We start from the raw sequence: 225,552 nt of genomic DNA on the forward strand, positions 1-225,552 counted from the left end.
TGGGACCGCTGCGCCGGGCAGCCTCGGCCAGAAAGTGCAGCTGGGTCGGCGTTGCATAAAGGACAGAGCCTTCGGGGGCGCTGCCAAGTTCCCTCAGGACGACGCGCGGATCGAACCGCGGCGTGAGCACCACGTGTTGGCCGCAGACGAGGCCGCAGACAGCGCCATAAAGGTGAAGTGAATGCGTGAGCTGCCCGGGAAGGACGACCCGGCTGCCTTTCGAAATACCGAAGGCCTGTGCCGACAGTTTGAAGCTTTCGAGCCAAGATCGGTGAGAGCGCACATAGCCCTTGGGAACACCGCTGGAACCGGAGGTGAAGCCTGCATAAAAGAGGTCGTCCTCGTCCGGCAGGATCTCAGGTGGAGTTTCCGGTGACCTTCGTATTTCAGCGGAACCGGTATCAGCCGTCAACAACACCGGCAGGGACTGGTCATCGATGACGAGGTCTGACCCGACCGCTTCCAGAACTGCTGATGCCTGGGCTGAAGGCCAGTCCGGGTCCATGACCGTGGCGACACGCCCGGTGCGGGCGCAGGCAAAGAAGCAGACGACCAGGTCCGCAGGGTCCCGAAGACGCAGGACCACATAGCTTGCATGGTCCGTCCGCTCACAAAGCACTGCCTCGATCCGGTTGATCCGGGCTGCAAGCTCCTGCCAGGAGAGAGAATTCGGACCGCATGTGAGTGCGGCCCCAGTGGCTTTCTCACTGGCAAACCGGTCGAGACTGTCGCCGACGAAGGCCATGATGTGGCCTTGCTGGATCTGCGGAATTAAGACCGGGACAACACGGCACCCGGCAGGCCGCGTGCGACGGTCTGAACGATGAGCGCCGTAAGTGCGACCTTGACCAGGTCACCGGGAATATAGACTGCGCTGCCAAGCGCGGCTTTCGGAAGGGAAAGTCCGGCCATGATGGCAACGCCCGGGATGCCGAAAGCGTAGACCACCAGAATGCCGCCGACCGCAGCCGCTATTGCCGAAGACACCAGAATGTTCAGCTCGCGGGTCGACTGCATAATCAAGCCGGCCACGAGAGCTCCGACCGGCCAGCCGATCAGAAAACCGACAGACGGACCCATGAAGACGCCAAGACCACCACGGCCGCCGGACAGGAACGGCAAGCCCAGCGCGACGAGAAACAGGAAAAGCAGCACGGCAAGCGCACCACGGATCGGGCCGAGCATGACACCGGCCAGCATGACACCGAGGGTCTGCGCCGTGATCGGCACACCGCCGAGAAAAGCGATCGCCACGGGCGGAACCAACCCCAGGGCCGCAATCAGCGCGGCATAGAAAGCAACGTGCACAAGAGACCTGTCAGCCATGATGAATTCGACCTTCTTCTCGTTAACAAGGGCGCTGCCGTTCAACCTCGCGCGGATCTTACCACATGAGGGTCAGGCAACGTCATCTGTGGGCGGGATATCCCAGTTTTTGGCCGAATGCCAGCCATATGGAGCTTCTTTTCGGTCATCTTGACAAGCCTTCCGAGCCGCCCCGCGCCTTCAATGCCTCGGCAACGTGATCCGACATGCTCAGGGACTGAATGGCGAAAGGCGCCAGCAGACGCCACGAATTTCGCGTGCCTGTTCGCGCCTGCCAGGCTTCGCGTAGTTGACCGAAAACGACGAGCATATAGGGCGCGAAGCGAAGCACCAGTGCAACGCCCAGCGCCGGTTTGCGAGGAGAGAAACCGAGGAACTCGAGCGGCCTGAACAGCGGCTGGACAGCGTTCAGCATATCGTCCATGCGGGTGGTCACCGAAACGAAGTTTGCAGCCAGGATCATGATCGCAAGCCGCAGGATGATCGTAACCCCTTCCAGAAGACTTCCGGACACCCAGTGAAGCGCCAGCAGCACGGCAAGCAGAAACGACATTGCCCGCAGGAGCTTCAGTTGCGCCAGTCCCTCGCGCCCGAGGGAGGCATAACACAGGAGAACGCCGGCAAGAGCCGGCAACAGAACCCCAAACGATGTGTACCGCAGCAGCAGCAGACTGGCGACAGCAACAGCCAGTAGCTTCAGGCCCGCGGGCATCCGGTGAGCCCAGCTGTTGCCCTGGAGATAGACCGACATCATAACTCGGCAACCTCCACATCGATGCCCTGCCGCGAGACGACATCATCCTGAAAGGCCGCCCGAACCAAATCCGGCGCGCCATCCATGCGCAAACGTCCGTCCTCGAGCCAGAGCAGTCTGTCGAAACCGTCGAACTGGCTGAGATCGTGACTGACGAGAACGATTTTCTGCGGCAGTGACAGGATTTTCTGGCGGATCCGCACCGTCGTCAGTGCATCGAGGCTGGCCATCGGCTCGTCCAGCACCAAAAGGCGCGGCTCCATGACCAGAACTGCCAGGATGCAGACGAGCTGTTTCTGACCGCCGGAAAGTTCCGTGATCGGTTTGCCGGCCAGTCCCTCACAGCCATGCAGGGCGAGGAACGCACGCGCGCGGCTGCGGCTTTCTTCCTTGCCGGCCCCGAGTTGGGTGAGGCCAAAGGCGATCTCTTCTTCCACCGTGGGAAAAATGGCCTGATGATCCGGGTTCTGGAAAACGAAGCCGACATGACGCGGCAACTCCAGTTCCGCCTCGGTGGAGGGGGCTCCAAAAAGCGTGAGGTTGCCGCTCGTCGGCGTACGCAACCCGTTCAACAGGCGTACAAGAGAGCTCTTGCCGGACCCGTTCAGGCCGATGATGCCGATCCGGTCTTCGGCAAGCTGCAAGGTGAGATCCTGCAGGATGTGCTCTTTGCCGACACTCAGTCCAACCCGATCGAAGACCGCGTAGGGACTGGCGTCGGGATTACAGACACTGGGCCTGTCCTTGAGTTTCCTGCTTTTGGGCCAGAATGCCATGTCACCTCGTCGCGGACGGCACTCCTTGCAAGGGCCGGTCCTGTTTTGCGCGCAGCTTATCGGTCGGATCTGCCGGCTTGTCAAAGACTGACAGGTGCCTGGCAAAATCGCACATTACCGCAAGGCCTTACCCTACCGGGCGGGTGAGATCGGGCAATTCGGCCAATTGGCCGATGGTGGATCTGATGCGCTGGAGGGCCCAGCGGAAACGGTCGTCGGACTGTTCGGATCCGAAGGTCAGGCGCAGATAGGGCGCCGGCTGGTGGTCCTTCGCCTGAAAATACCGGGATGACAAAACCGAAATGCCCTGGTGTCCGAGCGCGTTCTGAAGCGCGTCGGGATCGACGGTTTCCGGCAGGCGCAGCCAGCCGAACACCTTGTTGACGTCGCTCTGCAGGAAATGCGGCGCGAGCAGTTCACGCGCCGCCAGGAACCTCGTGCGGTTTGCCTTGCGCTTCAGGCGCAGCGTCTTGAACAGATGTCCCTCGCGCACCCAGCCGGCAATCAGTTCTGCCGTGATGGGGGACGCCATCCAGGTGCTTTCACCGATCTTGTTGCGAATGCTGTCACCGAAAGGCCCTGGCACATGGACGAAACCAATCCGGCTTCCGGGTGAACAGACCTTGGAGATACTGGCGATTGAGGCCGTGCGCTCCGGTGCCAGCGCACCGAAGGCGGGCAGGGCGTCCGGCAGAAAAGGTGTATAGGGATCGTCCTCGACAATCTTCAGGTCGAATTGCCGGGCAACCGCCACCAAATCCTGCCGTTCTTCGACAGACATCGTGTGGGTGGTCGGGTTCTGCATGTTCGGCATCAGGAACACGCCCTTGACACCATGCGTCTTCGCGGCCTGGGCAAGCGCTGCCGGATCCATGGCCCCAAAGCCGCCATCGGCCCGTATCAATGCGGGCAAAGGCACCGGCTTCAGGCCGATGCTGGCAAAGGAACTGAAGATCGACGGGTAGGTGAACCGGTCGACGGCAACCGCATCGCCCGGGCGGAACAGGGCCTGGCAGGTGACCTGAATTCCGTGCTGCGCGCCACAGGTAACCGCGACCCGGTCCGGGTCGGCTTCCAGACCGTAGTCCTTGAAGACGAGAGCCCCGGTTTCGCGATGCGCCTTCAGCCCTTCAGACGGTACGAACCCGTTCAACCGGTCGATCCCCACCGTGCGCGCCATCCGCGTCAGCCCGTCGGAAAGACTCGGGTTGAGATGCGGATAGGCAAAGTTTCGCGCCAGATCGCAGGTTTCCGGCTCGTCTTCCTTCGGGGTAAGGGGCGAAACTTTCTGGGTTTCAGAGGCAATATAGGTGCCCCGTCCGGTTTCTCCCTTCACTAGCCTGCGCCGCTCGGCTTCGCCGTAGGCACGGGTAATGGTGCCGAGTGTCACGCCAAGCTGATAGGCGAGTTCGCGCTGTGGCGGCAGCCTGTCGCCCTGGGCAAGCGCCCCGGTCTTGATGTCGGCTTCCAACGCGTCCGCGATCGCCAGATAGATCGGGCCACCGGCCGCTTCGATGTTCGGGATCCACATTGTCATGAGAACAATGTTATCATTGACTGATACAATACCTCAAGACAATTAGTATCTCCGCTATTTTGTATCGATTGTATCGAAATTCTCGATACTGTGTCTGGAGATACCCATGGATTACGCCACGTTTCTCGCCTTCGCGGTGTTCGTCATCGTCATGACCGGGACACCCGGTCCGGGCAACCTGACCTTTCTGGCCATCGGCGCATCCGCAGGGTACCGCACAGCCTTTCCCGTGATTGTCGCCTCGCAGATCGGATCTTTGCCGCTCAAGCTCAGCGTTGCCTATGGCCTTGGCCATGTGATGGCCGGAGGCGGCACAGTGGTGACTGTCTTCAAGGTGCTGAGCATGGCCTATATGACCTATCTTGCCTGGCGGATCGTTTGCCTCAGCGTCAAGCCGAAGGGCGAGGTCGCGCTGCCCAGTTTCTGGGAAGGATTGCTGATACACCCGCTCAGCCCGAAAACCTGGGCCATGAACCTGGTTGCCTTTTCAACCTTTCTGGCCGGCAACGGGCTCGGGATCCACGAAAACGCGATGATCCTGGTGGCGGGCTTTACCCTTGGCGGGATGGTGTTTCATTCCCTATGGGCTCTGGTTGGCGTGTCGATCCTCGCCCTGATCGGCGAAGGCCCGCTCATGCGGGCCATCACGGTGACCATGGCAATCGCCATGTTGGCGGCGACTGTTTGGGCACTGCTGATCTAGCGAAGTCTCGCTGCTTTTCGACTACCTACGTGGCAAGACGGCGGAAGAAATCGCCAGGGAACCGGCAATGAAGCTCGCCAATGACCAACTTCGCAAACAGGTGCAATGCCTTGCCGGCGCTCAAGAAATTGACCTGACCGGAGGCACTGCGTAAAGCGAGACAGATCCGGCAACAGGCGCCTGCCGGATCTGCCCGACCGGCCACAGGGGAGATCGCGACCGGGAAAAGCTCAGGCGGCGGGTATGCTTTACCGCTGCAGGTCCTTCAGTTCCTTTTGCCAACGCGCCTCGAACGACGTTTCATGCGGGTTGGGGCCCAGGCCGATATCCCGGCGCAGCTCGTCCGGCAGATGAGCCACATTCACACGCTTGCGGCCACGGATTACCATCCTTGCGAACAGAGAACCGATAAGGGATCTTAATGAAAAGCCCAAGTCTTGCTGATGGGTCGCGCAGCCCGATTTTGTCTGGGAGAGCCTGAACACGTCTATAACTCCTGTTTCTTGTGAGTTACATATCGGCGGCTTTCGTTTGTCTTACCAACGAAAATTCGATAGACATACATAAGGGAGACTTATGCATGTCAGTGAATTTGCCACCCCTTTCCGCAATCCGGGCGTTTGAAGCTGCAAGCCGGCACCTGAGTTTTACCAAGGCCGGCGACGAGTTGGGCATGACCCAGGCGGCTGTCAGCTACCAGATCAAGATCCTGGAAGATCGTCTCGGCTTTCAGCTGTTCACCCGCAAGGCCCGCAAGATCGAGCTGACCGACAATGGCGGGCAACTGGCGGCGCGGGTGGTGGATGCGTTCTCCTCGCTTCGCAGTGCCTTCGAGGATATTTCCGAAAAGAACGCTGGCCAGCTTGTCGTCTCCAGCAACACAACGTTTGCGGTCAACTGGCTGTCAAACCGTCTGTTCGAGTTCCAGATGCAGAACCCGGACGTGGGCGTGCGCATCGTTCCCTATGGCCCGCATGCTGAACCGGAGTTCAACGAATCCGACGTCGTGATCTCCGCGTGCAAGGCCCCTCCGAAAAACTGGCTCGCCCATGAAATCGTGCGCGCGGACTTTACGCCGATGCTGAGCCCGAAGCTTGCGGACACGATCGGCGGCGTCAAAAAGCCCGAGGACATTCTGAAATTGCCGCTGGTCGATCCGCAGGACCCCTGGTGGCAGATGTGGTTCGAGGCAGCGGGACTGCCGAATGTCGACCTGAGCGGTCACCCTAGCTCGCGCATGGGGTCACAGGCGCTCGAGGCCAACCGGGCGATCGCAGGACAGGGCGTCGCAATCCTGACCCCTTATTTCTGCAAGACCGCCCTTGAAAACGGCCAGCTGATCCAGCCGTTCAAGCTGACCTGCCATGCCGATGACGAAAGCTGGTACATGAGTTACCCGCCCGCCCTGCGCACCAGCCGCAAGGTCCGCCTGTTCCGCGACTGGGTTCATGCGGAACTGAAGCGCGACGGCATGCCTGTCACCGCGCCGATGGCAGTGGTTGCCTGAGGACACCCGGCCCCCAACCCAAGTTTCCGGATCATGAAAAAGCCCCGGCCATCCATCGGACGACCGGGGCCAATTGCTTTTCGGGCACCAAGGCCTGCCTTATGGCGTGAACACGATGGTCTTGTTACCGACGATCATCACTCGGTTTTCCAGGTGATACTTGACGGCACGGGCCAGCACGCGGGATTCGATGTCGCGGCCACGGGCGACGAAATCGTCCGCGGAGAGCGCATGGCTTACCCGTTCGGCGTCCTGCTCGATGATCGGGCCTTCATCGAGATCCGGCGTCACATAGTGAGCGGTGGCCCCGATCATCTTGACGCCGCGAGCATGCGCCTGGTGATAGGGTTTTGCACCCTTGAAGCTCGGCAGGAAGGAGTGGTGGATGTTGATGATCTTGCCGAACAGACGCTTGGAAAGGCTGTCGGAAAGCACCTGCATGTAGCGGGCGAGAACCACCAGATCGGCTCCGGTTTCCTTGACCAGCTTCAGCAGTTTCTCTTCCTGCTCGGCCTTGTTTTCCTTGTTCACCGGCCAGTGGTGGTACGGAATGCCTTCGTGCTCGGCCGTGCGCTGGCTGTCGGTGTGGTTGGAAACGATCGCGACCACTTCGGCATCCATCCAGCCGACGCGGATCTGGTAGAGAAGGTGCAACATGGCATGGTCGAATTTGGACACCATGACGATGACCTTCGGCCGTTTGGCCGTGTCGACCAGTTTGGCCTTCATGTCGAAACGGCTGATGACCGGGTCAAGCGCCCTCTGAACGCTTTCCAGCGTCACGCCTTCCGGAGCCAGAATGGCAATACGCAGGAAGAACTGGTTGGTTACCCGGTCCCAGAACTGGTCACTTTCGGCAATATTGGCGCCAAAATCCGCCAGTTCCGTCGTGACTGCCGCCACAATGCCAGGCTTGTCCGCGCAGGACAGCGTCAGAACGTAAAGGCTATCCGCCATGATTTTCCAGTCTCCAACCTTGAGGGCCGCAGCCCGCTGATTTTGCTTCGTGCCGGATGCCGGCCCGAACGATCAGGCAGGCATCAGACTGTGTTCCTTCAGGGCCGATACCAGATCGCTGACCCGGTCGGCATTGTCTATCGCGCGTTCTCCGGTCCTGTTCCACAGGCCGTTTTCAAAACCGATCCTGGCCTTGCCGCCCCGCCGGACCGCCTCCACCAGACACTCCGTCTCGCGGTGTCCGAAAGCGCAGACCGCCCAGTCCAGCGACTGCCCCTTGCCGCGTTCCGCGAGCTTTTCCAGAAACGGCACCAGATCTTCCGGTGCGCTTTCCTGGCCTGCCGCATAGCGCCCCAGAACGAACAGCAGCTGATGGCTTTCCCCTGCCAGGGTACCGGCTGCCGCCAGGTCGAAAAACCGGTCCAGATCATCCGCGCTGTAGACGATATGCTGGACCGCACATTCATGGTCGAACGCCCAGTGGTAAAAGGCTTTTGCCTGGTCTTCCCCGCCTTCCGGAACCATCTCCCGGATCGCGACGGAGACCGCATCCGGCTTGACCTTGTAGACCAGTTCGCGTTGCTCTTCCGGAGTGTATTTTCCAACAGCTTCCGTGGTGATTTGAACCTGCATTTGCGGCACCGCAACACGCATTTCCGACAAGAGTTCACGATAAAGCCCGGCGTCAAGCACATGGGCACCGGTAAGGTCGCGTACGTGGGCATGAAGCGCACCGGCTCCAGCCTCAAGACACGCCTTTGCCGCCACCACCGTTTCAGCAATGGTCATCGGCAGGGCGGAATGATCCGCCTTGGTCCGACGGGCACCGTTGGGAGCCACCATGATCAATGATAAAGGCGGCGGGACAAAAAGCGCACTCATGTTCAGAAGACCGCCTTGAACGCCTGGTTGAGCTTGTCGGTAATCTCTCCGACATGGCTGTCCTCGAGAATGAAAGGCGGCGCCAGAAGTATATGGTCGCCCCGCACCCCATCGATCGTCCCGCCCATCGGGTAGCAGATTAGACCGGCCTCGAATGCTGCCTTCTTGAGCGCCTTGTTGATGCCCCTCTTCGGATCAAACGGCGCCTTGCTGGCCCGGTCCTCGACGATTTCGATGCCCCGGAAAAGTCCGCGGCCGCGAATATCACCAACATGCGGGTGCTGACCGAAAGCATTGTTAAGTGCCGTCGTCAGTTTCTCGCCCATCGGCATCACCCGGTCGGCAACGCCGCCCGTCAGTTTCCTGAACACGGCGAGCGCGGCGGCGCAGGCGGTCGGATGGCCGATGTATGTGTGGCCATGCTGGAAAAAGCCCGATCCGGTCTCGATGGCTTCGTAAATGGCAGCGGTGCACAGCATGGCACCGACCGGCTGATAGCCGGCTCCGAGCCCTTTCGCGATGCATAGAATATCCGGCGCGACACCATCCTGCTCACAGGCGAACAGGGTGCCGGTGCGGCCCATGCCGCACATGACCTCGTCCAGGATCAGAAGCACGCCGTAATTATCGCAGATCTCCCGGATCCGCTTGAAATAGCCATCGACCGGCGGCAGGGCACCCGCCGTCGCACCGACAACCGGTTCGGCAACGAAAGCCATGACGTTTTCCGGCCCGAGCCGAAGGATTTCCGCTTCCAGTTCGTTGGCGATCCGTTGACCGTAGTCGAAGGCGGTTTCCCCCTCACCGCGGTCCCGATACTCGTAGCAGGGTGCAATATGGGTGGTATCGATCATCAACGGTGCAAAAGGCTCCCGCCGCCACTGGTTGCCGCCGGTTGCCAACGCACCAAGCGTATTGCCGTGGTAGCTCTGCCTGCGGGCAATCACCCGGTGCCGCGACGCTTCACCCTTCTCCAGGAAGTACTGACGCGCCAGCTTCAGCGCCGCCTCCATGGCTTCCGATCCACCGGAGACGAAATAGACGCGGTCCAGATTGCCCGGTGCTTTTCCGATCAGGAGATCCGCCAGTTCCTCTGCAGGTTCGCTGGTGAAAAAGCCTGTATGGGCGAAGGCGATCCGGTCCACCTGGGCCTTGATGGCAGCGATCACATCCGGATCGCTGTGCCCGAGACAGGAGACCGCGGCGCCGCCGGATCCATCGAAATATTTCTTTCCGGACCGATCGAGAATGTAGCAACCGTCCCCTGTTACTGCGACGGGGAGATCGGCTTTGGTGTGGCGGGGAAAAACATGAGACATGGCAAACGCATCCGACAACTGACGGGACAGCCCACATTGGGTTGACGCATTTGTATCAGAAAACGTCAGCGCCTGAAACATTTGTTTCGAAGGTACGTTAACCACGTTTTTCATTAGAATTTTAATAAAATTCAATCAGCCTGCGCGCGGGGGACGAGATTGTAATTAGTAACCGAAGGCCGCCCGTCATGCGTCAGCGCCTCACCGCCTGGATCGTATTCCTAGGATTGACTGTCACACTTGCCGGCTGCGGAACCGTCGCCGGTGTTACCGGCATGGGCTGGATGACCGCATCCCACAATTCCATCGACTATAACGACAGTTCCTGGTGCGTGCCGCGCAAGCTGAAGAAGGTTCTAAACCGGGTTGCATCCCGCTATGGCAAAGTGACTGTCAGCTCGACCAAGCGCTGGTGGCTTGAGAACTGGTGGAAGGGGGGCGCCAGGGATTCCTATCACCTCAACTGCCGGGCGGTCGATTTTTCGGTCCGTGGCAACCCGTCGTCCGTCATTGCCTTCTTGAAATCACAGCCGGAAGTTGGCGGATACAAGCACTATTCTTCCGGCCACTACCACATCGACACCGGCCCGCGCCGGACCTGGTAACCGCCTGGCAGGCAAAAGCCCGGCCCGGTATCTACCGGGCCTGATTGGCCAGTGGCGGCAAACGCTACTTCAGTTCGCCCAGTTCCAGTGCCATTTCCCATGCGACAGGGTCAAAGCCGACGAAATTCTTGGTTTCGCCTGCCACGATCGGCCTTTTGATAACGGACGGGTTCTCGATCATCACGTCGAGCGCGCTCTTGGCGTCGACAACGCTGTCCTGCGTTGCTTCGTCCAGGCGCCGCCAGGTGGTGCCGCGCTTGTTCAGGATAGACTCCCATCCGAATTCACCGACAAAGCCGGCCAGTCGATCGGCATCGACACCATCCTTCTTGTAGTCGTGGAACTCATAAGGCACGCCGGCCTCTTCCAGAAACTTCCGCGCCTTCTTGACGGTGTCGCAGTTCTTGATGCCGTAGACCTTCATCGCCTCTTCCCGGTTGTTGGATGTCCGGCCCGGAATGTGCCGACTGACGCCCGGGATGCAAGGTCATAGCCGAAGAAAACCCGAAATTTTGCGAAATTTGACCTGACAGTGCCCCCATGCCGAGGAGTTTTCCCCGTTTCGCATGCTTTCACGGGCAGTTCACCGCATTTCCTTTTTGCATTCTTGACCTCGGCTGCCCCCCGCGCTTCAAGTGGCAATTGACAGGGCGGACCGGCAGAAGGCCGGAACGGCCAGACCGGAGACTGAAAATACATGCAGGAAGAGGCCCCCGGCACAAGCCGGCCAAACAGGCCCGCGACGGCCGCCAAATCTTCTGAAAAGTCCGCTTCCGCTGCAAAACCGGGCAAGAAGTCCGACAGTGTCATGGTCGCCGGAGGGAACTGGCGTCAGCGGCTACGGCTGTGGAGCGGCCTGATCCTGTTCACATTCTGCCTCAGCCATTTTTCAAATCACGCCCTCGGCATCATTTCCTTCCAGGCCATGGACCGGGCCTCGGTCTGGCACTACTGGGTCTGGAGAAGCCCGCTTGGGGAAACTGTCCTCATCCTCGCCGCGCTGACCCATGTGCTGCTCGCCTTGTGGCGGACAAGCAAACGGCGAACGTTGAAGATGTCCCGTTGGGAGCTTTTGCAGCTCGCCCTCGGTCTTTACATTCCCTGGCTCCTGATACCGCATGTCACCACGACCATGGGCGTTGCAAAGGAGTTCGGCTTCCTGCCGCTCTACGAGCAGATGCTGACGCTGCTGTGGCCGAATGCGGCGGTCAATCAGTCTATTCTGCTGCTCATGGTGTGGACCCACGCCATGATCGGCCTGCACTTCTTCCTGCGCCTTTATCCGGCTTACCAGAGGCTGAAGCCGCTGGCGGCCGGGTTTGCCTTTGCGATGCCGGTGCTTGCCATCTGGGGCTGGATTGAAGGTGCCCGCCGACTGGCCCTCAGCCGTGACGTAACCCTCCGAATCACTCCGGACCAGCAATTGTGGGCCAGCGAGGTCGTCGTTCAGTTCCGGGCGGTCGTGTTCGGCCTGATTGCCGTCAGCCTGTTGGCCATCCTGATCCGTTACCTTCTCAGCCTGAAAGCGCGCAGCCTGACCGTGGTCTATCCGGGCGGACTGACGGTGAAGGCGCAACCGGGTGCAACGCTGCTGGAAATCAGCCGCATGAACGACATACCGATCGCATCGGTGTGCGGCGGGCGGGCCAGATGCTCCACCTGCCGGGTGAAAATTCTGGAGGGCGGCGAAACCTTGCCGAAACCGAGTGTTGCCGAAGCTGCGGTGCTGACACGGATCGGCGCGGGAAGCGACATTCGGCTGGCCTGCCAGGCGCGCCCGGAAAGCAACGTGGAAGTGCAGCCCCTTGTACCGGTCAAGGCCAGTGCAATTATCGGCGAACACCTGAAGGACGCCTATTACTGGGGCGTCGAGCAGGATGTGGTGGTCATGTTCGTGGACCTGCGCAATTTCACCGGCATCACCGAAAGCCAGCTCGCCTATGACGTGGTTTATCTGCTCAACAGCTACCTGGACCAGGCCTCAGCCGCGATCCGGGAGGAGGGCGGCTATGTCGACAAGTTCATTGGTGACGGCATCATGGCCATCTTCGGCATGGACAGCAACGCGGAAACCGGCGCCCGGCAGGCTCTTGCCGCCTGTCGCCGTATCGAAAAGGTCATGAAATCGCTCGACAAGGAGAAGGGTCCGCAGTTTCGCGATCCGATCCGGCTCGGCATTGGCCTGCACCTGGGGCCGGCCATTCTCGGTCGCATCGGCGCCGCCGGAACAGCAGGCAAACGCGGTGGGCTGACTGCGCTTGGCGACGTGGTCAACACCGCAAGCCGGCTGGAAACGGAGAACAAGAACCACGGCAGCTTCATGGTTGTTTCCAAGGCTGTTGTCGATGCGGCAGGCGCGCGGATCGACGGTGCCGAAGAGGCCGAGATCAAGGTGCGCGGCAAGGAAATCCCCTTGCAAATCCTTGCGGTGAAAAGCTTAGATGGTCTCCATCTCGCTGACGCCGTTCCTGCCTGAGACCCATCCTCCCTGTCACAAAACCTCTGGAGACCACGTGAGCCGGACCTACACGCCTCGGGAAATGCTGGAGAAACTGATCTCCTTCAACACCGTTTCGGATCGAAGCAACCTCGATCTGATCACCTTCGTCGAAGACTATCTCAGCCAATGGGGTGTCACTTCAGGGCGGGCGCTGGATGAAACGGGCCAAAAGGCCGCTCTTTATGCCCGCATCGGTCCGGATATCGACGGCGGAACCGTCCTGTCCGCCCACACCGATGTCGTTCCGGTGGCGGGCCAGAACTGGTCTCACGATCCTTTTTCCGCCTGGGAGGAAAACGGCCGCCTCTACGGCCGTGGCGCGGCGGACATGAAAGGCTTCGCGGCAACTGTACTTGCCAAGGTTCCGGATTTTCTGAATGCACCGCTCAGACGGCCCATCCACATCGCGCTGTCCTATGACGAGGAAACCGGCTGCGACGGGGCCAGGGTGCTGATCCCTGAAATGCTGGCAAACGGCCCGCGCCCTTCGGTGGTGATTGTGGGCGAACCGACCAGCATGAAGGTCGTCACGGGCCACAAGGGCATTACGGTACTGAAGACGCGCATCCAGGGACATCCGGTCCATTCCAGCCAGTTGCACCGGGGTGTTTCGGCGATTTCGGCGGCGGCCAGGCTGATCGGATGGCTGGATGCCAGAACCGCGGAGAACCGGGCCAAGGCCGATCCTGACTGCCCGTTCGAACCGCCCTACACCACCTTGCATTGCGGCACCATTTCCGGCGGCCAGGCACACAACATCACGGCCCAGCACTGCGAATTCGTGACCGATATCCGGCTGCTGCCGGGTGAACACGCGAAGGACTGGGTCGCCGCCTACCGGGCTTTCATCGAAAATGAGGTTCTGCCGGGAATGAAAGCGATCTCGCCGGACTGCGCCATCGAGGTGAGAGAACTTGCCTATGTGCCCGGGCTGGGAGAGGAGCCGGACGGGCTTGCGGAAACGACTGCCAGGCGCCTGACCGGCGACAACAGCCGCAACGTCGTGGTCTATGCCACCGAAGGCGGGATCTTCCAGGATCACGGACTTTCGACCGTGGTTTGCGGTCCCGGATCCATCGATCAGGCCCATCAACCCGACGAATTTATCGAGCTTTCCGAACTCGACCGCTGCGCTGCCTTCCTCGACAAGCTGATTGACAGAATGTCGCAATTTGACAGCTAAACGGGTTTGAACACAGAGATTTACGATGTCATAGTCGTTTTTGACAACATGGCCGCATGGTCCTGGCAGGGGGGTGCGGCCGTGGAGCAAAGCCGAAACCGGAAAACGAGGGGACTATGAACAAAAGAAAAATTGTCATCGCCGCAGCGCTGTTTGCGGCGGGAACGGGGACTGCTGTTCATGCTGAAACGCTGAAATTTGCCTTTCAGGGTGCACTGAACGCGCTTGATCCCTACAGTCTCAACGAGACCTTCACCCTGTCGTCGCTCGGCAATACCTATGAAGGCCTGACGCGCCGTGGTCCCGATCTGGCCATTGAACCGGCCCTGGCCGAGAGCTGGGAAATCGTCGATCCGAACCGCTGGCGTTTCCACCTGCGCAAGGGCGTAAAGTTTCACAACGGCAGCGACTTCACTGCAGAAGATGTCGCCTTTTCCGTCGACCGCGTGCGCTCGGAAGGGTCTGACCTGACCACCCGCGTCCCGGCTGATGCCAAGGTCGAGATCGTTGACGACTACACGGTCGATTTCGTTCTCACCGGTCCGAACCCGATCCTGCATTACGAGTGGGACACGTTCTACATCATGGACAAGGAGTGGACGACGGAGAACGACGCGGTGAAAGTCACCTCGGCGTCCGACACGTCTGCGAACCATGCCGCGCTCAATGCAAATGGCACCGGACCGTTCAAGATCGTCAGCCATGAAGCCGGCGTGAAGACCGTCTATGAAAAATACGACGGCTGGTGGGACGAAGCCAAGCACAACATCGACACGGTGGAGTTCACGCCGATCGGTTCCGATGCGACGCGCGTTGCCGCGCTGCTGTCCGGCGAGATGGACATGGTCTATCCGATCCCGGTTCAGGACATCAAACGCATCAACGACAATGCGGGAACCAAGGCACTGACCGGTCCGGAACTGCGCACGATCTTCCTGGGCATGGACCAGATGCGCGACGAGCTGCTCTATTCCGACGTCAAGGGCAAGAACCCGCTCAAGGATGCCCGGGTCCGCAAGGCCTTCTACCAGGCGATCGACATCGAGGGGATCAAGAAGAAGGTCATGCGGGACCTGTCCAACCCGTCTGCCCTGATGGTTTCGCCGCTGCTGTTCTCCAAGTCGGCCGATTTCGAGCGTTATCCCTATGACCCGGAAGCCGCCAAGGCACTGCTGGCCGAGGCCGGCTATGCGGACGGCTTTTCCATCGGCATGGACTGCCCGAATGACCGCTACGTCAACGACGAGGCGATCTGCCAGGCGGTTGCCGCCATGCTGGCCCGTATCGGCGTGAAGGTGAACCTCAACGCCCAGCCAAAGGCGAAATACTTCGCCAAGATCCTTGCTTCCGGTGGTTACGATACGTCGTTCTACCTGCTCGGCTGGACCCCCGGATCCTTCGACAGCTGGAACGTTCTGGACAACCTGATGAACTGCCGCGACGAATCCGGCAAAGGTTCGCCGTTCAACAACGGTGGCTTCTGCGACGAGAAGATCGACCAGCTGACCGATGAAATCCTGGTTGAGATCGATCCGGAAAAGCGTGACGCCATGATTGCTGAAGCTTTCCGCATCAGCCACGAGAACGCCTACTACCTCCCGCTGCACCAGCAGAGCCTGGCATGGGGCGTTTCCGACAAGCTGGACCTTGTCCAGCGTGCCGACAACCAGTTCCATTTCCGCTTCGTGACCAAGAACTGATCCTGAAGCACAGCAAATGACGCTCCCGGCAACTCCGCCGGGGGCGTATTTTCATGACTAAAGCATTCAAAGAGCCGAAATGATTGGATTTGCAACGCGCCGCATCGTGCAGGCGATGATTGTCATGCTGGTGGTCGCCCTTCTCGCGTTCACCATGTTCCGCTTTGTCGGCGATCCCATCAACCAGATGGTCGGCATCGAAACCTCGATCGAAGAACGGGAGGCCCTGCGCGAGCGCCTGGGGCTGAACGACCCGGTTCCGGTCCAGTTCTTCCGTTTCGTCACCAAGGCCTCGCAATTCGATTTCGGCACGTCCTACCAGTTCCGTCAGCCGGTTTCCGAGCTTTTCGCCAAGCGCATACCGGCCACGCTCGAACTCAGCTTCGCGTCTGCGGTGTTTGCGCTCGTTGTCGGCATTCCCATGGGCATCTACGCCGGGCTCAATCGGGAATCGCCTGTATCCAAGCTGTTTCTGTCAGTTTCGCTGATCGGCATTTCCCTGCCGACGTTCTTCATCGGGATCCTGCTGATCTTCCTGTTTTCCGTCACCCTGCAGTGGCTGCCGAGCTTCGGACGCGGCGAGACCGTGCAGATCGGATCCTGGTGGACGACCGGCTTTCTGACCATCTCCGGCCTGAAGGCGCTGATTCTGCCCTCCATCACGCTCGGCCTCTACCAGATGACCCTGATCATGCGGTTGATCAGAGCCGAGATGCTGGAAGTCATCCGGACTGATTACATCAAGTTCGCCCGGGCGCGCGGTCTGCCGAACCGGCTGGTGAACTTCCGGCATGCCCTCAAGAACACGCTCGTTCCGGTCATCACCATCACCGGTCTGCAGCTTGGCGCGATCATCGCTTTTGCGACCATCACCGAGACCGTTTTCCAGTGGCCAGGCATGGGTCTGATGTTCCTGCAGGCCGTGCAGAACGTCGATATTCCGATCATGTCCGCTTATCTGCTGCTGACAGCCTTCCTGTTCGTGACGATCAACTTCATCGTCGACATCCTTTACTTCTTCATCGATCCGCGTCTGCGGGTCGGTCGGCCATAAGGGAGACTGACGCCATGCCTTTCGTCACCAACGAAGAAGCAAAATCCAGCGTTCAGGACAGGGCGGCACCGGTCAAAGAGCCGGGGCGAATGGCCCGCGCTCTCGACAGCGATCTCTTTCATTCGTTCCTGAAATCGAAGATCACCGTCGTCGCTGCCACCGGCACGGCAATCCTGTTTCTGCTCGCGTTCCTGGCGCCGTGGATTGCTCCACATGATCCGTTCGACCTGGCGTCGATTTCCATCATGGACGCCCGCGTTCCTCCGGTCTGGATGGAATATGCCGATCCCCGCTTCCTCCTTGGAACGGACGATCAGGGCCGCGACATGCTCTCCGGCATCTTCTACGGCATGCGGATCTCGTTGATCGTCGGCTTCTGCTCTGTTGTCGCCGCCGCCTTCATCGGCATCTCGCTGGGGCTGGTCGCGGGCTACATGGGTGGGCGGGTAGATGCGATCATCATGCGGATCGCCGACGTTCAGCTGACGTTTCCGGCCATTCTGATCGCCCTTCTGATCGATGGTGTGGCGCATGGCATTTTCGGCGCGATCGACCGGGAGGTCTTCGCCTTCTACATTCTGATCGTGTCGCTGGCGCTGTCCTTCTGGGTACAATATGCGCGCACGGTGCGCGGTTCCACGATGGTGGAGAAGAACAAGGAATATGTTCAGGCCGCCCGTGTGATCGGCATTCCCTCGGTCATCATCATGGTGCGCCATATCCTGCCGAACGTCACGGGACCGGTGCTGGTAATCGCGACCATCAATCTGGCTCTTGCCATCGTGACCGAAGCGACGCTCTCGTTCCTGGGTGTCGGCATGCCGCCCACACAGCCGTCTCTCGGCACGTTGATCGCCATCGGCAACGATTTCCTCTATTCGGGGGAGTGGTGGATCGCGATCTTCCCGGGCCTCGCACTGGCCCTGCTGGTGCTGAACGTCAACCTTCTGGGCGACTGGCTGCGCGACGCCCTCAACCCGAAACTCAGGTGAGGCCGGTATGAACGTTCTCGAGATCAAGGACCTGAGGGTCGAGTTTCCGGGCCGAAAATCCGTCTTCGTCGCTGTCGATGATGTTACTTTGAGCGTCGATGCCGGCAAGGTTCTCGGCGTCGTCGGAGAATCGGGTGCAGGCAAATCGACAGTCGGCAACGCGGTGATCGGACTGCTGCAGGAACCCGGACACATAGCCGGCGGTGAAGTCTATCTTCACGGCAAGCGCATCGACCAATTGCCCTACAAGGAAAAGCGTCGTTTGCGCGGCCGAAAGATCGGCATGATCTTCCAGGATCCGCTGACGTCTCTCGATCCGCTGCAGACGGTGGAAAGCCAGCTTGTGGAGACGATCCGCACCCATTTGCCGCTCTCCGGATCGCAGGCCCGCCAGCGCGCGATCGAACTGATCGAGGCCGTGGGCATTCCAGATGCGCCCGAACGCATCAAGCAGTATCCGCATCAGTTTTCCGGCGGCATGCGCCAAAGGGTGGTCATCGCGCTTGCGCTTTGTGCGGAACCTGAGCTGGTGATCGCGGACGAGCCGACAACCGCGCTCGACGTTTCCATCCAGGCGCAGATCCTTGAACTGATGAGGAAGCTGTGCCGGGAGCGTAACGTCGCCATGCTGGTGATCACCCATGACATGGGCGTGATTGCCGACATCACGGACCATGTGGCGGTGATGTACCACGGTGAACTGGTGGAATACGGCGAGACGACCCAGGTGCTGGGCGCTCCGGAACACCCCTACACCCAGAGCCTGATTTCCGCCGTGCCACGCCCGGACATCAAGGTCGAGCGGTTTCCGGTGGTCAACTACATCGAAAAGGCCGGCACACCACAGAAGCAGATCGACATCGCCACACACTGGCTCGGCAAGGCACGCAACTATGAAAAAGTGTCCGGCCCGCTGGTCAAGGCAACGGACCTCGACATGCGGTTCGAGACCCGTGGCTCGATCTTCCCGTCCAAGCGCAAATACTTCCAGGCGGTCAAGAAGGTCAGTTTCGACATCAACGAAGGCGAGACCTTCGGCCTCGTCGGCGAGAGCGGGTCTGGCAAATCGACCATCGCGCGCCTGATCACCGGCCTCTATCAGCCGACCGGAGGGTCGATCCTGTTCGGCAAGACCGAACTGACGTCGCTCAAGAATCGCAAGGACGTCCTGGCGATGCGCCGCCAGATGCAGATGATCTTTCAGGATCCCTATTCCTCGCTGAACGCCCGCATGCGCGTCAGCGACATCATCGCGGAACCGATCAAGTTCCACCGACTGGCGTCAAGCAATGCGGAAGTGCGCCAGATCGTCGATGACCTGCTCGATCATGTCGGTCTGGGCGCGGCGGCCGGCAGGAAATTTCCGCACGAGTTTTCCGGCGGTCAGCGCCAGCGCATCTCCATCGCACGGGCGCTCGCGACGCGGCCCAGGTTCCTGATCTGCGACGAGCCTACCTCGGCACTCGACGTGTCGATCCAGGCGCAGATCCTGAACCTTTTGAAGGATCTTCAGGAAGAACTTGGGCTGACCATGCTGTTCATCAGCCACGATCTGGCCGTGATCCGGCAGATGTGCAACCGCATCGGCGTCATGCGCCATGGCGAGTTGTGCGAGGTGGCAGACTGCGACCAGCTCTTCGAAGCGCCGCAACACCCCTATACGCGCGAACTCCTGAACCTGATGCCTTCGCTGGAGTTGCTGTCGCGGGCAAATCTCGCAACGGCCTGAAGGATCCGGCGGCGCTGCCGCCGGCCTTCCCAAGTCTTTGAAGATGAGTCTTTTTTCGGATTCGGCCGAGTCGCTGACTTGACTCAAAGCCCAACCCCGATTCTCCGGTGACCGCTAAACGTTAGTCACAATCCAGTCCGAACCGGGCAGTTTTTGCCGCCCAGGGCGCTACTCCGATCTGCGTCCAAATAGATTCATTCTGATTTTCAGTTCGCACCCAACCGTTAACAGATATTAACCATGTTTTTCCGGCGCGCCAGAACGTAAAAGGGAGAGCCTTTCGGCTCTCCCATTAATATACCACACCCCGAAATAATCTTCGTCCAGAGGACTATTAAATACAGGCCTTAAATACTTGCAGGCCGTTTAAAAAATTACCCTTTTATACTACCCGTAATTCAGTTTCGCTCAAGTTCCACGCTGCACAAATGGTCAGCACCCATTCCGATGCACTGCGACTGGGACAGGCATCATGCTTACCGAACTGACTCTGCGGCATTGCCTGTCTCCGGCCGCTCCCGCATTTTCAGACGGTCCCCAGGGCGTGCCGTTTGTATCTCCAGTTGGCCCACGACCCGGTTCCAGCAGAAGAATTCCAGATACGAGAGCCGACCGGCTATGCCGAAAACATCATTGATTTCAGTTCTTTGGGCATTTTTTCTTGTCGTTGCCGTAGTGTGCCTTGTTCTGGCTCTGGCGACAGCAGGCGGAGAACCCGCTGACGCCGCAGCGTCAGTTTTGGTTTTCGGTTCCTACAGCGCCTTAATTTTCAGCATGTTTTCCGCGATTTTTTCGCTTCTCGGCCTCTCTTTTTCGCTCAACACCTCTGTCGGCCGGCCCTTGACGCTTTTCACGGCGCTGGTCAGCACCGGATTGCTTGCCGTATCGACCGGCCTCCTCCTGTCCGGTCCGACATCGCCCCAGACAAATGCACCTGCCCTTGCCGCAGCTTTCCTGATGGTGCTGCGGGCGTTCGGTGTGGTTCTGCTGCCACCAAGGGGTGACCTCAGCGGCGTGAGGCAAGCAGCATGGTCTGTCCTGTTGGCGCTCCTGGCTGCCGGCACCTGGTGGTGGGTCCTGGACAGGACAGAGGCCCCGGCAGCTCTTGCAGCCGCGCTGCTTCTTTCCTGGCCGCAACTGATCGACGGAATCAACGCATTCGCGGACAAGGTCTTTCACAAGGCAGCGCTGGCGGCAGGTGCCCGTGACATTGCCCCCGGTGCCTTCACCAAGGTCGCTCATGCCCGCGATATTCTGATAGACAAGGCTGCCGTGATGTCAGGACCCAACTTGATTGTCACCAATGTCATGGCTTTCAACAACGAGCCGAAAACGCTCCTGGCGGTTGCCGCCTCCGCTGAAGCTGGATCATCCCATCCGGTTGCCCAGGCCCTGCGCGAACTGGCCAGCCAGTGGCAGGTCGCCCTCAAGATGCCAGACCGGTTCGAACCGACACCTGGTCTGGGTGTTGTTGCGCTGCTCGGCGGACAGACCGTGGTGATCGGCACGACGGACCTTCTGAAGCGCCTCAAGATCGACAGTTTTACCGCCGACGCCATTGCCCGGTCGCTGGAAGCAGACGGCAAGACGGTGCTGCGTGTCGCGGTCGGGGGACGCGTCGTCGGTGTTTTGGGTCTGGAAGGCACATTGCGTCAGGACGCCGGCGTTGCGGGGATGGCCCTGCGCAAGGAAGGCCTCGTGCCGTGGCTGTTCAGTGGTGACAGCCCCAACACACGCAGCGCGCTGGCGGGCATGCTTGGCCTTGAGCTGACTGAAGATCCGAAGCCGGGAGAAACCGCGCCTGAGGCCGCATCGCGCTGCTTTCCGGACATGCCCCCCCTGGTCCTGTCCCTGTCGCAGGATCGTATGGCGCTGGAATTGCGCGAAGGCGTCACGCCCGGAAAGGACGGGACCGATGCAAGGCATCCCCCCCTTGCTGTCAGCGACACCGACGACATTGGAGCCTTCCCTGCCCTGAAGGCGCTGGCCATGCGCCGCAATCTGCTGGCCGTGCACGCCCGCCGGCTGCTGTCCGGTCTCTGGCTTTTCGCCGGCCTGTGCGGTGCCTTGACCCTCCTTCCGCTGTCGGCCGCACCGGTTCTTTTTGCTATCTGTCTGGCCGTCCTTTGGACATTTGCCCGGTTTTCCATTGCAGATACGCTGCACCGGAATACATGACGGGCGCATTCTCAGATTGTGGAACCGAAATCGGGTTTCAGCGCCTTTACAGCCTCATGGAGCTGGTGTTTATCGGCTTTTGACACTTTGTGAGTGCATTGAGGGATGAGGCGACATGAGCGACACCAAAACACCGAAACTGCGGTCCGCCGCCTGGTTCGACAATCCCGACAATCCGGGCATGACCGCGCTCTATATCGAGCGTTACCTGAATTTCGGCATCACGCGTGAAGAGCTGCAGTCGGGCAAACCGATTATCGGCATCGCCCAGACCGGCTCTGACCTTTCGCCCTGCAACCGCCACCATCTGGAGCTGGCCAAGCGTGTGCGCGAAGGTATTCGCGACGCCGGTGGTATTGCCTTCGAATTTCCGGTTCACCCGATCCAGGAGACCGGCAAGCGCCCGACCGCGACACTGGACCGGAACCTGGCCTATCTTGGGCTCGTCGAACTGCTGTATGGCTACCCCATCGACGGCGTGGTGCTGACGATCGGCTGCGACAAGACCACACCTGCCTGCCTGATGGCCGCGGCGACAGTCAACATTCCGGCCATCGCGCTTTCCGTCGGCCCGATGCTGAACGGCTGGTACAAGGGCGAGCGCACGGGCTCCGGCACCATCGTCTGGAAGGCCCGCCAGATGCTTGCCGCAGGCGAGATCGACTACAAGGGCTTCATGGATCTCGTCGCCTCCTCCGCGCCGTCCGTCGGCTTCTGCAACACCATGGGCACGGCGACGACCATGAACTCGCTGGCCGAGGCCCTGGGCATGCAGCTTCCGGGGGCAGCCGCCATTCCGGCGCCTTACCGTGAGCGCGGTGCAATTTCCTACGAGACCGGCAAACGCATTGTCGACATGGTGCGCGAGGATCTTAAACCCTCCGACATCATGACCCGCGAGGCGTTTGAGAACGCCATTGTCGTCAACTCGGCCATCGGCGGTTCGACCAATGCACCGATCCATCTGAACGGCATTGCCCGCCATCTGGGTGTCGAGCTGGACAACGACGACTGGCAGGAGATCGGCCATGACGTGCCGCTGCTGGTCAATCTGCAGCCGGCCGGAGAATATCTCGGCGAGGATTACTTCCACGCCGGCGGCGTGCCTGCCGTCGTGGCGGAGCTGATGCGAAACGGGAAGCTGCCGCATCCGGGCGCGCTGACTGTCAACGGCAAGGGCATCGGAGACAATTGCGACGGCGTCGTCACCGACCTGCCGGACGTCATAAAGCCTTTCAACAACCCGATGAAAGACAAGGCCGGCTTCATCAACCTGAAGGGCAACTTGTTCGACAGCGCCATCATGAAGACCAGCGTTATCTCGGAAGAGTTTCGCGACCGCTATCTCTCCAATCCGGACGATCCGGAAGCGTTCGAGGGCCGTGCCGTAGTGTTCGAAGGGCCGGAGGATTACCATGACAACATCGACAATCCGGACCTTGAGATCGATGAGCACTGCATGCTGTTCATCCGCGGCACCGGCCCTATCGGTTATCCGGGCGGCGCCGAGGTGGTCAACATGCAGCCACCCGCAACCCTGATCAAACGCGGGATCACATCACTGCCCTGCATCGGCGACGGCCGTCAATCGGGCACATCCGGTTCGCCGTCGATCCTGAACGCATCGCCGGAAGCTGCCGCCATGGGCGGACTCGCACTTTTGAAAAGCGGGGACCGTGTGCGCATCGATCTGAGGAAGGGCACTGCCGACATCCTGATTTCCGATGAGGAGCTTGCACAACGTCGCACGGATCTGGAGGCGGCGGGCGGCTTCAAGATTGCGGAGAGCCAGACACCCTGGCAGGAGATCCAGCGCGCCATGATCGGGCAGTTCGACAAGGGCATGGTTCTGGAGCCGGCGGTTAAATACCAGGACGTCGCGCATACCAAGGGGCTGCCACGGGACAACCATTGATCTGACGCTCCTGTCAGGTGCATTGCCCCTGATACCGCGAATTGTTGAAATTCTCCGTCATTACCGGACTTGATCCGGCAATCCATGCGATGATCACGGCGACCGCGCTGCCAGCGAAACGGCATGGATCCCATGGTCAAGCCACGGGATGACGGAGCAAGTTGCGAAACGCACCTGTCGGCGCACCTCTTTGGACACAGATTTCTACTTGACGATTACGTAAACGTCATGCTTCAAGAGGGCAAAGACGGGCTCCGGCCCAATTCAAACGGGAGAAAACGACATGTCCTTGGAACAGCTTACCGAAGGTGTCCGCGCAAAGGTTGCCGATGGCGGCATTGAAGAATCCGTCAAGTTCGATCTTGGGGAAACGGGTATCATCTTCCTGCAGGGCTCCAGCGTTTCCAACGAAGATGACGAGGCAGACTGCACCATCAAGATGTCCGCCGAAGACCTCGGTGACCTTCTCTCGGGCGATCTGAACCCGACAGCTGCCTTCATGGGCGGCAAGATGCAGGTGGAAGGTGACATGAGCGTTGCCATGAAACTCGGCAGCATCGTCTAAGCAAGCCTTTAAAGCAGACCTTTTCAAGCCGGCCCCATAAGGGCCGGCTTTTTTTGTTCCGTCGACACTGCCTCGCTTTCAGCCTTCCCTCACCACCCCCTTATCCTGAGGAAGCGCGTGAGCGCTGTCTCGAAGGATGGGCCGCTTGTTTCGGAGTGTGCAACCCATCCTTCGAGACGCCCGGTTATACCGGGCTCCTCAGGATGAGGTGGTGAGGAGGAGGGCGGGTCAGGGACATGTGGACTGGTCACCTAATCGGCAAACAAAAAAACGGCGGGCAAGGCCCGCCGTTTGAGTTTCTGGATGGTCCGGATCGCTACCGGTTTGTGATGATTTCCGGCCCCATCAGGCTGTAGGGCAGCCAGGTGGAGAGCGCCGGGACATAGGTCACCAGGATGAGGAACATGAGCAGGATGAGCACGAACGGCGCTGCCGCCTTGACCACCTGCACCAGACTCATCCCTGTTATCCCCGATGTGACGAACAGATTGAGCCCGATTGGTGGCGTGATCATGCCGATTTCCATGTTCACGACCATGATAATGCCGAGGTGAACCGGATCGACGCCAAGTTCCATGCCGATCGGGAAGACCACCGGCGCCACGATCAGAAGCAGGCCCGACGGTTCCATGAACTGACCACCAAGCAGCAGCAGCAGGTTGACCGCGATCAGGAAGGTGAACCAGTTGAAACCGGCTCCGACCATCCAGTCGGTGATTGCCTGCGGAATCCGCTCCGATGTCAGCACGTGGGCAAACAGCAGGGCGTTGACGATGATGAACATCAGCATGATGGTCGTCTTCGCCGCATCCACCATCACCTTCTTGGTGTCCTTGTGGAACATGGCCGGAAGAAACTTCCAGACGATCAGTCCGATATTCCGACCCCAGATCTTTGCGCCGATACCATAGATGGACGGCAGCTCAGCAGGGCTGACACGGCCACGCAGAAGCGGATAGCCAATCAGCGCAGCCAACAGGACAATGGCACTGTCGATGCCGTAGAAACCCTGTCTGTCCGTGACCATGCCGGCGATGCTCGACCAGGCGAACATTGCGGCAAACCCGTAGGTGATGGTCTTGAAACCGGCCAGCCCCAGAGGGCCGTCCTGTTCCTGTACCCAGCGAATGCCACTGAGCGGGCCCATGTCGCGATAGACGAAGAGTGCCACGAGGCAGGCATAAACGGCTGCCACTGCCGCGGCTTCGGTCGGGGTGAAGATACCGCCGTAGATGCCGCCCAGGATGATGACCATCAGGAACAGGCCGACGGCTGCTTCCATCATGGCATGCCAGATTTCCTTGAAGCCCGGCCACGGCTGGGCCGGCAGGTTCTTGACGCGTGCCATGACATAGATGGCGATCATCAGCATCAGACCGGCGATCAGCCCTGGAACCACACCGGCAAGGAACATGCGGCCAACGGAAACGTTGGTTGCAGCCGCATAGACCACCATGACGATGGAAGGCGGGATCAGGATGCCGAGCGTACCGGCATTCGCGATGACGCCCGCGGCAAACTCCTTCGTGTAGCCCGCCTGCCGCATGCCGGCGATGGCGATGGTACCGATCGCGACCACGGTTGCCGGCGAAGAGCCTGACAGAGCTGCAAACAGCATGCAGGCGAAGACGCCTGCGATCGCCAGACCGCCCCGGATCGCACCGACGGACGCGATCGAGAAGCGGATGATGCGCTTGGCAACACCGCCCGTCGACATGAAGGCCGATGCCAGAATGAAGAAGGGAATCGCCAGGAGTGTGTAGTTCTGCGACGCCGTGAACAGCTGCAGCGCCACCGACGAGATGGAATCGTTGGAGAAGATGGCAATCGCCAGAACGCTGGACAAGCCGAGCGAAATGGAGATCGGAACGCCCAGGAACAAGAAGCCGAGGACGAGAATGAAGAGAATTGCTGCTTCCATTGCCCCGGCCTCAGTCCTTCAAGACATCTTTGTTTTCAGCGACGAGGTCTTCCGCCTCATGCGCGGCGATCATCATCTCGCGCTCGCCGGTAATGATCTGCCAGGCCGCCTGGATGCAGCGGAACATGAACAGGAACAGGCCGATGGGCAGGATCAGATAGGCGATCCAGCGTTGAACACGCTCTTTCGTGCCGAAGGTTTCAATGATTGCGTCGGGATAGCGCAGGTCGTCGAGACCGATGCCGATCTTGTACATCTTGGACCAATAGTCGATCGCGCCGCCTCTGGTATCGAGACCGAAGATGTGCAGCCACTCCGACCAGAGCAGTGTCAGCGCATAGACAACGCCGCAGAGCGCACCGAAAACGGCAACAGCCCGGAACACCGGCTTGGGAAACAGGCGGATGACCGCATCAACGCCCAGATGCGAGCCGATTTTGACGCCATAGCTCATGCCGAACAGGATCAGCCAGGCGAACAGGATACGTGTGAATTCCAGGGCACCGGTCCAGCCGGAATTAAAGCCGTATCGCGCCACCACCTGGGTGAAGGATACGATGGTCATGGCGGCCAGGAGAAAGGCGAGTACACCTTCCTCGAAGCGCGTGACCCAATTGTCGACGCGTTGCATGCGTTTCCCCCGAATTGGCCTCTTGGTTATCAGCGTGTCCGCCGGCATGGTTGCGCGGGCGACCGCAGGACCTTGGCAGAAGGGCCGGACGATCCGGCCCTTCCAGGAGTTGTTTCAGGACAGCCTTAGCTGGCGTTGTTGGAAGCGACAGCGGAGTCGATCAGGTCCTTACCGATATCGCCTTCAAACTTGTCCCAAACCGGCTTCATGGCGCCAACCCATGCCTTGCGCTGTTCCGGCGTCAGTTCACGAATGGTGGAACCGGCGTCCAGAACGTTCTGACGGTTCTGGGCTTCAGCAGCTGCCACGTTACCGTTTGCGGTTGCAGTGACTTCTTCCACGATGGTCATGAACTGGTCACGAACTTCCGGGTCCAGGCTGTCCAGCCACTCGTCGGAAGTGACGAGCAGGTAAGCGAGCAGCTGGTGGTTGGTTTCGGTGATGCCGTCCTGCACTTCGAAGAACTTCTGGGTGTAGATGTTGGACCAGGAGTTTTCCTGACCGTCCACAACACCGGTCTGCAGTGCGCCGTAGACTTCCTTGAAGGCCAGCTTCTGAGCGTTGGCGCCCATGGCTTCGATCATGGCAACAGCCACGTCAGAGGTCTGCACGCGGAACTTCAGGCCTTTTGCATCGTCCGGAACCAGCAGCGGCTTGTTGGCAGAGAACTGCTTCAGACCGGAGCTCCAGTAGCCGAGGCCCTGGAAACCGTAGTCGGTCATGGAGTTCAGGAGTTCCTTGCCGTTTTCACCGGTGGTGAAGCGCTCGACGGCGTCCAGATCCTGGAACAGGAACGGCAGGTCGAAAAGGCGGAACTTCAGCGTGTAGGCTTCGAACTTGGAAAGCGACGGTGCAGCAAGCTGAACATCGCCGAGCAGAAGGGCTTCCATTACCTTGTCGTCGTCGAACAGCTGAGAGTTCGGGAACACCTGCATGCAGGCCTTGCCGTTCATCTCGTCGTTGACGCGTTCCGCCAGCAGCGTGGCAGCGTCGCCTTTCGGGTGGCCGGTTGCGGCAACCACGTGGCTGAACTTGATGACGATTTCACCGTCATCGCAATCGTCAGCCGCATAAGCGTTTGCAGACAGGGCCAGAGACGCCGCGGTAGCTGCGGCGAGAGCGAATTTTTTCATCGGATGTCCTCCCAGACATTTCAGTATGACGGCCATTCGGGCCGGACAGCGTAGTGGCTGGTCGGCACCCTATTGGCAAAGTCCGTGCCAAGTGCCGGAAGAGCAACAAAAAGCGCCGATTTCTGCAGGTTAACAAAAAGTTTCAGATGAACCTGGTCGGGAGAGACTTTCGTTTATGGGTCGAGTCAGACACATGACATCAAACCGGATGTGTCGAAACCGACACATTTCCGGCCTGCTACATCATATTTTAAGCCGTAAAGCGCCGAATTATCAGTGCCAGATAGCGCCTGAAGACCGGTCGTGGCGCAGCTTTACCTTCAGGCGTGCCAGCTTGTCCGGATTGCGCATGTTGTAGATACGCTCCAGCCGCCCATCGGCGTCATAGGCGAACATCACAGCTGTCACGATCTCGTCACCGTAGAACAGAACGAGGCCGCGTGTGCCGTTCAGATCCAGTATCTTGATCCGGCAGGGCTCCCAGAGGCGGCCAAGAATAAGAACCGCGTAACGAGCGACCTCGTCCGCGCCTTCCAGGATACGGCTCATGGCCGTTGCCTTGCCGCCACCATCGGACTGGAGTTGTACGGTTTCGGCGAGAAGCCCCGTCAGGTGGTCCGTGGACCCTGTTTCAATCGCGGTGAGAAAGGCAGACAGGATCCGGTCCTGATGATCGGCCGGAGGAACAAAACGGGAGGTTGGACCCTGCACATGTCTGCTTGCGCGGGACACCAACTGGCGGCAGGCCTGCTCGGTAACCCCCAGAGTCTCGGCAACTTCGTCATAGGGCTTTGCGAAGATCTCACGCAGCAGGTAGGCGGCGCGCTCCTTCGGGCTGAGGCGCTCCAGCAGCAGGAGGAATGCTGTCGTCAGGGATTGTGCCCTGTCCAGGTCTGTCTCCGGGTCCGAGCCACTTTCGAACTGAAGCGGTTCGGGGATCCACGGGCCGACATAGTCGACCCGTTTCCTGTGAGCGGCCTTGAGAGTGTCCAGGCAGCAATTGGTGCAGACCGTGGTGAGGAATGCTTCCGGATTCAGGATGCCGGCACGGTCCGTGGATTGCCACTTCAGGTATGTGTCCTGCACCGCATCCTCGGCATCCGCCATGGAGCTGAGCATGCGATAGGCCAGCCCCATCAGCTTAGGGCGTACCGTCTCGAAAACATCGATGCCTGGAGCGTCACTCATGTCAGTGGTTCGATACCTGTACCCGGTTCCACAGATTGATCATTGCGACCGCGGCGGTGATCGCACTGATCTCGGCGTCATCGAAGTGGCGGCGCAATTCACCGCGCAATGCCTCATAGTTCGTATCGACCTGAAGACTGGTCAAGGCTTCCGTCCAGGCAAAGGCCGCCTTCTCCGCCGGCGTGTAGTCATCAACGTGCCGCCAGACCGTCAGACGCTGCAAACGCTCCTGGGTCTCGCCCGCGTCGAGCGCTTCCTGTGTGTGCATCTTCACGCAATAGGCACACTGGTTGATCTGCGAAGCACGCAGATCGATCAGGTGCCGCAGTTTCGGCTCCAGCCCTGCCTTGCCGATCTCGCCGCTGGCAGCGACGAAACACTTCACGATATCGGGGACATTTTCGTAGTGATTGATGGCATTAGAGGTCGTCATTGGCGTGTCTTCCATTCAGGTTTCAGGGTGTGACACAGGGTTGACGACCGGGTGCAGCGATTTGTGACACCGGCCCGAACTTTTTTCGGTCATTCGTTTTGCCAACCCGCCCAGCGAGCCGGGTTGGCAAGGAAGTCAGGTCATTGTCAGACGGAAAGCGCTTCGTCCTTGCCGAGACCGTATTTGCGCATCTTCTCGTAGAGCGCCTTTCGCGAGAGCCCAAGGTTTTCGTAAGTGGGCTTGATGGCACCGTCGTTGCGCTTGAGTTCGGCGACGATCAACGCCCGTTCATATGTCGCAACCTGTTCGAACAAGGTGGATCCGGCCCCGCTGCTGGGCGCGTTGACCAGCTCGACACCGAGCACGAAACGGTCGGCGACGTTGCGCAACTCGCGGACGTTGCCCGGCCAGTCCCGCGCCATCAGCTCGGCGAGGTACTCCTCGTTGATGTCCGGGATCTCGCGCCGGTAGCGTGCCCGGGCTTCCACCGCCAGATGCCGGAACAGGAGGGGGATATCCTCCAGCCGGTCGCGCAACGGTGGAATGGCAACGTTGACGACATTGAGCCGGTAGAACAGGTCCAGCCGGAACCGGCCTTCCTTGCCGGCGGCCTCAAGGTCTTCCTTGGTGGCCGCAATGAAGCGCACATCCAGTTCGATCGCCTTGTTGGAGCCGAGCCGTTCGATTGTCCGGGTCTCGATCACGCGCAGCAGCTTGACCTGCAGTTCCAGCGGCATGGATTCGATTTCGTCCAGAAACACGGTGCCCCCATGGGCGTGTTCCAGCTTGCCGATGCGCTGTCCGCTGGCACCAGTAAAGGCGCCCTTCTCGTGACCGAAGAGTTCAGATTCGATGATTTCCGCAGGAAGCGCCCCGCAATTGAGGGCGACGAAAGGCTTTTCCTTGCGGGGTCCTTCGTCATGCAGTGCCCGGGCGACCACCTCCTTGCCGGAGCCGGTCTCGCCCAGGATCAGCACATCGGCATCGGTTGCCGCCAGGGCCGTGACATTGCGGCGAAGCAGTTCCATGGCGGCGGTGCGCCCCACGAGACGGCTTTCCAGGCCCGTTCGGTCTGCCAGCTCCTCGCGCAACTTTCGGTTTTCCAGCACCAGCCGGCGCTTGTCGAGCGCGCGTTCCACCACGGAGGCAAGGCGCGAAACGGAAAAGGGCTTTTCCATGAAATCATAGGCACCGGCGCGCATGGCCTCGACCGCCAGTGGCACATCGCCATGGCCGGTGATCAGCACCACGGGCAGGGCGGGATCGATCTCGAAGGCCCGCTTCATGACCTGGAACCCGTCCGTCCCGGGCATGCGAATATCTGTAACAAGCACGCCGTAGAACCCGCGGTTGACCCGCTCCAGGGCTTCTTCCGGTTCACCGGTTGCAAACACCGCCTGGCCGGACAACTCCAGCCCCTGGCTCAAGGAGCCGCGCAGGTCCGCTTCATCGTCAATCAGTAGGACGGTCGCCTGATCCATTAACGCCTATCTCATTTCATTCCGCTGCAAGGACATGCTCATCGGCCACCGGCAGGCGCATGGTGAACACCGCACCGCCACCGTCGCGATTCGCCGCCTTCAGCGATCCGGAAAAGTCATGAACGATCTTGTAGGCAATCGACAAGCCCAGCCCGAGCCCGGCGCCGACATCCTTGGTGGTGAAAAACGGGTCGAAGATCTGTGGCAGCACATCGGCATCGATGCCTGTGCCATTGTCACTGACAGTCAGCACCGCTTCGCTGTCTTCCTGCCTCAGTTCCAGCCGCACTTCAGGCATGGCAAGCGATGCGGCGTTGCTGCTGACTGCATCCAGTGCGTTGGACAGGAGATTGATGACCACCTGCTCCAGTCGGATGCGCCCGCCCTTGACGATGATATCCTCTGTCGGTAGTGCCAGATCGAGGCGCACCTTGCTCTGCTTGATGTGTGGCTGCAGCAGCAGCGTTGCCTCGTCGATCACCTGGCGCAGGGACACCGGCTTGATGTCGGTGCCCGACTTGCGCGTGAAGCCTTTCAGCGTCTTGGCGATTTCGGCCATGCGGCTGACCATGCCTTCGATCCGCGAAAGATTGCCGAGGGCCTCGTCCGCACGCCCCCGCTCGATCAGCATGCCTGCCACTTCCGCATCGGAACGGATAGCTGCCAGTGGCTGGTTGTACTCGTGACTGAGAGCCGCAGACATCCGGCCGAGCGTTGCCAGCTTGGCTGCCTGCACGAGTTCGGCCTGGGCCAGACGCAAATCGGCTTCAGCCTGTTCGCGCTCGCGCACTTCCTGTTCCAGAAGGACGTTGGTGCGGCGAAGATCCGCAGTCCGTGATTGCACACGGCGCTCCAGGCGCAGCGCGCTCGCCCGGTTGCGCCGTTCCTGACGCACGAATTCTTCCCGCCTGACGATCAAGATGGCGATACCTCCGGCGGCGATCACACAAACCAGAAGCGCGACCAGCATGGCCCAGCCGGATCGCTGGCGGGCATCCTCGATCGTCACAAGCGTTCTGACCTGCCAGCCGAGAACGGCCAAGTTCTCGGTCAATTGCAGGTAATAATAGGGAGACGGCGTTGCCGGCAGCAGGACCTCGATGCGCTCCGCCACCGACATGTCGGCGATATCCCGGCCGACAGAAAGCTCGTCCATCCGTTTGCCGCGCCATGCGGGAACGTTGGTGACCACAATCCGGCCACTGCCATCCAGCGCGACCAGCGGTTCCTTGCTGAGTGCCCAGGCTTGCTCGACGTCTTCCAGACTGACCCGGACGGCAATCACGCCGACGATGGAGCTGCCCCGGCGCAACGGCGAGGCGAAGACATAATTCGATGCGGCCTCTGGCGTACCGGGGATGAGCTGCCGGCCGAGCTGGCCCTGAAGGGCCTGTTCGAAGGCATGTCCGATGCGTTCCGCCCCGCCGAAGGAGCCTGTCGGCACACCATCCTGGCTGGAGACCACGACATTGCCTTGCCTGTCCATCAGCCAGATCTCTTCCGCGCCCGACATGCCGGCAGCGATCGCGGCGATGCCGGGGTCTCCAGACCTGCCCGTGCTCATCAGCAACTCACCGATATCCGGACCGCGTGCCAACAGCGGCGACAGCAGGCGGAACTTGTCGAGAAGTCTTTCGAGAACGGCTGTCTGAACCGCAAGATTGGCCCGCGCACCGGTTTCCACCTCCGCAAGCGTGATCCGCAAGCTGGCAAGCCCGGTCAGCCACATCAGTGCGACCGTCGACAGGATCGCCGCCGCTCCGATACCGATCTTCAGCCTGCGCCAGGTCCGGCGCTTGGTCTTGCGCAACATCGCGTCAGTATAAACAAGCCGCGCGCCGCGTGAAGCGGGAGCCTTATCCAGCGAAATCCTCCCCGGTCGCCGTGTCCGACAGGGCCGGTGCACGCTGGCGCCGGTCAATGGCAACGCTCTTGATCAGGACCGTAACATCCTTGCCTGTATGGAGATCGAGGTCGGCAACGGACGCGCGGGTGATGCGGGCACGCAGCACCTGACCGCTGACGGAGCACAGGATTTCCGCATAGGGGCCGCTTTCACTCGAAATACTGCGGATTGTCGCCGCGAAGGCATTACGGATGGACAGCCCCTCCGGCGGCTTGACCGCCAAGGCAACGTCCCTGGCCCGGATGCGCAGCCGCACCGCATCGCCCGGCACGGCGGCCATATCCGGTATCTGCAGTGTGGCTCCGCCGATATCGACATCGGTCAGGCCCCAGTCCGGGTCACATCTGGTGACGGTACCTTCCAACAGCGCGCTGGCCTCGTGACGGCCGGTTGCCCGGCCCAGATCGGTCCGGGCGAGCATGTCGGCCACCGGTCCGAAGGCGGGCGTGCGTCCATCCGACAGGATCACGAGCGTGTTGGACAGGCGCGCCACTTCCTCGATGGAATGGCTGACGTAGAGGATCGGGATACCCGCCTCCACGCACAGACGGTCCAGATAGGGAAGAATGTCGTTTCGCCGCGCCTGATCGAGATTGGCCAGCGGCTCGTCCATGATCAGGAGCCGCGGGTCCGACAGTAGCGCCCGTCCGATGGCCACCCGTTGCCTCTCGCCGCCAGAAAGAGTTCCGGGCTTTCGCTCCAGGAGCCCGCCCAACCCCAACAGATCGACCACTTCGGCCATGTCCCGGGTTCCAGGCCTGCGGCCTGCCCAGCGCGCATAGGTGAGGTTCGATGCAACGCTGAGATGCGGAAACAGCCGGGCATCCTGAAAGACGTGACCGATCCTGCGTGCCTGGACCGAGAGGTTGATGTTCTTGTTCGCGTCGAAAAGGGTCGTGCCGTTGACGGTGATATGTCCGCTGAGCGGCTTGATCAGCCCGGCGATCATGTTGGTCAGCGTTGTCTTGCCGGCGCCCGACTGGCCGAAAAGCGATGTCACCCCGCCACGGCTGTTGAACCGGGCTTCAAGATCGAGCTTTCCGACACGGCCGGTGATGTCGACATCAAGCATGACCGCCCCCCATGCGCGCGCGCAATCGGCGCGCCAGTGCTTCCGAGGCGATCAGCGCCGCGAAGGCGACAAAGGCCGCAATCAGCGTCAAGCGGAAGGCAGCCAGTTCTCCACCCGGGGTCTGGGTCGCGGTATAGAGCGCCAGAGACAGGGTTCTTGTCTCCCCCGGAATGTTGGAGACGAAGGTTATGGTCGCACCGAATTCGCCCATGGCCTTTGCAAAGCCCAGGATCGCGCCACCGAGAATTCCCGGCAGGGCAAGTGGCAGGGTGACCGTCAGAAAGGCGGTCAGGCGATGGGCACCGAGAGACTTGGCCGCTTCTTCCAGTTTCGGGTCCACGGCTTCGAAGGAAATACGGATCGGCCTGACCATCAACGGAAAAGCCATCACACCGGCAGCGAGCGCGGCACCGGTCCAATTGAAGGCGAAGGTGACACCGAAGACACTGTCCAGAAACGATCCGACCGGACCCTTGCGGCCAAAGGTCAGCAGCAGCACGTAGCCCGTGACCACCGGTGGCAAGACGAGCGGCAGATGCACAAGAGCGTTGACGGCGCCGTGGCCGGTGAACCGGTAGCGGGCAAGTACGAAGGCCATCAGAACGGCAAGCGGCAGCGCGACAGCGAGGGCGGCAGAAGCGACCTTGAGGGTCAAGAGAAGGGCCTGCCATTCTGCTGGCTGAAGATTGAAAAAATCCACGGCTGCTCAGTCTGTTCGTTCCGGTACGCGGCCGAATGTCCTCAGCCTTCTGCCGTTATCGGTTAGAACACCGCAGGAACGCAAGAAATCCTTTGTCTTGAGCCTTCAATGCAAAGCAGCGTGCCTGGGATCAACAGCCCCTGTCCGGCTTGAGCATGTCTATTCCGATGGCCAGCGCCGGTGCGATCGGCTAGGGTCGCGCTCCCTCCTTGTTGCGGCCTATTCCAGGACACTGCATGACAATCTCGCTGAAGACCCAGGTCCCCGACGTCGATACCTATTTGCGCCTGCGGGTCGATTCCGGGCTGAGCGGCTACGGCAGGGACGCGGCGGAAATCGGGCTGAAGAACAGCCTGTTTTGCGTGATGCTTTATGACGGTGATGAAGCGATCGGCATGGGGCGTCTCATCGGTGACGGCGGCTGTTTTGTCCAGGTGACGGATATCGCGGTTTTGCCCGCCTACCAGGGGCAGGGCCTTGGCAAGCGCATCATGGCAGCCCTGACCGCCCATATCGAAAGCGCGTTTCCGCCCTCTACCTATGTCAGCCTGATTGCCGATGTTCCGGCCAATGCGCTTTATGCCCAGTTCGGCTTTGAAGAAACCGCGCCGGTTTCACTGGGTATGGCACGCCGGGCGGGTGTCAAAAACCCGGCCTGAAAGACCTGCAGCGGGAAAATATATTCCCGCTCGCAAATCGGGTCGTTTGGGCGTTTTGAGCCGCCTAGGGTCTTCTCACAACCATTGAGGAGACAACACCATGTTTCAGATCGAGCCTCTTCCCGCCACCGAGTTTGCGCATTTGAGCAACCTGAGTGACACGGAACTCGAGCAGAAGGGCATTCAGGTGCACATTTCGGACGGCGCGCTTCCCTGCCGTGTGTCACTTGCCGATGCAGCCCCGGGAACCCGGGTTTACCTGCTCAATTTCGAGCATCAACCAGGCGAAACGCCCTACCGCTCCCGGCATGCGATCTTTGTCGCCGACGGTGCGGAGGAAAGCCATCCGGAACCGGACACCATCCCAGAAGTCGTGGCGAAACGGCTGCTGTCGGCCCGCGCCTTCAACCGGGCCCACGAGATGATCGATGCGGAAGTCGTTGAAGGCCGCGAGCTGGAAGGTGTCATCCGGACGTTCTTCGACAATCCGCAAGTTGATTACATTCACCTGCATTTTGCTCGCCGCGGCTGCTACGCGGCAAGGGTTTCACGCACCGCATGGACCTGATCAATAAAGCCTGAGCAAGCCTTCGGAGGTGGCTTCTTCCAGAAGCGCCTCCGGGGTCTGTTTCAGCTTGCCGTGCCGGATCATCGCATCGCCGATGTCGCCCAGGTCATCAGCATTGCGCCAGCTTTCCGGTTGCCAGATCTTCGAGCGGACCATGGCCTTCGGGCAATGCATGAATGCCCGGGTGATTTCCACTGCCAGCGCCATCGCCGGCTGTTTTCCCTCCACCTGCATCCGCTCCAGAAGCCAGGCATCCCGGACGATGCGGGCTCTGCCCGATACCCTCAAAGTCTCGCCCTTGCCCGGGATCAGGAAAATAAGTCCGACGCGCGGGTCCTTCAGCAGGTTGTGGAAGCTGTCGAGGCGGCGGTTTCCGGGGCGGTCGGGGATCGCCAGCAATGTGTCGCTCAAGACGGTGACAAAGCCGGCCGGGTCACCCTTGGGGCTCACATCGATCACGCCTTCCGGATCAACCGTCGCGATCAGGCAGAAGGGGGTTCGTGCAATGAACTGCCTGCACAGGCTATCCAGTGCCTTAATCTCCTTTACCCTTACCTTTTCGGGCGCGGTTCCGGCATGGGCTTCGAGCTGGTCAACTGTTGTTATCGGGTCGTTGAAATCTGCAAGTGTCGTGGGACCTTCCGGCATGGCAACCTCCCTGGATCTGCCTGCTGGCGCTTTCACCATCAAACGGCGCTGCGAACGCAAAGACAAGGCGTTTCGCTGGAATCACGGTTTTTCCAAACTGGCGCCCCGATTCTGGCTAAACTGGATCTTACCTGAGCAACATCGCACCCATCATAAAGGGATCGCATTGCCGATTTAAACTTTAACGGTAATCTTTGCGAAATACACCTCAAGGGAGATCCGGCCATGCCGACCGCAGCCAAACGCCGTGCCGCCTTCAAAGCTCTTCACGAAAAAGGGCGTGCTTTCCTGATGCCGAACCCCTTCGATATCGGCACAGCCCGCATTCTGGACGGGTTGCGGTTTGACGCGATGGCCACATCCAGCGCCGGATATGCCTGGACGCAAGGCGTGAAGGATGCCGAAGGGCTGATCACGCGCGACGATGCGCTCGGACATGCCGCCGACATCATTGCCGCGACCAGCGTGCCGGTGAACGGTGACCTGGAGAACGGGTTCGGCGACAGCCCGGACGATGTGGTGGCAACGGTCAAGGGGGCGATAGAGGTCGGCCTCGCCGGTTGCTCCATCGAGGATTACACGACCGATCCGAAACATCCCTACTACGATCTGGAGCTGGCTGTGGAGCGGATCAAGGCGGCGGTGGATGCCAAGAACCGGCTGGCGCCGGATTTCGTTCTGACCGCCCGCAGTGAAGGACCCGTCCAGACGCAGCATGAACTTGACGAGACCATCAAGCGGCTGAACGCTTTTGCAGAGGCAGGTGCCGATTGCGTCTATGCACCTGAGCTGAAGGACAAGGAACAGATTGCCGCCGTTCTGGCCGCCGTGAAAGCGCCGATGAACGTCCTGGCCGGGCGCAAGAACTTCCACCTGACCCGCAAGGAACTTGGCGACATGGGCGTTACGCGTGTCTCCATCGGGGCAGGTCTGGCACGGCTTGCCTACCGCGCCTTCATTGCCGCTGCCGAAGACATGAAAGACGGTGGCACGTTCGGCTGTTTCGACAGGACCGAAACCATGCCGGAAGGAATTCCCGATTTCGAATCCTTCATGAAAACAAGGCCCTGATCCGTAATGGACGCCTCACAGGTTTCCGAAGGCCTTGACCAGGCGAACCCGGGTGATGCAGTCGCAATGACCGAACTCGCCCGGCGGGCCTATGCGCATTATATCCCGGTCATCAACGCCGTTCCCGTGCCAATGACCGCCGATTATGCAGCGCATATCCGGCGGGACGACGTCTGGGTACTCCGCTCCGGCACCTCTCTTGCCGCCAGCCTCGTTCTGATCCGGCATCCGGACCATCTCCTGATCGAAAGCATTGCCGTTGATCCGGAAGAGCAGGGCAAGGGCCGTGGCAGGCAGCTGCTCGACTGGGCGCGGCGGCGGGCAACGGACTTCGGGCTGAGCGAAATCCGGCTCTATACCAACGTGCTCATGACCGAAAACCGGGCCTGGTACCAGCGTGCGGGTTTCGCGGAAACCCATGAGGAACAGCGCGGCGACAAGCGGATCGTCCACATGCGGCTGATACTGTGACCAAGTCGCTTGCCAACTCCGGGTGCGCTGGAAAGCATTGATCCGGGGCCGGGCAGAGCCCAGCCCCGGATGTCAGCAGCTACGTAAGCCTTGGCCTTCCAGGCCCGCTACTCCGGACCCCAGGTTTTCTGCTTCTTCTGCTTCATGACGCTTCGGACCATCTTGCCGAATGCCCGGTCCTTGGACCTGCGCTCCGCCAGACTTGCAGAGTTGAAGGCTTCTTCCGCCTTCAGCTTTCGCCACCTGTTCAGCCGGCCAGGATCCAGGGTGCCCTCCTCCAGCGCGGCCTGAACGGCGCAACCGGGCTCCGTCTCGTGCCGGCAGTCAGTGAAGCGGCAACAGGATGCCAGTTCGTTCAGATCCGAGAACAGATCATCGATCCCGGCTGCCACATCCGTCAGCTGCAGTTCCCGCATGCCCGGTGTATCCAGCACCAGACAGCCGCCTGGAACCACGTGAAGTTGCCGGTGGGTCGTCGTGTGACGGCCCTTGGCGTCGTCTTCGCGAATAGCCTGCGTGGCTATGTCCCCGGTGCCGGAAAGCGCGTTGGTAAGCGTCGACTTGCCAACGCCCGAAGAGCCAAGGAAGGCAACTGTTTTGCCCGGCTTGCACCAGGCCGCGAGTTTCAGGCCCGGCTCATCGCCGCGCGCGTCCAGCGTCACGACCGGAACCGAATTCGAAATCGTCCGAGCCTGATCGACATAGTTTTCCGGATCGCTCGCCAGATCCGACTTGGTCAGGACGATCACCGGATCGATATCGGCCTCGAACGCAAGCGCGATGTACCGCTCCAGCCGGGCGATATTGAAGTCCTGATTGCAGGAAGACACCACGAACACCGTGTCGATGTTGGCTGCGATCAGCTGGATCTGTCGATCGGTTCCGGGTGCACGACGCTTGAGCAGGCTCTGCCGCTCCAGCACCCGGCTTGATGGCGGATGAGCGCGGTCCAGCAGCAACCAGTCGCCTACCGTGGCGTTCCTGACAGGCAGGATCGCTTCGTCAAGCCCTTCGCCGACCACGTGAAGCGCGTTTCGATGGACCTCGACAACACGGACGGGCGGTGTTGCCGTCAGCTCGTCAGAGCTGATCTGTTGTGCAAAATAGGGCCGCCAGCCAAGTGAAAGAAGCCGTGAAGTGTTTTTGTCCGGCCCATCGTTTTTGGGGCGTGCGGGAAAGAAGTCGGAATAGTTCCGTACCATTGGATTGTCTCGTGAATTAAACACACGTCATCGGGCGCCCGCCAAGGCACCGGTTCATGTATTCAAGGCTCTCTGATCTTCAGAGAGCCTGCTCACGCAATCTCTGACATCCAATCTCCATGGGACGCACCTCGAAGGTGCCCGTTACAAGTAGTCGCAAAGACGCCCCGATACAAGCATCCGGCAAAAGTGACCAGGCTTATTCCGGTCGCTCGCCGACATAGGCGGCCCGAGGCCGGATCTGTTCCGGCGCCGCGTATTGCTCCAGCGCATGAGCGATCCATCCGGTCATGCGGGCAGCGCAGAAGATGATCTTGCCGGCGTCCTTCGGCAGGTCATAGGTCTTTTGTGTGGCCGCCAGGGCAAGATCTATGTTCGGCGCTTCGCCGAACAGGTCACGCGCGACCGTAATCAAACCCGGCAGACGCTGGACGAAGGGGTGCGCGGGCTCGCTGCGGTAAAGCACGTCGAGCAGGCATGCGGCGCGCGGATCCGGCCCGCGGTAGATCGTGTGACCGAAGCCGGGCAGGGGCTCGCCCCGGCTCAACCGGTCCGAAAGCAGGGTTTCTATGTCTGTGTCCGGCCCGACATCAGAAAGCCATGCCGTTGTCCTGTCGGATGCAGCACCGTGGCGCGGACCGGCAAAGGCTCCCAGACCGGAAATGAGCGCCGCGTGAAGGGGCGCCCGGGTGGAGGCAGCGCAGCGCGTCGCGAAGGCACTGGTGTTGAGCTCGTGGTCGGCACACAGGATCAGCGCCGCCCGGATCACGTTCTTCGCCGAAGACGACACGCCGAAAGCATTGGCAATCTGCGTGTGGATCGGCACGTCGACCGGATCTGCGTTGAGGAGAGCTGCAACCGCGTAGCGCAGCAGGGCAGCGCCTTTCACCTGCAGAAGCTTGGGTGCCTGGGTGTAGGCCGCCTTGTCCTGCAGCGGCCACGCGGCAAGCGCGACCATCAGCCGGTCCAGCGGCGCAAGTCCTTCCGGCAGGTCAGGCGGAGGCAATGGAGCGCTTTCGGCAAACGGATCTTCCTGCGACGCCCAGAGCAGGGTCGCCACGGTTTCAAGCGTGGAGGTTTGCGCCAGATCGACCGCGGGCCGGCCACGATAGACCGGACCGGCTTCCGAAATCAGCGTCAGTTCGGTTTCCAGCACCGGGTCGCCGGTCAGGGGCCGCGCACCGGAGTAATCGTCGGCAGCCTTGCGGCCTTTCATGCGGCGCACGTCCACGGCGTCGTAGCGGCGCTGCTTGCCCGGACCGGCAACGGAATTGATCAGCCCCCGGCTGACATAGGCGTAGAGGGTTGCCGGCTGAACACCGAGTTCGGCGGCGGCTTCACGGGCGGACAGGTAGATTGGCTTGCTCATACATTGATTTTAATTATCAACATTGATCAATGCAATCTTCTCTTTCTATCTGACCGGGAAAGAAAAGGAGATAGCCATGACCGAAGCGCCGAACCCCGCCCGGATGACGCCGGACCCGATTGCCGGTTTGGAGGGCGTTGTTGCAGCCACCACCATGCTCAGCCATGTCGACGGCCAAGAGGGTGTCCTCATCCTCTATGGCCGCCATATCGAAGATCTGGCCGGCAAGCTGAGCTTCGAGGAGGCCGTCCGGCATCTGTGGCAGGATTTCCAGATGCCTGAGGCTTCTTCCCTGCGTGAGGCTTTCGGGGAAGCCCGGCGGGCTGCCTTTGCCGTCATGCCGGCTCTTGAAGCTGCCCCTTCAAGCCTCGGCGTTTATGAACGCATGCAGCTGGGCCTGGCTGCCTTGCCGATGTCCACCGGCCTGCCCGACGCGATTGCGATCAGCGGCGCATTGCCCGTCTTTCTGGCTGCGTCTCACCGGATTGCCAGGGGACAGACGCCGATCGCACCGGACAGCACCCTGGAGACCGCAACCGATCTTCTGCGCATGCTGACGGGTGAGCTGCCGCCTGCCGACCATGCCGCCGCGCTCAACCGCTATCTGGTGACAATCCTGGATCACGGGCTGAACGCTTCCACCTTCACGGCGCGCGTGATCGGCTCGACCCAGGCGAACCTGAAACAGGCCGTTCTTGGTGCGATGGGCGCGCTCAGCGGGCCGCTGCATGGCGGCGCGCCAGGCCCTGTGCTGGACATGATCGATGCGATCGGCAGTCCGGAAAACGCAGCTGCCTGGATCGGCGAAGCCTTGGCACGCAAGGAGCGGCTGATGGGTTTCGGTCACCGGATCTACAGGACAAGGGATCCGCGCGCGGACGTCCTGAAGGCAGGACTGCGCTTGCTTGGGCCTGAGAATCCGAAAGTGCGTCTGGCGGAGGAGATCGAACAGGCAGCGCTTGCCGCACTGAAAACCGCCAAGCCCGACCGCCCGCTGGAAACCAACGTGGAGTTCTATACCGCCGTCCTGCTGGACGCGATCGGCATCGACCGGACCCTGTTCACGCCGCTGTTTGCTGTCGGCCGGACACCGGGCTGGTGCGCCCATGTTCTGGAACAGCAGGAAACCGGAAAGTTGATCCGGCCATCGTCACATTATGTCGGGCCGAGCCCCGCATGACGGAAACCGGTTGAAAGCCTGTTACCGCGAGATACCCAGTCCGGAAGGCGGATCATCCGCCTTCCGGGCGCGTGTGTTCAGCCGGTAGACCATGTCGCGCACCCACATGTGCAGCGGTGCGCGGTGGTTGAGCGTGGTCCACACGAGGCTGATCGTCACCGACGTTTCAACCGGGCAGGGAACCACATGAAGTCCATCCGCAACTGATCTGGACAGCCGTTCCGGCACTGTGGCGACGAGGTTCGATCCCGCAACCAGACGCTCCAGCCCGGCCGGGCTCGGCACACGCAAGGCGACTTTCAAGTCCTTGTTCATGCGCTCAAGCTCGATGATGTAGCGCGACCGCCATTGACCGCCGTAGGTGACGAGCACGTGGTCGAGATCCAGATAATCGTCCAGGCTCAGTGCCGCTCCGGCTTTCGGATGCTCCGGATCGAGCAGGCAGACGTAGCGATCCTGATAAAGGTCGCGCCTGTAGAAATGCGGGTCCGACCGTTCGAACGGACCAAGCAGGAGATCCGCCTCATTGCGCAGCAGGCGCTCGTGACCGATCCCCGATGCATCGATGATCTCCAGGTCCAGTTTGGGCGCTTCGCGTTTCAGAAAATGAACAATTTCCGGAATGATCAGCACGCGTTCATAGAAGTTGCAGGCGATGGTGAAGGTCTGCGCCGCCGTCTTCGGATCGAAATCAGGCGGTGCGACCAGTTGCCGGAACTCGGCCGTCAACCGTTTGGCCTGATGGACGATATCTTCGCAGCGTTGCGTCGGGTGGAGCCGACGGGCCTGACGGACGAACAGCGGATCCTGAAACACGTCCCGCAACTTGTTGATCGTGTAGCTGACCGCTGACTGATTGACGCCGAGTTCTTCCGCCGCACGCGTGAACGAACGGAGCTGGTGCACCCAGACCAGAACCTGCAACGCCCGAAAATCGACTTCCAACGGATCGCCCGGCATCGGCAATTTCCTCCCGGATCCGGCAAGAACACTCGCCACGGTTTGTAAAATCAAAAAATTCGATGGCAACTATAAAGTCAATCGTATTGCTTGATTTTATTCTGCCCGCTTAACCTGCCGTCAGTGCCGGATTTGGGAGGAGAAGGCAGATGGCGGTCGCACCTGTCGACGAAACGCTGACGCTTGCGGACCTGACGCGCGACCCCTATCCGATCTACAAGCGGATGCGGGCCGAAACGCCGATCGTTCAGGTTCCGGCGGCAAACCGTATCTTTCTGACCAAGGCGAAACACACCAAGATGGTGAAGGACGATCCCGAACTTTACAGTTCGGACGATCCTGTCACACCGATGCGGCGCGCCTTTCTGGCCCACACGCTGATGCGCAAGGACGGCGAGGAACACCGGCGCGAGCGCATGGCCATGCAGCCGGCTTTCTCGCCCAAGGTCATCAAGACAGACTGGGCCGATCTCTACCGCAAGATTGCCGCGGAGTATCTCGACCGGCTGCCACGAGGCGAAACGGTCGATCTTTTCACCGACCTTTGCGGACCGGTGGCGGCACGGATCCTCGCCCACATCCTGGGTCTCGATGAAGTCGGCGACGCCGACATGCAGCGCTGGTCGCAGGTTCTGATCGACGGCGCCGGCAATTTCGGCTTCGCGGATGAACCGTTTGCCCGGTCCGATGCGGCCAATGCCGAAATGGATACCGTGTTCGACAGCCTGATTGCCCGGCATCTGGCAGAGCCCAACAACTCCGCGTTCTCCGTCATGCTGAATGCCCGCGACCCGATCCCCAGAAGCCAGATCTACGCCAACATCAAGATTGCCATCGGTGGCGGCATCAACGAGCCGCGCGATGCGCTGGCAACCATCATCTATGGCCTGCTGACCAATCCGGACCAGCTTGAGGAAGTGAAGCGGCAGGACGCCTGGGCAGATGCATTCGAGGAAGGTGTCCGCTGGGTCGCGCCGATCCAGGCGTCGTCTCGCCGGGCGACGCGGGATCTGGAAATCGACGGCATCGACATTCCCGAAGGCGTGACGCTGATGACCATCCAGGCCTCGGCCAATCGCGACGAGGATCTCTACGAGGACGGCGAAACCTTCAACGTCTTTCGAAAGAAAGCGCCGCATCAGGCCTTCGGCAGTGGCCCGCACCATTGTGCCGGTGCCCATATCTCGCGGCGGACTGTCGGGGAGATCATGCTGCCGATGCTGTTCGAACGGTTCCCCGGCATGGCGCTGGACAAGCCCGAAGACGTTGTCTGGAGCGGTTTCGGTTTCCGTGGGCCCCTGAACCTGCCCGTCAAACTGAGCTGACAAAAAGAAACCAACCGGACCGGGTTAGAGCCGGCTGAAAGGAAAACCGCATGGTGCAGATCACCTTCGTCCAGCCGAACGGCAGCCGGAAGACCATAGAAGCGAGCGAAGGGGCGAGCGTCATGGAGACGGCTGTCAGCCACGGGGTCGACGGCATCTTTGCCGAATGCGGCGGCGCGATGATGTGCGCCACCTGCCATTGCTACGTCGACGAGGCGTGGAGCGACAGGACCGGTGCCCGCACGGACGGCGAGGAAATCATGCTGGAATGTGCAGCCGCCGACTTGCGCGAAACATCCCGCCTGTCCTGCCAGATCAGGCTGACCGGTGCGCTCGACGGACTGGTGGTGCATCTGCCCGACGAGCAGGCGTGAGGAAACGATTTCGAACAAGGGAGGAAACCATGTCGAAGTACCGGATGATGAGATCGGTGGCCGCAGGTGCGCTCACCGCGGGAGCGGTTGCCGTGGCCGCGCTTTCACTGAGCCTTACGGCGGGCCAGGCCGTGGCAGCGGAGATCACGCTACGGCTGCACCAGATGCTGCCGGCGCAAGCCAGCGTGCCGAAGAACATCCTTGAACCGTGGATGGCCAGGATCGAGGAAGAATCGGGCGGGCGGATCGAGTTCCAGCATTTCCCGGCCATGCAGCTTGGCGGCAAGCCGCCGGAACTGGTCGACCAGGCCATCGACGGCATCGCCGACATCGTCTGGACCTTGCCTGGCTATACGCCCGGCCGCTTTCCAAGGACGGAAGTCTTCGAACTGCCCTTCGTCATGACCAATGCCGAGGCCGTATCGCGTGCCTTCTGGCAACTGGCGGAGGAAACCATGCTGGACCAGGACTTCAAGGACATGAAGGTTCTGGGGCTCTGGGTGCACGGGCCCGGGCTGATCCACTCCAAGGACCCGATCGACTCGCTCGATGATCTGAACGGCGTGAAGCTGCGGGCCCCGACGCGGGTGACCAACGACATGTTCAGTTCACTCGGGGCAACACCTGTCGGCATGCCTGTGCCGGCGGTTCCGGAAGCCCTTTCCAAGGGCGTTATCGATGCCACCGTGGTGCCGTGGGAGGTGACCGGCGCGCTCAAGATCAACGAGCTCGTCAGCAACCACACGGACTTCGGTGACGATGCTCTTTACACGGCAACCTTCGTGCTGGGCATGAACCGGGCGGCCTATGACGGACTGCCCGACGACCTGAAGGCGATCATCGACAAGAATTCCGGTCTTGAACTGTCCGGATTCGCAGGTGGCCAGATGCAGCGGGATGATGCCAAACCTCGCGACGAAGCGATCGAGAAGGGGGCGACGATGATTGTCCTTCCACCGGAAGAGGTTGCCCGCTGGAAGGAAGCCTCGGCACCGACGATCGAAAAATGGGTGGCCGAAATGGACGAGAAAGGCATGGACGGCACAGGGCTTTACAATCGCGCCATCGAGCTGATTGAGGAGAACACCGGGAAATAGCCGGCCAGGGGTGGTGTGCGGCTCCCCCACAGGGTTGCGTGCCTTAAGGCTCGCTACGCGGCTTGCCTTTTAGACGGCCGCGCGGCATGTGCCGGTTATTCAGGGCGTCCCGTGATCTGTGGTCACGGGACGCCCGATTTTCTTCACGCTGTTTTGCCCGTCATCCCGCCATCTGCGCTTCGCGAACGGCGTATTCGATCTCCTGAACGAGGCCGTCCTCCAGGCCAAGCCGGGCCGCGAGCATCTGCAGGTAGGCCTTTTCCGCCGGATGGTCCGGATCGATGGCAAGACGCGACGCGGCGTATATTTCGGCCGCAGTCTCCTCACAGGTTGCACTGGCCACGACCTTGTCCAGATCAAGCGGCGAGCGCAATTCGTCCATCAGAAACGCCTTCGCCTCACTGTCCAGTCCGGCCTCGTCGATCTTGTCGAAAATCCGGTCCTGTTCGTCGCGATCAATATGACCGTCGGCCTTTGCGGCGGAGATCATTGCCGTCAGCAAAGCGATTGCGGCCTGATGTTCGCCGCCCGGATGCTCGCACGGATCGAAGGCGGTGCCGCGCGGTGCTTCCAGCGGGATCGGATCATCGGCCGGATACTGCGGGCGCGGCGCGTTCTGCTGGTTGGCCTTGTGGCCCTGGTAGGCCTTGTAGGCAAGGCCGGCAACCAGCGCGAGCCCGCCATAGGTGACTGCCTTCTTGCCGAGCTTGCGTCCGCTCTTGCTGCCAAGCATGAGACCGGCCAGGCTGCCGAGCGCCAGACCGCCGCCCTGCGACGACAGAAAATCCTTGCCCTGTGACAGGAGATCACCGGATCCGCCCTTGCGGGCAGTCCCGCGCTGGCCGGATTGACCACCGCCCTGGGTCCCCAGAAACTGATCCAGCAAGGATTTTGCGTCGAACATATTCGGCTCCTTAAAATTGCCGCGTGGAGCGGCTTAAATCACGGTTGCACTATCAAATGGGATTTTCTGCAAGGGACGCAAGTTTGCGTTACACTCGGACACACTTCTCCAATCCACAAAGCTTGTCTTCCAGACAACAACGAGAACAATCTTGAACTTCCTCGCCTCAGTCCGCAGTCTTTCCCTGCGATACTGCCTCATCGTCGGGACTTTGGGATGCGGGAGTGCGCATGCCCTGTCGCTGAACGACGAGGCCGATACCTACCGCAAGATCTGGCAGGAGGATCTGCTGAGCGCCTATTCGCGCACGCTTGCCGATGCAGGCGAAAGCACGACCGGCAATCTTTACGCGTTCAACATCAAAGGCTGTTCGCGTGAAGACGCGCCCGGAAGACTGCTGTACATCCATGCGATCCAGGACCGCGGCCAGCCGCGCGGCAGCGAGTTTCCGACCTATGTCTTCACCTCGGGATCAAGGCAGGACAAACCGGAACTCGCGTTCAAGACCTTTGCGGGAAAACGGATCTATCTCTCCGACACGATCACCTGTGAACCGGAGCGATGTCTTCTCTCCGGCAAGACCGGGTTTTCCGATGTCTGCCTGGCGGACCCATACGGCAACCCGGCACCGGATCTCAAAGGCCTGCGCAAGGATTTCTGGACCGATCTCATGGGCTGGCTGGGGCTTTGAGCGGTCATTTCAGCGGCAGCAGATTGTCGTCCTTCAAGGTTTCCATGGCAATGGACGAGCGCACATGATGGACCGCCTCCTGGGGCAGTAGTTCGTCGTTGATGATGTGGCTGAGCGCCTTCAGGTCCGGCACCACGATCTTCAGCATGTAATCGACATCACCGGTGAGCGTGTGGGCCTCCTGCACTTCCGGCATGGCGGTCACCATGTTGCGGAACTTGCGGGCGTTTTCCCTGGAATGCGCGCCAAGCGTCACGCCGACATAGGCCGTCACCATCAGTCCCAGGGCTTCCGGATCCAGTGCCGCCCGGTACCGGCGGATGATACCCGCTTCTTCCAGTTTCTGCCGCCGCCTGGAAACCTGGCTTGCGGACAGGCCGATCACGTCGCCAAGTTCGGCATTGGTGAGGGCGGCATTGTTCTGCAAGGCGGCAAGCAACTTCACATCAAAGCCATCCAGCGCAATCGTCATGCGTCACTCCGAAATATCCTGCATGTTTCGTGCATCATCTTACGCGAAAACACGTGGATTGCACACACACTGCGCGTCCTTCACGGCATTCTGGCTGCAATGACCCGTTTTACCGAGGAGGACTTTCATGGGACCGTTCCCGCACGACGCGCCGCCGGCACAGATCACGTCTGAAAATCCGGCAGGGACCGATGGCTTCGAATTTGTCGAATTCGCCCATCCGGAACCGGAAAAGCTGGACGAACTGTTCCGCAAGATGGGCTACCTCCCCGTTGCAAAGCACAAGAGCAAGAACATCACGCTCTATCGTCAGGGTGACGTCACCTACGTGCTGAATGCCGAACCGGGCAGCTTCGGCATGAAGTTCGTCGACACGCACGGCCCGTGCGCTCCTGCCATGGCCTGGCGCGTCGTCGATGCGCAAAAGGCGTTCGAGCATGCGGTTGCCAAAGGCGCGACGCCTTATGAAGGCGACGACAAGACCCTGGACGTTCCGGCAATTGTCGGTATCGGCGGCTCGCTGCTTTATTTCGTGGATACCTACAGCGCCAAAGGCTCGGCCTATTCCAGTGAATTCAACTGGCTGGGCGAGTTCGACCCCAAGCCGCAGGGCGTCGGCTTCTACTATCTCGACCACCTCACCCACAACGTCTATCGCGGCAACATGGACAAGTGGTGGGACTTCTACCGCGACCTGTTCAACTTCAAGCAGATCCATTTCTTCGACATCGACGGGCGGATCACCGGTCTCGTCAGCCGCGCGATCACCAGCCCTTGCGGCAAGATCCGTATTCCGCTGAACGAATCCAAGGACGATACCAGCCAGATCGAGGAATACCTGAAGAAGTACAACGGCGAAGGCATCCAGCACATTGCTGTCGGCACGGACAACATCTACCAGAGCACGGACCTTCTGGCGGACAACGGCCTGAAGTTCATGCCCGGCCCGCCGGAAACCTATTACGAGATGTCCCATGCCCGGGTGAACGGCCACGACGAGCCGATCGAGCGGATGAAGCGCCACGGCATCCTGATCGATGGTGAGGGTGTGATCGACGGCGGCATGACCAAGATCCTGCTGCAGATCTTCTCCAAGACCGTGATCGGCCCGATCTTCTTCGAGTTCATCCAGCGCAAGGGTGACGAAGGATTTGGCGAAGGCAATTTCCGCGCCCTGTTCGAATCGATCGAGGAAGACCAGATCCGCCGCGGCGTCATCAAGACTGAAGCAGCCGAATAATCCCACTTGCAGGTTGCTTCTGAAAGGCCGCTGTCCTTCGGGAAAGCGGCCTTTGTTTTGTCCTGCGGTCCAGATTTTTCTTTTTCCGACGCAGCAAAGCCCGGACCCGGCTCAGAAGTTGATCTTGTTTGCACGGCCCGAAGGAGTGGCCGCCCTGCCAAACGGCATGCCCCAAGGGAACACGAAAAGTCACGCCATTTCCGGGTGTTGCGCCTTGCTGACAGCGCGATCCGGGGTTTCAGCGGGAATCAATGGAAAAAAATCTTGAGCGTCCTTGGCCGGATTAATCCCGTCTTTTCAATACGATAACGACACCCTGAAGTAGAAACTTGAAAAATTTCACGTGAATCACGTTTTTCCAAGGAACGATTCCATGTGGAACGGGTTTTACATACAGAGGCTGCCGAGTAGGCCCTCTGTTGCATTGTCTAAGCACAAACTCTTTATACCTCCGCACCCCCATGCGGAGGTTTTTTTTCGCCTCGGCGCGGGCTGAGCGCGCGGCCTCCGCATACGGGTATTCCCATTCGTGCCGTCAGACATCAGACAGCGTTCATATTCGCCATGACCGCCTTTGCGCCGATTTGCTGCAGGAAGGCCTGCGGGTCGAACGCGGCCTTGCGGTATTCATCGGCAATCCGGGCCTTTGCCTCCAGAAAAACCTCTTCGTTCTGCCATTCGACAAAGGTGACGAATGTTGCCATCCCCTCGCCGGAAGGCTGCTCAAGCACAAGGTTCTGGCGGCACCCTTCGATGTTCTGAAGCAGGCCGCGAATGACATTGAGCCGTTCCAGCAGAACGTCGCGCGCCTCAAGCGGCACTTCAAAGCGATCAACGCGGTAGATAGGCCGGGATTCCGTGTCCGATTTCATGCTCTTTCTCCTTGGGATTTGAAAGGAGAAAAAGCTCTACAACCTCAACTTAAATTGAGGTCAAGGGGATATTCGAACAGGCTGACGGGAAGGGCTGCTCAGCCCTTCACCTTTGCCTCCAGCACGTCCCAGACCATGCCAGCCACATCCGGTCCGCCGAGATTGCGGATGGCGCGGATACCGGTGGGGGCGGTGACGTTGATTTCTGTCAGGTTACCGTCGATGACATCGATCCCCACCAGGATCAGGCCCTTTTCTTTCAGCGAAGGCCCGAGGCGCGCACAGATCTCGCGTTCGCGCTCGGTCAGCTCACTGTCGGTCGGCGCACCGCCGCGCACCATGTTGGAGCGCAGGTCGCCCGCGGCCGGAACGCGGTTGACCGCACCGGCGAACTGGCCATCAACCAACAGGATGCGCTTGTCGCCGTGCTTCACATTGGGCAGGAACTGCTGGATGACCCAGGGTTCGCGGAAAGTCGCGGCAAAGAAGTCGTAGAGCGAGCCGTAGTTGAGGTCGTCCTGGGTGATGCGGAAGACGGCCGCGCCACCATGGCCGAACAGCGGCTTCATGACAATGTCGCCGTATTCCTTCCGGAACAGATCGATTTCCGACTTGTCCTTGGTGATCAGGGTCGGCGGCATCAGGTCGGCGAATTCGGTCACGAACAGCTTTTCCGGCGCGTTGCGAACGGCTGCAGGGTCGTTGACCACCAGAGTGTCCGGATGGACCTTTTCCAGGATGTGGGTCGCGGCGATGTAGGAGAGGTCAAACGGCGGGTCCTGGCGCATCAGCACCACGTCCATCTCGCGCATGTTGAAACGGCTCTTTTCACCCAACGTGAAGTGATCACCCTTCACATCGCGCACTTCGATCGGCTCCAGTGCGCAGAACACTTCGTCACCGCGCATCGCCAGACGGTCGGGCGTGTAGTGATAAAGTTCATGTCCGCGAGACTGTGCTTCCAGCATCATTGCGAAGGCGCTGTCGCCGGCAATGTTGATGGACGAAACATGGTCCATCTGGACCGCAACTTTCAAAGCCATGAGGCAACTCCCGGCGGGCGGCGCCGTTTGAGCGCCTTTGGGATTTTCAGAACGATTGGTCCAGATATGCGGTGCGCAGTCGGCTTTGTCCAGAGGGGGAGGTCAGAAGGATCCGACTTCGGTTCCCGTCATTCCGGGGACCGGCAAATGAAGTGAAGTCTCTCGGCCATAGTCAGCGTCACGCCGAAGGTGATATTGCTCTTAAACGATACCCCTGCCACCTTTCGGACGGAGCCGAAAAATGGCGCCTCGAACTACTCCCAGGCCTGAAACGCATTCACGATCCGCTCGGGAAAGGCGCGGGGCCGGACAACGATGACATCGAAGCGCAGGGTGAAGAACCCGGCCTTGGGGTGTTCCGTGACGAAGATCTTCGCGGCACGCGAGATGCGCTTCTGGCTGGCGGGCGTGACGGCTTCCAGCGCCGCCTGTCGCGATTTGCGGGCCTTGACCTCGATGAAGGCGACTGTCTTGCGCCGCTTGGCGATGAGATCGATCTCGCCAGCCTTTGTCTTGTAGCGGCGCTTGAGAATGCGCCAGCCGGTGAGGCGCAGGTACCAGGCGGCAAGGGTTTCGGCAGAAAGGCCCAGGGCATGTGCCCGGCGGCGGCGATCGGTTTCTGCCGGTTGCCTTCCGGCTCCGCCCGGACGACGTGCCATCAGGCGTCGTCCGCCTTCAGTTCCAGCGCGCGCTTATAGACCTCGTTGCGGTCAAGCCCCGTCGCTTTCGAGATTTTCTTGGCCGCGGCACTGACCGGCATTTCGGTGAGTGCCTCACTCAGCAAGGCATCCAGATCGTCCACCTCGGCTTCCGGCTTGTCTTCCGGCGGACCGACAAGAATGACGATTTCACCCTTGACCTGCCGGCCCTCGAACCGGGTGCTCAGGTCTTCCAGGCTGCCACGCTCGAAGGTTTCGAACCGCTTGGTCAGTTCGCGCGCAACGACGGCTTCGCGGCCGGGGCCGAGCAGTTCCGCCATAAGCGCCAGGGTCGCGGCGGTGCGGTGGGGCGATTCAAAGAAAATCAGCGTCGAAGGCACCTTGGCCAGCTCTTCCAGCCGCCGGGTCTTCGGGCCTCCCTTTTGGGGCAGGAAGCCGGCGAAAAGCACCGTGTCGCTCGGCAGACCCGCGGCGACAAGGCCAGCCAGCGGGGCCGACGCACCGGGGATTGGGATGACTTTATACCCTTCTGCGACCACATCACGCACCAACCGGTAGCCCGGGTCGGAAACCAGGGGCGTGCCAGCATCGGACACCAGCGCCACGGCGCGGCCGTCAGCCAGAGCTTCAAGGATCTTCGGCCGCTGCTTGTCGGCATTGTGTTCGTGATAGGGGAGAAGCGGCGTCTTCAGCGAAAACCGCTGGGTGAGCGTTGCCGTGACCCGCGTATCCTCGCAAGCGATTACGCTCGCTGCAGCAAGCGTTTCCAGGGCCCTGACGGTGATATCACCGAGGTTGCCGATCGGCGTGGACACGATGTAGAGCGCGGGTTCCAGATTGGGTGCGGTGAAGACATGTTCGGAGAGGCTGTAGCGGTTCTTGTCCGCAGCCGGCCCGGCTGTTTCCTTGACCATGTCGCCTTTCCTCTTGTCCGCCGCGAATAGCAGCATCGGCCTCGTTTGCGCCCTTGCGCTAGCCTTTCAATACAACCGATGCAAGGCAAATCCACCGTTGATCGGGCCGATATGCCATTGAAAGGCCACTAAATCTTTACAGGCCTGTAGCGAATACGTAAGTCTTTCCCAAAGGGTGAACCAACAAATATGGCAAGTGCAAGACGGGGCGACATAGTGCAACAGCACAGACGTGTTTTCTTGAAAACGGCGCTGGCTGGAGCCAGCACGATGTTGCTGGGTGGCTGCATGGGGTCCACGCTCGGCTCTCTGCCGGGTGACCAGATCCAGCCAAGTGCCCAGCCGCAACCGACTGGTGAAATCATCGGCACAGGCGGGGTGCGCATCGGATTGCTGTTGCCATTGGCAAGCTCCGACGGCAATGCCTCCATCGGTACGGTTTTCAAGAACGCCGCTTCTCTGGCGCTGCAGAACTTCCCGAGCGCGGATGTGCAGTTGCTGGTGAAAGATACCGGCGGCACGTCCGAAGGCGGACGCGCGGCAGCGCAGGCTGCCATTTCGGAAGGCGCGGAACTGATCCTTGGCCCGGTGTTCTCACCGGCAGTATCCGGCGCTGCACAGGCTGCACGGGCAACAGGCGTTCCGGTCATTGCCTTCTCTACCGACACCTCTGTCGCATCCCGGGGCGTCTATCTGCTCAGCTTCCTGCCGGAAAGCGACGTCAAACGGGTCGTTGGCTATGCCAACAGCCAGAAGAAACATTCCTATACCGCCCTGATCCCCGAAGGCTCCTATGGTGCGATCGTCGAGGCGGCGTTCCGACAGGAAGTCGGCCGCGGAGCAGGCAGGATCGCATCGATCCAGCGCTATTCCATGAACGGATCGGACACATCCGATCTCGTCGCCAAGACCACAGCGCTGAAATCGGTTCTGAACAATGCAGACTCCCTGTTCGTACCGGCCGGGGGCGGTGTGCCGGCAGTTGTCGTGCAGACCCTGGTCAGCCAGGGCGCCAATCTGGGCAATGTGAAATTGCTCGGTACCGGGCAATGGGACTCTCCCCAGGTCAAGAACAACCCGGTGCTTGCCGGTGCCTGGTTCGCCGGGCCGGAGGACAAGGGTTTCCTGGCCTTTGCCCAACGCTACCAGAGCATCTATGGCTCCGCGCCGCCGCGCAATGCCAGCCTGGTCTATGACGGTGTCACGCTGGCCGCGGGCCTGATCCGCTCCGCCGGACAGCAGCGCTTCCAGCAGAGCATCATCACCAACCGCGATGGCTTCATCGGCATTGACGGATTGTTCCGCTTCCAATCCAATGGCCTCAACCAGCGGGGCCTTGCCGTCTACCAGATCACCGGGCAGGGCACACAGGTGATTTCTCCGGCACCACGGGATTTCCGCACCGGATTCTGATCTTATCCGCCGACACCCTAGGAGTGCTGAGTTAAGATGCTGAGCGGCAAACAGATCGTCCTGATCATCAGCGGCGGGATAGCCGCGTACAAGTCCCTTGACCTGATCCGCAGGCTGAAGGAACGCGGCGCCCGGGTGATCCCGGTGATGACGAAGGGCGCGCAAGAGTTCATCACGCCTCTGGCTGCCGGGGCTCTGGCCGCGGAAACCGTCTTCACCGACCTGTTCGACCGGCAGGCCGAGCACGATGTCGGCCACATCCGCCTGGCCCGCGACCACGACCTGATCCTGATTGCGCCTGCCACCGCCGATCTGATGGCCAAGATGGCCCACGGGATTGCCGACGATCTGGCGACAGCGGTGCTGCTGGCAACCGACAAGCCTGTTCTGGTTGCCCCTGCCATGAACCCGAAGATGTGGCAGCATGAGGCGACCAAGCGTAACCGGACGATCCTCAAGGCACGTGGCATTGCCTTTTGTGGCCCAGCATCGGGTGAAATGGCGGAAAGGGGCGAAGCCGGCACCGGCCGGATGAGCGAACCGCTGGAGATCGTGGCAGCTGCCGAGGCCGTGCTGCGGGAAGAGGCGGTCCGGGCCGGCAGCCTGCCGCTGGCCGGAAAACACGTTCTGATCACCTCAGGCCCGACCCATGAGCCGATCGACCCCGTCCGCTACATTGCCAACCGGTCTTCCGGCAAGCAGGGCCATGCACTGGCCCGTGCCGCCTATGAGGCGGGCGCACGGGTAACGCTGGTATCCGGCCCGGTCACACTGCCGGACCCGGCCAATATCCATGTCATCCACGTGGAGTCCGCTTCCGCGATGCTGAAGGCGGTGGAAGGCAATCTGCCGGCGGATATCGCCATCATGGCCGCCGCCGTCGCCGACTGGCGTGTTGCGAGCGAGGGCGCCCAGAAGATCAAGAAGGATGGCACCGGCAAACCGCCCGCGCTGGAGCTGACGGAAAACCCGGACATTCTGGCGACTGTCGGTCATCATCCGGACCTGAGGCCAAGGTTGCTGATCGGCTTTGCCGCCGAGACGCAAAACCTGATCGACAATGCGCGTGGCAAGCTGGAACGCAAGAAAGCCGACTGGATCATCGCGAACGACGTCAGTCCGCAGACAGGCATCATGGGCGGCGACGCCAACACCATTCGCGTCGTCAGCCGTGACGGCGTCGAAGACTGGCCGGAAATGGACAAGGGTGAGGTAGCCCGCAGGATCATCGCCCGCGCAGCCGAGACGCTCGGCTCGGACTGACCCGAGCCAGACATTTTCACTATCGTACGCGATGAAGGGCTGGTGCTTCTGCCCGGCAGCTTTTTTGCCTTGTTTCACCGAAACCGTTCTGCAGGCCTGCGCCCCTGCCGGAGCAGGGGCGGTCGATGGGGCTGGTCAGGCTGCGAAGCGGAAGTAGCTCATGCTGATGGAGCCGTACTCGTAGCTTCTATGGAGAAGCTGGGCCTTTGCATCCGTTCCGCCTGCGCCAAAGGCGAAGAACAGCGGCAGAAGGTGCTCGTCCGTCGGGTGGTTGCGGCGAAAGTTCGGAGCGCTCTGGATATCGTCGAAATATCCGATCGATCCGGACTTGAGGCCATCGTCCAGCCAGCGGTCGAAATCAGACGCCCACACAGGTGTTGGCGAGCCTTGCGGCCCGAATTCACGCAGGTTGTGCGTGGTGCTGCCGGACCCTGCCAGCAACACACCCTTGTCCTTGAGCGGTGCCAGTGCCTGGCCAAGAGCATAGACGGATGCAGGCGTGCTGCCGTGCGGCAGAGACATCGCCACGACCGGAATGTCGGCATCCGGATAGGCAAGCGACAGCGGCACCCAGGCCCCGTGATCAAGCCCCCAGTGACTGTCGAGTTCCACATCGTGTCCGGCAGCTTCCAAAAGGCGTGCCGCTTCGTCGACGTGATCCACATCGGCCTTTGCGGGATAGGAGATCTCGTAGAGCGGGCGCGGGAAACCGCGGAAGTCATGATAGGTCCGCAGCGGTCCCGGTGCCGACAGTTTCAAACCGTCTGTTTCCCAATGCGCGGACAGGATCAGGATTGCCTTGGGGCGTGGCTGGCTTGCGGCAAAATTCTTCAGGAACCGGCTGGCAGCGGTGTCTTCAAGTGCCAGTGTTGGCGCACCGTGAGCAAAAAAGACGGGCGAAATACGGTTTGGTGTAGCCGTCATGGGACCACTCCTCGGGAGAATTGTTTCTTCCCGTGAAGATAAGCTATTCGGCCGGAAGGATTAGACCAGAAAGGGAAGAAGGCTCGTTCGACACATGTGAACAATCCCGGCCTTCGATTTCCACTGTTCAGTCATACCGCTTCCGCTTACGGGAGCGGTATGTGTCCTTGTTTGCCGGTATCAGGCGGGCTTCAGAACGCCTGGCCCAAACCCGCCCGAGCGGCCGTTACCTGTAACCCAGGTTGATCAGCTGAACGCGCCGGTTGACGGCGGCATCCGGATTGGCCGGATCACGCAGCTGTTCCTCACCCAGGCCCACAGCGAAGAGATATTCGCCCGGTACGCGGAACGTGGTCACCAGTGCTTCACGCACGGCCTGCGCCCGTTTCAGCGAAAGTTCCAGATTATATTCGCGTGCACCCTTTGCATCCGTGTGACCGACGATGAAGAAAGTCTGCCCCTGCAGATAAGGCGTGTGCAGGGCATCCGCGATCAGGCCAACGGTTTCATAGGATTCCGGGCGAATGCGGGCGCTGTCGAAATCGAACGTGATTTCGACGTTGAACTGACGCAGAGAGGCCAGCTTGTCGGCAAGCGGCAAGGTGTTGGGAGCGTTCGCACCCGGATATTTCTGGATATTTTCCAGCGCTGCCTTCTGCAGTTCGTCGGCCGTGAGGTCGACCTTCTGCTGGGCCCCCTGCAGGGAGTTGATGATCTCGTTGCGGCTCAGCTTGGTCTGGGCGGCAAGGCCCGAAGCGGACACAGCGAGAAAGGCGGCCGACAAACCGGCCAGAAGCATCTTGTTCATGAAAAATCTCCCGGTGCCGAGTTAGCGGTAGCCGGCCAGGTCAATGGCCGTGTTGCATTTTTCGCTGACGGAAGGCTGGGCCTTCAGCAGGCAGCGCAGAAGATGGCCCGCACCGGCCTTGACGCCCTTGCAATATTGCGCGGCATCGCGCTGACACAGTTTGGGCGCTTCGGCCTGGGCCGCCAGTCGCGCCTGAATGAGCGAAGTCACGACCAGGCGGTCGGCGTTACACTTTTCCGAAACCTTGGACTGGTTCTGTTCAAGACACTGGGTGATACCGTTGTTGGCCAGCGTCGCGGACTTGCAATAGGATTCGATGTCCTTGCCACAGCTGGCGGCCAGGATCTTGATGGCTTCGGCATAGCCGACGGTCTGGGCGAAGGCAGCCGGTGCAGCGACCAGCATCAACCCGGTGGTAAATGCAAAAATCAATCGTCTCATGTTGCCAATCTCCCAATCGCTGGCACGTTACGATGCGTCAGAGTGTTTCAGGTGAAGATTACGACTTCAAGTAGATATCTGATTTTTATGCGAAGTTTCGTGAATGTCCGCCAGCCTTGACACGGACCGGCGAATATCGTCACTCGCCAGCAACACTCACTGCCGGACACTTTCAATGACTGTTACCCTGGAACTGAAGCGACTGGAGCACGGTCGCGATCTGCCACTGCCCGCCTACCAGTCGATTCTGGCTGCCGGACTTGACCTTCTGGCAGCCGTTGACGGCACGATAACCCTTGCACCTGGTGCCCGTGCCCTGGTGCCAACTGGTCTTGCCATGGCTCTGCCCGCCGGCTTCGAGGCTCAGGTTCGTCCCCGGTCCGGTCTTGCCGCCAAACATGGCGTCACCGTCTTGAACACGCCGGGCACCATTGATGCCGACTACCGCGGCGAGGTGAAGGTGATCCTGATCAATCTCGGTGACGACCCCTTCGAGATTTCACGGGGTGACCGGATCGCCCAGATGGTGATTGCGCCTGTTCTGCAGGCGGACATTGTCGAAGTCGAGGTTCTCTCGGAGACCGAGCGCGGTTCCGGCGGTTTCGGTTCGACTGGCCGCGCGTGATGTCCGAGCTGATCATATTCGATTGCGACGGCGTTCTGGTCGATACGGAACGCATGGCCAACGCCAACATGGCCGCCATCATAAGCGAGCTTGGCGTTCCGATGACCGGGCCGGACTGTCAGCGCAGGTTCATGGGACGGACACTGGAAGACGTGCAGTCCATGATCGAAGAGCTGACAGGTCAGCTACTGCCTGCCGACTGGCCGGACCAGGTGCGGCTGCGCGATCTGGAGAGCTTCAAGGCGGGTGTTCCGGCGATCGAAGGCGTCGCCGGCGTGCTGGACGAACTCGACCGGCGCGACGTCGCCTATTGCGTCGGGTCTTCCGGCAAATATGAAAAGATGCGCACAACGCTCGGCAGTTCCGGTCTGCTGCCCCGGCTGGAAGGCCGGCTGTTTTCCGCACAGGACTGCGAGCGCGGCAAGCCCGCGCCGGATGTGTTCCTGCTGGCAGCACGCACCATGGGCCACACCCCGGAAAACTGTACGGTTATCGAGGACAGCCTGCCCGGCGTTCTGGCAGCCCGGGCAGCGGGCATGCGCGTCTATGCCTTTGTCGAGGATCCCACTTGCGACCGCGAGGCCATGCAGGGCGCCGGGGCCGTCCTGTTCGAGGCAATGGCGGATCTGCCGGACCTGCTCTTTTCCAAGACCTGAAGCTTTTCTGGAAAAAGGTTTTACCCGCAGGATCGCAAAGGTGCTTTCGGCCCCTTATAACTTGCCGAAACCCGTACTATCTTATCGCTCCGATAGTCGAACGATGCCGGCGGAAGAAGATCCGGCCAACTTGGGAGACCTGCCATGACGATCAAGACCAGTGGTCGCGGAAAAATCTATTCCTCCATCACCGAGACCATCGGCGATACACCGATCGTCCGGCTGGACCGGCTGGCCAAGGCGCACGGTGTCAAGGGCAACCTCCTGGCGAAGCTTGAGTTCTTCAACCCGATTTCCAGCGTCAAGGACCGGATCGGCGTTGCGATGATCGAGGCGATGGAGCAGGCCGGCCAGATCGTTCCGGGCAAGACCACGCTCGTCGAGCCGACTTCCGGCAACACAGGCATCGCGCTGGCATTTGTCGCTGCCGCCAAGGGCTACCGGCTTATCCTGGTAATGCCGGAGACCATGTCGGTGGAACGCCGCAAGATGTTCAAGATCCTGGGCGCCGAGCTGGAATTGACCGAAGGGCCAAAAGGCATGAAGGGCGCAATCGCCCGTGCCGAGGAGCTGATCAGCGAAATCGACGGTGCGGTGATGCCGCAGCAGTTCGAAAACGCCGCCAACCCTGAAATCCACCGCAACACCACCGCGGAAGAGATCTGGAACGATACCGACGGCGGCGTTGACGTCTTCGTCTCCGGCATCGGCACCGGCGGCACCATCACCGGCGTTTCCCAGGTGCTGAAGGAACGCAAGCCGGGCCTTCACGTCGTTGCCGTCGAACCGGCCGACAGCCCCGTGCTTTCCGGCGGCCAGCCCGGTCCGCACAAGATCCAGGGCATTGGTGCCGGTTTCGTGCCGGGCGTGCTCGACACCTCCGTCTACGATGAAGTCCAGACCGTCGCCAACGAAGACGCCTTCGCCATGGCCCGGGAAGTGGCAAAGACCGAAGGCCTGCCGGTGGGCATTTCTTCCGGCGCCGCGCTCACCGCCGCCATCCGCGTCGGTCAGCGCGAAGGCATGGAAGGCAAGAACATCGTGGTGATCATTCCGTCCTTCGCAGAACGGTATCTTTCCACCGCACTGTTCGACGGCCTCTGAGCATCCAGTCGCGAAATTTCACCCCGTCGGCCGGTTCGCTCCGGTCGGCGGGGTTTTTCATGTCTGGCGGTGATGCAGAACCCTGCCGATGGTGTTCATGAGAACCTGAGCCGCAAGGGTGCTTGTGGAACCGGTCGGGTCATAGTCCGGCGCAACCTCCACCAGATCGATGCCGACGATGTCGCCTTGCCTTGCCAGACCGTCGAGCAGCTCCAGCACTTCATAATAGAGAAATCCGCCGTGGCTCGGCGTGCCCGTGCCCGGTGCGATCGATGGATCGAAGGCATCGATATCGAGCGTCAAGTAGTAGCGCTTGCCGGCCGGTATCCGCGCCAGAAGCGCCTCGGTGCCGAGCTTGCGGGCGTGACGCACGGACAGGATGTCGGAGCCCATCCTGCGGGCGTCCTCGTAGCCATCTCGCGAGGTGGAGGACACGTTGCGGATACCGATCTGCGTCAGCCCGGTGACATAGGGTTTTTCCGCCGCGCGGCGCATGGGATTGCCGTGGCCATAGCGCACGCCGTGTCGTTCGTCGACGAAATCCAGATGCGCATCGATCTGGACGACGTGGATCGGGTCTTCGCCATCAAAGGCGTTGATGCAGGGAATGTTGACCGAATGGTCGCCGCCCAGCACCACCGGCAAGGCACCGGCCTTAAGGATCTTGCGTACGCCGAATTCGATGCGTCTGTGGCTTTCAATCGTGTCCGTGTGCACGATATCGGCATCACCCAGATCGACAATGCGGGTCGTTTCCGCCGGCAGGTAGGTGATGTCGTCCTCGAAATCATAAGCGCCCGCATGGCCGAAGGAAAACAGCGTCGAGGCCTCCCGGATCGCGCGCGGCCCCATGCGCGCGCCCGAACGCCACTGGGTGCCGAAGTCGAACGGAGCCCCCATGACGGCAACATCCGCATCGATGGCGTCCCAATCCGGCTGATAGGGAAACTTGCCGAAGGTGCAGATACCGACAAAGGGCAGGTTCAACCGCCCGCTTTCATAACCGTGTGAGGACATTCAAAGGCTCCTGTTGGGGACCGGCCAACTAGAGCATCATTGCGGAAGAGGGGAAAGGGCGGGGTTGAGGCAACCAAAAAAACTACTGGCTCTGAACCTGGCTGAACTCCCTAAACCTGCTTTTCCATACGTGTCGCGGAGGAAAAACCGAACAGAAGCTCGAGAAACCCGGTCTTTTCTTCCCCCACGGCCTTGAACCCCGAGCGCTCGTAAAGAGCTTTTGCCCTTGGGTTCGTGTCGATCACATCCAGCCGCACACGGGTGAGCGAGCGCTGGCGTGCTTCTTCGCCAATGGCTTTCAGCAAGGTGCTGCCGATGCCGCGGCCGCGGGCGCTTTCGGCCACAAAGATGCCGTCCATCAGCAGGCAGTCCGGCTCGATCTTGCGCTCCAGAACTTCCAGAAGAAGCCCGCGCCAGAGGCCGCCGAACGTGCCGTAAACCGCCGTCATGTCGGCGAGGCTGCCGCCGGCAAGCGCCCCATCCCGGGTCTTGTAACCGGCAAGGCCTAGCAGCCGTCCCTCCCGGTCGAGAGCGCTGATGGCAAAATCCGGGTTGAGGATGCGCTCGACAAGTCGAAGTGCTTTTTCTTCCGGGGCCAACACCTTGCCGAGCTTGCCGGAAAAGGCCTGCCAGAACAGGCTGGCGGCAATTGGCCGCTGGTCTTCCGGGAAGCCGGGCGAAATGAAAATGTCGGATGACATGGCAGGATCAGCGGATGAAGACCGCTGTCCCTGTGGCGCTGACCATCAGCATGGAGCCGTTCTGGCCTACGGTTTCGTAATCAAGATCGACGCCGATCACCGCATTGGCGCCCATCGCCTGGGCCTGCTGGCACATTTCGTCGATGGCGATCTTGCGCGCCTTGCCAAGCTCTTCCTCGTACGCACCGGAGCGGCCGCCGACAATGTCACGGATGCCGGCAAAGAAATCCTTGAAAATATTTGCGCCAAGGATCGCCTCGCCCGTCACCAGGCCCTTGTAGTCCAGATCCTTGCCCTGAATGGTGTTGGTGGTGGTGACCAGCATGCATTGTCTCCCTTTTGAACCGATGTTCGAGACATGGGTTCGTCCTCGTGGTTTTGCAAGAAACGGCGAGAATGGAAGAGGTTAGCCAGCGACAAGTCCTGCCATCGCCTTCAGCAAGGCCTCGCCTTCCTCTTCCGTTCCAATGGAAATGCGCAGCCAGTTGTCGATGCGGTCCTTGTTGAAGTGGCGCACCAGAATGCCCTCATCCCTGAGGCTTGTCAGAAGCTCCCGTGCTGCCCTTGTTTCATGCGAGACGAACAGGAAATTGGCTGCCGACGGCAGCACGTTGAACCCGAGAGAGCGCAGGCCTTCCGCCATCCGCTGCCGTTCCGTGATCACGAGGCGCCGGGTCTCCTCGAACCATGTGGTATCCTGCCAGGAGGCTTCGGCTCCCGCGAGTGCCAAGCGGTCGAGCGTGTAGGAATTAAAACTATCCTTGATCCGCTGCAGCCCCTCGATCAGGTGCGGCTGACCAAGAGCAAATCCGACACGCAGGCCCGCCAGGCCGCGCGACTTGGAAAAGGTCTGTACCACCAGAAGATTGTCGAACTCGGGAACCAGACGAGCGGCGCTCTCCGCGCCGAAATCGACATAGGCTTCGTCTACCAGCACCACCACATCCGGGTTTTGCTCAAGAACGCTTCGCACCGCGGCAAGATCAAGCGCAATGCCGGTCGGGGCGTTCGGATTGGCAAGCACGATGCCACCACACGGCCCACCAAGGCTGGCCGGATCGATCCGGAAATCATCATCGAGTGGCACAGAACGGTGCGAAATGCCGTAAAGCTCGCAATAGGTCTTGTAGAAGCTGTAGGTGATATCGGGGAACAGCAGCTTGTCCTTGCCACTGAAAAAGCCGTGAAAGGCATGGGCCAGGATTTCGTCCGAGCCGTTGCCTGCAAAAACGTGATCCACACCCAGACCGAAGCTTGCCCCGATCGTTGCCCGCAACGCACCGGCTGCCGGATCGGGATAAAGCCTCAGGCTGTCTTCGGTAGCTGCGCGGATTGCCCCGAGCGCGATGGGCGACGGGCCATAGGGATGCTCGTTCGTGTTCAGCTTGATGAAGCTGCGGTCCTTTGGCTGTTCACCCGGCGTATAGGGCACCAGCTTGCTGACTATGGGGCTCCAGAACCTGCTCATGGACCGTATCCTGACGGAAATTGCTGTGGTTTTTTCGCACAATAGGCGCCAAACCGGTGCGGTAAAAGTGATTTTGACGTTGTTCTTTTGCGGCGTTGCCGAAGCTCTGCTACGCGCAGAGACCGCTGCGTCTCGGGGCGGGAAAGTTTCACGCCTTCGGTGGGGCCGGGAGGGCGCTGTTCCAGGGCTCTCCATGCAAAGGAAGCGCTGGAACGCTTTCCAAGTTATTGTGGCACCAACCTCACCAACGTCATCCCGGCCAAGCGAAGCGCGAGCCGGGATCGGGGAGGCACGAACGCCTCGATATGAACGCTAACCTGTTGCAGCGACCCGTTGGTGGTTCCCCGATCCCGGATCTTCGCTGCGCTACGTCCGGGATGACGATGGTGAGGATGTCGTGAAAAAGGAAAGAGCCGGGGGACATTTCTCCCGGCTCTTCCATTTGGTCAGGTCCTGTCCACGTTTCCGGTCAGGACAGGTGATGGACCTGCTGCAGGCCGTAGACCGGGGTCGGCAGTCCTTCCATCCGCGCTTTCAGCTGTAGCGCCAGATACTGGGAGTAATGGCGCGACTGGTGCAGGTTGCCACCATGGAACCAGAGCGCTTCCTGCTGGGTCGGTTTCCACATGTTCCTCTGTTCGCCTTCCCAGGGACCCGGGTCCTTGGTGGTGTCGGAACCAAGGCCCCAGACCTTGCCAACCCTGTCGGCCATGTCCTGGCCCATCAGGTCGGCAACCCAGCCGTTCATGGAACCGTAGCCGGTGGCATAGACGATCACGTCCGCTTCCAGCTTCGTGCCATCGTCCAGGATGACACCGTCTTCCACGATCTCGGTGACCTGGCCACGCTTCAGCTTGATCTCGCCGTCGATGATCAGCTGGCTGGCGCCGATATCAATGTAGTAGCCGGAGCCCCTGCGCAGGTATTTCAGGAAAAGGCCGCTTTCGTCGTCGCCCCAATCCAGCCAGAACCCGGCTTTCTCCAGCCCTTCGTAGAAGTCCGCGTCCCGCTTCTTCATCTCCGCATAGGCAGGGATCTGGAACTCGTGCAGGATCCGGTAGGGCAGTGAGGCGAAGATCAGGTCCGCCTTTTCCGTCGTCACACCGGACCGGACCGCCTCTTCCGAGTAAAGCGCGCCGAGGCCTACGTCCATCAGGGTGTCGGAGCGCACGATATGGGTGGAGGATCGCTGCACCATGGTCACATCGACATCATTTTCCCAAAGCGCCGCGCAGATATCGTGCGCCGAATTGTTGGAGCCGACCACGACCGCCTTCTTGCCGCGATACTGATCCGGCCCCGGATGTCTGGACGAATGATGCTGGTCGCCCTTGAAGGTGTCCATGCCGGGAAATTTCGGAACGTTTGCCTTGCCCGACATGCCGGTTGCCATGACCAGCTGTTTCGGTTTCAGAACCACTTCCTCGCCGTCACGATCCACGACGACTGTCCATTCCTTCTTTGCTTCGTCGTAAGTTGCGGATTTGGCAACGGTCCGGGTCCAGTAGTTCAGTTCCATGACCTTGGTGTACATTTCCAGCCAGTCGCCAATCTTGTCCTTGGGGCTGAAGATGGGCCAGTTTTCCGGAAACTTGATGTAGGGCAGGTGGTCGTACCAGACGGGATCGTGCAGGCAGAGGGACTTGTAGCGGTTGCGCCAGCTATCGCCGGGCCGGTCATTCTTTTCCACGATGATTGTGGGCACACCGAGCTGCCTCAGGCGCGCGCCGAGCGCGATGCCGCCCTGGCCGCCACCGATGATCAGGCAATAGGGCTGGGTCTTGTAACCGAGGTCCGCCAGTTCACGCTCGCGCTCCTCCTTCCAGCTGGTGCGGTGCTTGCTGGCGCCGTGCTTGGCCCCCAGCGGCCGGTTAAAGCCCTTCGGCTCCTCATGGCCCTTCAGCTCGGCCATGGTTGTCAGCAGGGTCCAGATCTTGCCGCCCTTCAGCCGGATCAGGCCGAAGCAGCGGGCCCGTTCGGTATCGAACTGAATCCAAGCCGTGACGACATCGCCCTCTTTCGTCGGTATTTCACCTTCCGCGATGCGCCAGTTGCTCGGCCCCGTGGAGGCCAGTTGCTTTTCCAGCATGTCGCGGACCTGATCCTTGCCCTCGACGGTCTTGATGTTCCAGGTAAAGGCAATCAGGTCCCGCCAGTAGCAATCGTCCAGGAACATGTCCGTTGCAGCATCGATCTTGCCGTCTTCCAGCGCCTTGCCGAAAGTGTTGAGAAAAGTCTCGGTCTCGTGAACCAATGGTTTGTCGAGCATTCCAGTTCCTCCCTGTTTATGGAGGAAACAATGCAGAGCGCCCCTGCATTTTTCCATGGAACGCCCGTCAAATGATGACGTTAAGGGGCAGAAACTCCGTTTGCTGTTGCGCACGCAACAGGACGCAACAGATAGTCATGCACGCGGCTTGGGGTGTGGCTCCAGGCCGAGAGAGCGCATCCGCCGGAGCACCGTCGACCGATTGACGCCAAGCCTTCGGGCGACCTGGGACATGTTCCAGCCACAGGCGTCCAGAAGTGCTTCCAGATCCTGTTTCGGGTCGGTTTCGACGCGTCTGGACAGAGACGCCTGCGGCAGATCGGTAAGGTCGATCACATCGGTTTCTGCAAGCGCTGTCGCGACATCCAGCAAGGTCGCGAGTTCACGGATGTTGCCCGGCCAATGCCGGCCGCTGAGTTCGGCGCGTGCCGAAGGTGACAGGCGCAGGTCCCGCGGAGAGCGTCGCAACAGGCGATCGACCAGCCAGTCGAAATCCTGGCGGTGCCGGAGCGGCGGGATCCGGATGAGAGACCCGGCAAGCCTGAAATAAAGTTCCGGCCGCAATGCGCGGATGCTTGTGGAACCTGCCGGATCCTGCCGCGTGGTGGCCACCACGCGAAGGTCACTTCGATGTTCCAGCAAGGCAAGCAAGGCAGCCTGGCCCGCCTTGTCCAGATCTTCGATCCCGCGCAGGAACAGCGTTCCGGCTGCAGCGTCAGACAAAGCGCCGACCTTTTCCGGTTTCAGGGCGGAACAGCAGAGCGTATGGAACGACCGGTCGGCAGGACCCAGAACATGGATGGCCCTTGCCAGATATTCCTTGCCCGTTCCGGTTTCGCCAGACAGCAGGATGGGAACCTGCGTTGGTGCAAGCCGGGCAACTTTCGACACCACCTGCGACAGCGTCGCATCCTGCCCGCAGATGCCGCGCAGCGGCGTGGGCAAGGTCCCGGAAACGGGACTACGTGCCATGTGAGCGGCTTGCGGAGCGATGGCATGACCGTATAACCCACCACCGTCGCGCCGGCGCAGAACCCGATCTTCCGCCGGGCGGCCTCGCATCAGTGACGGCAGATCGTCGACATCGAGGTCCAGGTACATGTCGATCCGGCTTCCTATGAGGTCTGTGGAGCCGGTCGGGGCCAGACACGCGAGCGCGCCGTGCGTCATTCCCGTTATCCGTCCGCTGTCGTCCAGGGCGATGGCGGCTTCCGGATCGACTTCCAGAAACTCCGGCGATGTCGAGAAGCGCAAGACCCATTCCTTGCGCGTGGTCGCCATCAGGTTGGCCATCTCGACCCGGCGGGTGGAAGCCTTCACCAGGTTCATCGCGAGGTTCTGGCTCGATTTCGGGCTTGGGGAGCGCAGGAGGGAAATATCCAGAACCGCCGCCAGCTTGCCGCAGGTGTCGTAGATGGGGGCCGCCGTACAGGACAGCGGTGTATGCGACAGTCCGAAGTGATCGCTCTGGTGGATCGTGACGGCTTCCCCCGTCACGATGCAGGAGCCGACACCGCAGGTTCCCGCAAGATCCTCGGACCAGTCGGACCCGAGATAAAGGCCCGCCTGCCGGAGATCGTCCTCGAACCGCGGATCGCCGAAGAAGTCGACGCACACACCCTTGGCATCGGCCAGCAGCAGCACGTAGTTGTGCCCGGCCACCTGCTTGAACAGGGTGCGCAGGCCGGAACGTGCCGTCGCGATCAACCGCTCTGACTGCTCCTGATGTTCGCGCAGTTGCTGCTCGGTGACGATATGTGCCGGTTCCGGACGCGCCGGATCCATGCCGTACGTCTGGACACAGCGCCGCCAGCTTTCCGATACCAGCCCATCCCTGCCGGTCTCGTACCCCTTCAATACGCGGTCGATTTCACTCACATGTTCAAGGTCGCGCATGTCATCCTCCCTTGACACAGCACTTCACGATAGCCTTTCGGGCAGGCTTTGCAAATTTTGCCGGCGCAATTCTGCGTTCGTAAAGCTTGTGCAGCGGGGAAGCCGGCCAGGGATATCAGCCTGGCCAGGTCAGAAGCGTGTCCTTGTTGATAGTGAAATTCGCATTCGGCCTTCTGGCGTTGGCGGCAACGTTGAGATCGACAATGTTCTGGAAGGTGGACGTCGCCTCGATTTCCGTCATGCCATACTCGGTGAAGACCTCCGGACCGAAGATATTCTTTGCCAGAAGCGGGTTGGTGAGTGCCTGGGAGAAGGCGTCGGAGCCGACCATCGCCAGAAGCAGGGGCGGCAGCGGGTGCGCCCGCATCTGGTCTTCGGCCAGCAGTCCGATGGGAAGATCGACCCGGTCGATGCCGCGCACGCCGTTCCAGTCGGGATAGAGTGCTTCCAGCTCTCCCGCCAGACCGGCGTCGCCTCCGGTCAGTTCCAGGAAACTGTCGTACGGACGCAGCTTCCAGGAGGCGCGGTAGGCGTTGAAGGGGGCGAGCCGGAACCTGCGGGCAAACGCCAGCGTGCGCTCTTCCGCGCCTTGCAGGAAGAACGGGGTGTTGTGAAGGGTCAGCTTGCCTGCCCGCTGGCTCGCCGCCGCATCAATGACCGTCTCGACGCCGTGTTTTTCGATGATCGTGTTGTTGAAGCGGAAATTCTCGTTCTCCAGTGCCTCGCCCTGGAACAGGAACCGATCCGGAACCATGGCATGCCAGCGGTAGAGCAGATCGAATTCCAGCGAGATCCGGTTGGTGCGGTACCAAAGGCGCTTGTCCGCATCGCCAGGCTCCACGAAGATCTTGAACGGCGAATTGGCAAGGTGGTTGATATAGTCCTCGATGATGACCTTGAGCAGCTTGACGATGTTGATGTTGCGGGCCGTTTCGAAGACGCGGTCCGGACCGAAGTGCGGGTTCCGTTTGCCGATCTCGCGCGCGAGACGATTGTGCTCGCGCAGGAAGATCGTGTTGAGCGCGCTGTAGAGGATCGTGGAATTGGCCCGTTCCAGGCCTGCCGCATAGTGGCATTTCCAGCGCTCCGGCGTGACGGCCCAATCCCCGATACCGGCCAGGAGTTCCCGAAGCTTTTTCGCCGCGCCCCATTCCGGATCAGCCCCCAGGAAGGTCGTTGCCCACATGGGCATGAAGTGAATGCCGGCAAACTCGGCTTTGACTGCCAGATCCGGGCCCGCAAGCAGCGGTGGCAGTTCGCCGACGGGCGTCTGCCTGGACTTCAGAAAAGCGCCTTCCCGTAAAAACGAGGTGGTTTCCTCGCCAAGACCATAGATCTGGCAAAGATCGATTTCGTGGTTCGAGGTGTTCAGCCGTTTGTTGAGCGGATGAGTGCGCAGGAAACTGTCGGTGAACCACTGGGCAAAGAAGCAGAACAGCGTGCTGGTGTCGCTCTCGACCATCGCCTTGCGCCGGTAAAGTTCCGCCACCCTTGGCACTTCCGGCAGGGCATCGACAAATTCCTGATCGACGGGTGGCAGGTGCCGGCCGGTGTAGCGGCGGTCAACCAGACCCGGCCAGCTGGCGAAGGTGCTGGTGGTCTTTTCCGGATCCTTTGGCCCCGCAACCATTTCCAGATGCGTTTCCGGGTCATGCGGCGTCCAGAGGGAGAGCGGCAGCGGACGACCGGGAGGCGCGTTCGAGATGCCGTTGATGACAAGACGGTTGATCACCCGGCTGAGCGGACCGCAACGCTTGACCAGCCGGACGAGGGCGGGAAAGGCCTCGGCCAGTTTCAGTGCCTGGCCGCCGATGAAACCGAGGATCCGCTTGTGGAGCGGCGGGTCCCGCAGGACGTCTCTCTCGGAGCGGGCGCCGAGCAGATCCAGAAACGGCACGAACACCAGTGCATAGAGGATATGCGGCCAGACGTGGTGGTGCCAGACATCCTGCAGCACGAAGATGAACACAATGGCGACGACAACATTGCCGCCGATGAAAATCCAGTAGCCGATGCGCAGTCGCCGGAACATAAGCCAGTTGGCATAGGCGCCGGCCCCCAGCGCCAACCCGAGGACCATGTGTATCGGATCGAAATCGTAGCGGAAGAATTCCTCGACGCCGCGATAGGCCATGATCGTCCCAACGAGCAGGCAGATGATGTCGAGAAACGTTCCCTTGAAGGATGCGCTAAGCCTCATGACCGCCCCGCATATTGCTTGGATTTGAGATATTCGATCAGTGCGGATTTCTCGCCGTCCGGAAGACCGGTGCCGTAAAGATGTCCACCATTGCCATTGCCGGTCAGCTGCGTGTCGAACAGGAAGCCACTTTCGCAGGCAAAGCCGACGTCCACCGGATCGAAATCCGTGCAGCCGCGATAGAAGGTCGCCGGACGTTCTTCCGGCGCTGACAAAAGCGCCCGCAGCGTCGGCACGGAACCATTGTGGAGATAGGGCCCGCGTGCCCAGATGGCGTCCAGCGGCGTGTTGGCATAGCCGTCCGTTGCCCGGTAGTGCGAGAACCGCCAGGTGTACCCCTTCCCGACATCGCCGAAACGGCTGACGAAGGCTTCGTCGAAGAGATCGGATCGTGCCGGGTCTGTCTGAAGGTCAGCAAGCGGCGTGACCTGCCCGAAGCTCTCGCCTCCTGGGTCATGACACGTGCCGCAGCCTTCCCTCTCGTAAATTGCAGCGCCGTCTGCTGCCATGTCAGCATTGACTGGCAAGGGGTAGGCGGGCGGCGGCAGGTCCCGCAGCCATTCCGCCTGAGCATCGATCAGCCCGCGTTGCAGCAGCCATTCCTTGGCGCCGCCGGCAAGGGCGGCGGAATAGTTGCGCTCGATCAGCGAATTGTTGTTGCCGTCCCAGTGGAACCAGCCCCCCTCGCGGATGCCCTGGTTCCAGACCGAGGGAAAGTCGACCGTTCCGACCGCCTCGTCCTTTTCCGGGCCATAGCCCCAGCGCGCGCGCCAGTTGTTGCCCGCGTCCGTGCGCCCGGGGCCATGCTGCGGTTTTACCTTCATCCAGCTGAAAGCGGTCGCCAGTCCATCGGCCTGGTCCTTGATGCCGGGTACAAGAATGGTGCGCACCAGAAGACGGTCGATTGGGCCCAGAGGTCTGCCGGCCTGCGCGGCGCTTTCAATCACCGCATCCGCCGTCAGCTTGTCGCTTGCGGCAACGTAGCCAAGGAACAGGATGTAGGACTGGATATCGAGCTTTTCGGCAGGTGCACCCAGCAACAACATGGTGTTGCCGCCGGCGGTGACCTCCACGCTGTGGCAGGTGGCGCAATTGAAACCGACCCTCCGCACACCGACGCGCCGGATGCTGAAGCCGATCGGAAGTTCCTGTCCCGGTTCCTCGATGAAGCCGAATGTGTGCCAGCCTTCGGGCAGCTCGTCCTTGAAAATTGTCGGCAATTCGCGCCAGACCATATAGGGGAAACCGTCCCATTCGGCGCCGATGGAACCGTATTTGAATTCGGCGACCGGATTGTCAAAGGTTTGTGGCGGACCCGGCTTGATGGTGAGGCGCTTGCCTTCCAGGACCAGGCAGGCGATCAGCAGCAGCGCGGCGACAATCGCCAACCAAAGCGGCATGCCGTCGTTTCTGGGTGATACGGAGGGTTGTTGCATCTTGTAGCTTTCCGGAATGCCGGCAAAGACGGGTGGAACAACGCCATTGACTTCATGCCGCTTGCGAGCGGCACTCTCGTAGGCTTGTCGCCGGGCAAGGTTGATGGCGCCGACGGGCTCGTGCGCCGGCAGGCTGTTCCAGGGTGAAAAGGCGATGTTTTCCGCCAGTGGGGCGTGTTGATCGACGTCCTGCTGAAAGATCTCCAGCGTCGCCAGCTTTTCGTGACGCGCGCCAGGTGCTCCCGACCAGGCAATCGACGGATCATCAACCGGCTGCGCGGCCGGATCTATCTGCACATCGACGCCGAATTCAAAAGTGACCGGGCAACGGATCAGGGTTTCCCTCAGCGCGACGGCCAGTTGATCGCGTCCGGACCAGACCTCAGGCGGATCCACCGGCACCGGCCTTGGCGCCGCGGTATATTTCACCAGTCGATCGCCAAGCCGATATGGCGTGGTGCTGAAGTATCGGCTTGCGAGCGGAGACACCGGGCGATGAGAGACAAAGGCCCGGATCCTGCCGAAGAGATAGAAGCCGGTGAACAGAAGCCTGGACAGGGGCTTCAGGCGGGCAAGACCGCGTTTCAGCAGCAGGGTGTTGATGTCGTCATAGTCGCCCAGGTCACCGGTGAAAAAGGTTTCATGGTCGACGAGAATGAAGTCCTGCACCCTGCCGTCCGGGTTTTCAGCCGACAGCCACTCCCTGTCGATGCCCAGCACCTTGATGGCCATGCCGTGGGCGTCCCGCTTCCGGTCATCCAGCTGGCGGCCATTGGAAAACCGGACAAGGGCGTCATATGTGCCCGGCAAGGCGAAGAGACCGTGACGCAAGTCCTCCGGCACTTCGCCGATAATGAAGCGCGCGCGGACACAGCCGTGATGTTTCGGATGCTGTGGGCGGCGGGCCAGACCGGGAACCGTGGAAATGGCCTCGGCATTGGTACGGGCAATGCTGTCGATCAGCCCCGCGTCTCCGCCGGTTTCCGATATGCCCGGCCGTGCCGGTTCTCTCGAGGCCATTCAGCCCGCCCTCTCGCGTTGGTGGGTCAAACGCATGGTCCGGCTCTTCAACCGCCGATGCGTTTAATTACCTTACGTAAGGCTAGCTCTTATTTTCAGGGAAGGGAAGGTTTCCGGCCGTTGCCCGTCACGGTGGTGTGACGGCATCCTTTTGAAATACAACCTGATTTGGCTACCGGGTTGTATTTCTTCGCTCCGACAATCATTTCTGCTCCGTGCCAGACGCTCGGGATGACAAGGTGGCCCGGGTCAAAACTTTTGATCCGGGCCCTGTTGCTTCAAAGGAGTTCAGTTGGAACTGAGGTCGACATCCGTCCCGTAGATCCGGGCGATGTCCCGAAGCATTGCGCGGGCTGCAAGAATGCCCTGCGACGTTGCCCAGACACCGTCATCGACCTTGTGGGCGTTTCCCGCCTTGACGACCTCCAGATTGGCCCAGAGAGGGTCTTTCAGCGTCTCCCCCTCCAGGGCCGTGCCCTCTCCATTGCCGGTGTCATATGTCAGGTAGAACATCCGGTTGGCTTCCATGTTCGGGATGCTTTCCTTGCCGACGGCAAGAGCCAGACCGTCCTGCGCCTGTACCTCGGGCCGCTTGAAACCAATGTCGTTCAGCACAACACCGGAGAAACTGTCATGGCGATAAACGTAAAGCTGGCCGGGCACGAAACGGACGACGGAAACCGTGTCCCCGGCATTCTCGCCGAGGGCTGAGCGCAACCGGGCAACGTCGGCCTCATAGTCACTGACGAGCGCTTCTCCTTGCGCCTTCATGCCGACCGAGCTGGCATAGAGCTTCATGTTGTCCTTGAAATCCGTGGCATTCACAACGAACACCGTGGGCGCAATGGCGGAGAGCTGAGGATAGATTTCCTCGTGCCGCTTCTTGCTGCCGAGGATCAGATCCGGCTCGAGCATGGCCAGCCGTTCCAGATTGACCGCAAGCTCCGTACCCACAACTTCAACTCCCGCCATCCGGTCGCCCAGATGCGGGTACCAGGGATCGCCATACCAGGATGACGCAGCCCCAACAGGCGTCTTGCCCAGCATGAGCATTGCCTCGGTGCCTTCGTTGGTGAGAACGACAATCTTTTGCGGAGTGTCCGGCACCTCGGTGGTGCCCATGGCATGGGTGATCTCGGCAGCGGACAGGGCGCCGGGCAACAAGGTTGGCAACAGGGCCGCGCAAAAACAAAGGCTGGAAAGAAAACGCAAGGGGGATCTCCGGCATTACAGGTTATCTGGCTTGCCGAACCCCGACTGGCTTGAGGAATTTTTTCCTGGAAATTGCAGTCTTTGTCAAATGAAGAAGCTCAGGCCTGCAGGAACCGTCCAGGTGCAAGCTGGTCCTGTGTGATACCGCAGGCGGACAGATCACCCGGCAGGTTCCGGCCGGCAACGAGGGCCGCCAGTGCCCTGCCCATCGCCGGGGATGTCAAAACCCCGCATCCCCCCTGGCCTGCGCTGGCAAAATAACCCGGATGATCGGGAAATCCGCCGCAGACAGGGTTTCGGTCAGGCGCAAACGTGCGCAATCCTGCCCAGCTCGCGGATGGACGCGGCACGGCCAGCTCGGTGCCGATGCCGATATGATGGATCGCCTCTGCAAGGCGAAGATCATCTGCATAAACCTCTCCCGGAGAAACTGGATCAGCCTCTGCCGGTGACGCCGTGAAGCCGTGCGGCTGCGGATGGACGTACCAGGTGTAATCGGCTGTCGTGACATGTGGCCAGACACCGGCGTCCTGACGGTGAAGCGGAAATGTGAAGGCCGAACGGCGAAAGGCCTTGAGGCCAAGCGCCGGGACGCCGGCAAGATCCGCAATCCGGTCCGCCCAGGCCCCGGCCGCATTGACCAGAACGGGCGCCGACACCGTCCGGTCTCCGGCCGTCACCTGCCATGTGTCGGCAATCCGCCGGATGGAAGTGACCTCCGCCTTGCAGACGAAGCGAGCGCCATTGGCAGCCGCCGCCTTGCGATAGGATTGCAGCAGCAGATCGGCATCGATATCCATCGCATCTGCTTCGAAAACGCCCGCATGAACCCGTTCCGGCCGGAGGGCCGGAAACAGGGCCAAAGCCTCTTGTCTGTCAACAAACCGGCAGTCTGACCCGGCCTCCTGCAGCCTTGCCATCAGCCTGTCCAGAACAGGCCGATGCTCCTCACGCCCAACCGTCAGGCAGCCGCGGGGCGCGACAAGCGTCTGCTCGCAAAATTCCGGCGGCGGCGCCTGAAAGAACGCACGGCTTGCGGCGGCCAGCGCGCGCATTGTGTTGGCGGAAATGCCGGCCGTGAATTGCCCTGCCGTGCGGGCTGAAGACTGCGTTGCCAGCGCCGGCTCGCGCTCCAGAAGCGTCACTTGCGCAAACTCGGACAGAAAACAGGCCGCGCTCAGCCCGGCAACACCGCCGCCGATGATGATGACGTCTGCTGTCATTGCGTCAGACAATCCCTCGCGGTCTCACGGTCAACGCTGTCACGCCGCCTTGCGGGACATGTCTTCGCCGCGGTAACTCAAGGCCTCCGCCAGATGAATGCGGCCAACCTGATCCGCACCGTCCAGATCGGCCAGCGTGCGGGCGAGTTTGAGGACGCGGTGATATCCGCGCGCGCTCAGGGCAAGACGCTCGGCGACATCGCGCAGGAAAGCGAGCCCCTTGTCGTCCGGCCGTGTCATGGTTTCGACAATCGATGCAGGTGCCTGGGCATTTGTGCGGCAGGCAAGGCCAAGTTCCAGGAAGCGTTCTGCCTGGATGCTGCGCGCTTCAGCGACCCGAGCGGCCACGACGACTGACGGTTCGCTGGCCGCAGGGCCGATCAGGTCTGCCGCCGTAACGGCCGGAACCTCGATCCTGACGTCGATCCGGTCAAGCAGCGGTCCGGACACCCGGGCCTGATAGTCGATGACGCAGCGCTCGCCCCGGCGGCACTGGTGGCCCGGCTCGCCCGCATGGCCGCAGCGGCAGGGGTTCATGGCCGCCACAAGCTGGATGCGGGCCGGATAGGTGACCCGGTGGTTTGCGCGGGCAATTACAGCTTCGCCCGATTCCAGCGGCTGGCGCAGACTGTCGAGAACCTGCGGATTGAACTCGGGAAGCTCGTCGAGGAATAACACTCCGTTATGGGCGAGCGAGACCTCTCCGGGCCGGGCGCGCATCCCGCCTCCGACAAGGGCGGCCATGGAAGCGGAGTGATGCGGCGCGCGGAAGGGGCGTCGATCGGTTAATTTGCCTTCGGCCAACTCGCCCGCGAGCGAGGCGATCATGGACACTTCCAGAAGCTCGCGCGGGGTCAGGGCGGGCAGGATGGACGGCAGGCGCTGCGCCAGCATGGATTTGCCTGAGCCGGGAGGACCGGTCATCAGAAGGTTGTGCCCACCGGCAGCGGCAATCTCCAGCGCCCGTCTGGCGCTTTCCTGTCCCTTGACCTCTGCAAGGTCCGGCAGCACACCGGCGTTGCCGCGCAGCCGGGCCACCGGCCGGGAGAGCACCTGTGTTCCCTTGAAGTGATTGGCGAGCTGGATCAGCGAACGGGGTGCGAGAATGTCCATGTCTGCGTCGGCCCAGGCAGCCTCGCCGCCGCTGGCTTCCGGGCAGATGAGGCCCTTGCCGATGCCGTTGGCGCCCATGGCGGCCGGCAGGACACCAGCAACAGGTGCAAGCGTGCCGTCGAGACCAAGCTCGCCCAGAACAACGTATTTTTCCAGAAATTCAGCCGGTATGGCGCCGATGGCGGCCATCACGCCCAGCGCGATCGGCAGATCGTAATGCGAGCCTTCCTTGGGCAGGTCGGCAGGGGCGAGATTGACTGTGACGCGTTTGGCCGGCAGGGCCAGGCCTGAAGCGGCAAGCGCCGCGCGAACTCGTTCCCGACTTTCTGCAACGGCCTTGTCCGGCAGGCCGACGATGGTGAAGGCAACCATACCCGGCCCGACATGCACCTGCACGTCTACCGGAACTGCCTCGATGCCCCGAAACGCGACCGTCGTGATCCGGCTGACCATATTCACCTCTACTTACAGATGCAGGTCAACGAAGCATATGTCGATAAAAGACGCAAGAACAAATATGGAACAGACGAGGTCTGCCCGGTCAGGATACCAGCACGCGCAACTTGCTTCCGCTGGCAACAGTGAAGTTGGCGCGGGTCAGAACAGCATCCAGATAAGCGGGCACCTTAAAGTCTTCACTCGGCTGCAAACCGTTGGTTTCCAGCCAGTCGGACACAAGCTCAAGGAGCCGGTCGGGGTCTTTTTCATAGAGGGCCCGACACAGCTCCATGTCGAGCTTGGCCCCGGCGGTGTTGGCGGCGGTGAGTATCATCGATCCAATCGCATTCTGTTCATCAATCATAGCGTGCTGCCAACATGCTTGCAATTTCCGGGAAAGGCCAGCACATAGCGGTTATGTGGGCGTTGGCCACCATAACCCGCTGTTATGGTCTGACCCCTTCGGCCTGCCTTCCGGCCGCAAAGCCCGCCAGGCCGCAGCACAGAAGCCCGGCTGCGAAGAAAAGTGCCGAATGGCCGACAACCGGAATGAGAAAGCCGCTCAGCACGGGCCCGACCCCCTGCCCCAGGGAAATCAGGAAGAAGGTAAAGCCGAACCCGATGGACGGTGCCTGCCGGAACAGCCTCATGCTCCACATGCCGAAAAGGGCGGTCATCACGATGAAACCGACGCCGAAACAAGCCGCTGACACGTAGATCCCGAGCCTTGTTTCCACCAGCAGCGGCAGAGTGCCGATTGCGGTCCCGACCAGAACCGCCAGGACACGATAGGCAGCCTGCAAACCCCAGCGATCGACAAGACCACCGGCGAAGCAGCCGGTAACGCCCGAAATGCCCAACACGATCCAGAACAGGATTGCGTCTCGTGGATTGCCCGTCAGCATGGTCAAGAGTTCGACGGCATAGGTCCAGTAGACAGCGGTGACGATGCCGAAAAGAAACGCCGCGACAAACAGTCCGCGCGCTGTCCGATCCATAAGGATCCAGACGGACACCCTGGGCCGGGCATGTTCCAGATGCACGCTGCGCCTGGGCAAGGTGGCTGCGTTCCAGATGGTTACACTGAAGGCGATAACCGCGAAAACCAGCCAGGCGAGCCGCCAGTCACCACCGGCGAAGAGAGCCAGCGGCCCGGCAAAGGCAACGCCGAAACCGGTGCCGGAGTTGATCCAGGCATAGACGCTGTTCTGCCGGCTGAGTTCCGTATGACGCACGATGACATCGGAAAAGGGCGGATAGGAAAGGCCCGGGCTTGCTCCTGCAACGAAGACGCCAAGCGCCAGTATGAACGGCGTCTGTGCCAGGGCGATCATGGCCATGCCTGTTGTGGCGGCGAGGCCGCCGAGCAGGATCGGCAGGCGCGGTTCGAACACCGTCGACAGCCAGGAACCGACGAAAGTCGCCGCCAGATACCCCAGATAGGACAGGCCGGCGATCAGGCCGACCGTCTCCGGCGACAGCGCGAATTCCTGACGGATTTCCGGCAGGAACAGGCCAAAACAATAGCGTGCCAGTCCGTAGGTGACAGCGACGATGGCCAGGCCCGCGGCAGTAAGACCGCGGGTCTGTGCCAAGGTCATCTCAAACCCGGCGGGAGAGCTGGAAGTGAAGTGTCTGGTCATCCGTGTAGCTCTCGCCGAATATTTCGAAATGGCCACCCTCCTGCCGGTACGAGCGATACTGATCGCGCGTGAGTTTCAGGCAGAAGTTGGAAACATGCAAGTTTCTTCCGCTGATTGAATGCGCGAATTCTTCGGCCAGAATGGCCACTTGCGCACTCTGGCCATCCTCAAACACGACAGGCAGCAAAAAGAAACGATTCAGCGTCGGCAAACTGCGGTCCACCGCGCGTTCGAACGCGATGCGCGAAAACCGCTGCATGGCCGGGTGGGCGTAAAAGCCGGAGATCTTGTCGGTCTGTTCGATGGTGTAGAGCTGGCTTTCGGACAGCAGCAGGTCTCCTGGCCGGGTGATGTCTCGCAGCCAGCCGTTGACCACTGCCGGATCGTCATTGCCTTCCTGAAAACCGAGCATTGTCACGAGTGCGGGCGGCGCACCGTCTTCGATCATGTCTTCCAGGCGGCAGGCCTCGAAAGGCGCGGTGACAAACTCAAGTGGAGTGTCCGGCAGGATCGCCGCGAGGGCTGCCCGCATCGGCGCAGCCGACATCGGGTTGATGTCGACGGCGATATAACGATCTATGATGACGCCCAGGCCCTGCAGTGTCTTGAGAATGAACCCGGTCTTGACCGGCTCCGGCCCCAGTTCGACATACACCAACCGCTCACCTGCAAGCTCGGTTGCAATCCGCCCGCAGCTTTCTTCCAGCGCCGCCCGAAAAGACCTGCCGTCTTCATGAATTCGGCCAAGCGTGTCCGATGCGATGCCGGTCTCGTTCAGCTGGCGCATCAGCTGAAACACCTCGTCCAGAGGCCCGGTTGCGGTCTCCGAACTGCCTTCGTTTGTGTATTTCACCCGGTTGTCCTGGGTCAGGATCGTATCGAGACTGAATTCCGTGTGGCAGGCAATTGCCCTGTGAACTCTTTGTTGCAGCGAAAGGGGGCCGGTCGTCTGGTGATCTGGCCCATGCTCCGGCTGGCCATAGGAAAGCGCTAAAGTCATGGCGGATACCTGTTTTGACAAAAGAGACTCTCGGATTACGGGATTTTTTACCGACCCTTAAATTTATAATTGAAGCGCCCCATAATGGAACGTTATGCTTGTGTGGCGCTGGACCGGCGGAAAACCGCATAGGTCGTCTTGCGCTAAAACGGAGGCAGGGACATGACCATAGGCCGTTTTAATATCGAGTTGCTGGAAGCCTTTGTGGCTGTTGCCGAAGCAGGCAACGTCACACATGCGGGATCTCGGTTGAACCGCACACAACCCTGCGTCAGCACTCAGCTGCGGCGTTTGGAGGAACGGGTCGGCAAGCCGCTGATCGAGCGCAGCGCGCGCACAATGAACCTCACGCCCGCCGGGCGTATCCTCTATCAGCACGCCACGGAAATCCTGCGCTCACACGAGGAAGCCAGGTTGCGCCTGTCTGCACCGGAACTGACCGGCACGGTGCATGTCGGCCTGCCAGAATGGTATGCGACCGGCCAGCTGCAATCGATTTTCTGCAATTTCGTGCGCATTCACCCCAACGTGAAACTAGAGATGACGGTCGCCGACAGCGCCACACTGCACGAAATGTTGTCCAACAACGAAATCAACCTCGCAATAGCCCTTGTCTCGTCAACCAAGCAGATGCCGGTCGAGATATTCGAGGAACCGCTGCACTGGGTGGTTGGCGACAACTGCCCGCTAACCGATCCGCTGCCATTGATCATGTTTCCCGAACCCTGCCCTTTCCGGGAAATCTCCTTCGGTTCGCTCGCCCGCGCCGGACGGCAGTGGTACGAGCGCATCACCACCACCAGCGTTGCCGCCGCCCAGGTGGCCGTTCTGTCGGGTGCGGGCCTTTGCTGCCTGCCGTCGGGAGCCATTCTGGAAGGCTTCAAGATCCTGAAGGAGCAGGATGGCTTTCCGAAGCTTCCAGCAACACAGCTCGCGATCTACACCCAGTCGACAACGCAATCGCCCATCGTCGATTATCTGGAAGAACATCTCAACGACCTCCTGCAGAACGCCATCGCGCCGCGCTCGGCGCTGGCTGGCAAGATACAGCCGGATTTGCGGGTGGTCTGACGGCCTCAAGCCTCAGGCCCGTTCTGCCAGGATTTCCAGCAGCTTCCTGTGCGCCTCGACCGGTTTGCGGTCGACGCGCCAGACAAGATAGGTGACGGTTTCGCCAAAAGGCGGCGGGAGCGGGGTCGTCGTCAACTGGTCGGCATTGCGAAAGCCCAGGACAGCGCTTTCCGGAGCAACCGTGAACCCGAGACCGGCCTCCACACAGCCCAGAATTCCTTCCAGCGTGCCCATTTCCGTTACTTCCCTGTCGCTCTGGCCGATACTGCCGAGCCACGCCTGCGCCGCCGCCCTGTAGCTGCAGCCATGGCGAAAGGCCAACAGGGGGCCCTGCGCCGAAGTGGCCGGACCACTGGCGCAGACAAGCTGTTCGCCGAAGGCACGAACCGCCTGAAACCTGGCCTTGTCGACAGGCCCGGCGACAAAGGCGGCATCGATCTTCTGATCCCACACCTTTGACAGCAGGTCTGCGGTCGGGCCGGTCATCAGGGAAAGCGGTGCTGCGCTTTTGTCTCTCAGACGTTTGAGAAGAGCGGGCAGGCGAACGGCTGCCGTTGTTTCCATGGAGCCGAGCCTGAGCGGCGCACCTGCCCCGGCAGCTTCCAGAAGATCGCGCTCGGCCGCCGCAAATTGTTGCAGAAGCACGATCGCGCGCGCATGGACCTGTTCACCGAATTCCGTCAGCCGGGCCCCGGCCTTGCTGCGCTGGAAGACCTTCTGGCCGAATTGTTCCTCAAGACGCCGAATTCGGGAGGTGACGTTCGACTGCACGCAATTCAACGCCTGGGCAGCTCCCGAAAAGGAGCCTGTCTCGGCGACTGCCATCAGTGTTTTCAAAAGCACGATGTCCATACCATCCAAATTAAAGATATCAAATTCCTTCTTCAATCATTTTTCCTGAAATGATTTCCATGGCAGCGTGTCTGCATGAAACAATTGCTCGACACGCCCTTTACCCGCCGCTTTGCCGTTTCCCATCCGGTCGTGCTGGCGCCGATGGACAGGATTTCGGATGGTCGTCTGGCCGCTGAAGTCAGCCGCGCCGGTGGCTTCGGTATTATCGGCGCCGGTTACGGCGACCCGGACTGGATCGACGCTGCCTTCGATGCGGCCGGAAACCAGAGGGTCGGTCTTGGTGTCATCACTTGGAGTCTTCTGAAAAAACCGGCCCTCGTGGATCGGATCCTCGACCGCAATCCGGCGGCCCTGTTCGTTTCCTTCGGTGACGCGGAACTGATCGTAAAGGCCGCCAGGGAGCGCGGTATTCCCACAATCTGGCAGGTGCAACGCCTGGACCAGGCCGAACAGGCCCTGAAGGCCGGAACGGACGTTCTCGTCGCCCAGGGCCAGGAAGGCGGCGGTCACGGTATGGACCGGGGCCTGTCCGCCCTTCTTCCTGCGGTTCGCGATGCCGCCGGCAAGGAAACAATCGTGTTGGCGGCCGGCGGGCTTGCGGACGGGCGCGGACTGGCAGCGGCCCTCATGCTGGGCGCGGACGGTGTCATGATGGGGACCCGTTTCTGGGCAAGCGTCGAGGCGAACGGATCGGAAAAGGCCAAGGTTGCCCTGACCAAGGCGCACGGGGACGACACCGCCCGGTCCAGTGTGTTCGACGTTGCGCGCGGACTTGACTGGCCGTCGCAATTCACAGGGCGGGTTGTTCAGAATGCGTTTTCCCGCCCCTGGCTGGAGGATCCGGCAGGTTTGTCCGGTGCGGCTCACAAGATCCAGAAAACCTATGAGGCTGCCGACCCGGACGACTATTCCGTTCGCGCCCTGATTGCCGGAGAATCCCTCGATCTTGTGAAAACCGTTCAACCGGCGGCTAGGATCGTAGAGGACACAGTTCGAGAGGCGGCAGCGCTTCTTGCTCGCGCGCCGGATTTCGTCATCGGGTGAAGCCCCGCTTCCTCAAGACCACCCTGTCACCCGCTCCCGTCTCTATCGCCGCCTTTTCCGTCCAACCTTTGGTGCGGCAAATTGTATGCGGCTTGGAACACTCCTGAGGGTTTTGGTACCGGGGCCTCATGTGGACTCCCGGAAACCCTGGGCTTTTCAGCTGCCTGCGGAAATCGCCTCGGGCTCGTTTCTTCGCGGTGGCGACAACTGGTTACAAATTCTCGGCCAAACACCCTGCTGTTGCCTTTGACGCAGCGAGATCTTCGGCTTAGGCCTGTTGAAGCCGGTGGAGGAGGACCCGGCAACCGTCAAATCCGGTCTGAAACGGGCAGCAGTACCATGTCTTTCAAACGTATCGTTTTCTGGGCGCATCTCGTCGTCGGGGTCGCCTTCGGTCTCGTTATCCTCCTGATGTCAGCCACCGGCGTGGTCCTGACCTACGAGCGCCAGATCATCTCCTACATGGAAAGCCGCGCGGTCGTAAAACCGGCCTATGCGCAGCTCCTCTCTGTCGACGACCTGGCAACTGCCGTTCTGGCAAACGGCGGCCAACCCGGCAATTCGCTGGTCCTGCCAAGGCAGGACGGCGCCCCGGCCACACTTTCGGTCAGTCGGCGCGAGAACCATTTGCTCAACCCCTATACAGGGGAGCGGATCGACAATGCCGCGGAGGGCACAAGATCCTTCTTTGGCACGGTGACAGCGCTGCACCGCTGGTTTGCCCTTACTGGTGAAAACCGCGGCCTTGGGCGGGCCGTGACCGGTGCTGCCAATCTCGGCTTCCTGTTCATTCTGGTGTCCGGAATTTATCTCTGGTGGCCGAAGAAATGGACCTGGCGGATCGTCAAGCTGAACCTTCTCTTCCGCAGAAACCTGCCGACCGCGAAGGCACGCGACTACAACTGGCACCATGTCTTCGGCATCTGGTCGCTCGTACCGCTGTTTGCCGTTGTGGTCTCCGGCGTCGTCATTTCCTATCCCTGGGCCAGCAACATGGTGGCCGCCGTCTTCGGGCCGGTTTCGCCCGCAGCTACCGGCCAGGGTGCCGGTGAAGAACGCCAGGGTCAGAACCGCGCTCAGGGTGAAGCCGTCAGCCTGCAGGCCATTGCCGACACGCTGAAACAGGCCGAACCGGACTGGCAGACGCTTTCGGTCAAATTGCCCAACGGACAGGCTGCACGGGTGGTGATGACCGTCGATACAGGCAATGGCACCCAGCTTTCCCGCCAGACGACCTATACGGTCTCCACGGTTTCGGGTGAGGTGCTTGGCGTCAGCGGCGCCGAAGACCAGCCGGCAGGCCGGCGCGCCAGGGTCTTCCTTAGATTTCTGCACACCGGCGAGGTCTATGGCGTCATGGGCCAAACGCTCGCGGGGCTTGCCTCGCTGGCGTCGGTGTTTCTCTTCTACACAGGCTTTGCGCTTGCCTATCGCCGGCTGATCCAGCCGCTGTTCCGGCGCCGTGCTCAGCAGGCCTGAGGCCTGCTCTCCTGTCGGGACCGAAGCACCCGGAGCAAATCGCGTTTTGTCGGCATCGCTTTTCGCAGTCTGAAATCAGAGATTTCAACGCTAAAAGCGATGCAGGATTTTTTCAGGTTAAACGCGACGTGCTCTAGGGTGTGGACCCATAAATGAAAATGAAATGGTTTGAGGTGGATTGGTCTTCCTCAAGGCGCGGAAGCGCAGGAAATGTGGCTCATTTTCAAGCTTTCGCAACGCTGAGGAGGACCAATCCAGTCAAATCCGAAGGACATGAAAATGGCTTCACCTCGTGTCGTCAGTTTGCTTGACCGGGCAGAAAGCCCGCCCAGCGCACACTTCCTAACGCGATTTTGCCATTTCTCATGCCATTTCGTCTTCATTTATGGGTCCACACCCTAATGCGCCTCGTCCCAATTGTCGGCTGCGCGAGCGTCGACCTGAAGCGGCACGGAAAGTTTCAGCGCCGGATCGCAGGCATTTTCCATCACGTCCCTGATCACCGGAATGGTGGATTCCACCTGTGCATCCGGCACTTCGAAGATCAGTTCGTCATGCACCTGCAGCAGCATCTGCGCATCCAGCTTTGAGCCTTCCAGCCGGTTTTCCATGCGCACCATCGCCCGGCGCAGGATATCCGCGGCAGACCCCTGGATCGGGGCGTTGATGGCGGCGCGTTCATAGAAGGCACGCATGTTCGGGTTCTTGGTGTTCACTTCCGGATAATGCGCCTTGCGGCCGAAGATTGTGGTCACGTAACCGTTCGCATGAACCTGCTTCTTGGTCGCTTCCATGTAGTCCTTGATGCCCGGGAAACGCTCGAAATAGGTCTTGATATAGTCGCCTGCCTCGCCGCGCGAGATGCCGAGCTGGTTGGCGAGGCCGAATGCGGAAATCCCGTAGATGATGCCGAAGTTGATCGCCTTCGCCCGGCGGCGGACCATCGGGTCCATGCCTTCGATCGGCGTGCCGAACATTTCGCTTGCCGTCATTGCGTGAATGTCCAGCCCGTCGTCGAACGCCTTCTTCAACTGAGGAATATCGGCCATGTGCGCCAGGACGCGCAGCTCGATCTGGCTGTAGTCGGCCGAGATCAGCTTGTGACCCTTTTCGGCAATGAAGGCCTTGCGGATCTTGCGGCCTTCCTCGGTCCGAACCGGAATGTTCTGCAGGTTCGGTTCCGACGAGGACAGGCGCCCGGTGGTGGTTGCCGCCAGCGCGTAGGATGTGTGCACACGCCCCGTTTCCGGATTGATGTAACCGGGCAGGGCGTCGGTGTAGGTGGATTTCAGCTTGGAGAGCTGGCGCCAGGAAACGATCCGCGACGGCAGTTCGTGCCCTTCCGCGGCCAGATCTTCCAGAACCTGCGCCGAGGTCGACCAGGCGCCGGTCTTTGTCTTCTTGCCGCCGGGAAGCCCCATCTTGCCGAACAGGATATCACCAAGCTGCTTGGGCGAACCGATGTTGAAGCTTTCGCCGGCCAGCTCGTAAATCTCGGCTTCCTTGCCCGCCATGCCTTGCGCGAATTCACCCGAAAGGCGCGACAGCATCTGCCGGTCGACGGAGATGCCGCGCTTTTCCATGCGCGCAAGCACCGGCACCATCGGCCGTTCCAGCGTCTCGTAGGCGGTCGCCATACGTTCGGAAGCGAGCCTCGGCTTCAGGATCAGCCAGAGACGAAGCGTCACATCGGCGTCTTCCGCCGCATAGGCAGTTGCCTTGTCGATGGCGACCTTGTCGAAGGTGATCATCGACTTGCCGGAGCCGCAGATTTCCTTGAACGGGATCGGCTTGTGATCGAGCCAGCGCTCGGACAGTTCGTCCATGCCGTTGCCGCCCTTGCCGGCATCGACCGTGTAGGACAGCAGCATCGTGTCGTCGTAAGGCGTAATGTCGACACCGTAACGTGTCATCACCAGCCAGTCGTATTTGAGGTTCTGCGCGATCTTGAGAACCGAGCGGTCCTCCAGCATCGGCTTCAGCACTTCCAGCGCGTCTTTCAGCGGGATCTGGCCTTCGACAAGACCGCCACCGCCAAGAAGATCACCCTCGCCGTCGACGTGGCCAAGCGGCACATAACAGGCCTTGCCGGGCTCGGTGGACAGCGAAACACCGACAAGCTCTGCCTGCATGGCGTCCAGCGATGTCGTTTCGGTGTCGAAGGCGACGTAGCCCTTTTCAAAGGCCGCGTCGCACCATTCCTTCAAGCGGTCGAGGCTGGTGACGGTTTCATAGGTGCTGCTGTCGACCGGGATCGCCCGGATCGTCTGGGCGCGTGCATCGGCAACGGTCTGCGGTACCAGCAGGCCGGAGTTGTCCGGATCAGCGTCGCCCGGGGTTTTTGCAGCTTCCGAACCCGCGCTGTCACTGCCGGCCGGGCGCTCCATCATCCGGCCCTTGTGGTCCGGAACATCCCATCCCGGAACCTTGAGGTCCGATGCATCGACCGTATCCAGATCGGCCCCGGTCACATCCGCAACGCGCCGGGTGAGGGTGGTGAACCCCATCGCCTTCAGGAAGCCGAGCGCCTTGGGTCCGTCAACATCGGTTACCGACAATTCGCCCACCGGCACCTTGACCGGCACATCCTGCTTGAGAGTGACGAGCTGCCTGGAAATCCGAGCCTGATCGGCAAATTCGATAAGGTTTTCCCGTCGCTTGTTCTGTTTGATCGTGTCGGCCTTGGCGAGCAGCGTTTCCAGATCGCCGAATTCATTGATCAGCAGGGCCGCGGTCTTCAGACCGATACCCGGCACGCCGGGCACGTTATCGACGCTGTCGCCCGCCAGCGATTGCACCTCGATGACCTTGTCGGGACCGACGCCGAATTTCTCGAACACCTCGGCTTCGCCGAAGGTCTTGTTCTTCATGGTGTCGATCATGCCCACCTTCGGGCCGATCAGCTGCATCAGGTCCTTGTCGCCTGAAACGATGGTCACTCGCGCGCCCTGTTCGGCAGCCTCACGGGCATAGGTCGCGATCAGGTCGTCCGCCTCGAAGCCTTCCTGCTCGATGCAGTGAACCGAAAAGGCGCGTGTCGCTTCGCGGATAAGGCCGAACTGCGGCACCAGATCTTCCGGCGGGTCTGGCCGGTGGGCCTTGTATTCCGGATAAATCTCGTTCCGGAATGTCTGCGCGGAATGGTCGAAGATCACCGCGAAATGGGTGGGCTCGTCGCCTTCCTCCGGTGTCAGGCCTTCCTGCAGCAGCTTCCACAGCATGTTGCAGAAGCCCGAAACCGCCCCGACAGGAAGCCCGTCCGGCTTGCGCGTCAGTGGCGGCAGCGCGTGATAAGCGCGAAAAATGAACGTGGACCCGTCGACCAGGATGAGATGGTCATCGGCGGTGAGGGCGGAGGAGGTGCTTTGCGTCGACATGGCGCGGATCATGCCCGCAGCCTGTTCTGGAGAAAAGTCCTAAAGTTAAAAATTCCAAGCTTGCCGATCACTCAGCTGCCTGTGCCTGACGTTTCCCGCCAAAGGTTCCGCTGAGATAGGCCCAGGCGGGCCTGCGGAACAGGAACCAGCCGATGTTCGTGCGGCGGATCAGCCAGAACAGGATCATCGGACTAACCGACGCCACCAGCGTCACGATCAACGACGTTGTGCCGATATCAAGGATGCCCAGCTTCAGCAGAATCACCCGCGTCACGCCCATGGGGAAGAAGAAGGCGAGATAGATGACGATCGAGTTTTCGCCGAAATGCTGGAGGAAACCGAGCTGGCCCCATTTCACGATCAAGGCGCTGGTGAGGATGATGGCACCCGCACCGGCCGCACCAAGAACGAGCGCAATGACCGGCAGATGTGCCCAGCCGGCATAGACCAGCGTGCCGTTCACCAGGCCCCAGACCAGCAGACACGCGAGACTGATCCCGATCCGCTCGCGCGCCCAGTCGGCCAGGGCAAAGATCTGCGGAGCAAAAACAAAGCCGGCATAGAAGAAAACGAAACGGGCCGCGAATTCATCGACCAGCAGCCAGCCGGTGTGGATCGGCGCGATCTGCAGAAGTGCGCCGACGGCCAGAACCAGTTGCCACGGCACACCCTTGTCGTGGGCGGCCTTCGACACGACGAAGAAGACCGGCAGCATGTAGATGAACCACAAGGTACCGAAAGGCTCGATGAAACTCAGGAAATAGAGTTCCACCGTTGCGCGAACGCTGGTCTCCTCGATGAAGACGGGCGCCTTCACCAGAAACTGGATCGTCATCCACAGCACGTAAAAGTAGGCAAAGTGGACGAGCTTGCGATCAAGATAGAGTTTCCAGTCGCGGGTAATGACGTTCGACAGGAAAAGGCCCGAGATCAGGAAGAAATCCGGCATGCGGAAGGGGGCTGCAAAGGCGACGACCACATGCATCCAGCCTGTCTGGCCAGCGGCGGCTTCCACGCCAAGCACCGAATGCATCATCACGACGAAGATGATGCAGATGCCCTTGGCGGTATCCACCCAATCTACACGCCTGGCGCTCATTCTACCGCTGCCTGCTCCGCTTCAGTCCGGTTTTGGGTCCAATTCAGCGCAGACATAACCTTGACTGGTAAATATTACGCATACACCAGCAGTCACGTTTTAGTGAGCGTTTGGGAAATCAGGGCTTCGCGTTGTCCGAGCCATCCTGCCAGGGGCTGAGCTTCGGCTGGCCGGAGCCACCACTCGTGCCGCTGTTTTTTTCGCTCCAGTCGCCTTCGTCCAGGTCCACGACGCCGTCATCCGGCCGGCGCATACCACCGCCCCCATCGACGATAACGACGTTCGATCGGGCAATGATGAACCGCGCCAGCGCTTCGCGAACCGGCGGTATGAACAGGAGCAGGCCGATGGCATCCGTGACGAAACCCGGGATCAGCAGCAGAATGCTGGCAAGAACGATCATTGCACCCTGCATCACCTCGTTTCCGGGTGTGCGGCCGGCATCCAGCTCCGTTTGCATGCGCATCAGCAGTGACAGGCCCTGCTGGCGCAGCATCACTGTCCCGGCCAGCGCGGTGATCACCGTCAGCAGGATTGTCGGGAATACACCGATCAAGCCTCCCACCCAGATGAACATCGCAATCTCGATCAGGGGCAGAAGAAGGATTGCGGCAATGATATAAAGTCCCACGGGAGCTCCATCGTCTGATAAGCTATTCGGACCTAAGGTAGACATTCACTCGCAAAAATGCGAGCAGGCAGTCACGAAATGGCTATGAATGCAAAGATTCAGTCTTGCTCTTGGGTCTGGATGCTGGTTCAAGGACCCCCTAAATAGGAAGCAGACAGGCCTTGCGTACGAGGCTGCGCTCACCTGGCAGTTAGAGCAGGCGGCTCTAGGGCCTCAAAAAGGGTAACCGGAAGTTACGATGAACGAGATTTTTGACCCGTTGAACCTCCTCCTGATGGGACTTGCGGTTTTCATTCTGTTCAGACTGCGATCGGTGCTGGGCAAACGCACCGGCAATGAGCGCCCGCCATTCGACCCCTATTCCAAGCCCGATCAGCCGCGCGAACGCAAAAACGGCAACGATCAGGACAATGTCATCCCGATGCCGAACCAGACCACGCTGGAGGCCGAGCCGGTCGAGGAGAGTGGTCGTGGTGGCGACGTCGTGATCGACAAGGTTGCCCCGGCGGGCTCCGCATTGAACAGCGCCCTGAAACAGATCCTGTCCGTCGACCGCAGCTTCGAGCCGGAACCCTTCCTGGAAGGCGCACGCGCCGCCTACGAGATGATCGTGATGGCTTTTGCGGACGGCGACAAGAAAGCGCTGAAGAACCTTCTGTCCCGCGAAGTCTATGAAGGCTTCGTCACCGCAATCGACGATCGCGAAAAGCGTGGCGAGACCATCGAATCTACCTTTGTCGGCATCGACAAGGCCGAAATCGTCGAAGCTGCGCTGAAGAATTCGACCGCCCAGGTAACCGTGAAGATCCACAGCCAGCTGATTTCCGCCACGCGCGACAAGGCCGGTGAAGTGGTCGACGGCGATCCGGCCAAGGTAAGCGAAGTGATCGACATCTGGACCTTCGCCCGGGACACCACGTCCCGCGATCCGAACTGGAAGCTGGTCGCGACCGAATCCGCAGAGTAATCACGATGCAGGGCAAGCGGAACACGCGGCCCCGGCCGGGCTTCCGGCTTGTCCCACTGCTAAAGGGCGCGGTTCTGGCCGCGCCGCTTTTCTTTTCAGGAGCTGCCTCAGCCATGGTACCAGGCCAACGGATCCCGGACCGGTTCGAGGCAATCTCCTTCTCCAGTCTGCCGGGCTGGCAAAACGACGATCATGCCGCCGCCCTTGCCGGTTTTCTACGCCTGTGCCGCAAACCGGAAATCCTGACCCAGGACACCGTTTTTCCCTCCGTCGCCGCAGCAGATCTGCAAACGCTCTGTAACGACGCCGAAAAGGCCGCAAAGTACGGTGATGAAGCGCCGCGGGACTTTTTCGAAAGCCGGTTCACGCCGCACCGAATTGCCCAGAGCGGATTTGTGACGGGCTATTTCGAGCCGGAACTGGCCGCCTCGCGGGTCAGAACCGACATATTCCGGTATCCCTTGCTCAAAAAGCCGGAAGGCCTGGAGGCGATCACGCCGGAAAACCGGCCACAGGACTGGCCCGAAACGCTCAGCCATGGACGGCGGGTTGATGGACGCGTCACCGAAATGCCGGATCGGAGCGCCATCATGGATGGCAAGCTCGATCCGGAAAACCTCGAACTCGTCTGGCTTGCCGATCCGACCGACGCCTATTTCGTGCATGTTCAGGGCTCGGCAAGGCTGCGTCTTGCGGACGGAAGCGCGATGCGGGTCGGTTATGCGGGCAAGACAGGCCACCCCTACACCGGCATTGCCCGGTTGCTGGTGACGCGCGGAGAAGGCACGCCGGAGGACTTCACGGCTGCCGGACTTCGTGCCTGGCTGGAAGCGCATCCGGAGGAGCGCGATCAGCTGTTCCGGCAAAACCGGTCTTTCATCTTCTTTCGGGAAGTCGACGAAATCGGCGTGAACGACGGGCCCGTCGGGGCCGCGGGCCTTCCCCTTGCGGCAGGCCGCAGCCTTGCGGTCGATCCGAGTTTCATTCCCTATGGATCCCTGGTTTTCGTTGCCTCCGCGCTGAAGGATCACGACAGCGACGACGGCGCTTTCCGACGGCTGATGGTGGCAGATGACACCGGATCGGCAATCAAGGGACCGGCGCGGGGCGATATCTTCGTCGGATCCGGGCAGACGGCAGGCGCCATTGCCGGAGAAATCCGCCACAAGGCCGAGTTCACGATCCTGGTGCCGAACATCCGTCTTGGTCCCACTGGTGTGGCGGCGGACTGAGACATGGCAAGACGGGGTAAAAAAGGGACACTGTCGCCGGAAGACAGGGAACTGTGGGGCAAGGTTGCCAAAACCCTGACGCCGCTGCATCCGGACAGGGCTCAGGACCTCAAGGCCGAGCTTGAGAAAATCACCGAAACCGAACCGGCGGCACCCGCAAAGGCGCTGAAAACCGCGACCGCGATCCAGGCTCCCGCTGCGGCCAAGGCGCCGCCAACACCGCTGCCGCTGCATCAGCTGGAACACCGCTACCGCCGCAAGCTGGTGCGCGGCGTGAAGGCCATCGATGCGCGGATAGACCTGCACGGCCTGACCCAGCATCAGGCGCATGACCGGCTGCGCGGCTTTCTCTACCAGGCGCAGGCGAGAAGTCATAAAGTCGTGCTGGTAATCACGGGCAAGGGCAGCGGTGACGCACGCGCCTATATGGACGAGCGCGGCGTTTTGCGCAGAATGGTGCCCCAGTGGCTGTCGATGCCCGACTTGCGATCCGTGGTACTTGGCTACGAGGAAGCCCACGCGAACCACGGCGGCGGCGGCGCACTGTACGTTCGCATTCGAAAAAGAAGGTAGGGCCGTGACCCCACTTGGCGCAAAAATCCGGGAACTCAGGATAAAACGGGATGTGTCGCTGAAGGAAATGGCAGCGGCCTTGTCGGTTTCCAGTGCCTATCTGTCCGCGCTGGAACATGGCAAGCGTGGCAAGCCAACCTGGTTTCTGGTGCAGCGAATCATCACCTATTTCAACGTCATCTGGGATGAGGCGGAAGAAATCCAGCGCCTGGCCGAACTGTCCGACCCTCGCGTCACCATCGACACGGCCGGCATGGACCCGAAGGCCACCGAACTTGCCAACCAGCTTGCGCTGAAGATCGGAGGCCTTTCCGAAGAGTCTCTTGCAGCCCTCCTGCACCAGCTCCGGGTTGCCGCCGTGAAGGACGGTGTGTAACGACGCATGCCCTCGCCAGGTTCAAACCATGGCATGTCGGTGCATTCCTGTTTCTGTTCCGATTGGAACGCAGCCTGTTTCAGGTCAATTCAGGATTTACGTGTCCTTCAACCCCATCCTCTATATAACCTCCAGCAAACCTGCGCCTGCTGAACGGAACACTGGACCAGTATGAAACTCTCCCAGGAAGACCTTGCCGGACTGATCGATGCCGACGACCTGAGAAATCGCCTGACCGCGCTGACGGCCGGCAATGACGGCGACGGTTCGGACATGAAGACCCGTTCGGCTGTTCTTGCGATGCTGAAGCAGGTGGTGAAAGACGCTCGCGGCAAGGCCCAGGCGATGCTGGACGAGGACGGCGGCGGGCTGCTGTGCGCCGGGCGGCTGTCCTATATCCAGGACGAACTGATCCGCGTGATCTACGATTTCGCCCTGCACCACGTCTACCGGATCAAGAACCCGTCCGCCGCGGAGCGAATGTCCATTGCCGCCGTCGGCGGTTATGGCCGGGGCACGCTGGCGCCGGGGTCCGATATCGATCTTCTGTTCGTGCTGCCCTACAAGCAGACCCCCTGGGGCGAGCAGGTAGTGGAATACATCCTCTACATGCTCTGGGACCTGGGCTTCAAGGTAGGCCACGCGACCCGGAACATCGAAGAGTGCATTCGTCTGTCCAAGTCGGACATGACCATCCGCACCGCCATTCTGGAAGCCCGCTTCATCTGGGGTGACGAAGCCCTGTTCGAGGAACTCGTAGAGCGTTTCGACAAGGAAGTGGTCGAAGGCACCAGCTCCGAGTTCATCGCCGCCAAGCTTCAGGAACGCGACGACCGCCACAAGCGCCAGGGTGCCTCGCGTTATCTGGTCGAACCGAACATCAAGGAAGGCAAGGGCGGCCTGCGCGACCTCAACACCCTGTTCTGGATCGCCAAGTACCATTACCGCGTCAAAAGACAATCGGAACTGGTCAAGAAGGGTGTTCTGACCCGTTCGGAATATTCAAGGTTCAAGAAATCGGACGACTTCCTGTGGGCGGTCCGCTGCCACCTGCATTTCCTGACAGGACGGCCGGAAGAGCGCCTGTCCTTTGATGTCCAGCGCGAGATCGCGATCCGGCTCGGCTACACCCAGCATCCGGGCATGAAGGATGTCGAGCGTTTCATGAAGCACTACTTCCTGGTGGCCAAGGATGTCGGCGATCTGACCCGCATCATCTGTGCCGCACTGGAGGAAGAGCATGTCAAGGAACCGCGCGGCAAGGGCCTGACCGGCATGATGCGCCGCCTTCGCGCAGGCCGCGTTTCGGCAACCGCCAAGCCCGTTGAAGGGGCGACCGGCTTCGTGGTGGAGAACAACCGCCTGAATGCGGTATCCGACACCGTGTTCGAAACCGATCCGACCAACCTCTTGCGGGTGTTCCAGATCGCGGACAAGCATGACTACAACATGCATCCGCAGCTGACCCGCCTGATGCGGCATTCGCTGAAGCTGGTCGATGGAAGCCTGCGCGCCGACCCTGAAGCGAACCGGCTTTTCCTGTCGATCCTGACCTCCCGGCACGCACCGGAAAAGACCTTGCGCAAGATGAACGAAACCGGCGTACTCGGCCGCTTCGTACCCGAGTTCGGCAAGGTGGTGGCGATGATGCAGTTCAACATGTATCACCACTACACGGTCGACGAGCACCTGATCCGGTCCATCGGCGTGCTGGCCGATATCGAGCGCGGCAATTCCGGCGACGACCATCCGCTGGCGACCGACCTGATCCTGACGCTGCAGAACCGCAAGGTGCTGTTTGTCGCCATGTTCCTGCACGATATCGCCAAGGGCAGGCCGGAAGATCATTCGATCGCCGGCGCCCGGGTCGCGCGCAAGCTGTGCCCGCGTTTCGGACTGAACGACGCGGAAACCGAGACCGTTGCCTGGCTGATCGAGCATCACCTGGACATGAGCACCATCGCCCAGTCGCGCGACCTGTCGGACCGCAAGACGATCACGGATTTCGCCAACACGGTGCAGTCGCTCGAAAGGCTGAAACTGCTCCTGATCCTGACTGTGGCAGACATTCGCGCCGTCGGACCCGGCGTCTTCAACGGCTGGAAAGGCCAGCTGCTGCGCACGCTGTACTATGCCACCGAACCGCATCTGTCCGGCGGCCATACGAAGATGTCGCATCGCCAGACCATCGACAAGGCCAAGGAAGAGCTCGGCAGCAAGCTGGAGCACTGGTCCGCCAAGGACCGCAATGCCTATCTGAACCGGCATTATCCGGCCTACTGGCTGCGTACGGAGCCGGAACGGCTGGTGTCCCATGCCGAACTTCTGCACAAGGCCGACAAGGACAAGAGGCAGCTTGCCTTCCAGGTCATCCCGCGCGCCTTCGAGGGTGTGACCGAGCTGACGATCATGGCGCCGGACCATCCGCGCCTTCTGTCGATCATTGCCGGGGCCTGCTACACGACCGGTGCCAATATTGTTGACGCACAGATCGACACCACCACAGACGGCTACGCGCTGGACACGATCTTCATCGGCCGGGAACTGCCGGACGACGAAGACGAAAAGCGCCGCGGCGAGCGGATTGCCAAGCTGATCGAGACCACGCTGCGCGGCGAAGAGCGGCTTCCGGAGCCCGTTTCCAAGAAGACCGGCGTCAAGGGCCGCATGAAGGCCTTCAAGGTGGCCAGCGAAGTGCTGGTCAACAACGCGCTGTCGGACGAATACACGGTGCTGGAGATTTCCGGCCTCGACCGGCCGGGCCTGCTCTACGACCTGACGCGCTCCATCGCGACGCTCAATCTGAACATCGGTTCGGCCCATATCTCGACCTTCGGCGAGAAAGTGGTCGACGTTTTCTACGTCACCGATCTCACCGGACAGAAAATTGCCAACATCGGCCGTCAGGAAATCATCCGTGAGCGCCTTGCCGATGCGGTCGACGGCCATGTGGAACTCGATCCGGCAGCTCCGGCAACCCGCAAGGTTCAGCGGCAGGCTTCATAAGTGCATACCTTCCTCTTCGGAGTCCTTCCGGCATGAGTCTCGTCCGCAATTTCGCAACCGTCGGCAGCGCGACCCTGCTGAGCCGCCTGCTCGGCTTCGTTCGCGACGTGCTTCTGGCCGCCGTCGTCGGGGCCGGTCCGGTTGCCGATGCCTTTGTGGTGGCCTTCCGTCTGCCCAATCTGTTTCGCCGGCTGTTCGCGGAAGGCGCCTTCAACTCCGCCTTCATCCCGCTGTTCGGGCGAACGGTCGAGGAAGAGGGCGATGCGGGTGCGAAGCGGTTCGCCGGGGAAATCGGCGCAGCGCTGCTGTTCTGCCTGCTGGTGCTGACTGCTTTTGCGCAGATCTTCATGCCGCTTGTGGTGTGGGCACTGGCACCGGGCTTCGTGGAAGACCCTACCAAGTACGATCTGACGGTGCTGATGTCGCGGATCGCGTTCCCCTATCTGATCTTCATGTCGATGCTTGCCTTCATCGGCGGCATTCTCAACACCTATCAGCGCTTTGCCGCTGCTGCCTTCGCACCGGTGATGCTGAACGTGGTGATGAGCGCCGTTCTGGGCGCAGTGCTTTATCTCGGTATCAAGGACGACACGGCGCTCGGGGTCATTCTGGCTATCGGCGTCACCGTTGGCGGGATCGTGCAGTTGATCGTCGTCCTGATTGACCTGAAGCGCCTCGGCTTCAAGATCCCCGTCTTCCGCCCGCGCTATACCAAGTCAGCCAAACGCCTGCTGATGCTTGGCATTCCGGGCGTCGTTGCCGGCGGCGTCACCCAGATCAACATTGCCGTCGGCCAGATCATCGCCTCCATGCAGGAAGGCGCCAATGCGCTGCTCTATTTCGCTGACCGGCTCTACCAGTTGCCGCTCGGGGTGATCGGCATCGCCATCGGCGTGGTGCTTTTACCCAGCCTGACGCGGCAACTGCGCGCCGGGCAGATGGGCGCTTACCAGCACAGCCTGAACCGCGCACTGGAGTTCTCACTGGTGCTGACCCTGCCGGCCGCGGTTGCCCTGGCTGTCATACCGCAGGAGATCGTCTCGGTGCTGTTCCAGCGGGTCCGCTTCGATGCCGCCGCCGTGGAAGGCACGGCTGCAGCCCTGACGGCATTTGCCTTTGGCCTGCCCGCCTTTGTGCTCAACAAGGTATTTTCGCCCGGCTATTTCGCGCGGGAAGACACCAAGACGCCGATGATCTTTGCCGTTGTCGGCATGGTCGTGAACGTCGGCTTCTCGATCGCGCTGTTTCCCATGCTCCAGCATGTGGGCATCGCGCTGGCCACAACGCTGGCTGGCTGGGTGAACACCGGCCTCCTGATCATCGTTCTGTGGCGACGGGGCCATTTCCAGCCCGATTTCAAGCTGCTCCGACGGCTGTCGCTGGTGGTGCTCGCAAGCCTGCTGATGGGGGTCGCGGTGCATTTTGCTGCCATTTACATGGCCTCCTGGCTATCGGCGCCGTGGCTGGCGGTGCGCGCGGGCAGTCTCGTTCTGCTCGTGCTCGTCGGCATGGTCACCTTTGCCGTCTTCACCCAGCTCAGCGGCGGATCCGACCTTGTCGGCATGCTGAAAGCGTTGAGACGGCGCAACACCTGACCGCGAAACGCCGGAGCACGCCGTTTCCAGCTTGCATGCATAACGGACCGGGCTTAAACCCGGCCCGCCCAAACATTCATAGCGCCCTTCCAACCGGCCGCACCATCAAAGGGATTTGAAATGGCGGAGTTCCAGCCCCGTGTCTTTTCCGGCGTCCAGCCGACAGGCAACCTGCATCTTGGCAACTACCTGGGCGCCGTTTCGCGCTGGGTTCCGTTGCAGGATCAGATGCCGACGATCTTCTGCGTCGTCGACAGCCATGCCATCACTGCAGGATTTCCGGATCCGCACGAGCTTGCCCAGGCAACCCGTGAAGTGACCGCTGCCTATATGGCCGCCGGCATCGATCCGAAGAAATCGATCATCTTCAACCAGAGCCAGGTTCGCGAACACACCGAACTTGCCTGGATCTTCAACTGCGTGGCGCGCATGGGCTGGCTCAACCGCATGACCCAGTTCAAGGAAAAGGCCGGCAAGAACAAGGAAAACGCTTCCGTTGGCCTGTTCGCCTATCCGAGCCTGATGGCCGCCGACATTCTGGCCTACCGCGCGACCCATGTTCCGGTCGGCGACGACCAGAAGCAGCACCTGGAACTGACCCGCGACATCGCCGCCAAGTTCAACAACGACTTTGCGGACCGAATCAAGGAACTGGATATCGGCATCGAGAACCCGACGCCGTCGCCGGAGCTGCCGGAATATCTCTATTTCCCGATGACCGAGCCGATGATCGCCGGCCCGGCCACCCGGATCATGTCGCTGCGTGACGGCACCAAGAAGATGTCGAAGTCCGATCCGTCGGACCTGTCGCGCATCAACCTGACGGACGACGCGGACTCGATCTCCAAGAAGATCAAGAAAGCCAAGACCGATCCGGACGCCCTGCCGAGCGAAACCGACGGACTGGAAGGCCGCCCGGAAGCAGACAACCTGGTCGGCATCTATGCCGCCCTGAGCGACGCGACCAAGGCCGATGTCCTGAAGGAATACGGCGGTCAGCAGTTCTCCGCCTTCAAGCCGGCCCTGTCCGACCTGGCGGTGGCGAAACTCTCGCCGATGACCGACGAAATGCGCCGCCTGATGGACGACAAGGCACAGATCGACGCCATCCTGAAGGAAGGCGTCGAAAAGGCCTCCGCCATCGCCGAACCGGTGCTGAAGGACGTTCGCAAGATCATCGGTTTCCTCGACGTCCGGTAAACAGACGCGACAACAACCTGATCCTGAAAACCCGGCAGGTTTCTGCCGGGTTTTTTGTTTGGGTAACCGCAATCCGCAACGTTCCACCTTACACCGTTGCGCCTTGCCCGGAAAAAAGCGGAGATCCGCCTCATACCCTTGCAGGTCGTCATCCCCGCGCAGGCAGGGATCCAGTATCCAGCTGATTTGCGATTATTCGCCTCGGACGACACGGCGTACTGGATCCCGGTCTTGCCGCGTTGCGTCAAACCGGGATGACAAATCATGGCAGCACGTGGGAGCCGGCACTGACGACAGCCAATGCTGACTCCCGGGCTTTGCTATGCATTGCCTGGGATGAAAAGGCAGGCCTTTTTCCCTTCCTCAATTCCGTCATCCCATGGCTCGACCATGGGATCCATGCCGATACGCCCCAAATCGGCGAAGCTTTGCGGTGGACGAAGGTCATGGGATGGATTGCAGGGTCGAGCCCTGCAATGACGGGGTGGGTTGAGAGGTTGGGACTTTCATCCGGTCGACGGGGCTCACCAACCGGTTTGTACATTGCCACTGCCTCCGCTCCCTGGGCTGCCCCGTGACCTCTCTCGTCAAACGCTATCCTTGCGCTCGACAACGAGCACCCTTGCCTCACCGACCGGATGGGCCACATGGGCATCGCCGTCGTTGGCGAAGAAGATCTGACCTTCGGTCAGGCGTTGAACCTTCTCGGTTGCGGCCTCGCGGTAGTGCATGTCGACCGTGCCCGACAGAACCACGAAGACTTCCGGACCGTCGTTGACGTGCCATTTGTAGGGCTTGTCCGTCCAGTGCAGGCGGACCGTGATGCCGTCCAGTTCACCGATCAGACGTGACCCCCAGGCTCTTTCCGCCGTAAAGCTGCTTGTATCGAGATGGAAATCCATGAAACTCTCCCGCTGCAAAATCACTCAAGGGTGCTATCGCGGACAGGCTCTCGTTTCTTCCGGCATTTTCACCGGTTCGGCCGGTCAATTGCCGGCGAGCGGCGGCAGTTCGACACACAGGACAATGACAGAAGACCCATGGATTCAATCGACCGGACCTTGCTGCAACTGCTGGAAGCCGACAGCCGGACACCTGTGAAAACGCTGGCTGCCCATGTCGGCCTGGCCCGGTCGAGCGTTCAGGCCCGGATCCGGAAGCTGGAAGAAACCGGCGTCATTCGCACCTACACGATCCGGATCAGCGATCCGGAGCCGGCCGAAATCGAAGCCTATCTGTGGATCCGGACGGGTTCGGCGACCTGTGCGGCGATTGCGCCGGTGGTTTCGAAATTCGAAGAAGTTCTCCAGTGCCGCTCGATTTCCGGTGACAGGGACATGGTTCTGCTGGTGCGCGCCCGGACGCTGGAGAGCCTCGCCGAGCTTCGCAACCGTATTGCTGCCCTTGATGGAATTGCCAATGTCGAGACCCATCCGGTGCTGAAAGACTGGATATGAACGCGGTGCGAAATTCCCGATTTACTTTTTTTGTCAGGCAATGAAACGGTTTCTCAAAGTTTACAACGCACTCTCAAGGCAACAGGATCTTGTAGAGAGTAGTTATCTTGGTCAGTCAAAACAGCGAACGCGCCGCCAATGCCGCGCCAGAAGCCGATGACACGCAGGACAAATTCTTTGCCGAAGAGCAAAAGCTCTCTTCTGCGGACACCGTAACTACAGACGAATATTCTTCCAGCATCTCGGATACCCTCGACGAGGAGGATGTCGGTCCCGAAGTCGGCCCAGGCCGCCGGGCAACCGATGCGCCCGTCTCCGCGCCTGCCAAATCGCTGCAGCATCTTGCCCTGGCGGGCATGATCATCGGCCTTGCCGCAGGTTTCATCATGGTTTCCGGCGAGGGCCTGAACCGGTTTCTCGGTCTTGGTCTGACCTTCTTTGCCGGCGGGCTGGCTGTCTGGCGGCTGTTCGCCGACGACATGCAGCGCTCGGTGCAGGCGTTACAGGTGAAGGATGACAAGATCCGCCGCCTGATGGCACGCTGCGAGGAACTGGAAGACCGCGCCTGGGAACTCGGCGAATCCGATGAACGTCACGCCAGCATTCTGGCAACGCTTGGCGATGTCGTCGTCCGGCGCGACCAGGACGGGACCATCACCTATGTGAACTCTGCTGCCGACGATGTGTTCGGGCTCGGACATGCCTTGCAGCCGGGCGCAACCCTGCATCTGCCGCTGCTTGAGGAAGTGGGCTTTGAAAGCGCCGTCACGCAGGCCCTGGACAAGACGACCCCGGGCATGGGTTTTCAGGATCTCCACATCGATACCGCGCAGGGCCCGCGCTGGTTCTCACGTATCGACATTCCGGTGCGCGATACCACGACGGATCGCCAGTTGGTGCAGACCGTTCTGCGCGACGTGACCGAGCGGCGCCTGATCGAAGAAGAACTGCTGGCTGCCCGTCATTCCGCCGAAAGCTCCAACGAGGCGAAGTCCCGCTTTCTTGCGACCGTCAGCCACGAGATCCGCACGCCGCTCAACGGGGTGCTCGGCATGGCCGCGCTCCTGCGCGACACCCGCCTGACCAAGGAACAGAGCGCCTATATCGAGGCGCTGGAAACCTCCGGCGAAACATTGCTGCTCCTGATCGATGAAGTGCTCGACTTTTCCAAGGTGGAGGCCGGCAAGCTCGACATTCAGGCCGCCCCGGTTCGGGTTGGCGCCCTGGTGGAAAGCGTCGTTGAACTGCTTGCCCCGAAGGCCCACGCCAAGTCGCTTGAAATCGGCTCCATGCTTGACCCGAACCTGCCGGAAGAGGTGACGCTGGACGCCACCCGTGTCCGCCAGATCCTCTACAATCTCATCGGCAACGGCATCAAGTTCACCGATGAGGGCGGCGTTGCCGTGGAACTGACAGGGCGTCCCAATTCGGACGGTGGCGGTTTTCTGGATATCGACGTGCGCGACAGCGGCATCGGCTTTGACGAACAGGAGGCCGAGCGGCTGTTTCAGGAGTTCGAGCAGGTCGACCATGGCCCGGCGCGCAAGTTCGGCGGCACCGGCCTCGGTCTGGCGATCGCCCAGCGGCTTGCCGGCCTGATGGGTGGCGAAATCGCCGCGCAGCCTTCCGAAGACGGCGGCGCGCAGTTCCGCGTTTCCTTGCCGATTCCCGAATCCCTCGTTGCCGACACGGATCCGCGCCTTGCCAAACTTGAGGGCCGCAGGATCGTGTTCGTCAGCACCAGCCAGATCGAATGCCCGCTGCTGGCCAGACGGCTGCAATATCACGCGGCCAATGTGTCCGTGCATGCCCCGGGCAGTTCGGATCTCGATGCCGCGCTGGCCGAGGCCGATCTACTGGTGGTCGACAACGGCGCCCTTTCCGACAGTGGCGGCTGGCTGGCCTCTGCCCGCCTGACCGGATGCAAGGCTCCAGCGGTTGTTATGATCGCCCCACCGGAGCGCGAGCGCCTGGAACATCTGCGCGAAGCCGGGTATGCCGCCTATTTGATCCGCCCGGTGCGGATCGAGACCCTGGTCCAGATCTTTTCCGGCCTGCTGGACGACGACGGCATTGAACACGCCTGGGACGCAAGTGCGGAGCCCGTCAGCAACGGCTTCCTGCCGAACCGCTACAAGGTTCCGGCCCGGCCGCTGCGCCTGCTCGTGGCGGAAGACAACGACATCAACCGCCTCTTGAGCGAAGCCATGCTGCGCAAGCTCGGCCATGTGCCGGTGATGGTGATCGACGGCGAAAAGGCCGTCGAGGAAGCCGCCAGCGGCGCTTACGACGCAATCCTGATGGATCTGCACATGCCAGGCCTCGACGGGTTCCAGGCCATTCGCCAGATCCGTTCCGACGAACAGGCCGCAGGCCGGGCCAATGTGCCGGTGCTGATCGTGACCGCCGACGTCATGAAGGATGCAAGGGACAAGGCGACCGAAGTGGGCGCTGCCGGCTATCTGACGAAACCGCTTTCCGTGGAAGCGATTTCCGACGCATTGGCTGAAATCAGCCGCGCCTGACGCAGCGAACTTTCCCTGTCGCGACAGCCGGAAGTGGAAACGCTTCCACCGGCGCTCGTAGAAATTCACAAAGCCGCAAGAGTGAGCTAAGCTTGCGCGTGGAAAACACGGCGCAAAAAACCGAGTGTCATCCAGCTGTCGGAATAGTATGTTCTACGGCAAGCTTGAAGCACACTGACCGGGTTCGGACGTAATGTTCCGGCGAAGGTAATTCGGCAAGTGAAACAGACGAGAACCTGTGAAACCTGTCAGTGCGCCATAAGGAATACACGAGGGTGGAATGTCCATAATGCGCCAAGGGCTTTTTTCTCCCAGGAAACTGGTCAGGAAATTCACACCGGCAATGCGTCCGGACGCCAACCTCCCCAACGCGCAGCGCGTCGGGCCAGCGCTGCAGACCCCAGTCAAGACCGGTGAAACGCTCGGCCGGATCGGCTCCCTGGAAGTGCGGATGGCCCGCAACTTCAAGGAAGTCAAAAAGGCGCAGCGCCTGCGCTATGACGTTTTCTACGAGGAAATGTCGGCCATTGCCGATGCGCATACGCTGGCAACCCGCCGTGATGCCGACCCCTTCGATGCCTATTGCGATCACCTTCTCGTGGTCGACCACGACTTGCAGAAGCGCAACAAGCTGGGCCGCCTGAAGCCTGAAATCGTCGGAACCTACCGGATCCTGCGCCAGGAAATCGCCGATCAGCATGCCGGTTTCTATACCGCCGCCGAATACGACATCCAGTCGCTGATCGACGCAAACCCGGGCAAGCGCTTCATGGAACTCGGCCGGTCCTGCGTTCTGAAGCCTTATCGCAACAAGAAAACCGTCGAGCTTCTGTGGCACGGCATCTGGTCCTATGTTCTGCGCCACAACATCGATGTCATGCTCGGCTGTGCCTCGATCGAAGGCACCAATCCGGATGCCATCGCCGGCCAGCTCGCCTTCCTGCATCACAATGCCCGCGCCCCGGAAGAATGGCGCGTGCGCGCGGTGGAAGACAGATACGTCGAAATGAACCGCATGCCGGCCGAGGAACTCAATTCCAAGGAAGCGCTGCGGGCCCTGCCACCGCTTGTGAAGGGCTATCTGCGCCTCGGCGCGTTCATAGGCGACGGGGCGGTGATCGATCACCAGTTCGGCACGACGGATGTGCTGATCATCATGCCGGTGTCCGAACTCAACACGCGCTACGTCAATTATTACGGCGCTGACGCAAGCCGCTATTCCAGCTAGATCCGGCACTGCTGCCAGGCTTTCCTTCGTCCTCCCGGCCAGGCTTGACCCTTAACCGGGGTTGCGGAGGCACAAGTCTTTGCATTTCTCCTGCGTTTGAGCGGCATTCGGTTCCCGGTGCTGCGGGTTTGCTGCCTTTTGTGCGGATGGATATGGAGCCATACCGCGCCGCCTGTAGCTGAACATCCTGTCGTCTTGCCCGTGCAAAAGCCCGTAGCCTTAACGCCCCCTTAAATCGCCGCAATTTAAGCTCATCTCCGGGGAAACCGGCGTTTGCCGGATAACGCCAACCCTGGTTGGTACGGAGTTAGGGGACGAAGGATCAATGGCGCCTCGGGCGAAACGCCAGCCGCGTGTTGAACCGACATTCGGAAATTCAGGCAGTAGCCTGCTCGACCTGCGTTTAAGCCCGCAGGACCGTCCAGCTGCGCCTTCTTCCAAGTCGTCCGGCAAGGGCAAGACCCGCAAGGCTCCAGCCAAGAAAAAACCCGGATCCTCGCCCCGCAAGACGGCCAAGAACGGCAACGGCAATGGCCGAGGCAACGGTAGGGGCGGCGGCCGGTCCGGCGCCAAGCGGCGCAAGGCCAAACGCAAGAACAGGTTCCAGGCCCCGACTGCGTTCGGCCGCCTTCTCAAGCGCGGCTTCTACTGGAGCATGGTGCTCGGCATCTGGGGCACCATCGCCGTTGTCTGCCTGGTCGGCTATTACGCCGCCTTTCTGCCGCCGACCTCCGAATGGCAGGTTCCGGCGCGACCGCCAAACGTCAAGATTGTCGCCGCCAATGGCGAATTGCTGGCAAACCGCGGAGACACCGGCGGTGAAGCCGTGCGCCTGGAGCAATTGCCGCCCTATCTGCCCAATGCCGTCATCGCCATCGAGGACCGGCGCTTCCGCTCCCATTTCGGTGTCGACCCGATCGGCCTGGCCCGTGCCGTCTACACCAACTTCACCTCCGGCCGCCTGCAGCAGGGCGGCTCGACGCTGACCCAGCAGCTTGCCAAGAACCTGTTCCTGGAACAGGATCGGACGATCAAGCGCAAGATCCAGGAACTGGTGCTCGCCTTCTGGCTGGAGGCCGAATACTCCAAGGACGAGATCCTGGAAATGTACCTGAACCGGGTCTATCTCGGCTCCGGCGCCTATGGCGTGGACGCCGCCGCCCGCAGGTACTTCGGCAAATCGGCACGGCTTCTGACCATTCCGGAAGCCGCCACCATCGCAGGCCTGCTCAAGGCGCCGTCGCGCTATTCGCCCGCCCGCAATCCGGACCTTGCTGAAGACCGCGCCCAGCTTGTGCTCGCTGCCATGAACGAGGAAGGCTACATCACGGGCGATGAAGCCAAGAACGCCCTGGCCGCGCCCGCCAAGGTGGTGCGCCGCTACACCACCGCCAGCGAGAACTATGCCGCCGACTGGGTGATGGACGTGCTGCCGCATTTCATCGGCTCGATCGAGACCGACATCGTGGTCGACACAACCATCGACCCGAAGATGCAGCGGGCTGCCGAACAGGCGCTGCGCAGCGCCTTGAAGGAAAACCGCGAGAAATACGGCGTCTCCCAAGGGGCTGTCGTGACGCTGGACACCGCGGGTGCCGTGAAGGCGCTGGTTGGCGGGGCCGATTATTCCAAGAGCCAGTTCAACCGCGCGGCCTACGCCAAGCGGCAGCCGGGCTCGTCCTTCAAGCCGTTCGTCTATCTGGCCGCGCTTGAAAACGGCCTTTCGCCCCAGACCATCCGCCAGGACCAGCCGGTCCGGTTCGGCAACTGGTCACCCCAGAACTATTCCAAGGATTACTACGGCCCGGTGACGCTGACACGGGCGCTCAGCCTGTCGCTGAACACGGTGGCCGCGCAGCTGACCTATGAGGTTGGCGCGGGAACCGTTGCCGACACGGCCAAACGGCTGGGTGTCACCTCGGAAATGAAGAACAACCTGTCGATCGCGCTCGGCACCTCCGAAGTTACGCCGCTGGAAATCGCCGGTGCCTATGTGCCGTTCTCCAACGGTGGCTATGGCGTGCTTCCGCATGTGATCCGGCGGATCAAGACCGTGGACGGCAAGACGCTTTATTCCCGCTCCGGCGATGGACGCGGCCGCGTCATCGACCGCCGTCTGGTCGGCGAAATGAACATGATGATGTCGGAAACCCTGGTAACCGGCACGGGCCGCAAGGCACGGCTGGAAAGCGGGCGTCCCGCCGGGGGCAAGACCGGCACCAGCCAGGATTTCCGTGACGCCTGGTTCATCGGCTATACGGGCAATCTGACCACCGCCGTCTGGTTCGGCAATGACGACAACTCACCGACGCGCAAGGCGTCCGGCGGCGGGCTGCCCGCCACTGTCTGGAAAGAGGTGATGGATGCCTCCCACGAGGGCTTGCCCGTGGCAGACCTGCCCGGCGTGCCGGATGTTCCGGCGACCGTCTCCGCCCCACGCAAGCCCGGCCCGGTGGAAACCGTCGGCTCCGGCAGCGAACCGATACCGCCAGCCCCCATAGGTGGTGGCGGCGAAGGCAACGGCGAACGCCGCGGCCCGCTGAACCTGCTGCGCAATCTGTTTGGTGGCGGCTGATCCGGGCACTGTTGTTCACGGCTCATAAGACCGTGTTTGAGGCTTCAGCCGGTGGAACTGCGCGTTCCGACCGTGTGTGTGCAGCCCATCCTTCGAGACAGGCTTTCAGCCTTCCTCAGGATGAGGTTCACTATGTTGATCTTCCCTGGCCTTCAACACACATCTTCCTCATCCTGAGGAAGGCCAGAGGCCAGTCTCGAAGGATGGGCCACTTGCTCCATTTCTCAGAAATACCTGCGACACATATCCGTAAATTCCGCCCTCAGCACTGATGGCTGTAGGTGAACACCAGCGTGTCGGTGGTGTAGCGGCCGGTGGGGCGGCACTGGTTGAAGACTTCACGGGTGCCGGTGACCGTAACCTGAAGCTGGTCGCCGCGCACCGGACCTTCGACGAAATATTCCAGCGGCGAACCCGGACAGTATTTGGAAAACACCCGGGCGGTGCCGGAATACCAGTTGCCGTTCTTGGCGCCGTTGAAGAGCAGCGTGCCACGCTGGACGCCGGCGTTGCGCAGGACCGGTTTCGGAACTTCGTAGGACAGCCAGCGCTGATTACCCTGCGCCTGAAGCCTCATGAGTGAGCCGTTGTGGTTCCAGCAGCTGTCGGCCATGGCCTGACCGGAGAACGTCAGTCCCGGCAGGGCCAGGCCCAGCAAGGCCAGCGCGGCGCCTTTGATCGGATATCTCAAGCTTTTCATGTTGCATCTCCCGGCTTCCCCTTCGGAATCGAAGCAGATTCTCCCGTGTTTGCAACTGGTTTTGCCCGGCCGCCGCTTACCCTTTTGCCTCCAGAAGCCCCTGCAGACCTTCGCGCACATAGGGCAGGTATGTTTCCCCCACCGGCGTTCCGGCGACGATGCGAAGTTCCAGGTGTGGCAGGGCAGGCAGCGAGGTGACTGTGGGCAGGTCGGCGGCATGGAACCCGGCGAGGGCCGGAGCCACGGCGATACCGGCACGGACAGCCGCCTCGATGACGATAAGGCCGGACACGGTGGCCTTGGTCGTCCATTTCACGGCGCTCGTGTCCAGCGCGGAAATGGCGGCATCGCGCATGGCACATCTGTCGGCATAGACCGCAAGCGGCAGGGCATTTTGCGATGTTGAAAGCGACGCGCTGCCGAGCCAGACAAGCGGCACGCTGGCAACAAGGTCACCGGTCCGGCCCCGCTGGGGCGACACCACGATGGCAAGATCGTACCGGGAGCCGAGACTTGCCAGAAGCATCTGCGAGGAGTGGGTTTCCAGATCGAGAGAGCAGGGCTCCGGGCCGGCTTCCAGCGCTCTCAAGACAGGCACGAGGCCATAGGCGGCGATGTCGTCCGTTGCGCCAATGCGCAGGTACGGCAACACCGAAGCCCCGCGCGCGGCTGATACCGCCTCGCGGTGCCGGGCCAGCAGGCTGCAGGCATGGCTGTAGAAGGTCTGTCCCGCCGGCGTCATCTCGACCGAACGGGTGGAGCGGTTGAACAACTGAACACCGAGTTCGGCTTCCAGGCCCTTTATCTGCTGGCTGACGGCAGACTGGGTCCGCCCGACATCCTCGCCGGCGGCGCGGAAGCTTTGCCGTTCACAGACAGCGACGAAGGTGCGCAGGACATGTTCATCCATTGAGTAATTTTTCTTTTCAATAAGTCCAGAACAATTAATTTCACAATAGGACCAATGGTTGGCTATGTCCATTTGAGGAGACAAGCCATGACACACATCCAGACAAATGACGAAAAACGGGTCTGCTTCGATTTCGAGATCGATTTCTCGAACGGTGGCGGCATTCAGGGGCAGGGCTTCCGGCTCGACATTCCCGGAAAGACCATCTCGGACGACGAACTTGCAGACTACATTGTGCGCGACATGCGGCTGTTGATGGTCGGCGAGGTGCGTATCCTCAACAAGACGATCATTACCGAAGCGCACAAGCGCCAACCGGCGGCGGAAGACCGGACGGAGACCCGGCCTTGAAGGGCCGGGACATTTTGCTCGCGCTTGTTGTGGTGTCGGTGTGGGGATTCAATTTCGTGGTGATCAAGATCGGTCTGCAGGAACTGCCGCCGATCCTGTTTGCCGCGTTGCGTTTTGCCCTGGCAGCTTTTCCGGCCGTCCTTTTCCTGAAGCGGCCGCGCACGTCGATGAAGCTGGTTGTCCTGTTCGGCCTGTTCATGTTCGCGCTGCAGTTCGGACTTCTGTTTGCCGGCATGCACCTTGGAATACCGGCAGGACTGGCCTCGCTTGTGCTGCAGGTTCATGTGTTCATCACGATAGCACTGGCCGTTGCCTTTCTGGGTGAAACAGCCAGTCCGGCGCAGATTGCCGGAGCCATGCTGGCGACCGCAGGCCTTGGCCTTGTGGCATTCAACCTGACGGGCAGTACAACGCTGACCGGGCTTGGTCTGGTCGTTCTGGCCGCCTGTTCCTGGGCTATCGCCAATCTTGTTACCAAGCGCATCGGCACCGTTGATCTGCTGTCGCTGGTTGCCTGGGGAAGCCTTGTGGCTCCGCTGCCGCTGTTGCTGCTGTCGGCGTTCGTCGAGGGTCTCGACGTCTACCGGCAGGTCCATGAAACCGTTTCGTGGCAGGGGCTGTTAGCTCTGGTCTACATCGTCTACCCGACGACCTTGCTGGGCTTTTCGGTGTGGAGCGGCCTTCTGGCAAGATATCCGGCGGCGACCGTGGCGCCCTTCACCCTTCTGGTACCGATCGTAGGCATGCTCTCAGCCGCCCTTGTTCTGGGCGAGCCCCTGCAGCCGTGGAAACTGGGCGCGGCAGCGCTGGTGGTGTCGGGTCTTTGCGTCAACCTGTTCGGTTGGCCATCTGCAGCGCGCCTGCGCCGGTCGGGCGGCTAGGAAGGCAATTTCAGCCGTATCCGTGCAGGCGAACCCCGTTCTGCTTCAGCCAGACGCGGGCCTTCGGTGTTTGCGGGGCAAGCTGTTCGCACAGGCGCCAGAAGCGCGCCGAGTGGTTCATTTCCTTCAGATGCGCCACCTCGTGGGCTGCGACATAATCGAGGATATCCGTTGGCGCCAGAATGAGCCGCCAGGAAAAGGAAAGTCGTCCGTTGGAGGCGCAAGATCCCCAGCGGCTGGTGGTGTCGCGAATGCTGATGGCCGCGACCTTCTTGCCGATGGCTGCGGCGTGGAGTGTGGTGCGGGCAGAGAGGTCCGCCCGGGCCTGTTCCTTCAGCCAGGTGGTGACCTTGCGCGGGATGTGGTCCTCAGCACCCGGCACGAACAGCGCCGGCAATCCGGCGTCGTTCCGGCCAAGGGTAATCAACCCGCGCAGCTTGCCGGTTGGCACGATGACGTGATCCTCTCCTCGCAGGGGCACGATTTCCCCGGGCAGAAACGTGACGTGGTCCGCCCTGTCCTGCAGACGCTCTATCAGCCAATCGATGTGCTGGCGCGCGAACCGCTCGGCACGGGCAAGATCGCCGCCCTTGGGGACGGTCAGCACCGGACCGGACCTGTCGGCCGGCAGACGCAGAAGATACCGCTGCGCGCGCGGATTGGCCTTGAGGCGGATGCGCACGGCACTGGCACCGGTCTGGATCTCGATATGGTCGGGCAGCGTTTTCTTGCCGGCGCGGAGAAACATCAAGGGCGAAGGTCCATCGAATCAGTTGTCTTGATTTTAGCGAATTTGCGAGCGATTTCGCGGCAATTCTAAAGGGGGAAATTGAATGAGATTCCGGCTTTCTGAAGGCCGGCTGCAATTTTGGCTGTCCTGAAACGGACAAGAGCGGCGCCTTTTCAGGCGCCGCTCTTGGTCTGGCCGTCGGGGAACGGGTCCGGGAGGAGGAGACTTTACAGCGGTGTGGCTTCGTCGCCAGTGCTGCGGCCCCGGTTGGCCATGAAGCGGTCGAATTCTTCCTGATCGCGCGCGCGGCGCAATTCACGGAGGAAATCATCGAACTCGGCGCGCATGGTGTCGAGCTTGGCACGCTCTTCTTCCAGTCGCTTCAGTTCGCGCTCGCGATAGTCGTCAAATGCGACGTTGCCCGTGCGGGCATAGGCAGTCGTATTCATCTGCTCGAAGGCTCCCTTCAGCGGGCTGCCCCGCCACTGATCTTTCGCATCGCGGAGCATGCCTTCAAAGCGGTCGCCCCACAAAATGTAGGCAAGCATGGCAAGGCCAAGCGGCCAGAATGCCACGAAACCCAGCACCATCAGGCCGATAGTTACCGGCGTCCAGGCAGGTTTGATCATGCAACTTTTGGCTGTTGTCATCGTCCTATCCATTTCAGACATCCACGACTTTCCAAGTGGGGACGATTGCAGGCTCCTTCAAGGATTCGTGACAGGGATCACAGAATTCCGGCAAGGAAAAACCCGGCCCGCAAAGTTGCGGACCGGGTCTACTTCATTGATTCATATGTAAAATGCGAAACGGATCAGTCGAATGGGCCGTCGATCACATGTTGCGCCGAATAGTTCGCCAGAAGCTTCTCGCGGTGCCATTCAGCCGCCATCGGCGCGTTGGCATATTCGTGGAAGCAGGGCGTGCCGAGCGTGAAGTGAAGAAGTTTCGCGTCGGGGTTGGGGCCGAATTCATCCGGCAGCCAGTTCCATTCCTTCGGCAGCTCGCCGACGACTTCGTCGTCCAGCCAGGTGAACCGGTGCAGCTGCGCGCCGGTGGCATTCATCACGAAGTCGGGCGTTACCACCTTGTTGGCCGGGTGACCGCAGTTCCACAACACCACGCTGGACCAGTTCTTGCGCGGGTAGTTCTCGTTCTTCGAGCCGAGATATTTGGTGGTCTGCCGGGTCTGATAGTCGTGGTGGACACACATGACCGCCTTGCTCTCGTCGCGCATGGCGAACAGCTTGGCAATGTCGTCCCGCACGATCATGTCGCCGTCCATGAACAGCGCCCAGCCGTTGTAGTTCATCAGGCTCGGGATCAGGAAGCGGGTGTAGATGAAGTGATTGGACCCGTCGGTATGGGTCTCGTTGTAGGTCTTCAAATTGTGCAGCGACAGCGGCGTAATCGCCAGCACGTCGCTCGAAAGCCGGGTCAGGCTATTGGCGCAAACATGATAGGCAATCGCTTCACGCGGATCGAAACCAATAAAAATATTGAGCACTACTGAAACCTCCGGCCTCGCTGTCTGACCGGCACTTGTATTGGGCCGAAAGGCCAGAATCAATAGCAGCAGGCAGGCTGCCGCCAGAAACCGGACTTTTTGGGACAAGTTAAAGGCACGCGGCCAAAGGCACCCATGGAGGGAGCCTTTACCGATGCTAGTTTCAGCTCACCGTTTCGGAAAGCTGGCGGGCCTGTTCGATCCAGTTGTCCCGGGCGATACGGCCACGGAAATCCAGCTTGGTGTCCAGGGCCTCGATCTGCTCTTCCGTCAGGCCGGCGATTTGCCAGAAGTGGAAGATACCGGCTTCGTTGAGAGCCGATTCCAGTTTCGGGCCGACACCGCTGATCGATTTCAGATCATCTGCGGCACCGTCCGGCTTGGTCAGCAGAATGCTCTCCAGCGAATTGCCACTGCTCTTTGCAACCGGTTTGGCCTTGGCAGGCGCTACTTTCGCAGCCGGTGCGGCAGCAGGCGCAGGAGCCGGGGCAGCGGCCTTGGCGACCGGTGCCTTGGCGGCAGGCTTGCGCAGGTCGGTGCGGTTGGAGCGGATGAAATCCATGACCCGCGGCGCGATCTCGGACCGCCAGCGCGATCCGTTGAAAACGCCGTAGTGGCCGACATTCGGCTGCTCGTAATGCGCTTTCATGTCGTCGTCCAGACTGGTGCAGAGCGCATGCGCCGCCTTGGTCTGGCCCCGGCCGGTGATGTCGTCCTTCTCGCCTTCAACGGTCAGAAGGGCGGTACGGGTAATCTTGCCGCAATCGACCAGACGGCCATTGTGCATCATGGTGCCGTTCGGCAGCGCGTGCTCGATAAACACCGTTTCGACGGTCTGCAGATAGAATTCGGCCGTCAGGTCCATGACGGCGAGATATTCGTCATAGAAGTCGCGGTGTTTTTCGGCGTTGTCGCCGTCGCCTTCCACCAGATGCTGGAAGAAGTCCCGATGCGCGGTCACGTGACGGTCGAGGTTCATGCTCATGAACCCGGAAAGCTGCAGGAAGCCCGGATAGACGTCCCGCATGAAACCCGGATGCGGGAAGGGAACCTTCATGACGACGTTGTTCTTGAACCAGTCTATGCCCTTGGAAACCGCCAGGTCGTTAACCGCCGTCGGCGCCACGCGGGTGTCGATCGGTCCGCCCATCAGCGTCATCGTGGAAGGTACATAGGGGTCTTCGCGGTCTTCCATGACAGCAACGGCTGCCAGCACCGGCACAGACGGCTGACACACGCCCAGAATGTGCGTGTCCGGACCGAGGAAGTGCAGCATCGAGATGATATAATCGATATAATCATCAAGATCGAACTTGCCTTCCTGCACGGGAACCATGCGGGCATCGATCCAGTCGGTGATGTAGACATCCGCATTCGGCATCAGCGCTTCCACAGTGCCGCGCAGCAGCGTGGCGTAGTGGCCGGACATCGGCGCGACGATCAGGATCTTCGGATCGTTGCGGTGCGTCGTGACCCCGCGTTCGAAGTGGATCAGGTCGCAGAACGGACGGCTCCAGACGCTGACTTCACGTACAGGAACGCGCACACCGCTGACGGTGGTTTCCTTGAGACCGAACTCCGGCTTGCCGTAGCGGCGCGTCGTGCGTTCAAGCACTTCGCAGCCGGCAGCGATCGAACGGCCGTAGCTGGTATGAGTCAGCGGATTCAGCGGGTTCTGGAAGTAGAGCCGGGTCATGTCGGCCAAAGCTCTGAAGGGCGCCATCGCGGCGTGGTTCAGTTCGTAAAGGTGGTAAAACGGCAAAGACGTCTCTCCTTTGCTGAACCAATTGGTGCCGGCCCCATTGGCATTGTTCGTAAACATTTTTTTCGGCCCGTCTCTTCTTACACCATCTATTGCATTGCAACAGGATAGCTATGCCTGTTGCAGCCCGCAATACTTCTAATTGGTATGTGAATACGCGCCTAAGTGCTCAGGATCGCGGCGAAAGACATTTTCGCACCAAATCACTGTGCAATGCAAAAGACCCAATAGAACATTTAAATCAATTTGGTAGCATTATATTAACGGCGTTCCAGAACGGCTCAGGCGGCCAGATCTGCGACCACCGCATCGAGCACGAAAAAACCTTCTCGGGTTGCGCGAATGCGGTTTTCCCCGATTTCTTCCACCATGCCATGCTCGATCAAGGCTGCCAGACGAAGCGGATCGATGGAGCGGCTCGCATAACGTTCGTAGCGTTTCAGGTCGATACCTTCGGTCAACCTTAGTCCCATGAGCAGGAATTCGTCGCCCTGCTCCTCTTCGGAAAGGCCGGCGTTTTCGGTCAATGCCTGACCATGGCTTTCGACATTTTCCAGCCAGGTTTCCGGATGGCGCTCGGTCGCAGTCGCAAGCTTGCTGGCACCCACCGTGATGCGCCCATGGGCACCGGGCCCGACGCCGACATAATCGCCGTAGCGCCAGTAGACCAGGTTATGCCGGCATTCAGCGCCCGGACGGGCGTGGTTGGACACTTCATAGGCGGGCAGACCGGCAGCGGCGGTCACATCCTGCGTCAGTTCATAGAATTCGGCGCCGAGATCCTGATCCGGCATCTTCAGCTTGCCGGCGTGAAACAGCGTATGGAAGGGCGTGCCTTCTTCGATCGTGAGCTGGTAGAGCGACAGGTGGTCGGCCGCGAGTGCGATGGCCTCGTTCAGTTCCTGTTCCCAACCGGCTAGTGTCTGACCCGGCCGGGCATAGATAAGGTCGAACGACAGGCGCGGGAAGGTTGCCCGCGCGGTTTCGATGGCGGTGCGGGCTGTGCGCGCATCATGCAGGCGGCCAAGCAGTCTCAGATCCGTATCGATGAGCGACTGCACGCCCAGCGAGACCCGGTTGACACCTGCTGCCCGGTAGCCGCGAAAGCGCTCGGCCTCGACCGACGAAGGATTGGCCTCCAGCGAAATCTCAACATTTTCGTCCATCGACCAGCGATCGGAAACCGCCTTCAGGATACGGTCCACCGTCGCCGGCTCCATGAGCGAAGGCGTGCCGCCGCCCAGGAACACGGACTGAACCGTCCTGCCCTTCGTCAAATCGGCGAAATGAGAGAGTTCCCGTTCGAACGCGGCCGCGAAACGGGCCTGGTCGACCGGCTGGTGACGGACATGGGAGTTGAAGTCGCAATAAGGGCATTTGGCCGCGCAGAACGGCCAATGAATATAAATGCCGAAGCCTCCTTCGGCTGCCCCCACGCCTGTCACGTCTTTTTATCCTTCCAGGCAGCCGGCAGAAAAGAGCTGGAATGCCCGCGCCCTGTGTGAAAGGGCGGATCCTTCCTTCGACCAGCCGTGCTTTTCTTCCGAGGTCATTTCGCCGAAGGTCCGCTCATGGCCATCCGGCTGGAAAACCGGATCGTAGCCGAAGCCCTGCGTACCGCGAGGCGGCCAGACGATCTGTCCCTCAACCTCGCCGCGGAAGAACTCTTCGCTGCCGTCCGGCCAGGCCAGGCACAACACGGCAACAAAGGATCCCCGGCGCTTGTCGTCCGTCGTTGCGCCAAGGGTCTGAAGCTTTTCCTCGACCGTGCGCATGGCCATCGCGAAGTCCTTGTCAGGCCCTGCCCAGCGCGCGGAATAGATGCCCGGATCGCCGTTCAGTGCCGCAACGCAGAAGCCGCTGTCATCAGCCAGGGCCGGCAAGCGGGAAGCCTTGGCCGCCGCATGGGCCTTGATGGCTGCGTTTTCCTCGAACGTGACACCTGTCTCGTCCGGTTCCGGCAGGTCCAGCTCTCCGGCGGACATCACTTCGAAGCCATAAGGCTGAAGCAGTTCGTTGATCTCGCGGATCTTGCCCTTGTTGTGGCTTGCGACAACCAGTTTGCCCGGTTCCAGCTTGCGATGGCTCATGGTTTGCGCCCTTAGAGAATGGCCATTTTCTGAAGATCGACCAGCTTGCCGATGCCCAGCTTGGCCAGGCCCATGAGCTTGCCGAATTCTTCTTCGGAGAACGGTGCACCTTCGGCCGTTCCCTGGATTTCGACGATGCCGCCGGACCCTGTCAGAACGAAGTTGGCGTCGGTCTCGGCGGTGCTGTCCTCGGCGTAGTCGAGGTCGAGCACCGGAGCACCTTCGTAGATGCCGCAGGAGATCGCGGCAATGTGATCCTTCAGGACCTCGCCGGAGACCATGTCACGGGCCTTCATCCACTCGATGCAGTCGCGCAGGGCAACCCAGGCACCGGTGATGGACGCAGTGCGGGTGCCGCCATCGGCCTGGATGACGTCGCAGTCCACCGTGATCTGGTTTTCGCCGAGGGCTTCCAGATTGACGACGGCGCGCAGCGACCGGCCGATGAGACGCTGGATTTCCTGCGTCCGGCCGGATTGCTTTCCGGCACTGGCTTCGCGGCGCATGCGGTCGCCCGTGGCGCGCGGCAGCATGCCGTATTCAGCCGTCACCCAGCCGCGGTTCTGTCCGCGCAACCAGGGCGGAACCCGCTCTTCCAGGCTGGCGGTGCACAAAACGTGGGTGTCGCCGAACTTGACGAGGCAGGACCCCTCGGCATGTTTGGAGACCCCGCGCTCCAGTGTGACCGCACGGAGTTCATCGGCTGCGCGTTTGGACGGACGCATGCATATCCCTTTCGACTTTCGTTCCGGAAAAACCGCCGTTTCTCCAGTGTATTCGTTGGGGCCTTGTAGACCCCAACTTCCTTCGCCGTAAAGGCCTTGCGTTGTGATACTTCACGCAAGCCCCCTTTTGCGCCTATATCTTTTTGATGAAAGCCCGGTCGACCCCGGTGAGTGGTCACATTCGGAGAACAAGCCTTGAGCCTCAGCGACCTCGACAAGAGATCCCGTGAAATCTTCCGTTCGATCGTGGAAACCTATCTGGAGACCGGCGAACCCGTCGGGTCCCGGAACGTTTCGCGCAAGCTCGGCATTTCGCTGTCCCCTGCCTCGATCCGCAACGTGATGTCTGATCTAGAGCATATGGGCCTGCTGCATTCGCCTCATACCAGCGCAGGCCGGCTGCCGACCGAAATCGGGCTTCGGTTCTTCGTCGACGCCCTTCTGGAAGTGGGCGACCTGACCCAGGACGAGCGCCGGGCGATCGATGCCCAGGTGCGGGCCTCGCAAAAGGCGAATTCGGCCGAGCAGGTGCTGACGGAAGCCAGCCAGATGCTGTCCGGCCTGTCCATGGGCGCCGGCGTTGTCTTGACCCACAAGTCGGACATGCGGCTGAAACACATCGAGTTCGTGCGCATCGAACCGCTGAAAGCCTTGGCGATCCTCGTCAGTGAAGACGGGTCCGTCGAGAACCGCGTTGTCGATCTGCCGGGCGACCTGCCGTCATCGGCTCTGGTGGAGGCCAGCAACTACCTGAATGCCCAGATCAAGGGCCGGACCCTGTCGGAAATCCGCTCCGAACTGGAAAAGGTCCGCGATGCGGACCAGGCCGAACTGGATCTCTTGAGCCAGAAGGTCATTGATGCGGGTCTTGCGGTCTGGGGCGGCGAAAGCGCCACCGATCCGGGCACGCTGATCGTGCGGGGCCGGTCCAATCTCCTGACCGATCTGGATGCCGTCGAGGATCTGGAGCGCATTCGCCTGCTGTTCGACGATCTTGAAAGCAAGAAGGATCTTATCCAGTTGCTGGGTCTTGCCGAACAGGGCGACGGGGTGCGCATATTCATCGGCTCGGAGAACAACCTGTTCTCGCTGTCCGGATCCTCCCTTGTGGTGTCGCCCTACAGGGACAGCAACCAGCGCATCGTCGGTGTTCTCGGCGTGATCGGACCAACCCGGCTGAATTATGCAAGGGTGATCCCGATGGTCGACTACACCGCCCGGCTGGTGAGCCGCATACTCGGATAAACCTGCCGGAGACCGGATTTCCCGAGCGGGCGCGGGCTTGACCTGCCGCCGCCGCCACCCCCATGTGTACCCGAGACCAGCCAGACAGGACCTGACATGCTTTCGCCCGCCGAACTGGAACGCTACGCCCGCCACATCGTGCTGCAGGAGATCGGCGGCGCCGGCCAGCAGAAGCTGAAAAATGCCCGCGTGCTGGTGATCGGTGCCGGCGGCCTCGGCGCGCCGGTGCTGCAATATCTGGCAGCCGCCGGAGTCGGCACGCTCGGCATTGCCGACGACGACACGGTGTCTCTTTCCAACCTGCAGCGGCAGGTGATCCACGATACCGACCAGCTGGGTGAGCCCAAGGTCGCAAGCGCGGCAGAAGCGATTGCGCGACTGAACCCGAATGTGAAGGTCGAACCGCACCCGACCCGCCTTGCCGGCCACAATGCCATGCAGCTTGTGTCCCGCTACGATCTGGTGGTGGACGGATCGGACAATTTCGACACCCGCTACCTGGTGTCCGATGCCTGCTTCTTTGCGCAAAAACCGCTGGTGACGGCCGCCGTCGGCCAGTTCGACGGCTCGTTGACCACCTTGAAGCCCTTTGAAACCGGCCCGGACGGCACAGCCAACCCGACCTACCGTTGCCTCTTCCCGCAAAAGCCGCGCGACGGCTTGCTGCCGACCTGTGCCCAGGCCGGCATCCTGGGGGCATTGACGGGCATCATCGGCGCCATGCAGGCCATGGAAGTCCTGAAGGAACTGACCGGAACGGGCGAGGGGCTGGTTGGACGGATGATCCTCTTCGACGCCAGAACCGTGCGCATGGAAACCATTCGCTACAAGCGTTCGCCGAAGAACCCCCTGAACGGCGACAATCCGAAAACATGGGCGGAGCTGCTGGAGGAGGCGTGACACGAGATCGCCCTCCCGCAGGGCGTGAGAAACCTGCTGTTGGCCGCTTCCCTCAAGTCTGACCGGACAGTCTTTCGGGCAAACAAAAACCCGCCCCGGTTGCCCGGGACGGGTTCCGTGAAACTGTGGTCTAAAAGACCTTAGTTCGGCTTCTGCTCGGTTGCCTGCTGGGCAGCGGCCTGCTGGGCCATGTTCTGGCGGTAGAGCTGAGCGAAATCGATCGGGTCGAGCATCAGCGGCGGGAAACCGCCGTTACGCGTGGCTTCGGAGAGGATGTTGCGGGCGAACGGGAAAATCATGCGCGGGCACTCGATCATCACGAACGGATGCATGTGCTCTTTCGGCACGCCGGTGATCTTGAACAGGCCTGCGTAGACCAGCTCGACGTTGAACATCACCATGTCCGGGCGTTCTGCCTTGGCGGTCAGGGTCAGGACGACTTCAAACTGATCGTCACCGATCTGCTGGGCACCGACGTTGACGTTGATATCGAGCTTCGGCTGGTCGCCCTGTGCCAGGGAGCGCGGCGCATTCGGGTTTTCGAAAGACAGGTCCTTGATGTACTGGCCAAGGATGTGCATGCCCGGCGCTGCTGCGCTTTCCGCCTGCGGCTGAGCGCCGCCGTCATTGGTGTCGGTCATCATCTCATTCCGTTGCGCGGTGCTGATCTGAAATGAAGAGCTATTAAATCCCTCCGGCTGGCCGCCGGCCCGCGTGATCCGGACAGCCGTGTTAGCGGGTGGCTACCACTTACGCCTTGTCGGCACAAGAGCCCCGGCCTTGCCAGCCGCCGGAATCCGCTTCAAAAGGGGGAAGTTGCCGTTCTCCAAGAAGTCCAGATGCACGAACAACCGACATCCAATATCACCCTGCCGCACCGGCGCCTGAAACTCGACACGCTGGTGCGCCTGCGCTGGCTTGCCGTGGGCGGCCAGTCCGCAGCGCTCCTGGTCGTGCATGTCGGTCTGGGCTATCCGACGCCGGCCGGACCTGCCTTTGCCATGGTGGCCCTGTCCGCCTGGCTCAACATCTTCCTGAAGATCCGCTGGCCCTCGGCCATGCGCCTGTCGGAACGCGCCGCAGCCCTGCAGCTTGCCTATGACATCCTGCAGATGAGCGGGCTTCTGTTCCTGACCGGCGGTCTGGGCAATCCATTCGCGTTCCTGCTGATGGCGCCGGTGATGGTGTCCGCGACGGGCCTGTCGGCCCGTTACACGGTGATCCTCGGCATTCTGGCCACGGTTTGCGCCAGCCTGGTTGCGGTTTTCCACCTGCCTCTGCCATGGCCGGTGGGTGACGACTTCTCGCTTCCGATCGTCTATTCCGTCGGCATCTGGACCGCGCTCGTCTCCACGCTCGGTTTCATGGCGATCTATGCGTTCCGGGTGGCCGAAGAGGCCCGCCAGATGGCGGACGCGCTTGCGGCAACCGAACTCGTGCTTGCCCGCGAGCAGCATCTAAACGCACTTGACGGGCTGGCAACCGCGGCCGCGCATGAGCTCGGCACACCGCTCGCCACCATCTACCTGGTGGCCAAGGAGCTGTCGGACGAATTCGAGGCAAGCGACCCCAGGGCCGAGGACGTGGACCTGATCCGCTCACAGGCCGAGCGCTGTCGGTCGATCCTGCGTCAGCTCACGAGCCTGTCGAGCGAGGAAGACCGGACCTACCAGCGCATGCCGGTGTCGCAACTGCTGGAAGATGTTGTCGATCCGCACAGGGGCACGGGTGTTGCGATCCACTCCACCGGGTCCGGAACCGGCGCCGAGCCGGTGGGCACACGAAACGCGGCAATCCGTTACGGACTTGGCAACCTGCTGGAAAATGCGGTCGACTTCGCCAAGACCCGCGTCGATGTGTCCGCCAGTTGGGACGAAACGACACTCTCGATTTCCATCAAGGACGACGGCCCCGGTTTTTCGGTCGAAATTCTGGGCAAGATCGGTGATCCCTACGTTTCCGTGCGCGGCGGAAAGTCGCCGCAACGCGGCACCGGCGGAGGGCTTGGCCTTGGCATCTTCATTGCCAAAACCCTGCTGGAACGCACGGGTGCCAAGCTGCATCTGGAAAATTCGGCCCCACCCCAGACAGGGGCTCACATCCGCGTAAGCTGGCCGCGCAAGGTGTTTGAACAGGACGGCAGAGTGGACGAAACGGCTTTTTCACCCCATAACGGCAATAAAGCGCAAACAATGCATGCTGTGCCCGTGAATCCATCCGGGGTGCAGGAGAAGACGCAAGAATAAGACCGGTAGAGCCAAATGACGGACCAGACACCTGCCCTGAACAGTTCGGAGGACATGACCCTCCTGATCGTTGACGACGACAAGCCGTTTCAGCAGCGCCTCGCACGCGCCATGGAAAAACGCGGCTTTACGACGGAAACAGCCGACAGTGTTCAGGACGCAGCCGGCAAGATTGCCCAGAACGCCCCGGCCTTCGCCATTGTCGACATGCGGCTTGAAGACGGTAACGGTCTTGATGTCATCGAACAGCTTCGCCAGCGCCGTCCGGATGCCCGCGCCATCGTGCTGACCGGATACGGCAACATTGCCACAGCGGTCACGGCGGTCAAACTGGGGGCTATCGACTATCTCGCAAAGCCCGCCGATCCGGACGATATCGTTGCCGCGCTTGCGCGCAAGCCCGAAGACAAGGCGCAGCCGCCGGAAAATCCGATGTCGGCCGACCGGGTCCGCTGGGAGCATATCCAGCGGGTGTACGAGCTTTGCGACCGCAACGTTTCGGAGACCGCGCGCCGGCTGAACATGCACCGCCGAACCCTGCAAAGGATCCTGGCAAAGCGCGCGCCGCGCTGAGAAAGCCGGGGCTTCCCGCCATTGCGGGCTTGCCCTTAGACTGCCACTTTGCCTAAGTATTCCCAAACGGTGATAACCTGCGCTCCCACGGAGATCGCTTATGCGGCTTGATGCTGCCCATGCTCTTGTTACCCCCGCGCTGAAATCCGGCCTGCTGGCCGCGTGCAGCGTGGTTCTTATGATGTCGGCTTTGCCTGCACAGGCTCAATCGGTTCCCGAAACCGTGCGCATCAACGTGGAACCGCCGCAACCTGGCATCCGGTCCATCACCGTGAACAAGAAATACCGGCCGATCATCAGCCGCGACGACAAGGGTGTGGTCATCGACACGATGGGCAGCGACAACAAGTTGCCACCCTGTGACGTCAAGCTTGAAGTCACTCTGGAAAACAGCCGCGTCCTGCATCGGGATGCCAGCTTCTGCTCCGGCGGCACGCTTGTGGTCGACGTCTCGAACGACGGCAAGCCGGGCGCGGTCGCCCGCATCGTCGGTACAACTTCCGGAACGGCCGCCGGCCCGGTTTCCAATGCTCCGGCGGCAACACAGTCTTCCCAGCAGGATCGACCTGCCGAAGGACAGCAGACCGCTTCCAACTCCAACGGATCATCGACCCCATCCGTCGAGGAAATCAAACCGCCTGCCGAAGAGGGCGGACTGAAGCCGCTCGACCAGGTCGATACTCCCATTTCCACACCTGGCACCGAAACGGCCTCCCTGCCTGATGACATCGACACGGTTACCGGTGACGGTTATCCGGGTGCCGCCAATTCCGAGCCGGTTCTGGTGAGCCCGAACGAGGCGCGCGAGTGGCTGGCCGAACCGGGTACGCAGCCCGGAACACCATCGCTGCTTCAGCACGCCGTTGCGCAAACCGACGACCGGGATTTCCGGGCCGATTGCACCACCCAGTCCGGGTTTGCCAAGATCACGTTCCAGCAGGCTCCTGCCGGACTTCTGGAAGGCATGCCGCAGGCCGTGCGCATTTCCGCAGGCGAATTCGACAGCGTCTACAATGCTTTCGGCTCCTCCAGCGCCAATGAAGCCGGCATATCGCTGCCCGAAGTCAATATTGAAATGACCGACCCGCTGTGGGAGGCCATGATCAAGCAGTCTGCCCTGTCGATCGCGGTCGAAGGCCTGCCTGCACACGAAGTTTCGCTGAAAGGCAGCGCCAACCCGGTGCGCCTGTTCGTTGCCACCTGCGCCCAGCCTCAGCAGATCGTTTCGGACGATGCCTACGGCAGCGGTGCAGAAGAAGCGAACTCGGATCTTTCCTGCTCCGAGGCCGGCCGGGTGCGGTCGGTCGAAGCCGTCCGGCCTGGTCAGATCGTGTTCCGCAACGCCAGCCGTCAGCCCATCGAAGTGAGCTGGGTGGATTATCGCGGCGGCGAGCGGCCCTACGCGCGCCTGGAACCGGGGCAGATCCTGGAACAGCAGACCTATGTTTCCCACGCCTGGACCGTGCGCGGCTCCAGTGGCGAATGCCGGGGTATTTATGTCACCAAGACCCCGTACCGGGAGGTCGTGATCAACGGACCGGCAAACTTCGGTGCCCCCGGTAACAACGGCTTTGGTAACAACGGGTTCGGCAACAACGGCTTCGACAACAATGGCGGCACCTGGGGAGCACCCAACGGTGGCGGCTTCGACGGTCAGCCCGGCAACGATTTCCCGTCCGGCCCCGTCCCCCCGGGATCCATCGAAGGCTCAAACCAGCCGAATTTCCAGCAACAGCAACAGCAGACGGCTCGCGCCAATGTGGCCGACTACCTGTGCACCGCCGGCATTGACCTGAATGTCGTGTTTTCGCCGGACATGCAGTCCGCAACCGTTGCCGAAATGGGCTATGGCGCAGTCACCCTGCAGAGACAGGGCAGCGCCAACACGTTCTATTACGAATCCCAGGGGCATGTGCTGAAGGGCCAGGTTCAGAATGCCACCTGGTCCCGTCCCGGATTGCGGGACGTGTTCTGCGCCCGCAGATAGATTTCAGACACACCTGTAAAAAACGACAGGTTTTATACTTGGTAGAAATCCGGACTGTCTGACAGTTTTCGGTGCCCTAATCGTTTTAAGGGCATAAATCTGCTGTCTTCTTAAGCATTTGGTCAATTATTGAGAGGAAATCTTGTCGGACAGAGTTCGATAGGAATCACTTAACCATGTCCTTCGCCCGTTGGCCCATTACCTGGAAGATCAGCCTCCCGATCGCAACCATCCTGCTGTTTACAGCCGCGATCTGCGTGGTGAGCCTCAACAGCCTCTATTCGGCGATGTTCGCCGAACGTCTCAAGAAGATCGAGGAAATTTCCGATAGCGCGGTTTCAATCGCCGCCTATTACCACGGCCTGGAAAAAGGCGGGCAGATGAGCCGCGAGGAAGCGCAGACCGCAGCCCGCGCCGCCATCGGTGCCATCCGGTTCGAAGGCGACAACTATGTCTTCGCCTATGACTACCAGGGCATGAACCTGATCCACCCGAACGCCAAGCTGGTCGGCACCAACATGATTGGTTTTTCCGACCAGACGGGTGTGAAGATCGTTGCCGAACTGATCAAGGATGCCAAGGCCGGCGGCGGATCGCTGCTTTACTACTGGCCGCGCGCGAACGGCGAGGTTCCGGTTGAAAAATACGGCTGGGGATCCGGCTTCGAGCCGTGGGGCTGGATGGTCGGCACGGGGGTTTATGTTGACGACCTCGACGAAGCCTACTGGAGTGCTGCCACCGCGATCATCGCCCTGGCCCTGGTCGGCGCCCTGATCGCCATCGGCATCGCTGTTGTTGCTGTTCGCAACACGGTCCGCCCGCTGCGGGCTCTGACCGGCAACATGAGCCTCCTGGCAGAAGGCAACACCAGCATCACGATCGACGGTACCGACCGCGGCGACGAGATCGGCCAGATGGCAAGCGCCATGGAAGTTTTCGTCCGGAACGAAGCTGCACGGCGCGAGCTTGAAGAGCAGCAGAATTCCAGCCAGGAAGACGCTGCCCGCAAGGGAGCCGAAATCCAGCAGCTCAGCGGCGACTTCGATCGTCAGATCATGGAAATGCTCAACATCATCGACAGCTCCGTGCAGAACCTGCAGGCTGCTTCCGCCGACATGACCGGCGTCGCGGCACAGACCACGGAACAGAGCGGCCGCGTTTCCAACGCCTCCTCCCAGGCAGCCCACAACGTTGAAACCGTTGCGGCTGCGGCGGAAGAACTGTCGGCCTCGGTCAACGAAATCCGCCGTCAGGTGCAGTCTTCCAGCGAGATTGCGGCCCGCGCTGCCGGAGAAGCCCAGGCAACCAACCAGCGCATGCATGGCCTTTCCGAAAGCGCCAGCCGCATCGGCGAGGTCGTGAACCTGATCCAGGCGATCGCCGAGCAGACCAACCTCCTGGCGCTTAACGCGACCATCGAGGCGGCACGCGCAGGCGAAGCCGGCAGGGGATTTGCGGTCGTTGCGGCGGAAGTCAAGGAACTGGCCACACAGACCTCCAAGGCAACCGAGGAAATCTCCAGCCAGATCACGGCGATCCAAGATGAGACCGGTCATGCGGCCAGCGCCATCTCCTCGGTTACAGAGATCATCAACAACATGAACGAAATCGCCTCGTCCATCGCTTCTTCCGTGGAAGAGCAAGGCGTTGCGACGCAGGAAATCGCCAGCAACGCGACCGAAGCTTCGCGTAGCACGGTTGAAGTGACCACGAACATCGAGACCGTTGCAGCGGCTGCCGAAAACACCCGCGATACAGCGGAAAAGGTCGACAGCTCAGCCCAGCAGCTGAAGGAAAATGCTTCGATGCTGCGCAATCAGGTCGGCACCTTCCTGCAGGAAGTCCGCAAGCGCTCCGTGGCCTAAGGTCCGGACACCAGACTCAAGAAGCCCGCAGTCCCTCAAAGGCTGCGGGCTTTTTCGTGTCTGCTTCCAAGTGGTATGTCAGCCCGGCGGGGTCGTCAGAAGGCCGTCTCCAAGAACCTTGAAAGCGTCGATCGCCTTCTTCAGGTCCGCTTTCGGGTCATCGCTTGCCGCAATCCAGAGTGCGGCATTGAAGGCAGCACCGTTCAGAAGCCGCGCAGCGGCTTCCGCGTCAACGGGTTTCACCAGACCTTCGGCGATCAGACGTTCAAGCGCACTGGTTGTTGTCTGCAGGCAAACATTCTGGCTCGGCCACTGTGACGGATCGCCAAGTACGGATGGTCCGTCCAGCAGCACGATACGCTGCACTTCCGGCTTCAGAGCCATCTCGATATAGGCGATGCCTTCTGCCATGAGCGACTCCCATTCGCTCCCGCCAAGCCGGCTGGCGGCTTCCTTGGCTTCGGCTGCAATTTCGCCATCGAGCTGATTGACCACCGCCTGCAGAAGGCCCTTCTTGTCTCCGAAATTGTGATAAAGCGCGCCGCGCGTCAGGCCGACAGAAGCGGTCAGTTCATCCATGGACGCAGCCGCGTAGCCCTGTTCGGCAAAGGCTTTTCGCCCTGCCGCTATCAGCTTTGCCCGCGTTTCCTCCATCATTTCGGCTCGTTTTCCCGGCGCCATCCTTACCTCGCAAATTCGCATACGCCGCGTATGTGAGTTGACATACGGCGCGTATGTGAGTTATTCACATACGCAGCGTATCTCAATAAGCGCTCCCCGTTAAGCCTGGTTTCACACCGAAACTCCAACCCTGAAAGGACAGAACATGACCAAGAGCCAACCCGTTTTCCCGGAGGGTCGTCACGCCCTTTATGACACGCATAAGTATTCGGCCGCTCTTCGCTCCGGCGACCTTCTTTTTGTATCCGGTCAGGTCGGCAGCCGCGCAGATGGCACGCCTGAACCAAACTACGAAGATCAGGTGCGCCTGGCCTTTGAAAACCTGCAAGCCGTGCTCAAGGCGGCTGGCTGCGGACTGGACGACATCGTCGACGTCACGACCTTCCACACTGACCCGGAAAACCAGTTCGAGAGCCTGATGAAGGTGAAGGACGAGGTTTTCGAAGAAGCGCCTTATCCGAACTGGACGGCTGTCGGCGTCAACTGGCTGGCCGGTTTCGATTTTGAAATCAAGGTCATCGCACGAATTCCCGACGACGCCTGACGCTTTTTCGGCAGACCTGCCTTCCGGGTTCATCGAGCCTGAAGGCAGGCCGGACCGAAACCAACCCTTCAACGGTTGCAAGCAGCGATGCGGCACACCACGTGCGGAAGGCGCTGGGAGACGGGCGCCTGACCTTCTCCAGCGCATGTCAGCCGATGCATGTTCAATGGAGACCAGGTTATGAACGACGCCACGAATTGGCACCTTTCCGAAGAAATCCGGACATCTGCCGGTGTCGTGATGGCAGGCCGGGCGGGTGAAGGGCAGTCGCTGGTGCTCGCACACGGCTGGCCGTGGTCGTCCTGGTCCTGGCATCGACTCATTCCGGAACTCTCCAGGAAGTTCCGCGTCCACTGGTACGACATGCCGGGATACGGCCAGTCGGCAAAGTCACCGGACCAACGCACATCTCTCGACATTCAGGGCAAGGTCTTTGCCGAAATACTCGATCATTGGCAACTCGAACGGCCCTCGGTCGTGGCCCATGACTTTGGCGGGGCAACAACTTTGCGGGCGCATCTTCTGCACGGCTGTGATTTCGAGAAATACGTCTTGATGAACGTCGTTGCCCTCAGCCCCTGGGGGTCGGAGTTCTTCGATCACGTCGGCCGCCATGTGGAAGCCTTTGTCGGGCTCCCGCCGCATATCCACCGCGCGGTTGTCGATGCCTATATCGGCGGCGCCCTTGTCAACGAAATCGGGGCCGAGGCCCGCGCAGCACTGGCTGGCCCCTGGCTGACCGAAGAAGGCCGCGGCAGCTTCTATCGCCAGTTCGCCCAGGCAGACGAAGCCTATACCAACGAGATTGAACCGCTTTACGGCGACATCCGGTGCCCGGTGAAGATCCTGTGGGGAGAGGATGATCCGTGGATCCCGATCGACCGGGGCCGGGCTCTGCACGCCGCCATTCCGCAGTCGACCTTCGAAGCGCTGCCGAACGCCGGCCACCTGCCGCAACTCGAGGTGCCGGATCTTGTTCTGGCCAAGCTGGGCGCCTTCCTCTGAGGGACAGGCGTCAGCTGCAACTCAGATCTTGCGCAGGGCGACCTTGGCAATCTTGTGACTGGAATCCTTGGTCAGGATCAGGTCGGCGCGAGGCCGCGTCGGCAGGATGTTTTCGCGCAGGTTGACCAGGTTGATGTCGTTCCAGATGCGATTGGCGGTCGTGACGGCTTCCTGATCGGTAATCCGCGAATATTTATGGAAATAGGATCCCGGGTCGCGGAAGGCTGTCTCGCGCAGGCGCATGAAGCGGTCGACATACCAGTTCAGCAACAGGGTTTCATCGGCGTCGATATAGACCGAGAAGTCGAAGAAATCCGAAACGAACGGCACCGCGCGCCCGTCCTTGGGCAATTCGCGCGTCTGCAGCACGTTGAGGCCTTCGACAATCAGAATATCGGGCCGGTCGACCGTCACCGTGTGGCCGGGCATGACATCGTAGTAGAAGTGCGAATAGACCGGTGCCCGGACGAACCGCTTGCCTGCCTTGATGTCGGACAGGAATTTCAGCAGACGTGGCCTGTCGAAACTTTCCGGAAAGCCCTTCTTGGACATCAGCCCTTCGGCTTCCAGCACCGCGTTTGGATACAGGAACCCGTCGGTGGTGATCAGGTCGACCTTGGGACTGGCCGGCCAGCGGGCCAGAAGCTCACGCAGGACGCGCGAGGTGGTCGACTTGCCGACGGACACCGACCCGGCAACACCGATGATGAACGGCGTCTTGCCGTCGCGGGTGCCGAGGAAGTTCTGCGTTGCCTGAAAGATGCTGATGGTTGCTTCGGCATAGAAGGCAAGCAGACGGGAGAGCGGCAGGTAGATTGTCTCGACCTGCTCGATCGAGACCGGCGCATTGAGGCCCTGCAACTGGGCCACCTCATGCGCATCCAGCGTCATGGGCGTGTCCGCACGCAGTCTTGCCCACTCGCGCTCGGTGAACACCTGGTAGGGGGACAGATCCATGTCCAGGGCCGTGGCGACTTTCTGATCCATTACTTCGCAGTTCCTGCTGCGCGGCTGAACGCCGGATCCGGTACAGAGCCTGCAGGCCCTGGATTATTCCTGAGGCCGGGACGCCTTTTCTTCCAGTCCGGTCTGTCCCGTACGGCTCGCAAGCTCCTTCATAACATCCCCGAGGGGGACATTGGAGACATTGAGAACCACCAACAAGTGATAAAGCACATCGGCGGCCTCGGCCGTCAATTCCTGCCGGTCCTTCTGAACGGCGGCTATCGCCGCCTCAACCGCTTCTTCCCCCAGCTTCTGGGCGCATTTGGCAACGCCCTTGTTGACGAGCTTGCGCGTATAGGACTTGTCGTCCGCGCTATTCGCACGTGCAGCAATAATGGCGTCCAGATCTTCCAAAGTGAAGTCGGTCATTCGGCTAGTTCCCTTGAGGCCGTTTCAGGCGTCGAGGCGCATCGGTACGCCGGCGTCGTTCATGTAGTGCTTGGCTTCCTGAATGGTGTATTCGCCAAAGTGGAAGATCGAGGCGGCCAGCACCGCAGTGGCATGGCCATCACGGATGCCTTCCACCATGTGGTCCAGGTTGCCGACACCGCCCGAGGCGATCACCGGCACCGGCACCGCATCGGCAATCGCCCGGGTGAGGGCGATATTGTAGCCGGACTTGGTGCCATCCCGGTCCATGGACGTGACCAGCAGTTCACCGGCGCCCAGTTCGACAACCTTCCTGGCGAACTCAACAGCATCGATGCCGGTGGCATTGCGGCCGCCATGGGTGAAGATCTCGAATTTTTCCGGTTCGCCCGGAGCGTTGACCTGCTTGGCATCGATGGAAACGACGATGCATTGCGCGCCGAATTTTTCCGCCGCCTCGCGCACGAAATCCGGATTGGTAACGGCCGCCGTGTTGATCGACACCTTGTCGGCTCCGGCAATCAGCAGCTTGCGAATGTCTTCCACCGTGCGCACGCCGCCACCGACGGTAACCGGCATGAAACAGGCCTCGGCGGTGCGCCGGACAACGTCATAGATCGTGTCCCGGCCCTCGTGACTGGCGGTGATGTCGAGAAAGCAGAGCTCGTCCGCCCCGGCCGCGTCATAGGCCTTGGCGGCTTCCACCGGATCACCGGCATCGACCAGATCCACGAAGTTGACGCCCTTGACGACACGGCCGTCCTTGACGTCGAGACAGGGAATGACACGGGCTTTCAAGGTCATGATGCTTTGCTCCGCGCGGCCAGGATCAATTCCATGGCTTCTTTCGGATCGAGACGGCCGTCGTAGAGCGCGCGGCCCGAGATTGCCCCTTCCAGGATGGCGCAGTCCGGCTCCAGCAGGCGGTGAATGTCGTCGATCGACGCAAGGCCGCCCGAGGCGATGACCGGAATGGAGACGGCACGGGCAAGTTCCAGCGTCGAGGGGATATTGAGACCCTTCAGGACGCCGTCACGATCGATATCGGTATAGATGATCGCCGCAACGCCTGCATCCTCGAACTGCCGGGCAAGATCGACGGCGGTAAGTTCGGACGTTTCCGCCCAGCCCTCGACGGCGACATAGCCGCCCTTGGCGTCGATGCCGACGGCGACCTTGCCGGGGAACTTGCGGCAGGCTTCCTTCACCAGGTCCGGATCACGCACGGCTACAGTGCCCAGGATGACGCGGCTGATGCCCTTGTCCAGCCAGGTTTCGATATGTTCCAGCGTCCTGATCCCGCCACCCAGCTGCACCGGGTTCTTCGTTGCCCCCAGAATGGCATCGACAGCCGCGCCGTTGACGCTCTCGCCGGCGAACGCGCCATTGAGATCGACCACATGGAGCCATTCGAAGCCCTGATCCTCGAACGCCCGGGCTTGCGCGCCCGGGTTGTCGTTGAACACGGTTGCCTGGTCCATGTCGCCCAGTTTCAGGCGAACGCACTGGCCATCCTTCAGATCGATGGCGGGAAAGAGGATCATGTCGCTTTAAATTCCTTCAACGATGACGATTTCGCCATCGGCTACTTTCTGGCGGATTTTCACCGCTTCCTGATATTCCGGCGAATTATAGCAATCAACCGCGTGCTGGAAGCTCGGAAATTCGATGATGACGTTGCGCGCCCGGCCCGGGCCTTCAATGGCATCGGTCTTGCCGCCGCGGGCAAGGAAATTGGCGCCGAACCGCTCGAAGGCGGGCTTTGCCGTTTCCACGTATGCCGGATATCCGTCGGCGTCATGCACGTCGACACGGGCGATCCAGTAACCTTTGCTCATGTTGGCCTCCCAGGCGCTTCTTGTTTAAGGGGTCCAGTCCAGGAAATTGGCGATCAGCTCCAGACCGAGCCGCTGGCTTTTTTCCGGGTGGAACTGGGTGCCGATCATGTTGTCCTTCGCCACCATGGCAGTGAAGGTGCCGGCATAATCGAACGTTGCCAGGCGGTCTTCCGCCTTGGCGCAGGCAAAGTGGAACGAGTGCACGAAATAGGCGTGCAGGCCATCCGGCCCCGTTTCCAGCCCCTTGAAAACCGGGTGGCTTTCCGGACTGACTTCGATCGTGTTCCAGCCCATGTGGGGGATTTTCAGCGTCTTGTCCGCCGGTTCCATGGCTGTAACGTCGCCTTCGACCCAACCTAGGCCTTCAACGGTCTCGAATTCCAGGCCGCGACTTGCCATCAGCTGCATGCCGACGCAGATACCGAAGAACGGCTTGCCGTCCTTGCGAACGACCTGTTCCAGGGCCTCGGGCATGCCTTCGACAGCCCACAGGCCGCGCTTGCAGTCGGCAAAGGCGCCGACACCCGGCAGCACGACACGGTCGGCCTTCAGCACCCTTTCGGGGTCGGACGTCACGATAACGTCGGGCGTGTGGGCGTGGGCGCGGGCCGCGCGCTCAAACGCCTTTTCGGCCGAGCGCAGGTTGCCCGAGCCGTAATCGATAATCGCAATTGTCATTGACGGGTCTCCGGACCGAGGGTCAGGCCCACCACCTGCTCGCTACCGATCCTCGGGATGATCGGTTGGGAGGCGGGGCGCTGTTGCCGGTCGATTTGAGGTCTGGGCGGCGACACTCGGTCAGCCGCCTTGTGGAGAAATCGGAGTTCGGCTTCGCTCTTGTTGTGCGCGTCGACGATGCCGACGACGCGCCAACCCTTGCGCTCCAGCGACCAGCGGCGCAGCGCCTGGGCCTCGAGGCCGAACAGGATGGAGGTGAAGAGGGCAACGACGGCCATGGCTTCCTGACTGACGGACAGCGCCAGCAACTCGATCACCAGCGTCGCGGCGAGATAGCCAAGCAGCACCAGCCACATGCGGTTGACCAGCAGCCAGATGACGGCAAACAGGAACGCAAGTGTCGAGAAGCCGTCCGGAACGAAGGCGAGCCTGTCGGTCTGGCGAGGATCGCCAGCCACGTCTTCGAATTCTGGCGGAGCCATCACAACATATGTGCTCATGCGCCGTTTCCTGCCCTAGCTGCCGAGCTGGCCCTTGGTGGTCGGAATGCGGTCTGCCTGCCGCGGATCGATCTCCACCGCCTTGCGCAAGGAGCGCGCAACCGCCTTGAAGCAGGTTTCGGCGATGTGATGGCAATTGGAGCCATAAAGGTTGGCAATATGAAGGGTTATCCCGGAATTCATCGCGAATGCCCGGAAAAACTCCTCGAACAGCTCCGTGTCGAATTCACCGATCTTGTCCCGGTCGAAGGTGACGTCCCAGACCAGGAAGGGACGGCCGGACACATCCAGCGCGCAGCGGGTCAGCGCTTCATCCATGGCAAGATGGGTATCGGCATAACGGGTGATGCCCGCCATGTCGCCCAGCGCTTCGGAAATTGCCTGGCCCAGCGCAATGCCGGTGTCCTCGACCGTGTGGTGAAAGTCGATATGAGTGTCGCCATCGGCACGGGCCTTGATGTCGATCAGCGAATGTCGCGACAATTGCTCCAGCATATGGTCGAAGAACCCGACGCCGGTCTGGACGTCGTATGCGCCCGTGCCGTCCAGGTTGATCTCGACCGCGATGCGGGTTTCCTTGGTGTCGCGCGATACACTCGCTGTGCGCATGTGCTGATGCCCCGTGGGTAATGGGAAAGAAGAACCGCGGTGTTGTAGCAGCCTGAACCGTCTAAGAAAATAGCGGTTTCATAGTGAAAGGGTTCTGCGGCCGGTCTATCTTGCAGACAGGCAAATCGGCATTCGTCTGCCGCCGCGTTCCTGAAATCCATTTTGGGGGAAATCCATCATGTACAAAAAAGCCATTTCAGAAGGCGGGATTGCCGTCGTTACCGGTGCTGCCAGTGGCGTAGGACTGGCCGCTGCCACCCGCTTCGCCCAGGCAGGACTGGGCGTCATTCTTGCCGATCTGCCCGGTCCGGCCCTTGAAGAGGCAACGGAAAAGGTGCGTGCCGCCGGTACGGTCGGTGTCGATATTTTCGCGGTTCCGACCGATGTCGGTGACATGGCGCAGGTGGAAGCCCTGGCCGAAAAGGCGTTTCAGACCGGGCCCGTTGCGGTCCTGATGAACAACGCCGGTATCAGCCTGCCGACCTCTGCCTGGGAGGGGTTCGACAACTGGGTCCGCCTGATGGACATCAATTTCTACGGTGTCCTGCGCGGTGTCCATGCCTTCACGCCGCGCCTGATCGAGGCTGCCCGCCCGGCGGTCATCGTCAACACCGGATCGAAGCAGGGCATCACGACGCCTCCGGGAAACCCCGGCTACAACACCACCAAGGCAGCCGTGAAAGTGCTCAGCGAACAGCTTGCCCATGAACTGCGGCAGGCCGGAGCGCCCATTTCGGTGCATCTGTTCGTTCCGGGGTTCACCTACACCGGCATGACCGCAAGCCACTTTCCGGAGAAGCCGGCCTCGGCCTGGACCAGCGAGCAGACCGTCGATCATTTCATCGAGCGGATGTCGGAGGGCGATTTCTACATCCTGTGCCCGGACAATGATGTCGACAGCACCAGAGACAATCGCCGGGCAGAATGGGCCATCGGCGATATCATTGAAAACCGGCCGCCGCTGTCGCGCTGGCATGACGACTACAAGGATGCCTTCGCGGAATTCGAGCGGACAGGCAAGGCGTAGTTCTGGGTAGTTCTGGCGCTGGGCGATCCTTGGTGCTATGGACTGGCACCTGCCCCAAAATTCGAGGATCTGCCCATGCCGACCAGCCCTTTCTCCCCGAAAACCGCTCTGGATCGCCTGATGCTGCCTGTCGACGTGCCGACGGTTGCCGAGGCCGAGAAGCTGGTGAAGCAGACTGAAGGCAAGGTCGGTGTCTACAAGATCGGCATGGAACTCCAGTTTGCCGGCGGGTTGGAATTCGCCCGTGACCTTGCGCGTGACGGCAAGAAGATCTTTCTGGACGTCAAACTGCACGATATCGACAACACCATCGAAAAGGCCGTACGCAACGTCGCCAAGATGGGCATGACCTTCATGACCCTCCACGGCTACCCGAAAACCATGCGCGCTGCCGTGAAAGGCCTGCGGGAAGAGGGCAATCCCGATCTGTGCCTTCTTGGAGTGACGGTGCTGACGTCCATGGACGAACAGGACCTGGTCGATGCAGGGTATCGCGGCCCGATTGCCGATGTGGTGGAAGCGCGGGCGAAGGACGCCCGGGTCGCCGGCATGGGCGGCATCGTCTGCGCCGCCACCGAAACCACAAAAATGCGGGCCATCCTTGGAGACGAGCTTGTGATCGTCACCCCCGGCATCCGCCCTGCCGGCAGCGACGCCGGAGACCAGCGCCGGGTGATGACCCCTGCGGACGCGATTCAGGCTGGTAGCGACTACCTGGTGGTCGGCCGCCCGATCAGCCGGGCCGAAGATCCGGGTGCGGCGGCCGATGCCGTTGTTGCCGAAATAGAAGAGGCGCTGAACCTGCCGCCGCTAGTCGATAACACCGGTCACCGGAAAGCCGCATCCTTCGGCAACTTTTCGATATGACGCGGTAAATCCGCTCAGGGAAGCGGTATAGATGAGGCCGCTCGGTCCGACGATATCGATCTGCCCGTTCCGTTGCATCGCCTGCAGGACGCGCTGAGTATCCTCAATCGGGAAATAGGTCTGGGCGACGGCGAAACCGTCTTCATCGAAATAGGCTTGGACCGTTGCCTGTGCGCTGTCGCCGTCATCAAAGACGAAATTGACCTTCTGGTCATTCTGAAGAACCGTCGCATGGCCGCGGACGGCACGTTCCGTCAGCTGGATACCGGGGAAGAAGTCCGGCGGCAATGCATCGCCGTTGGACGTCGCAAGGCCTACGGTGGGCAGGCCGTCGCCGCCGGTCCACATGGTGCAGTTGATACGAAAGTCTTCGCCCGTATCAAACGACTGAATCTCTACATTCCAGTCCTTGTAGGAAAAATACTGTTCCTTGGCCTGAACAGCGGAAGCGGCAAGCAGGCCGAGTCCGAGGCCGGTCAAAATTCTGAATGTCATCAAAAAGTCCCCGAAAAGGTAGGATGACGCTCACTCAACACCGAAAACCTTAAAATAAGTGACTGATGTCAGGCGTTTTTAGGCATCAACCTTGTCTGGTCCCACCTCCTCTCCTGAACCACGCGGACCGGGTTCCGCCATGCTTGCCCGGGATGACACAAGTGCTTGCCGGAACCGTTTCTTTCCCGTGGAAAGCAGGGGTAGCGGCCGGTTGACCAAGGCCAGAAAAAAACCACCGCCGAAGCGGTGGTCCAGTTTGCTACAATCACGTGATCTGAGGTCACGCTGCCTGGTTGTCTCCATTGGCCGCAGACCGAAGAACCATGCCATAGAGGTCACGCGGGTCGTCCGGATCAGCCAGCAGGTCGAGCTTCTCGAAGTGGCCGGTTCTGGGCAAAAGATCGCGGACATAGCGCAGGGCGGCAAAGTCCTCGATGGCAAAGCCGACGCTGTCGAACAGCGTAATCTGGTCCTGCGAAGTGCGGCCTTCGGCCTTGCCGGCGTAGACCTGCCAGAGTTCGGTAACCGGATGATCGCGGTCGAGCTGCTGGAATTCACCCTCGATATGAGTCTGATCCGGGAACTCGACAAAGATATCGGACCGCAGCAGGATGTCGCGATGCAGCTCGGTCTTGCCCGGGCAGTCGCCGCCGACCGCATTGATGTGCACGCCGGTGCCGACCATGTTGTCGGTCAGGATCGTCGCCGATTTCTTGTCCGCGGTTACGGTGGTGATGATCTGCGCGCCTTCGATCGCATCTTCCGGCGTCTTGCAGATGGTCACGTTCAACCCGGAATTGGCGAGGTTGCGGGCAAGGCGCAAGCTTGCGGCGCTATCGATGTCGTAGGCGCGGATGTCGGTGATCCCGAGCATGTCCTTGAAAGCCAGGCACTGGAAGTCGGACTGTGCGCCATTGCCGATGATCGCCATCGTGGTGGATCCCCTGGGTGCCAGGTATTTGGCGGCAAGCGCAGAGTTGGCTGCCGTGCGCAGGGCCGTCAGGATGGTCATCTCGGTGAACAGCACCGGATAGCCGGTCGTCAGGTTCGACAGAACACCGAAGCCGGTAACGGTCTGCAGACCATCACGGGTGTTGCCCGGGTGGCCATTGACATACTTGAAGCCGAAGGTCTTGCCGTCACTGGTCGGCATCAGCTCGATAACACCCTGAGGCGCATGCGCCGGAATACGCGGTTTCTTGTCGAAGCTTTCCCATCGCAGGAAATCCTGCTCGATATATTCGGCGATGCCGCGCATGAAGGTTTCGACGCCAATCGCGCGGACATTGCGCATCATGTTGTCGACGCTGACGAAGGGCACATAGGCCAGATCCGACGGCAGGAGATTGATGGGGCTGTTTGACATTGTTCGGTCCTCTAGAAGCTTCTTGTCGGCCGGTCGAAGACCCGGCGGCCAAACAGGCTGCCGGTCAGTTCGACCATCAGACGCGCGGTTTTTCCGCGTTCGTCCAGGAAGGGATTGAGCTCGACCAGGTCGAGAGAGGTGACGAGACCACTGTCATGCAGCATCTCCATCACCAGATGGGCTTCGCGGAAGGTCGCGCCGCCCGGAACGGTGGTGCCGACGGCCGGCGCGATTGACGGATCCAGAAAATCGACATCCAGGCTGACATGCAGAAGGCCGTTTTCAGCCCTTACGCGCTCCAGAAACGGCTTCAGAAGAGTGCCGATGCCTTCCTCGTCGATCCGGCGCATGTCGCTGACACCGACGCCGTGGCTGACCAGCAGGTTGCGCTCGGCATCATCGATCGAGCGAACGCCGAGGATCTCGACATTCTGCGGCTTCAAGGTGTGTTCCAGCGGGCTGCCGAGCAGATCGTCAAATCCGGGTAGACCGCACAGAAACGCGAGCGGCGTACCGTGAAGGTTGCCGCTGGCGGTGCTGTCCAGCGTGTGAAAATCCGAATGCGCATCGAGCCAAAGCACGAACAGCGGGCGCCCGAGTGCGGCTGCCGCCCTTGCCTGGCCCGAAACGGTGCCCGCCGCCATGGCGTGATCGCCGCCAAGATAGATCGGAAAACCCGGGCCTTCGCCAAGTTCCGTCGCCTTCTGGTGGAGCGCCCGGGTCCAGGCAACATAGGCGCGGTAATTCCGCAGTATCCTGTTGGGAGGGGTGAGGCTGCCAACCTCCGCCGGGCTCAGATTTCCGTGGTCGACGACCGAATGGCCGAGTTCCTGCAGCGTCTCCTGCAGGCCGGCGGTTCGATAGGCGTCCGGTCCCATGAGGCAGCCGCGCTGACCGGCGCCTTCATCCACCGGAGCTCCAACCAGCACAATCTGTTTCTCAACGACGTTCACGTCCTGCTCCGCCCCAAAATTCAACTGTCAAAAGTGTGCTGAAACGCCGCGGCGGAGTAAATCCGGACACTTGATCAAAAGAGCAGCCAGATTTATCATTTTGATAAGCTCAATTTATCGGAATGGAAAAATGGACGATCTGGATCTTCGATTGATCTCGCTTCTGCGCCATGACGGGCGAAGGTCAGTGTCCGAATTGGCAGGTGATCTGAAGGTCTCGCGCGCCACCGTGCGCTCTCGCATGGAGAAGCTGGTCGACACGGGAGAAATCCTGGGATTTACCGCCGTCCTGCGCGACGACTGGCGCGACCTGCCGATCCGCGCGGTGACGCTTGTGGTCGTAGACGGCCACAACACCGAACCGGTGATCCGCTCGCTCAGCGCCATGACGGAGGTTCGCGCGATCCATTCCACAAACGGCAAGTGGGATCTGGTACTGGACGTCGCCACGCGCGATCTTGCTGCCTTTGACGATGCACTCAATCGCATTCGCCTGATCGAGGGTATTACCGGTACGGAGACCAGCCTGCTTCTGACCACCCGCAAGGGACCGGCGGTTTCGGCCAGCGAATTCAAGGATGTTCTGAGGTAGGAACGCCAGTCCCGGTTTCTGTTCAGTCATTCCGGCCGAGTGCATCCGAAACTGGCATCAAGGCGCCAAAGATCTTGAAACGGATCGCAAATCGGGTCGATCCCCTGTTGTTCGCCGACTAAGATCGGAGCAGACTTCAAGTTCAGCATGAAGAAACCGCCATGACCAAAGCGCTCGACCTTACCAGCCTGACGTCCGAACCGACCCCGATCTCCATCGGCGAGGAGGCTGCGCAGAACTATGACGTTGTTCGCCGCACCCTGAAGCGGATCACCGAGGACTGGCGCGAGCAGCCCACGCTGGACCAGCTTGCCAGGGAAGCCGGTCTTCAACCCATCCAGCTGCAACGTGTGTTTTCGCGCTGGGCCGGACTGACACCGAAGCAGTTCCTGCAGGCAATCACGCTGGATCACGCCAAGGCGCTGCTGCGCGAGTCCGCCAGTGTTCTCGACGCCACCTACGAGGTGGGCCTGTCCGGATCCGGCCGACTGCACGACCTTTTCGTCACCCATGAAGCCATGACGCCTGGCGATTACCGCAATCGTGGCGCAGGTCTTTCAATTGCCTACGGCTTTCATCCATCCCCCTTCGGCCAGGTTCTGGTAATGGCCACCGACAAGGGTTTGGCCGGTCTGGGATTTGCCGATCCGGGCGAGGAAACCTCCGCCCTGGAAGACATGTGCGAGCGCTGGCCCGCAGCCGTTTTCGTCCAGGATCAGGAAGCGACGGCGCAATTTGCCCGGCGCGTCTTCGATCCGAAAAAGTGGCAAGAGGACCAGCCGCTCAACATCGTTATGATTGGTACCGATTTTGAAATCAGGGTCTGGCAAACCCTGCTGAAGATCCCGATGGGCAAGGCTACCACCTATTCCGACATCGCTGCCTGCCTCGGCAACCCGAAGGCATCCCGCGCTGTCGGCACCGCAGTCGGCCGCAACCCGCTCTCCTTCGTCGTCCCCTGCCACCGGGTGCTCGCCAAAGGCGGCAAACTCGGCGGCTACCACTGGGGCCTCACCCGCAAACGCGCCATCCTCGGCTGGGAAAGCGGCTTGTCCGGGCCGGTTCTGGAGTGTGTTTGAGGGGGAAAGAAACCCTCCGCCGTCATTCCGGACAAGCGCAGCATGGATGCGCGCAGATCCGGAATCCAGACATCAGCGTGAGCGAAGCGAAGCCCGCTTGAAAGAAAACGCGGATGCGCCTTCGGCGCGACATACGTCTGGATTCCGGATCTGCGTTCGGCTTGCCTCACTTGTCCGGAATGACAGCAGGATGCTTTTAAAACAGATGCTTTTAAAACACCGGCCCCTTCGGCATTGGATAATTGCCGGTGATTTCCCATCCGAATGCAGCGATGCGTTCGGCGGCCATGGGTGTGACGTCGCCGGTGATCAGGAAGTCGACGCCCGTTGGCGGGAAGGGCAAGGCGCCGAGGCCTTCGTGCATGGCGGAGAAGGTCTGCGCCACAGTCTGCGTCCAGGCCACATGATCGAAAGGCATGACGATGGCGGCAATGCCGTCACGGCGCAGGGCGACGGGGATGCCGGACACCAGCTTGATGTCTCCCAGCGGCGAAACCGTGCTGTTGTAGGTTTCCATGAGAACGACACGACGAAGCTGGAAATAGGCAAGATCCCGGCTGTCGGCATCGGCCGCCTTTTCGGCAATCAGGTAAAGGTCCTTCACACCGGGCATTGCCTGCATCTGATAGGCGATCGCGGCCTTTTCTGATGCCGTGTAGAACGGATTGCCCATAAGCTTAGCGTTCGTCACCTCCGGCACGCCCACGGCGCGTAGAACGCTGGAGGTGCGTTCCTGCAGCTCGGTCGGCGTGCTGTCGACGATGAGATTGCGGAAATTGTCTGCCTGCCGCGCGGCATTGACGATGATACCGCCGGGCAGGAGGCTTGTAATTGCGCTCACCGTCCAGTTGCCTGCCGTGGTCACACTGGCGGTTTCGTCGAGCTTTTCCGATAGCGGCCGGTAGAACGTATAGGGATCGACACCCACATCGACCGCAAGTTCGCGCCGGGCCTTGGCCTGGCCGGTGATCGACTTGGCAAGTTCCGCCGGAGATCCGCCCTTGCCGCTGACTGCGGCCTCGACACCCTTGGTGAGGCGGCCGAACATGCGGCCGACACCGGAAACGGTGTTCTTTGCGGTTCCCACAGGGTCGGTCACCGTGCTTTCGACAAACTCGACCGGCTTCATGGCCGCCTGCTTGAGGCCGTCGACGAAGCTGGCGTCGTTTTTCAGACTGTCGAGGGCAATCAGTACCTGGATTTCGTGCAGGCGCAGCTTGAGCATGCCGTCGCCTTCGATCTGCTCGACGCCGAGATCGGTCTGAACCTGGTAAATCCGCAGGAACCCGTCGCCGCGCACCGGCGAGAGTACCGCATAGCCGGGGCCGAGTTCCTTGCCGTCGAGAAGTGTGGCCGGATCCTGCTCCGGTGGCGTCTCATATTGTTCGGTGAGCGCGTTTGCAGGCACGCTCAAGAGCAGAGCGCCCAGGAAAGCGCCTGCGAGCTTTGGGCGACAGGTTTCAAAACCGAACATTCAGGGCCTCCTCGGGCAGAGGCCGGTGACGCCTCAGACCGGCGCCAGACCGCTGCGCGCCAGAACTTCACCAGCCAGATAGAGCGACCCGCAAATCAGAATCCGGGGCGGCTCGCCATCTTTTGCCGCACAAGCTGCCACATCTGCCAGCGCTGCGTCCAGTGATTGAAACGGGGTCGCTTCAAGTCCCGCACAGCGGGCAAGATCGGCCAGGTCTTCCGGCTCTCTTGCCGTGGGTGTGGTGGTGATCGGCACCGTGCCGACGTGGCGTGCCAGTCCGTGAAACGGACGGAAGAATCCGACGGGATCCTTTGTCGTCAGCATGCCGGACACGAGGTAGAGCGGCCGGGGTGAGCGCTCTTCCTGTTCGCCCATGAACTGGGCGATCGAAATACCCGCACCGGGATTGTGGCCACCATCGACCCAGACTTCCGACCCTTCCGGGCACAGGTCATGCAAAGGTCCGCTGGTGATCGGCTGCAGCCGTCCGGGCCAGTTGACTGTTTTCAGGCCGTGGGCAATCGTATCGCCATCCGGCAACATGCCCGCCGCCTTCAACGCCGCAATGGCGACAGCCGCATTGGAGAACTGGTGACGGCCACCAAGCACCGGCACAGGCAGGTCGATCAATTCGTCCTCGTCCTGAAACGCCATGCGGCCCTGGTCTTCCTGGGCTGCGAAATCCTGCCCGAACACTTCGATCGGCGCCTTGTTGCGCGCTGCCTGACGCGCAATCGTTGCCATGGCGCTGTCTTCCTGCGCAGCACAGATGACCGGCACGCCCGGCTTGATGATACCGGCCTTTTCGGCAGCAATCACCGACAGGTCGTCACCCAGAAACTTCTCGTGGTCCATCGAAACCTGGGTAATCACCGTGGCAAGCGGCCGGTCGATCACGTTGGTCGCGTCAAGACGGCCTCCGAGACCGACTTCAAGCAGCAGCACATCTGCGGGATTTTCCGCGAACAGGAGCAGGGCAGCAGCAGTGGTGATCTCGAAAAAGGTGATTTCCTCACCGCCATTGGCTTCTTCGCAGCGGTGCAGGGCTTCATAGAGGACCGGATCGGAGACGAATTGGCCATCCGAGCCGAGCCGAATGCGCTCGTTGAAGGAAACCAGATGCGGCGAGGTGTAGACGTGACAGCGTTTTCCGGAAGCTTCCAGGATCGCCCGCATGGTGGCGGTAACCGAGCCCTTGCCGTTGGTACCGGCGACGTGAATCACCGGCGGCAGGCGCTGTTCGGGATGCCCGAGCGCTTCCAGCAGGCGATACATGCGTCCGAGCGAGAGATCTATCTCCTTCGGATGCAGCGCCAGCAAACGGTCCAGAATTTTCGTGATTTGATCCAAGGCGCCCTCCGCAGGGTCCCTTTTTCCCGGTTGCGTTTGACTAACGCCTTTACGGGAAGGCCGCCCGCGAGACAAGCGGACAGCCCGGAAATGTCGTGTCAGGCCGCTTTCGCGACGTATTCGTGTAACGAAGCCACCTAGCTGGCAGCTTCCGCGCCCTTGGCAGGTTCTGCCGCCGTTTCGGCAGGCTTGGCTTCGGCTTCCGGTGCAGGGTCCTTGGGAGCCTCAAGCTTCGGCAGTTCGACTTCCCGCTTCATCAGGATACCGCAGATGCGTGCCAGTGTTTCCTTCATCTTCTGGCGCGGCACCACCATGTCGATCATGCCGTGGTCGAGAAGATATTCGGCAGTCTGGAAATCGTCCGGCAACTTTTCGCGCACGGTCTGTTCGATCACGCGGCGGCCTGCGAAGCCGATCTGGGCGCCCGGCTCGGCAATGTGCACGTCGCCAAGCATGGCGTAGGAGGCCGAGACGCCGCCCGTGGTCGGGTTGGTCAAGACGACGATATAGGGCAGTCCCGCTTCGCGCAGCATCTGCACACCGACCGTGGTGCGCGGCATCTGCATCAGCGACAGAATACCTTCCTGCATGCGCGCACCGCCGGAAGCGGCAAACATGACGAAAGGCGTCTTGTCCTCGACCGCTTTCAGCATGCCGGCAAGAATCGCTTCACCTGCGGCCATGCCGAGCGAGCCGGCGATGAAATCGAAGTTCTGCACGGCAATGGTCAACGGCATGCCGTTGACCTGGCCCTGGGCCACGATCACCGCTTCGTCTTCGCCGGATTTGGTGCGAGCTTCCTTCAGGCGGTCGGTATAGCGCTTGCTGTCGCGGAACTTGTGCGGATCGGCATGCACTTCCGGGGTATCAACCTCGGTGTATTTGCCGCCATCAAACAGGGCTTCAACGCGTTTGCGCGCCGGAAAGCGCATGTGATGACCGGAATTCGGGATAACCCAGAGATTGGCTTCCAGGTCCCGGTGAAACACCATTTCACCGGTTTCCGGACACTTGATCCATAGGTTTTCCGGAACTTCGCGCTTCTTCCAAAGATCACGGATCTTGGGGCGTACGATAGAATTGATCCAGTTCACGTCAAACGCGTCCCGCTACTCGAGTTACCATTGGACGGAGATATGGGGTCCGTCCGAAATCCTTCAATTCAGACCAGCCGATGGCTGACCAGTCAGGCTGTTCTTGACCGGGCGCATCCGGAGGCCAGGTCGGACACCAGGTCAACGACGGTCTGAACGGTTTTGTCGGTTGCCTTGCCGGCCTCATCGAGGCTGTCACGGATGGCATTGACCAGAACCGACCCGACCACGACACCGTCGGCATCCTTGCCGATTTCCGCTGCCTGGTCTGCGGTCTTCACGCCGAAACCGACGGCAACCGGCAGGTCCGTATGGCCCTTGATCCGCTTGACCGCGGTGGTCACGCGACCGGTATCGGCGATATTGGCGCCGGTAATGCCGGTCACGGAGACGTAATAAACGAAACCGGAGGTGTTGGCCAGAACGGCAGGCAGACGCTTGTCGTCAGTGGTGGGTGTTGCCAGGCGAATGAAATTGAGACCTGCTTCCAGGGCCGGAATGCAGAGTTCGTCATCTGCTTCTGCCGGAATATCGACAATGATGAAGCCGTCGACACCAGCGTCCTTGGCTACTTGCACGAAAACCTTCGGGTCCCGCACGTAGATCGGATTGTAATACCCCATCAGGATGATCGGCGTGTCCTGGTCCTGCTTGCGGAATTCACGAACCATGTCCAGGGTCTTGTCCATGGTGTGCCCCGCAGCCAGCGCACGCTGGTTGCCGAGCTGAATCGGGATGCCTTCGGCCATCGGGTCGGAAAACGGCATGCCGAGTTCGATAACGTCGGCACCTGCTGCCGGAAGGGCGTTCAGGAGGGCTTGCGAGGTCTGCAGATCCGGATCGCCTGCGGTGATAAAGGTGACCAAGGCCGGCCGGCCGGCATCCGCACAGGCTTTAAAACGGCGGTCGATACGCGTATCCGTCATTCACTGCTACCCTTTTTCGCGCCATCCGGGACCCTCCGGGGCGTTTCCGTTTCAGCGATGTACGGGGGCAGTGCGTGCAATGTCAATTGTCTCATGCAGATTCGGGGCGTTGAAACAGGCTCCGAACCCAGACCGGTCAGCGGCTTGGATAGTCGATCAGGCCGATAGCGCGCAGGGCGGCATCCGCCCGGTAGACATGTTCGCTGCCCATGGGCTTCGCCCGGCCGGAGCGCGTGAACGGGTTTCCGGCACCGCGAAACACGGTGGCGAGGGGCGCTGCCGATGGCGCGCTGATATGGAGGGCCTGCAAGGTGCTCATCTCAAAAACCAAAAAAGACTGATGCCGCGATCCGGAATCGCAACCGAGCCGCACCTTATGGGTTTTTTGCAGTGCAGCAAGCGGTGGAAGCGCAGGTCAGATCCGCGAAAAATGCATGGCTGATAGGCGAAATGTGCACAAATTGCGCCTAGAAAAATGCACTGCGTGCACCTATTGTAAAACGAACCACTGAGCCACCAAACAAATAAGGAGCTGAAAATGGCCCATTCCCTGTTCGAACCCGCTCCTCAGCCTTTCACTGAAAAGCTGTGGCGCCGGATGAGGGATTTTCACCTGGGTTTTGCCCAGCGCAAGGGTGTTGCCGAAGTTTCTTCCGAGCAATCAGACCCGGCGCTGGCACAACAGGCGACCGGTCTGGACGCCCGGGGCCGCCAGCAGTTGCTGGAAGCCATGTTGACGGCAAAACCCATAGCCGTGCCACCGCGCGCCGCCTACAAACGCAGCGCCTGACCGGCTGCAGCCTTAGCGCCGTTTGAAATGACGGGCGAAGGCGCGGCTGGTGATTTCGCTGCGTTCCAGGCCGAGATCGGCAAGCTGGGCGTCGTTCAGGTGGTTCATGCGTGCGATTTCGCCGGCAACCTTGCGGGAAGCGCGAAAGTCGCGGACGAAGCCGGTCAGAAGATCGAAAGCCATTTCGGGGTTTCCTCAAGCGGCCGGCAATAGCGCCGACCCTGTTTCATTCGCGGCTGATTTAGTCTTTCCCGGCGGATTCACAACGCACAAGTTTGCATTGCAGCATTTCCAAACTGGCGGGGCTGGTTAACTGGCGTTAGGGGCCGGTGGCAAACCGCGTTGTCATCCCGGCCAAAGCGGAACGTCGGCCCTATCCAAAACCCGCATTGATGACCAGAAGGCGCCAGGTCTTTCTCATGGCAGAGGGGATGACACTCCGGAACAGCCAAAAGAAAAACCGCGCACCTTTCGATACGCGGTTTTCCGGGATTCCGTTCGAGGCGGGCTGTCAGAGATCGAAGCCCAGCATCTGGCCGACGGCAAAGACGTCCTTGTCGCCCCGGCCGCACAGGTTCATGACGATGATCTGGTCCTTGTCCATCTGCGGGGCCAGTTTCACGACGTGAGCCAGCGCATGAGACGGCTCCAGCGCCGGGATGATGCCTTCAACGCGCGTCAGCATCTGGAAAGCGTCCAGAGCCTCGTCGTCCATGACCGGTACATAGTCCACACGGCCGATTTCCTTCAGCCAGGAATGCTCCGGCCCGATGCCGGGATAATCGAGACCGGCGGAAATCGAGTGACCTTCCAGGATCTGGCCGTCGTCGTCCTGCAGCAGGTAGGTGCGGTTGCCGTGCAGAACGCCCGGCTTGCCTGCAGTGAGCGAAGCGCAGTGCTCTTCCCCCTGCAGGCCGCGACCACCAGCTTCGACGCCGTAAATCTTGACGTCCTTGTCGTCCAGGAACGGATGGAACAGGCCAATGGCATTGGAACCACCACCGACCGCGGCAACCAGCGCATCCGGCAGCCGGCCTTCGGCTTCCATCATCTGTTCGCGCAGTTCCTTGCCGATCACCGACTGGAAGTCGCGCACCATTTCCGGATAGGGATGCGGGCCAGCGGCGGTACCGATCAGGTAGTAGGTGTCCTCGACGTTGGTCACCCAGTCGCGCAACGCCTCGTTCATGGCGTCCTTCAAGGTGCCGGCACCGGCGGTCACCGGCACGATTTCCGCGCCCAGAAGTTTCATGCGGAAGACGTTCGGCTTCTGCCGTTCCACGTCAGTCTTGCCCATGTAGACAACGCAGGGCAGGCCGAAGCGGGCACAGACTGTCGCCGTCGCGACACCGTGCTGACCGGCGCCGGTTTCCGCGATGATACGGGTCTTGCCCATGCGCTTGGCGAGCAGGATCTGACCAACGCAGTTGTTGATCTTGTGCGATCCGGTGTGGTTCAGCTCATCACGCTTGAAATAGACCTTGGCACCGCCGAGTTCCTTCGTCAGGCGCTCGGCAAAATAAAGCGGCGACGGACGGCCGGTGTAGTGCTTGTTCAGCGTCTCAATCTCGGCCTTGAAAGCCGGATCGTTCTTGGCGTCCTTGTAGTGCTGTTCCAGGTCCAGGATCAGCGGCATCAGCGTTTCGGCAACATAGCGGCCGCCAAAAATACCGAAATGCCCGCGATCGTCCGGACCGGTCCGGATGCTGTTAGCCATATCGTTCACGCGTTTACTCCTTCACCCGGGGTTCAGCCCGGAACCTTGACGCCCTTGGCCGCCGCCAAGAATGCGCGAATGAGATCACTGTCCTTGACGCCCTTTTCTCGCTCGACGCCGGAGGAAACATCCACCTCGCTGACGCCGCTCAAACGGATCGCCTCGGCGACGTTCTCCGGATCAAGTCCTCCGGAAAGCATGAAGGGCTTCTTCAGGTCAAGGTCTTTCAGGATCGTCCAGTCGTAGGACACGCCGTTGCCGCCCGGCAGTTCGGACCCTTTCGGCGGCTTGGCATCGAATAGGAGACGATCTGCCACAACAGCATAATAGTGCGCCTGCTCCAGATCTGAACGGTCGGAAATCGAAATCGCCTTCATGACCTTGGTGCCCTGCATCACCTTGGCCGCTGCCAGGGCTTCCGGAGCTTCGTCGCCATGAAACTGGAACGTATCGGGCTTCACAAGCTCGTTGATACGGGACAGGCCGTCGAGATCCATGTTGACGGTTACCGCCACGATCTCCGCCCGGCCGCGCGCCATATCGGCCAGCCGGCAGGCCTGGCTGAGCGACACATGACGCGGGCTCTTCGGGAAGAACATCAACCCGACCATATCCGCACCGGCATCCAGCGCCGCCGCCATGGTGTCCTCGGTCGAAAGACCGCAGATTTTGACTTTAATATCCGACATGGTTTCGAGGTATCGCCGTTGGGGCAGGGTTTGTCAAAAAAGATTAGCTGTCGTGAAGCGAAAAGGCGCAATTGCACGCTATCGCCCCTCTATCGAGTGACTTGCGATTACGACGAGACACCGGACTTTGGATTTCCATTTGTGTTGCCGCAGCGCATTGGGGCTCCCCGATCCCGGATCTTCGCTACGCTGCGTCCGGGATGACGACCGAGAGATCAAGGTAGTTGTTACTGATTTAGAACCAGATACAGATCCTGCCAGTCCGGGTTCATCTCCTCGATCAGATCGAATTTCCATTGCCGGCGCCAACGCTTGATCTGTTTTTCGCGGGCAATCGCAGCCCCGGTCTCTTCGTGCTGTTCGTACCAGACCAGGGATTTCGTACCGTATCGGTTGGAAAAACCCTCAATCAGACCTTCGCGGTGCTCGTAAACCCGGCGGGCCAAGTCCGTCGTTACGCCCGTGTAAAGAGTTTCGAACGGTCGCGAGGCAAGGATGTAGACCCAGGCTGTCAAACGATGGTCACTCCGGGTTTCGAGAGGTTGGGTGGCTCCCCGATCCCGGGTCGCGCTTTGCTTGCCCGGGATGACGACTGAAAGGTTTTACCAGACCTATCTTCGTCATCCCGGACGCAGCGCAGCGGAGATCCGGGATCGGGGCGCCCCCAATTCAGCGGAACAATCAACCACCTCACGTCACATTGAACGCCGCGATGGCCGCCATGTTGACGATGTCGCTGTCCTTGGCGCCAAGGGGAACGATCTGGATCGACTTGTCGAAGCCGACGAGCAGCGGGCCGATGACCGTGGCGCCGCCCAGTTCCTGCAACATCTTGGTGGAGATGGATGCCGAGTGGAACGCCGGCATGACCAGAACGTTGGCCGGACCCGACAGGCGGCAGAACGGATAGGCGGCCATCCGGTCCATGTTGAGCGCGATGTCGGCGGCCATTTCGCCGTCGAATTCAAAGTCAACGCGGCGGCGTTCGAGGATCTTGACCGCCTCGATGACCTTTTCCGAGCGTTCGCCTTTCGGGTGGCCGAAGGTGGAATAGGCCAGCATGGCAACACGCGGTTCGTAGCCGAACTTGCGTGCGACATGCGCCGCTTCCTCGGCGATGTCCGCCAGTTCTTCCGATGTCGGCATGTCGATCACCGCCGTATCGGCGATCAGCACGGTACGGCCGCGGGCCAGTGCCAGCGACACGCCGATGACCCGGTGACCGGGCTTCGGATCGATGGTGGCCTTCACGGTATCGAGGGCGACGGAATAGTTCCGCGTCAGGCCGGTCACCATGGCATCGGCGTCGCCGCGCGCGACCATGATCGCACCCCAGTAGTTGCGGTCGTTGTTGACCATGCGCTGGCAGTCGCGCAGCAAATAGCCCCGGCGCTGCAGGCGGCCGTAGAGGTACTGCGCATAGTCGCTGTTGCGGTTGGAAAGCCGCGCGTTCTGGATGGAAATGCCCGGCCGGTCGATGTCGATACCGGCGTGTTCGGCCATGGATTTGATCTCGTCTTCGCGGCCGATCAGGATGGCCTCACCCAGGCCCTGCGACACGAAGCTTGTCGCTGCGCGGATGACCGGTTCTTCCTCGCCCTCGGCGAAGACGACGCGCTTGGGCTGCTGGCGCACCTTGGAGAAGATCCGCTGCAAGGTGCCGGCGACAGGATCGCGGCGGGCGGAGAGCTGGTGCTTGTAGGCCTCCATATCGACAATCGGCTTGCGGGCGACGCCGGACTCCATCGCAGCCTGGGCGACCGCGGGCGGAATGGTGTGGATCAGGCGCGGATCGAAGGGGACCGGAATGATGTATTCCGGACCGAACTTCGGCCGGTTGCCCCGATAGGCCGCGGCGACCTCGTCCGGCACTTCCTCACGCGCCAGTTCTGCCAGTGCGTGCGCGCAGGCAACTTTCATGGCGTCGTTGATCGTGGTGGCTTGAACATCAAGCGCGCCGCGGAAAATATAGGGAAAGCCGAGCACGTTGTTGACCTGGTTCGGATAGTCCGAACGCCCGGTCGCGACAATTGCATCGTCGCGCACTTCCGCCGCCTCTTCCGGCGTGATTTCCGGGTCCGGGTTGGCCATGGCGAAAATGATCGGGTTCGGTGCCATGACCCGCAGCATGTCGGGCGTCAGCGCGCCCTTTGCAGAAACGCCGAAGAAGACATCCGCACCCTTGAGGGCGTCATAGAGCGAGCGTGCCTTGGTTTCGACCGCATGGGCGGACTTCCATTGGTTCATGCCCTCTTCGCGGCCCTTGTAGATGATACCCTTGGTGTCGCACAAAGTGACGTTCTCGTTCGGAATGCCCATTGCCTTCACGAGTTCGATGCAGGCAATGCCGGCCGCGCCCGCGCCATTGCAGACCACCTTGGTGTCCTTCATGTCGCGACCGGTCAGGTGAAGGGCGTTGATGAGACCCGCCGCCGCGATGATGGCCGTGCCATGCTGGTCGTCATGGAAGACGGGAATGTTCATCAGTTCGCGCAGACGCTGTTCGATGATGAAACAGTCCGGTGCCTTGATGTCCTCCAGGTTGATCCCGCCGAAGGAAGGACCGAGATAACGGACCGCATTGATGAATTCATCGACCTCTTCGGTATCGACTTCCAGATCGATGGAATCGACGTCGGCAAAGCGCTTGAACAGGACGGACTTGCCTTCCATCACCGGCTTTGAGGCAAGCGCGCCCAGATTGCCGAGGCCCAGAATGGCCGTGCCGTTGGAAATCACCGCAACCATGTTGCCCTTGGTGGTGTAGTCGTAGGCACGGCTGGGGTCTTCCGCGATCGACCGCACCGGCACCGCCACGCCGGGCGAATAGGCCAGCGACAGGTCGCGCTGGGTCGCCATCGGTTTGGTGGGCGCAATTTCCAGCTTCCCGGGGCGGCCTTCCTGGTGGAATTGCAGCGCTTCCTGGTCGGTGAAGCTGACATTGGTCTTGGTCGGTTTCTTGTCGGCGGACATGGTTTGGGCGTTTCCTCTTGCGCGCTCTCTTTACGGGGCGGGAGCACGACCTTATCCCCTGGAAAATGAAGCCTCAAGCCAAGATGGAATAGGCCCTTGGTGGAATGGTCCGCTCAGTTTGCTAGGTATCAGGCATGAGTGGACAGAGCGCGCAAGAAATCACCCCGGCGGACAGCAAGGTCACGCCAATGATGGCCCAGTTCCTGGAGATCAAGGCTGCCAATCCGGACAGCCTTCTGTTCTACCGGATGGGCGATTTCTACGAACTGTTTTTCGAAGACGCCGAAGTTGCCTCCGCCGCGCTCGGCATCACGCTGACCAAGCGCGGCAAGCACCAGGGTGCCGACATTCCGATGTGCGGGGTGCCGGTGCATGCAGCCGACGACTATCTCAACAAGCTGATTGCCAAGGGGCACCGGGTATCGGTCTGCGAACAGACGGAAGATCCGGCCGAGGCCAAGAAGCGCGGCTCCAAATCCGTCGTCCGGCGCGATGTCGTGCGTCTCGTCACCCCCGGAACGCTGACGGAAGAGCGCCTGCTGGATGCCGGTGCCAACAACTACCTGATGGCGCTGACCCGGTTGAAGGGCGGTTCGCTGGACGGCAGTGCGGTCTACGGTCTTGCCTGGATCGACATGTCCACCGGCTCCTTCCAGGTGTCGGAAACCGATCATCAGCGCCTTGCCGCCGATCTTGCCCAGGTTTCCCCGCGCGAACTCATCCTGTCGGACAATCTGCTGCAGGAAAGCGAGTTGCGCCTGACCGCCGAACAGGCGGGAGGTGCGCTGTCGCCGGTGCCGCGTGCCTTTTTCGACAGTTCCACCGCCACGGACCGGCTTGCGCATTACTTTGGTGTAAAGACCCTCGACGGCTTCGGCACCTTCAGCCGGGCGGAGCTTTCCGCCGCCGCCGGCATTCTTGCCTATGTGGAGAAGACCCAGCTCGGCGAACGCCCTCCGCTGGATCCGCCCGTGCGCGAGGCCGGCGCCGGGCGCATGCTGATCGATCCGGCAACCCGGGCCAATCTGGAGCTGTCCCGCACGCTTTCCGGCGAAAAGCAGGGCTCGCTGCTGGCGACGATCGACCGGACAGTGACAGGCGGCGGCTCACGCCTGCTCGCCAGCCGCCTGGCCGGACCGCTGGTCAACGTGGATGCGATCCAGCACAGGCTCGACGGCGTTGCCTTCTTTCTTGAAAACGAAATCATGCGCGAAGGCCTGCGCCAGACGCTGAAAGGCGCCCCGGACATGGCCCGGGCCCTGTCGCGGATCGCGCTCAACCGCGGCGGGCCGCGCGATATCCTGTCGGTTGCCCAGGGGCTTGAGGCCGCGCGGGCAGTGCTCGACCAGACCAGTGCGACGGCGGGAACGATTCCGGCGGAAATCGCTGCTGCGCGCGCCAGTCTTGAACAGGCTCCGCACGATCTCGGCAGCGAATTGACGACGGCACTGAAAGAAGAGCCGCCGCTTCTGAAACGCGACGGCGGTTTCATCGCCACCGGTTACAACGCCGATCTGGACGAACTGCGCTCCCTGCGCGACGAAAGCCGAAAGGTGATCGCAAAGCTCCAGGCTGATTATTCGGAAGAACTCGGCCTGAGGTCGCTGAAGATCAAGCACAACAACGTGCTCGGCTGGTTCATCGAAGCGCCGTCCGCGCAGACGGAAAAGCTGACCGCAGATCCTGGACGGTTCATCCACCGCCAGACCATGGCCGGCGCCATGCGCTTCACCACCACGGAGCTGGCGGATCTGGAATCGAAGATCGCAAGTGCCGGCGAACGTTCGCTTGCCATCGAGCTGGAAATCTTCGACCGGCTTGCCAAGGCGATCATCGACGCAGGGGAAGCAATCAAGGCCGCCGCCCACGGCCTCAGCATTCTGGATGTTTCGGCCGGGCTTGCGAAGCTTGCCCAGGAAGAAAGCTATGTCCGGCCCGTGGTCGATGACAGCCGCGCCTTCGACATCAAGGGTGGACGTCATCCGGTGGTCGAAAAGGCGCTGAAGAAATCCGGCGGCGACAGTTTTGTTGCCAATGATGCCAATCTCGGTCCGGAAGCGGACGAGGATATCGGCCATATCTGGCTGATTACCGGTCCGAACATGGCCGGTAAATCGACTTTCCTGCGCCAGAACGCACTGATTGCCGTGATGGCCCAGATGGGCGGATATGTGCCGGCAGCAGCAGCCCATATCGGCGTGGTCGACAGGTTGTTCTCCCGCGTCGGCGCGGCAGACGATCTTGCGCGCGGCCGATCCACCTTCATGGTCGAGATGGTCGAGACCGCCGCGATCCTCAATCAGGCCGGTGACCGCTCACTCGTGATCCTGGACGAAATCGGCCGTGGTACCGCGACGTTCGACGGCCTGTCCATTGCTTGGGCGACGATCGAACATCTTCATGAGGTCAACAGGTCCCGTGCCCTGTTTGCGACCCACTACCACGAACTGACTGCCCTTTCAGGCAAGCTGGCCCGGCTTTCAAATGCCACCGTCTCGGTGAAGGAATGGAAGGGCGACGTTATCTTCCTGCACGAGATCGTTCCCGGTGCAGCCGACCGATCCTACGGCATTCAAGTGGCCAAGCTGGCTGGTCTGCCGGTATCCGTCGTCGAAAGATCCAAGCAGGTGCTCAGCCAGCTGGAAGAGCAGGACCGCCGCTCGCCGGCTGAGAGCCTGATCGACGAACTGCCGCTTTTCGCAAGCCTGACCGCACCTGCGCCCAGCGCTCCGGCAGGGTTTGCGGAACCCGATCCCATCTCGATCGCTCTTGAGGCAATCAATCCGGATGACATGACCCCGCGCGAAGCGCTGGAAGCGCTGTACCGGCTGAAGACATTGCGATTGACCCCGGACGACTAGTTGTCAGGTTCGAATTGTGCCGCTGATTTGAGTGACGATAGCGTTAGGGATTGTCTGGTTTTCGAAACTTTCCAAAACGGGTTGCGCAATCGGCAGACGCGCGTTCGGCAAAAAAAGCGGTGACGGGGCGATACAACCCAGTTAGGTTGTAATTCTTGCTTATTTCACTTTTCCGGCGATCGTCATGTTGTCCCTCCTGCAACTGCCTCGACAGGCATTGCTGATTCTGCTTCTTCAATTCACCAACAGCCTCGGCGTTTCGGCGCTGGTGCCGCTGATGAGTTTTTTCATTGTGGAAGGGCTGGGCGCCGAACCCTGGCAGGTGGGTCTTTACTCCGGTCTGGTGATGCCGCTGACGCTGGCCGTCAATCGATGGGCAGGCGAACGGCTGGACAACCGTTTCCCGGTCAAGAGCCTGCTGGTCGTCTCTGTTGTCGCCTATATTACGCTCGCCGCACTGCTGACCCAGATCAGCAGTCTGGTGATGCTGCTCGTCCTGATCGCCCCCCTTATGAGCCTATCCAACATGGGCGCGGGCGTCGTCTTTACCTTCGGCCGCCTTTTTGCCGAACAGGAGGGCATGGACGTTGCCAGGGTCAATTCCTGGCTGCGCATGATGGTTTCACTTGCGTGGATGATCGGGCCGGCGGTCTCCTTTTCGGTGGTTGCGGCCTTCGGTTTTGCCGCCGCCTTCCTGTGCGCCTTTGCGATCGGCATTGTCTACCTGATGCTCTGGTACATTGTCGTTCCGGCGGACTTCAGGTCAGCACGAGAGCGTTCCAAGACAAACGGCAAGGCGCCGATCAACTGGGGTCTTCAGATTGCCGGGCTGACATGCCTTGGCTTTGTCATCACCAATTCGCTGTTCGTCTCGGCGATGCCGCTGTTCTTCGTGCAGGAAACACATCTGCCCGGTGCAACGCCAGGCCTGGCACTGTCGGTCAAATGCCTGCTGGAAGTCTTTGTCATCTTCGGCTCGGTTCGCCTTGCCGAGCGCATCGGCATTCGGCAGGTGCTGATGCTGGCGGCGTGCCTTGCCGCGGTCAGCATGGTGCTGTTTGCCCAGGTGACCGCGCTCTGGCAGGTGCTGGCCATCGCTGTGCTGGAAGGGACTTATTATGGCCTGTTTGCCGGTGTCGCGATCAGCTTCGTGCAGAGCTTCGCACCGGACCGGCCGGGCCGGGCAACGGCGGTTTACATGAACAGCCTGTTCCTCGGCGGCATGATCGGCAGCATTTCGATGGGTTTCATCGCCAGTGCGGCCAGCTTTCAGACCGTGCTTTACACCGCAGCGCTTTCGGCAACCGCGGCTCTGGCCGTTCTGCTTGCAACGCTCAAGGTTCAACCCAAAGTCATTGAAGAAGGAGCCTAGACACCGCCTGACTTGGCGACGGACAACGCATTGGCCATGGCACCGGCAAAACTCGTTCTGTCATCGGGATTCAGGAAATTGCCGAGATCGACCTGTTCACCCCGGCTGAGGAGGGTCACCTTGACGACCCCTTCGTCCTCGATCCGGTCCACCGTCAGGCGGACCCAGAAGGGATTGAAACGGTATTCTTGGTATTTCTTGCCCGGGCCAACCTTGCGGATCGCAATCTCGTGCCGCGAGACAACCACTTCCTCGAAAGTTCGTGCGGAGTGGTAGTTCATCCGAAAGGCAAACCAGAGCAGCGCGATATCAAGTCCGAAGAACCCGAAAACCGGCCAGGCGCCGATACGCAGAAACAGAATACCGGCGATGAAACTGACACCGCCGAAGAAGCACATGAGAACCAGGAATCCGTTTGGCCCCAGAGACCGGTGAGGGGTCAGAACGGCAGTGAAAAACGGCCGGTCCTGATCCGGCAATTCGCCATCCCGCAGGGGTTTCGGATTGTTCTCGCTCATGAGGCATGATTATAGAGAGAAGATGACGCAAGCAAAGAGCCCTTCCAGGACTGCGGCACCACGCCGGCCCGCAAAATCCAAACAGACCCGGAGAAAAGCACCCTCCGTGGACAACCCCGGCAAGGTGTTGAAACGGTCCCGCTATACGAAAGCGGAAACCTTTGCGATCTTCCAGCGCTTCCATGCCGACAACCCGGAACCAAAGGGCGAACTGGATTATGTCAATGCTTTCACGCTTCTGGTTGCCGTGGTGCTGTCGGCCCAGGCGACCGACGTTGGTGTGAACCGGGCAACAAGACACCTGTTCCAGATTGCCGACACACCGGAAAAGATGGTGGCGCTCGGGGAGGACCGGGTGCGGGAAGAAATAAAGACGATCGGCCTTTACAAGAACAAGGCCAAGAACGTCATCCTGTTGTCCGAGCAGCTGATCCGCGACCATGGCGGCGAAGTTCCGGAAGACCGCGAAGCGCTGGAAGCGCTGCCCGGTGTCGGCCGCAAGACCGCGAATGTGGTTCTGAACATCTTCTTCGGTCACCCGACCATTGCCGTCGACACGCATCTGTTTCGCCTCGGCAACCGCATAGGCATTGCCCCGGGCAAGACGCCTCTCGATGTGGAAAAAGCCATGGAGAAAGTCGTGCCGGTGGAATTTGCGCTCCATGCCCACCACTGGCTCATCCTGCATGGCCGTTACATCTGCAAGGCGCGCAAACCGGAGTGCCGGCGTTGTGTGATTTACGATCTGTGCCGGAGCACGGAGAAAGAACTTTTTGATGCGGTGCCGGATATTGCCCTGCGCACCAAAGCCCTTATTGAAAAGGAAACAGTTGCGTGAGTTTCCCGCTTGGACCATTTCCCGTGAGCGAGAGGCTTCGCTTCCGCTTGCCTTCCAGCAATGATGCCGCTTTTTACCACCAGCTCATGAATGAGCCGGATTACATCCGATTTATCGCCGACCACGGTATCAAGACCGAGGAAGACGCGGCCAACTACATCAAGAACAAGACGCTGGCGCGCTTTGCCGCCCATGGGGTCGGGCTCTGGATCCTGGATCTGAAACCGTCGCTTACACCGGTTGGTGTGTGCGGTCTGGTGGTGCGCAAGGAACTGAAGTACCCGGACCTTGGCTTTGCCTTTCTGGAAGACCACCGCGGAAAGGGGTTCGGGCGCGAGGCCGGGCAGAGCGTGCTGGACTTCGTTACCCGGGAACTGAAGCTGCGCACGCTGTGCGCGATCACGCATCCGGAAAACGTCCGCTCCGCCAACCTCCTGAAGAAACTTGGCTTCGAGCCGGATGGCCAGCGTCATCTGGCGGAGATCGGGACGACCTCCGACTATTACGAATGGAAATTGCGTTATGTGGAAAGCGGTCTGGCCTGAGGGCCGCCGCAATCAATCGCGACGATCAGCGTTTCTCGCGAACGCGTACGACCACGTCGACACGAACGATTTCCATGCCTTCGGGTGCTTTCGGCAGAGCGCCGATGCCCACGCCTTCGCCCGGAATGTCGATCACCCGGTTTTCGCCTTCGATGAAGAAGTGATGGTGGTCGGACACATTGGTGTCGAAGTAGGTCTTGTTGCCGTCGATCGCGACTTCGCGCAGCAGACCGGCCTCGGTGAACTGGTGCAGCGTGTTGTAGACCGTGGCGAGAGAGACCGGCACATCGGCGTCGACCGCCTCTTCATGAAGCAGCTCGGCCGAGATGTGGCGATCGCCCCGGGAGTACAGAATTTCTGCAAGCGAGACACGCTGGCGCGTCGGCCGGAGGCCTGCAGACCGAAGCATGTCGGTCACATTCTTCTTGTCGCCGGTTTCATGCACCACAAGTGTTGTCATTCCGATCCGATCCAGGTCCAGGGTCGCTTCTTGAAACGGCGCAAATATGTGCCGCGCAAACGTTGCGCCGGGCCGTTTTCACTAACATTGGCCTATATCTGCCATTTCTTGTACCCAAGATGCAAGTTTTAAACGTAAAGGGCAACCTGAGCGGAAATCAGGGCGCAACTGCGGCGCGTTCGGAAGGTTCGTGCAAGCGCTGACCAAACAGCTGCAAGCCGGTGTCCCGGAACCGGATGCACAGATTAGGTCGAATACGCACAAAACTTGGCGAAACGCCCGAAAAAACCGAGTAACTTCGCGCAAGTGACATCTTTCGGTCATGGTTCCCCTGTGTTAGGAAGGCGCCTCAAACGAACCGAAAACAAACCGAACCTGCCCTGGGAAATTCCCTGGCAGGAGACAAAACACGGATCCCGAATGACCGATCGCCGCTCCAGCTACGATTATGAAGCACTTCTCGCCTGCGGCCGCGGCGAGCTGTTTGGCCCGGGCAATGCCCAGCTGCCTCTTCCCCCGATGCTGATGTTCGACCGGATCACGGAACTTTCCGAAACCGGTGGCGAATTCGACAAGGGGTTCGCTCGCGCCGAGTTCGACATCAAGCCGGATCTCTGGTTCTTCCCGTGCCATTTCCAGGGAAATCCGGTCATGCCGGGCTGCCTTGGTCTCGACGCCCTGTGGCAGCTGACCGGTTTCTTCCTTGGCTGGCTTGGCCTTGAAGGCAAGGGCATGGCCCTGTCGACCGGTGAAGTGAAGTTCAAGGGCATGGTTACGCCGGACGTGAAGCTGGTGGAATACGGTGTCGACTTCAAGCGGGTCATGAAGGGTCGCCTGGTTCTCGGCATTGCCGACGGCTGGTTGAAGGCGGACGGTGAACAGATTTACAAGGCGACCGATTTGCGCGTCGGCCTGGCAAAGACCTGACACCCGTTCGCAGGATCAATTGATGGCACCGGCGCTTCTTTTTCATTGGGGGCGCCGGTTTGCATATTATGTATGTGCCTGCAGGCTCTCGACACACACCCTGAGAGCTGTGGTGCAGTCAAGACAATAGGAGACCGCAATGAGACGCGTTGTCGTCACCGGCATGGGTATCGTGTCGTCCATCGGAGCAAACACCGAAGAAGTGCTGTCCAGCCTTCGAGAAGGCAAGTCCGGCATCAGCTTCGCTCCGGATTACGCGGAACACGGCTTCAGAAGCCAGGTACACGGCATGCCGAATGTCGATATCGCTTCGCTCATCGACAAGCGCCAGCTGCGCTTCATGGGCGACGGTGCCGCCTATAACTACATCTCCATGCAGCAGGCGATTGCCGACAGCGGTCTGGAAGAGTCCGACATCTCCAACCCGCGCACCGGCCTGATCATGGGTTCCGGTGGTCCGTCGACCAAGAACCTGTTCCAGGCGCACCAGATCGTGCTGGAAAAAGGGTCTCCCAAGCGCATGGGCCCGTTCATGGTGACCCGCGGCATGAGCTCCACCAACTCTGCCTGCCTGGCGACGCCGTTCAAGATCAAGGGCATCAACTATTCCATCACGTCGGCCTGCTCCACCTCGGCACATTGCATCGGTGCAGCCACCGAACAGATCCAGTTCGGCAAGCAGGACGTGATGTTTGCCGGTGGCGGTGAGGAACTCGACTGGACCCTGTCCTGTCTGTTCGACGCCATGGGCGCCATGTCCTCCAAGTACAACGATACGCCTCAGACCGCATCGCGGGCCTATGACGCGACCCGCGACGGCTTCGTGATCGCCGGTGGTGGCGGCGTGGTGGTTCTGGAAGAACTGGAACACGCCAAGGCGCGCGGCGCGAAAATCTATGCCGAGGTTACCGGCTACGCAGCCAACTCCGACGGCTACGACATGGTGGCACCTTCCGGTGAGGGCGGCGAGCGCTGCATGCGCCTTGCCACCTCGACCCTGGGCGACCGCAAGGTCAACTACATCAACAGCCACGGCACTTCGACACCCGTCGGCGATATCGGCGAAATCGAAGCGATCCGCCGCGTGTTCGGTGAAAACCAGCCGCCGGTGTCTTCGACCAAATCGCTCACCGGCCACAGCCTGGGTGCGACCGGCGTTCAGGAAGCCATTTACTGCCTGCTGATGCTGCAGAACGACTTCATGACCGCGTCTGCCAACATCAACGAGCTGGATCCGGCCCTGAAGCCGGGCGAGATCGTGACCGAGCGCGTGGACAATGCAGGCCTCGACACGGTTCTTTCCAACAGCTTCGGCTTTGGCGGCACCAACGCGTCGCTCGCGCTGTCGCGCTTTCACGGCTGAGGAGTTTTGAATGTCTGATCTGATGAAGGGCAAACGCGGCCTGATCATGGGCGTTGCCAACGACCACTCCATTGCCTGGGGTATTGCCAAGACGCTCGCCGATCATGGTGCCGAACTTGCCTTCACCTATCAGGGAGAGGCTTTCGGCCGCCGTACCAAGCCGCTGGCGGATTCCGTCGGTTCCAAGATTCTTGTGCCGTGCGACGTGGAAGACATTGCATCGGTCGACAGCGTGTTCGACACGTTGAAGGAAGAGTGGGGCAGCATCGACTTCCTGGTGCATGCGATCGCCTTTTCCGACAAGACGGAACTGCGCGGGAAATACGCCGACACCACGCGGGAGAATTTCTCCCGCACCATGCTGATCTCCTGTTTCTCCTTCACCGAGATCGCCAAGCGGGCTGCCGCTCTGATGACCAATGGCGGTTCCATGGTGACGCTGACCTATGGTGGTTCCACCAAGGTCATGCCGAACTACAACGTGATGGGCGTTGCCAAGGCTGCTCTGGAATCTTCCGTCCGTTACCTTGCGGTGGACTACGGTGAGCAGAACATCCGCGTGAACGCGATTTCCGCGGGCCCGGTTCGGACCCTAGCAGGATCCGGCGTTTCCGACGCCCGCCTGATGTTCAACTTCCAGAAGCGCAATTCTCCGCTCTGCCGGACCGTTTCCCTGGACGAAATCGGCGGAACCGGCCTCTATCTCCTGTCGGATCTTTCCGGTGGCGTGACCGGCGAAGTGCACTTTGTCGACAGTGGCTACAACATCATGTCGATGCCGCGTCTGGAAGAGCTCAAGGTTCAGGAAGTTCAGGCCGACTGAGGCCTGTACAACAATCCAAACATGCAAAAGGCGGCCGGATGGCCGCCTTTTTTGTTCCGTTTTCCTCATCCTGAGGAGGGCCGAAGGCTCGTCTCGAAGGATGGGCGGCAAACTCCCGAGCAAGTGACCCAACCTTCGAGACAGCGCTCACGCGCTTCCTCAGGATGAGGGATCAGGAAACCCAGGCAATCGAGGGAAGAGGACGTCAGTCTCCGATCAGCTCATCCGGATAGACACCGAACAGGCGGGTCTGATCCAGCCAGCCGTCATAATTCTCGCCGTTGACCCGGCACCAGCCACCGGCACATTCGGAAACCGTCGTCAGCACGAAGGGATCCAGTTCGGCAACGATATCGGCGTCGGAGCGGGAGCGGGAGCGCAGCGGTGTGCGGTCGCTTTTTTCCCATGGGGTGACGAGAGCCGTGCGGCGGCTGGACAGCAGCGAGCGGAACACCCAGCCCTGCTTGCCTTCCCAATCGCGAATGCGGCGCCAGTTCTCGAATTCACCGACGATTTCCACGGGCAGACCGGACTGCACGAAGGTCCACGCGATATCATGTTCACGCGAAGGCCCGATGCGCACATTGACCCGATCGGACTTCAGACTGACAAATCTCGGCACCGGCAGGCCGCTGGCGCCGGTCGTGGTGCCCTGGGCGTGCGAAGCGACCGAAGTTGCGAGCAGACCGCACAGCAATGTCATCACAGTGAGGAAGATCCGGGTAGCCTGGAACGAGCGAGCCATATTGTCCGGTTGTCCAATTGTTATTGATCTTTGATTTGAGGCAAATCTCTACCGAAAAATTTGCGCGAAAACCAGCTTGGTCGTTTTGGCCGGTTGGCGATCCGCGGCGATTGAAACCGATCCCTTGTTTCTGCTGGACCATCTGGTAAGGAAAAGGGGTGGTCTCATCCGCTCGCGCAACGCGCAGCGTCAAAGTGGTACCGTTGAGGTTAACAAGTCCTCAACGAAGCGCGAAAGGCAATTGGTATGGCGAAAAAGAAGCCTGTCGTTGTGGTGACCCGGAAGCTTCCGGACGTGGTCGAAACACGGATGCGTGAGCTTTTCGAGACGCGTCTCAATGATAATGACAGGCCCTTCAGCCAGGCGGAACTGGTGGAAGCGGTGCGAACCGCCGATGTTCTGGTGCCGACCGTTACCGACCGGATCGACTCATCCGTCCTCTCGCAGGCTGGTGAAAACCTGAAGCTCATCGCAAACTTCGGTAATGGTGTCGACAACATCGATGTCGTGAGTGCCAACAACCGGGGAATCAATGTCACCAACACGCCGGGCGTGCTGACCGAAGACACCGCGGACATGACCATGGCGCTGATCCTGGCCGTGCCGCGTCGACTTGCCACAGGCATCAAGGCGTTGGAAGCCGGCGACTGGGCCGGCTGGTCGCCGACCTGGATGCTTGGCCACCGGATCTGGGGAAAACGCCTGGGTATCATCGGCATGGGCCGCATTGGCCAGGCCGTTGCGCGCCGTGCCAAGGCCTTCGGCATGTCGATCCACTATCACAACCGCCGCCGCCTTGCCGAAGGTGTCGAGGAAGAGCTTGAGGCAACCTACTGGGACAGCCTTGACCAGATGCTGGCGCGCATGGATGTCGTCTCCATTCACTGCCCGCACACGCCGGGAACCTTCCACCTTCTGTCCGCCCGCCGCCTGAAGCTTCTGAAAAAGGATGCCTATGTGGTGAACACCGCCCGTGGCGAGGTGATTGACGAAAACGCCCTGATCCGGATGCTCGAGAGCGGTGAGCTTGCCGGCGCCGGCCTGGACGTGTTCGAGCACGAACCCGCGGTCAATCCGAAGCTGGCCAAGCTGGAAAGCGTTCTGCTGCTGCCGCACATGGGGTCGGCCACCATCGAGGGCCGTATCGAAATGGGCGAGAAGGTCATCATCAACATCAAGACCTTCATGGACGGACACCGCCCGCCGGATCGTGTTTTGCCGTCGATGCTTTGACCCGTTTGCGAGTCTCATGTCTTGGCTGATCGTTTCATCGGCAGCGCGGTTGTCGTGCCGGCCAGTCTCGACTGGCTGAGGGCGACCGAAACCGGCCGTATCTGGCTCGACAAGCTGCCTGTGCTGCTTGAAACCGCGTGCGAACACTTCGGGCTTTCAGACCCAGGGAGCCCGTTTTCTGGCGGTAATGTATCTCTCGTCGTTCCGGCAAGGCACGACGGTGAGGATGTTGTCCTCAAACTGCAGTTTCCCGATCACGAATGCCGCCACGAAGCCGAGGCACTGGCGCGCTGGAACGGCAAGGGTGCTGTTCGGCTATTGAAGCATGCTCCCGAACTAGGCGCACTGCTGCTGGAGCGCTGCAGGCCGGGGCAGTTTCTGGCCGACGACACCGAAACGGACCGGATTGGCGTTGTTGCAGGGTTGCTGCGTCTCCTGACGATCCCTGCCGGTGACCCGTTTACCCGCCTCAGCGATGAAGCCGCACGGTGGCGGGATAGCCTCGACCATAACTGGATGGCTGCCGGGAAGCCTTGCGAGCAACATCTCGTGGACGCTGCGCGCAAGGCCTTGCAGGACCTTTGTCGTGAGAAAGAGACGGAAGAGGTCCTGCTGCACCAGGACCTGCACGGACACAACATTCTGTCCTCTGAAAGAGATGCCTGGCTTGCCATCGACCCGAAGCCTCTCGCCGGCGATCCTGCCTTTGCGCTTAGCCCGATCGTCAGGAGCTTCGAATTCGGGCATTCGAAAGCCGAAGCGCGTTACCGGCTGGACCGACTGTCGGAAGAACTGGAGCTTGACCGGGAGCGGGCAAGATATTGGACCATCGGCCAGACCATGGCCTGGGCATTCGGCAGCAGCTATGCCGAGCGGCACTTTGAAACGGTGCGCTGGTTGCTGGCAGACAATTGATCCATGAAATCCGATTAAGAGGTCTTTCGAGCCTCAGCCGTTGTATTTTGACCAGATCGCGCTGTCGCCCATGCCTTCGATGAAGGCCTTGTGGGCTTCAAGTTCGCTGTCCTGCAACAGGCGCTGCAACGGCGAGGGACGTTGGCGGGCGTTAAAGGTGCCGAGTTCGCCAGGTTCGAAGCTGGAACCTGCCGAAGAGGTTTCTTCTTCGTCCGTAATCAGGCCAAGGGCCGTCTGGCGGCCGCCGATAAGCTCCAGATAGACTTCAGCCAGGATTTCCGCATCGAGAAGAGCGCCGTGCTTGATACGCTTGGAGTTGTCGATGCCATAGCGAGAGCATAGCGCATCCAGTGAATTCGGCCCCGATGGGTGCTTGCGGCGGGCGAGATCCAGCGTATCGAGCACCTGGGTGTTCGGAATTATGCGCCGTCCGGCCCGTTCCAGCTCCATGTTGATGAAGCCCATGTCGAAAGCCGCGTTGTGGATCACCAGCGTGGCATCACCAACGAACTCCAGAAACTCATCCGCAACGTGCTCGAACAAGGGCTTGTCGGACAGGAATTCCGCCGACAGGCCATGAACCCGGAAAGCTTCTTCCGGCATGTCGCGCAGCGGGTTGATGTAGACGTGATAGGAATTGCCCGTCGCGATGTGATTGATCAACTCAACACCGCCGATTTCCACCAGCCGGTCACCTCCGCGCGGGTTCAGGCCTGTTGTTTCCGTATCGAACGAGATCTCGCGCATTTTTCCGCCTTTTGCCTATGGATTCACTGTGCAGCTTGCAGGGTGAGTGGCAAGAGTTGCGCGCGGTTTTCCCCGGTGTTCTGGCGTTTTGTTGTTCTGGGGTTTTTCGGTTCTGGGGTTTGATCCCGATGCCCCAGCGCCCGTTCCGTCCAACACTTCATTCAGAGGAGCCCGGCATTGCCGGGTGTCTCGAAGGATGGGTCACTGGTTTTGGAGTATGCCGCCCATCCTTCGAGACGGGCCTTACAGGCCCTCCTCAGGATAAGGGCGAAGTTGAAAAGACCTTCAGGTGCAAGAGGAGATCAGAGAGACGTCAACCGGCCGCGGCAAGTGCTTTCAGGATCGCTCTCACCTGCCGCTCCGCCGCTTCCATGCCCCGGCCGGTATCGACCAGGAAATGCGCGCGGCGGCGTTTTTCTGCGTCAGGCATCTGCTTGGCGAGGATCGCCTCGAACCTGTCTTCGCTCATGCCCGGCCGGGCGAGGACACGGTCTCGCTGAACGTCTGCATCGGCGGTGACAACAACGACGACATCCACGCGGGCCTCACCGCCGGTTTCGAACAGCAACGGGATATCCAGCATGACGATGCGCCGATGGTCCGCGCGGGCACGCTTCAGAAAGAGCTGCTCTTCCTCACGCACCAGGGGGTGAACGATGGCTTCGAGCTTTTTCATGGCCTCGGGCTTGCCGAGCACATGCGGGGAGAGCAGCGTACGGTCGACCTTGCCGTCCGACACCGTGCCGGGAAACGCCGCCTCGATCAGCGGCGCAGCCCGGCCCGAATAGAGCGCGTGGACCGTGGCATCGGCATCGTGCACGGGAATACCTTCAGCAGCGAACATTTTTGCCGTTGTCGATTTGCCCATGCCGATGGAGCCGGTGAGGCCGATCCGGATCACGCGGTTACTCCAAGGTCTTCGAGTATGAGGTTGCGCAGGGTGTCGTCCACTTCCGGCCGAACCCCGAACCAGCGCTCGAACGCCGGTACGGCCTGATGCAGCAGCATGCCAAGGCCGTCCACAGTCCGATTGCCCCGAGCCTTCGCGCTGCGCAGCAGGTCGGTTTCCAGTGGTGCATAGACTGCGTCAGTGACGATTGCCGTCTTCGGCAAGGGTGACAGGTCGATTTCCAGTGGCGCCTTTCCGGCCATGCCGAGCGAAGTGGTGTTCACCAGAAGATCGGCTTCTTCAAGCACTGTCCCCAGGTTGTCCCATTCGTGAGCAATCGTTCCGGAACCAAACATATCCGCAATGGCTTTTGCTTTTTCGAATGTCCGGTTGACGATATGCACTCTTGTGAATCTCCGTGAGAGCAATGCCCACACCACGGCGCGTGCGGCTCCGCCTGCCCCCAGGACCACGGCAGATTCACGTGAAACGTCCCACCCGGGGGCGAGCTGATCAAGATTGCCGAGAAAGCCGAGACCATCCGTATTGGCCCCGCACAGCCGGCCGCTGTCGTCCAGCCAGATCGTGTTGGCAGCCCCCATGGATTTTGCTGCGTCGTCCAGCCAGTCGCAGGCCGCGGCAGCCACTTCCTTGTTCGGAACAGTGACATTGGCACCGGACAGACCCGCGTCGGCAAAATTCCGGTAGAAGTCCTCGGCTGTTTCCGGCGGAACATCGACCCGGCCATATTCTCCGGCGATGCCATGCTTCTTCAACCAGTATCCATGCACCAGCGGAGAGCGGGAATGTGTGACCGGATGACCTGTGATGGCCGCTTTTTTCACGGATCCGCTCATGTTTCGATCACCTTCAGGCTGCGCAGCTCTGCCAGAAGAGGCAAAAGGGGCAGGCCAAGAATGGTGAAATAGTCGCCATCTATCTTTTCAAAAAGCTGCACGCCGAGACTTTCCAGCTGATAGGCGCCGACGCTGGAAAGCACGTCCTCACCGGCCGCAGCCAGATAGTGGCCAATGAAGGCCGGGCTCAGTTCGCGCATGGTCAGGCGTGCCGTAGAAACGTGGCGCCAGATTGCTTCGCCATCCTTCGAAATCACGACGGCGGAATGCAGTTCGTGGGTCTTGCCGGAAAAGGCGAGCAGTTGCCGGCGCGCAGCTTCCATGTCCTCCGGTTTTGTGCGTCTTTCACCTTCGAACGCCAGAATCTGATCGGCACCGATGACAAGGTCACCTGCGCGGCGGTCACTGACGTCATTCGCCTTGGCTTCCGCCAGAACGCTTGCCAGGTCCTCCGGAGGAAAGCCTGCTTCCAGGAGCGGGGCTTCGACAACACGCTCGTCGACATCGGCCGGGTCGACCTCGATGTCGAGCCCGGCGTTTTTCAGAAGATCAGCGCGGATCCTGCTTCCGCTTGCCAAGACAACTGCCATTTCCATCCCTTTTGTTGGTTATCCGGCGCGCCCGGTTTCTCCTCCGCCTTCCTGCCCTGATTTGAATTCCTTGAAAAGGGTCAGGATCTCCGCAGCTGTCTCCTCGACAGAACGACGCGTAACGTCAATCAACGGCCAGCCATGTTCCGTGCAGAGCCTGCGGGTCATGTTGATCTCCTGGGAGATCTCCTTCCGGTCGACATACGTGTCGTTATAGCCTTCCGAATTCAAAGACAGCACACGGTTGCGGCGGATTTGCTGGATGCGTTCGGCAGAAGCGATCAGACCGACAATCATCGGCTGCTTGAGTTTCTTCACATGTTCGGGCAGGGCGATGCCCGGGACCAGCGGCACGTTTGCTGCCTTGATGCCCCGGTTGGCCAGATAGATGCAGGTTGGCGTCTTGGATGTGCGCGAAATGCCGATCAGCACGATATCGGCGGATTCCAGATCGTCCCAGATCTGACCGTCATCATGCAACATGGTGTAGTTGAGCGCTTCCATCCGGCGAAAATATTCCGCATCCAGTTCATGCTGTCCGCCGACACGGTGGGTTTGGGTGACATTGAGATAAGACTGGAAGACCGCGAAGACCGGATCCAGGATATTGACGAAGGGCACTCCCAGCTCGCGGCATTTCAGTTCCAGCCGGCCGGCGATTTCCACATCGACCAGGGTATAGAGGACGATGCCGGGTGCCTTTTCGATTTCAGTGATTACCCGGTCGAGCTGCTTCTGGGAGCGCACCAGCGGATAGACATGCTCGATTTCCTGCACGTTCTCGTACTGGACCGTTGCCGCACGGGCCACTGTCATCAGCGTTTCGCCGGTGGAGTCGGACACGAGATGGAGATGGAAGTAGTGTCTCGACTTGTTCACGTTGTCATCCCCAGGCCTGTTGATGATTTGGGTAAGATGTCTGTCACCCAGTGCCTAGCACGAAGTTTATGCCCGCTCAGCCGAATTTATTAACAATGCTTAAACGAGCGGAAACTGATGCCGAAACGGTTGTGCATGGATGTGGATTCACAAAGGCGCTGTGACATATCGACAGATTGTCCACTGCCGCCCAATTCCTTAACGAAACGTAAACAAGCGGACAAGTGATTGTAATTCAATTCGTAATCCTGTTATCGACTCCTGGGGAGGAAATCTGCTTAACAAGTAGCGGATTTTTTCCCGCCGAGAAAATCGGGCTGATGGATTGTGGATAGAAAATGATCCCGGTAATCCACGCACAAATAGAAAAAACAGATTCAAAATAAGAATCTTTATTGATTTGAAATGTGGGAAAGGCGACCTCATGATATCCCAAGACAAGTCCGTGATGCGGGTACTCTCCGGAGAAAAGCTCTGGCCGCCTCCCATCTGGATGATGCGTCAGGCCGGACGCTATCTTCCCGAATATCGCGAAGTGCGTTCGAAGGCGGCAAACTTTCTGGAGTTCTGCTATTCGCCCGACCTTGCAACAGAGGTCACGCTCCAGCCGATCCGCCGGTATGGTTTTGATGCAAGCATTCTGTTTTCCGACATCTTTGTCGTACCGGACGCCATCGGGTACCCGGTTCGTTTTGAAGAAGGACGTGGTCCTGTTCTGGAACCGCTGTCTGCCGATCTTCTGGATCGTCTGGAACAGGATCGTGCCGAGGATCATCTCAAACCGGTCATAGAGACGGTTTCACGCCTGCGGGCGGAGCTGCCAGAGGAAACGACACTGCTGGGCTTCTGTGGCGCTCCCTGGACGGTTGCCTGCTACTCCGTTGCCGGTCACACCACCCAGGACCAGGTTGCCGCCCGTGTGGGCGCCTATCGCGATCCTGACCTGATGCAGCGTTTCATCGATCAGCTCGTCACGGCCTCGATCCGCTATCTCATCCGACAGCTGGATGCGGGCGCGGATGCGGTCCAGATTTTCGATACCTGGGCGGGTGTTCTGGATGAAGCCGGTTTCAAGCGCTGGTCGATCGAACCGACACGCCGGATCGTTGACGGTGTTCGGGCGGTGCGGCCGGATGCAAAGATCATCGGTTTCCCGAAAGCTTCCTCGGCTCGGATGATGGCATTCGTGGAAGGTACGGGTGTGGATGCGGTCGGTTTCGACTGGACGGCTCCGGACCAGGTTGCGCTCGACATTCAGAAGAAGGTCCCGATCCAGGGCAATCTGGATCCGATGCGGCTGGTGGCCGGCGGCAAGGCGCTGGAAGAGGGCGTAGCCCATATCCTGAACACCTTCGACAAGGGTCCGCTGGTCTTCAACCTGGGGCATGGTGTGACGCCGGACGCGGATCCGGAAAACGTTGCCCGCATGGTCGAGCTGGTCAGGAAGGGATAAGCGCATGGATCTCTTTCTCTGGATCAAGGCGCTCCACGTCATCTCGATCATCGCGTGGATGGCCGGCATGCTCTATCTGCCGCGGCTGTTCGTCTACCATGCGGCCACGGAAATCGGGTCGGAACAGTCCGAGACATTCAAGATCATGGAACGGCGGCTGCTCAAGGCCATCATCAACCCGGCCATGATCGCCTCCTGGGTGTTTGGCCTGTGGCTCGCCTGGGAACTCCAGGCCTGGCAGGACGGGTGGTTCCACGCCAAGTTCACGTTTGTCCTGATCATGTCCGGTGTTCACGGCCATCTCAGCAGCTGTGTGAAGAAATTCGCCCGCGACGAGAACAAAAAGTCGCAGCGTTACTACCGGATACTCAACGAAGTTCCGACTGTCCTGATGATCGGGATCGTCATCTTCGTCATCGTCAAACCGTTTTAAGCGGCACGAAACAGGCAATAGAGACAGCCGCAGACATGCGGCCGTCATTTTCACCTTTCGAATTCTAAGTGTGGCCTAAAAAACCGGCAGAATTCCGGGCTTGCGCTTTATTGCAAATCAACGTATCTTTCGCGCATCTTCATACGGCACAGTGTTCGTTTTCAATCGCTCCGCAGTCGCCGTACAATCTGGACACGCCTAAAAGTCTCTCAGATATCTTCTGGCCGACCCATCCATCCGGCGCAGAACGACCTTTCCAAACCTAAATCCATAACAACACAAAAAAAGACCCCAACTCGATGCGGGAAATGAAACTCAAAGACCTAAAAGAAAAAACACCGACAGAGCTGCTCCAGACTGCTGAGGAGCTTGAAGTCGAAAACGCCAGCACCATGCGCAAGCAGGAGCTGATGTTCGCCATCCTGAAGAACCTAGCTGCTCAGGATGTGGAGATTATCGGCGAAGGCGTCGTTGAAGTCCTTCAGGACGGCTTCGGCTTTCTCCGGTCTCCGGATGCGAACTATCTGCCGGGCCCTGACGACATTTACGTCTCGCCCTCGCAGATCCGTCGCTTTTCGCTGCGGACAGGGGACACCGTTGAAGGCCAGATCCGCAGCCCCAAAGAGGGCGAACGGTATTTTGCCCTTCTCAAAGTCAACACCATCAATTTCGAGGATCCGGAAAAAGCCCGGCACAAGGTTCACTTCGACAACCTGACGCCGCTTTATCCGGATGAACGTTTCCGGATGGAGATCGAAGATCCGACTATCAAGGATCTCTCCTCCCGCGTTATCGACCTGGTAGCGCCTCTCGGCAAAGGCCAGCGTGCGCTGATCACCGCGCCGCCGCGCACAGGTAAAACGGTGTTCCTGCAGAACATCGCGAAGTCCATCACCACCAATCATCCGGAATGCTATCTGATCGTTCTTCTGATCGATGAACGTCCGGAAGAAGTGACCGACATGCAGCGCACGGTCGACGGCGAAGTGGTTTCCTCCACGTTCGACGAACCGGCCGCCCGCCACGTGCAGGTTGCCGAAATGGTGATCGAGAAGGCCAAGCGCCTGACCGAGCACGGCCGCGACGTCGTCATCCTGCTGGACTCCATCACGCGTCTGGGACGTGCGTACAACACCGTCGTTCCGTCTTCAGGCAAGGTCCTGACCGGTGGTGTCGACGCCAACGCCCTGCAGCGTCCGAAGCGCTTCTTCGGTGCGGCCCGTAACATTGAAGAGGGTGGCTCGCTGACGATCATCGCGACCGCACTGATCGATACCGGCAGCCGCATGGACGAAGTCATCTTCGAAGAGTTCAAGGGTACGGGTAACTCCGAAATCATTCTGGACCGCAAGATCTCCGACAAGCGTGTTTACCCGGCCATCGATATCCAGCGCTCCGGTACACGTAAGGAAGAGCTTCTGGTACCGGCCGAGCGTCTCAAGAAGACCTTTGTGCTGCGCCGGATCCTCAACCCGATGGGGACGGTGGATGCGATCGAATTCCTGCTCGACAAGCTGAAACAGACCAAGTCGAACGACGATTTCTTCGACAGCATGAACACTTGATCCCAAACGGATCCGGTTCTATTCAAAGGCGCGGCCCGCGAGGGTTCGCGCCTTTACTTTTTGTTAAGAATTAAAAACCCCGCCACCGTGTTTCACGTGAATCCTGCCTTTGTTGAATCGGACCCGTTCTGATGACTGACGCTTCGTTCCTGTTAGAGACTGACCGGCTCCTGCTTCGTCCATGGAAGGATGAAGACCTGGACCCATTTGCCAAACTCTGTGCCGACCCCGAGGTGATGAGATTTTTCCCTGAGGTGTTGACGCGGGAGAAATCCGACTTGCTGGTTGCGCGGTGTCGGGAAAAGACGGTGAAGGACGGTTTCAGCATGGCGCCGATTGAAATCAAGGAGACGGGAGAATTTCTCGGCTTCGTTGGTTTGAACGTGCCGTCCTATGCGGCACCCCTGCCGTTCGAGCCTTGTGTCGAAATCGGCTGGCGCCTGAAGCGGACTGCCTGGGGGAAGGGCTATGCAGGCGAGGCTGCTCGGGAGTGGCTTCGATTCGGTTTTGAAACCATCGGTCTTGAAGAGATCGTGGCTTTCACCATCCCGGACAATCTGCCGTCGCAAAGGGTCATGGAAAAGATCGGCATGACCCGCGATCTGGAGGGAGACTTTCTTCACCCCAGTCTTCCGGCAGATCATCCGATCGCAAAACATGTGCTTTATCGCCTTAAGAAGACGGACTGGATATCCGGCCCGAAGCAAGTCTGACTTCTGTTCCGGTGTGTCGATCAGATTCACGTGAAACAGACCTGCATCGCCTAAAGTTCAGACAATGAGAAACACCTTCAAGATTGAAACCGAACGGTTGGTGCTGCGCTGTTGGGCGGAAGCACATATTGACCCCTGTGTGCAACTTTGCGCAGACCCGGAGGTGATGAGGTACTTTCCCGACGTACTGACCCGTGATCGGGCCTTGAAGCTGATCGGCATGTTCCGGGACTGTTTTGAAAAGCACGGTGTTTTTTACGCACCGATTGAACTGAAGGCGTCAGGCGAGTTCATCGGCTTTGCCGGACTTGATGTGCACGATGAAGAGGCGCTGCCGATTGGTGGCTGTGTCGATATTGGTTGGAGGCTCAAGCGGTCAGCGTGGGGCCGGGGGTTTGCTAGCGAAGCTGCTCGCGCCTGGCTTCGATTCGGCTTTGAAACCATTGGCTACGAAGAGATTGTTGCCTTCACTGTTCCCGGCAATATTCCCTCGCAGAAGGTCATGACACGAATTGGCATGACGCAGGATGAGAGGGGTGACTTCGAGCACCCGAAGCTTCCAGAGGGACACGCCTTCAAGCGGCACCTGCTCTACAGGATGACGTATGACGATTGGCAGATGCGGACTGGGTGAGGGTTTATCCGAGCTGGAGATAAATCCGAGCAGAGATTCACGTGAAACAGAAACAGGGTCATGCCGGGGTCAGAATTTGTTTCACGTGAATCCGTCACGTTGAATCGGCTCCGATCCGACAGACGAAGTTTTCACCTGAGGTGAGTGTTTCTTTCTCACATTTCTTGCGGGCCACATTCGAACCCGATGTCACGCCTGATTGCAGTGGCTGGACCAGAGGACGACGGCGAAATCCCGGACGCGGTGTTTCACGTGAATCCCCTGTTTTGAATCGGCTCCGAACTCATCGCCTACTGTTGTGTTCAGGAGCTTAACCGCCTCCACTTACATCGTGTGACGACATGGGTGAAAGACCTCGATGTTCAGCTTACGGACAGATTGTGAGGCTGTGACGTAGTTTCGCCAAACGAAATGCAATTCCCTCATTCAGTGTGTTTCCGTCCTGGACCCGATTTGAAGGGGAAACAGGAACTGCCGGCGGCTGGGTACTCTCTGGCCGAAGCTGCGCGTGTGAGGCACAAGAACCGCGCCTGAGAGGAAAGCCGCTCCTGTCCAAGCCAGGTACTTTCTGACAATTGATTCACGTGAAACAGATTGCCGTATCGCCAGCAACTTCGATTCGGCGGCGGAATGGCGAGGCTTGTTCTTTTCCGCGGTGACGAGAGTTGATAAAGAGGCGGTCCACGACCCGACCACGAACCGGAAGACACCATGGCTGACACGATCTTTGCGCTCTCTAGCGGAGCTGTGCCTTCGGGCGTTGCGATGATCCGTGTGTCTGGTCCAGGTACCAGGGAGATCGTTGAGACACTGGCTGGCAAGGTGCCACAGCCGCGGAAGACGATGCTGGCCAAGCTCCGGGATCCGGAAACGAAGGACGTTCTCGACGAGGCCCTGGTACTCTACTTTGAAGGGCCTTCCAGCTTCACGGGAGAGGACGTTGCCGAGTTCCAATGCCATGGTGGACGTGCCGTGGTCTCAAGCCTTCTGTCCGTACTTTCCCGGTTTTCCAATTGCCGTCCGGCCGAGGCAGGGGAGTTCACGCGCCGCGCTTTCGATCGTGGCCGCATGGACCTGACGGAAGTTGAGGGCCTGGCAGATCTCATCGCCGCAGAGACCGAGAGCCAGCGCAAGCAGGCAGTCCGTCAGATGGGTGGAGCCCTCGGCAAGCTCTATGACGACTGGAGAAAGCGTCTCATCCATATGCGCGCAATGATCGAGGCAGACTTCGATTTCGCCGATGAAGAGGATGTTCCTGGCAGCGTTGCCGATGAAGTCTGGGCGGAAGCAACCCAGCTCCATGGTGAGATTGCAGATCATCTTGAGAAATCCCGCAGCGGCGAGCGTCTACGGTCCGGCTTGCAGGTGGTGCTGATGGGGGCGCCCAATGCCGGCAAGTCCAGTCTCCTGAATGCCATCGCAGGACGGGAGGTCGCCATCGTCACGGAAGAAGCCGGAACGACCCGGGACGTGATCGAGGTTCATCTGGATCTTTCAGGGTATCCCGTGACGCTAGTCGATACCGCCGGCCTCCGGAAGACGGAGGGTGTGGTTGAGAAGGAAGGCATACGCCGGGCGGAGGAACGGGGCCGGGGAGCGGATCTCATCCTGTGGGCGGTGGAGCCTGGTGGGGTGGAACAGGACGATGTCGTCGCCGGCCTTCCGGAAGACCTTCGCCGTAGCGTGCCTGTCTGGACCGTTCGAACGAAGGCTGATCTTGAGACTCTTCCGGAACAAGACTCTTCCGGAACGATCCAGGAAATTGCTTGTTCCAGCAAAAGCGCTGAAGGTATGAACCCGCTTTTTTCCCGGCTTACCCGTTTTGCCGAGGAAACGATATCTGTCGGCGAAGCACCACTGGCCACCCGGGAACGGCACCGTCACTATCTCAAGGATTGTCTGTCCGGCCTGAGAGCTGCCGTGGATATGGTGCACCTGCCGGCGGAATTGCGCGCGGAAGACCTTCGCCGGGCGGCAGATGCTCTCGGACGGATCACCGGGAGGATCGATGTCGAGGATTTGCTCGATGTGATCTTCCGGGATTTCTGTATCGGGAAATGACCTGTTTCACGTGAATCATCTCAGGTGAACTGCGGATCGATTCTCTACCGGAACATGTTTCACGTGAATCATTTTCTCTGCCGTAGGTGCTAAATGACCTGCGCCACCAGACGATCTGCCTGCTGACCGGAATTCCGCTTTGACCTTAAGCTGCGTCACACGTATAAGTCTCGGCGAACAAGTGCCGGTTTGCGCGGCCTGTGATAATCTGGCCTAGGCCGGAGAAAGATCCCGAAAACCGAACCGGAAAAACCCGGACCCGAGGCTCTGCTGTCGGGTTTCGTGAGCGGTAGAGACTATGAACGAACTGGACCTGACATTCGATGTGGTGGTGATTGGTGGTGGTCATGCCGGCTGTGAAGCTGCGGCGGCATCGGCACGTGCTGGCGCGGCGACTGCTCTGGTCACGCATCGCTTCGATACAATCGGTGTAATGTCCTGTAACCCGGCCATCGGTGGTCTGGGGAAGGGGCACCTCGTTCGCGAGATCGATGCGCTTGATGGATTGATGGGGCGTGTTGCCGACAAGGGCGGGATCCAGTTCCGCATGCTTAACCGGCGCAAGGGACCGGCGGTCCGTGGTCCGCGCGCGCAGGCAGATCGCAAGCTCTACCGGGAAGCGATGCAGCGTGAGATTGCCGCTGTCGAAGGTCTGAGCGTCGTTGAAGGCGAAGCCCACAAGATCCGGTTTGCGGTTGACGGCGAAAAACGTTCTGTCTCGGGTATCGAACTGGCCGATGGCCGGGTGATCAACTGTCGCGCCATCGTGCTGACGAGCGGTACATTTCTCCGGGGCCTCATTCATATCGGCGACAAGAAGATACCCGCGGGACGCTCCGGCGAAGCGCCGGCACTCGGGCTGTCTGAATCACTGGAGGAAATCGGCTTCGATCTTGGGCGTCTCAAGACAGGTACGCCCGCACGGCTGGACGGCCGGACGATCCACTGGGACAGGCTGGAAGAGCAGCCGGGCGATGACGACCCGATTCCGTTTTCCACCCTGACAGACAGGATCGAGACACCTCAGATCCCGTGCCACATCACACGCACGACGCCAGAGACCCATCGCATCATTCGTGAGAACCTTTCTCGCTCTGCTATGTATTCAGGCGAGATCAAGGGGCGGGGGCCACGCTATTGTCCGTCGATCGAAGACAAGATCGTTCGCTTCGGTGACAGGGACGGGCACCAGATTTTCCTGGAGCCGGAAGGACTGGACGATCACACCGTCTATCCGAACGGTATTTCCACATCGTTGCCGGAAGATGCGCAGATAGCGTTTCTGAAAACCATTCCGGGTTTGGAAGATGTGGTGGTGCTGCAGCCGGGTTACGCGATCGAATATGACCATGTCGACCCGCGCGAGCTGCGTCCGACACTGGAAGCCAAGCGGTGCTCTGGTCTTTACCTGGCTGGGCAGATCAACGGTACGACCGGGTATGAGGAAGCTGGGGCACAGGGTCTTGTGGCCGGGCTCAACGCCGCTCTGAAGGCTGCCGGCATGGCACCGTTCGTGGTTGACCGGTCCGAGGGATATATCGGTGTCATGATCGATGACCTGATCACCAGGGGCATCACCGAACCCTATCGGATGTTCACGTCGCGAGCAGAGTACCGGTTGTCCCTGCGGGCGGATAATGCGGACCAGCGCCTGACCCCTTTGGGTATCGCTATTGGGTGTGTGTCCACCACACGTAAAGAAGCCTTTGAAGACAAGATGGCCAGGATCGCCACTGCGCGGGAACTTCTGACGACACTGACCGTGACGCCTTCCGAAGCTCAGAAGAAAGGCCTGCCTGTAAATCAGGATGGCATTCGCCGGTCTGCCTTCGATCTGCTGTCCTATCCCAATGTCACCTTCGAGGGCCTGACGGACATCTGGCCCGAACTGAAAGATATTGATCCGGCGATCGCGGAGCAGGTTGCGACAGATGCGCTTTATGCCGTTTACCTCGATCGTCAGATGGCTGATATCGAAGCCTTGAAACGCGACGAAGCCTTGTCGATCCCGGATGGTTTCGACTACGAAGCGATCATTGGTCTTTCCAATGAAGTGCGCCAGAAACTGATCGACATTCGCCCGGCCACTCTTGGCCAGGCTTCTCGCATGGATGGCATGACACCCGCCGCGCTCACGCTGATCCTGTCGCATCTGAAGCGCCAGAGCCAGAAAGGGGCTGCCTGATGGGCCGCCCGGTGATGTTGAATACCTCTGGACAGGTTGTGCATAAGTTTGGGGATGTTTCACGTGAAACGTTGGATAGACTCCAGATCTACGTCGACCTCGTTCTGAAATGGCAGCCTGCGCAAAACCTTATTGCACCGTCGACCATCCCGGATATCTGGACCCGTCACGTGGCGGATAGCCTGCAAACCCAGTGGTGTTGTCCGGAAGCACGGACCTGGGTTGATATCGGCAGCGGCGGCGGGTTTCCCGGGGTGGTGACCGCAATCCTGCTCGCCGATGAACCGGACGCACATGTGCACATGATCGAGAGCAACCAGCGCAAGGTGGCATTTCTCAGAACGGCCTTGCGGGAGACAGGGTCCAAGGGGACAGTGCATCCTGGCCGGATCGAATCGGTTGCGAAAGATTGGAAGCACGGCCGGGTGGACGCTGTTTCTGCGCGCGCTTTGGCGTCGCTGGATCTGCTTTTTCAGCTTTCAGAGCCGTTTACGGCAACCGGCGCAAAGGCTGTTTTCCACAAAGGTCAGGATTTTCAGCGAGAAGTTAACGAAGCTACTGCCCGTTGGCAGTTCGACATGATAGAAAAAGACAGTCTTGTTGATCCAATGAGCCGGATGCTTCTTTTCTCGAATATTTCAGCCCGGCCGGAGTAGCCAGGAAGGTGTTGTAGCAATGAGCATGCTTCCCGAAATGCCGCGCGTTCTCGCGCTAGCGAATCAGAAGGGCGGGGTGGGCAAAACCACGACCGCCATTAACCTCGGCACGGCGCTTGCGGCGATTGGCGAAAAAGTTCTGGTGATTGACCTCGACCCGCAGGGTAACGCTTCAACGGGTCTGGGCATCGAGCATCGTGACCGTGGTCTGTCGACGTATGAAGTCCTGAGCGGCGACTGCGCCCTTGCAGAGGCCGTTCGCGAAACGGCGGTGCAGCGTCTTTGGGTGGCGCCGTCCACAATGGATCTGCTGGGCCTCGAACTGGAAATCGCTTCCACGGGTGACCGGGCGTTCCGCTTGCGCAGTGCCATCGAAAACCTGACCCATTCGCGTCTGTTCCAGGAGATCGGCTTTACCTATGTGCTGGTCGACTGTCCGCCGTCACTGAACCTGCTGACGATCAACGCCTTGTCCGCGTCGCACTCCATCCTGGTGCCGCTGCAATGCGAGTTCTTCGCGCTTGAAGGTCTCAGCCAGTTGCTCAGCACCGTCGAGCAGGTCAAGAACGCGCTTAATCCTGAACTCAGCATCCATGGCATCGTTCTGACCATGTATGACAGCCGCAACAACCTCTCCAGCCAGGTGGTCGCCGATGTGCGCGAAACCATGGGTGATGCGGTTTACGAAACGATCATTCCGCGCAACGTTCGCATTTCGGAAGCACCGTCCTATGGCAAGCCGGCGCTGCTTTACGATTTGAAATGCGCCGGCAGCCAAGCCTATCTGCGGCTTGCGTCGGAAATCATCCAGCGTGAGCGCGAACTGCGACGCGTCGCGGCATAAAGCCCGATCGATTCGGCTCCGTTTTGGCGAGCCTTGATGCATGGCGGCGAAGAGGCACAGTCGCCATGCTATATCCTATTGAAATATAAAAAGAAAAAGGTGCGGTATGGCGGAAAGAGACGTCAAGAACAAGCGTTTGGGCCGTGGTTTGGCGGCGCTGATCGGGGATTCGGCTCCCGAAGCGGCCGCACCGCCGGAAAAGATCATTCGCGACTCCCGCAGGGTTCCGATCGAACATCTGGAGCCCAACCCGCGCAACCCGCGCAAGACCTTTACCGAGAAAGACCTGGCGGATCTTTCGGAGTCCCTGAAGGCAAAAGGCATCGTCCAGCCGATCCTGGTGCGTCCGGCGGCAGGGAAGGCCAATCGTTTCGAGATCATCGCCGGCGAACGCCGTTGGCGGGCCGCACAGCGGGCCGGGCTGCACGAAGCACCAATCATCATTCGGGACGTGACCGATCAGGAAGCGCTTGAGCTCGCCATTATCGAGAACGTCCAGCGTGCCGATCTCAACCCGATCGAAGAAGCGATGGGCTATGAGCAGCTCACCGCCGAGTTCAGCTACAGCCAGGGGGAACTCGCCAAGGTGATCGGCAAGAGCCGTAGTCACGTGGCCAACACCATGCGCCTGCTGAAGCTGCCGAATTCGGTAAAGGACTATCTTGCCGAAGGCCTGCTGACGGCCGGTCATGCCCGCGCGCTGATCACCGTTGAAGATCCCGCGGCACTGGCCGAGTTGATCGTGGAAAAAGGCCTGACGGTTCGCGACGCGGAAAAGCTGTCGCAGGATCCGGATGCCCTGGCCAAGATCACGGGCAAGAAGGCACCCGGCGACAAGCCGCAGAAGGACGCCGACACCAAGGCACTTGAAAAGCGTCTGACCGACACGCTGGGTTTGAAGGTGACCGTTGGGCACAAGCCTGGCAAGGAAACCGGCGACCTCAAGATCAAATACACCTCGCTCGAACAGCTTGACGAGCTGTGCAAGAAACTGGGTGTCGAGACACGCTAAAGTATTGATATTATGACAAATTTAGAGCCGGAGCGCGTTTTGCCCCGGCTTTTTTTGTTCCGGTTCTGCCAGTCTGCCACCCCACACCCCTCATCCTGAGGAGCCGCATAAGCGGCGTCTCGAAGGATGGACCACTGGTTTCTGAGTTTGCCGCCCATCCTTCGAGACAGCGCTTGCGCGCTTCCTCAGGATGAGGGGGAGTACAAGAATACAGGGAGCCTCAGGGAGACGAGCTGATGAGCGCGTTCTAACGCCGCTGTTGCCGCGCTCTGGCGGCTCTGCCGAGCTTCAGGAGGGCTTCGGAGAGGACGGGTACACCAAGGGCATCGTTGAGGCGGGAAATGCGTGTAGCCTCGCTCAGAATGTCCATGGCGCGTTCCAGATCCGTCAGGGACCAGATCCGCAGCTGCTGGGTGAATTTCGGCTTGCGGGAGAAGAAGATAGGCGGTCGTTGTCCATCGACGACGGCCTGAGCGTTTTTGCCCTGTTCGATATCGATTCGCATCCGGTGCAAATGTTGAAAATGCTTCAATGTCTGGTTGGCGATCACCGAGGCCTTGGAGCCGGCTTCCGCGAGTCGTTCCAGCCCGTGGTCCAGCAAGGCAAGGTCTCCCGATGCTGCAGCATCAATCAGCTCCGACATTTCGAAGGCGGATGCATCGCCGATGATAGCCTCGACATCCTCGCTGTCGATCCGGCCCTTGTTGAGGGCATAGAGGCAGAGCTTTTTCAGCTCACCGCGGCTGGCCATGCGGTCGCCGCCCAGCAGGCTGTGCAGTGCTGCCCGGGCTTCCCGGGTAACCGAAAGACCGGCTTCGCGTGTTTCCTCGTCGATCAACTGGTCGATGCCCCGGTCATTGTCGGCATAACAGGGCAGCGCAACGGCGCGTTTGTGCGGTTCGATCAGCTTTCTGAGGCCGACACCCTTCTTGATGTCGCCGCCCTCAAGGACCACCAGCGTCTGCCAGTCGTCCAGTTTCAGAACGGGTTCGACTGCAGGATTGAGATTGCGGGAGGAAGCATCCTTCACCCAGACGATCCTGCGGCCACCAAAAAGCGGAACGGTCAGGACTTCGTCGATCAGCCGATTCGGATCCGAACCGAGATCGGACGCATCTAGCTTGACCAGATTGAACGGATCGCTTTCGCCTTCGGAGGCCTTGTTAACGAGGCGGGTGGCGCGTTCCGATACAAGTCCGGTATCCGGACCGAAGATCAGGACAACGCCGCCAGCCTCCGGGGGATTGGCGACGAAACGGTCAATCTCCGCGGCTTTGAGGACGGTCACGGCCGTTTGCCTCCGGGGTCAGTGTTACGACTGGCTGGCGAAATAGCCGGCAATCCGGGCTGCGATATCGTCGGCAACTGCCTTGGCAACACGTTCCTGCGCATCACGATAGGCACGGGTGTTGGCAAAACGCTGGTTGGAGAAGTCGTAGGAAGCGGACTTGAACGCCCGGCCGGTCATCAGGGTTTCGTCGGTCGCCAGATCGCTCAGGACGAAGGTCGAGTTCATCGTGGTCGTGTAGGCGGAAGGTACGTCGGAGAACTGTTCAACGCCGACTTCCGAGCTGCCGATGTCCATCAACACCTTGAGACGATATTTCTTGGCACCCGAGCCGGCCCCACGTTCGAACCGGTAGGTCAGTTCGTTGTAGAGAACACGCGATGCGTCGTCGTTGGCGTACTGGCTGGAGATTGATTCCAGGTCGATTGCCGCGAGTTCCGCCGCCACGGGGGAGGGCTGGGAACCGAAGTCGCCCGTGCTGCTGCCGTAAAGCGGGCGGACCTGACATCCGCCCAGAGCCATGGCAGCAGCCAGTCCGGCGCAAAGGGCAGCGCGCCGCAAAGCGCCACTGCTCTGGAAGAGGTTGTTAAACAACGACATTCACGATCCTTTGCGGTACCACGATGATCTTCTTCGGCGCCTTGCCTTCAAGAGCCTTCTTGACTGCGTCGAGGGCCAAGGTAGCCGCTTCGACCTCGTCTTTGGAAGCCTCTTTTGCAATCGTCAGTTCACCGCGTTTCTTTCCGTTGATCTGGATCGGGTAGGTGACGGTGTCGTCGGACAGCAGGGCTTCGTCGGCCTGCGGCCAGCTTGCTTCCGAAATCAGATTGTCGTGGCCGAGTGCAGACCAGCATTCTTCTGCCAGGTGCGGCATCATCGGAGCTATCATCTGCACGAGGTAGTCGGCTGCTTCACGTACGGCATATTCGGTGCCGGCATCGGCGTCGCCTTCGTTGAAGACCTTGCTGATGGTGTTGACCAGCTCATAGAGGCGGGCCACGGCACGGTTGAAGCCGAGGCCTTCCAGATCGGCGGAAACGGCCGCCAGGGTCTTGTGGCTGGCCCGGCGCAGATCAAGCGCCTTGCCGTCGACTTCCGGTGCCTTGCCGCCACGAGGTTCGATCTTCTCGGCAATGTCGCCGATCAGGCGCCAGACGCGCTGGACAAAACGCCAGGCACCTTGCACGCCGTCCTCGGTCCAGATCACGTCTCGCTCCGGCGGGCTGTCGGACAGCATGAACCAGCGGGCGGTATCGGCGCCGTAGGTGTCGATGATGTCGGTCGGATCGACAGTGTTCTTCTTCGACTTCGACATCTTCTCGATGGAGCCGATGGCCACATCCTCACCGGTTTCGACAAGAACCGCGCGGCGCTTGCCGTCGACATCCTCGATACGGATCTCGGACGGGGCAATCCAGCGCCCGTTCGCACCTTCGCCGACGCGATAGGTCTCGTGGGTGACCATGCCCTGTGTAAACAGGCCCTTGAACGGCTCCTTCAGATCAAGCGCACCGACCTTCTGCATCGCCCGTGTGAAGAAACGGGAATAGAGCAGGTGCAGGATGGCATGCTCGATACCGCCGATATACTGGTCCACCGGCAGCCAGCCGTTGGCGGCTTCCGGGTCGGTCGGCTGATCGCAGTCCGGCGCCGTGAAGCGGGCGAAGTACCAGGAACTGTCCACGAAGGTGTCCATGGTGTCGGATTCGCGGCGGGCAGGCTTGCCGCATTTCGGGCAGGACGTATTTCGCCAGGTCGGGTGACGGTCGAGCGGATTGCCGGGCTTGTCGAAGTTGATGTCATCCGGCAGCTGGACCGGCAGGTTCTCGTCCTTCTCCGGTACCACACCGCAATCGTCGCAATGAATGACCGGGATCGGGCAGCCCCAGTAGCGCTGACGCGAAATTCCCCAGTCGCGCAGGCGGTAATTCACCTGGCGTTCTGCCTGGGATGCGCCGTCGACGGTGATTTCTTCCAGCTTCTTGGCCACCGCTTCCTTGGCGTCCGGAATGGAAAGGCCGTTCAGGAAGCCGGAGTTGAAGATGGTGCCGTCGTCGGTGAAAGCCTCGTCGGCTACATCAAAGGTTGCCGGATCGGCATCCTTCGGCAGCACGACGGGCGTGACAGGCAGGCCGTATTTGCGGGCGAAGTCCAGGTCGCGCTGGTCATGTGCCGGGCAGGCAAAGATGGCGCCGGTGCCATAGTCCATCAGGATGAAGTTGGCGACATACACCGGCAGCTCGATGGAGGCATCCAGCGAGTGTTTGACGCGCAGACCGGTATCGAGACCTTTTTTCTCTGCCTTTTCAATTGCTTCTTCGGATGTACCGACCCGGCGGCACTCTTCTATGAAGGCTTTCAGCTCCGGATTGCTTTCCGCCAGCTTGGTCGAGATCGGATGATCCGGCGACAGGCCCATGAAGGAAGCACCGAACAGCGTGTCCGGACGGGTGGTGAAGATTTCCAGCGTCTTGTCGCCGGTGGGCGCAGCCTCGGTGAATTCGAAGCGCACACGCAGACCTTCGGAGCGGCCGATCCAGTTCTTCTGCATCAGGCGCACCTTGTCCGGCCAGCGGTCGAGCGTGTCGATCGCCTCCAGCAGGTCTTCCGAGTAATCGGAAATCTTGAAGAACCATTGGGTCAACTCGCGCTGCTCAACCAGAGCGCCGGAGCGCCAGCCGCGACCGTCAATCACCTGTTCGTTGGCCAGAACCGTCATGTCGACCGGGTCCCAGTTGACCTTGGCGTTCTTGCGGTAGACGAGGCCGGCCTCCAGGAACTTCAGGAAAAGCCGCTGTTGCTGGGTGTAATAGGCGACGTCGCAAGTCGCGAATTCCCGGCTCCAGTCCAGCGACAGGCCCATGATCTTGAGCTGGTCGCGCATGGTGGCGATGTTTTCGTAGGTCCAGTCCTTCGGATGAACCTTGTTCTGCATGGCCGCGTTTTCCGCCGGCATGCCGAAAGCGTCCCAGCCCATCGGATGCAGGACGTTGAAGCCCTTGGCGCGTTTGTAACGGGCAACAACATCGCCCATGGCGTAGTTGCGCACGTGGCCCATGTGGATGCGGCCGGACGGATAGGGGAACATTTCAAGGACATAGTATTTGTCGCGGGGATCGTCGTTGTGGGTGACGAAGACGTCCTTGTCGTTCCAGACCTTTTGCCAGCGCGCTTCGACTTCGCGCGCATTGTACCGTTCCGTTGCCATCAAATGTGCCGTTTGTTCTTGCCGCCGGATCCGGCGGATTTCCTGAAAGATTGACTGCCGGACTGTCACCAGAAATCGCGTCCGGGGTCAACATGTGAGAAGAGATTGATCTTGCAGATGCCTGTTTATTTCGCAACGCCGCATTCGTAAAGCTATCGGATGGCCGCTTCCGGCGTTGTTTCGGGATCCGGCGGACTTGAAGCTTCCCAGATTTCCAACAGGCGCCGCCCGTCCGGGTGTTTCCTGCTGAACATGGGATACATGGGCACTTCCAGGAAGGTGGGGGAGTGAACGAGCAGGCTTGCTTCGTCACCCAGGAACACGGCCTTCCGGATCATGCCGACTTCCGTGCTCTCCATATAGACATCGGCCCGTTCGTGCAGAAGCATCGACCAGGCAAGCTGTTCCGTCGACACATATTCAACAGTGACACCCGCAGCCTCCAGCATGTCTTCGTACCAGTAGTTTCTGACCGCAACCACGGAGAGCCCTTCCTTGCGAAGATCATCGAAGCTCAGTGGTCCGATGCCGTCCGGAAACCGGTCTTTCTTGTAAAAATGTACGTAGGTTGCCAGTCCGACGGGCCGTTCGGGAAAATGGAATTCCTCACTTCGTTCATCCGTGTAGGACCAGGAAAAGGTTGCGGCGTAAGTCCCGTTCCTGACCATCTGGTACGATCGCTGCCAGGGAAGAAAGTCGAATTTCGCCCGATGCCCGGCTTTTTCTATTATGCGTCTGACGATCTGGGTGTGGCTTCCGAAGCCCGGTGACTTCTCGCCAATAAAAGGCGGCCATTCGCCAACCGCGAACGTGAAGGTTTCACTCCGCGATGCGGGAACGTACAGAAAGCAGAACAACATCAGTATGCAGATAAATGAACCGAGTTGCCTCACACCGGGCCCTCCATCTTCATTTGATGCAAGCGGCGAGACACTATCGGCAAACCTCTAGGAAAAGGTGAACCTGATTGAATACCTGGCGTGAAAATTCACCGGCTGTGCAGTCACGTCAGGTCGCTTGGGTCTGTGCAAAGACCACTTGAGATCAAGGGGCGACCGGGCCTATGAGAAGGAACGCGCGATCCGGCAGAGCACCTGACAATTTGAAGGACCAACTGATGACCTCCGCAGCAGACCGACTGGCCAACGTCCAGGCAGATATCAGAAGTGCCGAAGCCGAGTTCGGCAGGCCGGAGGGGTCGGTAACGTTGATTGCGGTTTCCAAGACCTTCGAAGCGGACGAGATCCGCCCGGCGCTTGAGGCAGGTCAGCGGGTTTTCGGCGAAAACAGGGTGCAGGAAGCCATGCACAAGTGGCCGGGGCTTCGCGAGGACTTTGAAGGCATCGAATTGCATCTGATCGGCCCGCTGCAATCCAACAAGGCCAGGGAAGCGGTCGCGACCTTTGATGTCGTCCATACGGTTGACCGGCCGAAAATCGCAAGGGCACTGAAAGCCGAGATGGAAAAGCAGGGCAGGGATCTGCCGTGTTTCATTCAGGTGAACACGGGTGAAGAGCCCCAGAAGGCAGGCATCGCACCGAAGGATGTCGATGCTTTCGTGAAAGAGTGCAAGGAAGATGTCGGGCTCAACATTGTCGGCCTGATGTGCATTCCGCCGGTCGACGAAGCGCCGGGCGAACATTTCGCGCTTCTGGAAAAGATCGCCGCCCGCAATGGCCTTGAGCAGCTTTCCATGGGCATGTCTTCCGACTATCCGGTCGCGGTCGGCTTTGGGGCCACGCATGTGCGTGTCGGATCCGCCATCTTCGGCTCGCGCGAATACACCTGATCGAAGCCTGCCGTTTCACGGAACGGCAATCAGCCCGGTCTTGGTATTGCTTCGGTTTGCAGGACTGGTCGCGAACCGAAGCCCGGCTAGCCGTTTCGACCAGTTTGTTTCGAATTTATAAATAAAATCAAATAGATATTCGGACTTGTTTTTCCAGCGGAAGCCCCAGAACTGCCTAAAATCGTTAAAAATGACGGTAGTTTGACCGACCTGTGGCTGATCCCTATGGCGAGACACAACATTGCCGCGAAGGTTTCAAAGAGCTGCCCTTTGCCGGTCGCGATCGGCCCGCAGTGTTTGTCTCGTTCCGGTTCGACGGGTCGCAGGGGCCTGGCGAACGGACGGAACGACAGGTGAGCCCAAAGCCGAACGGCACACGGGACACCTGACAAGACCCAAACCATTGGAGGTCATATCATGTCCAAACGTCTTACTGCTGCTCTTCTGATCGGTGCCTTTACCGCGTCTTCCGCAGCTCTTGCCCAGGGCATGTCGTTCGAGGCGGTGGATCTCGATCAGGACGGTTATGTCAGCTTCGAGGAAATCGCGGCAGCCGTCCCGACCCTTTCTGAAGATGCATTCAACGCGGCTGACAGCAATCAGGACAGCCTTCTGGATCCGGAAGAGTTCACCTCCGTCCAGCCGTAATCGGGCTTCGGGCAATCAAACCCCCCGTCGGCTGCGTCAGCAGCCAGATTGCCCGAACAAGACCACCGTCGGTAAGGTCACGCCGGCGGTGGTTTTCCGTTTTGAAGGGGACTTCCGAATTTTTTCCGAAGAAATGAGCCAATCCGGCCGGGTCAGGCTTCAGTCCAGCCAGAAATCCGGTGTCAGGAGCAGGATACCTGCCAGGATTTCCAGCCGACCGAGGATCATCTGAACCGCCAGGAACCATTTGGCGAGATCCGGCAGCGACTGGAATGTACCGGACGGACCAATGGTATCGCCTACGCCGGGACCGACATTCGCAAGGGCTGTGATGGAGGCGCTGAGCGCCGTCTCGAGATCAAGACCGAGCATCATGTAGACCAGCGAGAACGCCGCGAATGCGCCTGCATAAAGAACGGCGAAGACAAGCACGCCTTCCAGAACTGGATTTGACACGGCCCGTCCCTGGTATTTCGCCTCGACCACCCGGTGCGGCCGGATCATCCGTCGGAACAGGCCCTGGATGTAACTGCCCAGAATTGCGATCCGGAACATCTTGAAGCCGCCGGACGTGGAGCCGCTACAGCCGCCGAAGAACGTCAGCACGAAGAAAATCGCGATCACGGGCGGGCCGAACTGCAGGTAGTCGTTGGCGGCATAGCCGGTGGTGGTGATCACCGAAACCACGTTGAAGACCGCGAATGTGAACATCTGGAACGGCGTGTCATGTCCGATGAACCGTTCGAACAGGAACACGCTGATCGAAGCTGCGGCGACAATGGCAAGCAGCAGCATGATCTGGACGTCCTTCACCCAATGCCGTCGCTCGATACTCCGGATCAGATAGAGGAACGGCACGGCGGACCCCAGCATGAACACCGAGGCGACCCAATAAACGGCGAGGCCGTCAAATTGGCCGAAGGACTGGTCGGACGTGGAGAATCCTCCCGTCGAGACAGTGGTCATGGAATGGATCACCGCTTCGAAAAAGGTCATTCCACACAGCAGGTAGAGCGTGGCGCAGGCAATCGACAGTCCGGCATAAAGGGCCAGCAGCCGGTAGACGAACGGTCCGACATGACCATATGGCTTGCTGGTATTTTCAGACGATTCCAGCGCGAAGAGCTGGCTGCCACCAACGCGCAAACCCGGCAGAAGCCAGATCCCGATGGCAACCACGCCAATGCCGCCAACCCATTGCAGCAAGGCTCGCCAAAGCAGGATGCCCGGCGGCAACGTGTCGAGACCCGTCAGGATTGTCGAACCGGTTGTGGTCAGGCCGGAAGCAGTCTCGAAGAAGGCGTCTGTGAAGCTGATGCCGAGGCCGCTGAAGTAGAACGGAACGGCACCGGCGAAGGAGAAGGTGAACCAGGCGGCGTTGACGAACAGGATCGCTTCGCGAAAGTGGCTCGGCGGCTGTTCTCCCTGGAAAGCCATGGTCATGAGCAAGCCCGCCGTCCCAAGAACCAGGGCCGACACCAGAAAAACCTGCCAGTCAGAGTTACTGGCGAACACATCCGCGATACCCGGAACGATCATCAGAACTGAAATCAGGATGAGCAATCGTCCGATTGGCAAAGCAATGGCGCGATAATTCATAGACTGGACGTCCGCAACGGTCGGCTGTCAGGACAGCAGGCGTGTGTGTCAAAAGACAGTCGTTATCTGCCTGTGCACTGCAAAAAGCAAGGCCGTCGGGATTTGGGCCTGCCTGTCACCTGGAAAGACCGGCAGGGTGGCTTGCCTGCGCGCGATCGGCAAATCTGCTTCTAAAACACACCTATACGCCAGTTCATGTTGACCGGACCGGGAGGCTTTGCCAGAGTGATTTCATAAATTTGGGAGGAAAAACATGAAAGTACTTTCCTGGGCGCTTGGCGCGGCAATGGCGCTTGGCCTGGCAGCCGGTTCGGCACAAGCAGCAGACACAACCTTGCGCATTTCGCTGCAATTGCCTCTGACGAGCCACCTCGGCCAGAATCTGCAGCTTTTCAAGGAAGAAGTAGAGAAAAACTCCAACGGCGACATTGCCGTGGAGATCTACGATTCCGCTCAGCTCTACAAGGACAACGAAGTTCCGGCAGCCGTCGGAAGCGGGTCCATCGAAATGGGCGTTGCGTCGCTGACGCGTTATGTCGGCGACATTCCTGCCGTCGACGTTTTCTATCAGCCGTTCCTGTTCGACACGGAAGAAAAGGTTCGTGCAGCCGTAGCCAAGGGATCTCCCGTGCGCGGACCGCTGGATGAGGCAATCGCGGAAACCGGTTCCACCGTTCTGTGGTGGCAGGCTTATGGCGGCTCCATCATGCTGTCCAATGGCGGACCGCTGAAAACCCCGGAAGATCTGAAAGGCAAGAAGGTTCGCGTCTTCGGCAAGACGCTTGGCGACTTTGTCACGGTTGCCGGCGGTGCGCCGACGCTGATTTCCGGTTCCGAACAGTATCTGGCCTACCAGCGCGGCACCGTGGACATCGGCATGACCGGTGTTTCCGGCGTGAAATCCCGCAAGCTCTGGGAAGTCATGGACACGATCACCGTGACCAACAATGCGGATATCGAGTTCATCGTCGTGGTGAACACCGATTTCTGGAATGGCCTGCCGGATGAGCACAAGAAGATCATCGAGGCTGCTGCCCTCAAGGCGGAAGCCGATGTGCGGGATCGGATGTCCCAGATCGAAGCCGAAGCTTACGAGATTTCGGAGCAGAACGGCATGACCATCTACACGCCGACCGCAGAAGAAATGACCGCCTGGAAAAGCGTAAGCCAGCCGGTCTACGACAACTTCGTCGAAAAAGCGGGCCCCCTCGGCAAGCAGGTTCTCGAAGCCGCTCAGAAATTCTGACGGTCCACGGATACTGAACGACGGAAGCGGCCGCGGCCATGCTGGCCGCTTCCAGTCACGGATGCCGGAGTTCCGGTGTCTTTTCGCGGCCGGGTTTCACCGGCCGTCTTTTCCCGGCCTTGCCGATTGCTCGATCGACAGATGGTTTCATGAAAGCCTTCTATTTTCTTCTTCAGGCCTTTGCCTGGATCGCCGCGCTGCTGTTCGTCGCCGTGGGCTGCATGCTCACGTATGAAGTTCTGGCCCGGTATCTTTTCGTTGCACCGACCATCTGGGCGTCGGAGTTGTCTCAGCTGTGCCTGATCTGGGGCACCATGCTTGCCATGCCATGGCTGTTGAAAGCCGGTCGGCACATTGCGGTTGATGCGCTGACAGACCAGCTGAGCCCGGGCTGGCGACGCGCCTGCCATGTGGTTGCCATGGGCTTTGTTGCGGTGTTCAGCATCCTGGTCGCCTGGAAAGGCGGCGGGATCTTCTACGATTCCTTCGAGCGAGGCCGCACCTCGGGCTCCATGCTGGACCTTCCCATGTGGATCTCCGAACTGTCCGTTCCTGTCGGATTTGCACTTCTGTTCGTGCAGGCCCTCATTGAGCTGGGCCAGAAGCCCAAGTCGGGCGACCATGAAGCGGTGGTGATGGAATGACGACGGTTCTCATTCTCGCTTCGCTGTTCACCTTGTTGCTGATCCGCGTGCCGGTGGCGTTCGCGCTGGGCGGTCTCGGGCTTGGAATGCTCATTCTCGGCGGTTTCTCGCCGCTGATGGCGCCCCAGGCGATCCTGTCGACGCTGGATGGCTTCATTCTTCTGGCGGTACCGCTGTTCCTGCTGATGTCGAATATCCTGCTGAAAGGCGGGGTCGGGCGGGATCTCTTTGCCGCCGTTCATGCCTGGGTCGGTCACTGGCCGGGTGGACTGGCCGTCGCGACCATCCTGTCCTGCGCCATCTTCGCAGCCATTTCCGGATCGTCGGTGGCAACGGCCGCCACCATCGGAACAGTTGCGATCCCGGAAATGATCCAGCGCGGCTACGAGCGGAAATTCGTCTACGGCCTGCTTGCCGCCGGTGGCACGCTCGGCATTCTGATCCCGCCGTCGATCCCGATGATCGTTTATGGCTTCGTTACCGAACAATCGGTGATCGCGCTGTTCCTGGCAGGTGTTGGCCCGGGCCTTATGCTTGTGGTGTTCTTCATCGTTTTTTCCATGGTCTATGCCCGCTGGTTCGGGGGCTACACGCCGGAGCCGGCGTCAAGCTGGGACGAGCGCATGCGCGCAACAGTGCGGGCATTTCCATCGATCCTGTTGGCGCTTGTTGTTATCGGTGCCATCTACAGCGGCGCGGCGACACCGACGGAAGCTGCAGCCATCGGCTTTGCCGTGGCGCTTCTGATTACCGGGCCCATCCTGCGTACGCTTACCTGGCAAGGTCTGAAGGAAGCCGCGTTCGATGCCATGGTGACGACCGTTGCCATCGTCTTGATCATTGCCGGGGCCAAGGTGTTCGGCAAGGCGATCACGCTTTACCGGATTCCGCAGGATATCTCGGTCTTCATCGGCCAGACCATCGATACGCCGCTCGCATTCATCATCGTGGTGTCGATCGTGCTTCTGATCATGGGGCTGGTGTTCGAGGCGCTGTCCATGGTGCTGATCATGACGCCCGTGTTGCTGCCGGCAGCCATGGCATTGGGCTTCGATCCGATCTGGTTCGGCGTTTATATGGTCGTCATGGTGGAATGCGCCCTGATCACACCGCCGGTCGGGCTCAATCTCTATGTCATCCAGTCGGTCGCGCGATCGAAGCTGTCCGACGTCTCCCGTGGCGTGCTGCCATTCCTGGTGATCATGTTGATTTCGGTCGCGATCCTGTATGTCTGGACCGATCTCGCGCTCTATCTGCCATTCAAGTTCTGAGGTTTTTGTCATGCCGTCACCGGCAGCTACCCTTCGCGCGCTGCTGGAGCAGCCGAAACTTCACGTCATGCCTTGCTGTTATGATGCCTTGTCCGCCAAGCTGATCGAGCAGGCAGGGTTCGATCTCACCTTCATGTCCGGCTTTGCCGCTTCCGCATCGCGGATCGGGCAGCCGGATCTGGGGCTGATGTCCTATGGCGAAGTGCTCGATCAGGCGCGCAACATCACAGATGCGGTCCGGATCCCGCTGCTGGCGGATGGCGACACCGGTTACGGAAATGCCATGAACGTGCGCCGGACCGTGACCGGCATGGCCAAGGCAGGCGCCGCGGCCGTGATGATCGAGGATCAGGTGGCTCCGAAACGCTGCGGTCACACGCCGGGCAAGGCAGTCGTTTCCCGCGAGGAAGCCTTTGACCGGATCCGGGCGGCGCAGGATGCCAAGGAGGCAGGGGCCGATATCCTGATCCTTGCCCGGACCGATGCCCGTCATGAGCACGGCCTTGCCGAGGCAATTGCCCGGGCGGCAAAGTTCAAGGAACTCGGCGCTGATATCCTGTTTGTCGAGGCGCCCAAGACGGTTGCCGAAATGCAGGAAATCTGCCGGGAGCTGCCGGGCCCGAAGATGGCCAACATCGTGGAAGGCGGCGAAACTCCAGAACTTTCGCATGAAGAGCTTCGGGACATCGGTTACGCCATTGCCGCCTATCCGCTGACCCTGATGGCCAGTGCCATGAAGGCGATGGTGGCAACGTTGCAGCAGCTGAAGACCGACCAGGACCGCACACCGGATCTCATGGACTTCAAGGAGCTGCGCGACCGGATCGGCTTCAACGACTATTATGAGGTTTCGGCCAAATACGAGACGTCCAAGCGGGATTGATGCCGCCGGACTGTCCGGGGCACGGTTGTTCTGCCGAACTGCAAAATACGCCAACCCGTGTTACTCGGCGTTGGATTTATTGCGGATGGAATGATAGACCCTGCGCGACTCAGAAGCTGTAACGGAAATCTTGAATGCAGGGCGAAAGACGCCGAAGACCTTCGCTGTCGCTGCCGATCCTGCGGACATCGCGCGACCAGCACCGGGACGGCACACTGACGCTCGGCAATTTGCTGTTGGCGCTGGGCGAGACGTCGTTCGGCTGGGCGATCGTGCTGTTTTCGCTGCTGACGCTTCTGCCGCTGCCTCCCGGCTCCTCGCTCGTTACCGGTCTGCCGGTGCTCGTCACCACGTTCCAGATGGTGCTCGGCTTTCCGCACGTGAAACTGCCCAGGCCGCTTGCACGCCTGTCGCTCAATCACAACAAGCTGCGGCGAACGATGGTGCGCCTCCGTCCCGTCACAATGCGGCTGGAGCGCGTGCTGGCCCACCGGTACGAAGGTCTGTTTGCGCGAAAACATGAGCGTTTGCTCGGGCTTGCGTTGTTCGTCATTGCGTTCACGTTGTTTCTGCCCGTGCCGCTCAGCGGCTGGTTTCCGGCGGTAGCTCTGTTCATCGCCGGCGTCGGCATTGTCGAGCGCGACGGTCTGGTCGTCATCTTCGGACTGCTGCTGGGTCTGGCCGCGGTGCTGCTCACCATCGCCATCCTGACGTCGATTGCGATCAGCACCCAAGCGTTCATGGCCTGAACCGAAAACCAGATGTTCGACAAGACGAAACGGCATGGATCCCATGGTCAAGCCACGGGATCACGGAGTAGAGAAAGAAAACCGGATCAAGGAAAACGGTAAATTCCGCCGCTTCCTTGACTCTTGCCCGGGTTTCGGGCATATCCCCGCGAACTCCATATGAGTGATTGAAATTTCGATCCGCCGACCGGGACCCGTAAAGGTGTAAAGAGTTCCCGGAGGTTAACATCCGACAGCGCGTTGCGCCCTCGGGTGTCAAACTGCTTTGCGCGGATTGATCCGGTTGGAAATGACCGGCGGTTGCCCATATGGTTCGGGAGACTTCCCGAAACCGAGACTATTCAAGGACTACTGATGTTTGAAAGCCTGTCCGATCGATTAAGCGGTATTTTCGACAAGCTCACCGGCCGCGGTGCGCTGTCGGAGAACGACGTCAACGAGGCGCTGCGCGAAATCCGCCGCGCGCTGATCGAGGCCGACGTTGCGCTGCCGATCGTACGTTCCTTCACCGACAAGGTGCGCAACCGCGCCGTCGGTGCCGAAGTGGTCAAGTCCGTGACCCCGGGCCAGATGGTCGTGAAGATCGTTCATGACCAGCTGGTCGAGATGCTCGGTGAAGAAGCCCATCCGATCGACCTGAACGCTCCGGCACCGGTAGCGATCATGATGGTCGGTCTGCAGGGCTCCGGTAAGACCACCACCACGGCCAAGATTGCCCGCCGTCTGACCCAGCGCGACAAGCGCAAGGTGCTGATGGCATCGCTCGACACTCGCCGTCCGGCTGCCCAGGAGCAGCTTAAGGTTCTGGGTGAGCAGAACGACATCGACACGCTGCCGATCGTTGCCGGCCAGGGCCCGGTCGAAATCGCCAAGCGGGCCATGTCCGCCGCCAAGCTCGGCGGTTATGACGTGGTCATGCTCGACACCGCCGGCCGTATTCACATCGACGAGCCGCTGATGGTTGAAATGGCAGAGGTGAAAGCCGCTGCCCAGCCACATGAAATCCTGCTGGTGGCCGATAGCCTGACCGGTCAGGATGCCGTCAACCTGGCGCAGAGCTTCGATGAGCGCGTCGGCATCACCGGTATCGCCCTGACCCGTATGGACGGCGACGGCCGCGGCGGTGCGGCGCTCTCCATGCAGGCGGTTACCGGCAAGCCGGTCAAGCTGATCGGTACGGGTGAAAAATCAGACGCACTTGAAGACTTCCACCCGCGCCGGATCGCAGACCGCATCCTCGGCATGGGCGACATCGTCTCGCTGGTGGAAAAGGCTGCAGAAGCCATCGACGCGGAACAAGCCGCGAAAATGGCGAAGAAGATGCAGAAAGGTCACTTCGACCTGGAAGATCTCGCCGAGCAGCTGCGCCAGATGGAAAAGCTGGGCGGCATGTCCGGCATGATGGGCATGTTGCCGGGCATCGGCAAGATGAAGAAGCAGATCGAGGCTTCGAACATCGACGACAAGATGTTCAAGCGTCAGGTCGCCATCATCGAATCCATGACACCGGCCGAGCGTCAGAAGCCCGAACTGCTCAAGGCCAGCCGCAAGAAGCGTATTGCAGCCGGGTCGGGCATGGATGTGGCCGACGTCAACAAGCTTCTGAAAATGCACCGCCAGATGGCGGACATGATGAAGAAGATGGGCAAGGGCAAAGGCATGCTGGGCAAGCTGATGGGCGGCCTTGGCGGCAGCGGAATGCCGGATGTCGATCCCAAGCAGCTTGAAGAAATGGCCAAGTCCGGCCAGTTGCCGGGCGGCATGGAAATGCCCAAAGGCCTGCCCGGCGGGTTGGGCGGCGGTCTGCCGCCAGGCATGGGCATGCCGGGCCTTCCGGGCCTCGGCGGTCCGAAACTTCCCGGGTTTCCGGGTATGGGCAAGGGCAAGAAACGATGAGCGAAGCGGAGAACAAGCTGGGTGAAAGCCCCGCCTTGCGCGAACTGAAGGCTCTTCGGGCGTCCATCGACAACATTGATGCGGCTCTTGTTCACATGCTCGCCGAACGGTTCAAGTGCACCCAGAAAGTGGGTGTGCTGAAAGCCACCAACGACCTGCCGCCGGCTGATCCGGCGCGGGAGAAAATTCAGATCGAACGGCTGCGCCAGCTTGCGGGCGACGCCAATCTCGATCCTGACTTTGCCGAGAAATTCCTGAACTTCATCGTCAAGGAAGTGATCCGGCACCACGAAGCCATTGCCGCTGAAGCCGGCAACTGAACAAACTGGAGACATAAAAATGGCTACGAAAATTCGCCTGGCACGTGGGGGTTCCAAGAAGCGCCCGTACTACCGCATCGTTGTTGCTGACATCCGCTCCCCGCGCGATGGCCGTTTCATCGAAAAGGTCGGTTCCTACGACCCGATGCTGCCGAAGGATTCCGAAAACCGCGTGACCCTGAACGTCGAGCGTATTCAGCATTGGCTGGACAGCGGCGCAAAGCCGACCGACCGCGTTCACCGTTTCCTGGATGCTGCCGGCCTCTTGAAGCGTGAGCCGCGCAACAACCCGAAGAAAGCCGAGCTGGGCGCAAAGGCGAAGGAACGCGTTGAAGCCAAGCGTCAGGCTGAAGAAGAAGCAGCTGCTGCTGCCGCCGAAGCTGCTGCCGCTCCGGCAGAAGAAGCAGCTGCCGAATAAGCAGATGCGCCAAGCCGCACCGGAAGACATTGGCCAGGGAGCCTTTTGAGATGACGTCCAAGGACGATCAGAAGGTACTGATGGCCAAGATCGGTGCGGCGCATGGCATTCGCGGGGAAGTGCGGGTCAAACCTTACGGCGATGACCCGCTTTCCTTTGCCGATTACGGCATTCTGACTACCCGGGACGGCAAACGTTCCTTCGAGGTGGAACGGGCGCGGGTGCAGAAGACGGTGGTGATCACCAAGTTCAAGGGGATCGCGGACCGCAACCAGGCGGAAGAGCTGAACGGCGTCGATCTCTTCATCGACCGTGACCAGCTGCCCGAACCTGAAGAAGACGAATTCTACTATTCCGACCTGACCGGCCTCGATGTGCTCGACCAGACTGGCGAGACACTCGGGAAGATCATTGCGGTGCAGGATTTCGGAGCCGGCGATCTGCTGGAAGTCCGGCCAAAACGCGGCCGCAGCTTCTATGTTCCGTTCACGAAGGAATTCGTGCCGGAGATCGATCTGGAGAACGGCCGGGTCAGCGCTTCGCTGCCGGAGGATTACTTCTCCGAAGGAGCTCCTGAGCCTTCGGAAGACGAGCCGGACAGGTAACGCGTTGGCACGGGCTGCAAGCCCATCTTGCGTAAGTTGAGCTCTTCGCGCTCCTCCGCGGGAATGTCCTGGCGGACAGCCTGCCGAACCTCGGAACGCTTCAGCGCAATCAGTGCGACGACCAGTGCAACCCCGATGCCGTTGGCAAAGGCATCCTGCAACGACATTTCGTGGTGGGGAATGAAGCCTTGCACCACTTCACCCGCCAGACCCATGCCGAAGGCGACGACGGCCGAAATGCGCAGCCGGCAGCAGAACAGCGCATGGATCGACAGGGTCAGAAGTGCAAAAAAGCCGATATGGATGACCTTGTCATAGGGGTGGCCGACGCCGGTGTTGAACACAAGGCCGGCCAGCACGCCGAAGGTCATCAGGGCGAACAGGGGCAGCACGCGGCTCAGGGAAATGTCGAGATAGTGGCGGTCGACATGAACCTGAATGAAACGGGGAAGCTTGAAACGCAGGACTGGAAATTTTGCCACGGCAATAAACCCGATTGAAACGCTCTTGCCACTTTATACTGCGAGCCTTAATCAGAGCTTTCTTTCCGGCGGCTACCCTGAAGAATTCGACAGGTTTTTAGGAAAGCGGTAAACGGCTCGTTAACCAATGAGCGGTTTTGGACCCGGGCATACCGGCCAATCAGCAGAACTGACAGGCGTAATGACGTTCAAGGCAACCATTCTGACGCTCTACCCGGACATGTTTCCAGGGCCCCTGGGCCACAGCCTTTCGGGCCGGGCGCTGGACAAGGGGCTTTGGCAGCTGGAAACCAGCCAGATCCGCGACTTCGCGACGGACAAGCACCGCTCCGTTGACGACACGCCGGCCGGTGGCGGTGCCGGAATGGTGCTCAGGGCCGATATCCTGGCCAGGGCCATTGATGCGGCGGCCCCTGCCGACGATCCGCGCCCGCGGCTCCTGATGAGCCCGCGCGGGGCGCCCTTTACCCAGGACCGCGCGCATCAACTTGCCGAAGGCCCTGGCGCAGTCATCGTCTGCGGCCGGTTCGAGGGGGTCGACCAGCGGGTGATCGACGCGCGTGGTCTGGAGGAAGTCTCCGTCGGCGACTACATCCTGTCCGGCGGCGAAATCGGCGCGCTGACCATGCTGGACGCTGTTGTCCGGCTCATCCCTGGAGTCATGGGCAACATGGACAGTGCGGAAACCGAAAGTTTCGAAGGTGGCCTGCTGGAACACCCGCAATATACGCGGCCGGCCGAGTTCGAAGGCCTGACCATTCCCGAGGTTCTGACCTCGGGAAATCACCGGAAGATCCACGAATGGCGCATGGCCGAAGCCGAGCGCCTGACACGCGAGCGGCGGCCGGATCTCTGGGATGCCTATATGGCGGATGAAGACGACGTGGATTGAAGAATCCGCATGACAGTGGCGCAAATTTGCTGTATACGCGCGCCGAAGCTGGGTGAAGTTGTGTCTTTTCCTTGGAAAGACCTGCGTCCTGAACCGGACCAAAAGGACCGGAAAATCAGGAAAGTCCAGCCGACAAGCAACATGGCCCAAAGTCGGTGAACCCGTTTCCGGCCCAAACCGGAAAACGCTCTGACCGCTTTGTAATTCAAAAGGGAAATATGCCATGAACATCATCGAGCAGCTCAATGCTGAGGAAATGGCGAAAATCGAAGAGCAGCGCAAGCTGCCGGAATTTTCTCCTGGTGACACCGTTCGCGTCAACGTGAAGGTCACCGAAGGTACGCGTACCCGTACCCAGGCTTACGAAGGCGTCTGCATCGCCCGTTCCGGCGGCGGCATCAACGAGAGCTTCACGGTTCGCAAGATTTCTTACGGCGAAGGCGTCGAGCGCGTTTTCCCGATCTACTCCCCGATGCTGGAAGGCGTTGAAGTGGTTCGCCGCGGTAAGGTCCGTCGCGCGAAGCTCTACTACCTGCGCGACCGTCGCGGCAAGTCTGCCCGTATCGTCGAAAACACCAATGCTCGTTCCAAGCGCCTCAACGAAGAAGTGCGTGCGGAAGTGGCTGCTGCCAAGGCAGCTGCTGCAGAAGCCAAGGCCGCTGCCAAGGAAGCTGCAGAGAACGCAGCCGAATAAGCCGGCCCGACAAAACGTTTCGAAAAGGCGGTCCTTCGGGCCGCCTTTTTTGCATTTGCGCCAAACCCTGGCGCAGTCCGATGCAAATCCGGGGTTTTGCGCCCCGTTCTTCCTGCGCCGGTCAATCTGAGTTGAATTCAGCTCAACTCGGAACGCTTGACCTTCAGGCGGCGCTGCGTCATTCACTAGCTACGATAAACGAGGATAGACCCTTGCGGCTGGACGCGCCGCGACGGGCATCACCGGGCATTTCGCAAACTTTAGACCGTTTGACCGTTTGCTCGGATGGACCGAGGAGAGACCCATGGCCAAGGCACGGACGCTTTACGACAAGATCTGGGACGACCACGTGGTCGACATGCAGCCGGACGGAACCGGTCTGCTCTACATCGATCGCCACCTGGTGCATGAAGTTACCAGCCCGCAGGCATTCGAAGGCCTGCGCATGGCCGGCCGCCAGGTGCGTCAGCCGGAGAAGACGCTTGCCGTGGTCGACCACAACGTTCCGACCACCGACCGCCGTCACGGCATCGATGATCCGGAATCGGCCCTGCAGGTCGACACGCTGGCCAAGAACGCTGCCGAATTCGGCATCGAATATTATTCCGAACTCGACATGCGTCAGGGCGTCGTTCACATCGTGGGTCCCGAGCAGGGCTTCACCCTGCCCGGCATGACCATTGTGTGCGGTGACAGCCACACCTCCACCCATGGTGCTTTCGGCTCCCTCGCCCACGGCATCGGCACGTCCGAAGTGGAACACGTTCTGGCCACCCAGACGCTGATCCAGAAGAAAGCCAAGAACATGCTGGTGAAGGTCGACGGCAAGATCCCTGCCGGCGTCACCGCGAAAGACATCGTTCTGGCCATCATCGGCAAGATCGGTACCGCAGGCGGCACCGGCTACGTGATCGAGTATGCCGGCGAAGCAATCCGTGCCCTGTCGATGGAAGGCCGCATGACGGTCTGCAACATGTCCATTGAGGCTGGTGCACGCGCAGGCCTGATCGCACCGGACGAAATCACCTACAAGTACATCGAAGGCCGCCCGAAGGCGCCCAAGGGCGAAGCCTGGGATATGGCTCTCGGCTACTGGAAGACCCTGCATTCGGATGCGGACGCCTATTTCGACAAGGTCATCGAGCTGGACGCTGCCAACCTGCCGCCGATCGTTTCCTGGGGCTCGTCTCCGGAAGACGTCATCTCGGTGGAAGGTGTCGTGCCGGATCCGGCCGAAATCGCTGATGAAAACCGCCGCGAGTCCAAGAAGCGCGCCCTGGAATACATGGGCCTGCAGCCGGGCACCAAGATCACCGACATCAAGATCGACCGCGCCTTCATCGGTTCGTGCACCAACGGCCGCATTGAAGACCTGCGTGCTGCTGCGGCCGTCATCGGCAATCACAAGGTGGCGGCAGGCGTCAGCGCCATGGTTGTCCCGGGCTCTGGTCTGGTGAAGGAACAGGCCGAGGAAGAAGGTCTGGACGTCATCTTCAAGGAAGCAGGCTTCGAATGGCGTGAGCCGGGCTGCTCCATGTGCCTTGCCATGAATGCGGACAAGCTGAAGCCGGGCGAGCGCTGTGCGTCGACGTCCAACCGCAACTTCGAAGGCCGTCAGGGTCACAAGGGCCGGACCCATCTGGTTTCGCCGGCCATGGCGGCTGCGGCAGCAATCGCCGGCCATTTTGTCGATATCCGCGAGTGGACGACGAATTGATTCGACCGCATTTCGGTTCGTGAGAAAGGGCGCCGCAAGGCGCCCTTTTTGCTTCTCCCCGTAAAACAGTCACAATGACGCAGGGGATTTTGCTTTTGCGTAAATAATTCATGTAGTTAAGAAAAATCCTTTGCCGGGTCTGATCTGGCGACAACTGCACTCAGAAATGATTTTCCCGGGCTTCACAAGACTGTCACCTCGGCACTACAATACTCCCGTCACAAAAGGACTGTTCCGCTGTCCGATTGACCGGATAACGGACATTCCGACAGGTCAACGCGCTGTCAGTTGGCACCTGATTGCTGGAAGTTGATCCAACGTAAGTCGTTAGAGCAACGCATCCGCGTGTGGATTCGGCATGCTCTTGGAATGAGGAGCGGAAGGTGACGATAGCGGTTTCGTCGGGCGCCCATCCGGCGTTGGTGCTCAATGCGGATTACCGGCCCTTGAGCTACTACCCCCTGTCGCTGTGGAGTTGGCAGGATACCATCAAGGCTGTGTTCCTGGACCGGGTGAACATCGTTGCCGAATACGATGCGGCGGTTCGAAGTCCGAGCTTCGAGTTCCGATTACCCAGTGTGGTCTCTCTCAAGACCTTCGTGAAACCCAGCCGATACCCTGCCTTTACCCGATTTAACGTCTTTCTCCGCGACAAATTCCAGTGTCAGTACTGCGGCTCCAAGGATGAGCTGACCTTCGACCACCTTGTGCCGCGTTCCAAGGGTGGTCTGACGACCTGGGACAATGTCATCACCGCCTGCTCCCCCTGCAATCTGCGCAAGTCCAACAAGTCGTGCCAGCAACTGAACATGTGGCCAATGCACATGCCGTTCCAGCCGACCATCCAGGACCTGCACAACAATGGCCGCGGTTTCCCGCCCAACTATCTGCACGATAGCTGGCTGGATTTCCTCTACTGGGATACCGAGCTGGAACCGTAGTCTCCGGTTCGTATTGCGAGCCTTTAGGCGGGGTCATCAAAAGCCCTTGTGACGGCGCCAAAGCGTCTGCGTCGGAGCGCCTATTCCACGTTGCAGGCAACTGGCAGTTGACATCCAGTGGATGTATTTATACCGTTGAATATTTGATTTTAACGAGGCTTTAACCTCGTTCCCAAAGTTCATTCACTGTTTTTTCTTAAAGTGTGTAGTAGCTGTCTTTATCTCCCTTGAGGCGGCGCCATACATGTCTCTTCTTTTCTGGAATTTCAAAATAAACAGACGATTTCTCACGCAACGTGAAGGGGCGGTGTTGCCCATCTTTGCGTTGATGGTGATTTTTCTGATCGTCGTCATGGGCGCAGCCGTGGACGTTTCGCGCACGGTCAACGCCCGCGAGAAGCTGTCTTATGCGATCGATGCGGCCGCACTGTCCGTGGCGGCGGATCTGTCGACATCGCTCATGACGGATGAACAGATCAAGCAGGCGCTGACGGATTCCTTCAAGTCCAACCTGGACGGTGCCGAGTTTCTGGCCGAAGCCATCAAGAACCTGACCTTTGTGGTCGATGCGGAAAACGGAACCATCAAGGTCTCCTCGACGGCCAGCCTGCAGAATTACTTCATCGATTTCGGTGGCTACATGATGAAGAACCTGGGTCCGGAGACCTTTGCCTTCGGAACCAGTTCACAGGTCTCCTATTCCAAGTTCAATGTGGAGCTGGCCCTTGTGGTGGACGTCACCGGCTCGATGTCCTCAAGCGACATGAACACGCTGCGCAAAGCCTCGGCAGCGGTGGTCAACATCCTGCTGCCCGAGGACGTGGAAGAAGACGATGCCAAGGTGCGCATTTCGCTGGTTCCCTACAGCCAGGGCGTCAACCTCGGCACCTATGCAAAAAAGGTGAAGGGCGGCGATTTCTACAGCGTCAGCGGCAACTGCGTCACGGAACGTCAGGATTATTCCACCTATGAGGTCATGCTCACGGACGATCCCTATAACTACTACAAGAAGTCCAGCCCTCCTCCGGCACAAACCTTTTTTGGCGGGGGCAGCAGCAGTTGCTCCTCCACGTCCAAGCTGGTGCCGTTGACCAAGAGCCGCTCCACGTTGCTGCCGGCGATTTCCGCACTCAACAACACCGGCGGTACGGCGGGTCAGACCGGGGTTGCCTGGGGCTGGTACAGCCTGTCGCCGAACTACGCCAACGTATGGCCTGCGGACAGCGCGCCTGCGGCCTATTCAGACGGCGATACGCTCAAGTTCGCGATCATCATGACTGACGGCGACAACAACCGGTATTACCAATATATCGAACAGGAGGAGCAGTGCGGCTGGGTCAAGAAAAACGGCAAGTCGACCTGGCAATGCAGCACAGTGGCCGTGAATGCCTGGCGGGAAACGGGTGAAAGCGAAAGCTACAACAACACCTCTTCCGTCCGCTCACGAGACATCTGTGCGGCCATGAAAGCTGCCAACATCCAGGTTTTCGGAGTTTACTTTGGAACCAGCAATACATCCGCAGGGGCAAAAAACATGCAGTCCTGCGCAAGCCAGGGGAACTATTATCAGGCTGCATCGTCCGATGAACTCATAGGAGCGTTCGCCAATATCGCGCGGAAGATCCAGTCGATCTACCTGTCCAAATAAGACCTGCCGGACGACCGGCCAGCGAAAAGTGTCAGTCTCGTTTCTTTCCGATTGGTTTACCAAACGGAAACAACCCCCTATTTTCTACATTCCGTTTAAGGAATTAGGTACTTTTCTAGAGTAACTGTCTCACAAAATGACGAGGCAGTAATGCAGTATTTGAAGCGTCTCATTTGCCGACCCCTGCTTGCAGAGTTTACCGGCGACCGCAAAGCATCCATCTTGCCCATTTTCGGTATGCTGGTGATCCTGATCGTCGTGATCGCGGGGATTACCATCGACGTGTCCCGAACGGTGAATGCGCGCGAAAAACTGTCCTTTGCGATTGATGCCGCGGCACTTTCGGTCGCGGCGGACCTGTCGACCAGCGTCATGAGCGACGACCAGATCAAGCAGGCACTGGCGGATTCCTTCAAGGCCAACCTAGCCGACGTCGAATTCCTGGACGAGGCAATCGACAATCTCGAGTTCGTCGTCGATCCCGACAACGGCACCATCAAGGTAACGTCCACGGCCTCTCTCAAGAACTACTTCATCGACATGGGCGGATACGGCAAGAGTGCCCTTGGCCCGGAAACATTCAGCTTCGGAACGAGCTCACAGGTCACCTACTCACGCTTTGACGTCGAACTGGCCCTCGTCGTCGACGTTACCGGGTCCATGCGCAACGACATGGATACGCTGCGGGATGCCTCCGAAGGCCTGGTGAACATCCTGATCCCGGATGGAACCGAAGAATCCGAAAGCAAGGTCCGTATTTCGCTGGTGCCATACAGCCAGGGGGTCAACCTGGGAACTTACGCTTCCAAGGTGAAGGGTGGTCTCTTCGGCTATGCCGACAGCAGCAAATGCGTGACGGAACGCCAGGATTACGACGACGGTGAAGATCTCTACGAAGTTCGCTACACCGACAAGACCTACAATTACTACGACAAGACCGATCCGCCGCCGAAGGCCGTGTTTTACGGCGGTGGCAGCAACAATTGTTCCAGCACGTCGAAGATGATCCCGCTGACATCCGACCGGGACGAGTTGCTCGATGCGATCGACGACCTGGATGATAACGGCGGTACGGCAGGCCAGACAGGTGTTGTCTGGGGCTGGAACAGCATCTCGCCGAACTATTCGGACGTCTGGCCTCTCGCAAGCAAGCCGGAGCCTTATGACAACGAGGATGTTCTCAAGTTCGCGATCATCATGACCGACGGGGACAACAACCGGTACTACGAATACATCGGCGAACGGGAAGAATGCGACTGGGTTTATTCCAGACGCCGTGGCTGGCAGTACAAGTGTGAGACGGTTACGGTCAATCAGTGGCAGGAACGCAGCGAAAGCGAAAGCTACAGCAACAATTCCTCAACGGCTCAGCGGGCGCTTTGCCAGGCCATGAAGGACGAAGGAATTTCGATCTTCGGTGTCTATTTCGGCACCAGCAACACCTCGGCCGGGTCGAGAAACATGCAGTCCTGCGCCAGCACGGGCAATTTCTATAAGGCGACGAGTTCGGACGAGCTGATCAACGCCTTTGCCAATATCGCCAAGAAGATCCAGCAGATCTACGTTTCGAGGTAACTGAACCCTTCCGGGATCCGATCGACAAAACTGAAAAAAGGCTCGCCGGGTGGCGAGCCTTTTAGCGTTTCTAGGTCCGGAGTGTGCCGGTTAGCCGCGGTTCTGGCGGTTGTCGATCAGGTCGTCGACAACGGTCGGATCGGCCAGGGTCGAGGTGTCGCCCAGGCTGTCGAAGCTGTCTTCGGCGATCTTGCGCAGGATACGGCGCATGATCTTGCCCGACCGGGTCTTCGGCAGGCCGGGTGCGAACTGGATCAGGTCCGGAGAGGCAATCGGCCCGATTTCCGAGCGGACATGCTTGACCAGTTCCTTCTTCAGGTCGTCGCTCGGCTCTTCGCCTTCCATCAGCGTGACATAGGCATAGATGCCCTGTCCCTTGATGTCGTGCGGATAGCCGACCACAGCGGCCTCGGACACCTTCGGATGGGCTACCAGCGCGCTCTCGACTTCCGCCGTGCCCATGCGGTGGCCGGACACGTTGATGACGTCATCGACGCGACCGGTGATCCAGTAGTAGCCGTCCTCGTCACGACGGCAGCCGTCACCAGTGAAATAAAGTCCCTTGTAGGTGGCGAAATAGGTCTGGACGAAGCGCTCATGGTCGCCATAGACCGTGCGCATCTGGCCCGGCCAGCTGTCCTTGATGACAAGGTTGCCTTCCGTTGCCCCCTCCAGGAACTTGCCTTCCGCGTCGACGATCGCCGGCTGGACGCCGAAGAACGGACGTGTGGCAGAACCAGGTTTCAGGTCGGTAGCGCCCGGCAGCGGCGTGATCAGGATGCCGCCGGTTTCGGTCTGCCACCAGGTGTCGACAATCGGGCAGCGCTTGTCGCCAACTACGTTGTAGTACCAGGTCCAGGCTTCCGGATTGATCGGCTCGCCCACGGACCCCAGAAGACGCAGGGACTTGCGCGAAGTCTTGGTGACGTGTTCGTCGCCGGCTCCCATGAGGGCGCGGATCGCGGTGGGTGCCGTGTAGAAGATGTTGACGTTGTGCTTGTCGCACACTTCCCAGAAGCGGCCCGGACCGGGATAGGTCGGAACACCTTCGAACATCAGCGTGGTGGCGCCGTTGGCAAGCGGGCCGTAGACGATGTAGCTGTGACCGGTGACCCAGCCCACATCCGCCGTGCACCAGTAGACGTCGCCTTCGTGATAATCGAAGACATATTCATGGGTCATGGAGGCGTAGACCAGGTAGCCGCCGGTGGTGTGCATCACACCCTTGGGCTTGCCGGTCGACCCGGAGGTGTAGAGGATGAAAAGCGGATCTTCCGCGTTCATTTCCGCTGGTGCGCAATGGTCGGACACACGGTCCGCCTCGTCGTGGTACCAGACGTCTCGGCCGGCCTGCATGGCAATGTCGCCGCCGGTGCGCTTGACCACGATGACGCTCTTTACCGGCGCTTTTTCAGCAGCCTTGTCGACATTGGCCTTCAACGGCACCTTGCGGCCACCGCGCAGGCCCTCGTCTGCCGTGATCACGCATTCAGAGGCGCAATCCTCGATACGCTGGGCAAGGCTGTCTGGTGAAAATCCGCCGAAGACGATGGAATGCACAGCGCCGATGCGGGCGCAGGCGAGCATTGCATAAGCTGCTTCCGGAATCATCGGCAGATAAATGGTGACGCGGTCGCCCTTCTTGACACCCTGGCCGTGCAGCACGTTGGCGAACTTGTTCACCTCGCGGTGCAGTTCCTTGTAGGTGATGACCTTGTGCTCGTTCGGGTCGTCGCCTTCCCAGATGATCGCGGGCTGGTCGCCGCGCTTTTCCAGGTGGCGGTCAACGCAGTTGGCCGAAACGTTGAGCGTGCCGTCCTCGAACCATTTGATCGAAACGTTGTGATAGTCGTAGGAAGTGTTCTTCACCTTGGTGAAAGGCTTGATCCAGTCCACCCGTTTGCCGTGCTCACCCCAGAAGCCGTCGGGGTCTTCCACGGAACGCTGATACATTTCCTGATATTTGGCATTGTCGACATGCGCCCGCGCGGCAACCTCCGCGGGAACGGGAAATACGGACTCAGTCATGTGAAACCTCCCAGAAACCACAATTGGACCTGCGGTAAGCGAGTTCTCCCTTCCGCGGCCTTGTTTTGCCGGGGCCATTATGCGTATGGCCCCTCAAAGCGTCCAGAACCTAGACTTGGTACTTTAGTCGGCGAGTCTTTGGTCTATGGCAAGGCCTAAGACCTTCAATCTCGTACGGATTTACGCGTATTTCCCGGCGATCACGTCAGCTCAGCCACCCGATCACGATACCCTGGACAAGCAGTACCCCGAGCCAGTGACCGCCGTCGATCAGCGTCAGGTTCCAGGACAGCCCTTGAAAGCGGTGGTTGACGATCTGCGTGGTCATGACGATGCCGACCCAGATCATCAGCGCGGAGATGATGCCGTTCCTGATATCGGCTCCACCGGTGTGATAGATCACGCCCGCGAAGACGAATGCCATGATGATCTGGCAGAAAAAGGCCGTTGCAAAGACAACCGGGTTTGGCCTCGTCTGCTCCTTGGTCAGGCTGGCGGCGTTCATCCAGGCCTTGCCGAGGATGCCGTACCAGAGCGCGCCGAACAGGAAAGACACAATGGCGGCCGCAGCAACTGCAATCAGGTTGATACCGTCGAACATCATTGCAGGTCTCCCAACGTCATTTTTTCCTTGGCAATTCTGTCTACTTGCGACTTTTATCACACTTCGAGATTGCGAGTGTCTCTAAATTCGGCCCGTCTCGCCTATCTCCTTTCCGGATAAGGCTTTTTCGAAAATTCATTACAGGAGCCCAAGGTTCATGCTCTCTTCAAAGCGGCCTGTGTTTCGACTTATGGGAGCCGCCCTCATCGGCGGCACGATGTTCATGTCGCCCGCACGGGCACAGACGGACACACCTTCTGATCTTTTGTTCGTCCTGGATTCTTCCAATTCCATGTGGGGTCAGATCGACGGGACCGCGAAAGCGGAAATTGCCCGGTCTGCCTTCGAAGGTTTTGTTGCCGGTCTTCCGGATGGAACCAGGGCTGGTGTGATGGCCTATGGTCACCGCCGCAAGGCCGATTGCGGCGATGTGGAAACGCTGGTGCCGGTCAGTGAGCTGGACCGCTCCAAACTGGTGCAAAGCGTCAAGGCGCTCACGCCGCGCGGCAAGACGCCGATTACCGAAACACTTCGGCAGGCCGCGGAACTTCTGGCGCAGAACGACCGCCCGGGTCGCTTGATCCTGATCTCCGATGGTATCGAGACCTGCGGCGGGGATCCTTGCGCCCTCGCCGAGGCACTTGCCAAGTCCGGTGTCGATTTCAAGGCCCATGTCATCGGTTTCGATATCGCTTCCAAGGCGGACCAGGCCAAGATTGCCTGTATTGCGCATCTGACCGGCGGCACCTACTGGAACGCCAAGTCCGCAGATGGCCTGACCGAAGCGCTGAAGGAAAGCGTTGCCGCGGTTGAGGAAAAAGCACCGCTGCCTGTGACAGTCCTGACAGCGGCCGACAAGGAAAGCGGCCAGCCTGTTTCAGGCCCTGTGCAATGGACAGTGGCAACCGTCAACGACGAGACCGTGGTTGCGTCCGGCATGACAGGTGGCAGTGTCGAGGTCGAGCTGGAACCGGGATCCTACGTCGTCAGTGCAGAACTTGGTGAAAAGGCAGGCGGTGCGTCGCTTGAGGTGTCCGACAAGGGCGGCCAGCAGACTGTTCTTCTCGACGGCAAACTTCCCGAGGCGAGTGTCACGCCCACCTCCCCTGAAGCGCCCGCAACCTCGCTGCTGGAAGTTGCCTTTGAAGGCCCGGGTCTGGATGGTGATTTCCTGCGTGTCGTCACCCCGGACGGAAACAGGCTCGAAAGGGATCTCTGGGTGTATGTGCGCGACGGTAATCCCGCCAAACTGGCCCTGCCAAGCCAGCCGGGCGACTATGAAATCGTCTATGTCTGGGCCGATAGCGGTGAACGTGTTCTGGCCAAGGCGCCGATCAAGGTGACCGAAGTCCAGGCAATCCTGACCTACGCTCCCGAAGTTGCCGCCGGTCAGCCGGTGGAAATCGCCTTTGAAGGTCCGAACGGGCCGGAGGACTGGATCGGGATCGTTCCGAAGGACGGCACGGTTGACGATTACCAGGGCCGCTGGAAAGGCACTGCCGACGGGTCTCCCGTCACCCTTCAGGCACCGAGCGAAGCCGGCACCTATGACGTCATCTATGTCACCGGCATCGACCAGACGATCCTGACGCGCCAACCGCTAACCGTTGGCGAAAGCGCAGCAACGCTTCAGGCCGACAGCACGGTTGAGGCGGCCGGCAGACTGAACGTGACCTGGAGCGGTCCGAAGGCGCCCGACGACTGGATCGGCATCGCGCCGGTCGGCTCCGACCCTTCGGCCTATTTGACCTACGAACGTCCGGATGGGGACAGCGTCTCGATCATTGCGCCACTGGCTCGGGGCGATTACGAGCTGCGTTACATTCTCTCGACGTCCGACGGATCGAGGATCCTGGCCAGCCAACCTTTGAAGATCACGGATCCGAAGGTGACGCTGGAGGGCCCGTCCGAAGTTCCGGCTGCCAGCTATGTCAGCGTAAAGGCGAGCGGCCCTGCCAACAGCAGCAACTTCATCGGTTTTGCCGAACCGTCTCAGGATGCCTGGAGTACGGCGCCGGGGGCCTGGGAGATTGCGGACAACATCTCCAACGGCGTTGTGGAGGTGCGGACACCGGAAGAACCGGGCACTTACGAGCTGCGCTTCGTCCTGTCCGCAGGTGACGCGGAAATCGTTGCGCGGCAGACCGTGACGGTGAAATAGCGCGACCGGTCATCAACGAAAATCGGAGCCCGCCGCTGTAAAGTTGCGGGCTTCGTTCTGATCGGAGCTACTGTTTCAGCCAGACGGAAAGCTGTCCGCAAGGCTCGAAACCGAGTTGCCGGTAGACCGGTAGCACGCTTGCATCATCTTCGTAGGTGCAAATCGACCGGTTCGGAAACGGTTCCAGAAGTTCGTGCAGAGCACTGTAGAGCCAGGTCTTGCGGCAGAAGACGTTTGAAAGGCCAAGGATATCCTTGCCGTCAAGCTTCGGACCGGTGTTGAAGACCGCCCCTGCCTTCACCTTGCCGTCCTTGATGATGGCGGCGAAATCGATGGTTTTGCGTTCCAGCAGTCTGGACGGGAAAACGGCATGGAGGCTTTCGTTCTCGTTCCAGCCGGCCAGCCATTTCTTCAGGCTTTCCGATGTCGCCACCTTGTGCCAATCGGAGCTGACCGGGGCACGTTTGGCACTTGGCGGCGGACGAAACAGCCAGGTGCCGGTAAAAAGCCTCTGAAAGCCGTAAGGTGCCAGATCCAGATTGTCGAAACTGTCCTTTACCCCGGCCCCTTGCGGCAAATCGGGCAGCGCGGCATAAAAATCCGCTCCCTGCTTTGGCGACAGGGTGACGATGTTCGGATAGAGCGGCAGGGACTTGTCCCGAGCGCACCAGAACCCTGCATGAAATTCGGTTTTCGCGCCTGCGGTTTTCAGGACCGCATCGCACCAGAGCGCGTTATTATGCGCGCAGGCTTCCTGTCTGCCAGCGATCATTCGGCCATCAACATCGAAGATTTAAGCGTTCAGCCCACCCTTTTGGACGATGAAGTCTACCACGGATTCGACACCCTCTCCCGCCTTTGTATTGGCGAAAACAAAGGGTCGTTCCTTGCGCATCTTCTTTGCATCCCGGTCCATGACCTCCAGATTGACGCCGACATAGGGCGCAAGGTCGGTCTTGTTGATGATCAGGAGATCAGAACGCGTGATGCCCGGCCCGCCCTTTCGCGGAATTTCCTCACCTGCGGCAACATCGATCACGTAGATCGTCAGGTCGGCGAGCTCTGGCGAAAAGGTTGCGGCCAGGTTGTCACCGCCGGATTCGATCAGGATCAGGTCTAGATCCGGGATGCTTTTGGTCAGGTCCGCCACGGCCGCCAGATTGATGGAGGCGTCTTCACGAATTGCCGTATGCGGGCAGCCACCGGTCTCGACACCGCGAATGCGGTCACTGGTCAAGGCCTGCGAGCGCATCAGGGCTTCGGCGTCCTCGCTTGTGTAGATGTCATTGGTGATGACGGCGAGCGAGTAGCGGTCGCGCATGGCCTTGCACAGCTTGTCGGTCAGCGTGGTCTTGCCGGAACCGACGGGACCGCCGATGCCGACGCGCAAGGGACCATTTTGGGAAGTCATGAACGGAACAACCTCGAATACTGGGTTTCATGTGCCATGGAGGCGATATCTGCAAGGAAGGTGGAGGTGCCGAGATCGTTAAGACCCGCCGCCTCGGCCTCTTCAGCAATGTCGAAGATCACCGGTTCCAGACCAGCCAGCACCTTCTGGCCGTCGCTCTGGCCGAGCGGCACCACCCGCACGGCGACGGAAATCAGATTGGCTGCGAAAGCATGCAGGAAACAGTGAAGCGCGGCATCCACCGGCAAGCCGTGAGCCGCAGCGGCAAGTCCCAGCACGACCGGGTATGGCCAGGAGGTGTTTTCCTCGCCCGCGAATTCGTGAAACAGGCGTGCGGCCTCGGTGTCCGCTTCCGGCATCCAGCTGTTGCACACGGCCCTGAAAAAGGCGCTGCCCTGGGCATTGGATTCCAGTTGCCGCTCCCTGGAGGGTTGCAGGGCCAGCCCCAGGTCACGCAGCTCGTCAACAGTCTCTCGGTCTCCTGCCAGAGCGGCCCAGTAGGTTACCTTCAGCAGGATGGCGTCGCTTCGTCCTGCGCCGAAGCGGAGGACTTCACGCAGCCAGACGCCGAGTTCCGTCGCACTTGCCACCCCGCCCTGCTCGATCACCTGTTCCAGCCCGTGACTGTAGGTAAAGGCGCCGATCGGAAAAGCCGGTGAGAGAAAGGCCTGCAGCCGGTATAGCGCCTGAGGTGACAGGGGTAACCGGGGTGATACTGGCTCAGTCATGGGAATGCCCGGACCCGTGGTCGTGATCGTGGCCATGGCTGTGTCCATGATGATGGTCGTCGGAATGCCCGTGGCCATGATCGTGCCCGTGAGTACGGCCATGGCCGTAGGCGCCGCCTTCCGGATCGAAGGGGGCGGATAGTTCGGTCAGACGGCCGCCGAGCCTTTCCACCATGTCTTCAATCACGTGGTCCCGCCGGATCCGCAGGGTGTTGCCCATGAGCTGCGTCGGCAGGTGCCGGTTGCCCAGATGCCAGGCAATCTTCACCAGGTGGGCGGTGTCGTCGGCGTGAATTTCGACCACTTCCTCAGGTTCTGCGAGAACTTCGACAATCCGGCCGTCTTCAAGTTCCAGACCGTCGCCATGGCGCAAATGGATCGCCATCGGTTCGTCCAGCAGGAAGGTCAATCCGCCTGCGCCGGTCAGGACGGCCCTGCGCCGATACCGGTCTTCCCGGTCAAGCGTGACCTGGTCGGTGACATCGCCGGTCCATGTTTCGGCCTTGTGGATTTTCGCGACGCGGATCATGCGGCTTCCATCACCTTTGCCATCATGGCCTGGAAAGCGGGACGCTCCCTGAGGCGTTTGAAATAATCGTAGACCGGCCCTTCTTTGGGAAGGTCGAACTTGGCGGCCAGTGCCCAGCCGGAGCAGTGCCCGACGATGATGTCGGCAATGGTGAAGGTTTCGCCCATGGCATAGGGACCGTCACCGATCAGCGCTTCCAGCGTTTTCAGGCCTTGCTCGAATTCGAGCCGGCAGACGTCCTTGACCGCCGGAACCCGGACATCTTCGGGATGGATGAAGGTGTTCTTCGCAGCGGTCCAGAGCGCGCCTTCCAGCACATCGACGCCGAACTGGGTGATGCTGTCCTGACGGGCGCGATCAAGAGTTCCGGCAGGAAAGGTAAACCGGCCGTGCTTGTCGGCCAGATAGGTACAGATTGCGATGGAATCGGTGATGACGGCGTCGCCGTCGACCAGCACGGGCACCTTGCCGCTTGGATTGAGCGCCTTGACGGTATCCGACTGCGGCAGGGCCGGGTCAACCTCGTAAGGCTCGCCCAGTTCCTCAAGCAGCCACATCACCCGCATGGCGCGGGTCCGCGGAAATCCGACGATCTTATACATGCCTTTCCTCTCCCGAACGCGTTCGTGCGGAGCTTAGAACAGGAAGTAGCGCTGGGCCATTGGCAGCACTTCGGCAGGTTCGCAGGTCAGCAGTTCGCCGTCGGCGCGCACCTCGTAAGTTTCCGGATGCACTTCGATCTTTGGCATCATGTTGTTGTGAACCATCGACTTTTTGGAGATTCCACCACGGGTGTTCTTGACCGGAAGCACCAGGCTGTCGAGACCTGCCTTGTGCTTGACGCCGGTGTCATAGGCCGCCTGGGACACGAAGGTGACACGGCTGTGCGTCATCATCTTGCCGTAGGAGGCGAACATCGGTCGGTAATGCACCGGCTGCGGTGTCGGGATGGAACCGTTCGGGTCGCCCATCGGAGCGGTCGCGATTGAGCCAAGCTTGAGCACCAGCGCCGGCTTGATGCCGAAGAATTTCGGGTCCCAGAGCACGAGGTCGGCCAGCTTGCCGACCTCAACCGAGCCGATGTACTCGTCCAGGCCGTGAGCGATGGCCGGGTTGATGGTGGTCTTGGCCATGTAGCGCTTGACCCGGAAGTTGTCGTTCTCGCCGGTTTCATCCGAAAGACGGCCGCGTTGCATCTTCATCTTGTGCGCGGTCTGCATGGTGCGGATGACGATTTCGCCGACACGGCCCATGGCCTGGCTGTCGGAGGAGATGATCGAGAACGCACCCATGTCATGAAGAATGTCTTCCGCCGCAATGGTTTCCTTGCGGATGCGGCTTTCAGCAAAAGCAACGTCCTCAGGAATGTCCTTGTGCAGGTGGTGACAGACCATGAGCATGTCGAGATGCTCTTCCAGCGTGTTGACGGTGAAAGGCCGTGTCGGGTTGGTGGACGACGGAATGACGTTGGGTTCGCCAACCACCTTGATGATGTCCGGTGCGTGGCCGCCGCCGGCCCCTTCCGTGTGGAAGGCGTGGATGGTGCGGTTTTTGAACGCAGCGGTGGTGTTTTCGACAAAACCGGACTCGTTCAAGGTGTCGGTGTGGATCATCACCTGGACGTCGTATTCATCGGCAACTGACAGGCAGTTGTCGATGGTTGCCGGTGTGGAGCCCCAGTCTTCGTGGATCTTGAGGGCAGCGGCCCCTGCCATCACCTGCTCTTCCAGCGCGGCAGGCAGGGATGCGTTGCCCTTGCCGGCGAAGATGAGGTTCATCGGAAAGCTGTCGGCTGCCTGAAGCATCCGGGTGATGTGCCACGGGCCGGGTGTACAGGTGGTCGCGTTGGTGCCCGTTGCCGGACCAGTGCCACCGCCGATCATGGTGGTCACGCCGGAGCACAGGGCTTCATCGATCTGCTGCGGACAGATGTAGTGGATATGGGCGTCGATCGAACCTGCGGTGAGGATCTTGCCCTCCCCGGCGATCGCTTCCGTGCCGGGACCGACGATGATGTCGACACCGTTCTGGACATCCGGGTTGCCGGCCTTGCCGATTCCGACGATCCGGCCGTCCTTCAGCCCGACATCGGCCTTGACGATACCCCAGTGGTCGATGATCAGCACATTGGTGATAACCGTGTCGACGGCGCCGGCGGAACGTGGTGCCTGGGACTGGCCCATGCCGTCGCGGATAACCTTGCCGCCACCGAACTTCACCTCGTCGCCATAGGTGGTGAAATCCTTTTCCACCTCGATGATGAGATCGGTATCCGCAAGGCGCAGCCTGTCGCCGGTTGTCGGTCCGAACATGTCCGCATAAGCGGCGCGGGGCATCTTGTAGGCCATATCTAGTCTCCAATCGACGATCAGAAATCGGTGTGTTTAATTCGCGTAGTCCTCAACCGTCGCATCCAGATCCTCTGTGCGTTTCATGGTGAGGACGATCAGGCAGTTCCGGTACAGTTCGTTGCCGCGTGTTCCGCCCCTGAAGGGGAAGCTGTAGGCGGTGCAATCCTTGTCGGCGTAGGTTTTCCAGGCGGCCTGGGCATCATCGAGGCTGGCGGGGGCGCCCTTCAGATGCTCCGGCAATTCCGCATCGATCTCGACCAGCCGTGCACGCAGCCGGTCGAAGGCTTCGTTCATGCGCGTGTCAGCGTCTTCCAGGGCCTTGTCGGCACAAAAGCTGCGTTCGGCTTCGGTCAGCGGATAGCCGCAGTCGATGTTGTCGTTGACCTTCTCTTCCTCAGCAACCGCCGCGCCGGCAGTGGCCAGAAACAGGGCTAAAGCAGGAAGCGTCAGGCCGCGCACAGGCATCAATTCCCCAGGCCTTCACTGAGCTGTCTCAACTCGTCGATACGGTTGCGGGTCAGATCGGCGCGGCAGCCGTAGACCAGCATGGGCTCCATGGTTCCGCCGCGGGCCAGAAAGCCGTAGGCGTCGCAGGCCTTGTCGCGATAGGGGATCCAGGCACGCTGGGCTTCGCGCAATGTTTCGACCGCCCCTTTCAGCCCTTCCGGCAAATAGGCGTCGGTCTCGGTCATCTTTTCCATTGCGGATCTGTAGACCGCGTTCAGCTCCGCATCCGCCTTCAGCCAGTCGATGTTGGCACACTGGGTCATCTCCGACTGCGTCATGGCATTTTCGCAGTTGGGTGTTTCCTGCGCGACGACCGGTCCGGTGAGCAGAAGACCGAGCCCGATCAGCAAAAACGAAAGAGATGATGCGGATCTGATCACAGTTCGCCCATGACCTTCTGGTTGAAGCCGTAGACCGTGCGGCTGCCGCGATAAGGCACCAGCGTCACGGATCTGGACTGGCCGGGTTCGAAGCGAACGGCTGTGCCTGCGGGAATATCCAGGCGCATGCCGCGGCTCTTTTCCCGGTCGAAAGACAGGCCTTCGTTGGTTTCGAAGAAGTGATAGTGGCTGCCGACCTGGATCGGCCGGTCACCAGTGTTGGCGACTTCCAGCGCTATGGTCTCAAGGCCAGTGTTCAGTTCGATCTCGCCTTCGGCGGGAAACAGTTCTCCGGGGATCATGCTCGTCTCCTTGGAAATTGCGGTCAGCGGATCGGTTCGTGCACGGTCACGAGCTTGGTGCCGTCAGGAAAGGTCGCCTCGACCTGAACATCGTGAATCATCTCGGACACGCCTTCCATTACCTGGTCGCGTGTCAGTACCTTCGCGCCCGCGGACATCAGGTCGGCAACGGTGCGCCCGTCACGGGCCCCCTCGACAACAAAATCGGTGATCAGGGCGACGGCTTCCGGATGGTTCAGCTTCACGCCCCTTTCCAGGCGGCGGCGGGCGACCATCGCGGCCATGGAAATGAGCAACTTGTCCTTTTCGCGGGGCGTCAGGTTCATGAAAGAAAGTCCTCCAAATCAGCAATACCAGACGCGCGGCAGCGCCGTCATTCGGTATCCGGTGAGAAACGACATCAGGGCCGTGCGCAAGCCGCGGCCATCATTGGACACAAACCGGGTTATCAGCAAGCCGTTCCAGGCGCTGGCGGCTGCCTGGGTGGTTCCTTCCGGCAATGTTTCGATCAGCTCTCTTGCCCTGGCGAGCCTGTCTTCGGCATCGGCGGAGCAATCGACAAAGGTTGCCGCGGCCAGGGCGCCGGCGGCCGTAGCCGGGCCGGTCAGCGCGTCGGCCGGGTCGCCATCCAGCCGGATGTCGTCGGCAAACACCAGCTTTCCGTCCCGGCGGATGCGCCAGCTGTCGCGGTAGAATACGGACTTGACCTGCTCGCCCATCGCCTTTCGGCCAAGGACGAAGGATTCGACCATCATCAGCCTTGCGTCACCTTCCAGGTCCGCCTGCAGCGTGCGGCGAAGGCGCGAGGCGTTGAAAAGGATGGTTTCCTGGGGCAGCCATTCCAGGGTCGCACCGGCTTCGACCGTGAAATGCCCGCTCACCTGGGCGGTGCCGCCCGGGCTGCGGTAGGCACGTTCGGCCGTCTGGCTGGTCACAATTACGTGTACACCGGCGTTAGCGCCGACTTCATAGTCGAGCTGGTCGCCTCCGGTGAGACCACCGGCGGTGTTGATGAGAACGGCTGTGGCAGGGGTATCATAGACCTTCGGCAGGCGAACCTTGGCCGACCCGCTCTGATACAGATCGGTCAGACGGGTTTTGCCATCCGGCGCCGAAAAACGCACCTTGCCGATGCCTTTCACGCGCTGCAGAACTACGGCTTTCCCGCCCGTTTCTGATGCCAGACCAGCATCATACATTGCTTGACCGCCCCCCCTGCGGGCTCATTCAGTCATTGTTATTTTTCACATCTGTTCAAATTGGTCCAGACCGTCGCCGGGCCGCAATGGGCAATATGCCCTCGGCAATCTTAGCAAGAGCCGGGCCAAGGCCGGCAAGTGGAAAGGCAAGACGACACCGGCGAAAAAAGTCCCTGTTTCCCGCAGCTTATCAATGCCTGCTCGCAAAAGTTGCTCAAAAATAAGGCAATTGCAAGAAAGATTGGCGTGGAGTGGATTTGAGGAAGGGGTTGCTCTCGCGCCGATGTTCCGGTTTTTTAAGAAGACAGCAGCTATTCATACTGCCATTGCCCAATTGCGACGTGTCATCCGCTGGATGACGAGCGAGGGAAACCGTGTTTTTGAGCCCGATTGGCCGCCTGACTTCCGTTTGTCTGACCGTAACCGCTCTTGTGATGAGTCTGGCCATGAGCCAGGCACGGGCGGATATAGGTGCCTATGTCCTGATCGACGCGAGTTCCGGCGCGGTGATCGAGCAGGAGAACGCCACGCGCAAGTGGTACCCGGCCTCGCTCACGAAGCTCATGACGGCCTATGTCACCTTCAAGGCGATCCGCGAAGGCCGCGCCTCGCTCGACAGCGCGGTAGTGCAATCCAAGAACTCCGCGGCGGAACCACCCAGCAAGATGGGGTTCAAGGTCGGGACGCGGTTCACTGTCGACACGGCGCTGAAGATCATTCTGATCAAGTCGGCCAACGATGTTGCGGTAGCGCTCGGCGAGTCGATCGCGGGATCTGAATCCGGCTTCATCGCCATGATGAATGCGGAAGCTCAGCGCTTGGGAATGTCCAATACCCGGTTCTACAATCCGCACGGTCTGCCAGACAACCGGCAGGTGACCACGGCGCGGGACCTCGCCATTCTGGCCCTGGCGCTGCGCCGGGACTTTCCGGAATCCCGAAACTTCTACGACCACCCGGGGATCCGCTTCGGCAAGAAGACCCTGCGGTCGGCCAATCGGGAATTCCTTCTGCGGGTGCCCGGCGCCAACGGCATGAAGACCGGCTACATCTGCAATTCCGGGTACAATGTTGCTGCCTCCGCGACGCGCGGCAACAAGACCTTGATCGCGATTATCCTTGGCGCAGGTTCCGGACTGGAGCGCACCGCCTTTGCACGCCAGCTTTTTGACGAAGGGTTCCGCAAGCGCGGCGGCCGTAGCATCACAAGCCTTTCGGGCACCACCGGCAATCCGCCGGCCGACGGTTATTGCCGGCGCAACAAGAGCCCGGGTCCCAAGGGTTACATGGCCCGGTTCGACATGGAAAAGGAAAAGCAGGGCGGGTTCCTGTTCTTCGCCAAGGCCAACAAGTCCGACGAGGACAAGCTCGACGACAGCGGTTTCAAGCTGTCCAACGGCAAACCGGACTGGGCAAAGATCCTTGACCGTACCCTCGGACCTCGCCGGATTGCCTACCGTCCGCTGGATGTCGGCCTCGGCAACCCGAAAGGGTCGCCTTCCGTCAGCCCGGGCACCGTTCCCGCCGGTGCCGCCAGTGAAGCGGTGGCAGCCATCGCGGGCGAGGATATTGCCGCGGAAGACGTACCGCTGCCGGTCGCCAATCCCGTGCGGCGGGCAGAAAACGAAATCCGGGCGAAGATGCAGCTGACGGCCAATGCCAAAACCGCAGGGGCAATACCGCAAGGTGGCGATACCGTATCACGCCCGGGAGCCGCGGTTGAACTTTCGAAATCTTCACCCGGATCGATCTTCCGCAAGGGTCTGGATTTCACCGTTCCGGTTCCTTCCCCAAGTCCTCGCAAGTAATTCGATTTCCAGATCTTTGACGGTGCCGATGATGTAGCGTTGCGGTTGACGGAGTTAACCTTTTATTTACGCTACTCCTTAACACTGCAGTAAGCATTTTTCTGGCAAAGGCGTGCTCCCTGCCGGACCTCGAAATGCCACTGCGGCACAGAATATGCCGGTACAACAGGTCGAGAGATCGCATGATGATTGAACCGAGATCCACCGCCACCATCAAGGCCCTGGCCAGCCTTGCGGAACTTTCCGCCAATCAACTGGAGGAAGGGGTTTCGGTCGACCATGTGATCGCCACCTTGCGAAAGGCGGCGGAGGCTGTCCGGCTCGTGGTTGATGTCGAGGCGGAAGAGGAACTGGATGACTTCGAGTTCGAAGCCGACAGCGAGACAGACGTGGAAGCCGAACTGGAAGCTTCTGAAGCTGACATCGTCCAGGATCTGACCCCGATGGATTTGTCCGAGGATGAAGCCGACAGGAAAATTGTCGCCCTCGACAAGAAGGACGCCAAAGCGGCCTCCGAAGAAGACATCATCCTCAACGCGGGGTGATTCGGCGTCAGCCGGACTTTTTTCCAACTGAACAAGCCGGCGTGGCGGGACCGGCATTTGCGCTGACCCGCCTTTCTGCCTATGTGTCTGCGGAAAGTCCGCCGGGTTCGATCAGGGACCGGCGAATGCATCTGGAGAGATACCATGGCCTCGCCGACACCGGTTGCCGAAGGACAAAAACCCAAGGGTCCGAAGCCCCCCATTCCGCTGTCTGTCCTGACCGGGTTTCTGGGGTCAGGCAAGACAACACTGCTCAATCGGATCCTGAAGGATCCGTCGATGGCGGATACGGCGGTCATTATCAACGAATTCGGCGAGATCGGGCTCGATCACCTGTTTGTCGATCAGGCCGGCGACGGCATCGTGGAGCTGGCGTCCGGCTGCCTGTGCTGCACCATTCGCGGCGATCTTGTCACGACGCTCGAAAACCTCTTGCGCAGACTGGACAACGGCCGCATGGACAGGCTCAACCGGGTGATTATCGAGACCACGGGTCTGGCGGATCCGGCGCCTATCCTGCACACGGTTATGCTGCATCCCTATCTGGTGATGCGCTACCGGCTTGACAGCGTGATCACGCTTGTGGACGCGGTCAACGGTCTGTCGACCCTCGACAATCACGAAGAAGCCCGCAAGCAGGCCGCCGTTGCCGACCGGCTGGTCTTCACAAAGACCGATCTCGTTCAAGGCGAAGAGGCGCGCGCCTCCTTCGACGCCCTCAAGCAGCGTTTGCAGCAGCTCAATCCCGGTGCCCGCAGGCTGGACGCGCAAGCAAACGATACGACGGTGGAAAACCTCTTCAACGCGGGCCTTTATGATCCGAAGAGCAAGATCCCGGACGTGGCTGCCTGGCTGAACGCTGAAGCCTACGAAGGCCAGCAGCATGATCATCATCACGGTCACGGTCACGGTCACGGTCACGATCATGCACATGGCCATTCGCACGGGCATCACCACGGCCACGATCACGACCATGCTCATGACGTAAACCGGCATAGCGATGCCATCCGAGCCTTTACCCTGTCGACTGATCGACCGGTGCCGGCCTCCGCGCTGGAAATGTTCCTCGATCTGCTGCGATCGGCGCACGGACCGAAACTGCTTCGGGTGAAGGGTATCGTGCAACTGGCCGAGGATCCGGAAAGGCCGGTCGTCATCCACGGTGTCCAGCATGTCTTCCATCCGCCAGCGACACTGGAGGCCTGGCCGGACGCGGATCACAGAACCCGCATGGTGTTCATCACCAAGGACCTGCCGGAAGGGTTCGTCAGGCGCATGTTCGAGGCCTTTTCGGGCGCCTTGCTGCCTGATACGCCAGATCATCAGGCTCTGACGGACAATCCTTTGGCGGTGTCGGGTTTTACCAGTCCGGTGAGGTAGGCGGCAGATCCGCAATACCCCGGCGCTCTCCAATGGGATACCTCATCCTGAGGAGCCGCGAAGCGGCGTCTCGAAGGATGGGCGGCCCTCCTCAGGATGAGGTGGTAGGTGAGAGGAAGGTTTGTAAAACTTCCGAAACTCAATCCTTCTTGCGCAACCGGATCAGGCCTTCCTGGGCGGTCGAGGCGATCAGAACCCCGTCCCTGGTGAACAGAGATCCGCGGTTTATCCCGCGTGAGCCGGAGGATGAGGTGCTGTCGGTGGCGTAAAGCAGCCAGTCGTCGGCGCGGAAAGGCCGGTGAAACCACATGGCATGGTCGAGGCTGGCGGCCTGGATCTTCGGGCTGAAGACGGACGTGCCATGGGGAAACAGCGAGGTGTCCAGCAACGTCATGTCGGAAGCATAGGCGAGGGCGCACTGGTGCATGCGTTCGTCGTCCGGCAGCGGACCTGTCGCCCGTACCCAGACATATTGCTGCGGTGGCAAGGGCTTCTTGCTGAAATAATGGGTCATGTCGACCGGGCGCATCTCGATCGGTCGCTCACGCTCCCAGTAGCGGCGGATGTTTTCCGGTGCCATCGAAAGGAATTTTTCCTTCAGTTCCTGTTCGCTGGGCAGATCTTCAGGTGTCGGAACGTCCGGCATGTCGATCTGGTGCTCCAGTCCCTCTTCATGCACCTGGAAGGAGGCGGACATGGAAAAGATCGCTTCGCCGTGCTGGATCGCGACAACGCGCCGGGTGGTGAAGCTGCCACCGTCGCGGATGCGGTCGACTTCGTAGATGATGGGGACTGACGGATCGCCGGGCCTCAGGAAGTAGCCATGGAGGGAATGGACGTGACGGTCTTCCACCACGGTGCGCGAGGCGGCAACCAGCGCCTGGCCGATTACCTGCCCGCCAAATACGCGTTGCCAGCCGACCTGGGGGCTGCGACCACGGAACAGGTTGCGTTCCAGCGGTTCCAGGTCGAGAATCTGGAGAAGATTATCAATGGCCGTGTTCATCGGCGCGATCCCTGTTAGATAGACGGCAGGTGATTTGGTTCGAGGCTTTGGCCCCGGCCCCGCACTCTTGGACGGCAGTTGACGTTAAAGTCAAGATGCCTTTAGGGAAACCGAAGGCAAGGAGAAGAAGACGATGGCGAGGAAAAAAAGCGTCCCGGACATGTTCGATGTCGTGATCGCAGGTGGCGGCTATGTCGGCCTGTCTCTGGCGGTGGCGTTGAAGCAGGGCGATGCCGGCCTCACCTGTGCCGTGGTCGATCCCAAGCCGATGGAAGACCTCCACAAGGATCCACGCGCCTCAGCCATCGCGGCAGCTGCCTCACGCATGCTGTCGCAACTCGGCATCTGGCAGAAGATTGCGGGCGAGGCCCAGCCGATCAATGAAATGATCGTCACCGACAGCAAGCTTCGCGATGCGGTTCGCCCGGTCTTCCTGACGTTCGGCGGCGAGGCGACGGAGGGCGAACCCTTCGCCCACATGATGCCGAACGGTGTGATGATGCCTGCGCTCTACAAGGCGGCCAAGGCGCTTGGAGTGAGCTTTTTCGCACCGGGAACCGCGGAAACCTTTCGCACTCATCCAGATCACGTCGAACTGGCGCTGGAAGACGGGACCCTTTTGAAAAGCCGGCTGCTCGTTGCAGCCGACGGTGTGCGCTCCCGCCTGCGCGACCTTGCCGGTATCCGGACGGTCAACTGGGACTACGGCCAGTCCGGCATCGTCACAACAGTCAAGCATGAACGGCCTCACAACGGCCGGGCGGAAGAACATTTTCTGCCTGCCGGGCCATTTGCGATCCTGCCCTTGCCGGGCAACCGGTCGTCGCTGGTCTGGACGGAAAAGACAGCGGACGCCGACCGGCTTGTGCGGTCTGACGACTTTACCTTCGAACTGGAACTGGAACGCCGTTTCGGGCATCACCTCGGCACACTGGAGCTGGACGGTCCGCGCCGGGCCTATCCGCTCGGGCTGAAGCTGGCGCGTGATTTCGTCAAGCCGCGCTTCGCCCTGATCGGCGATGCCGCCCATGGCATTCATCCGATAGCGGGCCAGGGGCTCAATCTGGGCTTCAAGGATGTTGCGGCACTGGCCGAAGTGCTGGTGGATGCCCGTCGTCTGGGGCAGGATCTCGGCGGTTTCGACGTTCTGGAACGCTACCAGCGCTGGCGCCGGTTCGACACGTTCCAGATGGGCGTTGTCACCGACGTACTGAACCGCCTGTTTTCCAATGACAATGACGTGTTGCGCGCCATGCGCGATTTCGGACTTGGTATTGTGGACAGGATGCCGGGCCTGAAAACGCAGTTCATCAAGGAAGCTGCCGGTTTTGCGGGGCCGGTGCCGAAATTGCTTTCCGGCGAACCTATCTGATAGGAGTTGGATCGGACCGTCTTCCACTCCGCAGGATTTCCATTTGATGATTGCCAATCCGGAGAGTTTTTCCGCGCACCGGTCGATCCTGATTACGGGCTGTTCCTCCGGCATCGGCCTTTCGGCAGCCCACATCATGCGTGGGCGCAACTGGCGTGTTTTTCCGACTGCGCGGAGCCAGGCGGATGTTGACCGGTTGAGCGATCTTGGTTTCGAGGCCTTTCGCCTGGATTATGAGGATCCGGACAGCATCGAGGCGACGGCAAGCGAAGTTCTGCAGCTGACCGATGGTGCGTTGAGCGCGGTGTTCAACAATGGCGCCTACGCGGTTCCCGGTGCGCTGGAAGACTTGCCGACGGAAGCCCTGCGGTCGCTTTTCGAGGCGAACTTCATCGGCTGGCACGATCTTACCCGCCGGTTGGTGCCTTCAATGCGCGCCAACGGTTCCGGGCGGATCGTGCAGTGTTCGTCCGTACTGGGGTTTGTGGCACTCAAGTACCGCGGAGCCTACACCGCTTCCAAATTCGCGCTTGAAGCCTATTCGGACACGCTTCGGCAGGAACTGAAAGGCACCGGCATTCACGTCAGCCTGATCGAACCCGGTCCTATCGATACCCGGTTCACGCAAAACGCACTGGCGAATTTTCAGCGCTGGATCGGCGAGGATGGTCTGCAGGCGTCACGGCATCGTAAGACCTACGAAAAGCGCCGCATCCGAATGGAGGCCGGTGAGCCAGGTCCGTTCAAGCTGCCGCCGGAGGCCGTGGTCAAACGGCTGGTGCACGCGGTGGAGGCAAATCGGCCGAAAGCGCGCTATCATGTAACAATTCCGACCACCGTCATGGCGGTGGCCAAACGGGTGCTGCCGACCGGTCTGCTCGACCGGTTCTGCATCTGGGCTGCCGACGGCGAGGAATAGCTGCCTGCCGACCGGTGGCTGTGCCGCACAGTGGTGAAACAAGGAAAACGAAATGGCAGATCTGATCAACTTTCTCATTCCCGTCGGCCTCGCCGCGGTTGCAATCGTGTTGCTGCTCGGTATCTGGAACATGTTCCGTCATGGGCCGGCCAACCGCTCGCAGCTTCTGATGCGCTGGCGTGTCGGCCTTCAGTTTCTGGTGATTGTCCTGGTGATGGGCGGTCTCTACTTTTTCGGAACCGGCCGCTAAGACAAGATAACCGGACACTACTGGAGGAACTGGGGGCACAATGGTTGTTCTGAACAAGATCTACACGAAGACGGGTGACGACGGCACGACCGCGCTGGGTTCCGGAGAACGGCGCCGAAAGAGCGACCTCAGGATCGAGGCCTACGGGACCGTCGACGAGACCAACTCCGTGGTTGGTCTGATTCGCCTTCAGACCGGGCAATCTGCGCCGGAGGTCGACCAGGTGCTCGGCAGGATCCAGAACGACCTGTTCGACCTGGGGGCCGATCTTGCAACACCGGATACGGGCGAGGACCTGGGGTACGAGCCGCTTCGGATCACCGACGCCCAGGTCACGGCGATCGAACAGGCGATTGACGTCCTCAATGCGGAGCTCAAGCCGCTGCGTTCCTTCGTGCTGCCGGGTGGCAGTCCAGCCGCTGCCTACCTGCATCTGGCCCGCACGGTCTCGCGCCGGGCAGAACGTCTGATGGTGGAACTGGCAGCTCGCGAGCAGATCAATCCCGCTGCCGTGCGCTACATGAACCGCCTGTCGGACTATTTCTTCGTTGCCTCGCGGTACCTGAATGACAAGGGTGAGCAGGACGTTCTTTGGGTGCCTGGACAGAACCGTTAGGTCAGTTCCCCTTGCCGGAGGCCTGGCGCTGAATGTTCATTCCCCTTCACGATCACAATCGGCTGGTCCATGTTCCCCGCCCCTTTGTGAACCTTTTCCTGATTGCCGCCAACATCCTGATCTTTCTTCTGTATCAGGGTGCAGGTTCCCAGCAGGCGGTGGCCGCGTCCTCCTATTCCTTCGGCCTTATCCCGGTTGTCCTGTTCGATATCCGGGATCTGTCGCCGGAGCTGCAGATGCTGCCCGACTGGATGTCAGTGGTCACCTATGCCTTCCTTCATGGCGGCTACATGCACCTCATCGGCAACATGCTGTTCCTGTGGGTGTTCGGCGATAATGTCGAGGATGCCATGGGGCATCTGCGTTACCTGGTCTTCTATCTGCTGTGTGCGATAGCCGGCGGGTTGGCCTACGCCTCCATCGACGTCAATTCGGATGTGCCGTTGATCGGGGCGTCCGGCGCCGTTTCAGGCGTTGTTGCCGCCTATCTGATGCTGCACCCGCGGGTGAAGGTGTGGGTGCTGGCACTGGGCCGGATACCCTTGCGCCTTTCCGCCGGATGGTTGCTCGGCGGCTGGATCCTTTATCAGATCGTCAATGCCGTGATTGCGTCCGACAGCGATGTTGCCTGGATTGCGCATATCGGCGGCATGGCGGCGGGTGCCGTGCTGATCTTGTTTTTCCGGCGCAGGGGTGTGCCCCTGTTCGACCGAAACATCGCCTAGGCACAGTTTTCAAAAAGAATGCGGACCGGTCAGGAAACTAGGCTGCTTTCCAGACAGCATCGGCGGTGCGGCAGGCGACTCCCCGGCGGCTGATCATTCGACCGTCAGCCAGCTTGATCCGTTCGCGGTAGGAGCGGCAGAAGTCGCCCGACGTATTTTTCCAGGTCTTCAGAGGCGTAATTGTGCCGCTCGCTCCACTCGAGGGGTTTCTCCAGCTTCGGTCCTTGCCGGAAACAGACTTCTCCAGCGCAGCCTGAAGCGTGGTTTCAGCCCGGTATTTGTCCGATGCTTGCAGTTTTGAAGCCGGTTTGCGGGTTTCCGCCGCGGCGGGTTCCTGCAGGGAGACAAGCGTGTCCTGCACTGACGCCACGGAACAGCCTGTGAGGATATTTGCCAAAAAAAACAGAAAAAACGTCCCTTTCGGAACGTGAAACCCACGAAAAATCAAGTCCGATCCCGCCTCTTGGATCTATTGCCAGCCGTTGGAGATAGCCTCCCGTTCTTCCCGCGCGCTGAGGGACCCACCAGAAGGCTCGCTATCACCATTAAACTGACGCCCGCCAAAGATGCGATCTAAAAAACCGCCTGAACCGGACTTTTGTGTGGCAGAGCTAAAAGAAGTTCGTTCTGACGAACCGCCGGACGACGAACCGCCGGATGACGATCCACCCGACGAAGAGCGGGAAGAGGAAGGAGAAGAGGAGCCTCCGCTGCGACCGGAGTTGCCTTTGCTTTCCGAGCTTCTACCGGCCGATTTGTTTCCTGCCGAACTGTTACCGGTGGAGCTTTTTCCGCTCGAACTGTTACCAGTTGAGTCGCCGCCGCCCGAACGGCTGCCACCTGTGTCGCCGCCACCGGAACTGCTGCCACCGGTGCTGTCACCGCCGGAGCTTTTGCTACCGCTGTCACCACCGGAACTCTTGCTTCCGCTGTCGCCGCCGCGGTCTCCACGTTCGCTGCGGCCTCCGCGATCGCTGCGACTGCCGCGATCACCGTGCGAATCTGCGGCCGCGGCAATGCTGTCCTTCATGTCGAACAAGGGGCTGAAGTAGACAAGAGAGAACATCATTGCCGCAGCTGCAACACCCGGCAGTATGCGAAACATCGCAGAGAGGCGGTCTTGCAATGTAATCTGGCGGGCGCGTTTCATCTGATGCGATTCAATTCGTAATAAGGGGTTTTTGGCGGTCGACGAGAGCGGTTTTACGACCTTCGCACGCATAACACCTGGGCAATCTTTGTTCTTCCCGAAGATAGTCTAAAAAAAGTCGGGATCAAAAGGTCTCCTTACGTGTTGTCTCGCTGAGAGCGGTTTTGCGGAGAACTCCTTGCCTGAAGATACGTTAAAGACGGAGATGATCCGTCTGCTCCCGAAGCTGAGGAGTTTTGCTTTAAGGCTGTGCCGGAATCCGGATCAGGCAGACGATCTGGTGCAGATGACATGCGAACGTGCAATCCGATCGCTCGACCAGTTCGATCCGGCCACCCGGCTCGACAGCTGGATGTTCCGGATTTTGCAGAATCTGTACTTCAATTCGGTTCGCGACACCGCAAACCGGGCCAGGCTTTTCGACCTTGCCATGCTGGATTTCGAGGAAAGCTACGACGGCGCGAAAGCCGCCGCCGACAGCCTGGAACTTCAGAAAGTGCAGGATTTCATTGGCGAGCTGGAAGAAGACAACCGCGAGGTGCTTCTGAAGATCGCCGTTGAGGGCAGAAGCTACAAGGATGTGGCGGATGAACTCGGCGTTCCGATTGGAACGGTAACCAGCCGGCTTGCCCGCGCAAGACTGAAACTGCGCGAGTGGCTGGACACGAACGATGCCCCGCAGGGCGTCAGGCTGCGCAGCATGCCAGGGGGTATGTGATGACATTTGACGAAAAGCGCGAACAGATCCTGCTTGCAAAGGATATCGGCAAGATCCTGGACGAGGAAGGTTCGGAAGAGGAGCGTGCAACTCTGCTTCGCCGGATCGACGCGACTGGTGGCGGACATGATCTGCTGGAGCAGATGTCCAAGGACAATACCATTCTGCAAAAAGCGGTTGCTGCGCCGGTGCCTGACGAATCAATGGCACGGTTCGAAGCACTCATCGAAAAGGAATTCGCCAAGCGCGAAGGTCCTGCGCCCCGTCATGCGCATGCGTCCTGGACAGGCGTGCTGATCCAGATCGCCGCCGCACTTGTGATGGTTGCCGGCACTTTCGGCTTTACCACCTACTGGATGCAGACGCGGATGGACAGTGCCGTGTCTTCTCTTGCCGCACATATGGAAACTGAGCGGATGCTTTTGGCACAGACCGTCCAGGAAGCGCTGGAAACGAAAGTCAGCGGCGAGCCCGTGTTCGTTGGGCAGGAAGGCGACTGGCGCGAGATCCTGACGCCGATCAAGACCTACCGCAGCAAGAGCGGGCACTGGTGCCGCGAGTACCTTCGCGAGACCACCTTCAGCAGGCTGGACCTTTCCATCCGTGGCACGGCCTGCCGGGACGAGAACGGCACCTGGGTAACCGTGTTCGCCGAACCGGTGTCCGACAAGTTCTCGCCGCAGACCCCAGGCATCTGACCGGGGGCCGGGACCAGGAAAACAGAGAAGTCGCCGCGTGTTGCCGTAACAGGTGCGCGCGGTTTCTTTTTTGCACTGAGCCCCGGTTTTCCACGCATTGTTGCGTTGCCGAACTATCATCATTGCGACGCATGTTTTTCCAAGCCCGGCAAATTGCCGCCTTAGACCTTTTACCGCAATTGACAGGTGCCGTGTCGGTCAGTACCGTCCCCCGCCATGCGCCACGATTGGCTCAATTCTGCCGTTTGTAACCTAGCGTCATGAGGGCAGAGAGCCGGAGAATGCGGTGCGGTGAAAGCCGGCCCAGCAAGAGGTTGAGACCAAATGAAGATCCTCGTACCCGTAAAACGGGTCATCGACTACAACGTGAAGGTCCGTGTGAAGGCGGATGGTTCTGGCGTCGATCTTGCCAACGTCAAGATGTCCATGAACCCGTTTGACGAAATCTCCGTCGAAGAAGCCCTTCGGCTGAAGGAAGCGGGCAAGGCGAGTGAAGTGATCGTCGTGTCCGTTGGGCCGCAACAGGCCACCGAAACGCTGCGCACCGGCCTTGCCATGGGCGCCGACCGCGGCATTCTGGTGAAGACCGACGACACCACCGAGCCGCTGGCAGTCGCGAAGATCCTGAAAGCGATCGTCGAAGCCGAAGAGCCGGGTCTCGTGATCCTCGGCAAGCAGGCGATTGACGACGACTGCAACCAGACCGGCCAGATGCTGGCAGCCCTCCTCGGTTGGAGCCAGGGCACGTTTGCCTCCAAGGTTGATCTGGGCGACGGCACTGTCGATGTCACCCGTGAAGTGGATGGCGGCCTGCAGACCGTGAAGCTGAAGCTGCCGGCCATCGTGACCACGGACTTGCGCCTCAACGAGCCGCGCTATGCGTCCCTGCCGAACATCATGAAAGCGAAGAAGAAGCCGATCGACGAAAAGTCTCCGGCCGATTTTGGTGTCGACACCACGCCGCGCCTCACCGTTGTCACCACCACCGAGCCGGCATCGCGCCAGGCCGGTATCAAGGTCGGTTCCGTTTCCGAGCTGGTCGACAAACTCAAGAACGAAGCCGGCGTCCTTTAAGACCCGTCGCAGGAGGATAAAACATGACAACACTTCTTGTGGCCGAATACGCCGGTGGCGAACTGAGCGATGCCACGGCAAAGGCCCTGACGGCTGCCGTCGCTCTTGGTGCCGACGTTCACGTCCTGGTCGCCGGCAAGGGCGTTCAGGGCGTTGCGGATGCCGCGTCCAAGCTTTCCGGCGTCGCCAAGGTTCTGCTTGCTGAAAGCGATGCGCTGGAGCACCAGCTGGCCGAGCCGACCGCCGATCTGATCGTCGGCCTCGCAGGCGATTATGACGCGATCGTTGCCCCGGCAACCGCCAACGGCAAGAACACCCTGCCGCGCGTCGCAGCCCTTCTGGACGTGATGCAGATCTCCGACGTGACGGCTGTTGTCGATGCGGATACTTTCGAGCGTCCGATCTACGCGGGCAACGCGATCCAGACCGTGAAATCCGGCGATCCCAAGAAGGTGATCACCGTGCGGACTTCCACGTTCGCGGCTGCGGAGGCAGGCGGTTCTGCCGCTGTTGAAACTGTTGCGGGCACGGACGGTTCGGGTCTTTCGGAATTCGTCGGCGAGGAGCTTTCCAAGTCCGACCGTCCGGAACTGACGTCTGCCAAAATCATCATCTCCGGTGGCCGCGCGCTCGGTTCTTCCGAAAAGTTCCAGGAAGTCATCATGCCGGTGGCCGATGCCCTCGGTGCGGCGGTCGGTGCATCGCGCGCCGCCGTCGATGCGGGCTACGCCCCGAACGACTGGCAGGTCGGCCAGACCGGCAAGGTGGTCGCTCCGGATCTCTACATTGCCTGCGGCATTTCGGGTGCCATCCAGCACCTTGCCGGCATGAAGGATTCCAA

The 225,552-nt window shown here is 60.3% G+C and carries 219 protein-coding genes (2 of these 219 running past the window's edge); 106 read left to right on the forward strand and 113 right to left on the reverse strand.

Features of this window, described 5'->3' with window-relative positions:
* The 5 genes from FIV03_RS05220 to FIV03_RS05240 all read right to left on the reverse strand — a co-directional run.
* On the reverse strand, positions 1–745 hold the 5' portion of the coding sequence (locus FIV03_RS05220; protein WP_152508898.1) for an AMP-binding protein. Its footprint begins 710 nt before the window's first position; the window shows 745 of its 1,455 coding nt (coding positions 1–745); the start codon lies at positions 743–745; the stop codon falls past the left edge of the window.
* A 26-nt stretch (positions 746–771) separates the two neighbouring features.
* The gene (locus FIV03_RS05225; protein ID WP_152508899.1) at positions 772–1,326 is read right to left on the reverse strand and encodes a biotin transporter BioY; all 555 of its coding nucleotides are present in this window, start codon (positions 1,324–1,326) and stop codon (positions 772–774) included.
* Between the two features lie 145 nt (positions 1,327–1,471).
* Positions 1,472–2,080 carry an energy-coupling factor transporter transmembrane protein EcfT gene (locus FIV03_RS05230; RefSeq protein ID WP_152508900.1) on the reverse strand — a complete coding sequence of 203 codons (609 nt, stop codon included), beginning with the start codon at positions 2,078–2,080 and terminating at the stop codon, positions 1,472–1,474.
* Positions 2,077–2,856, reverse strand: coding sequence for an ABC transporter ATP-binding protein (locus FIV03_RS05235; RefSeq protein WP_152508901.1), 780 nt, complete (start codon positions 2,854–2,856; stop codon positions 2,077–2,079). The genes FIV03_RS05230 and FIV03_RS05235 overlap by 4 nt, the downstream gene beginning before the upstream one ends.
* Before the next feature lie 127 nt (positions 2,857–2,983).
* On the reverse strand, positions 2,984–4,393 hold the full coding sequence (locus FIV03_RS05240) for a PLP-dependent aminotransferase family protein (protein ID WP_209009858.1): 1,410 nt from the start codon (positions 4,391–4,393) through the stop codon (positions 2,984–2,986).
* Positions 4,394–4,499: 106 nt separating this feature from the next.
* Between FIV03_RS05240 and FIV03_RS05245 the strand changes: the two genes are divergently transcribed.
* Positions 4,500–5,096, forward strand: coding sequence for a LysE family translocator (locus FIV03_RS05245; RefSeq protein WP_023002287.1), 597 nt, complete (start codon positions 4,500–4,502; stop codon positions 5,094–5,096).
* 248 nt (positions 5,097–5,344) lie between these two features.
* On the opposite strand, the gene FIV03_RS05250 is transcribed toward FIV03_RS05245, so the two are convergent.
* Positions 5,345–5,581 carry a hypothetical protein gene (locus FIV03_RS05250; RefSeq protein WP_152508902.1) on the reverse strand — a complete coding sequence of 79 codons (237 nt, stop codon included), beginning with the start codon at positions 5,579–5,581 and terminating at the stop codon, positions 5,345–5,347.
* A gap of 95 nt (positions 5,582–5,676) precedes the next feature.
* Here FIV03_RS05250 and FIV03_RS05255 point away from each other — a divergent pair, with 95 nt between their 5' ends.
* Positions 5,677–6,603: a LysR family transcriptional regulator gene (locus FIV03_RS05255; RefSeq protein WP_023002291.1), complete on the forward strand. Its 927-nt coding sequence runs from the start codon at positions 5,677–5,679 to the stop codon at positions 6,601–6,603.
* A 99-nt stretch (positions 6,604–6,702) separates the two neighbouring features.
* Here the strand turns inward: FIV03_RS05255 and purU are convergent, their stop codons facing one another.
* From purU to FIV03_RS05270, 3 genes are all read right to left on the reverse strand, one after another.
* Positions 6,703–7,560 (reverse strand): formyltetrahydrofolate deformylase, encoded by an 858-nt coding sequence (purU, locus tag FIV03_RS05260; protein ID WP_023002292.1) that lies wholly within the window; start codon positions 7,558–7,560, stop codon positions 6,703–6,705.
* A 72-nt stretch (positions 7,561–7,632) separates the two neighbouring features.
* Positions 7,633–8,442, reverse strand: coding sequence for a 3-keto-5-aminohexanoate cleavage protein (locus FIV03_RS05265; RefSeq protein ID WP_152508903.1), 810 nt, complete (start codon positions 8,440–8,442; stop codon positions 7,633–7,635).
* A gap of 2 nt (positions 8,443–8,444) precedes the next feature.
* Positions 8,445–9,761 (reverse strand): aspartate aminotransferase family protein, encoded by a 1,317-nt coding sequence (locus tag FIV03_RS05270; RefSeq protein ID WP_152508904.1) that lies wholly within the window; start codon positions 9,759–9,761, stop codon positions 8,445–8,447.
* 188 nt (positions 9,762–9,949) lie between these two features.
* On the opposite strand from FIV03_RS05270, the gene FIV03_RS05275 reads away from it, so the two are divergent.
* A complete protein-coding gene (locus tag FIV03_RS05275; protein ID WP_023002295.1) occupies positions 9,950–10,366 on the forward strand; it encodes a D-Ala-D-Ala carboxypeptidase family metallohydrolase in 417 nt (138 codons plus the stop codon).
* A 64-nt stretch (positions 10,367–10,430) separates the two neighbouring features.
* On the opposite strand, the gene FIV03_RS05280 is transcribed toward FIV03_RS05275, so the two are convergent.
* Positions 10,431–10,790 (reverse strand): ArsC family reductase, encoded by a 360-nt coding sequence (locus FIV03_RS05280; RefSeq protein ID WP_023002296.1) that lies wholly within the window; start codon positions 10,788–10,790, stop codon positions 10,431–10,433.
* A 273-nt stretch (positions 10,791–11,063) separates the two neighbouring features.
* Here FIV03_RS05280 and FIV03_RS05285 point away from each other — a divergent pair, with 273 nt between their 5' ends.
* From FIV03_RS05285 to FIV03_RS05325, 9 genes are all read left to right on the forward strand, one after another.
* Positions 11,064–12,842 (forward strand): adenylate/guanylate cyclase domain-containing protein, encoded by a 1,779-nt coding sequence (locus FIV03_RS05285; RefSeq protein WP_152508905.1) that lies wholly within the window; start codon positions 11,064–11,066, stop codon positions 12,840–12,842.
* 37 nt (positions 12,843–12,879) lie between these two features.
* A complete protein-coding gene (gene argE / locus FIV03_RS05290) occupies positions 12,880–14,049 on the forward strand; it encodes an acetylornithine deacetylase (RefSeq protein WP_286145715.1) in 1,170 nt (389 codons plus the stop codon).
* A gap of 116 nt (positions 14,050–14,165) precedes the next feature.
* The gene (locus FIV03_RS05295) at positions 14,166–15,749 is read left to right on the forward strand and encodes an ABC transporter substrate-binding protein (protein WP_152508906.1); all 1,584 of its coding nucleotides are present in this window, start codon (positions 14,166–14,168) and stop codon (positions 15,747–15,749) included.
* Between the two features lie 79 nt (positions 15,750–15,828).
* Positions 15,829–16,803 carry an ABC transporter permease gene (locus FIV03_RS05300; RefSeq protein ID WP_152508907.1) on the forward strand — a complete coding sequence of 325 codons (975 nt, stop codon included), beginning with the start codon at positions 15,829–15,831 and terminating at the stop codon, positions 16,801–16,803.
* Between the two features lie 14 nt (positions 16,804–16,817).
* Positions 16,818–17,795 carry an ABC transporter permease gene (locus tag FIV03_RS05305; protein WP_173013778.1) on the forward strand — a complete coding sequence of 326 codons (978 nt, stop codon included), beginning with the start codon at positions 16,818–16,820 and terminating at the stop codon, positions 17,793–17,795.
* 7 nt (positions 17,796–17,802) lie between these two features.
* A complete protein-coding gene (locus tag FIV03_RS05310) occupies positions 17,803–19,524 on the forward strand; it encodes an ABC transporter ATP-binding protein (RefSeq protein ID WP_152508908.1) in 1,722 nt (573 codons plus the stop codon).
* A 774-nt stretch (positions 19,525–20,298) separates the two neighbouring features.
* The gene (locus tag FIV03_RS05315) at positions 20,299–21,702 is read left to right on the forward strand and encodes an HAD family hydrolase (protein ID WP_152508909.1); all 1,404 of its coding nucleotides are present in this window, start codon (positions 20,299–20,301) and stop codon (positions 21,700–21,702) included.
* Between the two features lie 115 nt (positions 21,703–21,817).
* On the forward strand, positions 21,818–23,617 hold the full coding sequence (locus FIV03_RS05320) for an IlvD/Edd family dehydratase (protein ID WP_152508910.1): 1,800 nt from the start codon (positions 21,818–21,820) through the stop codon (positions 23,615–23,617).
* Between the two features lie 283 nt (positions 23,618–23,900).
* Positions 23,901–24,182, forward strand: coding sequence for an SCP2 sterol-binding domain-containing protein (locus FIV03_RS05325; RefSeq protein WP_023002307.1), 282 nt, complete (start codon positions 23,901–23,903; stop codon positions 24,180–24,182).
* 316 nt (positions 24,183–24,498) lie between these two features.
* Here FIV03_RS05325 and FIV03_RS05330 read toward each other — a convergent pair whose 3' ends face one another.
* The 9 genes from FIV03_RS05330 to modB form a co-directional block, all read right to left on the reverse strand.
* Positions 24,499–26,103: a TRAP transporter large permease gene (locus FIV03_RS05330; protein ID WP_152508911.1), complete on the reverse strand. Its 1,605-nt coding sequence runs from the start codon at positions 26,101–26,103 to the stop codon at positions 24,499–24,501.
* 10 nt (positions 26,104–26,113) lie between these two features.
* The gene (locus FIV03_RS05335; protein ID WP_023002309.1) at positions 26,114–26,734 is read right to left on the reverse strand and encodes a TRAP transporter small permease; all 621 of its coding nucleotides are present in this window, start codon (positions 26,732–26,734) and stop codon (positions 26,114–26,116) included.
* Between the two features lie 125 nt (positions 26,735–26,859).
* Entirely contained in the window at positions 26,860–27,867 is a 1,008-nt protein-coding gene (locus FIV03_RS05340; RefSeq protein ID WP_152508912.1) for a DctP family TRAP transporter solute-binding subunit, read from the reverse strand.
* A 273-nt stretch (positions 27,868–28,140) separates the two neighbouring features.
* Positions 28,141–29,055: an RNA polymerase sigma factor SigJ gene (gene sigJ, locus FIV03_RS05345; RefSeq protein ID WP_152508913.1), complete on the reverse strand. Its 915-nt coding sequence runs from the start codon at positions 29,053–29,055 to the stop codon at positions 28,141–28,143.
* Between the two features lies 1 nt (position 29,056).
* Entirely contained in the window at positions 29,057–29,488 is a 432-nt protein-coding gene (locus FIV03_RS05350; protein WP_152508914.1) for a carboxymuconolactone decarboxylase family protein, read from the reverse strand.
* Positions 29,489–29,634: 146 nt separating this feature from the next.
* Positions 29,635–30,969 (reverse strand): sigma-54 dependent transcriptional regulator, encoded by a 1,335-nt coding sequence (locus FIV03_RS05355; protein ID WP_023002313.1) that lies wholly within the window; start codon positions 30,967–30,969, stop codon positions 29,635–29,637.
* 16 nt (positions 30,970–30,985) lie between these two features.
* Complete coding sequence (locus tag FIV03_RS05360) at positions 30,986–32,782, reverse strand: ATP-binding protein (RefSeq protein ID WP_152508915.1); 1,797 nt, start codon at positions 32,780–32,782, stop codon at positions 30,986–30,988.
* Between the two features lie 43 nt (positions 32,783–32,825).
* Entirely contained in the window at positions 32,826–33,947 is a 1,122-nt protein-coding gene (gene modC / locus FIV03_RS05365) for a molybdenum ABC transporter ATP-binding protein (protein ID WP_152508916.1), read from the reverse strand.
* Positions 33,940–34,647, reverse strand: coding sequence for a molybdate ABC transporter permease subunit (gene modB / locus FIV03_RS05370; RefSeq protein ID WP_152508917.1), 708 nt, complete (start codon positions 34,645–34,647; stop codon positions 33,940–33,942). Before modB ends, modC begins: the two co-directional genes overlap by 8 nt.
* A gap of 236 nt (positions 34,648–34,883) precedes the next feature.
* Here modB and FIV03_RS05375 point away from each other — a divergent pair, with 236 nt between their 5' ends.
* Together FIV03_RS05375 and FIV03_RS05380 are read left to right on the forward strand one after the other, a co-directional pair.
* The gene (locus FIV03_RS05375; RefSeq protein ID WP_075284141.1) at positions 34,884–35,306 is read left to right on the forward strand and encodes a GNAT family N-acetyltransferase; all 423 of its coding nucleotides are present in this window, start codon (positions 34,884–34,886) and stop codon (positions 35,304–35,306) included.
* Positions 35,307–35,406: 100 nt separating this feature from the next.
* A complete protein-coding gene (locus FIV03_RS05380) occupies positions 35,407–35,874 on the forward strand; it encodes a DUF1203 domain-containing protein (protein ID WP_152508918.1) in 468 nt (155 codons plus the stop codon).
* Here FIV03_RS05380 and FIV03_RS05385 read toward each other — a convergent pair whose 3' ends face one another.
* Positions 35,875–36,522, reverse strand: a complete 648-nt coding sequence (locus FIV03_RS05385) for an MSMEG_1061 family FMN-dependent PPOX-type flavoprotein (protein ID WP_209009861.1) — start codon at positions 36,520–36,522, stop codon at positions 35,875–35,877.
* Between FIV03_RS05385 and FIV03_RS31510 the strand changes: the two genes are divergently transcribed.
* The 3 genes from FIV03_RS31510 to FIV03_RS05395 are packed head-to-tail and all read left to right on the forward strand — an operon-like array spanning position 36,521 to position 38,064.
* Entirely contained in the window at positions 36,521–36,700 is a 180-nt protein-coding gene (locus FIV03_RS31510) for a hypothetical protein (protein ID WP_162493103.1), read from the forward strand. The genes FIV03_RS05385 and FIV03_RS31510 overlap by 2 nt on opposite strands.
* Positions 36,701–36,747: 47 nt before the next feature.
* Positions 36,748–37,593 (forward strand): isocitrate lyase/phosphoenolpyruvate mutase family protein, encoded by an 846-nt coding sequence (locus FIV03_RS05390; RefSeq protein ID WP_075284142.1) that lies wholly within the window; start codon positions 36,748–36,750, stop codon positions 37,591–37,593.
* Positions 37,594–37,599: 6 nt separating this feature from the next.
* Positions 37,600–38,064, forward strand: coding sequence for a GNAT family N-acetyltransferase (locus tag FIV03_RS05395; RefSeq protein WP_152508920.1), 465 nt, complete (start codon positions 37,600–37,602; stop codon positions 38,062–38,064).
* A 107-nt stretch (positions 38,065–38,171) separates the two neighbouring features.
* On the opposite strand, the gene rsgA is transcribed toward FIV03_RS05395, so the two are convergent.
* The gene (gene rsgA / locus FIV03_RS05400; RefSeq protein ID WP_152508921.1) at positions 38,172–39,266 is read right to left on the reverse strand and encodes a ribosome small subunit-dependent GTPase A; all 1,095 of its coding nucleotides are present in this window, start codon (positions 39,264–39,266) and stop codon (positions 38,172–38,174) included.
* A gap of 199 nt (positions 39,267–39,465) precedes the next feature.
* Positions 39,466–40,635, reverse strand: coding sequence for a citrate/2-methylcitrate synthase (locus FIV03_RS05405; RefSeq protein WP_023002323.1), 1,170 nt, complete (start codon positions 40,633–40,635; stop codon positions 39,466–39,468).
* A gap of 76 nt (positions 40,636–40,711) precedes the next feature.
* Between FIV03_RS05405 and FIV03_RS05410 the strand changes: the two genes are divergently transcribed.
* On the forward strand, positions 40,712–41,815 hold the full coding sequence (locus FIV03_RS05410; protein WP_173013779.1) for a citrate synthase/methylcitrate synthase: 1,104 nt from the start codon (positions 40,712–40,714) through the stop codon (positions 41,813–41,815).
* Positions 41,816–41,836: 21 nt separating this feature from the next.
* Here FIV03_RS05410 and FIV03_RS05415 read toward each other — a convergent pair whose 3' ends face one another.
* Positions 41,837–42,775 (reverse strand): LysR family transcriptional regulator, encoded by a 939-nt coding sequence (locus tag FIV03_RS05415; protein ID WP_152508923.1) that lies wholly within the window; start codon positions 42,773–42,775, stop codon positions 41,837–41,839.
* A gap of 149 nt (positions 42,776–42,924) precedes the next feature.
* Here FIV03_RS05415 and FIV03_RS05420 point away from each other — a divergent pair, with 149 nt between their 5' ends.
* The 3 genes from FIV03_RS05420 to FIV03_RS05430 are packed head-to-tail and all read left to right on the forward strand — an operon-like array spanning position 42,925 to position 45,571.
* Entirely contained in the window at positions 42,925–44,100 is a 1,176-nt protein-coding gene (locus tag FIV03_RS05420) for a cytochrome P450 (protein WP_152508924.1), read from the forward strand.
* 50 nt (positions 44,101–44,150) lie between these two features.
* Complete coding sequence (locus FIV03_RS05425) at positions 44,151–44,474, forward strand: 2Fe-2S iron-sulfur cluster-binding protein (RefSeq protein ID WP_152508925.1); 324 nt, start codon at positions 44,151–44,153, stop codon at positions 44,472–44,474.
* 29 nt (positions 44,475–44,503) lie between these two features.
* Positions 44,504–45,571 carry a TRAP transporter substrate-binding protein gene (locus tag FIV03_RS05430; protein ID WP_286202266.1) on the forward strand — a complete coding sequence of 356 codons (1,068 nt, stop codon included), beginning with the start codon at positions 44,504–44,506 and terminating at the stop codon, positions 45,569–45,571.
* Between the two features lie 160 nt (positions 45,572–45,731).
* Here FIV03_RS05430 and FIV03_RS05435 read toward each other — a convergent pair whose 3' ends face one another.
* Positions 45,732–46,475 (reverse strand): tellurite resistance TerB family protein, encoded by a 744-nt coding sequence (locus tag FIV03_RS05435; RefSeq protein ID WP_023002329.1) that lies wholly within the window; start codon positions 46,473–46,475, stop codon positions 45,732–45,734.
* A 151-nt stretch (positions 46,476–46,626) separates the two neighbouring features.
* Here FIV03_RS05435 and FIV03_RS05440 point away from each other — a divergent pair, with 151 nt between their 5' ends.
* Entirely contained in the window at positions 46,627–47,166 is a 540-nt protein-coding gene (locus FIV03_RS05440; RefSeq protein ID WP_152508926.1) for a hypothetical protein, read from the forward strand.
* Between the two features lie 4 nt (positions 47,167–47,170).
* Here FIV03_RS05440 and FIV03_RS05445 read toward each other — a convergent pair whose 3' ends face one another.
* Positions 47,171–47,638 carry an Lrp/AsnC family transcriptional regulator gene (locus FIV03_RS05445; RefSeq protein WP_023002331.1) on the reverse strand — a complete coding sequence of 156 codons (468 nt, stop codon included), beginning with the start codon at positions 47,636–47,638 and terminating at the stop codon, positions 47,171–47,173.
* A 127-nt stretch (positions 47,639–47,765) separates the two neighbouring features.
* Between FIV03_RS05445 and hppD the strand changes: the two genes are divergently transcribed.
* Positions 47,766–48,878 carry a 4-hydroxyphenylpyruvate dioxygenase gene (gene hppD / locus FIV03_RS05450; protein ID WP_152508927.1) on the forward strand — a complete coding sequence of 371 codons (1,113 nt, stop codon included), beginning with the start codon at positions 47,766–47,768 and terminating at the stop codon, positions 48,876–48,878.
* Between the two features lie 542 nt (positions 48,879–49,420).
* Here hppD and FIV03_RS05455 read toward each other — a convergent pair.
* The 4 genes from FIV03_RS05455 to rsmI all read right to left on the reverse strand — a co-directional run bounded on the left by FIV03_RS05455 (position 49,421) and on the right by rsmI (position 52,366).
* Positions 49,421–49,750: an antibiotic biosynthesis monooxygenase gene (locus tag FIV03_RS05455; RefSeq protein ID WP_152508928.1), complete on the reverse strand. Its 330-nt coding sequence runs from the start codon at positions 49,748–49,750 to the stop codon at positions 49,421–49,423.
* A gap of 98 nt (positions 49,751–49,848) precedes the next feature.
* Positions 49,849–50,793 carry a glutathione synthase gene (gshB, locus tag FIV03_RS05460; protein ID WP_152508929.1) on the reverse strand — a complete coding sequence of 315 codons (945 nt, stop codon included), beginning with the start codon at positions 50,791–50,793 and terminating at the stop codon, positions 49,849–49,851.
* A gap of 254 nt (positions 50,794–51,047) precedes the next feature.
* Positions 51,048–51,452 carry a YraN family protein gene (locus FIV03_RS05465; protein ID WP_152508930.1) on the reverse strand — a complete coding sequence of 135 codons (405 nt, stop codon included), beginning with the start codon at positions 51,450–51,452 and terminating at the stop codon, positions 51,048–51,050.
* The gene (gene rsmI, locus FIV03_RS05470; RefSeq protein ID WP_152508931.1) at positions 51,452–52,366 is read right to left on the reverse strand and encodes a 16S rRNA (cytidine(1402)-2'-O)-methyltransferase; all 915 of its coding nucleotides are present in this window, start codon (positions 52,364–52,366) and stop codon (positions 51,452–51,454) included. The genes FIV03_RS05465 and rsmI overlap by 1 nt, the downstream gene beginning before the upstream one ends.
* Positions 52,367–52,606: 240 nt before the next feature.
* Here rsmI and FIV03_RS05475 point away from each other — a divergent pair, with 240 nt between their 5' ends.
* Both FIV03_RS05475 and coaBC read left to right on the forward strand, forming a co-directional pair.
* A complete protein-coding gene (locus FIV03_RS05475) occupies positions 52,607–53,779 on the forward strand; it encodes a penicillin-binding protein activator (protein WP_209009862.1) in 1,173 nt (390 codons plus the stop codon).
* Between the two features lie 36 nt (positions 53,780–53,815).
* Positions 53,816–55,042: a bifunctional phosphopantothenoylcysteine decarboxylase/phosphopantothenate--cysteine ligase CoaBC gene (coaBC, locus tag FIV03_RS05480; protein ID WP_152508933.1), complete on the forward strand. Its 1,227-nt coding sequence runs from the start codon at positions 53,816–53,818 to the stop codon at positions 55,040–55,042.
* Between the two features lie 135 nt (positions 55,043–55,177).
* Here coaBC and FIV03_RS05485 read toward each other — a convergent pair whose 3' ends face one another.
* From FIV03_RS05485 to FIV03_RS05495, 3 genes are all read right to left on the reverse strand, one after another.
* On the reverse strand, positions 55,178–55,966 hold the full coding sequence (locus FIV03_RS05485; protein WP_152508934.1) for a class III extradiol ring-cleavage dioxygenase: 789 nt from the start codon (positions 55,964–55,966) through the stop codon (positions 55,178–55,180).
* Between the two features lie 226 nt (positions 55,967–56,192).
* Entirely contained in the window at positions 56,193–56,774 is a 582-nt protein-coding gene (locus tag FIV03_RS05490) for an OmpA family protein (protein ID WP_152508935.1), read from the reverse strand.
* 21 nt (positions 56,775–56,795) lie between these two features.
* A complete protein-coding gene (locus FIV03_RS05495) occupies positions 56,796–57,215 on the reverse strand; it encodes a hypothetical protein (protein ID WP_209009863.1) in 420 nt (139 codons plus the stop codon).
* A gap of 175 nt (positions 57,216–57,390) precedes the next feature.
* Between FIV03_RS05495 and dut the strand changes: the two genes are divergently transcribed.
* The 3 genes from dut (at position 57,391) to cysK (ending at position 59,600) form a co-directional block, all read left to right on the forward strand.
* Positions 57,391–57,840 (forward strand): dUTP diphosphatase, encoded by a 450-nt coding sequence (gene dut / locus FIV03_RS05500; RefSeq protein WP_152508936.1) that lies wholly within the window; start codon positions 57,391–57,393, stop codon positions 57,838–57,840.
* Complete coding sequence (locus FIV03_RS05505) at positions 57,840–58,496, forward strand: HAD family hydrolase (protein WP_209009864.1); 657 nt, start codon at positions 57,840–57,842, stop codon at positions 58,494–58,496. Before dut ends, FIV03_RS05505 begins: the two co-directional genes overlap by 1 nt.
* Positions 58,497–58,640: 144 nt before the next feature.
* Complete coding sequence (gene cysK, locus FIV03_RS05510) at positions 58,641–59,600, forward strand: cysteine synthase A (protein WP_062485814.1); 960 nt, start codon at positions 58,641–58,643, stop codon at positions 59,598–59,600.
* Positions 59,601–59,657: 57 nt separating this feature from the next.
* Here cysK and speB read toward each other — a convergent pair whose 3' ends face one another.
* The 14 genes from speB to FIV03_RS05580 form a co-directional block, all read right to left on the reverse strand.
* Entirely contained in the window at positions 59,658–60,617 is a 960-nt protein-coding gene (speB, locus tag FIV03_RS05515) for an agmatinase (RefSeq protein WP_152508938.1), read from the reverse strand.
* A gap of 110 nt (positions 60,618–60,727) precedes the next feature.
* On the reverse strand, positions 60,728–61,318 hold the full coding sequence (locus FIV03_RS05520) for a GNAT family N-acetyltransferase (protein ID WP_152508939.1): 591 nt from the start codon (positions 61,316–61,318) through the stop codon (positions 60,728–60,730).
* A gap of 7 nt (positions 61,319–61,325) precedes the next feature.
* Positions 61,326–61,643, reverse strand: a complete 318-nt coding sequence (locus tag FIV03_RS05525) for a heavy metal-binding domain-containing protein (RefSeq protein WP_023002348.1) — start codon at positions 61,641–61,643, stop codon at positions 61,326–61,328.
* 81 nt (positions 61,644–61,724) lie between these two features.
* On the reverse strand, positions 61,725–62,786 hold the full coding sequence (gene hisC / locus FIV03_RS05530; RefSeq protein WP_152508940.1) for a histidinol-phosphate transaminase: 1,062 nt from the start codon (positions 62,784–62,786) through the stop codon (positions 61,725–61,727).
* A gap of 469 nt (positions 62,787–63,255) precedes the next feature.
* Positions 63,256–65,055, reverse strand: a complete 1,800-nt coding sequence (locus FIV03_RS05535) for an NAD(P)/FAD-dependent oxidoreductase (RefSeq protein WP_023002351.1) — start codon at positions 65,053–65,055, stop codon at positions 63,256–63,258.
* Positions 65,056–65,190: 135 nt separating this feature from the next.
* Positions 65,191–66,951, reverse strand: coding sequence for a sigma-54-dependent Fis family transcriptional regulator (locus tag FIV03_RS05540; RefSeq protein ID WP_152508941.1), 1,761 nt, complete (start codon positions 66,949–66,951; stop codon positions 65,191–65,193).
* A gap of 115 nt (positions 66,952–67,066) precedes the next feature.
* Positions 67,067–69,151: a peroxidase family protein gene (locus FIV03_RS05545; protein ID WP_152508942.1), complete on the reverse strand. Its 2,085-nt coding sequence runs from the start codon at positions 69,149–69,151 to the stop codon at positions 67,067–67,069.
* Positions 69,148–71,607: a hypothetical protein gene (locus FIV03_RS05550; protein ID WP_152508943.1), complete on the reverse strand. Its 2,460-nt coding sequence runs from the start codon at positions 71,605–71,607 to the stop codon at positions 69,148–69,150. Before FIV03_RS05550 ends, FIV03_RS05545 begins: the two co-directional genes overlap by 4 nt.
* A 288-nt stretch (positions 71,608–71,895) precedes the next feature.
* Positions 71,896–72,819 (reverse strand): iron-siderophore ABC transporter substrate-binding protein, encoded by a 924-nt coding sequence (locus FIV03_RS05555; RefSeq protein WP_286202267.1) that lies wholly within the window; start codon positions 72,817–72,819, stop codon positions 71,896–71,898.
* 98 nt (positions 72,820–72,917) lie between these two features.
* Positions 72,918–74,042: an FAD-binding oxidoreductase gene (locus FIV03_RS05560; RefSeq protein WP_152508944.1), complete on the reverse strand. Its 1,125-nt coding sequence runs from the start codon at positions 74,040–74,042 to the stop codon at positions 72,918–72,920.
* Between the two features lie 39 nt (positions 74,043–74,081).
* The gene (locus FIV03_RS05565; RefSeq protein WP_152508945.1) at positions 74,082–75,608 is read right to left on the reverse strand and encodes a YifB family Mg chelatase-like AAA ATPase; all 1,527 of its coding nucleotides are present in this window, start codon (positions 75,606–75,608) and stop codon (positions 74,082–74,084) included.
* Between the two features lie 88 nt (positions 75,609–75,696).
* Positions 75,697–75,957, reverse strand: coding sequence for a hypothetical protein (locus tag FIV03_RS05570; protein ID WP_023002373.1), 261 nt, complete (start codon positions 75,955–75,957; stop codon positions 75,697–75,699).
* 82 nt (positions 75,958–76,039) lie between these two features.
* Positions 76,040–77,188, reverse strand: a complete 1,149-nt coding sequence (locus tag FIV03_RS05575; protein ID WP_158514148.1) for an MFS transporter — start codon at positions 77,186–77,188, stop codon at positions 76,040–76,042.
* A gap of 7 nt (positions 77,189–77,195) precedes the next feature.
* Positions 77,196–78,236, reverse strand: coding sequence for a hypothetical protein (locus FIV03_RS05580; RefSeq protein WP_055660346.1), 1,041 nt, complete (start codon positions 78,234–78,236; stop codon positions 77,196–77,198).
* 162 nt (positions 78,237–78,398) lie between these two features.
* Here FIV03_RS05580 and FIV03_RS05585 point away from each other — a divergent pair, with 162 nt between their 5' ends.
* Complete coding sequence (locus FIV03_RS05585; RefSeq protein WP_152508946.1) at positions 78,399–79,307, forward strand: LysR family transcriptional regulator; 909 nt, start codon at positions 78,399–78,401, stop codon at positions 79,305–79,307.
* Between the two features lie 12 nt (positions 79,308–79,319).
* On the opposite strand, the gene FIV03_RS05590 is transcribed toward FIV03_RS05585, so the two are convergent.
* Positions 79,320–80,195, reverse strand: a complete 876-nt coding sequence (locus tag FIV03_RS05590) for a LysR family transcriptional regulator (RefSeq protein WP_152508947.1) — start codon at positions 80,193–80,195, stop codon at positions 79,320–79,322.
* Between the two features lie 39 nt (positions 80,196–80,234).
* Between FIV03_RS05590 and FIV03_RS05595 the strand changes: the two genes are divergently transcribed.
* Together FIV03_RS05595 and FIV03_RS05600 are read left to right on the forward strand one after the other, a co-directional pair.
* A complete protein-coding gene (locus FIV03_RS05595) occupies positions 80,235–81,206 on the forward strand; it encodes a nitronate monooxygenase (protein WP_152508948.1) in 972 nt (323 codons plus the stop codon).
* Positions 81,207–81,545: 339 nt separating this feature from the next.
* A complete protein-coding gene (locus tag FIV03_RS05600; protein WP_152508949.1) occupies positions 81,546–82,685 on the forward strand; it encodes a PepSY-associated TM helix domain-containing protein in 1,140 nt (379 codons plus the stop codon).
* Between the two features lie 398 nt (positions 82,686–83,083).
* Here FIV03_RS05600 and polA read toward each other — a convergent pair whose 3' ends face one another.
* From polA to FIV03_RS05615, 3 genes are all read right to left on the reverse strand, one after another.
* Positions 83,084–86,074 (reverse strand): DNA polymerase I, encoded by a 2,991-nt coding sequence (polA, locus tag FIV03_RS05605; RefSeq protein ID WP_152508950.1) that lies wholly within the window; start codon positions 86,072–86,074, stop codon positions 83,084–83,086.
* Positions 86,075–86,129: 55 nt separating this feature from the next.
* The gene (locus FIV03_RS05610; RefSeq protein WP_152508951.1) at positions 86,130–87,161 is read right to left on the reverse strand and encodes an acyltransferase family protein; all 1,032 of its coding nucleotides are present in this window, start codon (positions 87,159–87,161) and stop codon (positions 86,130–86,132) included.
* A gap of 118 nt (positions 87,162–87,279) precedes the next feature.
* Positions 87,280–87,792, reverse strand: coding sequence for an FxsA family protein (locus FIV03_RS05615; protein ID WP_152508952.1), 513 nt, complete (start codon positions 87,790–87,792; stop codon positions 87,280–87,282).
* 238 nt (positions 87,793–88,030) lie between these two features.
* On the opposite strand from FIV03_RS05615, the gene FIV03_RS05620 reads away from it, so the two are divergent.
* From FIV03_RS05620 to trpS, 7 genes are all read left to right on the forward strand, one after another.
* Positions 88,031–88,759 (forward strand): Tim44/TimA family putative adaptor protein, encoded by a 729-nt coding sequence (locus tag FIV03_RS05620; protein WP_023002384.1) that lies wholly within the window; start codon positions 88,031–88,033, stop codon positions 88,757–88,759.
* Between the two features lie 113 nt (positions 88,760–88,872).
* Complete coding sequence (locus FIV03_RS05625; RefSeq protein ID WP_209009865.1) at positions 88,873–89,991, forward strand: MltA domain-containing protein; 1,119 nt, start codon at positions 88,873–88,875, stop codon at positions 89,989–89,991.
* A 3-nt stretch (positions 89,992–89,994) separates the two neighbouring features.
* On the forward strand, positions 89,995–90,564 hold the full coding sequence (locus tag FIV03_RS05630; protein WP_075283210.1) for a Smr/MutS family protein: 570 nt from the start codon (positions 89,995–89,997) through the stop codon (positions 90,562–90,564).
* 4 nt (positions 90,565–90,568) lie between these two features.
* Positions 90,569–90,940, forward strand: coding sequence for a helix-turn-helix transcriptional regulator (locus FIV03_RS05635; RefSeq protein ID WP_023002387.1), 372 nt, complete (start codon positions 90,569–90,571; stop codon positions 90,938–90,940).
* Positions 90,941–91,111: 171 nt separating this feature from the next.
* Positions 91,112–93,946: a [protein-PII] uridylyltransferase gene (locus tag FIV03_RS05640; protein ID WP_152508954.1), complete on the forward strand. Its 2,835-nt coding sequence runs from the start codon at positions 91,112–91,114 to the stop codon at positions 93,944–93,946.
* Between the two features lie 32 nt (positions 93,947–93,978).
* Positions 93,979–95,541 (forward strand): murein biosynthesis integral membrane protein MurJ, encoded by a 1,563-nt coding sequence (gene murJ, locus FIV03_RS05645; protein ID WP_023002389.1) that lies wholly within the window; start codon positions 93,979–93,981, stop codon positions 95,539–95,541.
* A 120-nt stretch (positions 95,542–95,661) separates the two neighbouring features.
* Positions 95,662–96,741, forward strand: coding sequence for a tryptophan--tRNA ligase (gene trpS, locus FIV03_RS05650; RefSeq protein ID WP_152508955.1), 1,080 nt, complete (start codon positions 95,662–95,664; stop codon positions 96,739–96,741).
* A gap of 587 nt (positions 96,742–97,328) precedes the next feature.
* Here the strand turns inward: trpS and FIV03_RS05655 are convergent.
* A complete protein-coding gene (locus FIV03_RS05655) occupies positions 97,329–97,643 on the reverse strand; it encodes a cupin (RefSeq protein WP_152508956.1) in 315 nt (104 codons plus the stop codon).
* Between the two features lie 138 nt (positions 97,644–97,781).
* On the opposite strand from FIV03_RS05655, the gene FIV03_RS05660 reads away from it, so the two are divergent.
* The 4 genes from FIV03_RS05660 (at position 97,782) to FIV03_RS05675 (ending at position 104,526) form a co-directional block, all read left to right on the forward strand.
* Entirely contained in the window at positions 97,782–98,198 is a 417-nt protein-coding gene (locus FIV03_RS05660; RefSeq protein WP_173013780.1) for an Lrp/AsnC family transcriptional regulator, read from the forward strand.
* Between the two features lie 107 nt (positions 98,199–98,305).
* Positions 98,306–100,723 (forward strand): ATP-binding protein, encoded by a 2,418-nt coding sequence (locus tag FIV03_RS05665; protein ID WP_152508958.1) that lies wholly within the window; start codon positions 98,306–98,308, stop codon positions 100,721–100,723.
* Positions 100,724–101,012: 289 nt separating this feature from the next.
* A complete protein-coding gene (locus tag FIV03_RS05670) occupies positions 101,013–101,951 on the forward strand; it encodes a GNAT family N-acetyltransferase (protein ID WP_152511829.1) in 939 nt (312 codons plus the stop codon).
* A gap of 325 nt (positions 101,952–102,276) precedes the next feature.
* Positions 102,277–104,526 (forward strand): PBP1A family penicillin-binding protein, encoded by a 2,250-nt coding sequence (locus FIV03_RS05675; protein ID WP_152508959.1) that lies wholly within the window; start codon positions 102,277–102,279, stop codon positions 104,524–104,526.
* A 262-nt stretch (positions 104,527–104,788) separates the two neighbouring features.
* Here the strand turns inward: FIV03_RS05675 and FIV03_RS05680 are convergent, their stop codons facing one another.
* Together FIV03_RS05680 and FIV03_RS05685 are read right to left on the reverse strand one after the other, a co-directional pair.
* On the reverse strand, positions 104,789–105,226 hold the full coding sequence (locus FIV03_RS05680) for a hypothetical protein (RefSeq protein WP_152508960.1): 438 nt from the start codon (positions 105,224–105,226) through the stop codon (positions 104,789–104,791).
* Positions 105,227–105,302: 76 nt separating this feature from the next.
* Entirely contained in the window at positions 105,303–106,136 is an 834-nt protein-coding gene (locus tag FIV03_RS05685; protein WP_173013781.1) for a LysR family transcriptional regulator, read from the reverse strand.
* A gap of 87 nt (positions 106,137–106,223) precedes the next feature.
* On the opposite strand from FIV03_RS05685, the gene FIV03_RS05690 reads away from it, so the two are divergent.
* Both FIV03_RS05690 and FIV03_RS05695 read left to right on the forward strand, forming a co-directional pair.
* Positions 106,224–106,487 (forward strand): cyclase, encoded by a 264-nt coding sequence (locus FIV03_RS05690; RefSeq protein ID WP_152508962.1) that lies wholly within the window; start codon positions 106,224–106,226, stop codon positions 106,485–106,487.
* Entirely contained in the window at positions 106,484–107,368 is an 885-nt protein-coding gene (locus FIV03_RS05695) for an EamA family transporter (RefSeq protein WP_152508963.1), read from the forward strand. The genes FIV03_RS05690 and FIV03_RS05695 overlap by 4 nt, the downstream gene beginning before the upstream one ends.
* A 10-nt stretch (positions 107,369–107,378) precedes the next feature.
* Here the strand turns inward: FIV03_RS05695 and FIV03_RS05700 are convergent, their stop codons facing one another.
* The 7 genes from FIV03_RS05700 to rph all read right to left on the reverse strand — a co-directional run bounded on the left by FIV03_RS05700 (position 107,379) and on the right by rph (position 114,182).
* On the reverse strand, positions 107,379–108,116 hold the full coding sequence (locus tag FIV03_RS05700; RefSeq protein WP_152511830.1) for a SprT family zinc-dependent metalloprotease: 738 nt from the start codon (positions 108,114–108,116) through the stop codon (positions 107,379–107,381).
* Between the two features lie 209 nt (positions 108,117–108,325).
* Positions 108,326–108,748: a DUF2852 domain-containing protein gene (locus FIV03_RS05705; protein ID WP_023002401.1), complete on the reverse strand. Its 423-nt coding sequence runs from the start codon at positions 108,746–108,748 to the stop codon at positions 108,326–108,328.
* A gap of 164 nt (positions 108,749–108,912) precedes the next feature.
* A complete protein-coding gene (locus FIV03_RS05710) occupies positions 108,913–109,605 on the reverse strand; it encodes a glycosyltransferase (RefSeq protein WP_152508964.1) in 693 nt (230 codons plus the stop codon).
* A gap of 163 nt (positions 109,606–109,768) precedes the next feature.
* Complete coding sequence (gene phaZ / locus FIV03_RS05715) at positions 109,769–111,328, reverse strand: polyhydroxyalkanoate depolymerase (RefSeq protein ID WP_286202299.1); 1,560 nt, start codon at positions 111,326–111,328, stop codon at positions 109,769–109,771.
* Between the two features lie 320 nt (positions 111,329–111,648).
* Positions 111,649–112,803 carry a radical SAM family heme chaperone HemW gene (hemW, locus tag FIV03_RS05720; protein ID WP_152511831.1) on the reverse strand — a complete coding sequence of 385 codons (1,155 nt, stop codon included), beginning with the start codon at positions 112,801–112,803 and terminating at the stop codon, positions 111,649–111,651.
* Positions 112,804–112,818: 15 nt separating this feature from the next.
* The gene (gene rdgB / locus FIV03_RS05725; RefSeq protein ID WP_152508966.1) at positions 112,819–113,457 is read right to left on the reverse strand and encodes an RdgB/HAM1 family non-canonical purine NTP pyrophosphatase; all 639 of its coding nucleotides are present in this window, start codon (positions 113,455–113,457) and stop codon (positions 112,819–112,821) included.
* Positions 113,458–113,468: 11 nt separating this feature from the next.
* Complete coding sequence (gene rph, locus FIV03_RS05730; RefSeq protein WP_023002406.1) at positions 113,469–114,182, reverse strand: ribonuclease PH; 714 nt, start codon at positions 114,180–114,182, stop codon at positions 113,469–113,471.
* 171 nt (positions 114,183–114,353) lie between these two features.
* Here rph and hrcA point away from each other — a divergent pair, with 171 nt between their 5' ends.
* Both hrcA and FIV03_RS05740 read left to right on the forward strand, forming a co-directional pair.
* Positions 114,354–115,427 carry a heat-inducible transcriptional repressor HrcA gene (hrcA, locus tag FIV03_RS05735; RefSeq protein ID WP_031269953.1) on the forward strand — a complete coding sequence of 358 codons (1,074 nt, stop codon included), beginning with the start codon at positions 114,354–114,356 and terminating at the stop codon, positions 115,425–115,427.
* Between the two features lie 96 nt (positions 115,428–115,523).
* Positions 115,524–116,327 carry a molybdopterin-synthase adenylyltransferase MoeB gene (locus FIV03_RS05740; RefSeq protein WP_152508967.1) on the forward strand — a complete coding sequence of 268 codons (804 nt, stop codon included), beginning with the start codon at positions 115,524–115,526 and terminating at the stop codon, positions 116,325–116,327.
* Positions 116,328–116,467: 140 nt separating this feature from the next.
* Here FIV03_RS05740 and secB read toward each other — a convergent pair whose 3' ends face one another.
* Positions 116,468–116,968 (reverse strand): protein-export chaperone SecB, encoded by a 501-nt coding sequence (gene secB, locus FIV03_RS05745; RefSeq protein ID WP_031269955.1) that lies wholly within the window; start codon positions 116,966–116,968, stop codon positions 116,468–116,470.
* Between the two features lie 198 nt (positions 116,969–117,166).
* Between secB and FIV03_RS05750 the strand changes: the two genes are divergently transcribed.
* From FIV03_RS05750 to FIV03_RS05765, 4 genes are all read left to right on the forward strand, one after another.
* On the forward strand, positions 117,167–118,573 hold the full coding sequence (locus tag FIV03_RS05750; RefSeq protein WP_075283221.1) for an ActS/PrrB/RegB family redox-sensitive histidine kinase: 1,407 nt from the start codon (positions 117,167–117,169) through the stop codon (positions 118,571–118,573).
* 15 nt (positions 118,574–118,588) lie between these two features.
* A complete protein-coding gene (locus tag FIV03_RS05755; RefSeq protein ID WP_031269958.1) occupies positions 118,589–119,146 on the forward strand; it encodes an ActR/PrrA/RegA family redox response regulator transcription factor in 558 nt (185 codons plus the stop codon).
* Positions 119,147–119,246: 100 nt separating this feature from the next.
* A complete protein-coding gene (locus FIV03_RS05760; RefSeq protein ID WP_152508968.1) occupies positions 119,247–121,133 on the forward strand; it encodes a hypothetical protein in 1,887 nt (628 codons plus the stop codon).
* 176 nt (positions 121,134–121,309) lie between these two features.
* The gene (locus tag FIV03_RS05765) at positions 121,310–122,998 is read left to right on the forward strand and encodes a methyl-accepting chemotaxis protein (protein WP_152508969.1); all 1,689 of its coding nucleotides are present in this window, start codon (positions 121,310–121,312) and stop codon (positions 122,996–122,998) included.
* Between the two features lie 78 nt (positions 122,999–123,076).
* Here FIV03_RS05765 and FIV03_RS05770 read toward each other — a convergent pair whose 3' ends face one another.
* Entirely contained in the window at positions 123,077–123,655 is a 579-nt protein-coding gene (locus FIV03_RS05770) for a TetR/AcrR family transcriptional regulator (protein WP_152508970.1), read from the reverse strand.
* Positions 123,656–123,824: 169 nt separating this feature from the next.
* On the opposite strand from FIV03_RS05770, the gene FIV03_RS05775 reads away from it, so the two are divergent.
* Positions 123,825–124,223, forward strand: a complete 399-nt coding sequence (locus FIV03_RS05775) for a RidA family protein (protein ID WP_152508971.1) — start codon at positions 123,825–123,827, stop codon at positions 124,221–124,223.
* A gap of 180 nt (positions 124,224–124,403) precedes the next feature.
* A complete protein-coding gene (locus FIV03_RS05780; protein ID WP_152508972.1) occupies positions 124,404–125,228 on the forward strand; it encodes an alpha/beta hydrolase in 825 nt (274 codons plus the stop codon).
* Positions 125,229–125,249: 21 nt separating this feature from the next.
* Here FIV03_RS05780 and coaA read toward each other — a convergent pair whose 3' ends face one another.
* The 8 genes from coaA to hisB all read right to left on the reverse strand — a co-directional run bounded on the left by coaA (position 125,250) and on the right by hisB (position 130,227).
* The gene (gene coaA, locus FIV03_RS05785) at positions 125,250–126,215 is read right to left on the reverse strand and encodes a type I pantothenate kinase (RefSeq protein WP_023002417.1); all 966 of its coding nucleotides are present in this window, start codon (positions 126,213–126,215) and stop codon (positions 125,250–125,252) included.
* A 63-nt stretch (positions 126,216–126,278) separates the two neighbouring features.
* Positions 126,279–126,602: a phosphoribosyl-ATP diphosphatase gene (locus FIV03_RS05790; RefSeq protein ID WP_023002418.1), complete on the reverse strand. Its 324-nt coding sequence runs from the start codon at positions 126,600–126,602 to the stop codon at positions 126,279–126,281.
* A 24-nt stretch (positions 126,603–126,626) separates the two neighbouring features.
* On the reverse strand, positions 126,627–127,406 hold the full coding sequence (gene hisF / locus FIV03_RS05795) for an imidazole glycerol phosphate synthase subunit HisF (RefSeq protein WP_023002419.1): 780 nt from the start codon (positions 127,404–127,406) through the stop codon (positions 126,627–126,629).
* Complete coding sequence (hisA, locus tag FIV03_RS05800; RefSeq protein WP_062485950.1) at positions 127,403–128,146, reverse strand: 1-(5-phosphoribosyl)-5-[(5-phosphoribosylamino)methylideneamino]imidazole-4-carboxamide isomerase; 744 nt, start codon at positions 128,144–128,146, stop codon at positions 127,403–127,405. Before hisA ends, hisF begins: the two co-directional genes overlap by 4 nt.
* A 6-nt stretch (positions 128,147–128,152) precedes the next feature.
* On the reverse strand, positions 128,153–128,440 hold the full coding sequence (locus FIV03_RS05805; RefSeq protein ID WP_023002421.1) for a DUF1330 domain-containing protein: 288 nt from the start codon (positions 128,438–128,440) through the stop codon (positions 128,153–128,155).
* 24 nt (positions 128,441–128,464) lie between these two features.
* Positions 128,465–129,118, reverse strand: a complete 654-nt coding sequence (hisH, locus tag FIV03_RS05810) for an imidazole glycerol phosphate synthase subunit HisH (protein WP_152508973.1) — start codon at positions 129,116–129,118, stop codon at positions 128,465–128,467.
* Entirely contained in the window at positions 129,115–129,618 is a 504-nt protein-coding gene (locus FIV03_RS05815; protein ID WP_031269963.1) for a DUF2628 domain-containing protein, read from the reverse strand. Before FIV03_RS05815 ends, hisH begins: the two co-directional genes overlap by 4 nt.
* 15 nt (positions 129,619–129,633) lie before the next feature.
* Positions 129,634–130,227, reverse strand: a complete 594-nt coding sequence (gene hisB / locus FIV03_RS05820) for an imidazoleglycerol-phosphate dehydratase HisB (protein WP_023002424.1) — start codon at positions 130,225–130,227, stop codon at positions 129,634–129,636.
* 178 nt (positions 130,228–130,405) lie between these two features.
* Between hisB and FIV03_RS05825 the strand changes: the two genes are divergently transcribed.
* The gene (locus FIV03_RS05825) at positions 130,406–131,254 is read left to right on the forward strand and encodes an SDR family NAD(P)-dependent oxidoreductase (RefSeq protein WP_152508974.1); all 849 of its coding nucleotides are present in this window, start codon (positions 130,406–130,408) and stop codon (positions 131,252–131,254) included.
* A 75-nt stretch (positions 131,255–131,329) separates the two neighbouring features.
* The gene (gene pyrF / locus FIV03_RS05830) at positions 131,330–132,121 is read left to right on the forward strand and encodes an orotidine-5'-phosphate decarboxylase (protein WP_152508975.1); all 792 of its coding nucleotides are present in this window, start codon (positions 131,330–131,332) and stop codon (positions 132,119–132,121) included.
* On the opposite strand, the gene FIV03_RS05835 is transcribed toward pyrF, so the two are convergent.
* The 3 genes from FIV03_RS05835 to rocF all read right to left on the reverse strand — a co-directional run bounded on the left by FIV03_RS05835 (position 132,065) and on the right by rocF (position 134,860).
* Positions 132,065–132,616 carry a hypothetical protein gene (locus tag FIV03_RS05835; RefSeq protein ID WP_152508976.1) on the reverse strand — a complete coding sequence of 184 codons (552 nt, stop codon included), beginning with the start codon at positions 132,614–132,616 and terminating at the stop codon, positions 132,065–132,067. The two genes, pyrF and FIV03_RS05835, sit on opposite strands and share 57 nt — an antisense overlap.
* A gap of 280 nt (positions 132,617–132,896) precedes the next feature.
* The gene (locus FIV03_RS05840) at positions 132,897–133,982 is read right to left on the reverse strand and encodes an ornithine cyclodeaminase (protein ID WP_152508977.1); all 1,086 of its coding nucleotides are present in this window, start codon (positions 133,980–133,982) and stop codon (positions 132,897–132,899) included.
* Positions 133,983–133,993: 11 nt separating this feature from the next.
* The gene (gene rocF / locus FIV03_RS05845) at positions 133,994–134,860 is read right to left on the reverse strand and encodes an arginase (protein ID WP_286202300.1); all 867 of its coding nucleotides are present in this window, start codon (positions 134,858–134,860) and stop codon (positions 133,994–133,996) included.
* A 205-nt stretch (positions 134,861–135,065) separates the two neighbouring features.
* On the opposite strand from rocF, the gene FIV03_RS05850 reads away from it, so the two are divergent.
* Together FIV03_RS05850 and FIV03_RS05855 are read left to right on the forward strand one after the other, a co-directional pair.
* Positions 135,066–135,527, forward strand: a complete 462-nt coding sequence (locus FIV03_RS05850) for an Lrp/AsnC family transcriptional regulator (RefSeq protein WP_152508979.1) — start codon at positions 135,066–135,068, stop codon at positions 135,525–135,527.
* Between the two features lie 161 nt (positions 135,528–135,688).
* Positions 135,689–136,606: a bifunctional helix-turn-helix domain-containing protein/methylated-DNA--[protein]-cysteine S-methyltransferase gene (locus FIV03_RS05855; RefSeq protein ID WP_152508980.1), complete on the forward strand. Its 918-nt coding sequence runs from the start codon at positions 135,689–135,691 to the stop codon at positions 136,604–136,606.
* A 211-nt stretch (positions 136,607–136,817) separates the two neighbouring features.
* Here the strand turns inward: FIV03_RS05855 and FIV03_RS05860 are convergent, their stop codons facing one another.
* From FIV03_RS05860 to FIV03_RS05880, 5 genes are all read right to left on the reverse strand, one after another.
* Positions 136,818–138,080 (reverse strand): hypothetical protein, encoded by a 1,263-nt coding sequence (locus FIV03_RS05860; RefSeq protein WP_152508981.1) that lies wholly within the window; start codon positions 138,078–138,080, stop codon positions 136,818–136,820.
* A gap of 33 nt (positions 138,081–138,113) precedes the next feature.
* Positions 138,114–139,430 (reverse strand): folylpolyglutamate synthase/dihydrofolate synthase family protein, encoded by a 1,317-nt coding sequence (locus FIV03_RS05865; RefSeq protein ID WP_152508982.1) that lies wholly within the window; start codon positions 139,428–139,430, stop codon positions 138,114–138,116.
* Between the two features lie 137 nt (positions 139,431–139,567).
* Positions 139,568–140,524, reverse strand: a complete 957-nt coding sequence (gene accD, locus FIV03_RS05870) for an acetyl-CoA carboxylase, carboxyltransferase subunit beta (RefSeq protein WP_152508983.1) — start codon at positions 140,522–140,524, stop codon at positions 139,568–139,570.
* Between the two features lie 92 nt (positions 140,525–140,616).
* Positions 140,617–141,450 carry a tryptophan synthase subunit alpha gene (gene trpA / locus FIV03_RS05875; RefSeq protein WP_023002436.1) on the reverse strand — a complete coding sequence of 278 codons (834 nt, stop codon included), beginning with the start codon at positions 141,448–141,450 and terminating at the stop codon, positions 140,617–140,619.
* A gap of 136 nt (positions 141,451–141,586) precedes the next feature.
* Positions 141,587–141,769, reverse strand: coding sequence for a hypothetical protein (locus FIV03_RS05880; RefSeq protein WP_023002437.1), 183 nt, complete (start codon positions 141,767–141,769; stop codon positions 141,587–141,589).
* Between the two features lie 219 nt (positions 141,770–141,988).
* Here FIV03_RS05880 and FIV03_RS05885 point away from each other — a divergent pair, with 219 nt between their 5' ends.
* On the forward strand, positions 141,989–142,240 hold the full coding sequence (locus tag FIV03_RS05885) for a hypothetical protein (protein ID WP_152508984.1): 252 nt from the start codon (positions 141,989–141,991) through the stop codon (positions 142,238–142,240).
* Between the two features lie 12 nt (positions 142,241–142,252).
* Here FIV03_RS05885 and FIV03_RS05890 read toward each other — a convergent pair whose 3' ends face one another.
* The 5 genes from FIV03_RS05890 to FIV03_RS05910 form a co-directional block, all read right to left on the reverse strand.
* On the reverse strand, positions 142,253–142,423 hold the full coding sequence (locus FIV03_RS05890) for a DUF1127 domain-containing protein (RefSeq protein ID WP_023002439.1): 171 nt from the start codon (positions 142,421–142,423) through the stop codon (positions 142,253–142,255).
* A 328-nt stretch (positions 142,424–142,751) separates the two neighbouring features.
* Entirely contained in the window at positions 142,752–143,957 is a 1,206-nt protein-coding gene (trpB, locus tag FIV03_RS05895) for a tryptophan synthase subunit beta (protein ID WP_152511832.1), read from the reverse strand.
* Between the two features lie 32 nt (positions 143,958–143,989).
* Positions 143,990–144,646: a phosphoribosylanthranilate isomerase gene (locus FIV03_RS05900; RefSeq protein ID WP_152508985.1), complete on the reverse strand. Its 657-nt coding sequence runs from the start codon at positions 144,644–144,646 to the stop codon at positions 143,990–143,992.
* Positions 144,647–144,873: 227 nt separating this feature from the next.
* Positions 144,874–145,161: a GIY-YIG nuclease family protein gene (locus FIV03_RS05905; protein ID WP_152508986.1), complete on the reverse strand. Its 288-nt coding sequence runs from the start codon at positions 145,159–145,161 to the stop codon at positions 144,874–144,876.
* Positions 145,162–145,336: 175 nt separating this feature from the next.
* Positions 145,337–147,619 (reverse strand): NADP-dependent malic enzyme, encoded by a 2,283-nt coding sequence (locus tag FIV03_RS05910; RefSeq protein WP_152508987.1) that lies wholly within the window; start codon positions 147,617–147,619, stop codon positions 145,337–145,339.
* Positions 147,620–147,753: 134 nt separating this feature from the next.
* Here FIV03_RS05910 and mutS point away from each other — a divergent pair, with 134 nt between their 5' ends.
* Positions 147,754–150,480, forward strand: a complete 2,727-nt coding sequence (mutS, locus tag FIV03_RS05915; protein WP_152508988.1) for a DNA mismatch repair protein MutS — start codon at positions 147,754–147,756, stop codon at positions 150,478–150,480.
* Positions 150,481–150,664: 184 nt separating this feature from the next.
* Positions 150,665–151,852, forward strand: a complete 1,188-nt coding sequence (locus tag FIV03_RS05920; protein WP_152508989.1) for an MFS transporter — start codon at positions 150,665–150,667, stop codon at positions 151,850–151,852.
* On the opposite strand, the gene FIV03_RS05925 is transcribed toward FIV03_RS05920, so the two are convergent.
* Positions 151,849–152,370, reverse strand: a complete 522-nt coding sequence (locus FIV03_RS05925) for a DUF2244 domain-containing protein (protein ID WP_075282752.1) — start codon at positions 152,368–152,370, stop codon at positions 151,849–151,851. The two genes, FIV03_RS05920 and FIV03_RS05925, sit on opposite strands and share 4 nt — an antisense overlap.
* Before the next feature lie 22 nt (positions 152,371–152,392).
* Here FIV03_RS05925 and nth point away from each other — a divergent pair, with 22 nt between their 5' ends.
* Both nth and FIV03_RS05935 read left to right on the forward strand, forming a co-directional pair.
* Positions 152,393–153,208: an endonuclease III gene (gene nth, locus FIV03_RS05930; RefSeq protein WP_173013783.1), complete on the forward strand. Its 816-nt coding sequence runs from the start codon at positions 152,393–152,395 to the stop codon at positions 153,206–153,208.
* A gap of 23 nt (positions 153,209–153,231) precedes the next feature.
* The gene (locus FIV03_RS05935) at positions 153,232–153,753 is read left to right on the forward strand and encodes a GNAT family N-acetyltransferase (RefSeq protein WP_158514150.1); all 522 of its coding nucleotides are present in this window, start codon (positions 153,232–153,234) and stop codon (positions 153,751–153,753) included.
* Positions 153,754–153,778: 25 nt separating this feature from the next.
* Here FIV03_RS05935 and irrA read toward each other — a convergent pair whose 3' ends face one another.
* Positions 153,779–154,213 carry an iron response transcriptional regulator IrrA gene (gene irrA / locus FIV03_RS05940; protein ID WP_023002449.1) on the reverse strand — a complete coding sequence of 145 codons (435 nt, stop codon included), beginning with the start codon at positions 154,211–154,213 and terminating at the stop codon, positions 153,779–153,781.
* Positions 154,214–154,633: 420 nt separating this feature from the next.
* Between irrA and fabA the strand changes: the two genes are divergently transcribed.
* The 3 genes from fabA to fabI all read left to right on the forward strand — a co-directional run bounded on the left by fabA (position 154,634) and on the right by fabI (position 157,326).
* On the forward strand, positions 154,634–155,140 hold the full coding sequence (fabA, locus tag FIV03_RS05945; protein ID WP_023002450.1) for a 3-hydroxyacyl-[acyl-carrier-protein] dehydratase FabA: 507 nt from the start codon (positions 154,634–154,636) through the stop codon (positions 155,138–155,140).
* Positions 155,141–155,279: 139 nt separating this feature from the next.
* Positions 155,280–156,503 (forward strand): beta-ketoacyl-ACP synthase I, encoded by a 1,224-nt coding sequence (gene fabB, locus FIV03_RS05950; protein ID WP_055660265.1) that lies wholly within the window; start codon positions 155,280–155,282, stop codon positions 156,501–156,503.
* 10 nt (positions 156,504–156,513) lie between these two features.
* Positions 156,514–157,326 carry an enoyl-ACP reductase FabI gene (fabI, locus tag FIV03_RS05955; protein ID WP_023002452.1) on the forward strand — a complete coding sequence of 271 codons (813 nt, stop codon included), beginning with the start codon at positions 156,514–156,516 and terminating at the stop codon, positions 157,324–157,326.
* Positions 157,327–157,531: 205 nt separating this feature from the next.
* Here the strand turns inward: fabI and FIV03_RS05960 are convergent, their stop codons facing one another.
* Complete coding sequence (locus FIV03_RS05960; RefSeq protein ID WP_152511833.1) at positions 157,532–158,029, reverse strand: SH3 domain-containing protein; 498 nt, start codon at positions 158,027–158,029, stop codon at positions 157,532–157,534.
* A 288-nt stretch (positions 158,030–158,317) separates the two neighbouring features.
* Here FIV03_RS05960 and FIV03_RS05965 point away from each other — a divergent pair, with 288 nt between their 5' ends.
* Both FIV03_RS05965 and FIV03_RS05970 read left to right on the forward strand, forming a co-directional pair.
* On the forward strand, positions 158,318–159,304 hold the full coding sequence (locus FIV03_RS05965) for a D-glycerate dehydrogenase (protein WP_152508990.1): 987 nt from the start codon (positions 158,318–158,320) through the stop codon (positions 159,302–159,304).
* A 21-nt stretch (positions 159,305–159,325) separates the two neighbouring features.
* Positions 159,326–160,219 (forward strand): aminoglycoside phosphotransferase family protein, encoded by an 894-nt coding sequence (locus tag FIV03_RS05970; RefSeq protein WP_152508991.1) that lies wholly within the window; start codon positions 159,326–159,328, stop codon positions 160,217–160,219.
* Positions 160,220–160,252: 33 nt separating this feature from the next.
* Here FIV03_RS05970 and dnaQ read toward each other — a convergent pair whose 3' ends face one another.
* From dnaQ to FIV03_RS05995, 5 genes are all read right to left on the reverse strand, one after another.
* The gene (gene dnaQ, locus FIV03_RS05975) at positions 160,253–160,966 is read right to left on the reverse strand and encodes a DNA polymerase III subunit epsilon (RefSeq protein ID WP_152508992.1); all 714 of its coding nucleotides are present in this window, start codon (positions 160,964–160,966) and stop codon (positions 160,253–160,255) included.
* Positions 160,967–161,279: 313 nt separating this feature from the next.
* The gene (gene coaE / locus FIV03_RS05980; RefSeq protein ID WP_152508993.1) at positions 161,280–161,867 is read right to left on the reverse strand and encodes a dephospho-CoA kinase; all 588 of its coding nucleotides are present in this window, start codon (positions 161,865–161,867) and stop codon (positions 161,280–161,282) included.
* Positions 161,864–162,712, reverse strand: coding sequence for a shikimate dehydrogenase (locus FIV03_RS05985; protein WP_173013784.1), 849 nt, complete (start codon positions 162,710–162,712; stop codon positions 161,864–161,866). Before FIV03_RS05985 ends, coaE begins: the two co-directional genes overlap by 4 nt.
* Complete coding sequence (locus FIV03_RS05990; protein WP_152508994.1) at positions 162,709–163,308, reverse strand: Maf-like protein; 600 nt, start codon at positions 163,306–163,308, stop codon at positions 162,709–162,711. The genes FIV03_RS05985 and FIV03_RS05990 overlap by 4 nt, the downstream gene beginning before the upstream one ends.
* A gap of 12 nt (positions 163,309–163,320) precedes the next feature.
* Positions 163,321–164,118, reverse strand: coding sequence for a pyruvate, water dikinase regulatory protein (locus FIV03_RS05995; protein ID WP_055660553.1), 798 nt, complete (start codon positions 164,116–164,118; stop codon positions 163,321–163,323).
* A 487-nt stretch (positions 164,119–164,605) separates the two neighbouring features.
* Between FIV03_RS05995 and hemE the strand changes: the two genes are divergently transcribed.
* From hemE to FIV03_RS06045, 10 genes are all read left to right on the forward strand, one after another.
* Positions 164,606–165,634 (forward strand): uroporphyrinogen decarboxylase, encoded by a 1,029-nt coding sequence (gene hemE / locus FIV03_RS06000; RefSeq protein ID WP_152508995.1) that lies wholly within the window; start codon positions 164,606–164,608, stop codon positions 165,632–165,634.
* A 4-nt stretch (positions 165,635–165,638) separates the two neighbouring features.
* Positions 165,639–166,067, forward strand: a complete 429-nt coding sequence (hemJ, locus tag FIV03_RS06005; protein ID WP_152508996.1) for a protoporphyrinogen oxidase HemJ — start codon at positions 165,639–165,641, stop codon at positions 166,065–166,067.
* Between the two features lie 299 nt (positions 166,068–166,366).
* Complete coding sequence (rho, locus tag FIV03_RS06010; protein ID WP_023002463.1) at positions 166,367–167,632, forward strand: transcription termination factor Rho; 1,266 nt, start codon at positions 166,367–166,369, stop codon at positions 167,630–167,632.
* Between the two features lie 131 nt (positions 167,633–167,763).
* Positions 167,764–168,345 (forward strand): GNAT family N-acetyltransferase, encoded by a 582-nt coding sequence (locus FIV03_RS06015; protein ID WP_152508997.1) that lies wholly within the window; start codon positions 167,764–167,766, stop codon positions 168,343–168,345.
* 64 nt (positions 168,346–168,409) lie between these two features.
* On the forward strand, positions 168,410–168,979 hold the full coding sequence (locus FIV03_RS06020; RefSeq protein WP_152508998.1) for a GNAT family N-acetyltransferase: 570 nt from the start codon (positions 168,410–168,412) through the stop codon (positions 168,977–168,979).
* A gap of 711 nt (positions 168,980–169,690) precedes the next feature.
* Entirely contained in the window at positions 169,691–171,040 is a 1,350-nt protein-coding gene (mnmE, locus tag FIV03_RS06025) for a tRNA uridine-5-carboxymethylaminomethyl(34) synthesis GTPase MnmE (protein ID WP_152508999.1), read from the forward strand.
* Between the two features lie 298 nt (positions 171,041–171,338).
* Positions 171,339–173,225, forward strand: a complete 1,887-nt coding sequence (gene mnmG / locus FIV03_RS06030) for a tRNA uridine-5-carboxymethylaminomethyl(34) synthesis enzyme MnmG (RefSeq protein WP_152509000.1) — start codon at positions 171,339–171,341, stop codon at positions 173,223–173,225.
* A 14-nt stretch (positions 173,226–173,239) separates the two neighbouring features.
* Positions 173,240–173,881: a 16S rRNA (guanine(527)-N(7))-methyltransferase RsmG gene (gene rsmG, locus FIV03_RS06035; RefSeq protein WP_152511835.1), complete on the forward strand. Its 642-nt coding sequence runs from the start codon at positions 173,240–173,242 to the stop codon at positions 173,879–173,881.
* A 19-nt stretch (positions 173,882–173,900) separates the two neighbouring features.
* Positions 173,901–174,725, forward strand: coding sequence for a ParA family protein (locus tag FIV03_RS06040; RefSeq protein ID WP_055660245.1), 825 nt, complete (start codon positions 173,901–173,903; stop codon positions 174,723–174,725).
* Positions 174,726–174,831: 106 nt separating this feature from the next.
* On the forward strand, positions 174,832–175,737 hold the full coding sequence (locus tag FIV03_RS06045; protein WP_152509001.1) for a ParB/RepB/Spo0J family partition protein: 906 nt from the start codon (positions 174,832–174,834) through the stop codon (positions 175,735–175,737).
* Positions 175,738–175,984: 247 nt separating this feature from the next.
* Here FIV03_RS06045 and holA read toward each other — a convergent pair whose 3' ends face one another.
* The 4 genes from holA to FIV03_RS06065 all read right to left on the reverse strand — a co-directional run bounded on the left by holA (position 175,985) and on the right by FIV03_RS06065 (position 181,093).
* Entirely contained in the window at positions 175,985–177,025 is a 1,041-nt protein-coding gene (gene holA / locus FIV03_RS06050) for a DNA polymerase III subunit delta (protein WP_055660240.1), read from the reverse strand.
* A gap of 24 nt (positions 177,026–177,049) precedes the next feature.
* Positions 177,050–177,625, reverse strand: a complete 576-nt coding sequence (locus tag FIV03_RS06055) for a hypothetical protein (protein ID WP_031269989.1) — start codon at positions 177,623–177,625, stop codon at positions 177,050–177,052.
* Entirely contained in the window at positions 177,612–180,233 is a 2,622-nt protein-coding gene (gene leuS / locus FIV03_RS06060; RefSeq protein WP_152509002.1) for a leucine--tRNA ligase, read from the reverse strand. The genes FIV03_RS06055 and leuS overlap by 14 nt, the downstream gene beginning before the upstream one ends.
* 152 nt (positions 180,234–180,385) lie before the next feature.
* Positions 180,386–181,093, reverse strand: a complete 708-nt coding sequence (locus FIV03_RS06065) for a transporter substrate-binding domain-containing protein (protein ID WP_286202301.1) — start codon at positions 181,091–181,093, stop codon at positions 180,386–180,388.
* A gap of 257 nt (positions 181,094–181,350) precedes the next feature.
* On the opposite strand from FIV03_RS06065, the gene FIV03_RS06070 reads away from it, so the two are divergent.
* A complete protein-coding gene (locus FIV03_RS06070; protein WP_152509004.1) occupies positions 181,351–182,022 on the forward strand; it encodes a YggS family pyridoxal phosphate-dependent enzyme in 672 nt (223 codons plus the stop codon).
* Between the two features lie 417 nt (positions 182,023–182,439).
* Positions 182,440–182,670: a hypothetical protein gene (locus FIV03_RS06075; RefSeq protein ID WP_152509005.1), complete on the forward strand. Its 231-nt coding sequence runs from the start codon at positions 182,440–182,442 to the stop codon at positions 182,668–182,670.
* A gap of 159 nt (positions 182,671–182,829) precedes the next feature.
* Here the strand turns inward: FIV03_RS06075 and FIV03_RS06080 are convergent, their stop codons facing one another.
* A complete protein-coding gene (locus FIV03_RS06080; protein WP_209009870.1) occupies positions 182,830–184,269 on the reverse strand; it encodes a TrkH family potassium uptake protein in 1,440 nt (479 codons plus the stop codon).
* Positions 184,270–184,522: 253 nt separating this feature from the next.
* Here FIV03_RS06080 and dctP point away from each other — a divergent pair, with 253 nt between their 5' ends.
* The 9 genes from dctP (at position 184,523) to rimM (ending at position 192,301) form a co-directional block, all read left to right on the forward strand.
* Positions 184,523–185,515 (forward strand): TRAP transporter substrate-binding protein DctP, encoded by a 993-nt coding sequence (dctP, locus tag FIV03_RS06085; protein ID WP_023002477.1) that lies wholly within the window; start codon positions 184,523–184,525, stop codon positions 185,513–185,515.
* Positions 185,516–185,664: 149 nt separating this feature from the next.
* On the forward strand, positions 185,665–186,159 hold the full coding sequence (locus FIV03_RS06090) for a TRAP transporter small permease (protein WP_023014458.1): 495 nt from the start codon (positions 185,665–185,667) through the stop codon (positions 186,157–186,159).
* Positions 186,156–187,430 carry a TRAP transporter large permease gene (locus FIV03_RS06095; RefSeq protein ID WP_023002479.1) on the forward strand — a complete coding sequence of 425 codons (1,275 nt, stop codon included), beginning with the start codon at positions 186,156–186,158 and terminating at the stop codon, positions 187,428–187,430. The genes FIV03_RS06090 and FIV03_RS06095 overlap by 4 nt, the downstream gene beginning before the upstream one ends.
* Before the next feature lie 10 nt (positions 187,431–187,440).
* Positions 187,441–188,313 carry an isocitrate lyase/PEP mutase family protein gene (locus FIV03_RS06100; RefSeq protein WP_152509006.1) on the forward strand — a complete coding sequence of 291 codons (873 nt, stop codon included), beginning with the start codon at positions 187,441–187,443 and terminating at the stop codon, positions 188,311–188,313.
* Between the two features lie 134 nt (positions 188,314–188,447).
* Positions 188,448–189,062 carry an exopolysaccharide biosynthesis protein gene (locus FIV03_RS06105; protein ID WP_023002481.1) on the forward strand — a complete coding sequence of 205 codons (615 nt, stop codon included), beginning with the start codon at positions 188,448–188,450 and terminating at the stop codon, positions 189,060–189,062.
* Positions 189,063–189,416: 354 nt separating this feature from the next.
* Positions 189,417–190,958 (forward strand): signal recognition particle protein, encoded by a 1,542-nt coding sequence (ffh, locus tag FIV03_RS06110; RefSeq protein ID WP_152509007.1) that lies wholly within the window; start codon positions 189,417–189,419, stop codon positions 190,956–190,958.
* The gene (locus FIV03_RS06115) at positions 190,955–191,278 is read left to right on the forward strand and encodes a chorismate mutase (RefSeq protein WP_023002483.1); all 324 of its coding nucleotides are present in this window, start codon (positions 190,955–190,957) and stop codon (positions 191,276–191,278) included. Before ffh ends, FIV03_RS06115 begins: the two co-directional genes overlap by 4 nt.
* A gap of 19 nt (positions 191,279–191,297) precedes the next feature.
* Positions 191,298–191,696 (forward strand): 30S ribosomal protein S16, encoded by a 399-nt coding sequence (rpsP, locus tag FIV03_RS06120; protein ID WP_023014459.1) that lies wholly within the window; start codon positions 191,298–191,300, stop codon positions 191,694–191,696.
* Positions 191,697–191,746: 50 nt separating this feature from the next.
* Complete coding sequence (gene rimM, locus FIV03_RS06125; protein ID WP_023002485.1) at positions 191,747–192,301, forward strand: ribosome maturation factor RimM; 555 nt, start codon at positions 191,747–191,749, stop codon at positions 192,299–192,301.
* On the opposite strand, the gene FIV03_RS06130 is transcribed toward rimM, so the two are convergent.
* Positions 192,250–192,783 carry an antibiotic resistance protein VanZ gene (locus FIV03_RS06130; protein ID WP_152509008.1) on the reverse strand — a complete coding sequence of 178 codons (534 nt, stop codon included), beginning with the start codon at positions 192,781–192,783 and terminating at the stop codon, positions 192,250–192,252. The two genes, rimM and FIV03_RS06130, sit on opposite strands and share 52 nt — an antisense overlap.
* A gap of 181 nt (positions 192,784–192,964) precedes the next feature.
* On the opposite strand from FIV03_RS06130, the gene trmD reads away from it, so the two are divergent.
* From trmD to FIV03_RS06160, 6 genes are all read left to right on the forward strand, one after another.
* Entirely contained in the window at positions 192,965–193,675 is a 711-nt protein-coding gene (gene trmD / locus FIV03_RS06135) for a tRNA (guanosine(37)-N1)-methyltransferase TrmD (protein ID WP_152509009.1), read from the forward strand.
* A gap of 223 nt (positions 193,676–193,898) precedes the next feature.
* Positions 193,899–194,369 carry a 50S ribosomal protein L19 gene (gene rplS, locus FIV03_RS06140; RefSeq protein ID WP_152509010.1) on the forward strand — a complete coding sequence of 157 codons (471 nt, stop codon included), beginning with the start codon at positions 193,899–193,901 and terminating at the stop codon, positions 194,367–194,369.
* 304 nt (positions 194,370–194,673) lie between these two features.
* Entirely contained in the window at positions 194,674–196,086 is a 1,413-nt protein-coding gene (leuC, locus tag FIV03_RS06145; protein ID WP_075282739.1) for a 3-isopropylmalate dehydratase large subunit, read from the forward strand.
* A gap of 383 nt (positions 196,087–196,469) precedes the next feature.
* Positions 196,470–197,027: an HNH endonuclease gene (locus FIV03_RS06150; RefSeq protein WP_006936861.1), complete on the forward strand. Its 558-nt coding sequence runs from the start codon at positions 196,470–196,472 to the stop codon at positions 197,025–197,027.
* A 307-nt stretch (positions 197,028–197,334) separates the two neighbouring features.
* Positions 197,335–198,675: a TadE/TadG family type IV pilus assembly protein gene (locus tag FIV03_RS06155; protein ID WP_209009871.1), complete on the forward strand. Its 1,341-nt coding sequence runs from the start codon at positions 197,335–197,337 to the stop codon at positions 198,673–198,675.
* A 150-nt stretch (positions 198,676–198,825) separates the two neighbouring features.
* The gene (locus FIV03_RS06160) at positions 198,826–200,250 is read left to right on the forward strand and encodes a TadE/TadG family type IV pilus assembly protein (RefSeq protein ID WP_209009872.1); all 1,425 of its coding nucleotides are present in this window, start codon (positions 198,826–198,828) and stop codon (positions 200,248–200,250) included.
* Positions 200,251–200,340: 90 nt separating this feature from the next.
* Here the strand turns inward: FIV03_RS06160 and acs are convergent, their stop codons facing one another.
* Together acs and FIV03_RS06170 are read right to left on the reverse strand one after the other, a co-directional pair.
* Entirely contained in the window at positions 200,341–202,278 is a 1,938-nt protein-coding gene (acs, locus tag FIV03_RS06165) for an acetate--CoA ligase (RefSeq protein ID WP_023002493.1), read from the reverse strand.
* Between the two features lie 205 nt (positions 202,279–202,483).
* Positions 202,484–202,882, reverse strand: coding sequence for a DUF1761 domain-containing protein (locus FIV03_RS06170; protein WP_152509012.1), 399 nt, complete (start codon positions 202,880–202,882; stop codon positions 202,484–202,486).
* A 157-nt stretch (positions 202,883–203,039) separates the two neighbouring features.
* On the opposite strand from FIV03_RS06170, the gene FIV03_RS06175 reads away from it, so the two are divergent.
* Positions 203,040–205,043, forward strand: a complete 2,004-nt coding sequence (locus FIV03_RS06175; RefSeq protein WP_152509013.1) for a VWA domain-containing protein — start codon at positions 203,040–203,042, stop codon at positions 205,041–205,043.
* Positions 205,044–205,110: 67 nt separating this feature from the next.
* Here FIV03_RS06175 and FIV03_RS06180 read toward each other — a convergent pair whose 3' ends face one another.
* From FIV03_RS06180 to FIV03_RS06230, 11 genes are read right to left on the reverse strand one after another with little or no spacing between them, the layout of a single operon-like run.
* Positions 205,111–205,815 (reverse strand): hypothetical protein, encoded by a 705-nt coding sequence (locus FIV03_RS06180; protein ID WP_152509014.1) that lies wholly within the window; start codon positions 205,813–205,815, stop codon positions 205,111–205,113.
* 21 nt (positions 205,816–205,836) lie between these two features.
* Positions 205,837–206,454: an urease accessory protein UreG gene (gene ureG, locus FIV03_RS06185; RefSeq protein ID WP_023002497.1), complete on the reverse strand. Its 618-nt coding sequence runs from the start codon at positions 206,452–206,454 to the stop codon at positions 205,837–205,839.
* The gene (locus FIV03_RS06190; RefSeq protein WP_286202268.1) at positions 206,451–207,284 is read right to left on the reverse strand and encodes an urease accessory protein UreF; all 834 of its coding nucleotides are present in this window, start codon (positions 207,282–207,284) and stop codon (positions 206,451–206,453) included. Before FIV03_RS06190 ends, ureG begins: the two co-directional genes overlap by 4 nt.
* A complete protein-coding gene (locus tag FIV03_RS06195; RefSeq protein ID WP_152509016.1) occupies positions 207,175–207,711 on the reverse strand; it encodes an urease accessory protein UreE in 537 nt (178 codons plus the stop codon). The genes FIV03_RS06190 and FIV03_RS06195 overlap by 110 nt, the downstream gene beginning before the upstream one ends.
* Complete coding sequence (locus FIV03_RS06200; protein WP_152509017.1) at positions 207,708–208,313, reverse strand: glutathione S-transferase family protein; 606 nt, start codon at positions 208,311–208,313, stop codon at positions 207,708–207,710. The genes FIV03_RS06195 and FIV03_RS06200 overlap by 4 nt, the downstream gene beginning before the upstream one ends.
* Before the next feature lie 33 nt (positions 208,314–208,346).
* The gene (gene ureC, locus FIV03_RS06205) at positions 208,347–210,059 is read right to left on the reverse strand and encodes an urease subunit alpha (RefSeq protein WP_152509018.1); all 1,713 of its coding nucleotides are present in this window, start codon (positions 210,057–210,059) and stop codon (positions 208,347–208,349) included.
* A 36-nt stretch (positions 210,060–210,095) separates the two neighbouring features.
* Positions 210,096–210,527, reverse strand: a complete 432-nt coding sequence (locus FIV03_RS06210; protein ID WP_152509019.1) for a lysozyme inhibitor LprI family protein — start codon at positions 210,525–210,527, stop codon at positions 210,096–210,098.
* Positions 210,527–210,949, reverse strand: a complete 423-nt coding sequence (locus FIV03_RS06215; protein WP_152509020.1) for a lysozyme inhibitor LprI family protein — start codon at positions 210,947–210,949, stop codon at positions 210,527–210,529. The genes FIV03_RS06210 and FIV03_RS06215 overlap by 1 nt, the downstream gene beginning before the upstream one ends.
* Positions 210,946–211,251, reverse strand: a complete 306-nt coding sequence (locus tag FIV03_RS06220) for an urease subunit beta (RefSeq protein ID WP_152509021.1) — start codon at positions 211,249–211,251, stop codon at positions 210,946–210,948. The genes FIV03_RS06215 and FIV03_RS06220 overlap by 4 nt, the downstream gene beginning before the upstream one ends.
* 23 nt (positions 211,252–211,274) lie before the next feature.
* Positions 211,275–211,577, reverse strand: coding sequence for an urease subunit gamma (locus tag FIV03_RS06225; RefSeq protein WP_006936842.1), 303 nt, complete (start codon positions 211,575–211,577; stop codon positions 211,275–211,277).
* An 18-nt stretch (positions 211,578–211,595) separates the two neighbouring features.
* The gene (locus FIV03_RS06230; protein WP_152509022.1) at positions 211,596–212,450 is read right to left on the reverse strand and encodes an urease accessory protein UreD; all 855 of its coding nucleotides are present in this window, start codon (positions 212,448–212,450) and stop codon (positions 211,596–211,598) included.
* A 446-nt stretch (positions 212,451–212,896) separates the two neighbouring features.
* Here FIV03_RS06230 and FIV03_RS06235 point away from each other — a divergent pair, with 446 nt between their 5' ends.
* The 3 genes from FIV03_RS06235 to FIV03_RS06245 all read left to right on the forward strand — a co-directional run bounded on the left by FIV03_RS06235 (position 212,897) and on the right by FIV03_RS06245 (position 216,183).
* Positions 212,897–214,258, forward strand: coding sequence for a D-alanyl-D-alanine carboxypeptidase family protein (locus FIV03_RS06235; protein ID WP_209009873.1), 1,362 nt, complete (start codon positions 212,897–212,899; stop codon positions 214,256–214,258).
* A gap of 182 nt (positions 214,259–214,440) precedes the next feature.
* Entirely contained in the window at positions 214,441–214,803 is a 363-nt protein-coding gene (locus FIV03_RS06240) for a hypothetical protein (protein ID WP_152509023.1), read from the forward strand.
* 144 nt (positions 214,804–214,947) lie between these two features.
* Entirely contained in the window at positions 214,948–216,183 is a 1,236-nt protein-coding gene (locus tag FIV03_RS06245; RefSeq protein ID WP_152509024.1) for a GTP-binding protein, read from the forward strand.
* Between the two features lie 139 nt (positions 216,184–216,322).
* Here FIV03_RS06245 and tesB read toward each other — a convergent pair whose 3' ends face one another.
* Positions 216,323–217,189, reverse strand: a complete 867-nt coding sequence (gene tesB, locus FIV03_RS06250; RefSeq protein ID WP_152509025.1) for an acyl-CoA thioesterase II — start codon at positions 217,187–217,189, stop codon at positions 216,323–216,325.
* A 133-nt stretch (positions 217,190–217,322) separates the two neighbouring features.
* On the opposite strand from tesB, the gene FIV03_RS06255 reads away from it, so the two are divergent.
* The 5 genes from FIV03_RS06255 to FIV03_RS06275 are packed head-to-tail and all read left to right on the forward strand — an operon-like array spanning position 217,323 to position 221,071.
* Positions 217,323–218,561 carry a ubiquinone biosynthesis hydroxylase gene (locus tag FIV03_RS06255; protein ID WP_152509026.1) on the forward strand — a complete coding sequence of 413 codons (1,239 nt, stop codon included), beginning with the start codon at positions 217,323–217,325 and terminating at the stop codon, positions 218,559–218,561.
* 46 nt (positions 218,562–218,607) lie between these two features.
* Positions 218,608–219,480 (forward strand): SDR family oxidoreductase, encoded by an 873-nt coding sequence (locus FIV03_RS06260; RefSeq protein ID WP_152509027.1) that lies wholly within the window; start codon positions 218,608–218,610, stop codon positions 219,478–219,480.
* A 52-nt stretch (positions 219,481–219,532) separates the two neighbouring features.
* On the forward strand, positions 219,533–219,730 hold the full coding sequence (locus tag FIV03_RS06265; RefSeq protein WP_152509028.1) for a twin transmembrane helix small protein: 198 nt from the start codon (positions 219,533–219,535) through the stop codon (positions 219,728–219,730).
* A gap of 40 nt (positions 219,731–219,770) precedes the next feature.
* Positions 219,771–220,346: a cob(I)yrinic acid a,c-diamide adenosyltransferase gene (locus FIV03_RS06270; protein WP_152509029.1), complete on the forward strand. Its 576-nt coding sequence runs from the start codon at positions 219,771–219,773 to the stop codon at positions 220,344–220,346.
* Between the two features lie 32 nt (positions 220,347–220,378).
* Positions 220,379–221,071: a rhomboid family intramembrane serine protease gene (locus FIV03_RS06275; protein WP_152505077.1), complete on the forward strand. Its 693-nt coding sequence runs from the start codon at positions 220,379–220,381 to the stop codon at positions 221,069–221,071.
* Positions 221,072–221,108: 37 nt separating this feature from the next.
* Here FIV03_RS06275 and FIV03_RS06280 read toward each other — a convergent pair whose 3' ends face one another.
* The gene (locus tag FIV03_RS06280) at positions 221,109–221,441 is read right to left on the reverse strand and encodes an RT0821/Lpp0805 family surface protein (RefSeq protein ID WP_075282759.1); all 333 of its coding nucleotides are present in this window, start codon (positions 221,439–221,441) and stop codon (positions 221,109–221,111) included.
* 99 nt (positions 221,442–221,540) lie between these two features.
* Positions 221,541–222,293, reverse strand: a complete 753-nt coding sequence (locus FIV03_RS06285) for a hypothetical protein (protein WP_152509030.1) — start codon at positions 222,291–222,293, stop codon at positions 221,541–221,543.
* 133 nt (positions 222,294–222,426) lie between these two features.
* Between FIV03_RS06285 and FIV03_RS06290 the strand changes: the two genes are divergently transcribed.
* The 4 genes from FIV03_RS06290 to FIV03_RS06305 all read left to right on the forward strand — a co-directional run.
* Positions 222,427–222,939, forward strand: a complete 513-nt coding sequence (locus FIV03_RS06290) for an RNA polymerase sigma factor (protein ID WP_023002517.1) — start codon at positions 222,427–222,429, stop codon at positions 222,937–222,939.
* Entirely contained in the window at positions 222,939–223,637 is a 699-nt protein-coding gene (locus FIV03_RS06295) for a hypothetical protein (protein ID WP_152509031.1), read from the forward strand. Before FIV03_RS06290 ends, FIV03_RS06295 begins: the two co-directional genes overlap by 1 nt.
* A gap of 324 nt (positions 223,638–223,961) precedes the next feature.
* On the forward strand, positions 223,962–224,711 hold the full coding sequence (locus FIV03_RS06300; RefSeq protein ID WP_023002519.1) for an electron transfer flavoprotein subunit beta/FixA family protein: 750 nt from the start codon (positions 223,962–223,964) through the stop codon (positions 224,709–224,711).
* 23 nt (positions 224,712–224,734) lie between these two features.
* Positions 224,735–225,552, forward strand: partial view of an FAD-binding protein gene (locus FIV03_RS06305; RefSeq protein ID WP_055660182.1) — the 5' portion only. Its footprint extends 115 nt past the window's final position; 818 of the gene's 933 nt are visible here — the first part of the coding sequence; the start codon lies at positions 224,735–224,737; its stop codon lies off the right edge, out of view.

Source organism: Labrenzia sp. THAF187b, assembly GCF_009363375.1.
GTDB classification, from domain to species: Bacteria; Pseudomonadota; Alphaproteobacteria; order Rhizobiales; family Stappiaceae; genus Roseibium; species Roseibium algicola.

What these genes read in the sequence shown, in the direction of transcription:
- FIV03_RS06100 (WP_152509006.1), top strand. Translation starts at nt 187,441, where the DNA reads ATGCCGTCACCGGCAGCTACCCTTCGCGCGCTGCTGGAGCAGCCGAAA.
- FIV03_RS05835 (WP_152508976.1), bottom strand. Translation starts at nt 132,616, where the DNA reads ATGACATTCAGAATTTTGACCGGCCTCGGACTCGGCCTGCTTGCCGCT.
- dctP (WP_023002477.1), top strand. Translation starts at nt 184,523, where the DNA reads ATGAAAGTACTTTCCTGGGCGCTTGGCGCGGCAATGGCGCTTGGCCTG.
- FIV03_RS06105 (WP_023002481.1), top strand. Translation starts at nt 188,448, where the DNA reads ATGCAGGGCGAAAGACGCCGAAGACCTTCGCTGTCGCTGCCGATCCTG.
- FIV03_RS05700 (WP_152511830.1), bottom strand. Translation starts at nt 108,116, where the DNA reads ATGTTTCTCCGCGCCGGCAAGAAAACGCTGCCCGACCATATCGAGATC.
- FIV03_RS06115 (WP_023002483.1), top strand. Translation starts at nt 190,955, where the DNA reads ATGAGCGAAGCGGAGAACAAGCTGGGTGAAAGCCCCGCCTTGCGCGAA.
- FIV03_RS06270 (WP_152509029.1), top strand. Translation starts at nt 219,771, where the DNA reads ATGGTTGTTCTGAACAAGATCTACACGAAGACGGGTGACGACGGCACG.
- hisA (WP_062485950.1), bottom strand. Translation starts at nt 128,146, where the DNA reads ATGATCCTCTTTCCCGCCATCGATCTGAAGGATGGCCAGTGCGTTCGC.
- FIV03_RS05610 (WP_152508951.1), bottom strand. Translation starts at nt 87,161, where the DNA reads ATGAGCGCCAGGCGTGTAGATTGGGTGGATACCGCCAAGGGCATCTGC.
- FIV03_RS05850 (WP_152508979.1), top strand. Translation starts at nt 135,066, where the DNA reads ATGGACGATCTGGATCTTCGATTGATCTCGCTTCTGCGCCATGACGGG.
- FIV03_RS05485 (WP_152508934.1), bottom strand. Translation starts at nt 55,966, where the DNA reads ATGACGGCTACACCAAACCGTATTTCGCCCGTCTTTTTTGCTCACGGT.
- FIV03_RS06195 (WP_152509016.1), bottom strand. Translation starts at nt 207,711, where the DNA reads ATGATCCGCGTCGCGAAAATCCACAAGGCCGAAACATGGACCGGCGAT.
- FIV03_RS05525 (WP_023002348.1), bottom strand. Translation starts at nt 61,643, where the DNA reads ATGCTGGTCACCACCACCAACACCATTCAGGGCAAGGATCTGGACTAC.
- FIV03_RS05375 (WP_075284141.1), top strand. Translation starts at nt 34,884, where the DNA reads ATGACAATCTCGCTGAAGACCCAGGTCCCCGACGTCGATACCTATTTG.
- FIV03_RS05925 (WP_075282752.1), bottom strand. Translation starts at nt 152,370, where the DNA reads ATGAGCGAGAACAATCCGAAACCCCTGCGGGATGGCGAATTGCCGGAT.
- FIV03_RS05435 (WP_023002329.1), bottom strand. Translation starts at nt 46,475, where the DNA reads ATGTTCGACGCAAAATCCTTGCTGGATCAGTTTCTGGGGACCCAGGGC.
- hisC (WP_152508940.1), bottom strand. Translation starts at nt 62,786, where the DNA reads ATGAGCAGGTTCTGGAGCCCCATAGTCAGCAAGCTGGTGCCCTATACG.
- FIV03_RS05600 (WP_152508949.1), top strand. Translation starts at nt 81,546, where the DNA reads ATGTCTTTCAAACGTATCGTTTTCTGGGCGCATCTCGTCGTCGGGGTC.
- FIV03_RS06230 (WP_152509022.1), bottom strand. Translation starts at nt 212,450, where the DNA reads ATGTATGATGCTGGTCTGGCATCAGAAACGGGCGGGAAAGCCGTAGTT.
- mnmG (WP_152509000.1), top strand. Translation starts at nt 171,339, where the DNA reads ATGAACGAACTGGACCTGACATTCGATGTGGTGGTGATTGGTGGTGGT.
- FIV03_RS05270 (WP_152508904.1), bottom strand. Translation starts at nt 9,761, where the DNA reads ATGTCTCATGTTTTTCCCCGCCACACCAAAGCCGATCTCCCCGTCGCA.
- FIV03_RS05405 (WP_023002323.1), bottom strand. Translation starts at nt 40,635, where the DNA reads ATGAGCAAGCCAATCTACCTGTCCGCCCGTGAAGCCGCCGCCGAACTC.
- mutS (WP_152508988.1), top strand. Translation starts at nt 147,754, where the DNA reads ATGAGTGGACAGAGCGCGCAAGAAATCACCCCGGCGGACAGCAAGGTC.
- FIV03_RS06055 (WP_031269989.1), bottom strand. Translation starts at nt 177,625, where the DNA reads ATGTCGTTGTTTAACAACCTCTTCCAGAGCAGTGGCGCTTTGCGGCGC.
- speB (WP_152508938.1), bottom strand. Translation starts at nt 60,617, where the DNA reads ATGTCCTCACACGGTTATGAAAGCGGGCGGTTGAACCTGCCCTTTGTC.
- FIV03_RS05340 (WP_152508912.1), bottom strand. Translation starts at nt 27,867, where the DNA reads ATGAAAAAATTCGCTCTCGCCGCAGCTACCGCGGCGTCTCTGGCCCTG.
- modC (WP_152508916.1), bottom strand. Translation starts at nt 33,947, where the DNA reads ATGCTTGATGTCGACATCACCGGCCGTGTCGGAAAGCTCGATCTTGAA.
- FIV03_RS05775 (WP_152508971.1), top strand. Translation starts at nt 123,825, where the DNA reads ATGACCAAGAGCCAACCCGTTTTCCCGGAGGGTCGTCACGCCCTTTAT.
- hisH (WP_152508973.1), bottom strand. Translation starts at nt 129,118, where the DNA reads ATGACAATTGCGATTATCGATTACGGCTCGGGCAACCTGCGCTCGGCC.
- FIV03_RS05430 (WP_286202266.1), top strand. Translation starts at nt 44,504, where the DNA reads ATGTCGAAGTACCGGATGATGAGATCGGTGGCCGCAGGTGCGCTCACC.
- FIV03_RS05765 (WP_152508969.1), top strand. Translation starts at nt 121,310, where the DNA reads ATGTCCTTCGCCCGTTGGCCCATTACCTGGAAGATCAGCCTCCCGATC.
- leuS (WP_152509002.1), bottom strand. Translation starts at nt 180,233, where the DNA reads ATGGCAACGGAACGGTACAATGCGCGCGAAGTCGAAGCGCGCTGGCAA.
- FIV03_RS05560 (WP_152508944.1), bottom strand. Translation starts at nt 74,042, where the DNA reads ATGACAGCAGACGTCATCATCATCGGCGGCGGTGTTGCCGGGCTGAGC.
- ureG (WP_023002497.1), bottom strand. Translation starts at nt 206,454, where the DNA reads ATGACTTCCCAAAATGGTCCCTTGCGCGTCGGCATCGGCGGTCCCGTC.
- FIV03_RS06075 (WP_152509005.1), top strand. Translation starts at nt 182,440, where the DNA reads ATGTCCAAACGTCTTACTGCTGCTCTTCTGATCGGTGCCTTTACCGCG.
- FIV03_RS06070 (WP_152509004.1), top strand. Translation starts at nt 181,351, where the DNA reads ATGACCTCCGCAGCAGACCGACTGGCCAACGTCCAGGCAGATATCAGA.
- FIV03_RS05225 (WP_152508899.1), bottom strand. Translation starts at nt 1,326, where the DNA reads ATGGCTGACAGGTCTCTTGTGCACGTTGCTTTCTATGCCGCGCTGATT.
- FIV03_RS05390 (WP_075284142.1), top strand. Translation starts at nt 36,748, where the DNA reads ATGCCGACCGCAGCCAAACGCCGTGCCGCCTTCAAAGCTCTTCACGAA.
- FIV03_RS05805 (WP_023002421.1), bottom strand. Translation starts at nt 128,440, where the DNA reads ATGAGCAAAGGTTACTGGATCGCCCGTGTCGACGTGCATGACGCCGAC.
- FIV03_RS05420 (WP_152508924.1), top strand. Translation starts at nt 42,925, where the DNA reads ATGGCGGTCGCACCTGTCGACGAAACGCTGACGCTTGCGGACCTGACG.
- FIV03_RS05965 (WP_152508990.1), top strand. Translation starts at nt 158,318, where the DNA reads ATGGCGAAAAAGAAGCCTGTCGTTGTGGTGACCCGGAAGCTTCCGGAC.
- nth (WP_173013783.1), top strand. Translation starts at nt 152,393, where the DNA reads ATGACGCAAGCAAAGAGCCCTTCCAGGACTGCGGCACCACGCCGGCCC.
- FIV03_RS05240 (WP_209009858.1), bottom strand. Translation starts at nt 4,393, where the DNA reads ATGACAATGTGGATCCCGAACATCGAAGCGGCCGGTGGCCCGATCTAT.
- FIV03_RS05505 (WP_209009864.1), top strand. Translation starts at nt 57,840, where the DNA reads ATGTCCGAGCTGATCATATTCGATTGCGACGGCGTTCTGGTCGATACG.
- FIV03_RS05495 (WP_209009863.1), bottom strand. Translation starts at nt 57,215, where the DNA reads ATGAGACGATTGATTTTTGCATTTACCACCGGGTTGATGCTGGTCGCT.
- FIV03_RS05230 (WP_152508900.1), bottom strand. Translation starts at nt 2,080, where the DNA reads ATGATGTCGGTCTATCTCCAGGGCAACAGCTGGGCTCACCGGATGCCC.
- FIV03_RS05890 (WP_023002439.1), bottom strand. Translation starts at nt 142,423, where the DNA reads ATGGCTTTCGATCTTCTGACCGGCTTCGTCCGCGACTTTCGCGCTTCC.
- FIV03_RS05815 (WP_031269963.1), bottom strand. Translation starts at nt 129,618, where the DNA reads ATGAGCACATATGTTGTGATGGCTCCGCCAGAATTCGAAGACGTGGCT.
- FIV03_RS06090 (WP_023014458.1), top strand. Translation starts at nt 185,665, where the DNA reads ATGAAAGCCTTCTATTTTCTTCTTCAGGCCTTTGCCTGGATCGCCGCG.
- FIV03_RS06245 (WP_152509024.1), top strand. Translation starts at nt 214,948, where the DNA reads ATGGCCTCGCCGACACCGGTTGCCGAAGGACAAAAACCCAAGGGTCCG.
- FIV03_RS06275 (WP_152505077.1), top strand. Translation starts at nt 220,379, where the DNA reads ATGTTCATTCCCCTTCACGATCACAATCGGCTGGTCCATGTTCCCCGC.
- secB (WP_031269955.1), bottom strand. Translation starts at nt 116,968, where the DNA reads ATGACCGACACCAATGACGGCGGCGCTCAGCCGCAGGCGGAAAGCGCA.
- FIV03_RS05305 (WP_173013778.1), top strand. Translation starts at nt 16,818, where the DNA reads ATGCCTTTCGTCACCAACGAAGAAGCAAAATCCAGCGTTCAGGACAGG.
- FIV03_RS06095 (WP_023002479.1), top strand. Translation starts at nt 186,156, where the DNA reads ATGACGACGGTTCTCATTCTCGCTTCGCTGTTCACCTTGTTGCTGATC.
- rocF (WP_286202300.1), bottom strand. Translation starts at nt 134,860, where the DNA reads ATGGGACCGGACGCCTATCGAACCGCCGGCCTGCAGGAGACGCTGCAG.
- FIV03_RS06015 (WP_152508997.1), top strand. Translation starts at nt 167,764, where the DNA reads ATGACTGACGCTTCGTTCCTGTTAGAGACTGACCGGCTCCTGCTTCGT.
- FIV03_RS05670 (WP_152511829.1), top strand. Translation starts at nt 101,013, where the DNA reads ATGCGCCAAGGGCTTTTTTCTCCCAGGAAACTGGTCAGGAAATTCACA.
- FIV03_RS05660 (WP_173013780.1), top strand. Translation starts at nt 97,782, where the DNA reads ATGGATTCAATCGACCGGACCTTGCTGCAACTGCTGGAAGCCGACAGC.
- hisF (WP_023002419.1), bottom strand. Translation starts at nt 127,406, where the DNA reads ATGACCTTGAAAGCCCGTGTCATTCCCTGTCTCGACGTCAAGGACGGC.
- FIV03_RS06020 (WP_152508998.1), top strand. Translation starts at nt 168,410, where the DNA reads ATGAGAAACACCTTCAAGATTGAAACCGAACGGTTGGTGCTGCGCTGT.
- FIV03_RS05540 (WP_152508941.1), bottom strand. Translation starts at nt 66,951, where the DNA reads ATGCGCGACCTTGAACATGTGAGTGAAATCGACCGCGTATTGAAGGGG.
- FIV03_RS05655 (WP_152508956.1), bottom strand. Translation starts at nt 97,643, where the DNA reads ATGGATTTCCATCTCGATACAAGCAGCTTTACGGCGGAAAGAGCCTGG.
- FIV03_RS06170 (WP_152509012.1), bottom strand. Translation starts at nt 202,882, where the DNA reads ATGATGTTCGACGGTATCAACCTGATTGCAGTTGCTGCGGCCGCCATT.
- FIV03_RS05295 (WP_152508906.1), top strand. Translation starts at nt 14,166, where the DNA reads ATGAACAAAAGAAAAATTGTCATCGCCGCAGCGCTGTTTGCGGCGGGA.
- FIV03_RS06160 (WP_209009872.1), top strand. Translation starts at nt 198,826, where the DNA reads ATGCAGTATTTGAAGCGTCTCATTTGCCGACCCCTGCTTGCAGAGTTT.
- FIV03_RS05310 (WP_152508908.1), top strand. Translation starts at nt 17,803, where the DNA reads ATGAACGTTCTCGAGATCAAGGACCTGAGGGTCGAGTTTCCGGGCCGA.
- FIV03_RS06285 (WP_152509030.1), bottom strand. Translation starts at nt 222,293, where the DNA reads ATGCGTGCGAAGGTCGTAAAACCGCTCTCGTCGACCGCCAAAAACCCC.
- FIV03_RS05880 (WP_023002437.1), bottom strand. Translation starts at nt 141,769, where the DNA reads ATGAGCACCTTGCAGGCCCTCCATATCAGCGCGCCATCGGCAGCGCCC.
- rimM (WP_023002485.1), top strand. Translation starts at nt 191,747, where the DNA reads ATGACGTCCAAGGACGATCAGAAGGTACTGATGGCCAAGATCGGTGCG.
- FIV03_RS06225 (WP_006936842.1), bottom strand. Translation starts at nt 211,577, where the DNA reads ATGAACCTGACGCCCCGCGAAAAGGACAAGTTGCTCATTTCCATGGCC.
- coaBC (WP_152508933.1), top strand. Translation starts at nt 53,816, where the DNA reads ATGCTGAGCGGCAAACAGATCGTCCTGATCATCAGCGGCGGGATAGCC.
- FIV03_RS05755 (WP_031269958.1), top strand. Translation starts at nt 118,589, where the DNA reads ATGACGGACCAGACACCTGCCCTGAACAGTTCGGAGGACATGACCCTC.
- FIV03_RS05860 (WP_152508981.1), bottom strand. Translation starts at nt 138,080, where the DNA reads ATGTTCGGTTTTGAAACCTGTCGCCCAAAGCTCGCAGGCGCTTTCCTG.
- FIV03_RS05990 (WP_152508994.1), bottom strand. Translation starts at nt 163,308, where the DNA reads ATGGAAATGGCAGTTGTCTTGGCAAGCGGAAGCAGGATCCGCGCTGAT.
- FIV03_RS06255 (WP_152509026.1), top strand. Translation starts at nt 217,323, where the DNA reads ATGGCGAGGAAAAAAAGCGTCCCGGACATGTTCGATGTCGTGATCGCA.
- FIV03_RS05840 (WP_152508977.1), bottom strand. Translation starts at nt 133,982, where the DNA reads ATGTCAAACAGCCCCATCAATCTCCTGCCGTCGGATCTGGCCTATGTG.
- polA (WP_152508950.1), bottom strand. Translation starts at nt 86,074, where the DNA reads ATGATCCGCGCCATGTCGACGCAAAGCACCTCCTCCGCCCTCACCGCC.
- hemE (WP_152508995.1), top strand. Translation starts at nt 164,606, where the DNA reads ATGATATCCCAAGACAAGTCCGTGATGCGGGTACTCTCCGGAGAAAAG.
- irrA (WP_023002449.1), bottom strand. Translation starts at nt 154,213, where the DNA reads ATGACAACACTTGTGGTGCATGAAACCGGCGACAAGAAGAATGTGACC.
- FIV03_RS05455 (WP_152508928.1), bottom strand. Translation starts at nt 49,750, where the DNA reads ATGAAATCGGACACGGAATCCCGGCCTATCTACCGCGTTGATCGCTTT.
- mnmE (WP_152508999.1), top strand. Translation starts at nt 169,691, where the DNA reads ATGGCTGACACGATCTTTGCGCTCTCTAGCGGAGCTGTGCCTTCGGGC.
- FIV03_RS05255 (WP_023002291.1), top strand. Translation starts at nt 5,677, where the DNA reads ATGTCAGTGAATTTGCCACCCCTTTCCGCAATCCGGGCGTTTGAAGCT.
- FIV03_RS05985 (WP_173013784.1), bottom strand. Translation starts at nt 162,712, where the DNA reads ATGAGCGGATCCGTGAAAAAAGCGGCCATCACAGGTCATCCGGTCACA.
- ureC (WP_152509018.1), bottom strand. Translation starts at nt 210,059, where the DNA reads ATGGCCTACAAGATGCCCCGCGCCGCTTATGCGGACATGTTCGGACCG.
- FIV03_RS06235 (WP_209009873.1), top strand. Translation starts at nt 212,897, where the DNA reads ATGAGCCAGGCACGGGCGGATATAGGTGCCTATGTCCTGATCGACGCG.
- FIV03_RS05770 (WP_152508970.1), bottom strand. Translation starts at nt 123,655, where the DNA reads ATGATGGAGGAAACGCGGGCAAAGCTGATAGCGGCAGGGCGAAAAGCC.
- FIV03_RS05685 (WP_173013781.1), bottom strand. Translation starts at nt 106,136, where the DNA reads ATGGATGAACATGTCCTGCGCACCTTCGTCGCTGTCTGTGAACGGCAA.
- FIV03_RS05265 (WP_152508903.1), bottom strand. Translation starts at nt 8,442, where the DNA reads ATGAGTGCGCTTTTTGTCCCGCCGCCTTTATCATTGATCATGGTGGCT.
- FIV03_RS05740 (WP_152508967.1), top strand. Translation starts at nt 115,524, where the DNA reads ATGCTTTCGCCCGCCGAACTGGAACGCTACGCCCGCCACATCGTGCTG.
- hisB (WP_023002424.1), bottom strand. Translation starts at nt 130,227, where the DNA reads ATGCGCACAGCGAGTGTATCGCGCGACACCAAGGAAACCCGCATCGCG.
- FIV03_RS05750 (WP_075283221.1), top strand. Translation starts at nt 117,167, where the DNA reads ATGCACGAACAACCGACATCCAATATCACCCTGCCGCACCGGCGCCTG.
- FIV03_RS06295 (WP_152509031.1), top strand. Translation starts at nt 222,939, where the DNA reads ATGACATTTGACGAAAAGCGCGAACAGATCCTGCTTGCAAAGGATATC.
- FIV03_RS05395 (WP_152508920.1), top strand. Translation starts at nt 37,600, where the DNA reads ATGGACGCCTCACAGGTTTCCGAAGGCCTTGACCAGGCGAACCCGGGT.
- trmD (WP_152509009.1), top strand. Translation starts at nt 192,965, where the DNA reads ATGACGTTCAAGGCAACCATTCTGACGCTCTACCCGGACATGTTTCCA.
- fabI (WP_023002452.1), top strand. Translation starts at nt 156,514, where the DNA reads ATGTCTGATCTGATGAAGGGCAAACGCGGCCTGATCATGGGCGTTGCC.
- FIV03_RS05705 (WP_023002401.1), bottom strand. Translation starts at nt 108,748, where the DNA reads ATGACAACAGCCAAAAGTTGCATGATCAAACCTGCCTGGACGCCGGTA.
- FIV03_RS05995 (WP_055660553.1), bottom strand. Translation starts at nt 164,118, where the DNA reads ATGACAGTGGCCCGTGCGGCAACGGTCCAGTACGAGAACGTGCAGGAA.
- FIV03_RS06210 (WP_152509019.1), bottom strand. Translation starts at nt 210,527, where the DNA reads ATGCCTGTGCGCGGCCTGACGCTTCCTGCTTTAGCCCTGTTTCTGGCC.
- trpS (WP_152508955.1), top strand. Translation starts at nt 95,662, where the DNA reads ATGGCGGAGTTCCAGCCCCGTGTCTTTTCCGGCGTCCAGCCGACAGGC.
- FIV03_RS05900 (WP_152508985.1), bottom strand. Translation starts at nt 144,646, where the DNA reads ATGTCGGATATTAAAGTCAAAATCTGCGGTCTTTCGACCGAGGACACC.
- FIV03_RS05315 (WP_152508909.1), top strand. Translation starts at nt 20,299, where the DNA reads ATGTTTTCCGCGATTTTTTCGCTTCTCGGCCTCTCTTTTTCGCTCAAC.
- FIV03_RS06220 (WP_152509021.1), bottom strand. Translation starts at nt 211,251, where the DNA reads ATGATCCCCGGAGAACTGTTTCCCGCCGAAGGCGAGATCGAACTGAAC.
- FIV03_RS05920 (WP_152508989.1), top strand. Translation starts at nt 150,665, where the DNA reads ATGTTGTCCCTCCTGCAACTGCCTCGACAGGCATTGCTGATTCTGCTT.
- FIV03_RS05535 (WP_023002351.1), bottom strand. Translation starts at nt 65,055, where the DNA reads ATGCTCGACAAACCATTGGTTCACGAGACCGAGACTTTTCTCAACACT.
- FIV03_RS05360 (WP_152508915.1), bottom strand. Translation starts at nt 32,782, where the DNA reads ATGTTGCGCAAGACCAAGCGCCGGACCTGGCGCAGGCTGAAGATCGGT.
- FIV03_RS06240 (WP_152509023.1), top strand. Translation starts at nt 214,441, where the DNA reads ATGATGATTGAACCGAGATCCACCGCCACCATCAAGGCCCTGGCCAGC.
- sigJ (WP_152508913.1), bottom strand. Translation starts at nt 29,055, where the DNA reads ATGAGTGACGCTCCAGGCATCGATGTTTTCGAGACGGTACGCCCTAAG.
- FIV03_RS05520 (WP_152508939.1), bottom strand. Translation starts at nt 61,318, where the DNA reads ATGTCATCCGACATTTTCATTTCGCCCGGCTTCCCGGAAGACCAGCGG.
- FIV03_RS05335 (WP_023002309.1), bottom strand. Translation starts at nt 26,734, where the DNA reads ATGCAACGCGTCGACAATTGGGTCACGCGCTTCGAGGAAGGTGTACTC.
- FIV03_RS05245 (WP_023002287.1), top strand. Translation starts at nt 4,500, where the DNA reads ATGGATTACGCCACGTTTCTCGCCTTCGCGGTGTTCGTCATCGTCATG.
- FIV03_RS06040 (WP_055660245.1), top strand. Translation starts at nt 173,901, where the DNA reads ATGAGCATGCTTCCCGAAATGCCGCGCGTTCTCGCGCTAGCGAATCAG.
- FIV03_RS05280 (WP_023002296.1), bottom strand. Translation starts at nt 10,790, where the DNA reads ATGAAGGTCTACGGCATCAAGAACTGCGACACCGTCAAGAAGGCGCGG.
- FIV03_RS05855 (WP_152508980.1), top strand. Translation starts at nt 135,689, where the DNA reads ATGACCAAAGCGCTCGACCTTACCAGCCTGACGTCCGAACCGACCCCG.
- trpB (WP_152511832.1), bottom strand. Translation starts at nt 143,957, where the DNA reads ATGGCTAACAGCATCCGGACCGGTCCGGACGATCGCGGGCATTTCGGT.
- phaZ (WP_286202299.1), bottom strand. Translation starts at nt 111,328, where the DNA reads ATGGCGCCCTTCAGAGCTTTGGCCGACATGACCCGGCTCTACTTCCAG.
- FIV03_RS05570 (WP_023002373.1), bottom strand. Translation starts at nt 75,957, where the DNA reads ATGATTGATGAACAGAATGCGATTGGATCGATGATACTCACCGCCGCC.
- FIV03_RS05325 (WP_023002307.1), top strand. Translation starts at nt 23,901, where the DNA reads ATGTCCTTGGAACAGCTTACCGAAGGTGTCCGCGCAAAGGTTGCCGAT.
- leuC (WP_075282739.1), top strand. Translation starts at nt 194,674, where the DNA reads ATGGCCAAGGCACGGACGCTTTACGACAAGATCTGGGACGACCACGTG.
- FIV03_RS05580 (WP_055660346.1), bottom strand. Translation starts at nt 78,236, where the DNA reads ATGACTTTAGCGCTTTCCTATGGCCAGCCGGAGCATGGGCCAGATCAC.
- FIV03_RS05630 (WP_075283210.1), top strand. Translation starts at nt 89,995, where the DNA reads ATGGCAAGACGGGGTAAAAAAGGGACACTGTCGCCGGAAGACAGGGAA.
- gshB (WP_152508929.1), bottom strand. Translation starts at nt 50,793, where the DNA reads ATGGCTTTGAAAGTTGCGGTCCAGATGGACCATGTTTCGTCCATCAAC.
- FIV03_RS05675 (WP_152508959.1), top strand. Translation starts at nt 102,277, where the DNA reads ATGGCGCCTCGGGCGAAACGCCAGCCGCGTGTTGAACCGACATTCGGA.
- FIV03_RS06080 (WP_209009870.1), bottom strand. Translation starts at nt 184,269, where the DNA reads ATGAATTATCGCGCCATTGCTTTGCCAATCGGACGATTGCTCATCCTG.
- FIV03_RS05355 (WP_023002313.1), bottom strand. Translation starts at nt 30,969, where the DNA reads ATGGATCAGGCGACCGTCCTACTGATTGACGATGAAGCGGACCTGCGC.
- murJ (WP_023002389.1), top strand. Translation starts at nt 93,979, where the DNA reads ATGAGTCTCGTCCGCAATTTCGCAACCGTCGGCAGCGCGACCCTGCTG.
- FIV03_RS06300 (WP_023002519.1), top strand. Translation starts at nt 223,962, where the DNA reads ATGAAGATCCTCGTACCCGTAAAACGGGTCATCGACTACAACGTGAAG.
- rph (WP_023002406.1), bottom strand. Translation starts at nt 114,182, where the DNA reads ATGCGTCCGTCCAAACGCGCAGCCGATGAACTCCGTGCGGTCACACTG.
- tesB (WP_152509025.1), bottom strand. Translation starts at nt 217,189, where the DNA reads ATGAACACGGCCATTGATAATCTTCTCCAGATTCTCGACCTGGAACCG.
- FIV03_RS05415 (WP_152508923.1), bottom strand. Translation starts at nt 42,775, where the DNA reads ATGCCGGGCGATCCGTTGGAAGTCGATTTTCGGGCGTTGCAGGTTCTG.
- FIV03_RS06200 (WP_152509017.1), bottom strand. Translation starts at nt 208,313, where the DNA reads ATGTATAAGATCGTCGGATTTCCGCGGACCCGCGCCATGCGGGTGATG.
- FIV03_RS05885 (WP_152508984.1), top strand. Translation starts at nt 141,989, where the DNA reads ATGGCCCATTCCCTGTTCGAACCCGCTCCTCAGCCTTTCACTGAAAAG.
- FIV03_RS05910 (WP_152508987.1), bottom strand. Translation starts at nt 147,619, where the DNA reads ATGTCCGCCGACAAGAAACCGACCAAGACCAATGTCAGCTTCACCGAC.
- rho (WP_023002463.1), top strand. Translation starts at nt 166,367, where the DNA reads ATGCGGGAAATGAAACTCAAAGACCTAAAAGAAAAAACACCGACAGAG.
- cysK (WP_062485814.1), top strand. Translation starts at nt 58,641, where the DNA reads ATGACGATCAAGACCAGTGGTCGCGGAAAAATCTATTCCTCCATCACC.
- FIV03_RS05550 (WP_152508943.1), bottom strand. Translation starts at nt 71,607, where the DNA reads ATGGCCTCGAGAGAACCGGCACGGCCGGGCATATCGGAAACCGGCGGA.
- FIV03_RS05625 (WP_209009865.1), top strand. Translation starts at nt 88,873, where the DNA reads ATGGTACCAGGCCAACGGATCCCGGACCGGTTCGAGGCAATCTCCTTC.
- FIV03_RS05235 (WP_152508901.1), bottom strand. Translation starts at nt 2,856, where the DNA reads ATGGCATTCTGGCCCAAAAGCAGGAAACTCAAGGACAGGCCCAGTGTC.
- dnaQ (WP_152508992.1), bottom strand. Translation starts at nt 160,966, where the DNA reads ATGCGCGAGATCTCGTTCGATACGGAAACAACAGGCCTGAACCCGCGC.
- FIV03_RS05350 (WP_152508914.1), bottom strand. Translation starts at nt 29,488, where the DNA reads ATGACGACCTCTAATGCCATCAATCACTACGAAAATGTCCCCGATATC.
- purU (WP_023002292.1), bottom strand. Translation starts at nt 7,560, where the DNA reads ATGGCGGATAGCCTTTACGTTCTGACGCTGTCCTGCGCGGACAAGCCT.
- rsgA (WP_152508921.1), bottom strand. Translation starts at nt 39,266, where the DNA reads ATGGTACGGAACTATTCCGACTTCTTTCCCGCACGCCCCAAAAACGAT.
- ffh (WP_152509007.1), top strand. Translation starts at nt 189,417, where the DNA reads ATGTTTGAAAGCCTGTCCGATCGATTAAGCGGTATTTTCGACAAGCTC.
- FIV03_RS05760 (WP_152508968.1), top strand. Translation starts at nt 119,247, where the DNA reads ATGCGGCTTGATGCTGCCCATGCTCTTGTTACCCCCGCGCTGAAATCC.
- FIV03_RS05300 (WP_152508907.1), top strand. Translation starts at nt 15,829, where the DNA reads ATGATTGGATTTGCAACGCGCCGCATCGTGCAGGCGATGATTGTCATG.
- FIV03_RS06175 (WP_152509013.1), top strand. Translation starts at nt 203,040, where the DNA reads ATGCTCTCTTCAAAGCGGCCTGTGTTTCGACTTATGGGAGCCGCCCTC.
- FIV03_RS05690 (WP_152508962.1), top strand. Translation starts at nt 106,224, where the DNA reads ATGACACACATCCAGACAAATGACGAAAAACGGGTCTGCTTCGATTTC.
- fabA (WP_023002450.1), top strand. Translation starts at nt 154,634, where the DNA reads ATGACCGATCGCCGCTCCAGCTACGATTATGAAGCACTTCTCGCCTGC.
- FIV03_RS06180 (WP_152509014.1), bottom strand. Translation starts at nt 205,815, where the DNA reads ATGATCGCTGGCAGACAGGAAGCCTGCGCGCATAATAACGCGCTCTGG.
- pyrF (WP_152508975.1), top strand. Translation starts at nt 131,330, where the DNA reads ATGCCGACCAGCCCTTTCTCCCCGAAAACCGCTCTGGATCGCCTGATG.
- FIV03_RS05545 (WP_152508942.1), bottom strand. Translation starts at nt 69,151, where the DNA reads ATGAGGCTTAGCGCATCCTTCAAGGGAACGTTTCTCGACATCATCTGC.
- hppD (WP_152508927.1), top strand. Translation starts at nt 47,766, where the DNA reads ATGGGACCGTTCCCGCACGACGCGCCGCCGGCACAGATCACGTCTGAA.
- FIV03_RS05825 (WP_152508974.1), top strand. Translation starts at nt 130,406, where the DNA reads ATGTACAAAAAAGCCATTTCAGAAGGCGGGATTGCCGTCGTTACCGGT.
- FIV03_RS05640 (WP_152508954.1), top strand. Translation starts at nt 91,112, where the DNA reads ATGAAACTCTCCCAGGAAGACCTTGCCGGACTGATCGATGCCGACGAC.
- FIV03_RS05960 (WP_152511833.1), bottom strand. Translation starts at nt 158,029, where the DNA reads ATGACATTGCTGTGCGGTCTGCTCGCAACTTCGGTCGCTTCGCACGCC.
- FIV03_RS06265 (WP_152509028.1), top strand. Translation starts at nt 219,533, where the DNA reads ATGGCAGATCTGATCAACTTTCTCATTCCCGTCGGCCTCGCCGCGGTT.
- rsmG (WP_152511835.1), top strand. Translation starts at nt 173,240, where the DNA reads ATGTTGAATACCTCTGGACAGGTTGTGCATAAGTTTGGGGATGTTTCA.
- FIV03_RS05410 (WP_173013779.1), top strand. Translation starts at nt 40,712, where the DNA reads ATGACCGAAGCGCCGAACCCCGCCCGGATGACGCCGGACCCGATTGCC.
- FIV03_RS06045 (WP_152509001.1), top strand. Translation starts at nt 174,832, where the DNA reads ATGGCGGAAAGAGACGTCAAGAACAAGCGTTTGGGCCGTGGTTTGGCG.
- FIV03_RS06190 (WP_286202268.1), bottom strand. Translation starts at nt 207,284, where the DNA reads ATGGCCGTACTCACGGGCACGATCATGGCCACGGGCATTCCGACGACC.
- FIV03_RS31510 (WP_162493103.1), top strand. Translation starts at nt 36,521, where the DNA reads ATGGCAACCTCCCTGGATCTGCCTGCTGGCGCTTTCACCATCAAACGG.
- FIV03_RS05330 (WP_152508911.1), bottom strand. Translation starts at nt 26,103, where the DNA reads ATGGAAGCAGCAATTCTCTTCATTCTCGTCCTCGGCTTCTTGTTCCTG.
- hemJ (WP_152508996.1), top strand. Translation starts at nt 165,639, where the DNA reads ATGGATCTCTTTCTCTGGATCAAGGCGCTCCACGTCATCTCGATCATC.
- FIV03_RS05790 (WP_023002418.1), bottom strand. Translation starts at nt 126,602, where the DNA reads ATGACCGACTTCACTTTGGAAGATCTGGACGCCATTATTGCTGCACGT.
- FIV03_RS05490 (WP_152508935.1), bottom strand. Translation starts at nt 56,774, where the DNA reads ATGAACAAGATGCTTCTGGCCGGTTTGTCGGCCGCCTTTCTCGCTGTG.
- FIV03_RS05285 (WP_152508905.1), top strand. Translation starts at nt 11,064, where the DNA reads ATGCAGGAAGAGGCCCCCGGCACAAGCCGGCCAAACAGGCCCGCGACG.
- FIV03_RS05320 (WP_152508910.1), top strand. Translation starts at nt 21,818, where the DNA reads ATGAGCGACACCAAAACACCGAAACTGCGGTCCGCCGCCTGGTTCGAC.
- FIV03_RS05620 (WP_023002384.1), top strand. Translation starts at nt 88,031, where the DNA reads ATGAACGAGATTTTTGACCCGTTGAACCTCCTCCTGATGGGACTTGCG.
- FIV03_RS05275 (WP_023002295.1), top strand. Translation starts at nt 9,950, where the DNA reads ATGCGTCAGCGCCTCACCGCCTGGATCGTATTCCTAGGATTGACTGTC.
- rplS (WP_152509010.1), top strand. Translation starts at nt 193,899, where the DNA reads ATGAACATCATCGAGCAGCTCAATGCTGAGGAAATGGCGAAAATCGAA.
- trpA (WP_023002436.1), bottom strand. Translation starts at nt 141,450, where the DNA reads ATGACGGATACGCGTATCGACCGCCGTTTTAAAGCCTGTGCGGATGCC.
- rdgB (WP_152508966.1), bottom strand. Translation starts at nt 113,457, where the DNA reads ATGAGCCATCGCAAGCTGGAACCGGGCAAACTGGTTGTCGCAAGCCAC.
- FIV03_RS05385 (WP_209009861.1), bottom strand. Translation starts at nt 36,522, where the DNA reads ATGCCGGAAGGTCCCACGACACTTGCAGATTTCAACGACCCGATAACA.
- FIV03_RS06290 (WP_023002517.1), top strand. Translation starts at nt 222,427, where the DNA reads ATGATCCGTCTGCTCCCGAAGCTGAGGAGTTTTGCTTTAAGGCTGTGC.
- FIV03_RS05425 (WP_152508925.1), top strand. Translation starts at nt 44,151, where the DNA reads ATGGTGCAGATCACCTTCGTCCAGCCGAACGGCAGCCGGAAGACCATA.
- fabB (WP_055660265.1), top strand. Translation starts at nt 155,280, where the DNA reads ATGAGACGCGTTGTCGTCACCGGCATGGGTATCGTGTCGTCCATCGGA.
- FIV03_RS05445 (WP_023002331.1), bottom strand. Translation starts at nt 47,638, where the DNA reads ATGACGATTGCGCTGGATGGCTTTGATGTGAAGTTGCTTGCCGCCTTG.
- rsmI (WP_152508931.1), bottom strand. Translation starts at nt 52,366, where the DNA reads ATGGTCAAGGAAACAGCCGGGCCGGCTGCGGACAAGAACCGCTACAGC.
- acs (WP_023002493.1), bottom strand. Translation starts at nt 202,278, where the DNA reads ATGACTGAGTCCGTATTTCCCGTTCCCGCGGAGGTTGCCGCGCGGGCG.
- FIV03_RS05780 (WP_152508972.1), top strand. Translation starts at nt 124,404, where the DNA reads ATGAACGACGCCACGAATTGGCACCTTTCCGAAGAAATCCGGACATCT.
- FIV03_RS05565 (WP_152508945.1), bottom strand. Translation starts at nt 75,608, where the DNA reads ATGGTCAGCCGGATCACGACGGTCGCGTTTCGGGGCATCGAGGCAGTT.
- rpsP (WP_023014459.1), top strand. Translation starts at nt 191,298, where the DNA reads ATGGCTACGAAAATTCGCCTGGCACGTGGGGGTTCCAAGAAGCGCCCG.
- coaA (WP_023002417.1), bottom strand. Translation starts at nt 126,215, where the DNA reads ATGGATCAGAAAGTCGCCACGGCCCTGGACATGGATCTGTCCCCCTAC.
- FIV03_RS05465 (WP_152508930.1), bottom strand. Translation starts at nt 51,452, where the DNA reads ATGGCACGTCGTCCGGGCGGAGCCGGAAGGCAACCGGCAGAAACCGAT.
- FIV03_RS06260 (WP_152509027.1), top strand. Translation starts at nt 218,608, where the DNA reads ATGATTGCCAATCCGGAGAGTTTTTCCGCGCACCGGTCGATCCTGATT.
- FIV03_RS05680 (WP_152508960.1), bottom strand. Translation starts at nt 105,226, where the DNA reads ATGAAAAGCTTGAGATATCCGATCAAAGGCGCCGCGCTGGCCTTGCTG.
- dut (WP_152508936.1), top strand. Translation starts at nt 57,391, where the DNA reads ATGACTGTTACCCTGGAACTGAAGCGACTGGAGCACGGTCGCGATCTG.
- FIV03_RS06065 (WP_286202301.1), bottom strand. Translation starts at nt 181,093, where the DNA reads ATGTTGTTCTGCTTTCTGTACGTTCCCGCATCGCGGAGTGAAACCTTC.
- FIV03_RS05380 (WP_152508918.1), top strand. Translation starts at nt 35,407, where the DNA reads ATGTTTCAGATCGAGCCTCTTCCCGCCACCGAGTTTGCGCATTTGAGC.
- FIV03_RS05595 (WP_152508948.1), top strand. Translation starts at nt 80,235, where the DNA reads ATGAAACAATTGCTCGACACGCCCTTTACCCGCCGCTTTGCCGTTTCC.
- FIV03_RS05585 (WP_152508946.1), top strand. Translation starts at nt 78,399, where the DNA reads ATGACCATAGGCCGTTTTAATATCGAGTTGCTGGAAGCCTTTGTGGCT.